This window comes from Ruegeria sp. BC2 (assembly GCF_056539245.1).
In genome coordinates this window covers 1,297,936-1,519,660 of sequence record NZ_JBQFUQ010000001.1, presented here as the reverse complement: position 1 = coordinate 1,519,660, position 221,725 = coordinate 1,297,936, and the positions used below count along the sequence as shown (strand labels likewise).

General features: G+C 62.7%; 223 protein-coding genes and 1 tRNA gene (2 of these 224 running past the window's edge). 122 read left to right on the top strand and 102 right to left on the bottom strand.

The features are described 5' to 3' along the window. From fabG to mltG, 6 genes are all read left to right on the top strand, one after another. Positions 1 to 270 carry the 3' portion of a 3-oxoacyl-[acyl-carrier-protein] reductase gene (gene fabG, locus ACR0CU_RS07495; RefSeq protein ID WP_170338567.1) on the top strand. The gene continues 468 nt to the left of window position 1, outside the view, so the window shows 270 of its 738 coding nt (coding positions 469-738); the start codon falls outside the window, past its left edge; the stop codon is at positions 268 to 270. Positions 271 to 480: 210 nt separating this feature from the next. Beyond that, entirely contained in the window at positions 481 to 714 is a 234-nt protein-coding gene (locus tag ACR0CU_RS07490; RefSeq protein WP_005982462.1) for an acyl carrier protein, read from the top strand. 139 nt (positions 715 to 853) lie between these two features. After that, positions 854 to 1,393: a GNAT family N-acetyltransferase gene (locus ACR0CU_RS07485; protein ID WP_093962408.1), complete on the top strand. Its 540-nt coding sequence runs from the start codon at positions 854 to 856 to the stop codon at positions 1,391 to 1,393. A 123-nt stretch (positions 1,394 to 1,516) separates the two neighbouring features. Next, positions 1,517 to 2,260, top strand: a complete 744-nt coding sequence (locus ACR0CU_RS07480; protein ID WP_170363221.1) for a 1-(5-phosphoribosyl)-5-[(5-phosphoribosylamino)methylideneamino]imidazole-4-carboxamide isomerase — start codon at positions 1,517 to 1,519, stop codon at positions 2,258 to 2,260. A 195-nt stretch (positions 2,261 to 2,455) separates the two neighbouring features. Then, positions 2,456 to 3,721 (top strand): beta-ketoacyl-ACP synthase II, encoded by a 1,266-nt coding sequence (gene fabF / locus ACR0CU_RS07475; protein WP_170446519.1) that lies wholly within the window; start codon positions 2,456 to 2,458, stop codon positions 3,719 to 3,721. After that, positions 3,722 to 4,882, top strand: a complete 1,161-nt coding sequence (mltG, locus tag ACR0CU_RS07470) for an endolytic transglycosylase MltG (protein ID WP_170338572.1) — start codon at positions 3,722 to 3,724, stop codon at positions 4,880 to 4,882. Positions 4,883 to 4,998: 116 nt separating this feature from the next. Here mltG and ACR0CU_RS07465 read toward each other — a convergent pair whose 3' ends face one another. Beyond that, a complete protein-coding gene (locus ACR0CU_RS07465) occupies positions 4,999 to 6,249 on the bottom strand; it encodes a DEAD/DEAH box helicase (RefSeq protein WP_170446517.1) in 1,251 nt (416 codons plus the stop codon). 309 nt (positions 6,250 to 6,558) lie between these two features. Next, a complete protein-coding gene (locus ACR0CU_RS07460) occupies positions 6,559 to 6,858 on the bottom strand; it encodes a hypothetical protein (RefSeq protein WP_170390426.1) in 300 nt (99 codons plus the stop codon). Positions 6,859 to 7,197: 339 nt separating this feature from the next. Here ACR0CU_RS07460 and ACR0CU_RS07455 point away from each other — a divergent pair, with 339 nt between their 5' ends. After that, entirely contained in the window at positions 7,198 to 7,542 is a 345-nt protein-coding gene (locus ACR0CU_RS07455) for a hypothetical protein (protein ID WP_170446514.1), read from the top strand. Next, complete coding sequence (locus tag ACR0CU_RS07450) at positions 7,451 to 8,821, top strand: DNA-packaging protein (RefSeq protein WP_170446513.1); 1,371 nt, start codon at positions 7,451 to 7,453, stop codon at positions 8,819 to 8,821. The genes ACR0CU_RS07455 and ACR0CU_RS07450 overlap by 92 nt, the downstream gene beginning before the upstream one ends. Here the strand turns inward: ACR0CU_RS07450 and ACR0CU_RS07445 are convergent, their stop codons facing one another. Then, entirely contained in the window at positions 8,822 to 9,664 is an 843-nt protein-coding gene (locus ACR0CU_RS07445; RefSeq protein ID WP_170446510.1) for an SDR family NAD(P)-dependent oxidoreductase, read from the bottom strand. Between the two features lie 192 nt (positions 9,665 to 9,856). Here ACR0CU_RS07445 and ACR0CU_RS07440 point away from each other — a divergent pair, with 192 nt between their 5' ends. From ACR0CU_RS07440 to ACR0CU_RS07365, 16 genes are all read left to right on the top strand, one after another. After that, positions 9,857 to 11,029 (top strand): phage portal protein, encoded by a 1,173-nt coding sequence (locus ACR0CU_RS07440; protein WP_170446508.1) that lies wholly within the window; start codon positions 9,857 to 9,859, stop codon positions 11,027 to 11,029. Continuing rightward, positions 11,022 to 11,246 carry a GTA head formation protein, RCAP_rcc01685 family gene (locus ACR0CU_RS07435; protein WP_093962401.1) on the top strand — a complete coding sequence of 75 codons (225 nt, stop codon included), beginning with the start codon at positions 11,022 to 11,024 and terminating at the stop codon, positions 11,244 to 11,246. Before ACR0CU_RS07440 ends, ACR0CU_RS07435 begins: the two co-directional genes overlap by 8 nt. A gap of 26 nt (positions 11,247 to 11,272) precedes the next feature. Continuing rightward, positions 11,273 to 11,818 (top strand): HK97 family phage prohead protease, encoded by a 546-nt coding sequence (locus tag ACR0CU_RS07430; protein ID WP_170338585.1) that lies wholly within the window; start codon positions 11,273 to 11,275, stop codon positions 11,816 to 11,818. A 34-nt stretch (positions 11,819 to 11,852) separates the two neighbouring features. Continuing rightward, positions 11,853 to 13,031 carry a phage major capsid protein gene (locus ACR0CU_RS07425; protein ID WP_170446506.1) on the top strand — a complete coding sequence of 393 codons (1,179 nt, stop codon included), beginning with the start codon at positions 11,853 to 11,855 and terminating at the stop codon, positions 13,029 to 13,031. A gap of 177 nt (positions 13,032 to 13,208) precedes the next feature. Next, a complete protein-coding gene (locus tag ACR0CU_RS07420; RefSeq protein ID WP_170446504.1) occupies positions 13,209 to 13,808 on the top strand; it encodes a head-tail connector protein in 600 nt (199 codons plus the stop codon). Further along, entirely contained in the window at positions 13,805 to 14,143 is a 339-nt protein-coding gene (locus tag ACR0CU_RS07415; protein ID WP_170432085.1) for a head-tail adaptor protein, read from the top strand. The genes ACR0CU_RS07420 and ACR0CU_RS07415 overlap by 4 nt, the downstream gene beginning before the upstream one ends. Then, entirely contained in the window at positions 14,140 to 14,553 is a 414-nt protein-coding gene (locus ACR0CU_RS07410) for a DUF3168 domain-containing protein (protein WP_170338095.1), read from the top strand. The genes ACR0CU_RS07415 and ACR0CU_RS07410 overlap by 4 nt, the downstream gene beginning before the upstream one ends. A gap of 20 nt (positions 14,554 to 14,573) precedes the next feature. After that, the gene (locus tag ACR0CU_RS07405; RefSeq protein ID WP_170338097.1) at positions 14,574 to 14,987 is read left to right on the top strand and encodes a phage major tail protein, TP901-1 family; all 414 of its coding nucleotides are present in this window, start codon (positions 14,574 to 14,576) and stop codon (positions 14,985 to 14,987) included. After that, entirely contained in the window at positions 14,987 to 15,307 is a 321-nt protein-coding gene (locus ACR0CU_RS07400) for a gene transfer agent family protein (protein ID WP_170358767.1), read from the top strand. Before ACR0CU_RS07405 ends, ACR0CU_RS07400 begins: the two co-directional genes overlap by 1 nt. Beyond that, a complete protein-coding gene (locus tag ACR0CU_RS07395) occupies positions 15,304 to 15,522 on the top strand; it encodes a rcc01693 family protein (protein WP_170390416.1) in 219 nt (72 codons plus the stop codon). The genes ACR0CU_RS07400 and ACR0CU_RS07395 overlap by 4 nt, the downstream gene beginning before the upstream one ends. Beyond that, positions 15,500 to 16,162, top strand: a complete 663-nt coding sequence (locus ACR0CU_RS07390) for a phage tail tape measure protein (RefSeq protein ID WP_170446503.1) — start codon at positions 15,500 to 15,502, stop codon at positions 16,160 to 16,162. Before ACR0CU_RS07395 ends, ACR0CU_RS07390 begins: the two co-directional genes overlap by 23 nt. 15 nt (positions 16,163 to 16,177) lie before the next feature. Beyond that, complete coding sequence (locus ACR0CU_RS07385) at positions 16,178 to 16,810, top strand: DUF2460 domain-containing protein (RefSeq protein ID WP_170446501.1); 633 nt, start codon at positions 16,178 to 16,180, stop codon at positions 16,808 to 16,810. Beyond that, positions 16,810 to 17,703: a DUF2163 domain-containing protein gene (locus ACR0CU_RS07380; RefSeq protein ID WP_170446499.1), complete on the top strand. Its 894-nt coding sequence runs from the start codon at positions 16,810 to 16,812 to the stop codon at positions 17,701 to 17,703. Before ACR0CU_RS07385 ends, ACR0CU_RS07380 begins: the two co-directional genes overlap by 1 nt. After that, a complete protein-coding gene (locus tag ACR0CU_RS07375; RefSeq protein WP_170358778.1) occupies positions 17,697 to 18,140 on the top strand; it encodes a C40 family peptidase in 444 nt (147 codons plus the stop codon). Before ACR0CU_RS07380 ends, ACR0CU_RS07375 begins: the two co-directional genes overlap by 7 nt. After that, on the top strand, positions 18,140 to 22,105 hold the full coding sequence (locus ACR0CU_RS07370) for a baseplate multidomain protein megatron (protein ID WP_480642741.1): 3,966 nt from the start codon (positions 18,140 to 18,142) through the stop codon (positions 22,103 to 22,105). The genes ACR0CU_RS07375 and ACR0CU_RS07370 overlap by 1 nt, the downstream gene beginning before the upstream one ends. 7 nt (positions 22,106 to 22,112) lie before the next feature. Next, complete coding sequence (locus ACR0CU_RS07365; protein WP_170446495.1) at positions 22,113 to 22,409, top strand: DUF7742 family protein; 297 nt, start codon at positions 22,113 to 22,115, stop codon at positions 22,407 to 22,409. Here ACR0CU_RS07365 and ACR0CU_RS07360 read toward each other — a convergent pair. Beyond that, positions 22,390 to 22,728: a TraR/DksA family transcriptional regulator gene (locus ACR0CU_RS07360; protein ID WP_170338608.1), complete on the bottom strand. Its 339-nt coding sequence runs from the start codon at positions 22,726 to 22,728 to the stop codon at positions 22,390 to 22,392. The genes ACR0CU_RS07365 and ACR0CU_RS07360 overlap by 20 nt on opposite strands. 86 nt (positions 22,729 to 22,814) lie before the next feature. Between ACR0CU_RS07360 and cysE the strand changes: the two genes are divergently transcribed. Then, positions 22,815 to 23,624 carry a serine O-acetyltransferase gene (gene cysE, locus ACR0CU_RS07355; protein WP_170446493.1) on the top strand — a complete coding sequence of 270 codons (810 nt, stop codon included), beginning with the start codon at positions 22,815 to 22,817 and terminating at the stop codon, positions 23,622 to 23,624. A gap of 68 nt (positions 23,625 to 23,692) precedes the next feature. On the opposite strand, the gene ACR0CU_RS07350 is transcribed toward cysE, so the two are convergent. The 3 genes from ACR0CU_RS07350 to pdhA are packed head-to-tail and all read right to left on the bottom strand — an operon-like array spanning position 23,693 to position 27,390. Then, entirely contained in the window at positions 23,693 to 24,997 is a 1,305-nt protein-coding gene (locus ACR0CU_RS07350) for a pyruvate dehydrogenase complex dihydrolipoamide acetyltransferase (RefSeq protein ID WP_170402451.1), read from the bottom strand. Positions 24,998 to 25,011: 14 nt separating this feature from the next. After that, the gene (locus ACR0CU_RS07345) at positions 25,012 to 26,385 is read right to left on the bottom strand and encodes a pyruvate dehydrogenase complex E1 component subunit beta (RefSeq protein ID WP_170446491.1); all 1,374 of its coding nucleotides are present in this window, start codon (positions 26,383 to 26,385) and stop codon (positions 25,012 to 25,014) included. Positions 26,386 to 26,400: 15 nt separating this feature from the next. Continuing rightward, entirely contained in the window at positions 26,401 to 27,390 is a 990-nt protein-coding gene (gene pdhA, locus ACR0CU_RS07340) for a pyruvate dehydrogenase (acetyl-transferring) E1 component subunit alpha (RefSeq protein ID WP_170363245.1), read from the bottom strand. 318 nt (positions 27,391 to 27,708) lie between these two features. On the opposite strand from pdhA, the gene ACR0CU_RS07335 reads away from it, so the two are divergent. Continuing rightward, a complete protein-coding gene (locus tag ACR0CU_RS07335) occupies positions 27,709 to 28,092 on the top strand; it encodes a hypothetical protein (RefSeq protein WP_170446488.1) in 384 nt (127 codons plus the stop codon). Here ACR0CU_RS07335 and ACR0CU_RS07330 read toward each other — a convergent pair. From ACR0CU_RS07330 to ACR0CU_RS07320, 3 genes are all read right to left on the bottom strand, one after another. Further along, on the bottom strand, positions 28,089 to 28,388 hold the full coding sequence (locus ACR0CU_RS07330; RefSeq protein WP_170338112.1) for an FtsB family cell division protein: 300 nt from the start codon (positions 28,386 to 28,388) through the stop codon (positions 28,089 to 28,091). The genes ACR0CU_RS07335 and ACR0CU_RS07330 overlap by 4 nt on opposite strands. A 163-nt stretch (positions 28,389 to 28,551) precedes the next feature. Then, entirely contained in the window at positions 28,552 to 28,896 is a 345-nt protein-coding gene (locus ACR0CU_RS07325; protein ID WP_170446485.1) for a lysozyme inhibitor LprI family protein, read from the bottom strand. A 59-nt stretch (positions 28,897 to 28,955) separates the two neighbouring features. Then, a complete protein-coding gene (locus tag ACR0CU_RS07320) occupies positions 28,956 to 30,146 on the bottom strand; it encodes a phosphoglycerate kinase (protein ID WP_480642736.1) in 1,191 nt (396 codons plus the stop codon). A gap of 134 nt (positions 30,147 to 30,280) precedes the next feature. On the opposite strand from ACR0CU_RS07320, the gene ACR0CU_RS07315 reads away from it, so the two are divergent. The 3 genes from ACR0CU_RS07315 (at position 30,281) to ACR0CU_RS07305 (ending at position 32,410) form a co-directional block, all read left to right on the top strand. Next, complete coding sequence (locus ACR0CU_RS07315; RefSeq protein ID WP_093962382.1) at positions 30,281 to 30,787, top strand: peptidylprolyl isomerase; 507 nt, start codon at positions 30,281 to 30,283, stop codon at positions 30,785 to 30,787. Beyond that, positions 30,780 to 31,325, top strand: a complete 546-nt coding sequence (locus ACR0CU_RS07310; RefSeq protein WP_170538680.1) for a peptidylprolyl isomerase — start codon at positions 30,780 to 30,782, stop codon at positions 31,323 to 31,325. The genes ACR0CU_RS07315 and ACR0CU_RS07310 overlap by 8 nt, the downstream gene beginning before the upstream one ends. Positions 31,326 to 31,447: 122 nt before the next feature. Then, entirely contained in the window at positions 31,448 to 32,410 is a 963-nt protein-coding gene (locus ACR0CU_RS07305; protein WP_170446481.1) for a DUF3179 domain-containing protein, read from the top strand. Positions 32,411 to 32,426: 16 nt separating this feature from the next. Here the strand turns inward: ACR0CU_RS07305 and ACR0CU_RS07300 are convergent, their stop codons facing one another. The 6 genes from ACR0CU_RS07300 to ACR0CU_RS07275 form a co-directional block, all read right to left on the bottom strand. Continuing rightward, positions 32,427 to 33,731, bottom strand: coding sequence for a hypothetical protein (locus ACR0CU_RS07300; protein ID WP_217356786.1), 1,305 nt, complete (start codon positions 33,729 to 33,731; stop codon positions 32,427 to 32,429). 153 nt (positions 33,732 to 33,884) lie between these two features. Next, positions 33,885 to 34,574: an aquaporin Z gene (gene aqpZ / locus ACR0CU_RS07295; protein ID WP_170446477.1), complete on the bottom strand. Its 690-nt coding sequence runs from the start codon at positions 34,572 to 34,574 to the stop codon at positions 33,885 to 33,887. A gap of 179 nt (positions 34,575 to 34,753) precedes the next feature. After that, positions 34,754 to 35,257 carry a bactofilin family protein gene (locus tag ACR0CU_RS07290; protein ID WP_170338122.1) on the bottom strand — a complete coding sequence of 168 codons (504 nt, stop codon included), beginning with the start codon at positions 35,255 to 35,257 and terminating at the stop codon, positions 34,754 to 34,756. Further along, positions 35,247 to 36,572: a DUF5930 domain-containing protein gene (locus ACR0CU_RS07285; RefSeq protein ID WP_170358803.1), complete on the bottom strand. Its 1,326-nt coding sequence runs from the start codon at positions 36,570 to 36,572 to the stop codon at positions 35,247 to 35,249. The genes ACR0CU_RS07290 and ACR0CU_RS07285 overlap by 11 nt, the downstream gene beginning before the upstream one ends. 175 nt (positions 36,573 to 36,747) lie before the next feature. Beyond that, a complete protein-coding gene (locus ACR0CU_RS07280) occupies positions 36,748 to 37,566 on the bottom strand; it encodes a ferritin-like domain-containing protein (protein ID WP_170456807.1) in 819 nt (272 codons plus the stop codon). Positions 37,567 to 37,643: 77 nt separating this feature from the next. After that, entirely contained in the window at positions 37,644 to 38,105 is a 462-nt protein-coding gene (locus ACR0CU_RS07275; protein ID WP_480642732.1) for a peroxiredoxin, read from the bottom strand. 68 nt (positions 38,106 to 38,173) lie between these two features. Here ACR0CU_RS07275 and ACR0CU_RS07270 point away from each other — a divergent pair, with 68 nt between their 5' ends. From ACR0CU_RS07270 to ACR0CU_RS07255, 4 genes are all read left to right on the top strand, one after another. After that, positions 38,174 to 41,560, top strand: coding sequence for a YhdP family protein (locus ACR0CU_RS07270; RefSeq protein WP_480642730.1), 3,387 nt, complete (start codon positions 38,174 to 38,176; stop codon positions 41,558 to 41,560). 44 nt (positions 41,561 to 41,604) lie between these two features. After that, positions 41,605 to 42,651 (top strand): tRNA preQ1(34) S-adenosylmethionine ribosyltransferase-isomerase QueA, encoded by a 1,047-nt coding sequence (gene queA / locus ACR0CU_RS07265; RefSeq protein ID WP_170339427.1) that lies wholly within the window; start codon positions 41,605 to 41,607, stop codon positions 42,649 to 42,651. Between the two features lie 108 nt (positions 42,652 to 42,759). Continuing rightward, positions 42,760 to 44,031, top strand: a complete 1,272-nt coding sequence (locus tag ACR0CU_RS07260; RefSeq protein ID WP_170358807.1) for an MFS transporter — start codon at positions 42,760 to 42,762, stop codon at positions 44,029 to 44,031. A gap of 108 nt (positions 44,032 to 44,139) precedes the next feature. Further along, positions 44,140 to 44,718, top strand: a complete 579-nt coding sequence (locus ACR0CU_RS07255) for a DUF924 family protein (RefSeq protein ID WP_170338132.1) — start codon at positions 44,140 to 44,142, stop codon at positions 44,716 to 44,718. Here the strand turns inward: ACR0CU_RS07255 and ACR0CU_RS07250 are convergent. Next, entirely contained in the window at positions 44,715 to 45,146 is a 432-nt protein-coding gene (locus ACR0CU_RS07250; protein WP_170338134.1) for a hypothetical protein, read from the bottom strand. The two genes, ACR0CU_RS07255 and ACR0CU_RS07250, sit on opposite strands and share 4 nt — an antisense overlap. A 209-nt stretch (positions 45,147 to 45,355) precedes the next feature. Between ACR0CU_RS07250 and lpdA the strand changes: the two genes are divergently transcribed. After that, a complete protein-coding gene (gene lpdA / locus ACR0CU_RS07245; protein WP_170358809.1) occupies positions 45,356 to 46,750 on the top strand; it encodes a dihydrolipoyl dehydrogenase in 1,395 nt (464 codons plus the stop codon). A gap of 158 nt (positions 46,751 to 46,908) precedes the next feature. On the opposite strand, the gene ACR0CU_RS07240 is transcribed toward lpdA, so the two are convergent. After that, on the bottom strand, positions 46,909 to 48,294 hold the full coding sequence (locus tag ACR0CU_RS07240; protein WP_480642728.1) for a dipeptidase: 1,386 nt from the start codon (positions 48,292 to 48,294) through the stop codon (positions 46,909 to 46,911). Positions 48,295 to 48,635: 341 nt separating this feature from the next. Between ACR0CU_RS07240 and hemA the strand changes: the two genes are divergently transcribed. The 4 genes from hemA (at position 48,636) to ACR0CU_RS07220 (ending at position 53,078) form a co-directional block, all read left to right on the top strand. Continuing rightward, complete coding sequence (hemA, locus tag ACR0CU_RS07235) at positions 48,636 to 49,859, top strand: 5-aminolevulinate synthase (RefSeq protein WP_170338140.1); 1,224 nt, start codon at positions 48,636 to 48,638, stop codon at positions 49,857 to 49,859. Positions 49,860 to 49,988: 129 nt separating this feature from the next. Continuing rightward, positions 49,989 to 51,209, top strand: coding sequence for a helix-turn-helix domain-containing protein (locus tag ACR0CU_RS07230; RefSeq protein ID WP_170438933.1), 1,221 nt, complete (start codon positions 49,989 to 49,991; stop codon positions 51,207 to 51,209). A gap of 72 nt (positions 51,210 to 51,281) precedes the next feature. Continuing rightward, positions 51,282 to 52,403: a flavodoxin-dependent (E)-4-hydroxy-3-methylbut-2-enyl-diphosphate synthase gene (gene ispG, locus ACR0CU_RS07225; protein WP_170446471.1), complete on the top strand. Its 1,122-nt coding sequence runs from the start codon at positions 51,282 to 51,284 to the stop codon at positions 52,401 to 52,403. 279 nt (positions 52,404 to 52,682) lie between these two features. Then, the gene (locus tag ACR0CU_RS07220; RefSeq protein ID WP_170366255.1) at positions 52,683 to 53,078 is read left to right on the top strand and encodes a hypothetical protein; all 396 of its coding nucleotides are present in this window, start codon (positions 52,683 to 52,685) and stop codon (positions 53,076 to 53,078) included. A gap of 43 nt (positions 53,079 to 53,121) precedes the next feature. On the opposite strand, the gene ACR0CU_RS07215 is transcribed toward ACR0CU_RS07220, so the two are convergent. Both ACR0CU_RS07215 and ACR0CU_RS07210 read right to left on the bottom strand, forming a co-directional pair. Further along, a complete protein-coding gene (locus tag ACR0CU_RS07215) occupies positions 53,122 to 53,880 on the bottom strand; it encodes a DsbA family protein (protein ID WP_170338145.1) in 759 nt (252 codons plus the stop codon). Beyond that, the gene (locus ACR0CU_RS07210; RefSeq protein WP_480642724.1) at positions 53,877 to 55,259 is read right to left on the bottom strand and encodes a M48 family metalloprotease; all 1,383 of its coding nucleotides are present in this window, start codon (positions 55,257 to 55,259) and stop codon (positions 53,877 to 53,879) included. The genes ACR0CU_RS07215 and ACR0CU_RS07210 overlap by 4 nt, the downstream gene beginning before the upstream one ends. On the opposite strand from ACR0CU_RS07210, the gene ACR0CU_RS07205 reads away from it, so the two are divergent. The 3 genes from ACR0CU_RS07205 to ACR0CU_RS07195 all read left to right on the top strand — a co-directional run bounded on the left by ACR0CU_RS07205 (position 55,258) and on the right by ACR0CU_RS07195 (position 60,292). Beyond that, positions 55,258 to 56,421, top strand: a complete 1,164-nt coding sequence (locus tag ACR0CU_RS07205) for a pyridoxal phosphate-dependent aminotransferase (RefSeq protein WP_480642722.1) — start codon at positions 55,258 to 55,260, stop codon at positions 56,419 to 56,421. The two genes, ACR0CU_RS07210 and ACR0CU_RS07205, sit on opposite strands and share 2 nt — an antisense overlap. 65 nt (positions 56,422 to 56,486) lie before the next feature. Then, positions 56,487 to 57,707 carry an N-acetylmuramoyl-L-alanine amidase gene (locus tag ACR0CU_RS07200; RefSeq protein ID WP_170446466.1) on the top strand — a complete coding sequence of 407 codons (1,221 nt, stop codon included), beginning with the start codon at positions 56,487 to 56,489 and terminating at the stop codon, positions 57,705 to 57,707. A gap of 95 nt (positions 57,708 to 57,802) precedes the next feature. Beyond that, positions 57,803 to 60,292 (top strand): penicillin-binding protein 1A, encoded by a 2,490-nt coding sequence (locus ACR0CU_RS07195; protein ID WP_170446464.1) that lies wholly within the window; start codon positions 57,803 to 57,805, stop codon positions 60,290 to 60,292. Here ACR0CU_RS07195 and ACR0CU_RS07190 read toward each other — a convergent pair. Beyond that, a complete protein-coding gene (locus ACR0CU_RS07190) occupies positions 60,286 to 61,119 on the bottom strand; it encodes an aminoglycoside phosphotransferase family protein (RefSeq protein WP_170338663.1) in 834 nt (277 codons plus the stop codon). The genes ACR0CU_RS07195 and ACR0CU_RS07190 overlap by 7 nt on opposite strands. 78 nt (positions 61,120 to 61,197) lie before the next feature. Between ACR0CU_RS07190 and prfB the strand changes: the two genes are divergently transcribed. The 3 genes from prfB to ACR0CU_RS07175 all read left to right on the top strand — a co-directional run bounded on the left by prfB (position 61,198) and on the right by ACR0CU_RS07175 (position 64,659). After that, positions 61,198 to 62,325: a peptide chain release factor 2 gene (gene prfB / locus ACR0CU_RS07185; RefSeq protein ID WP_170338666.1), complete on the top strand. Its 1,128-nt coding sequence runs from the start codon at positions 61,198 to 61,200 to the stop codon at positions 62,323 to 62,325. A 105-nt stretch (positions 62,326 to 62,430) separates the two neighbouring features. Continuing rightward, positions 62,431 to 63,831 (top strand): amidase, encoded by a 1,401-nt coding sequence (locus ACR0CU_RS07180; RefSeq protein WP_170446462.1) that lies wholly within the window; start codon positions 62,431 to 62,433, stop codon positions 63,829 to 63,831. A gap of 24 nt (positions 63,832 to 63,855) precedes the next feature. Next, positions 63,856 to 64,659: a DUF2189 domain-containing protein gene (locus tag ACR0CU_RS07175; protein WP_170446460.1), complete on the top strand. Its 804-nt coding sequence runs from the start codon at positions 63,856 to 63,858 to the stop codon at positions 64,657 to 64,659. A gap of 10 nt (positions 64,660 to 64,669) precedes the next feature. On the opposite strand, the gene ACR0CU_RS07170 is transcribed toward ACR0CU_RS07175, so the two are convergent. The 6 genes from ACR0CU_RS07170 to ACR0CU_RS07145 form a co-directional block, all read right to left on the bottom strand. After that, a complete protein-coding gene (locus ACR0CU_RS07170) occupies positions 64,670 to 64,891 on the bottom strand; it encodes a hypothetical protein (protein ID WP_170446458.1) in 222 nt (73 codons plus the stop codon). Beyond that, positions 64,888 to 66,045 (bottom strand): aromatic ring-hydroxylating oxygenase subunit alpha, encoded by a 1,158-nt coding sequence (locus tag ACR0CU_RS07165; RefSeq protein WP_170446456.1) that lies wholly within the window; start codon positions 66,043 to 66,045, stop codon positions 64,888 to 64,890. Before ACR0CU_RS07165 ends, ACR0CU_RS07170 begins: the two co-directional genes overlap by 4 nt. A gap of 111 nt (positions 66,046 to 66,156) precedes the next feature. Next, positions 66,157 to 66,873 (bottom strand): helix-turn-helix domain-containing protein, encoded by a 717-nt coding sequence (locus ACR0CU_RS07160; RefSeq protein WP_254429924.1) that lies wholly within the window; start codon positions 66,871 to 66,873, stop codon positions 66,157 to 66,159. Positions 66,874 to 67,151: 278 nt separating this feature from the next. Continuing rightward, a complete protein-coding gene (ilvN, locus tag ACR0CU_RS07155) occupies positions 67,152 to 67,712 on the bottom strand; it encodes an acetolactate synthase small subunit (protein WP_093962354.1) in 561 nt (186 codons plus the stop codon). Continuing rightward, entirely contained in the window at positions 67,709 to 68,965 is a 1,257-nt protein-coding gene (locus ACR0CU_RS07150; protein WP_170443027.1) for a glycosyltransferase family 87 protein, read from the bottom strand. Before ACR0CU_RS07150 ends, ilvN begins: the two co-directional genes overlap by 4 nt. A gap of 64 nt (positions 68,966 to 69,029) precedes the next feature. Continuing rightward, positions 69,030 to 70,781 (bottom strand): acetolactate synthase 3 large subunit, encoded by a 1,752-nt coding sequence (locus tag ACR0CU_RS07145; protein WP_170587112.1) that lies wholly within the window; start codon positions 70,779 to 70,781, stop codon positions 69,030 to 69,032. A gap of 418 nt (positions 70,782 to 71,199) precedes the next feature. Here ACR0CU_RS07145 and ACR0CU_RS07140 point away from each other — a divergent pair, with 418 nt between their 5' ends. Further along, on the top strand, positions 71,200 to 72,045 hold the full coding sequence (locus ACR0CU_RS07140) for a HalD/BesD family halogenase (protein WP_170446451.1): 846 nt from the start codon (positions 71,200 to 71,202) through the stop codon (positions 72,043 to 72,045). 44 nt (positions 72,046 to 72,089) lie between these two features. Beyond that, positions 72,090 to 72,464: a bleomycin resistance protein gene (locus ACR0CU_RS07135; RefSeq protein WP_170402529.1), complete on the top strand. Its 375-nt coding sequence runs from the start codon at positions 72,090 to 72,092 to the stop codon at positions 72,462 to 72,464. Between the two features lie 30 nt (positions 72,465 to 72,494). On the opposite strand, the gene ACR0CU_RS07130 is transcribed toward ACR0CU_RS07135, so the two are convergent. Both ACR0CU_RS07130 and ACR0CU_RS07125 read right to left on the bottom strand, forming a co-directional pair. Next, complete coding sequence (locus ACR0CU_RS07130) at positions 72,495 to 73,139, bottom strand: response regulator transcription factor (RefSeq protein ID WP_170446449.1); 645 nt, start codon at positions 73,137 to 73,139, stop codon at positions 72,495 to 72,497. Continuing rightward, positions 73,139 to 74,572 carry a cache domain-containing protein gene (locus ACR0CU_RS07125; RefSeq protein WP_170418374.1) on the bottom strand — a complete coding sequence of 478 codons (1,434 nt, stop codon included), beginning with the start codon at positions 74,570 to 74,572 and terminating at the stop codon, positions 73,139 to 73,141. The genes ACR0CU_RS07130 and ACR0CU_RS07125 overlap by 1 nt, the downstream gene beginning before the upstream one ends. A gap of 247 nt (positions 74,573 to 74,819) precedes the next feature. Between ACR0CU_RS07125 and ACR0CU_RS07120 the strand changes: the two genes are divergently transcribed. From ACR0CU_RS07120 to ACR0CU_RS07110, 3 genes are all read left to right on the top strand, one after another. Beyond that, positions 74,820 to 75,902 (top strand): TRAP transporter substrate-binding protein, encoded by a 1,083-nt coding sequence (locus tag ACR0CU_RS07120; RefSeq protein ID WP_170338175.1) that lies wholly within the window; start codon positions 74,820 to 74,822, stop codon positions 75,900 to 75,902. A gap of 124 nt (positions 75,903 to 76,026) precedes the next feature. Further along, a complete protein-coding gene (locus ACR0CU_RS07115; RefSeq protein ID WP_170338177.1) occupies positions 76,027 to 76,953 on the top strand; it encodes a TRAP transporter small permease subunit in 927 nt (308 codons plus the stop codon). Positions 76,954 to 76,970: 17 nt separating this feature from the next. Next, positions 76,971 to 79,325 carry a TRAP transporter large permease gene (locus tag ACR0CU_RS07110; protein WP_170358851.1) on the top strand — a complete coding sequence of 785 codons (2,355 nt, stop codon included), beginning with the start codon at positions 76,971 to 76,973 and terminating at the stop codon, positions 79,323 to 79,325. 74 nt (positions 79,326 to 79,399) lie between these two features. On the opposite strand, the gene ACR0CU_RS07105 is transcribed toward ACR0CU_RS07110, so the two are convergent. The 4 genes from ACR0CU_RS07105 to ACR0CU_RS07090 form a co-directional block, all read right to left on the bottom strand. Then, positions 79,400 to 79,789, bottom strand: coding sequence for a VOC family protein (locus ACR0CU_RS07105; RefSeq protein ID WP_170338689.1), 390 nt, complete (start codon positions 79,787 to 79,789; stop codon positions 79,400 to 79,402). Positions 79,790 to 79,795: 6 nt separating this feature from the next. Continuing rightward, entirely contained in the window at positions 79,796 to 80,620 is an 825-nt protein-coding gene (locus ACR0CU_RS07100; protein ID WP_093962342.1) for an arginyltransferase, read from the bottom strand. Between the two features lie 74 nt (positions 80,621 to 80,694). Then, the gene (locus tag ACR0CU_RS07095) at positions 80,695 to 81,126 is read right to left on the bottom strand and encodes an RDD family protein (protein WP_093962341.1); all 432 of its coding nucleotides are present in this window, start codon (positions 81,124 to 81,126) and stop codon (positions 80,695 to 80,697) included. 67 nt (positions 81,127 to 81,193) lie between these two features. Then, positions 81,194 to 81,613, bottom strand: coding sequence for a DUF2852 domain-containing protein (locus tag ACR0CU_RS07090; RefSeq protein WP_170338185.1), 420 nt, complete (start codon positions 81,611 to 81,613; stop codon positions 81,194 to 81,196). Between the two features lie 141 nt (positions 81,614 to 81,754). Here ACR0CU_RS07090 and ACR0CU_RS07085 point away from each other — a divergent pair, with 141 nt between their 5' ends. The 5 genes from ACR0CU_RS07085 to ACR0CU_RS07065 are packed head-to-tail and all read left to right on the top strand — an operon-like array spanning position 81,755 to position 87,009. Further along, positions 81,755 to 82,144, top strand: coding sequence for a DUF4440 domain-containing protein (locus tag ACR0CU_RS07085; protein ID WP_480642715.1), 390 nt, complete (start codon positions 81,755 to 81,757; stop codon positions 82,142 to 82,144). A 13-nt stretch (positions 82,145 to 82,157) separates the two neighbouring features. After that, positions 82,158 to 84,950 (top strand): [protein-PII] uridylyltransferase family protein, encoded by a 2,793-nt coding sequence (locus tag ACR0CU_RS07080; protein WP_170446445.1) that lies wholly within the window; start codon positions 82,158 to 82,160, stop codon positions 84,948 to 84,950. Next, entirely contained in the window at positions 84,937 to 85,209 is a 273-nt protein-coding gene (locus ACR0CU_RS07075) for a hypothetical protein (protein ID WP_170338699.1), read from the top strand. Before ACR0CU_RS07080 ends, ACR0CU_RS07075 begins: the two co-directional genes overlap by 14 nt. Before the next feature lie 52 nt (positions 85,210 to 85,261). After that, positions 85,262 to 86,470 carry an RSP_2647 family RNA methyltransferase gene (locus tag ACR0CU_RS07070; RefSeq protein WP_170446443.1) on the top strand — a complete coding sequence of 403 codons (1,209 nt, stop codon included), beginning with the start codon at positions 85,262 to 85,264 and terminating at the stop codon, positions 86,468 to 86,470. Further along, positions 86,467 to 87,009 (top strand): RSP_2648 family PIN domain-containing protein, encoded by a 543-nt coding sequence (locus ACR0CU_RS07065; protein WP_170446441.1) that lies wholly within the window; start codon positions 86,467 to 86,469, stop codon positions 87,007 to 87,009. Before ACR0CU_RS07070 ends, ACR0CU_RS07065 begins: the two co-directional genes overlap by 4 nt. Before the next feature lie 54 nt (positions 87,010 to 87,063). Here ACR0CU_RS07065 and ACR0CU_RS07060 read toward each other — a convergent pair whose 3' ends face one another. Next, on the bottom strand, positions 87,064 to 87,750 hold the full coding sequence (locus ACR0CU_RS07060) for a M48 family metallopeptidase (protein ID WP_093962334.1): 687 nt from the start codon (positions 87,748 to 87,750) through the stop codon (positions 87,064 to 87,066). 203 nt (positions 87,751 to 87,953) lie between these two features. On the opposite strand from ACR0CU_RS07060, the gene ACR0CU_RS07055 reads away from it, so the two are divergent. Further along, positions 87,954 to 89,438 carry an inorganic phosphate transporter gene (locus tag ACR0CU_RS07055; RefSeq protein ID WP_480642713.1) on the top strand — a complete coding sequence of 495 codons (1,485 nt, stop codon included), beginning with the start codon at positions 87,954 to 87,956 and terminating at the stop codon, positions 89,436 to 89,438. A gap of 19 nt (positions 89,439 to 89,457) precedes the next feature. On the opposite strand, the gene ACR0CU_RS07050 is transcribed toward ACR0CU_RS07055, so the two are convergent. From ACR0CU_RS07050 to ACR0CU_RS07030, 5 genes are all read right to left on the bottom strand, one after another. Further along, entirely contained in the window at positions 89,458 to 90,642 is a 1,185-nt protein-coding gene (locus ACR0CU_RS07050) for a vWA domain-containing protein (protein ID WP_170432190.1), read from the bottom strand. Positions 90,643 to 90,646: 4 nt separating this feature from the next. Then, positions 90,647 to 90,817: a hypothetical protein gene (locus ACR0CU_RS07045; protein ID WP_170338198.1), complete on the bottom strand. Its 171-nt coding sequence runs from the start codon at positions 90,815 to 90,817 to the stop codon at positions 90,647 to 90,649. Between the two features lie 26 nt (positions 90,818 to 90,843). Next, on the bottom strand, positions 90,844 to 92,193 hold the full coding sequence (locus tag ACR0CU_RS07040) for a DUF2927 domain-containing protein (RefSeq protein WP_480642710.1): 1,350 nt from the start codon (positions 92,191 to 92,193) through the stop codon (positions 90,844 to 90,846). After that, complete coding sequence (locus ACR0CU_RS07035; protein WP_170338202.1) at positions 92,190 to 92,639, bottom strand: GNAT family N-acetyltransferase; 450 nt, start codon at positions 92,637 to 92,639, stop codon at positions 92,190 to 92,192. Before ACR0CU_RS07035 ends, ACR0CU_RS07040 begins: the two co-directional genes overlap by 4 nt. A gap of 124 nt (positions 92,640 to 92,763) precedes the next feature. Beyond that, positions 92,764 to 93,609: an AAA family ATPase gene (locus tag ACR0CU_RS07030; protein ID WP_093962329.1), complete on the bottom strand. Its 846-nt coding sequence runs from the start codon at positions 93,607 to 93,609 to the stop codon at positions 92,764 to 92,766. Between the two features lie 364 nt (positions 93,610 to 93,973). Between ACR0CU_RS07030 and dksA the strand changes: the two genes are divergently transcribed. Then, positions 93,974 to 94,396 carry an RNA polymerase-binding protein DksA gene (gene dksA, locus ACR0CU_RS07025; RefSeq protein WP_170358872.1) on the top strand — a complete coding sequence of 141 codons (423 nt, stop codon included), beginning with the start codon at positions 93,974 to 93,976 and terminating at the stop codon, positions 94,394 to 94,396. Positions 94,397 to 94,467: 71 nt separating this feature from the next. Further along, positions 94,468 to 95,619: an FAD-dependent monooxygenase gene (locus ACR0CU_RS07020; RefSeq protein ID WP_170446431.1), complete on the top strand. Its 1,152-nt coding sequence runs from the start codon at positions 94,468 to 94,470 to the stop codon at positions 95,617 to 95,619. Positions 95,620 to 95,623: 4 nt separating this feature from the next. On the opposite strand, the gene xth is transcribed toward ACR0CU_RS07020, so the two are convergent. Next, positions 95,624 to 96,403, bottom strand: coding sequence for an exodeoxyribonuclease III (gene xth / locus ACR0CU_RS07015; RefSeq protein WP_170446429.1), 780 nt, complete (start codon positions 96,401 to 96,403; stop codon positions 95,624 to 95,626). 243 nt (positions 96,404 to 96,646) lie between these two features. Then, positions 96,647 to 96,970, bottom strand: a complete 324-nt coding sequence (locus tag ACR0CU_RS07010; protein ID WP_093962326.1) for a HesB/IscA family protein — start codon at positions 96,968 to 96,970, stop codon at positions 96,647 to 96,649. A 76-nt stretch (positions 96,971 to 97,046) separates the two neighbouring features. Between ACR0CU_RS07010 and ACR0CU_RS07005 the strand changes: the two genes are divergently transcribed. The 7 genes from ACR0CU_RS07005 (at position 97,047) to ACR0CU_RS06975 (ending at position 103,938) form a co-directional block, all read left to right on the top strand. Continuing rightward, positions 97,047 to 98,204 (top strand): deoxyguanosinetriphosphate triphosphohydrolase, encoded by a 1,158-nt coding sequence (locus tag ACR0CU_RS07005; protein WP_170446427.1) that lies wholly within the window; start codon positions 97,047 to 97,049, stop codon positions 98,202 to 98,204. 95 nt (positions 98,205 to 98,299) lie between these two features. Then, positions 98,300 to 100,045: an arginine--tRNA ligase gene (argS, locus tag ACR0CU_RS07000; protein ID WP_170358878.1), complete on the top strand. Its 1,746-nt coding sequence runs from the start codon at positions 98,300 to 98,302 to the stop codon at positions 100,043 to 100,045. Between the two features lie 88 nt (positions 100,046 to 100,133). Further along, positions 100,134 to 101,195 (top strand): SPOR domain-containing protein, encoded by a 1,062-nt coding sequence (locus ACR0CU_RS06995; protein WP_170446425.1) that lies wholly within the window; start codon positions 100,134 to 100,136, stop codon positions 101,193 to 101,195. Continuing rightward, entirely contained in the window at positions 101,192 to 102,199 is a 1,008-nt protein-coding gene (gene nagZ, locus ACR0CU_RS06990; protein WP_170446423.1) for a beta-N-acetylhexosaminidase, read from the top strand. Before ACR0CU_RS06995 ends, nagZ begins: the two co-directional genes overlap by 4 nt. Further along, a complete protein-coding gene (locus tag ACR0CU_RS06985) occupies positions 102,189 to 102,983 on the top strand; it encodes a segregation and condensation protein A (RefSeq protein WP_093962321.1) in 795 nt (264 codons plus the stop codon). Before nagZ ends, ACR0CU_RS06985 begins: the two co-directional genes overlap by 11 nt. After that, positions 102,976 to 103,635, top strand: a complete 660-nt coding sequence (scpB, locus tag ACR0CU_RS06980; protein WP_170338220.1) for an SMC-Scp complex subunit ScpB — start codon at positions 102,976 to 102,978, stop codon at positions 103,633 to 103,635. The genes ACR0CU_RS06985 and scpB overlap by 8 nt, the downstream gene beginning before the upstream one ends. Before the next feature lie 63 nt (positions 103,636 to 103,698). Beyond that, on the top strand, positions 103,699 to 103,938 hold the full coding sequence (locus ACR0CU_RS06975; protein ID WP_170402583.1) for a hypothetical protein: 240 nt from the start codon (positions 103,699 to 103,701) through the stop codon (positions 103,936 to 103,938). A 3-nt stretch (positions 103,939 to 103,941) separates the two neighbouring features. Here ACR0CU_RS06975 and ACR0CU_RS06970 read toward each other — a convergent pair whose 3' ends face one another. From ACR0CU_RS06970 to ACR0CU_RS06935, 8 genes are all read right to left on the bottom strand, one after another. Beyond that, the gene (locus ACR0CU_RS06970) at positions 103,942 to 105,021 is read right to left on the bottom strand and encodes a 2'-deoxycytidine 5'-triphosphate deaminase (RefSeq protein WP_170446421.1); all 1,080 of its coding nucleotides are present in this window, start codon (positions 105,019 to 105,021) and stop codon (positions 103,942 to 103,944) included. 61 nt (positions 105,022 to 105,082) lie between these two features. After that, positions 105,083 to 105,159, bottom strand: a tRNA-Pro gene (locus tag ACR0CU_RS06965). Between the two features lie 61 nt (positions 105,160 to 105,220). Then, positions 105,221 to 105,835, bottom strand: a complete 615-nt coding sequence (locus tag ACR0CU_RS06960; RefSeq protein ID WP_170446419.1) for a MerR family transcriptional regulator — start codon at positions 105,833 to 105,835, stop codon at positions 105,221 to 105,223. 18 nt (positions 105,836 to 105,853) lie between these two features. Next, a complete protein-coding gene (gene ihfA / locus ACR0CU_RS06955; protein WP_093962316.1) occupies positions 105,854 to 106,156 on the bottom strand; it encodes an integration host factor subunit alpha in 303 nt (100 codons plus the stop codon). A 96-nt stretch (positions 106,157 to 106,252) separates the two neighbouring features. After that, a complete protein-coding gene (locus tag ACR0CU_RS06950) occupies positions 106,253 to 107,224 on the bottom strand; it encodes a beta-ketoacyl-ACP synthase III (protein ID WP_093962315.1) in 972 nt (323 codons plus the stop codon). A 23-nt stretch (positions 107,225 to 107,247) separates the two neighbouring features. Continuing rightward, positions 107,248 to 108,333, bottom strand: coding sequence for a phosphate acyltransferase PlsX (gene plsX / locus ACR0CU_RS06945; protein ID WP_170358888.1), 1,086 nt, complete (start codon positions 108,331 to 108,333; stop codon positions 107,248 to 107,250). 24 nt (positions 108,334 to 108,357) lie between these two features. Next, on the bottom strand, positions 108,358 to 108,564 hold the full coding sequence (rpmF, locus tag ACR0CU_RS06940; RefSeq protein ID WP_093962313.1) for a 50S ribosomal protein L32: 207 nt from the start codon (positions 108,562 to 108,564) through the stop codon (positions 108,358 to 108,360). A 205-nt stretch (positions 108,565 to 108,769) separates the two neighbouring features. After that, positions 108,770 to 109,306: a YceD family protein gene (locus ACR0CU_RS06935; RefSeq protein WP_170523390.1), complete on the bottom strand. Its 537-nt coding sequence runs from the start codon at positions 109,304 to 109,306 to the stop codon at positions 108,770 to 108,772. An 83-nt stretch (positions 109,307 to 109,389) separates the two neighbouring features. On the opposite strand from ACR0CU_RS06935, the gene ACR0CU_RS06930 reads away from it, so the two are divergent. The 3 genes from ACR0CU_RS06930 to ACR0CU_RS06920 all read left to right on the top strand — a co-directional run bounded on the left by ACR0CU_RS06930 (position 109,390) and on the right by ACR0CU_RS06920 (position 112,583). Then, a complete protein-coding gene (locus ACR0CU_RS06930) occupies positions 109,390 to 109,863 on the top strand; it encodes an outer membrane protein assembly factor BamE (RefSeq protein ID WP_093962985.1) in 474 nt (157 codons plus the stop codon). Positions 109,864 to 109,961: 98 nt separating this feature from the next. Next, a complete protein-coding gene (locus ACR0CU_RS06925) occupies positions 109,962 to 110,702 on the top strand; it encodes a GNAT family N-acetyltransferase (RefSeq protein ID WP_170446415.1) in 741 nt (246 codons plus the stop codon). Between the two features lie 69 nt (positions 110,703 to 110,771). Continuing rightward, positions 110,772 to 112,583, top strand: coding sequence for an ABC-F family ATP-binding cassette domain-containing protein (locus ACR0CU_RS06920; protein WP_254437555.1), 1,812 nt, complete (start codon positions 110,772 to 110,774; stop codon positions 112,581 to 112,583). A 55-nt stretch (positions 112,584 to 112,638) separates the two neighbouring features. Here ACR0CU_RS06920 and ACR0CU_RS06915 read toward each other — a convergent pair whose 3' ends face one another. Both ACR0CU_RS06915 and ACR0CU_RS06910 read right to left on the bottom strand, forming a co-directional pair. Next, positions 112,639 to 113,394: a 3-hydroxyacyl-CoA dehydrogenase gene (locus ACR0CU_RS06915; protein WP_170446413.1), complete on the bottom strand. Its 756-nt coding sequence runs from the start codon at positions 113,392 to 113,394 to the stop codon at positions 112,639 to 112,641. A gap of 76 nt (positions 113,395 to 113,470) precedes the next feature. Continuing rightward, positions 113,471 to 114,421, bottom strand: coding sequence for a GlxA family transcriptional regulator (locus tag ACR0CU_RS06910; protein ID WP_170338740.1), 951 nt, complete (start codon positions 114,419 to 114,421; stop codon positions 113,471 to 113,473). Positions 114,422 to 114,533: 112 nt separating this feature from the next. On the opposite strand from ACR0CU_RS06910, the gene ACR0CU_RS06905 reads away from it, so the two are divergent. Then, a complete protein-coding gene (locus ACR0CU_RS06905; RefSeq protein WP_170363297.1) occupies positions 114,534 to 115,235 on the top strand; it encodes a GntR family transcriptional regulator in 702 nt (233 codons plus the stop codon). Positions 115,236 to 115,281: 46 nt separating this feature from the next. Here ACR0CU_RS06905 and tyrS read toward each other — a convergent pair whose 3' ends face one another. Further along, positions 115,282 to 116,532, bottom strand: coding sequence for a tyrosine--tRNA ligase (gene tyrS, locus ACR0CU_RS06900; RefSeq protein ID WP_170446411.1), 1,251 nt, complete (start codon positions 116,530 to 116,532; stop codon positions 115,282 to 115,284). A gap of 63 nt (positions 116,533 to 116,595) precedes the next feature. Between tyrS and ACR0CU_RS06895 the strand changes: the two genes are divergently transcribed. The 3 genes from ACR0CU_RS06895 to ACR0CU_RS06885 all read left to right on the top strand — a co-directional run bounded on the left by ACR0CU_RS06895 (position 116,596) and on the right by ACR0CU_RS06885 (position 118,788). Then, on the top strand, positions 116,596 to 117,717 hold the full coding sequence (locus ACR0CU_RS06895) for an anhydro-N-acetylmuramic acid kinase (RefSeq protein WP_170446409.1): 1,122 nt from the start codon (positions 116,596 to 116,598) through the stop codon (positions 117,715 to 117,717). Between the two features lie 76 nt (positions 117,718 to 117,793). Next, positions 117,794 to 118,306: an aggregation factor core gene (locus ACR0CU_RS06890; RefSeq protein WP_170446407.1), complete on the top strand. Its 513-nt coding sequence runs from the start codon at positions 117,794 to 117,796 to the stop codon at positions 118,304 to 118,306. Positions 118,307 to 118,335: 29 nt separating this feature from the next. Continuing rightward, complete coding sequence (locus ACR0CU_RS06885) at positions 118,336 to 118,788, top strand: TspO/MBR family protein (RefSeq protein ID WP_170446405.1); 453 nt, start codon at positions 118,336 to 118,338, stop codon at positions 118,786 to 118,788. A gap of 12 nt (positions 118,789 to 118,800) precedes the next feature. On the opposite strand, the gene ACR0CU_RS06880 is transcribed toward ACR0CU_RS06885, so the two are convergent. Beyond that, a complete protein-coding gene (locus ACR0CU_RS06880; protein ID WP_170446403.1) occupies positions 118,801 to 120,342 on the bottom strand; it encodes a phospholipase D family protein in 1,542 nt (513 codons plus the stop codon). A gap of 90 nt (positions 120,343 to 120,432) precedes the next feature. Then, positions 120,433 to 120,852, bottom strand: a complete 420-nt coding sequence (locus ACR0CU_RS06875) for a cupin domain-containing protein (RefSeq protein ID WP_170446401.1) — start codon at positions 120,850 to 120,852, stop codon at positions 120,433 to 120,435. 66 nt (positions 120,853 to 120,918) lie between these two features. Between ACR0CU_RS06875 and ACR0CU_RS06870 the strand changes: the two genes are divergently transcribed. From ACR0CU_RS06870 to ACR0CU_RS06840, 7 genes are all read left to right on the top strand, one after another. Next, on the top strand, positions 120,919 to 122,337 hold the full coding sequence (locus tag ACR0CU_RS06870; RefSeq protein WP_170446399.1) for a protein adenylyltransferase SelO: 1,419 nt from the start codon (positions 120,919 to 120,921) through the stop codon (positions 122,335 to 122,337). 86 nt (positions 122,338 to 122,423) lie between these two features. After that, a complete protein-coding gene (locus ACR0CU_RS06865; RefSeq protein WP_170363302.1) occupies positions 122,424 to 123,128 on the top strand; it encodes an endonuclease/exonuclease/phosphatase family protein in 705 nt (234 codons plus the stop codon). Between the two features lie 81 nt (positions 123,129 to 123,209). Beyond that, positions 123,210 to 123,623, top strand: coding sequence for a Fur family transcriptional regulator (locus ACR0CU_RS06860; RefSeq protein WP_093962302.1), 414 nt, complete (start codon positions 123,210 to 123,212; stop codon positions 123,621 to 123,623). Between the two features lie 148 nt (positions 123,624 to 123,771). Then, positions 123,772 to 124,656 (top strand): DMT family transporter, encoded by an 885-nt coding sequence (locus ACR0CU_RS06855; protein ID WP_480642701.1) that lies wholly within the window; start codon positions 123,772 to 123,774, stop codon positions 124,654 to 124,656. A 135-nt stretch (positions 124,657 to 124,791) separates the two neighbouring features. Beyond that, positions 124,792 to 126,069: a phosphopyruvate hydratase gene (eno, locus tag ACR0CU_RS06850; protein WP_170366178.1), complete on the top strand. Its 1,278-nt coding sequence runs from the start codon at positions 124,792 to 124,794 to the stop codon at positions 126,067 to 126,069. Positions 126,070 to 126,115: 46 nt separating this feature from the next. Continuing rightward, on the top strand, positions 126,116 to 126,658 hold the full coding sequence (locus ACR0CU_RS06845) for a GNAT family N-acetyltransferase (protein WP_480642699.1): 543 nt from the start codon (positions 126,116 to 126,118) through the stop codon (positions 126,656 to 126,658). A gap of 134 nt (positions 126,659 to 126,792) precedes the next feature. Continuing rightward, positions 126,793 to 126,963 (top strand): hypothetical protein, encoded by a 171-nt coding sequence (locus ACR0CU_RS06840; RefSeq protein ID WP_170338259.1) that lies wholly within the window; start codon positions 126,793 to 126,795, stop codon positions 126,961 to 126,963. Here ACR0CU_RS06840 and ACR0CU_RS06835 read toward each other — a convergent pair. The 3 genes from ACR0CU_RS06835 to mazG form a co-directional block, all read right to left on the bottom strand. Next, positions 126,960 to 127,409, bottom strand: coding sequence for a GNAT family N-acetyltransferase (locus tag ACR0CU_RS06835; RefSeq protein ID WP_170446395.1), 450 nt, complete (start codon positions 127,407 to 127,409; stop codon positions 126,960 to 126,962). The genes ACR0CU_RS06840 and ACR0CU_RS06835 overlap by 4 nt on opposite strands. Continuing rightward, entirely contained in the window at positions 127,406 to 128,347 is a 942-nt protein-coding gene (locus ACR0CU_RS06830) for a nucleoside hydrolase (RefSeq protein ID WP_170446393.1), read from the bottom strand. Before ACR0CU_RS06830 ends, ACR0CU_RS06835 begins: the two co-directional genes overlap by 4 nt. Positions 128,348 to 128,408: 61 nt before the next feature. Beyond that, the gene (gene mazG, locus ACR0CU_RS06825; RefSeq protein WP_170446391.1) at positions 128,409 to 129,266 is read right to left on the bottom strand and encodes a nucleoside triphosphate pyrophosphohydrolase; all 858 of its coding nucleotides are present in this window, start codon (positions 129,264 to 129,266) and stop codon (positions 128,409 to 128,411) included. Between the two features lie 66 nt (positions 129,267 to 129,332). Between mazG and ACR0CU_RS06820 the strand changes: the two genes are divergently transcribed. From ACR0CU_RS06820 to ACR0CU_RS06805, 4 genes are all read left to right on the top strand, one after another. Beyond that, positions 129,333 to 130,496, top strand: a complete 1,164-nt coding sequence (locus ACR0CU_RS06820; protein ID WP_170446389.1) for a M20 aminoacylase family protein — start codon at positions 129,333 to 129,335, stop codon at positions 130,494 to 130,496. A 35-nt stretch (positions 130,497 to 130,531) separates the two neighbouring features. Continuing rightward, entirely contained in the window at positions 130,532 to 131,509 is a 978-nt protein-coding gene (gene speB / locus ACR0CU_RS06815; protein WP_170366168.1) for an agmatinase, read from the top strand. A 69-nt stretch (positions 131,510 to 131,578) separates the two neighbouring features. Then, complete coding sequence (speB, locus tag ACR0CU_RS06810) at positions 131,579 to 132,526, top strand: agmatinase (protein ID WP_170446387.1); 948 nt, start codon at positions 131,579 to 131,581, stop codon at positions 132,524 to 132,526. Between the two features lie 66 nt (positions 132,527 to 132,592). After that, positions 132,593 to 133,000 carry a DUF1499 domain-containing protein gene (locus ACR0CU_RS06805; protein ID WP_170446385.1) on the top strand — a complete coding sequence of 136 codons (408 nt, stop codon included), beginning with the start codon at positions 132,593 to 132,595 and terminating at the stop codon, positions 132,998 to 133,000. Here the strand turns inward: ACR0CU_RS06805 and ACR0CU_RS06800 are convergent. Then, on the bottom strand, positions 132,926 to 133,228 hold the full coding sequence (locus tag ACR0CU_RS06800; RefSeq protein WP_170338777.1) for a hypothetical protein: 303 nt from the start codon (positions 133,226 to 133,228) through the stop codon (positions 132,926 to 132,928). The genes ACR0CU_RS06805 and ACR0CU_RS06800 overlap by 75 nt on opposite strands. A 62-nt stretch (positions 133,229 to 133,290) precedes the next feature. Between ACR0CU_RS06800 and prfA the strand changes: the two genes are divergently transcribed. From prfA to ACR0CU_RS06785, 3 genes are all read left to right on the top strand, one after another. Beyond that, positions 133,291 to 134,346, top strand: a complete 1,056-nt coding sequence (gene prfA / locus ACR0CU_RS06795; RefSeq protein WP_170446381.1) for a peptide chain release factor 1 — start codon at positions 133,291 to 133,293, stop codon at positions 134,344 to 134,346. Further along, the gene (prmC, locus tag ACR0CU_RS06790) at positions 134,343 to 135,188 is read left to right on the top strand and encodes a peptide chain release factor N(5)-glutamine methyltransferase (protein ID WP_170437758.1); all 846 of its coding nucleotides are present in this window, start codon (positions 134,343 to 134,345) and stop codon (positions 135,186 to 135,188) included. Before prfA ends, prmC begins: the two co-directional genes overlap by 4 nt. Before the next feature lie 239 nt (positions 135,189 to 135,427). Further along, on the top strand, positions 135,428 to 136,000 hold the full coding sequence (locus tag ACR0CU_RS06785) for a DUF4167 domain-containing protein (RefSeq protein ID WP_170338278.1): 573 nt from the start codon (positions 135,428 to 135,430) through the stop codon (positions 135,998 to 136,000). Between the two features lie 68 nt (positions 136,001 to 136,068). Here ACR0CU_RS06785 and rsmA read toward each other — a convergent pair whose 3' ends face one another. From rsmA to lptG, 5 genes are all read right to left on the bottom strand, one after another. Next, positions 136,069 to 136,911: a 16S rRNA (adenine(1518)-N(6)/adenine(1519)-N(6))-dimethyltransferase RsmA gene (gene rsmA / locus ACR0CU_RS06780; RefSeq protein WP_170446379.1), complete on the bottom strand. Its 843-nt coding sequence runs from the start codon at positions 136,909 to 136,911 to the stop codon at positions 136,069 to 136,071. A gap of 84 nt (positions 136,912 to 136,995) precedes the next feature. Then, positions 136,996 to 137,961: a 4-hydroxythreonine-4-phosphate dehydrogenase PdxA gene (gene pdxA / locus ACR0CU_RS06775; protein WP_170446377.1), complete on the bottom strand. Its 966-nt coding sequence runs from the start codon at positions 137,959 to 137,961 to the stop codon at positions 136,996 to 136,998. After that, entirely contained in the window at positions 137,958 to 139,211 is a 1,254-nt protein-coding gene (locus ACR0CU_RS06770) for a peptidylprolyl isomerase (protein ID WP_170446375.1), read from the bottom strand. Before ACR0CU_RS06770 ends, pdxA begins: the two co-directional genes overlap by 4 nt. Further along, complete coding sequence (locus tag ACR0CU_RS06765; protein ID WP_170446373.1) at positions 139,202 to 141,370, bottom strand: LPS-assembly protein LptD; 2,169 nt, start codon at positions 141,368 to 141,370, stop codon at positions 139,202 to 139,204. The genes ACR0CU_RS06770 and ACR0CU_RS06765 overlap by 10 nt, the downstream gene beginning before the upstream one ends. Next, a complete protein-coding gene (gene lptG, locus ACR0CU_RS06760) occupies positions 141,370 to 142,470 on the bottom strand; it encodes an LPS export ABC transporter permease LptG (protein ID WP_170446371.1) in 1,101 nt (366 codons plus the stop codon). Before lptG ends, ACR0CU_RS06765 begins: the two co-directional genes overlap by 1 nt. Before the next feature lie 228 nt (positions 142,471 to 142,698). On the opposite strand from lptG, the gene ACR0CU_RS06755 reads away from it, so the two are divergent. From ACR0CU_RS06755 to ACR0CU_RS06745, 3 genes are read left to right on the top strand one after another with little or no spacing between them, the layout of a single operon-like run. Beyond that, positions 142,699 to 144,165: a leucyl aminopeptidase gene (locus ACR0CU_RS06755; RefSeq protein WP_170446368.1), complete on the top strand. Its 1,467-nt coding sequence runs from the start codon at positions 142,699 to 142,701 to the stop codon at positions 144,163 to 144,165. Between the two features lie 4 nt (positions 144,166 to 144,169). Beyond that, entirely contained in the window at positions 144,170 to 144,631 is a 462-nt protein-coding gene (locus ACR0CU_RS06750; protein WP_170442957.1) for a DNA polymerase III subunit chi, read from the top strand. A gap of 56 nt (positions 144,632 to 144,687) precedes the next feature. After that, positions 144,688 to 145,734 carry an aldo/keto reductase gene (locus ACR0CU_RS06745; RefSeq protein WP_170446366.1) on the top strand — a complete coding sequence of 349 codons (1,047 nt, stop codon included), beginning with the start codon at positions 144,688 to 144,690 and terminating at the stop codon, positions 145,732 to 145,734. Between the two features lie 73 nt (positions 145,735 to 145,807). On the opposite strand, the gene ACR0CU_RS06740 is transcribed toward ACR0CU_RS06745, so the two are convergent. Beyond that, complete coding sequence (locus ACR0CU_RS06740) at positions 145,808 to 146,794, bottom strand: GlxA family transcriptional regulator (RefSeq protein WP_170446364.1); 987 nt, start codon at positions 146,792 to 146,794, stop codon at positions 145,808 to 145,810. A gap of 133 nt (positions 146,795 to 146,927) precedes the next feature. Here ACR0CU_RS06740 and bcoG point away from each other — a divergent pair, with 133 nt between their 5' ends. The 3 genes from bcoG (at position 146,928) to ACR0CU_RS06725 (ending at position 150,145) form a co-directional block, all read left to right on the top strand. Beyond that, on the top strand, positions 146,928 to 147,842 hold the full coding sequence (gene bcoG, locus ACR0CU_RS06735) for a 3-dehydrocarnitine:acetyl-CoA trimethylamine transferase BcoG (RefSeq protein ID WP_170446362.1): 915 nt from the start codon (positions 146,928 to 146,930) through the stop codon (positions 147,840 to 147,842). Between the two features lie 81 nt (positions 147,843 to 147,923). Continuing rightward, positions 147,924 to 149,387 (top strand): carnitine 3-dehydrogenase, encoded by a 1,464-nt coding sequence (locus ACR0CU_RS06730; protein ID WP_170446360.1) that lies wholly within the window; start codon positions 147,924 to 147,926, stop codon positions 149,385 to 149,387. Continuing rightward, positions 149,384 to 150,145, top strand: coding sequence for an SDR family oxidoreductase (locus tag ACR0CU_RS06725; protein WP_170442951.1), 762 nt, complete (start codon positions 149,384 to 149,386; stop codon positions 150,143 to 150,145). The genes ACR0CU_RS06730 and ACR0CU_RS06725 overlap by 4 nt, the downstream gene beginning before the upstream one ends. Here ACR0CU_RS06725 and ACR0CU_RS06720 read toward each other — a convergent pair. Next, positions 150,142 to 150,324, bottom strand: coding sequence for a hypothetical protein (locus ACR0CU_RS06720; RefSeq protein ID WP_093962276.1), 183 nt, complete (start codon positions 150,322 to 150,324; stop codon positions 150,142 to 150,144). The genes ACR0CU_RS06725 and ACR0CU_RS06720 overlap by 4 nt on opposite strands. Before the next feature lie 90 nt (positions 150,325 to 150,414). Beyond that, complete coding sequence (locus tag ACR0CU_RS06715) at positions 150,415 to 151,281, bottom strand: helix-turn-helix domain-containing protein (RefSeq protein ID WP_170446359.1); 867 nt, start codon at positions 151,279 to 151,281, stop codon at positions 150,415 to 150,417. A gap of 110 nt (positions 151,282 to 151,391) precedes the next feature. On the opposite strand from ACR0CU_RS06715, the gene ACR0CU_RS06710 reads away from it, so the two are divergent. Genes ACR0CU_RS06710 through ACR0CU_RS06700 form a run of 3 tightly spaced genes read left to right on the top strand, consistent with a single transcriptional unit; the run spans position 151,392 to position 153,414 of the window. After that, entirely contained in the window at positions 151,392 to 151,595 is a 204-nt protein-coding gene (locus tag ACR0CU_RS06710) for a DUF2061 domain-containing protein (RefSeq protein WP_170446356.1), read from the top strand. Next, positions 151,588 to 152,490 carry a fatty acid desaturase gene (locus ACR0CU_RS06705; RefSeq protein ID WP_170446354.1) on the top strand — a complete coding sequence of 301 codons (903 nt, stop codon included), beginning with the start codon at positions 151,588 to 151,590 and terminating at the stop codon, positions 152,488 to 152,490. Before ACR0CU_RS06710 ends, ACR0CU_RS06705 begins: the two co-directional genes overlap by 8 nt. Before the next feature lie 21 nt (positions 152,491 to 152,511). Continuing rightward, positions 152,512 to 153,414, top strand: coding sequence for a DMT family transporter (locus tag ACR0CU_RS06700; protein ID WP_170446353.1), 903 nt, complete (start codon positions 152,512 to 152,514; stop codon positions 153,412 to 153,414). A gap of 59 nt (positions 153,415 to 153,473) precedes the next feature. On the opposite strand, the gene ACR0CU_RS06695 is transcribed toward ACR0CU_RS06700, so the two are convergent. The 3 genes from ACR0CU_RS06695 to ACR0CU_RS06685 all read right to left on the bottom strand — a co-directional run bounded on the left by ACR0CU_RS06695 (position 153,474) and on the right by ACR0CU_RS06685 (position 157,640). Next, positions 153,474 to 154,862: a DEAD/DEAH box helicase gene (locus ACR0CU_RS06695; protein WP_170370973.1), complete on the bottom strand. Its 1,389-nt coding sequence runs from the start codon at positions 154,860 to 154,862 to the stop codon at positions 153,474 to 153,476. A 185-nt stretch (positions 154,863 to 155,047) separates the two neighbouring features. Next, positions 155,048 to 155,989: a glycosyltransferase family 2 protein gene (locus ACR0CU_RS06690; RefSeq protein WP_480642691.1), complete on the bottom strand. Its 942-nt coding sequence runs from the start codon at positions 155,987 to 155,989 to the stop codon at positions 155,048 to 155,050. 43 nt (positions 155,990 to 156,032) lie between these two features. Further along, complete coding sequence (locus tag ACR0CU_RS06685) at positions 156,033 to 157,640, bottom strand: peptide chain release factor 3 (RefSeq protein WP_170338819.1); 1,608 nt, start codon at positions 157,638 to 157,640, stop codon at positions 156,033 to 156,035. 109 nt (positions 157,641 to 157,749) lie between these two features. On the opposite strand from ACR0CU_RS06685, the gene ACR0CU_RS06680 reads away from it, so the two are divergent. From ACR0CU_RS06680 to ACR0CU_RS06650, 7 genes are all read left to right on the top strand, one after another. Then, the gene (locus tag ACR0CU_RS06680) at positions 157,750 to 158,112 is read left to right on the top strand and encodes a nuclear transport factor 2 family protein (protein WP_093962268.1); all 363 of its coding nucleotides are present in this window, start codon (positions 157,750 to 157,752) and stop codon (positions 158,110 to 158,112) included. A gap of 75 nt (positions 158,113 to 158,187) precedes the next feature. Then, positions 158,188 to 158,967 carry an SDR family oxidoreductase gene (locus ACR0CU_RS06675; RefSeq protein WP_170446347.1) on the top strand — a complete coding sequence of 260 codons (780 nt, stop codon included), beginning with the start codon at positions 158,188 to 158,190 and terminating at the stop codon, positions 158,965 to 158,967. Between the two features lie 2 nt (positions 158,968 to 158,969). Then, on the top strand, positions 158,970 to 160,082 hold the full coding sequence (locus ACR0CU_RS06670) for a hypothetical protein (RefSeq protein WP_480642975.1): 1,113 nt from the start codon (positions 158,970 to 158,972) through the stop codon (positions 160,080 to 160,082). Positions 160,083 to 160,168: 86 nt separating this feature from the next. Beyond that, a complete protein-coding gene (locus ACR0CU_RS06665) occupies positions 160,169 to 161,254 on the top strand; it encodes an ABC transporter ATP-binding protein (RefSeq protein ID WP_170338320.1) in 1,086 nt (361 codons plus the stop codon). 123 nt (positions 161,255 to 161,377) lie between these two features. After that, a complete protein-coding gene (surE, locus tag ACR0CU_RS06660) occupies positions 161,378 to 162,160 on the top strand; it encodes a 5'/3'-nucleotidase SurE (protein ID WP_170363331.1) in 783 nt (260 codons plus the stop codon). Beyond that, positions 162,157 to 162,807, top strand: a complete 651-nt coding sequence (locus tag ACR0CU_RS06655; protein WP_170338827.1) for a protein-L-isoaspartate(D-aspartate) O-methyltransferase — start codon at positions 162,157 to 162,159, stop codon at positions 162,805 to 162,807. Before surE ends, ACR0CU_RS06655 begins: the two co-directional genes overlap by 4 nt. Positions 162,808 to 162,870: 63 nt before the next feature. Next, positions 162,871 to 164,022, top strand: coding sequence for a M23 family metallopeptidase (locus ACR0CU_RS06650; RefSeq protein ID WP_170338325.1), 1,152 nt, complete (start codon positions 162,871 to 162,873; stop codon positions 164,020 to 164,022). Positions 164,023 to 164,065: 43 nt separating this feature from the next. On the opposite strand, the gene ACR0CU_RS06645 is transcribed toward ACR0CU_RS06650, so the two are convergent. Both ACR0CU_RS06645 and ACR0CU_RS06640 read right to left on the bottom strand, forming a co-directional pair. Next, positions 164,066 to 164,737, bottom strand: a complete 672-nt coding sequence (locus ACR0CU_RS06645; protein ID WP_170446341.1) for a helix-turn-helix transcriptional regulator — start codon at positions 164,735 to 164,737, stop codon at positions 164,066 to 164,068. 21 nt (positions 164,738 to 164,758) lie between these two features. Next, on the bottom strand, positions 164,759 to 165,064 hold the full coding sequence (locus ACR0CU_RS06640; protein WP_480642688.1) for a hypothetical protein: 306 nt from the start codon (positions 165,062 to 165,064) through the stop codon (positions 164,759 to 164,761). A gap of 219 nt (positions 165,065 to 165,283) precedes the next feature. Between ACR0CU_RS06640 and ACR0CU_RS06635 the strand changes: the two genes are divergently transcribed. From ACR0CU_RS06635 to ACR0CU_RS06620, 4 genes are all read left to right on the top strand, one after another. Next, the gene (locus tag ACR0CU_RS06635; protein ID WP_170338833.1) at positions 165,284 to 165,499 is read left to right on the top strand and encodes a twin-arginine translocase TatA/TatE family subunit; all 216 of its coding nucleotides are present in this window, start codon (positions 165,284 to 165,286) and stop codon (positions 165,497 to 165,499) included. Between the two features lie 6 nt (positions 165,500 to 165,505). After that, complete coding sequence (tatB, locus tag ACR0CU_RS06630; RefSeq protein ID WP_170338333.1) at positions 165,506 to 165,964, top strand: Sec-independent protein translocase protein TatB; 459 nt, start codon at positions 165,506 to 165,508, stop codon at positions 165,962 to 165,964. Continuing rightward, positions 165,961 to 166,842 carry a twin-arginine translocase subunit TatC gene (gene tatC, locus ACR0CU_RS06625; protein ID WP_170366117.1) on the top strand — a complete coding sequence of 294 codons (882 nt, stop codon included), beginning with the start codon at positions 165,961 to 165,963 and terminating at the stop codon, positions 166,840 to 166,842. The genes tatB and tatC overlap by 4 nt, the downstream gene beginning before the upstream one ends. Before the next feature lie 115 nt (positions 166,843 to 166,957). After that, a complete protein-coding gene (locus ACR0CU_RS06620; protein WP_480642685.1) occupies positions 166,958 to 167,800 on the top strand; it encodes an ATP-binding protein in 843 nt (280 codons plus the stop codon). Positions 167,801 to 167,857: 57 nt separating this feature from the next. On the opposite strand, the gene ACR0CU_RS06615 is transcribed toward ACR0CU_RS06620, so the two are convergent. The 16 genes from ACR0CU_RS06615 to ACR0CU_RS06540 all read right to left on the bottom strand — a co-directional run bounded on the left by ACR0CU_RS06615 (position 167,858) and on the right by ACR0CU_RS06540 (position 183,620). Beyond that, the gene (locus ACR0CU_RS06615; RefSeq protein WP_480642683.1) at positions 167,858 to 168,505 is read right to left on the bottom strand and encodes an SDR family NAD(P)-dependent oxidoreductase; all 648 of its coding nucleotides are present in this window, start codon (positions 168,503 to 168,505) and stop codon (positions 167,858 to 167,860) included. Positions 168,506 to 168,547: 42 nt separating this feature from the next. Next, positions 168,548 to 168,796, bottom strand: coding sequence for a hypothetical protein (locus ACR0CU_RS06610; protein WP_093962257.1), 249 nt, complete (start codon positions 168,794 to 168,796; stop codon positions 168,548 to 168,550). A 184-nt stretch (positions 168,797 to 168,980) separates the two neighbouring features. Beyond that, entirely contained in the window at positions 168,981 to 170,441 is a 1,461-nt protein-coding gene (purF, locus tag ACR0CU_RS06605) for an amidophosphoribosyltransferase (protein ID WP_480642681.1), read from the bottom strand. 497 nt (positions 170,442 to 170,938) lie between these two features. Further along, positions 170,939 to 171,508, bottom strand: coding sequence for a CvpA family protein (locus ACR0CU_RS06600; RefSeq protein ID WP_093962256.1), 570 nt, complete (start codon positions 171,506 to 171,508; stop codon positions 170,939 to 170,941). A gap of 40 nt (positions 171,509 to 171,548) precedes the next feature. Further along, positions 171,549 to 172,913 carry a DNA repair protein RadA gene (radA, locus tag ACR0CU_RS06595; protein WP_170358987.1) on the bottom strand — a complete coding sequence of 455 codons (1,365 nt, stop codon included), beginning with the start codon at positions 172,911 to 172,913 and terminating at the stop codon, positions 171,549 to 171,551. Positions 172,914 to 173,046: 133 nt separating this feature from the next. Beyond that, the gene (locus ACR0CU_RS06590) at positions 173,047 to 173,829 is read right to left on the bottom strand and encodes a kinetochore Spc7 family protein (RefSeq protein WP_170446333.1); all 783 of its coding nucleotides are present in this window, start codon (positions 173,827 to 173,829) and stop codon (positions 173,047 to 173,049) included. Between the two features lie 149 nt (positions 173,830 to 173,978). Then, positions 173,979 to 174,431, bottom strand: coding sequence for a paraquat-inducible protein A (locus tag ACR0CU_RS06585; RefSeq protein ID WP_170338849.1), 453 nt, complete (start codon positions 174,429 to 174,431; stop codon positions 173,979 to 173,981). Between the two features lie 425 nt (positions 174,432 to 174,856). Further along, positions 174,857 to 175,603 carry an ABC transporter ATP-binding protein gene (locus ACR0CU_RS06580; protein WP_170370572.1) on the bottom strand — a complete coding sequence of 249 codons (747 nt, stop codon included), beginning with the start codon at positions 175,601 to 175,603 and terminating at the stop codon, positions 174,857 to 174,859. Next, positions 175,600 to 176,382: an MlaE family ABC transporter permease gene (locus ACR0CU_RS06575; RefSeq protein ID WP_170446330.1), complete on the bottom strand. Its 783-nt coding sequence runs from the start codon at positions 176,380 to 176,382 to the stop codon at positions 175,600 to 175,602. The genes ACR0CU_RS06580 and ACR0CU_RS06575 overlap by 4 nt, the downstream gene beginning before the upstream one ends. Then, the gene (gene alr / locus ACR0CU_RS06570; RefSeq protein ID WP_170363342.1) at positions 176,379 to 177,413 is read right to left on the bottom strand and encodes an alanine racemase; all 1,035 of its coding nucleotides are present in this window, start codon (positions 177,411 to 177,413) and stop codon (positions 176,379 to 176,381) included. Before alr ends, ACR0CU_RS06575 begins: the two co-directional genes overlap by 4 nt. A gap of 231 nt (positions 177,414 to 177,644) precedes the next feature. Further along, positions 177,645 to 179,135, bottom strand: a complete 1,491-nt coding sequence (locus ACR0CU_RS06565) for a replicative DNA helicase (protein ID WP_170338856.1) — start codon at positions 179,133 to 179,135, stop codon at positions 177,645 to 177,647. Between the two features lie 201 nt (positions 179,136 to 179,336). After that, the gene (locus ACR0CU_RS06560; RefSeq protein WP_170446328.1) at positions 179,337 to 180,014 is read right to left on the bottom strand and encodes an orotate phosphoribosyltransferase; all 678 of its coding nucleotides are present in this window, start codon (positions 180,012 to 180,014) and stop codon (positions 179,337 to 179,339) included. A 146-nt stretch (positions 180,015 to 180,160) separates the two neighbouring features. Next, positions 180,161 to 181,342, bottom strand: coding sequence for an ammonium transporter (locus tag ACR0CU_RS06555; RefSeq protein WP_170372451.1), 1,182 nt, complete (start codon positions 181,340 to 181,342; stop codon positions 180,161 to 180,163). Between the two features lie 180 nt (positions 181,343 to 181,522). Beyond that, entirely contained in the window at positions 181,523 to 181,999 is a 477-nt protein-coding gene (locus tag ACR0CU_RS06550; protein WP_170446326.1) for a CinA family protein, read from the bottom strand. Further along, a complete protein-coding gene (locus tag ACR0CU_RS06545) occupies positions 181,996 to 182,493 on the bottom strand; it encodes a phosphatidylglycerophosphatase A family protein (RefSeq protein ID WP_170446324.1) in 498 nt (165 codons plus the stop codon). The genes ACR0CU_RS06550 and ACR0CU_RS06545 overlap by 4 nt, the downstream gene beginning before the upstream one ends. After that, complete coding sequence (locus tag ACR0CU_RS06540) at positions 182,490 to 183,620, bottom strand: bifunctional 2-C-methyl-D-erythritol 4-phosphate cytidylyltransferase/2-C-methyl-D-erythritol 2,4-cyclodiphosphate synthase (RefSeq protein ID WP_170446322.1); 1,131 nt, start codon at positions 183,618 to 183,620, stop codon at positions 182,490 to 182,492. Before ACR0CU_RS06540 ends, ACR0CU_RS06545 begins: the two co-directional genes overlap by 4 nt. Before the next feature lie 152 nt (positions 183,621 to 183,772). Between ACR0CU_RS06540 and dusB the strand changes: the two genes are divergently transcribed. The 7 genes from dusB to ACR0CU_RS06505 all read left to right on the top strand — a co-directional run bounded on the left by dusB (position 183,773) and on the right by ACR0CU_RS06505 (position 192,881). Then, positions 183,773 to 184,789: a tRNA dihydrouridine synthase DusB gene (gene dusB / locus ACR0CU_RS06535; RefSeq protein ID WP_170446319.1), complete on the top strand. Its 1,017-nt coding sequence runs from the start codon at positions 183,773 to 183,775 to the stop codon at positions 184,787 to 184,789. After that, entirely contained in the window at positions 184,786 to 185,865 is a 1,080-nt protein-coding gene (locus ACR0CU_RS06530; RefSeq protein ID WP_170359005.1) for a two-component system sensor histidine kinase NtrB, read from the top strand. Before dusB ends, ACR0CU_RS06530 begins: the two co-directional genes overlap by 4 nt. Positions 185,866 to 185,881: 16 nt before the next feature. Further along, complete coding sequence (locus ACR0CU_RS06525; protein WP_170338872.1) at positions 185,882 to 187,249, top strand: response regulator; 1,368 nt, start codon at positions 185,882 to 185,884, stop codon at positions 187,247 to 187,249. A gap of 99 nt (positions 187,250 to 187,348) precedes the next feature. Further along, on the top strand, positions 187,349 to 189,637 hold the full coding sequence (locus ACR0CU_RS06520) for a sensor histidine kinase NtrY-like (protein ID WP_170446315.1): 2,289 nt from the start codon (positions 187,349 to 187,351) through the stop codon (positions 189,635 to 189,637). Next, positions 189,634 to 191,043, top strand: coding sequence for a nitrogen assimilation response regulator NtrX (gene ntrX / locus ACR0CU_RS06515; RefSeq protein WP_170338876.1), 1,410 nt, complete (start codon positions 189,634 to 189,636; stop codon positions 191,041 to 191,043). Before ACR0CU_RS06520 ends, ntrX begins: the two co-directional genes overlap by 4 nt. A gap of 40 nt (positions 191,044 to 191,083) precedes the next feature. Further along, on the top strand, positions 191,084 to 191,656 hold the full coding sequence (locus ACR0CU_RS06510) for a helix-turn-helix domain-containing protein (RefSeq protein WP_254437553.1): 573 nt from the start codon (positions 191,084 to 191,086) through the stop codon (positions 191,654 to 191,656). 43 nt (positions 191,657 to 191,699) lie between these two features. Next, the gene (locus ACR0CU_RS06505) at positions 191,700 to 192,881 is read left to right on the top strand and encodes an MFS transporter (RefSeq protein ID WP_170446313.1); all 1,182 of its coding nucleotides are present in this window, start codon (positions 191,700 to 191,702) and stop codon (positions 192,879 to 192,881) included. A 10-nt stretch (positions 192,882 to 192,891) separates the two neighbouring features. Here the strand turns inward: ACR0CU_RS06505 and ACR0CU_RS06500 are convergent, their stop codons facing one another. Then, positions 192,892 to 193,371 (bottom strand): hypothetical protein, encoded by a 480-nt coding sequence (locus tag ACR0CU_RS06500; RefSeq protein ID WP_170446311.1) that lies wholly within the window; start codon positions 193,369 to 193,371, stop codon positions 192,892 to 192,894. Between the two features lie 96 nt (positions 193,372 to 193,467). Here ACR0CU_RS06500 and trkA point away from each other — a divergent pair, with 96 nt between their 5' ends. The 4 genes from trkA (at position 193,468) to hflX (ending at position 198,026) form a co-directional block, all read left to right on the top strand. Further along, a complete protein-coding gene (gene trkA / locus ACR0CU_RS06495) occupies positions 193,468 to 194,844 on the top strand; it encodes a Trk system potassium transporter TrkA (RefSeq protein ID WP_093962234.1) in 1,377 nt (458 codons plus the stop codon). After that, entirely contained in the window at positions 194,844 to 196,382 is a 1,539-nt protein-coding gene (locus tag ACR0CU_RS06490) for a TrkH family potassium uptake protein (protein WP_170359012.1), read from the top strand. Before trkA ends, ACR0CU_RS06490 begins: the two co-directional genes overlap by 1 nt. A gap of 133 nt (positions 196,383 to 196,515) precedes the next feature. Further along, positions 196,516 to 196,755, top strand: coding sequence for an RNA chaperone Hfq (gene hfq, locus ACR0CU_RS06485; protein WP_005982826.1), 240 nt, complete (start codon positions 196,516 to 196,518; stop codon positions 196,753 to 196,755). Next, positions 196,755 to 198,026: a GTPase HflX gene (gene hflX / locus ACR0CU_RS06480; RefSeq protein WP_170439055.1), complete on the top strand. Its 1,272-nt coding sequence runs from the start codon at positions 196,755 to 196,757 to the stop codon at positions 198,024 to 198,026. Before hfq ends, hflX begins: the two co-directional genes overlap by 1 nt. 3 nt (positions 198,027 to 198,029) lie before the next feature. On the opposite strand, the gene ACR0CU_RS06475 is transcribed toward hflX, so the two are convergent. The 4 genes from ACR0CU_RS06475 to hemB form a co-directional block, all read right to left on the bottom strand. After that, on the bottom strand, positions 198,030 to 198,425 hold the full coding sequence (locus tag ACR0CU_RS06475; protein ID WP_170439058.1) for a nuclear transport factor 2 family protein: 396 nt from the start codon (positions 198,423 to 198,425) through the stop codon (positions 198,030 to 198,032). 108 nt (positions 198,426 to 198,533) lie between these two features. Further along, complete coding sequence (locus tag ACR0CU_RS06470; protein WP_170446309.1) at positions 198,534 to 200,996, bottom strand: penicillin acylase family protein; 2,463 nt, start codon at positions 200,994 to 200,996, stop codon at positions 198,534 to 198,536. A gap of 153 nt (positions 200,997 to 201,149) precedes the next feature. Further along, positions 201,150 to 201,722: a lipid-binding SYLF domain-containing protein gene (locus tag ACR0CU_RS06465; RefSeq protein WP_093962230.1), complete on the bottom strand. Its 573-nt coding sequence runs from the start codon at positions 201,720 to 201,722 to the stop codon at positions 201,150 to 201,152. A 144-nt stretch (positions 201,723 to 201,866) separates the two neighbouring features. After that, on the bottom strand, positions 201,867 to 202,865 hold the full coding sequence (gene hemB / locus ACR0CU_RS06460; RefSeq protein ID WP_170446307.1) for a porphobilinogen synthase: 999 nt from the start codon (positions 202,863 to 202,865) through the stop codon (positions 201,867 to 201,869). A 119-nt stretch (positions 202,866 to 202,984) separates the two neighbouring features. Between hemB and ACR0CU_RS06455 the strand changes: the two genes are divergently transcribed. Together ACR0CU_RS06455 and mfd are read left to right on the top strand one after the other, a co-directional pair. After that, a complete protein-coding gene (locus tag ACR0CU_RS06455; protein WP_170446305.1) occupies positions 202,985 to 203,509 on the top strand; it encodes a component of SufBCD complex in 525 nt (174 codons plus the stop codon). 21 nt (positions 203,510 to 203,530) lie between these two features. After that, entirely contained in the window at positions 203,531 to 206,989 is a 3,459-nt protein-coding gene (mfd, locus tag ACR0CU_RS06450) for a transcription-repair coupling factor (RefSeq protein ID WP_480642670.1), read from the top strand. 9 nt (positions 206,990 to 206,998) lie between these two features. On the opposite strand, the gene ACR0CU_RS06445 is transcribed toward mfd, so the two are convergent. From ACR0CU_RS06445 to ACR0CU_RS06425, 5 genes are all read right to left on the bottom strand, one after another. Next, the gene (locus ACR0CU_RS06445) at positions 206,999 to 207,676 is read right to left on the bottom strand and encodes an SH3 domain-containing protein (RefSeq protein ID WP_480642668.1); all 678 of its coding nucleotides are present in this window, start codon (positions 207,674 to 207,676) and stop codon (positions 206,999 to 207,001) included. Next, a complete protein-coding gene (locus ACR0CU_RS06440) occupies positions 207,673 to 209,337 on the bottom strand; it encodes a hypothetical protein (protein ID WP_480642666.1) in 1,665 nt (554 codons plus the stop codon). The genes ACR0CU_RS06445 and ACR0CU_RS06440 overlap by 4 nt, the downstream gene beginning before the upstream one ends. Before the next feature lie 55 nt (positions 209,338 to 209,392). Beyond that, a complete protein-coding gene (locus tag ACR0CU_RS06435; protein ID WP_170432402.1) occupies positions 209,393 to 210,601 on the bottom strand; it encodes a multidrug effflux MFS transporter in 1,209 nt (402 codons plus the stop codon). Between the two features lie 76 nt (positions 210,602 to 210,677). Then, positions 210,678 to 211,337, bottom strand: coding sequence for a DsbA family oxidoreductase (locus ACR0CU_RS06430; RefSeq protein WP_170446298.1), 660 nt, complete (start codon positions 211,335 to 211,337; stop codon positions 210,678 to 210,680). Next, positions 211,334 to 212,851 carry a class I adenylate-forming enzyme family protein gene (locus ACR0CU_RS06425; RefSeq protein WP_170446297.1) on the bottom strand — a complete coding sequence of 506 codons (1,518 nt, stop codon included), beginning with the start codon at positions 212,849 to 212,851 and terminating at the stop codon, positions 211,334 to 211,336. The genes ACR0CU_RS06430 and ACR0CU_RS06425 overlap by 4 nt, the downstream gene beginning before the upstream one ends. A gap of 65 nt (positions 212,852 to 212,916) precedes the next feature. Between ACR0CU_RS06425 and ACR0CU_RS06420 the strand changes: the two genes are divergently transcribed. Further along, the gene (locus ACR0CU_RS06420; RefSeq protein WP_093962221.1) at positions 212,917 to 213,540 is read left to right on the top strand and encodes a helix-turn-helix domain-containing protein; all 624 of its coding nucleotides are present in this window, start codon (positions 212,917 to 212,919) and stop codon (positions 213,538 to 213,540) included. Here the strand turns inward: ACR0CU_RS06420 and ACR0CU_RS06415 are convergent. Further along, entirely contained in the window at positions 213,537 to 213,764 is a 228-nt protein-coding gene (locus ACR0CU_RS06415; protein ID WP_093962974.1) for a hypothetical protein, read from the bottom strand. The two genes, ACR0CU_RS06420 and ACR0CU_RS06415, sit on opposite strands and share 4 nt — an antisense overlap. A gap of 477 nt (positions 213,765 to 214,241) precedes the next feature. Beyond that, complete coding sequence (locus ACR0CU_RS06410; protein ID WP_480642664.1) at positions 214,242 to 216,068, bottom strand: extracellular solute-binding protein; 1,827 nt, start codon at positions 216,066 to 216,068, stop codon at positions 214,242 to 214,244. Between the two features lie 314 nt (positions 216,069 to 216,382). Here ACR0CU_RS06410 and ACR0CU_RS06405 point away from each other — a divergent pair, with 314 nt between their 5' ends. Both ACR0CU_RS06405 and ACR0CU_RS06400 read left to right on the top strand, forming a co-directional pair. Beyond that, a complete protein-coding gene (locus tag ACR0CU_RS06405) occupies positions 216,383 to 217,156 on the top strand; it encodes a 3-hydroxybutyrate dehydrogenase (RefSeq protein WP_170338398.1) in 774 nt (257 codons plus the stop codon). Between the two features lie 28 nt (positions 217,157 to 217,184). Continuing rightward, complete coding sequence (locus tag ACR0CU_RS06400; protein WP_170446291.1) at positions 217,185 to 218,213, top strand: patatin-like phospholipase family protein; 1,029 nt, start codon at positions 217,185 to 217,187, stop codon at positions 218,211 to 218,213. Here ACR0CU_RS06400 and ACR0CU_RS06395 read toward each other — a convergent pair whose 3' ends face one another. The 3 genes from ACR0CU_RS06395 to ACR0CU_RS06385 form a co-directional block, all read right to left on the bottom strand. Next, entirely contained in the window at positions 218,214 to 218,891 is a 678-nt protein-coding gene (locus tag ACR0CU_RS06395; RefSeq protein ID WP_093962217.1) for a DUF502 domain-containing protein, read from the bottom strand. Between the two features lie 70 nt (positions 218,892 to 218,961). After that, complete coding sequence (locus ACR0CU_RS06390; protein WP_170446289.1) at positions 218,962 to 219,876, bottom strand: pseudouridine-5'-phosphate glycosidase; 915 nt, start codon at positions 219,874 to 219,876, stop codon at positions 218,962 to 218,964. Next, positions 219,873 to 220,766 carry a PfkB family carbohydrate kinase gene (locus ACR0CU_RS06385; protein WP_170446287.1) on the bottom strand — a complete coding sequence of 298 codons (894 nt, stop codon included), beginning with the start codon at positions 220,764 to 220,766 and terminating at the stop codon, positions 219,873 to 219,875. The genes ACR0CU_RS06390 and ACR0CU_RS06385 overlap by 4 nt, the downstream gene beginning before the upstream one ends. A gap of 227 nt (positions 220,767 to 220,993) precedes the next feature. Here ACR0CU_RS06385 and ACR0CU_RS06380 point away from each other — a divergent pair, with 227 nt between their 5' ends. Further along, positions 220,994 to 221,725 carry the 5' portion of a HupE/UreJ family protein gene (locus ACR0CU_RS06380; protein WP_170446285.1) on the top strand. Its footprint extends 321 nt past the window's final position, so the window shows 732 of its 1,053 coding nt (coding positions 1-732); it begins with the start codon at positions 220,994 to 220,996; the stop codon falls past the right edge of the window.

Below are 221,725 nucleotides of genomic sequence, written 5' to 3'. Positions count from 1 at the left end.
GCGGGCATGGTTGGCATGACCAAATCGCTGGCCTATGAGGTCGCGAGCCGTGGCATCACCGCCAATGCCGTCGCGCCGGGTTTCATCACGACCGCGATGACCGACAAGCTGACCGATGAGCAGAAATCAGGCATCCTGACGCAGGTTCCCGCCGGTCGGATGGGCGAGCCATCTGAAATTGCGGCGGCCGTTCTGTACCTTGCAAGCCCCGAAGCGGGCTATGTTACCGGAACCACCTTGCATGTGAACGGCGGCATGGCCATGTTGTAGGCGCAGCCAGAGGCAGATGCGAAAGCGTTTGCCTCTTGCGTCGTCTGTGCTATAGGCGGCGCATGTAATCAGGGGTCGGTCGTTCAGGTCGGCCTTCTACTTTCCCGGAGACCCGGGACCCAAACCGCCCGGATCGGGCAAACCAAGGCCACCCCGAGCGGGCAAGGGCAGAACCGGGCAGACCGCCCTGAAATGGAATGAGGAATAGACATGAGCGACGTCGCAGATCGCGTTAAAAAGATCGTTGTTGAGCACCTGGGTGTTGAAGAGGACAAAGTCACCGAGAACGCGTCCTTCATCGACGATCTGGGCGCGGACAGCCTGGACACCGTTGAGCTGGTCATGGCTTTTGAAGAAGAGTTCGGCATCGAGATCCCCGATGATGCAGCCGAGACCATCCAAACCTTCGGCGACGCCGTGAAGTTCATCAGCGAAGCTTCCTGATCGCTTTGAATTTGACCGAAAACGGCGCTTCCGGGCAACGGAAGCGCCGTTTTTTTTTTGCCCGCTCGAATTCCCGCTTGCCTCGTGGAAAATCGGTTTGCACTGTTTGCGATGAGGCAACAAAACACCGGGTAAGGGCATGAAAAGATCCGCCCCGATGATCAACACCGCGCGCCTGATGATGTGCGCAATGCGCCCCGAGGACTTTGAACGGTTCGCGGAGATTTGGCGCGACCCCTGCGTGGTACGTCATATCGGCGGCAAACCCCGCACCCGGGGCGAGGCGTGGGACGCGTTCCTGCGAAATGCGGGACACTGGCAGATGGCTGGATTCGGTCAATGGGCCGTTTTCTTGCAGGCGAATCGCAAATTGATAGGTCAGGCCGGGTTCTTTTACGGCAACCGCTGTCTGGGCGAGGATTTCGACACCTTCCCCGAGGCCGGTTGGGTGTTGGCGCCCGAGGCGCATGGCCTGGGATACGGGCACGAGGCCGTTCAGGCCGCGCATGACTGGTTCGACCGGATCATGCCCGGGCCGTTGGTGTCGATGATTGACGCGGATCATGAGGCCTCGCAAAAGTTGGCGGCCAAGCTTGGGTATAAATTGCTTCGCGAGACAGAGTATCGGGACAGCCCGGTGAAACTGTTTCGACGCGACGGCCCTCCGGCCCGGAACTGAAACGCTTCTTTTTTCGCGGTGACGCAAACGGATCGTCGTTTGCCGAAACTGAGAAACGCGAACCTGCGCGCGACCAGTATGCTATTGTGGATATCCGGAACGATTGAGCGGAGGAGTGTGCTCATGAGGGTTTATCCTACAATGGAATTGCAGAACGGCCGCTGTGTCACGCTGGACAAGGGCCGTCTGGACGAACCGATGATCTGGCATGTCGATCCGGTGGAAACGGCCCAAGGCTGGGCCGCCGCAGGTGCCGAGTGGATGCACCTGACCGATTTCGATGCGATCGAGGGGCGGGACACGAACTCTGCGCTGGTCGAACAGATCATCCGCAGCGCCGAGCTGCCTGTTCAGTTGGCGGGCGGGTTCCGCTCGCGCGAGCAGGTCGAGCGTTGGATCGACAAAGGGGCAGGCCGCATCGTGATCGGCACCCTGGCGGCGCGTGATCCCCATCTGTTCAAAGAGTTGGCCAAGCTATACCCGGACCAAATCGTATTGGCCGTGGACGTATGGCAGGGCTACGTGATGACGGACGGCTGGCGCACCCAAAGCGCGTTCACCCCGGAGGCTTTCATCGAAGCGTTTGCCGATGCTCCACTGGCTGCCATTCTGGTCACCGATATCGATAGCGACATGGTGGATGTCGAGGCGCAGCTGGGCCTGATTTCGGGGCTGGCCGCGCATTCGCGCACACCGGTGATCGCCAGCGGCGTCGTGCGCAGCAGCGACGACATCTCGCGTCTGGCGTATATTCCCAATATCTCGGGTGCGTTGGTCGGACGGGCGCTGTTCCGCAAGACGGTCGACCTGTCCGAGGCATTGGCAGTGGCCAAAACCGCCCATGAACCAGTGGCACAGTTCCAGTAACGCAGCCTGATCCGTCCGAGCCGCCCCTGACAGGTCGTCGGGGGCGGCTCGTGTGATTCTGCTCTGGCCGGGCGCGGCGTGCGGCGCGGAGGCAGGCGGCAAGCTGCCGGTGCGGAATACGCTGTTGCTCTTGCCCCCGGACCCCGGGCCGGGGTATGAGCGTTTCTCAAACAGGAAGCAGGCAAGAGGCATTTCATGCGCAGAGTCGTTGTAACCGGTCTGGGATTGGTCACTCCACTGGCCAGCGGGGTCGAGGAAACCTGGTCGCGGCTGCTGGCCAGAGAGTCGGGTGCCGGCCCGATCACCTTGTTCGATGCCGAAGCTGCAGGGGTCACCACGACCTATGCCTGCGAGGTGCCTCGCGGTGACGGGACCAACGGGACTTTCAACCCCGATGACTGGATGCCGCCCAAGGAACAGCGCAAGATCGAGGACTTCATCCTGTATTCGATCGCCGCAGCCGAGATGGCCTGCAAGGACGCGAACTGGCTGCCCGAGGACGAGGAAGAACGTCTGCGCACCGGCGTTCTGATCGGGTCGGGCATCGGTGGTCTGGGCTCAATCGCGGAAACCGCCAACCTGATCCGCGACAAGGGTCCGCGCCGCGTTTCGCCGTTCTTCATCCCGGGCGCGCTGATCAACCTGGCGTCGGGTCAGGTCTCGATCCGCTTTGGCTTCAAAGGTCCGAACCACTCCGTGGTGACCGCCTGTTCGACCGGTGCTCACGCGATCGGCGATGCCAGCCGGATCATACGGTCGGGCGATGCCGACGTGATGATCGCCGGTGGCGGCGAGGGCTGCATCTGCGAGATCGGGATTGCCGGTTTCAACGCCTGCAAGGCGCTGTCGACCAAATATGCCGACAACCCAAAGGCCGCGAGCCGCCCCTATGACGTCGACCGCGACGGTTTCGTGATGGGCGAGGGCGCTGGGATCGTGGTTCTGGAGGAATACGAGCACGCCGTGGCCCGCGGCGCCAAAATCTATGCCGAGGTTCTGGGCTATGGCATGTCGGGCGATGCCTATCACATCACGGCGCCGGCCGAGGATGGCGACGGGGCGGAACGCTCGATGAAGGCGGCGCTGCGCAGCGCAGGGCTCGAACCGAAGGACCTGGACTATATCAACGCGCATGGCACCTCGACCATGGCCGACACGATCGAACTGGGGGCCGTTGAACGGCTGCTGGGCGAACATGCCAGCAAGGCGACGATGAGTTCGACCAAATCGGCCACAGGACACCTGCTGGGGGCCGCGGGCGCGATCGAGGCGATCTTCTCGATCCTTGCGATCCGGGATCAGGTCGCCCCGCCGACAATCAACCTGGACAACCCAGCCGTGGAAACGCCGATCGACCTTGCGCCGAATGCCAAGCGCGAGCGGGAAATCAACGTGGCGCTGTCGAACTCGTTCGGTTTCGGCGGCACCAATGCCAGCGTGATTTTCGGGAAAGCATCGTAAATGTGGCGGGCTCTGGCATCCAATGCGCTGACCTTTCTTGTGGTCGCCATGTTTCTTCTTGGCGGTCTGATCCTTTGGGGGCAGTCGCAGTACAAGGCCGAGGGCCCGCTCGATACCGCCATTTGCCTTCGGGTGAAGGGTGGTTCGAACATGAACAAAGTCAGCCGTGATCTTGAAGATCAGGGCGCGATCAGCAGCGCAACCATCTTCCGTATGGCGGCAGACTACACCGACAAGTCGCAGCAGCTGAAAGCGGGTAGCTTCCTGATCCCCGAAGGCGCTTCGATGGCTGAAATCATCGACGAAGTCACCCGCAGCGGCGCCAGCACATGCGGAACCGAGGTCGAGTACCGCATCGGTGTGACCCGCACTCAGACACGGGTCCGCGAGCTGGACCCTGCAACATTGAATTTCGTCGAGGTCGCATCTTTTGTCGTTGGTGAGGACGAAGTCCCTGAAGTCTATCAGGAAAAGCGGAACCAAGCCGATACGCGATACCGCGTTTCCTTGGCAGAAGGTGTCACCAGTTGGCAGGTCGTTGAGGGGCTGAAGGCCGTGGATGCCCTGACCGGAGAGGTCTCGGAAATTCCGCCTGAAGGCATGTTGGCCCCGGACAGCTACGAAATCTCACCGGGTGATGAGCGAACGGCTTTGCTGCAAAAGATGCAGGACAGGCAGCAAGAGCGGATTGCGCGGGTTTGGGAGACGCGTCAAGACGGGTTGCCCCTGTCCAGCCCCGAAGAAATGCTGATCCTCGCCTCGATCATCGAGAAGGAGACAGGCATTCCGGAAGAGCGCGGTCAGGTTGCCAGTGTCTTTGTGAACCGCCTGAAGCAAGGCATGAAGCTGCAGACGGATCCCACGGTGATCTACGGCGTGACCAAGGGTCAGGGTACGCTGGGCCGAGGCCTTCGCCGCAGCGAGCTTCGGCGGAACACGCCCTGGAACACCTATTTGATAGACGGTTTGCCGCCCACGCCGATTGCCAACCCGGGTCTGGCCAGCTTGCAAGCTGCCGTAGCTCCAGACGAAACCGACTTCGTGTTCTTCGTCGCAGATGGAACCGGCGGCCATGCCTTCGCCAAGACGCTGCAGGAACACAACCGAAACGTTGCCAAATGGCGTGAGATCGAAGCCGAGCGGAACAATTCGGGTAACTGATCCGCTCGCTGGTCGAGCGCAGAGCCAGCATGAGTCAGGCGGACAACCCGCCTGAGAAATGAAAAGTCAAAATCCTGGAAAAAGACTGCGCGCATGCGGACATGCGCGCAGTTTTTTTATGCGGCCGATTTGCGGCGCGGACGGCGCCGACGGTTGGCGGGGCCATTCGTGCCCTGCGGTTTCGGGCCACGGCGTCGATTGCGCTGGCGATTGCCGGGCTTGGCGGCCTCTGCGGATTCGGGTGCCGCTCCGCTGGCGACCGGGATCTCGATCTTCATCAATTTCTGAATCTGACGCAGCAGATCAAATTCATCCGGTGCGCAGAAGGCTATGGCTTCGCCTTCGCGGCCGGCCCGAGCGGTGCGGCCAATGCGGTGCACATAGTTGTCGGGAACGTCTGGCAGGTCGTAGTTGATGACATAGGCCACCCCAGGAATGTCGATGCCACGGGCTGCCACGTCGGTGGCAACCAGGACTGTGATCTCGCCGGCGCGGAAGGCCTTGATGGCGCGATCCCGCTGGCCCTGGCTCTTGTTGCCATGGATCGATGCTGCGTTGTAGCCGTCGGCCACCAACCCTTTCATCAGCTTTTCCGCACCATGCTTGGTCCGGGAGAACACAAGCGTCAGGGCGTCGGTATCACGCGAAAGGATCTCGCGCAGCTTGGCGGGTTTTCCCGGCTTTTCAACGAAATGCACCGACTGGGTGATCTTGTCGGCCGCCTTGCCCGGAGGCGAGACCTGTACCCGTTGCGGGTTGGTCAGGTAGGCGCGGCTGAGTTCTTCCATCTGTTTCGGCATGGTGGCCGAGAACAGCATGGTCTGGCGCGGAGTGCCCAGTTGCGGCGCGATTTTGCGCAGAGCGTGGATGAAACCGAGGTCCAGCATCTGGTCGGCCTCATCCAGAACTAGGTGCCGAACCGAGCCGAGATCGACCGCGCCACGCTCCATCAGGTCGATCAAACGACCGGGGGTCGCGACAAGAATATCGGTCCCACGCGAAAGAAACATGATCTGTTTGTTGATCGACTGTCCGCCGACAACTGTGGCCACGCGCAGTTTCGTCTTTTTGGTAAGCGTGCGGAGGCTTTCAGCGATCTGGTTCACCAGTTCGCGGGTTGGGGCGAGGATCAGCGCCTTGGCGGTTTTGGGTGCCGGTTTGCCGGGCTGCGCCAGAAGGTGGTCGATCAGCGGCAGGCCAAAGGCCAGCGTCTTGCCGGTGCCGGTCTGTGCAAGGCCCAGAATGTCATGTCCTTCCAAGGCCAACGGGATGGCCTGGTTCTGGATCGGTGTGGGTTGAGTGAAATTTGCGCGCTCGAGCGCGTCGTTCAGTGCCGGCGCGAGGCCGAGCATGTCGAAATCGAACAAGTCGTCTTCCTTTGTGATCCGCGCCGGCATTGGCCGTGCGCGAACAAGAGTAGCTGGCCGTGCGGATTGCACGACCGGCAGGGAGTGTGCGCAGCCTCAGGATTTGCGGGCGAGTCCCGCAACATCCGGCTTTTGCGTCAAGAACCCTGCGTGAATGGGAACTGGGAAAATTGGGCGCTATCTCGGACCTCGGTTCAGTCCGCGTGCTCACGCGGCAGCGCTGTGGCGTAGATGAGCGCTGCTGAGGCGAATGTCAAGCCGACACCGGCAGGCAAAGCTGCCGGTGTCCTGTTCGTTGCAAATGGATGGTCAACGACGAGGCGTCGGGGCGGCGGCAGCCAGTGCCTTTTCGACTGCCTGTGCGGTGGAGGGGTGCCCGGCCTTGGACAGGCACGAAGCAATTATACCCGCGTCAGGGCGCTCGGGGCGCTTGCCGGGCTTGGGACGATCGCCCAGGCAGCTTTGGAGCGCAGATTGCGGAACGCCAATCTCGCTGGCGATCTTGCCAAGATCAGGTCCGCGGTGCCCTGTCTGAGCCTGCGCCACTGTGCCGAAGAGCATCAGGCCTCCCAGACAGATTACCGAGACATAGCTGAGGGGATGGTACATTTTTTGTCCTTCAGAAATTTTTCGTATGTTTGCGGTTCTTGGTGTTTACGCAGATTGCGTGTGCAATCCGTTTTTGAAACGCACGACGGGAATTACTCCGTCGCGGAAATCTTGCCGATCACAGAATTGGTTGCGGTCCCTGAGCTGGATTAGGATTTTGTTAACACTGGCAGTGCGTTACTTGTTGCGCGCTGTTGCGTCGGAGCTTGACTGAGCGCCCGATTTCGCGTATAAGTTGTGTCATGCTAGAAGAAGTGGGCAACGGCCCCGGGGCGACCCGGCGGCCGTTTTTCATTTCTCTCGTGCGGAGATCACTCACGCATGAGGTCACAGGCAAACATGACTTTGATTACCCCGGAAGAGCGGATGTCCCGGACGGCCGAGCTGTTGCAGTCGTTGGAGGTGTCCATTCGCGGTTTGCGGCAAGCGGCGGAAGACCTGCGCAGGCGGATCGAGGCCGGGGAGGATGAAGACCTGGCGAGTTCAGCCAGACAACTCGGACAGCTAGAGGGGCTGATCCGAAGTTGCCAGAAAGTGGAGACAAGCTTTGTCGAACAGTGTCACAGACAAGCGGGAATTGCCCAAGGGGGCTATGCGCTCGACCTGGAGCGGGCCCGATCTGAGATCGGGTGCCGATTGGCTCGCCTCCGCGCCTGCTGCGGTGCGGGACAGATTTCTGAGTGAGATCGGGGAGGGGGGGCTGTGTGCCCTCCCTTTCCTGTTCGAGTTCTGGGCGTTGCCGCATCAATTGCCGCCCGAGGGCGACTGGCGGTCATGGGTGATCATGGGCGGGCGCGGCGCGGGCAAGACGCGGGCCGGAGCCGAATGGGTGCGGTCGATGGTGGAAGGGTCGAAGCCGTTTGATGAGGGTGAGGCCCGGCGCGTGGCGCTGGTGGGCGAGACCTTTGACCAGGTGCGCGACGTGATGATCTTCGGCGACAGCGGGATCATGCAGTGCTCGCCCCCCGACCGGCGGCCGCAGTGGAAGGCGTCGGAACGCAAGCTGGTCTGGCCCAACGGGGCCGAGGCGCAGGCCTTTTCGGCGCATGACCCCGAAGGGCTGCGGGGGCCGCAGTTCGACGCGGCCTGGGTGGATGAACTGGCCAAGTGGAAAAAGGCGGGCGAGACCTGGGACATGCTGCAATTTGCGCTGCGTCTGGGCGAGCGGCCGCGGGTCTGCGTGACCACGACGCCGCGCAACGTGAAGGTGCTGAAGGATCTGCTGGCGGCGCCGTCGACGGTGATGACCCATGCGCCGACCGAGGCGAACCGGGCCAATCTGGCGGAGTCCTTTTTGCAGGAGGTGCGCGCGCGTTATGCGGGCACAAGGCTGGGGCGGCAGGAGTTGGACGGGGTGTTGCTGGCCGATGCCGAGGGGGCGTTGTGGACTGGCTCGATGCTGGATGCGGCGCGGGTCAAGGCGCTGCCCGAGCTGGACCGCGTGGTGGTGGCGCTGGACCCGGCGGTGACGGGCGGATCGGGCGCCGATGCCTGCGGGATCGTGGTGGTCGGCGCACGGCTGCAGGGGCCGCCCGAGGACTGGCGGGCTTATGTGCTGGCCGACCGGACGGTGCAGGGTGTCGGCCCGGCGGGCTGGGCGCGGGCGGCAATCGACGCGATGGATGAATTCGGGGCCGAACGGCTGGTGGCCGAGGTCAACCAGGGCGGGCAGTTGGTGGAAGAGGTTGTGCGGCAGGTGGACCCTCTGGTCCCGTTCCGGGCGGTGCGGGCCTCGCGCGGGAAGGTGGCGCGGGCCGAGCCGGTGGCGGCGCTGTATGAGCAGGGGCGGGTGTTCCATGTGGCCGGGCTGGACGCGTTGGAGGAACAGATGTGCCAGATGACCGCGCGGGGGTTCGAGGGGCAGGGCTCGCCCGACCGGGTCGATGCGCTGGTCTGGGCGTTGCATGAGCTGGTGGTGGCGCCGGCAGCGGCATACCGGCGGCCGAGGGTGCGGGTCTTGTGATCAGCCCTTGGGTTTTTCGAACTTTGCGAAGGCCTCGGCGTAGTCGGGATGCCAGCGTGAAAGGGCGGGGCGGTTGTAGATGATGTCCTCGGCGGCCCATTGAACGCGACGGCGGTCGCGTACGGCATCGACGTCGTTGTCAGGGCAGAGGATGTAGAAATCGCCTTGGGCCATGCGGTCGAGGAAATAGTCGACGGTCTGCTCGCTGGTCCAGGCGGCGGCCGGTTTTTCGGGCAGGAATGACGCGACCATGCCGGTATAGGTAAAGCCCGGAACGAAGAGATGCGCGGTGATCGGTGCGCCGGCCTCGCGCAGCTCGTGCGCGAGCTGTTCGGTCAGCGTTTTGACGGCGGCCTTGGACACGTTGTAGCCGGGGTTGCCTGGCGGAGATGTTATCCCCTGCTTTGACCCGGTGTTGATTACGACGGCCGGGCGGTCAGCCTCGATCATGCGGGGCAAAAAGGCTTGGACGCCGCGCAGCACCCCCAGAAAGTTCACGTCGAGAATTTTCCGCCAGTTGTCGAATGACTCCCATGTTTTCGTCGGCAGGCTGATCCCTGCATTGTTCATCAAGACGGCGACCTGCCCGGCGGCGAAAGCTGTGTCGGCCAGATTTTCCATGTCGGCTTGAGAGGTGACATCCGTCGGCACCGCGGTGATGTTTGCCGCGTCAAAGCCTGCCTTCAGGTCTTGCGTCGTTTCGTCCAGCGCCTGTCCCGGAAGATCGGCCAGTATGACGTCCAGCCCGGCTTGGGCAAAACGCTGTGCCGCGACGCGCCCGACACCGCTGGCGGCGCCGGTCACGACGGCGATCCCGCCGGTTTTCACTGCGCTTTCATACATGGCTGGTCCCTCGTGATGCTCAGATGCTGAGGGTAGCGCATTTCTGTCGGATGCCGAGGTTTATCCTGCGGGCACATGTTCCCCAGCCGTTGCACAACGGCCGTACGCCCCATTCCCGAGGCTTAAAGATCTTTCCGTCATAACTCCTTTCAACAAGCCGGGCAGAGCGGCGGCAGAAAGGAGCATCTGGACATGGTATTCGATTTCTTGCGTCGTGGATCGGCTGGGAAAGCCCCCGAGGCAAAAGCAAGCGCAGCCGGGCCGGTGGTGGCCTGGCAGACCGGCGGGCGAGTCGCCTGGAGCCCGCGGGACACCGTCTCGCTGACGCGCACGGGGTTCTCGGGCAACCCGGTGGGGTTCCGGTCGGTCAAGCTGATTGCCGAGGCCGCGGCGGCGCTGCCTCTGGTCCTGCAGGACGATGCGCAGCGGTACGAGACGCACTCGGTTCTGCGCCTGATGCGCCGTCCGAACGCGGCGCAGGGCAAGGCCGAGCTGCTGGAGGCGCTGTTCGGGCAGCTGCTGCTGTCGGGCAACGCCTATGTCGAGGCGGTGCAGGCCGCGGGCGGGTTGCCGGTCGAGCTGCATGTGCTGCGCTCGGACCGGATGAGCGTGGTGCCGGGGGCGGATGGCTGGCCCAGAGCCTATGACTACACCGCCGGGGGCAAGACGCACCGGTTCCCGGCCGCGGCCATCTGCCATATCAAGTCGTTCCATCCGCAGGATGACCATTACGGCTTTTCGCCCATGCAGGCGGCGGCGATGGCGATCGACGTGCACAACAGCGCCTCGCGCTGGTCGAAATCGCTGCTGGACAATGCCGCGCGGCCTTCGGGCGCGCTGGTGTGGAAGGGCGGCGACGGGCAGGGCGGGATGGCCGAGGAACAGTTCCGCCGCCTGAGCGACGAGATCGAGGCGAACTATCGCGGGGCGCGCAACGCCGGGCGTCCGATGGTTCTGGAAGGGGGGCTGGATTGGAAGCCGATGGGCTTTTCCCCCTCGGACATGGAGTTTCAGAAGACCAAGGAAGCCGCCGCCCGCGAGATCGCGCTGGCCTTCGGTGTCCCGCCGATGTTGCTGGGGATCCAGGGGGACGCGACCTATTCGAACTATCAGGAGGCCAACCGGGCGTTCTATCGCCTGACCGTTCTGCCCCTGGTGACGCGGGTGGCGGCGGTGTTGTCGGACTGGCTGTCGGGCTTTACCGGCGAAGATCTGGTGCTGAAGCCCGATCTGGACCAGGTGTCGGCGCTGGCGGCGGAGCGTGACGCGCAATGGGCGCGGGTGGCCAACGCCGATTTCCTGACGGATGCAGAAAAGCGTGCTCTGCTGGGCCTGCCGGCGCTGGCGGAGACGGCGGATGGCTGACACGCCGGGATACCCGCCCTTTGACTGCGCGCCGGGCCTGCGTCTGGCCGCGCACGAAAGGGTGGCCGAGATCCAGCATGCGCATCTGTGCAGGCGACTGGATCAGATCGAGGAAATGATGGAACGGCTGGAGCGGCGGTTGTGGCTGACGGTCTATGGCGTGGCGGCGGTGATCCTGGCGCAGGCGTTCCAGTCTTTCCTGACGGTGGCGCCATGAATTCAGTGGCTTACGAGGAGTTGTTCATGGATTTGGAACGCAAGTTCGCGCGGTTCGGCGATGGGCTGTCGGTGACCGAAGACGCGGTGATCGAGGGCTATGCCAGCCTGTTCGGCCAGGTCGATCAGGGCCGCGACGTGGTGCAGAAAGGTGCCTATGCCGCGTCGCTGGCCGGGCTTAAGGCGGCCGGTCAGCGGGTCAAGATGTTGTGGCAGCACGACCCGGCCCAGCCCATCGGCGTGTGGGACGAGGTGCGCGAGGATGAGCGCGGCCTGTGGGTCAAGGGGCGGTTGCTGGAGAGCACCCAGAAGGGGCGCGAAGCGGCCGAGCTGATCCGCGCGGGTGCGCTGGACGGGCTGTCGATCGGCTATCGCACAAAGCGGGCCGTGAAGGATGACAAGGGCCGGCGGCTCTTGACGGAACTGGAGCTGTGGGAGGTGTCGCTGGTGACCTTCCCGATGCTGCCCAGTGCGCGGGTGGCGGCAAAGGGGACGGACCCCGATGCCGAGGACACCTGGCGCAGTATTGCCGAGGTGTTCGAGAACGCCCGGCAGGAGCTGGCGCGACCCTAGCGCGCCTCAACCCCCACCCAGAAAGGAAGTGCTGATGAGCAAGACCGAGACCGCGGCCTTGACCGGAGAGGGTGTGCCCCTGGTTCAGGAGGTGAAGCAGGCGATGGCTGGCTTCGTGAGCGAATTCAAGGGCCTGAAGGCTGAAGTTCAACACAAACTGCAACAGACAGAAGAGCGACTGACCATGCTGGATCGTAAATCAACCATCGCGGCGCGCCCGCATCTTGCGGCCTCGACCCTGGAGGAAGCGCCGCACCAGAAGGCCTTTGACGCCTATGTGCGCTCGGGCGATGACGACGCACTGCGCGGGCTGGAAATCGAGGCCAAGTCGCTGTCGACGGCCGTCAACAGCGATGGCGGCTACCTGGTCGATCCGCAGACCGCCGAGATGATCCAGTCGGTGCTGAAATCCACCGCGTCGATCCGCTCGATCGCGTCGGTCGTGAATGTCGAAGCGAATTCGTTCGACGTGCTGATCGACCACACCGATGTGGGCGCGGGCTGGGCTGCCGAAAACGCCACCGCCGCCGAGACCGGGACCCCGTCGATCGACCGCATCTCGATCCCGCTGCACGAGCTGAGCGCGCTGCCCAAGGCCTCGCAGCGGCTGCTGGATGACAGCGCATTCGACGTCGAGGGCTGGCTGGCCGGCCGTATCGCCGACAAGTTCGCCCGCGCCGAGGCCGCGGCCTTCATCAACGGTGACGGCATCGACAAGCCCAAGGGCATCCTGAGCCATCCGGCGGTGGACAATGATGTCTGGACCTGGGGCAACCTGGGCTATGTGCCCACCGGTGTCGCGGGCGGCATCGATGCGGATGCGATCGTGGACGTGGTCTATGCGCTGGGCGCGCAGTACCGCGTGAACGGTACCTTCGTGATGAACTCGAAAACCGCGGGCGTGATCCGCAAGCTGAAGGATGCCGACGGCCGCTTCCTGTGGTCGGATGGCCTGGCAGCAGGTGAGCCTGCGCGCCTGATGGGTTATCCGGTGCTGATCGCCGAGGATATGCCCGATCCGGGCACCGACAGCTTCTCGATCGCCTTCGGTGACTTCTCGGCCGGCTATACCATCGCCGAGCGCCCCGACCTGCGCGTGCTGCGCGATCCGTTCAGCGCCAAGCCGCATGTCCTGTTCTATGCCACCAAGCGCGTGGGCGGCGACATCAGCGACTTTGCCGCGATCAAGCTGGTGAAATTCGGCACCGCCTAAGCGGTGGCGTATCCGGGGGGCCGGTGGGCCGGTCCCTCGGGCGGCGGGCGCGGGTCGGGGTGAGATCTCCCGCGTTGTCTAGCTGCTCCCCTCCGTCCGAGCAACGTGGGGCGGCACGTGCCCGCCAATTTCCAAGGATGCGGCCCCCGGAGGGGTCCGAGATTGCGGAGTGAATGGATGATGTTGATCGAAGAAACCGCCATCGCGGATGCGGCGCTGCCGGTGGATCAGTTCAAGGCGCATCTGCGGCTGGGCACGGGATTTGCCGAGACCAGCCTGCAGGATGACGTGTTGAAGGGGTTCCTGAGGGCGGCGATGGCCGCGATCGAGGCGCGCACGGGCAAGGTGCTGATATCGCGCAGTTTCACCTGGACCCTGAGCCGTTGGCGCAACGATGCGGGCGAGGTTCTGCCGGTCGCGCCGGTGACGAGTATCGACGCGGTGACTCTGACCGACGCGCAGGGCGCCCAGCAGGTGGTGGCGCCGGGAACCTACCGCCTGGAGCGCGACAACCAGCGTCCTTGCCTGCGGCCGATGGGGGCTTGCCTGCCCGCCATTCCCACCGGTGGAGAGGTGACCATCGCGCTGACGGCTGGGATGGCGGCGGATTGGGGCGGGCTGCCGGCGGATCTGGGGCAGGCGGTGTTGCTGCTGGCGGCGCACTACTATGAATATCGCGACGAGACCAGCCTGAGCGACGGCTGCATGCCCTTTGGCGTGACCAGCCTGATCCAGCGCTATCGCATGGTGCGCTTCGGCGCGGGGGTGATGCAATGAGCGCGCCCCGTCTGAACCGGCAGCTGGTGCTGGAGGCCCCGGTGCGGGTGGCCGATGGCGCGGGCGGCTATGCCGAGACGTGGGCGCCTCTGGGCACGCTGTGGGCTGAGGTGACCGCCCGGACCGGCACCGAGCGCGCGGTCGCGAATGTGCCGGTGTCGCGCGTGAGTTACCGCATCGTTGTGCGTGGCGCGCCCGAGGGGTCGTCGATGCGCCCGGCACCCGATCAGAGGTTTCGCGAGGGCGAGCGGCGCTTCGTGATCCGCGCCGTGGCCGAATACGACCCGGCCGGTCGCTATCTGACCTGTTTCGCGGATGAGGAGGTGGCGGCATGAGCTATGGCGTTTCGGCGGCGCTGCAGGCGGCGGTGTTCCAGCAATTGGTGGCGGATGCCCAGGTGGGCGCGCTGAGCGGCGGCGCGATCTATGACGCGGTGCCTTCGGGGACGGTTCCGCAGACCTACGTGACGCTTGGCCCCGAGGAGGTGCGCGAGGCCTCGGACAAGACGGGGCAAGGCACTTTGCATCGCTTCACGGTGTCGGTGGTGTCCGAGGCGGCCGGGTTCGGCGCGGCCAAGACGCTGGCCGGGGCCGTGTGCGACGCGCTGGACGGGGCCGCGCTGACGCTGGATCGGGGACGGCTGGTGGGGCTGTGGTTCGAGCGGGCCTCGGCCCGGCGCACCGGGACCGGCGGCGCGATCCGGCAGATCGACCTGAGATTCCGCGCCCGCGTGGAAGACAACTAAGCAATCAATGGAGAAAGCATATGGGTGCCCAGAACGGTAAGGACCTGCTGGTCAAGGTGGACATGAATGGCACAGGCCTGTTCCAGACCATCGCGGGGCTGCGTGCCACGCGGATCAGTTTCAACGCGGAAAGCGTGGATGTCACCTCGTTGGAGAGCCAAGGCGGCTGGCGCGAGCTGCTGTCGGGGGCGGGGGTCAAGTCGGCCTCGATTTCCGGATCGGGCGTGTTCAAGGACGCCGGCACGGATGAACGCGCGCGGCAGTTGTTCTTTGACGGCGAAACGCCCGCCTTTCAGGTGATCATCCCCGATTTCGGCATCGTCGAAGGACCGTTCCAAGTGACCGGGATCGAGTATGCCGGCTCGCATAATGGCGAAGCGACCTATGAGATGAGCCTGGCCAGCGCCGGTGCTCTGACCTTCGTGGCGTTGTGATGGTCAATCCGTGGGCGGGAGAAGTGGCGCTGGTGGTCGATGGCCAGCGCCGGGTGCTGAAGCTGACGCTGGGCGCGTTGGCCGAGCTGGAGCAGGAGCTGGGCGCAGGGTCTTTGGTGGAACTGGTGCAGCGGTTCGAGAGCGGCGCCTATTCCAGCGGTGACGTGCTGGCGCTGATCTTGGCGGGGTTGCGCGGTGGCGGGATGGATGTGACCCGCGCCGACATGTTGCGGGCCGAGATAGAGGGCGGCCCGATGGCGGCGGCGCGGGCGGCGGCCGAGCTGCTGGCGCGGGCCTTCATGGTGCCGGGTGAGTCATGAGCGGCTTTGACTGGCCCGGCCTGATGCGGGCCGGCCTGCACGGGTTGCGGCTGACGCCGGATCAGTTCTGGCGTCTGACCCCGGCGGAACTGCGGCTGATGCTGGGGCAGGGCCGCGGGATTCCGGCGATGAACCGGGCACGGCTGGACAAGCTGCTGGCCGCCTGGCCCGACAAGATACAAGGAGAGCGTGATGACGGATCGGGACGGGTTTGACGACCTGCAGGAGCGCGGCGAGGCGCTGGGCGATGCCCTGGGCGATGCCGCCACGATGGCGGCGGCCTTCGACGCCCAGATGAAGCGGATCAGCGCCGCCTTTGAAGAGACCGGGAAGGATGTCGCCACGTTGGAGCGCGGCATGTCGAGCGGCCTGCGCAAGGCCTTCGACGGCGTGGTTCTGGACGGCATGAACCTGTCGGATGCGCTGGACGTGCTGAAGAACTCGTTGATCCGCACGGCCTATTCGGCGGCGATCAAGCCGGTGACGGATCACTTCGGCGGCATGCTGGCCAATACGGTCGGCGGCCTGGTGCAGGGGCTGCTGCCCTTTGCGGATGGCGGCAGTTTCGTTCAAGGGCGCGTCATGCCCTTTGCCAATGGCGGCGTGGTTACCGGGCCCACCATGTTTCCGATGCGCGGTGCGACCGGGTTGATGGGTGAGGCCGGCCCCGAGGCGATCATGCCGCTGGCGCGCGGACCTGACGGCAAACTGGGCGTGCGCAACTCGGGCGGCGGACGGGCGGTGAACGTGGTGATGAACATCACCACACCCGACGTTCAGAGCTTCCGCCGCAGCCAGGGCCAGATCGCGGCCCAGATGAGCCGCGCCCTGGGGCGCGGTAATCGCAACCGGTAGTTTGGGGAGCAGGACATGAATTTCCACGAAGTCAAATTTCCCGCCAGCCTGAGTTTCGGCTCGGTTGGCGGACCCGAACGGCGCACGGATATCGTGACGCTGGCCAACGGGTTCGAAGAACGCAACACGCCTTGGGCGCATTCGCGACGGCGCTATGACGCCGGTTTGGGGATGCGGTCGCTGGACGACATCCAGACGTTGATCGCCTTTTTCGAAGCGCGTCAGGGGCAGATGTACGGGTTCCGCTGGAAGGACTGGTCGGACTACAAGTCCTGCGCCGCCACTGCCGAGGCCGACAAGGGCGACCAGATAATCGGGCAGGGCGACGGGGTCACGACCGCGTTCCAACTGGTCAAGACCTATGCCTCGGGCGGGGTCGGCTATGTCAGGCCCATCGTCAAGCCGGTGCTGGGTACGGTCAAGATTGGGCTGGATCAGGATGAGGCCCGAGAAGGCGTCGATTTCGAGGTGGACCTGAATAGCGGTCTGATCCAATTCGTCGTCCCGCCATCCGAGGGGGTCGAGGTGACCGCCGGGTTTGAATTCGATGTGCCGGTGCGGTTTGACACCGACAGGATCCAAGTCAGCGTGGCCAGCTTTCAGGCAGGCGACGTACCCAATGTTCCGGTGGTGGAGGTGCGGGTCTGATGAGCGGCGACAAGCAGGCATTGCTGACCCATCTTCAGTCCGGCATGACTACGGTCTGCCGCTGTTGGGCGATCACCCGAACCGATGGCATGTCCTTCGGGTTCACCGACCATGACCGCGAACTGGCCTTTGACGGGCTGGTTTTCAAGGCAAGCACCGGTCTCACAGCCTCGGCCATCGAACAGGCGACGGGCCTGTCGATCGACAATTCCGAGGCCATGGGGGCGCTGTCTGATGCGGCCGTGCGCGACGAGGATATCGAAGACGGCCGCTTTGACGGTGCCGATGTCCGAGCATGGCTGGTCAACTGGGCCGCGCCGGAACAGCGCATGTTGCAGTTCCGTGGCTCAATCGGCGAGCTGCGCCGCGCAGGGGGCGCGTTTCACGCCGAATTGCGCGGGCTGACCGATCTGCTGAACCGACCCTTGGGGCGGATCTACCAAAAACCCTGTACGGCCGTTTTGGGTGACAAAGCCTGCGGCTTCGACAGGTTGACGCCCGGCTACTGGGCCGAGGCCGAGATTGCCGAGATCGACGAGGGTCCGATCCTCAGACTGCAGGGGGCGGAGGCGTTTGAGGACGGCTGGTTCGAACGTGGCCGCGTCGATGTGCTGACCGGCCGCTCTCAGGGTCTTTGGGCTTCGGTGAAGACGGACCGAAGCATCAAGATCGGGCGGGAATTGCACCTTTGGACCGCTCTGGGCTCGGGTCTGGCCGCCGGTGACCGTGTGCGGGTGCTGGCGGGCTGCGACAAGCGGATGGAGACCTGTCGGTTGAAATTCAACAACATCATAAATTTCCAGGGTTTTCCGGATCTGCCGAGCGAAGACTGGGTGATGGCCGTGCCGAAACAGGGCAACGCGAACAATGGAGGCAGCAGGCGGTCATGGTGACGGCGCAGGATATCGTGGACGAAGCACGAGGCTGGCTGGGAACGCCCTATGTGCATCAGGCCTCGGTCAAGGGAGCGGGAACCGATTGCTTGGGATTGCTGCGCGGTGTCTGGCGATCCGTCATCGGCCGCGAGCCCGAGGCGGTGCCTACCTACAGCATGGACTGGTCCGAACCGCAGGGCGAAGAGCGCATGTGGGCGGCTGCGCGGCGCAATCTGGTCGAACGTCCGCGCAACTTTCTGGCCCCTGGATGCGTGCTGCTGTTCCGGATGCGCGATGCCGGTGTGGCCAAACACCTTGGTATCGTGAGTGAAGCGGGCGCCGTGCCACGCTTCATCCATGCCTATTCCGGACATGGCGTTGTCGAAAACGCACTGAGCGACCCCTGGCGCCGCCGGGTGGTCGCCTGCTTTGAATTTCCTTTGGAGGGCAACTGATGGCGACGATAGTTTTATCTGCGGCGGGGGCTGCGCTGGGCGGGTCCATCGGTGGGACCGTTGCTGGGCTGTCAACGGCCATCGTGGGCCGGGCAGTCGGCGCGACGCTCGGGCGGGTTATCGACCAGCGATTGATGAGCCAGTCGGTCATGGGTGCCGGAAGCGAGGTGGTCGAGTCTGGCCGGCTGGACCGGTTCAGACTTACGGAAACAGGCGAGGGCGCGCCGTTGTCCACCGTGTTCGGCCGAATGCGGGTCGGTGGGCAGGTGATCTGGGCGTCGAATTTCCTTGAGACCCGCAAAACCACGACGTCTCCGCAGTCTTCTGGCGGCAAAGGAACGCCAAAACCAGCCGAAGTCACCACGACCACCCATAGCTACAGCTACTCGATATCACTGGCGATTGCTGTCGGCGTCGGAGAGATCGCGGACATCGCGCGGATATGGGCCGATGGGGAAGAGCTTGAGCGCAACAGTCTGAACATGCGGGTTTATACCGGCAGCCAGGATCAGCTGCCGGATCCACTGATCGAAACGATCGAAGGTGCCGGAACGGTTCCGGCCTATCGCGGCACTGCGTATGTTGTGATTGAAGACCTGCCGCTGGCGCAATTTGGCAATCGCGTTCCCCAGTTCTCTTTCGAGGTTGTTCGGCCTGATCAGAAATCCGCACCAGACTACGAATCCGAATTGCAACAGATTGTCCGGGCCGTGGCCCTGATGCCTGGCACCGGGGAATACACGCTGGCCAGCACGCAGGTAAACTATTCCAAAAGGTCGGGCCAAAGCTGGGCCGCCAACGTCAATTCGCCCTCGGGCGAGCCCGATCTGGTGGCCTCGGTGCGTGCCCTGAACAAAGAACTTCCGGGCTGCAAGGCTGCGTCACTGGTGGTCTCTTGGTTCGGAGATGACTTGCGTTGCGGCGCTTGCAGCGTTCGACCCAAGGTGATCCGCGACGACGTGGACGGCGCCAACATGCCGTGGAAAGTCTCTGGGCTAAAGCGCAAATCGGCCCAGGTCGTGCAACATGTGGACGGGCGACCCGTCTATGGCGGTACCCCGGCCGATGCGTCGGTGGTTCAGGCCATTCAACACCTCAAGGGCTCCGGCAGCCGGGTAATGTTCTATCCTTTCATCCTGATGGATCAGATGCAGGGTAATGGTCTTCCAGACCCATGGTCGGATGCCGGCGATCAGCCGCATCTGCCGTGGCGCGGCCGGATCACGCTGGACGTGGCTCCAGGGCGTCCGGGGTCGTTGGACGGAACCGCAGGTGCGGACGCTCAGGTGGCAAGCTTTTTTGGTGCAGCCCAAGCCTCGGATTTCATCATCGGTAATGGCACTGTCACCTATACCGGACCGGAAGAATGGAGCATGCGCCGTTTCATTCTTCACTACGCGGCGTTGTGCAAGGCAGCAGGCGGGGTCGAGGCGTTCTGCATCGGCTCGGAAATGCGTGGCCTTACCCAGATACGCGGCGCGTCCGGGTTCGCGGCCGTTGCTCAGCTGAAGGCATTGGCGGCGGAAGCGCGGCAGATACTGGGGCCAGACACCAAGATAGGCTACGCCGCGGATTGGACGGAATATTTCGGGTACCAGCCTGCCGATGGCAGCGGTGACCGATACTTCCATCTGGACCCTCTGTGGGCAGACGAAAACATCGATTTCGTCGGGATCGACAACTACATGCCGGTCTCGGACTGGCGGGATGGCAACGAGCATCTGGATGCGCTGGATGGTGCTAGGTCAATCTACGACCTGGATTATTTGCGCGGCAACATCGAAGGCGGTGAAGGATACGACTGGTACTATCCAACACCCGAAGAACAGGACGCGCAGATAAGGTATCCGATCGAGGACGGCGAACATGCAGAGCCATGGGTGTGGCGATACAAAGACATCCGCAACTGGTGGTCGAACTTGCACCACGAACGGATCGGAGGAGTGCGCAAAGCTGACCCGACCGATTGGGTTCCGGGATCAAAGCCGATCTGGTTCACGGAATTGGGCTGTGCGGCCATAGACAAGGGAACGAACCAACCCAACAAGTTTTTGGATCCGAAATCCTCGGAATCCGATCTGCCTAAATACTCGAACGGTCAACGCGACGATTTCATTCAGGTTCAGTATTTGAAGGCAGTTCTTGGATATTGGACCGATCCGCAGATCAACCCAGTTTCGGACATCTACGATGGTCCGATGGTGGACGTTTCGAACGCCTATATATGGGCGTGGGACGCGAGACCTTTCCCGACATTCCCGAACCTGCGTTCACAGTGGAGCGACGGCGAAAACTACGCCCGTGGTCATTGGTTGAACGGACGTTCTGGTGCCAGGACACTGGCCTCGGTGGTGGCCGAGATTTGTCAGGCTGCCGGCGTCTCCGATTTTGATGTGTCTGCGCTGGACGGAGTTGTCCGTGGATACGTGATCGAAGATGTTTCGGACGCGCGGGCGGCCCTTCAGCCACTGATGCTGCGCTACGGATTTGATGCGATCGAGCGAGACGGTGTTCTGACATTCCGCATGAGGGCCGGGCGCCGGGCATTCGATCTGTCGCTGGATCAGGTCGCGGAAAGCCCCGAGGTCGATGGCAGGGTCCAGTACCAGCGCGAAGCCGAGGCCGAAATGGCCGGCCGCGTGCGTCTGCGTTTTGTTCAGTCGGATGCGGACCATGATGTGGTAGCGGAGGAGGCCGTGCTGCCCGATGATCGGACCCATTCTGTAGCCGTGAACGAAATGCCTCTGTCGATGACCCGCTCCGAAGGACGGCAGACGGTCGAACGCTGGCTGGCCGAGGCCCGCGTCGCGCGCAATACCGCTCGCTTTGCGCTGCCGCCGTCGCAGATGAATCTGGGCGCCGGCGACATTGTTCGACTTCCATCCTGGAATGGGGGAGCCGGTGCGCTGTATCGCATAGACAGGTTGGAACAGGCTGACATCCAGCTGGCAGATGCCGTGCGGATCGAGCCCGGGGTCTATTCGCCGTCCGATATGGCGGATGATGGGTTTGTGTCACAACCCTTTGTGGCCCCAGTTCCGGTTCTTCCGATTTTTCTTGATCTGCCACTCATTACAGGCGCCGAAGAGCCGCACGCCCCTTATCTGGCCGTCACGGCCGATCCCTGGCAAGGCAGCGTCGCCGTCTATTCCTCGGACAGCGACGAGGGCTACGCGCTGCGCGATCTGGTGACTGGTCAGGCTGTGATCGGGTTTACCGAATCCGCCTTGCCTTCCGCGAGCGCAGGGGTTTGGGATGAAGGTGAGCCGTTGCGCGTGCGCCTTGTCGATGGCGTCTTGCAGTCGCGGTCGCGTGACTCACTTCTAACCGGCGCCAACTTGGCCGCGATCGGAGACGGCACGCCCGGAAATTGGGAAGTGTTTCAATTCGCGGATGCCGTCTTGCAGGAACCCGGGGTCTATGCCCTGTCTGGCCGCCTGCGTGGCCAATTGGGTACGGACGCAGTCATGCCCGAAATCTGGCCGGAGGGTTCCGTGTTCGTGTTGCTTGACGAGAGGGTTCTTCAGACCAGTCTGCTGCGGACCGAACGCCGAATTGCCCGGCACTACCGGATCGGGCCTGCAACCCGCGGATACGACGACGATTCCTATGTCCATAAGGTCGAGGCGTTTGATGGAAACGGTCTGCGCCCCTACGCGCCAGTTCATCTGAAGGTCAAAAGACACGGGGGCGATGACCTGTTCACCTGGGTACGCCGAACCCGGATCGACGGCGACGATTGGGACGTGCTGGACGTGCCGCTGGGCGAGGAGTCCGAAACTTATCTGATCCGGATTCGGTCAGGTGGCGCCCTTGTTCGGGAAGAGATCGCCACGACGCCAATTTGGACCTATTCCGCGGCGGCACAGTCTTCGGACGGCGTCGCGGGCCTCTACGAGGTCGAGGTGGCGCAGGTTTCGGCCAGCTACGGGCCGGGCGCGGCCGCGAGTCTGAGTGTGGGGTAGAGGGATCATGCGCCCTGTTTTGCACGGCGATGTCAGTTCTGCGGCGCGGGTTTTGCTGACCGTGCCGCAAGCCCAGCGTGAGCGGCTGTGCGCGCGCATGATCGCCGAGGCCGAGTTGGCTGACCGTCACGTGGCCGCGACGGGTCGTTTGCATCCTGTTTACGGGAACGGAGCATTGATGGCAGCTGCACGCAGCCGCCCGCTGGCAGATGAGCCGAGCTTTAGCGACACCGAGTATTGCCGGTGTTTCGAGACGGTACTGCGCCAACTTATCCGGTTTCAACTCAACCGGCCGCGCAGCTGACGCACTTGCTGGCGGCCGGGTCCAGGTCCAGCCGTCTGCGCGGAATGTCGTCACCGCAGTCCTCGCAATACCCGAATTCGCCCTCGGCCATTCGGTCGAGGGCGGCTCTCAGCCGTCGGGCTTCGAGATCTCGTCGCGTTTGTTGCGCCTTGGCCATGGCCTGATTCTGCAACGCATCCATTCGGCTGAGCCGCCCGACCGCCTGCTGGTCAAGCTCGACCACGGATTGAGCGTCCTGACCGGCGAGGGAATTGCGTTCCAATTCCTCCAGCCGGGACAGGATAAGTGTTTCAAATTCCCTGAGTTCGGACCGGTTCATTTTCTGTTGTGTTGCACATCAAGGGTTTGCGTTTGGCCTTTTTGGGCCTAGATGGCTATTCTAGGCGCAGCAGAGGATCAAAAGCCATGTTTGAAACGCGCACCCAAGTTACGTCAGTTGACCCCGTCTGGGACCGGATCACGGCCGAAGCACAGGCCGCCGTCGAAAAAGAGCCTTTGATGGGCGGACTGGTGCATGCCTGTATCCTGCACCACAAGTCTCTGGAACGTGCGTTGTCCTATCGCATCTCTGCCAAGCTGTGCTCGAACGAGATGTCGATGATGGTTCTGCGTGAAATCGTCGAAGAGGCTTATTCCGATGACAAGGCGCTGATGAATGCCGCCCGCGCGGACCTGATGGCCGTGTACGAGCGCGACCCGGCCTGCCACCGTCTGCTGCAGCCAATTCTGTATTTCAAAGGCTACCAAGCCATGCAGGCCTATCGCGTGGCCCACTGGCTTTGGCAGAAGGGCCGGCACGATCTGGCCTATTTCTTCCAGATGCGCAGTTCGGAAATCTTCGGGATCGACATTCATCCCGCCGCGAAGATCGGCAAGGGCATCATGATCGACCACGCGCATTCTATCGTAATCGGTGAAACTGCGGTTGTGGGTGACAATGTCTCGATGCTGCATTCGGTGACCCTGGGCGGGACCGGCAAGGAAGAAGAGGACCGCCATCCCAAAATTGAGGATGGCGTTCTGATCGGGGCCGGGGCCAAGGTTCTTGGCAATATCCGCGTCGGTCATTGCAGCCGCATCGCCGCCGGTTCGGTGGTGCTGCAGGACGTGCCGCCCTGCAAGACCGTGGCGGGTATCCCAGCCAAGATCGTGGGTGAGGCGGGATGTGACCAGCCCTCGATCTCGATGGATCACATGCTGGGCAAGGATCAGTAAGCCTGTTCTCAGGTACGAAAAAGGCCGCCTCGGGGTCCGAGGCGGCTTTTTGATTCTTGTGGCGTGGATCAGGCCAGCATGACCATCGGATTTTCCAGGTTGTCCACGATGGCCTGCAGGAGCTGTGCTCCAAGCGCGCCGTCGATCACGCGGTGATCCACCGACATGGTGACCGACATCACGGTCGCCACGGTCAGTTCCCCGTCCTCGCCCACGACCGGCTTCTTGGCGCCGGTACCGACGGCCAGGATGCCTGCGTGCGGCGGGTTCACGATGGCGTCGAAATTGTCGATGCCAAACATGCCCAGGTTCGAAACCGCGAAGGTGCCGCCCTGATACTCATGCGGGGCCAGCTTGCGTTCGCGCGCACGCGCGGCCAGGTCCTTCATCTCGGTCGAAAGGGCAGACAAAGATTTGGTGTCGGCGTCCTGCAGGACCGGGGTGAACAACCCGCCTTCGATTGCCACGGCCACGGCCACGTCCGAAGGTTTCAACTGCAGAACCCGGTCGCCCGCCCATACGGCGTTGCACTCGGGCACCTGCTGCAGCGCGTTGGCGACGGCCTTGATGATGAAGTCGTTGACGCTCAGCTTCACGCCGCGGGCTTCCAACTGCTTGTTCAGCTGGCTGCGGAATTTCAGCAGCGCGTCCAGCTTGATGTCGCGGCGCAGGTAGAAATGCGGGATGGTCTGCTTGGCCTCGGCCAGACGGGCGGCGATGGTCTTGCGCATGCCGTCCAGCTTGACCTCTTCGTACTCGCGGCCTTCGTACATGCGGGCCACCATGTCGGCCGAGGGGCCTGCAGGAGCAGCAGCAGGGTCGGGCGCCGCGCTTGCCGAAGCAGCCGGTGCCGCTGTCGGAGCGGTTGCGCCTTCGACATCCGCTTTGACTATGCGGCCATGCGGGCCCGAGCCCTTGATCTGCGCCAGGTCCAGACCCTTTTGGGCGGCAATGCGACGGGCCAGCGGCGAGGCAAAGATGCGTCCGCCATCGGCTTTGACCGGGGCCGCCGGTGCCGGGGCAGGGGCGGGCGCCTCGGATGCCGCAGCGGCAGCCTCGTTGCCCGCGTCGGCTGCGGGCGCAGCCTCGGGTGCCTTGGTCGGGGCTTCGGCGATGTCATCGGCGCTTTCGCCTTCTTCCAGCAGCACGGCGATGGGGGTGTTCACCTTGACCCCCTCGGTGCCTTCAGGAACCAGGATCTTGCCGACGACGCCTTCGTCGACAGCTTCGAACTCCATCGTGGCCTTGTCGGTTTCGATCTCGGCCAGCAGGTCGCCCGAGGAGACGGTGTCGCCTTCCTTGACCAGCCATTTGGCAAGCGTGCCTTCCTCCATGGTCGGTGAAAGGGCGGGCATCAGAATTTCGGTGGGCATCTGTCAGTCGCTCCTTACCGATAGGTCACTTGTTTGACGGCGGCGATCACCTCGTCGGTGGTAACCAGCGCCAGCTTTTCCAGGTTCGCCGCATAGGGCATGGGCACGTCCTTGCCGGTCAGCGTGATGACGGGCGCGTCCAGATAGTCGAACGCTTCCTGCATGACCACGGAACTGATGTAGCTGCCGACCGAACCTTGCGGCCAGCCTTCTTCCACGGTGACCAGACGGTTGGTTTTCATCACCGAGTTGATGATCGCACCGGTGTCCATCGGGCGGATGGTGCGCAGGTCGATCACCTCGGCGCTGATGCCATCCTCGGCCAGCTTGTCGGCGGCTTCCAATGCGTATTGCATACCGATCCCAAAGCTGACGATGGTCACATCGGTGCCTTCGCGCCAGATGCGGGCCTTGCCCAGCGGCACGGTCAGGTCATCGACCTGCGGCACGTCGAACGAGCGGCCATAGAGGATTTCGTTTTCCAGGAACACGACCGGGTTGGGATCGCGGATCGCCGATTTCAGCAGACCTTTGGCATCGGCTGCCGAATAGGGCATCACGACCTTCAGGCCCGGGATCTGCATGTACCAGGCGGCATAATCTTGGCTGTGTTGTGCGGCCACGCGCGCGGCGGCGCCGTTGGGGCCGCGGAACACGATCGGACAGCCCATCTGACCGCCGGACATATACAGCGTCTTGGCGGCAGAGTTGATGATCTGGTCGATCGCCTGCATGGCGAAGTTGAATGTCATGAACTCGACGATCGGCTTCAGGCCGCCAAAGGCGGAACCCACGGCAATGCCGGTAAAGCCATGCTCGGTGATTGGCGTGTCGATCACGCGTTTTGCGCCGAATTCGTCCAGCAGGCCCTGGCTCACCTTGTAGGCGCCTTGGTATTCACCGACTTCTTCGCCCATCAGGTAGACGTCTTCGTCCGAGCGCATTTCTTCGGCCATAGCGTCGCGCAGAGCCTCACGGACCGTCATCGATTTCATCTCGGCATCTGCTGGCCAGTCCGGCGACAGGTCCACGGTTGGCGCGGCCGGTGCAGCAGGGGCAGGAGCGGGGGCCTCAACCGCCGCCGGGGCGGCTTCGGCCTCCCCTGCGGCTGCGGGGGCAGCCGCGGTCACGGCCGATGCGTCTTCGCCCTCTTCGAGCAGGATCGCGATCGGCGTGTTAACCTTCACGCCTTCGGTGCCCTCGGCAATCAGGATTTTGCCGACGATGCCTTCATCGACGGCTTCGAACTCCATCGTGGCCTTGTCGGTTTCGATCTCGGCCAGAATGTCGCCAGAGCTTACGGTGTCGCCTTCCTTGACCAGCCACTTGGCCAGTGTGCCTTCCTCCATGGTCGGCGAAAGGGCGGGCATGAGAATTTCGGTTGCCATGTCTTATTCGTCCTCTCAGGCGTAAATGTCGGTCCAGAGCTCGTCCAGCGACGGCTCGGGGCTTTCCTTGGCGAACTCGGCGGCCTGGTTGACGACCTCCTTGATTTCCTTGTCGATCGCCTTCAGGTCATCCTCGGTGGCGTGCTTGCCGGTCAGCAGCAGCTCGCGCACGTGTTCGATCGGGTCGCTCTGCTCGCGCACCTTCTGCACCTCTTCGCGAGTGCGGTACTTGGCGGGGTCCGACATCGAGTGGCCGCGGTAGCGGTAGGTTTTGACCTCGAGGATGTACGGGCCCTTCCCAGCCCGGCAGTGCGCCACGGCCTTTTCGCCGGCCTCTTTCACTGCCAGCACGTCCATTCCGTTGACAATTTCGCCCGGGATGCCGAACGCCTCACCGCGGTGATAGATGTCCTTGGTCGAGGTTGAGCGCGCTTGCGCCGTGCCCATCGCGTACTGGTTGTTCTCGATCACGAAGACCACTGGCAATTGCCAAATGGCCGCCATGTTGAAGGTTTCATAGACTTGACCCTGGTTCGCTGCGCCGTCACCGAAATAGGTAAAGGTCACGCGGCCGTTGTCTTTGTACTTGTCTGCAAAGGCCAGGCCTGCACCCAGCGGAACCTGTGCGCCGACGATGCCATGGCCACCGTAGAAGTGCTTTTCTTTCGAGAACATGTGCATCGAGCCGCCCTTGCCCTTGGACAGGCCGCCTTCGCGTCCGGTCAATTCAGCCATGACGCCGCCCGGATCCATCCCGCAGGCCAGCATATGGCCGTGGTCGCGGTAGGAGGTGATGCGCTTGTCGCCATCCTCGGCCGCAGCTTCGAGCCCCACGACGACGGCTTCCTGACCGATGTAAAGGTGGCAAAAACCGCCGATCAGACCCATGCCGTATAGTTGACCGGCCTTTTCCTCGAATCGGCGGATCAACAGCATCTCGCGGTAGTAGGTTTTGAGTTCTTCCGCAGAAACATTTGGTTTCTTTGTGGTTTTTCGCGCAGCCATCGTGGCGACCTCTCCCTTCCGGCAAGATAGTTTAGCGTTAAACTATCTCATAAAGCATTTCGTGCTTTCTGGCGAGCGGAAATGTGACGCAGCGTCCTGGACCGGATAGGAGTATCTGTTTCCACCCGAAATCCGGCAGGTTTTCGCCTTTCAGATAGGCAGTTAACAGACCGAGCCAAGGGCGAAGTCCATGCTCGCTACCCTCACAATGGGATCGGTGTGGTCAATCGGTATCTGTCTGATATTGCGGAGGGATGCAGCAGCATTTGCGTTGAGAGAAACCCTTGGGACAAGGCTGTCTCAGCGTTCTATTTCTGGATGCATCAGCGCGGAACACAGATCAACGACGCAAACGCACTGTTCCTGAGCTTTTGCCGGACTCGCCTGAAGTTCTTCTCTGACTTCCATCTTTATTCTGAGGGCGGCGAGATCGCGGTTGATCGGGTGTTGCGATACGAAAGCCTGGACAGCGATTTGGCGCAGGTGCTGGATGACTTCGGCCTTGGCGATGTCAGTCTGGGCGACAAGCGTTTGAATTCCGGCATTCGGAAATCAAAGCAGTTCGATGTTTTCTACGGTGAAAACTGGGACGGCGAAGCCGTGGACCTGGTGGCTGACCTGTTCCGACGGGAAATCGACGCTTTCGGGTATCAGTTGCCAACTGCAGAGGAAACCGGGGCGGTCGGGCAAACAGCTAGTTAGCGGATGACGATTTCATCAGCCCGGATCATTCCCAAAACGGTTCGGGCCTGCTGATCCAGCAGGTCGAGATCCAGGTAGGTGTCTGAAAGGCGTCGGGTCAGGTTTTCCATCCGAGCGATGTCGGCGTTCAGCGCCGCAAGGTCGCGTGACAGAGCGTCCCGTTCCGCTGAAATCTCGATCCGTCGGAACAGGCCATAGTCGCCCTGAACGGCAGCAAAGGTGAAATAGACACCCAGCATGAAAGCCACCGAAAAGAATGCGACTGCGCCCAGACCGGGCCGATTGGAACGGGACACTCTGTTAACCGCCGTATGAATACTGCCTCAAAAAACGTGCCCTTTGCGGGCATCTGTCGGCACTATGTCACAGGTGATTCGGGTTGTGAATCCCCCGTTCGCACTTTTTGCAATTCGACGAAAAAAGTGATGCTCGAAGAGCCATGACCGCGTAGGTATCCGCTCAACGCAAAGCGGACAGTTCCTGATTTCGATTCAGGGTCTGTTCTTCCATGCAAGACCAATAGAACATTTGCGCGGCACTGCCATCGCTTTTGAGTTCGGGGTCACAAGTTGCATCCCTTCGTTTCAACCAAGCGCGCTGTTCGTTCAACAAAGCCTCGCCGTTTCCGCGCTTATCCGCCGCTGATTTGACCTCTTTCCAGAGGCGGTTCAGTTCTTTGTCAGCGATTTCCCATTTCTCTTTGGCACAGAAAGTGGCGTCGATCTGAGTTTGCCCGGCGCAATGGGACTGCGCGCAAGAAACACTGGGCAAGAGGATAACAGCAAACGTGGCAACGGCTTTCATGGCCCATCTCCCGGTCTGTGAGAGAATACCACGAATGCCGATCGCCAACTAGAATGGGGTTATTGGGCCAGCGCTGCCACACCGGGCAGGGTTTTGCCCTCCATCCATTCCAGGAACGCACCGCCGGCGGTCGAGATGTAGGTGAAGTCCTGCGCGGCACCCGAGGCGTTGAGGGCTGCAACCGTATCGCCGCCACCGGCGACCGACACAAGTTTGCCCGCCCGCGTCAGTTCTGCGGCTTTCAATGCAGCGGCATTTGTCGCTGCGTCGAAGGGTTCCAGTTCGAACGCCCCCAATGGGCCGTTCCAGATCAGAGTCTTGCTCTGTTCGAAGATGGTGCAGATTGCGGCGACGCTGTCCGGCCCGGCGTCCAGGATCATCGAATCTGCGGGGCACTTGTTCGCTGGGACGACCTTGTGTGGGGCGTGTGCTTCGAATTTCTCGGCAACGACAACATCGCTGGGCAGGACGATCCGGCAGCCTGCCTTGTCTGCTTTTGACATGATTTCGGCTGCAGTATCGGTCATCGCGTGCTCGGCCAACGATTTGCCAACGTCCAGCCCTTTGGCCAACAGAAAGGTGTTGGCCATGCCGCCGCCGATGATCAGGTTGTCGACCTTCTCGATCAGGTTGCCCAGTAGATCCAGCTTGGTTGATACCTTGGCCCCACCGACCACGGCGGTCACCGGACGCTGAGGATTGCCCAGAGCGGCTTCGAGTGCGCTGAGCTCTGCCTGCATCAGGCGCCCGGCGCAGGAGGGCAAAAGGCGCGCCAGTGCCTCGGTCGAACTGTGCGCCCGATGAGCCGCCGAGAAAGCGTCGTTGCAGTAGATGTCTCCCATCTTGGCCATACCTTCGGCCAAGGTCATGCTGTTCTGGGTCTCCTCGGCGTGAAAGCGGGTGTTCTCCAGCAGCAAGACCTCGCCGTCACCTTGGTTTGCCGCGGCGATTTCAGCCTCGTATCCGACGCAATCCTCTCCGAAGCGGACCTTGGTTCCAAAGGCGGCTTCCAGCGCGGGCACCAGCTGTTTCAGCGACAGGTTCTGCCGACGCTCACCGCCGGGCCGGCCGAAATGGGCCAGCAGGATGGGTTTGCCGCCAGCGGCCAGAATGTCGCGCACCGTGGGCACGATCCGCTGGATCCGCGTGTCATCGGTCACGGCGCCATCCAGAACCGGGACGTTGATGTCTACGCGCACAAGAACGCGTTTGCCCTGCAAATCCATGTCGTCCAGAGTTTTCCAGCCCATCGTGTCATCCTCGCCGTTGTCACCACGCGTAAGCGGTTCTTTTCCTGCATTTTGCCCTCAGGTCAATGCGTCACTTGGCTTTCGCGCGTCCGGCGCATAGGTATTTGCGCAAATCAATTCCACAGGAGGGCCCCATGGCCGAGATCAAGGATCCCGAAAACACCATCATCATCGAGCTGAAGGACGGTAACGTCGTCATCGAACTGCTGCCGGACGTGGCGCCTCAGCACAGCGAGCGCATGAAGGAACTGGCGCGCGCGGGCGAGTATGACAACGTGGCCTTTCACCGGGTGATCGACGGCTTCATGGCGCAGACCGGCGACGTGCAGCACGGCGACATGGAAGACGGCTTCAACATCCGCATGGCAGGCACTGGCGGGTCGTCCTTGCCGAACCTTCCGGCCGAGTTTTCCAAGTTGCCGCATGACCGGGGCACCCTGGGTGCCGCTCGTTCGGCCAACCCGAACTCGGCCAACTCGCAGTTCTTCATCAACTTCAAGGACAACCACTTCCTCAACGGTCAATACACCGTTTACGGCCGCGTGATCGAGGGGATGGAGCATGTCGATGCCATCACCCGCGGCGAGCCGCCTGCGAACCCCGACCGCATGATCAGCGTCAAGGTGGCCGCCGATGTATAAGCTGGCCGCCGTTTTTACCTTGTTGGCCAGCCCCGCGCTGGCCGCAGGCCTGCAGATCGAAGTCGAGGGCGAGGCCAACGGCACGATCACCATCGACCTGTTCGAGGACGTCGCGCCCAAGCATGTCGAGCAGATCACCGCTCTGGCCGCCGAAGGCAAGTATGACGGGGTGGTGTTCCACCGCGTGATCGAGGGGTTCATGGCACAGACCGGGGACGTGGAATACGGTAAACTGGGCAGCGACATGCGTCGTGCCGGCACCGGCGGTTCAAGCCGTCCGGACCTACCAGCCGAGTTTTCCGAAGTTCCGTACGAGCGCGGCATTGTCGGAATGGCTCGCGCAAGCAATCCGAACAGCGCAAATTCGCAGTTCTTCATCATGTTCGAACCGGCCCCGACCCTGAATGGCCAGTACACGGTGGTGGGCAAGGTGACCGACGGCATGGATGTTGTTGATGCGATCAAACGCGGCACAGGCCCGAACGGCGCGGTGGTCGGCCAACCGGACGTCATGACCAATGTGACCGTCACCGAATGATCCCTAGACCCGGCGCGGATTGCGCGCCGGGTTGTCCGCGCACGGCGCTTCACGTCCCTGTGTAAGGGGCTTGGCCTGGCCGCACTGCCTGACGCACGATGGCAGCTAGCCAAAGGTGCCTCATGCGATGCCGTCTGTTTGCCCTTCTGCTGTTCTGCGCAACCGCGGTGTCCGCGGACCCGAACCTGTGGCGCGACGAATGGCCCAAAACCGATTTTTCGGTCACCTCGATCGGTGACTGGTCTGAAGTCCGGTCCGGCGGACCGCCGAAAGACGGCATCCCGGCCATCGACAAGCCCGAGTTTGTCCCAGCTACGGCGGAAACCGGGCTGGGGCTGACCGAGGCCGTGATCACGGTGGAACTGCCCGGTACGCGCCCGCGCGCCTATCCCCTGCGTTACCTGATCTGGCATGAAATCGTGAATGATCGGATCGGTAACCGTCCAGTCGCGGTTACCTATTGTCCACTGTGCAATTCGGGGCTGGTTTTTGATCGGCGTATCCCGGGACGGGTTCTCAGTTTCGGCGTGTCCGGCAAGCTGCGAAATTCGGACATGATCATGTATGACCGCGAAACCGAAAGCTGGTGGCAGCAAGCCACCGGCGAGGCGATCGTGGGCCAGTTGACCGGTGCTCAGTTGACAGCGCTGCCAGCGTGGATGGAAGGGTGGGATCAGTTCCGCAAGCGCAATCCCGACGGTCTGGTGATGGCCGAGCCGAATTTTGCGCGGGACTACGGGCGCAACCCTTATCGCGGGTATGACAGCGCGCGCAGACCGTTCCTGTATGACGGCGCGCTGCCTCCGCATGGTATTCAACCGCTCGAACGGGTGGTGCGGGTTGGTGAGCGGGCCTGGCCTCTGACGCGATTGCGTGCGGCTGGGCGATTGTCAGAAGCAGGCGTTGTCATCGTTTGGTCGGCGGGGCAGGCCTCGGCTCTGGACGCCGGGCGCGTCGACAAGGGACGCGACATAGGATCGATCCGCGTCACGGATGGTGCCGGACGGGATGTCGTGCATGATGTGATGTTCGCGTTTGCCTTCCACGCCTTCTGGCCCGACGGCATCTGGATGACAGGGCGTTGACCCGCACGCCGCGCGATCAATTCACCTGTCTGGCAACGCTCCGGGTCCAGCCGCTCAGGCCGCGCCGGATGCGGACCAGAAGACCGTATTCGTTCACGTGCTTTTTGTAGGCTCGGTAGGACGGCGCGCGTGACAGGCAGCGCTCTTCGTGCCAGGCCCGTGCGAAATAGATCAGGTTCACACCCAGCAGGGCCAGACAGTTGGCCAGGCCTGCCCAAAAGTCGACCGCGATGAACGGGATCGAAATCATCCACCAGGTGATGTTCTTGCTGATGTAGGACGGGTGTTTGCTGATGTTGTAGGGAAAGTCGCAGGCCAGCCCGCGATAGGTCAGGTTCGAGAACCGCAGACCCATGCGCGCGGCGGTCAGGCAATAGACCGCCAGGAAGAACAGGATGGTGCCGCCCCACAATCCGTAGAGGACAGGGTAGTCCCACAGCCAGACACCCCAGGCGAAGCCATCCTCGACATAGTTGAAATAGCTGCGCGACAGCAGCTGCCAGAACGGGGCATAGCAGATCACGCAGACCAGCCATCCGCTCACCGTCGTCTCGGTCCAGCGGATGTGAGAGGTCAGAAGCCGGGTGGCGGTGGCATAGCCGATGGTGACGATCGTCAAGTCCAGAAAGAAGGCAAAGCGGTAGAGATATGCGTAGATCTGTTGAAAGTCCTGCGCATCCCACAGCGAACGGGTCTGCAGAAAGCTCCAGTCATAGACCAGATAGCAGAACATCAGTGGCAGAAAGAACCCTTTGACGCCCAGCCCAAGAAGAAAGGATTTCAACTCGCGGGCCCCGGTGGATTGGCGACCAAAAGACAAAACCACACGTCCCAGATGCCACATGCCGTCGCGAGGATGCCGCATCGAGAAATGAACCGCCGTGACAACGGAAAGGACAATCGCAAGGATCAGCGGCCAGTAGTCGCCGAACAGCGAAAAGAACGGCTGATACCATTCATCCCGGTAGAGGTCGGCGGTGGAGTAGAACAGCGCAAGCAGCGCAAGACTGGCCGACAGACCAATAAGTTTGATCCAGAAATCAGCCAGATACGCCGGGTCTTTGAAGTTTTCCGGGTTGTAGACCAAGCCGCTGCCCGGCTTGCGATGAATTCGCGCTATGAAAATCTCGGATAGGGCCAGAATGGCAAAGATCGTCAGAGCGAACAGAACAGTCTGATCCCGATCAGAGACCGCGCCGAGGTCTGGCCAGAAATAATGAACCAGCGGAATACTGGCCATCGCAATCCAGGCGGTGGATGCGGGAATTGCGGAAGCGGGGCGCCGGAACTTTGGCCAGGAAATCATGATCAGGTCTTTCACAGAGTTCTGCGAATTCTGGCGGTTCGTTTCGGAAATTCAACCACCCTGATCCGACCGGTCGAATTCTTGCCGCGGGTGTGGCCCACGCAACCGGAAAACAGGATCACCTCCCGGCGTGGGCCGGGAGGGGTTTTGCATTAGTAGGACGGGTTCCTATTCGTCCGAGGCCATCATCTTCCAGATCGCGGCCCCCAAAGCGCCGCCGATCAGCGGGGCGACCCAGAACAGCCACAGCTGCGCCAAAGCGGGGCCATCGGCAAACAGCGCCACCCCGGTCGAGCGGGCCGGGTTCACCGACGTATTGGTGACCGGGATCGAAATCAGGTGGATCAGCGTCAGCCCAAGACCAATGGCAATGGGCGCGAACCCGGCTGGAGCCTTTTCGGATGTCGCGCCCAGAATGATGATAAGGAAGAAGGCGGTCAAAACGATCTCGATCACCAGCGCCGACATCATCGAAAACCCTTCGGGCGAGGCCTCGCCATACCCGTTCGAGGCAAAACTGCCAACGCCTTCGAAGCCGGGTGCGCCGCTCACGATCACGTACAGAACGGCTGCGGCCAGTATCGCTCCAAGCACCTGCGCAGCCCAATAGGGCAGCAGATCCTTGGACGGGAAACGCCCACCGATCATAAGCCCGAGGCTGACCGCGGGGTTAAAGTGACCACCCGATATGTGGCCGACCGCAAAGGCCATGGTCAGGACCGTCAGGCCGAAGGCGAAGGACACGCCCAGCCATCCGATGCCTACATCGGCGACCCCGGCAGCCAGCACCGCGCTGCCACAACCGCCGAGAACCAGCCAGAACGTGCCGAAGAATTCGGCCATCAGTTTTGCTCGCATGATAAAACCTCCCAATTTCAACGAGGTGAAGTTTAATTCAAAAAACAACTTTTGTGAAAATGTATCGCGCGTGCAAGGCTTTGCGGTGCTGATAGGGGTCCCGATTGTTGCCTGATGGGCATAGAAAAACGCCGCGGACAGTGGCCGCGGCGTTCTTGGAATTCGGTACTCGGAGCGGTTTACTGGCTGACTTCAGCCGCCGGATTGGCTCCGGTTTTACCGCTGCGTCCCGGATTCAGCGGATCGTCCTGACGCTGAACCGAGCCTTCGAAATGCGCGCCGCTTTCGATGGCGATGGTCTTGTGGATGATGTCGCCCTCAACCCGGGCGGTCGAGGTCAGACGTACTTTCAGACCCCGTACACGACCCACGATGCGGCCGTTCACAACCACGTCGTCCGCGGTCACTTCGCCTTTGATGGTCGCGGTTTCGCCGATAGTCAGCAGATGCGCGCGGATGTCGCCTTCGACGGTTCCTTCGACCTGGATGTCACCGGTGGTCTTGATGTTGCCGGTGATATGCAGGTCCGACGACAGAACCGATGCCGGCGGCTTGGGCTTGGGCGCGGTGCTTGCGGCCTTCTGTTCGGTCGGGGCAGGGGTCGCCTGAGGCGCCGGGGCTGCCGGCTTGGCCGTTTCGGATGCCTTGGGTGCGGGCTCGTTGATTTTGCTTTTAGAAAACATTGTTCGCAGCCTTGATGAAGTCCATTGGGTTTACAGGTTTTCCGTTCACGCGCACCTCGTAGTGCAGATGCGTTCCGGTCGACCGTCCAGAATTACCCATATCAGCAATGTGATCCCCGCGCGAGACCCTTTGGCCGACCTTCACGCGGATCTTCGAGTTATGGGCATAAAGTGTCTCAACCCCGAAGGCGTGCTTTATCTTGATCAGACGGCCATAGCCGGATTGCCAGCCCGCATGGGTCACGACACCGTCGGCGGTGGCGAAGATATCCGTGCCCGTCGGGGCCGCAAAGTCGGTGCCCTTGTGCATCCGGCGCCCGCCGGTTTTGGGGTCGCGGCGATAACCATATCCGCTGGTGAACCGGAACGCCGATTTGACCGGTGTGGCAAACGGGGCCTTTTCGGCCGCTATGCGATACAGATTCAGCTGGTCCATCTGCTGCAGAAGCTGATTTGCGCGCACCTCATCTGCCGAAAGCTCTTCGCCGCGGGTGCTGAAGGAAATCGGCGTCAGCGGGCCGCCCATGCCGCTGTAGCCGCGCCGCACTTCGTCAAGCATCCGGTCGGTGGGCATTCCGGCCTCGCGGAACATCTTGTCCAGCGGTTCAACCGAGATCACCATGGCTTCTTCCAACTGGCGGAAGATCTCGTCATTGCGTTCCTGCATCAGCAGGATTTCCAGCTCAAGCTCATCGCGCTGGTCCAGTGCCGCCTGTGCATCCGTGGCGATCTGGTCCCGCTGCTGTGCTGTCCGGGTCAGGGCGTCGGCCATGAATTCGATCTGTGCCGGAGCGGCAGAGGCGAACATCGCAACTGATGCGCCATCGGATTTCTCCTGAAGCTCGGCGAGTTGCGCCCGGGCTTCCTCACGTTGCTTCATGGTCGACCGCAGGGTGGTCTGAATGACCTCGATGCCGGTTTCCAGCTCGCGTCGACGGTTTTCGGATTCCAGCAGTTCCGACTGCATCGCCGAAATCTGCTGAAGCGCCGAGTTGAACCGGGCGTGCGCGGCCAGTGCTTCCTGGGCCCGCGCGTCGCGTTCCTGCGACAGGATGTTCAGCCGTTCCTGATAGGTCGCCTGATCGCGCTTGGCCTGTTCACGGAAGTTGCCCGACCCGATGCTGTCCATCAGCAGGATCGCCGTGGCGACCGCCGTCCAGCCGACCATGATCGAAACGCCAAGTGCGGCCACGATCTGCGTCTCCGAACTGAGCCGGATGAAGCGTGTGTCATTGTCGGATTTCAGGAAGACCCGGCGTTCCGGGAAGTGCCGTTCGAGCAGTGAGTGTAGTTTGATTGCCAGACGTGTTCTCACGCGCCTTACCTCTCATCCCCAATGTCGGGACCGGTCGTGAGTGGATCGCCGCCCCTTGGGCCGATTGCTTAAAGGGCCGGTCCCGGTTGGGCAAGTTTGTTAACCGATTGGTCGACAATTACGGTGTTTTCCCGCACGTCATCGGCAGAAAATCGCCGAAAGCGGCACGTTTCCGTCAGCGTTTCGCGTCTCCCGGGGGCGGCAGATCCTCGGTCAAAGGCCAGTAGAAATCGGGCGGCAGGCCGGCTTCGGCCCGCTTTTCCTCGTTGAAGGGCGGCTTGAGCGCGCCATGAAAATAGCGCCGGACCAGTTGGTGGAACACGTCCTTGGGGTCGGCATTCTCGCGGCCGCACAGAAAGTGGAACCATTTCGAGCCATAGGCTACATGCCCGACTTCTTCGGCATAGATCACTTCAAGCGCGGCCACGGCCTGATCGGCCTTGGCCTTGCGGAAGATGTCGATCATGCCCGGTGTCACGTCGAGGCCGCGCGCCTCGAGCACCATCGGCACCACCGCCAGCCGGCCCATCAGGTCTTCGGCGGTGTCCTCGGCCGCACGCCACATCCCGGCATGGGCCGGGAGGTCGCCGTAGTGGCTGCCCATCGCTTCCAGGCAGTCGCAGATCATTTCGAAATGGCGCGATTCCTCCTCGGCGCATTTTACCCAGTCGTCGTAGAAACCGACCGGCATCGGCACATGCCCGAACCGGGCGATGATGTCCCAGTGCAGGTCCACGGCATTCAACTCGATATGGGCCACAGCGTGCAGCAGCGCGATGCGTCCAGCCTCCGAGCCGGGGCGACGGCGCGGCACGTCGCGCGGCGACAGCAGTTCGGGCTTGTCAGGACGCGACGGATGCAACGGTGGCGTGGCTGTCCCGACTTCGATCGCGGAGGCGTCGCCGTTGCGCGCTGCAAACCAGTCGGCGGCATAGCGTTTGGAAAGGGCGGTCTTGGACCGCCCATCCGCAGTGGTCAGAACCTCGGTTGCCATCTGGGTCAGGGTTTTGGCCACGGTAATCCTCGGGTTGGATGAAAACTGCCGCCTCTTAGACCGGATGGCCCGCAGCGTCAAAGCGCGCGTACGGCCTCCAGCACCTCATCCACATGGCCGGGAACTTTGACCTTGCGCCAGACGCGGGCGATCTTTCCGTCGGCGTCGATCAGAAAGGTCGAGCGCGCGATCCCCATCGACTTCTTGCCATACATGTTTTTTTCGACCCAGACGCCGTAATCCTCGCACACGGTCGAACCTTCGTCGGACAGCAGCGGAGTGGTCAGCCCGTGCTTGGCGACGAACTTGTCGTGCTTGGCAACGCTGTCGCGAGAGATGCCGAAAACCTGTGCACCGGCGTCGGCAAAGGATTGAAGCTGCTCCGAGAAACCGATGGATTCCTTGGTGCAGCCCGGCGTATCATCGCGGGGATAAAAGAACAGAACAACGGGACGACCGCGCAGGTCCGACAGGGTGACCGTGCCGCCGCCATCGCGGGGCAAGGTGAAATCGGGGGCGATGTCTGGAACGTCAGGCATTTTGAACTCCGGTCAGGATTTGTAGGTGATGCCGCGTATCATAGGGCGGCTCGGGCAGGTTGAAAGACGTGGACGGCAAATTGGCGCAAGACGAACAGGACGAGGCTGAGAAGGGCGGGAAACCGCCGCGCCGCCGATCCCGTCGGCGGACAGCCGGGCTGTGGGCCTTGCGCGGGGTGTTCCTGCTGGTGTTTCTGGCCGTCCTGTCCGGGGTCATGGTGTTTGGCCATCGGATCCATGCGCCGGAATGGCTGCGCGACCGGGTCGAAACGCGGCTGGAAAACGCTTTGGGCGGCCTGCAGATCCGGTTCGGCGATGTCAGCTTTATCATCAATCAGGAATGGCGCCCGCGTCTGCGGCTCAGCGATGTTTCGATCAGCGACGCCGAGGGGCGCCAGATCGCACAGGTCTCGAGCATGCAGGCCAGCCTGGCGATGCGCCCGCTGCTGCGCGGCCATGTCCGGCCCAAGCGGATCACCCTCAACGGCGCGCAGATCGCATTGACCCGAGCCGAGGACGGATCGCTCTCGCTGACCGTCGGTTCCGGCAGCGCGCCTGTGCAGAATGCGCCAACCTTGGCCGAATTGATCGAACAGTCCGATCAGGTCTTCCTGTCACCGGTCCTGTCGTCCCTGACTTCGGTCGAGCTTGACGCCATTACGCTGGATTACCGCGACTTGCGCCTTGGGCGGTCCTGGGTTCTGGACGGCGGGCATATTCTGGCGACGCGGAGCGAAGGCGCCTTGCGGCTGGCGACCGGGTTCTCGGTGTTGGCGGGCCGTGACTATGTCAGCATGATCGAAGCGAATTACACCAGCACGCTCGGCTCACCCGAGGCGCAGTTCGGGATTTCGATCACCGATCTTCCGGCGACCGACGTCGCGGCGCAATCCCCGGCGCTGGCCTGGTTGCAGGTATTGGACACGCCGATCTCGGGCGCATTGCGCGGCAGTATCGACGGGGCCGGGGCGCTCGGGCCGGTGTTTGCAACCTTGAACCTTGGGACAGGGGCCGTTCAGCCCAACCCCGAGACCCGACCGGTTCCGTTCGACTCCGCCCGCACGTATTTCACCTATGACCCGGCGCAGCAGGTTCTGGATTTCAACGAGGTTTCCGTGGTGTCGGGCTGGGGCAGCGTACAGGGCGAGGGCAAAGCCTATCTGAAGGGTGTAGAGGCCGGCGCGCTGGAAAGCATGGCGGTGCAGTTCCGTCTGAACGGTATCCGGGTGAACCCAGCCGACCTGTTCGTTGATGCGCTAGAGGTCAAGCAGGCCGATCTGGACTTTCAAGTGCGCCTGAACCCCTTCCGGCTGCAGCTGGGGCAGGTCGTGGTCGAGGATGGCGAAGACCTATTGCGCGCTTCGGGCGAGCTTGTGGGCCTGCCGGAGGGGTGGAGCGTGGATCTGAACGCGCGGCTGGGGCACATGGCATCGGACAAGCTGCTGCATTACTGGCCGCCCCGATTGGCTCCGAAGCCGCGCAAATGGGTTACCGAGAACCTGTACGAAGGCAATCTGTCGGACATGGACTTCGTTCTGAGGCTGCGGCCCGGAGATTCCAAGCCCGAACTGTATCTTGATTTCGATTTCGATGATGCGCTGGTTCGGTTTGCCAAGACCTTGCCGCCGATCCAAGGCGGGCGTGGGCAGGCCACGCTGATTGGCCGTCGATTCACAGTGACCGCCCGCAAGGGCGTGGTGATCGCCGATGACGGTGGCGCGGTTGATGCCTCTGGGACGTCGTTCATCATCCCGGATACAGACATCAAAAAGAATACACCGGGCATTGTGCGTGTTCAGGCCAGTGGCAGTGTGACCTCGGCCTTGTCGTTGCTTGACCGGGCGCCGCTGCAATTGCTGACCAAGGCAAACCTTCCGGTTGATCTGGCTTCGGGCAGCGTGCGACTGGGCGGCACTCTGTCTCTGCCCTTGATCAAGGAGTTGAAATTCGAGGACACGCAATTTCACTTTCTGGGAGAATTGATTGATCTGGATACGGAAAAACTGGTTCCGGGCTTCCGCATCAGCGCCGCCAAACTGCGCCTGAGCGGGGATCAGACCCAGGTGGCCATAGACGGAGACGGTCTGTTCGGTGAGGTGCCGATACAGGCGACTTGGCGACAACCGATCGGCGGCAAGACAGCACAACGCAGCACACTCAGTGGGCAGATCGAACTGTCCCCGCGGTTGATGGATGAACTGAAGGCCGGATTGCCGTCCGGTATGCTGACCGGGCAAGGCGTGGCTGAAATCAGTCTTGGAATTGGAGGGGGAGAGCCGACAAAGCTGACCGCGACCTCTGATCTGGTCGGCGTCGGAATGGCAATTCCCGAACTGGGGTGGCAAAAATCCGCAGCCACTGCCGGGACGTTGGCCACCGAGGCGACGCTGGGCGATCAACTGCGAGTGGACAGCCTGCGGATTGATGCCGCCGGATTGCGCGCGGTGGCCTCGATCTCGATCGCAAATGGCGCTTTGGATCGGGTTCAGTTCAGTTCTTTTGAACTGGGCGATTGGTTGGCTGTTCCGGCCGAGTTGATCGGCCGTGGTGCCGCGGCGCCGGATATCCGCGTTTTGGGCGGCATTCTCAACCTGGGCAAAGCGACGTTCGGCAGCGGCAGCGGCGGCGGCGCGTCATCGGGTCGAGGTCCGAACCTTGACGTGGCGCTGGACCGGCTGCAGGTGACCGAGGAAGTGGCCCTGACCGGTTTGAAGGGCAATTTCGAAACGACCGGAGGGTTGAAGGGTGGATTTTCCGCTCAGGTCAACGGAGGCGCCCCGGTCCAGGGGCAGGTTGTGCCCAGCGGATCGCGCAGTGCGGTCAGCCTGCAATCCGTGGACGCCGGTGCGGTACTGCGGTCTGCCGGTTTGTTGACCCAGGCCAGAGGAGGAAAGCTGCAACTCCGGTTGAATCCGGTGGCTGGCCCGGGCAACTACGATCTGACCCTGAAAATCACGGACACGCGGATCCAGGATGCTCCGGCCATGGCGGCGTTGCTGAATGCCATCAGTCTGGTCGGTCTACTGACCGAGATGGCCGGGCAGGGGATCTACTTCTCTTCAATCGACAGCGAGATGCGGATCACGCCGACCGAGGTCAAGATTCTCAGCGGCAGTGCGGTCGGGCCGTCGATGGGGCTGTCCTTCGACGGGACGGTGGATACCGAACGAAAGTTCCTGAACCTGCGCGGCGCGATCTCTCCGATCTATATGGTGAACGCGATTGGCAGCGTCCTGACCAAGAAGGGCGAGGGCGTATTCGCGTTCAACTATACGCTGGTGGGCCCGATCTCGGCCCCGCAAGTGTCCGTGAACCCGCTGTCCGGTCTGGCGCCACTGTTTCTGCGCAACTTGCTACGAGAACCTGCCCCAACCGTTTCCGACGGCCCCAACGCAACGCCTGTCGCACCGGACGGACCCAGCCCGTCGGTGGGAAGCCGGGGCGAGGACCGCTGACGCAGAGTGTGGCCGAATCTGTTCGGGCGATGTATGGCGCGGCCATGAAGCTGAGTGATTTCGATTTCTACCTGCCTGATGACCTGATTGCCACGCGGCCCGCCAGTCCGCGGTCTTCGGCGCGCCTGCTGGTGGCACAGGGCGACGCGATCTCGGATGATCGGGTGTTCAACCTGCCCGACTGGCTTAGCCCCGGTGATCGGCTGGTGCTTAACGACACGCGCGTCATCCCGGCCCGGCTGAGCGGCCGGCGTCATCGCGACAGCGCCCAGGGTCCGGTCTCGGCCGCGATCGAGGCCACCTTGCTGGAGCCCCGCGCCGACGGGACCTGGGGTGCATTGCTGAAACCGCTCAAGAAGATCCGGGTGGGCGAAGAAATTGTGTTCTCCGACGACCTCAGCGCGGTTCTGGAAGGGGTCGCTGACGGCCAGGCCCATCTGCGCTTCAATCTGAAGGGCGATGATTTCGACCAGGCGCTCGAGCAGGCCGGAGCAATGCCTTTGCCCCCCTACATCGCGGCCAAACGGCCCGCGGACGAGCGTGACAAGACTGATTATCAGACCGTTTGGGCGCGGCAGGCCGGGGCTGTGGCGGCACCGACCGCCTCTCTGCACTTTGACGAGCCATTGTTGCAGGCCCTTGCGGATCGGGGAGTCGAGTTCACCCATGTTACCCTGCACGTCGGGGCCGGAACGTTCCTGCCGGTCAAGGTCGAGGATGTGACGACCCACAAGATGCATGCCGAATGGGGACAGGTCAGCCCGCAGGCCGCGGCCGAGATTCAGGCGACCAAAGCCTCGGGTGGTCGCGTCATCCCGGTCGGCACCACCGCCTTGCGACTGATCGAAAGTGCCGCGCGCGATGGATCGATCCAGCCTTGGGAGGGGGAGACCGACATCTTCATCTACCCCGGCTTCCAGTTTCAGGTCACCGACGCGCTGATGACCAATTTCCATCTGCCGAAATCGACGCTTCTGATGCTGGTTTCGGCGCTGATGGGACCGGACAGGATGCTGCGGGTCTATGATCATGCGATCAAAAGTGGCTATCGCTTTTTTTCCTATGGTGACGCGTCGCTTTTGATCCCTTAGAGGGCGGGATCGCGGGATCGAATCTGGCGAATGTCGTAGACAAGCGCGACCGAGACATTGTTTGATCCTTTAACGAAAGCCATTGTTCAGCGGATTTGGAGTGCAAACATGCTTCAGGTACTTGCCAGCGCGTGGGCGCTTCTACTCGGAATGGGTCTGCTGATGATCGGCAACGGCCTGCAGGGCACCCTGTTGGGTGTCCGGGGCGAGATCGAAGGGTTTTCGACCCTGCAGATGTCATTTGTCATGTCCGCGTATTTCGTGGGCTTTCTGGGCGGATCCCGTCTTGCACCCGAGATGATACGGCGGGTCGGGCACGTGCGGGTCTTCGCGGCGCTGGCGTCCTTCATCTCTGCCGTGATGATCAGCTATCCGATGCTGACCGATCCAATCGCGTGGTCGCTGGGCCGTGTTGTGATCGGGTTCTGCTTTTCCGGCGTGTACGTGACCGCCGAAAGCTGGCTGAACAACGCCGCGAGCAACGAAAACCGTGGCCAGGCTTTGTCGCTTTACATGATCGTCCAGATGATCGGTATTGTCAGCGCGCAGGCACTGATGCTTGTCGGTGACCCGGCCGGGTACGAAACCTTTGTGATTGCCTCGATCCTGGTTTCCGTTTCCTTTGCGCCGATCCTTTTGTCGATTTCACCGACGCCGGCGTTTGATACGACCAAGCCGATGACGCTCAGGCAGTTGATGGACACGTCGCCCTTGGGCTGTGTTGGCATGTTCCTGTTGGGTGGCATCTTCTCGGCTCAGTTCGGCATGGCCGCGGTTTACGGCGCGCGGGCCGGGCTGACACTGGTCGAGATTTCGACCTTCGTGGCGTCATTCTACATCGGCGCGTTGGTTCTGCAGTATCCGTTGGGCTGGTTTTCGGATCGTATGGACCGGCGCCTGTTGATCCTGCTGGTGTCGGTCGTGGGCGGCATCAGTGCGGCGGTGGGCATGGTTTTCGGGGTCGACTTCCCGGTTTTGCTGGCTGCGGCCTTTGTCATCGGTGGAATGTCCAATCCACTGTATTCCCTGCTGATCGCCTACACCAACGACTACCTCGAACACGAAGATATGGCAGCCGCGTCCGGCGGGCTGATTTTCATCAACGGGCTTGGCGCAATTGCCGGCCCGCTGATCACCGGTTGGTTGATGGGGGATGCCGTGTTCGGGCCGTCCGGCTTCTTCCTGTTCATTGCCGCACTACTGTTTGCCATGGCGGTCTATGCGGTCTACCGGATGACCCAGCGGGCCTCGGTGCCCGTGGACGAAACCGGCACCATGTCGCCGCTGTACCCGACGGCATCGCCGGTCGCACTGGAAGTTGCGCAAGAAGTCGCGATCGAAGCGGCGCAGGACGAAGAGGAAGAACACCAACCTGCCTGACCGCCGGATTTATGTCGTCAATGTTGCAATATGTTACTGTAACAAGTCTGTAAAACCGACTTATATGACGTTACGTCCCTCGGGGGGGAACAGACGGAGTCAAGGGCAATGGTTGGTCCTGAAGAAGTACTGAGTTTCTGGTTGGATGAAGTAGGCCCCGAGGGGTGGTACCGCGAAGATGAAGCGCTGGATGCGCAGATACGGGACCGCTTCCTTGAGACATGGCAAGCCGCGTGCGAGGGTAAGTTCTCTCTGTGGTTGACATATCCCAGCGGATCGCTGGCCTACATCATCCTCATGGACCAGTTTCCGCGCAACATGTTCCGAGGCAGCGGCAAAGCCTTCTCATCCGACAAGGCGGCACTGGCAGCAGCGAAATGTGCCGTCGACAAGGAATGGGATCTGAAGATCGACGAGCCAGCCCGACAGTTCTTCTACCTGCCGATGATGCACTCAGAGAACCTGTGCGATCAGGAGCGCTGTGTGCGCCTGATGTGCCAGCGCATGCCGGAACATGGTGCAAGCAATCTGCTGCATGCCCGCGCCCATCGTGAGGTGATCCGGAAATTCGGGCGTTTCCCGTACCGCAACGCGGCGCTTGCCCGTGAGACCACGGCACCCGAAGCCGCATATGTCAGCGGCGGCGGATACGGCACAACGGTGCGTGAGTTGCAGGCGGCGGGTTAAGCCGCCTCTCCACATCCGCGCAATTCGATCAGCCTGGCCGTTGTGGCATCGACGGCCGTGGTGATTGCGTAATCAATCAGTAGCTGAGGGTTTTCGACCAGTTCGTTGAGGCGGGCCTGCGTGGTTTCCAGCTTGGCCTGGACCTCGTCCAATCGCACCAGCGCCTGCTGAAGCTTCTGCTTCAACTCAGGCTCATCATCTCCCAGGATGCGAATACCGGACAGATCAGCGCGCAGACTTGCAAGATCCTCTCGGACGCCCTGCGCCTGTTCACGCAGCGGCTGAACGATTTGCAGGCTTTCTCTGAAGTTGTCCTGAATATTCTCGACGCTTCGCGCCAGCTTCCAACCAAGGAACAGACACAGAGCCACAAGGATCAGTGTGGCGTTCAAAAGGGCAAGCAACAAATCTTTGAGAGTCTTGGCCATGATTGTTCCCTAAAATCTGTAGATCCGAAATTCGAACATGGTTGCAGGTCTTTTCTAGCCTTCGAGGGACGCGGGGTATAGGCTGAATAGCGCGCGCTCTTATTCTGATGACCCTGCGTCACATATGTCGCGGGGCAGCATATTGATGCGTTCAAAAAAATAGTTTAACGGTAAACTAGTTTTCAATCGACCTGCGCCGAGAGGTAAACATGGCTGCACAATCCTTTGATCTGATCGTAATCGGTGCGGGCCCCGGCGGCTATGTGGCTGCCATTCGTGCGGCCCAACTGGGCCTCAAGACCGCCGTGGTCGAGCGCGAGCATCTGGGCGGCATCTGCCTGAACTGGGGCTGCATCCCGACCAAGGCCTTGCTGCGGTCGGCCGAAGTGTTCCACCTGATGGAGCGCGCAAAGGATTTCGGTCTGAGTGCCGACAAGATCGGTTACGATCTGGACGCGGTCGTCAAACGCTCGCGCGGGGTTGCCAAGCAACTGACCAGCGGCGTCGGTCATCTGCTGAAGAAGAACAAAGTCACCGTCGTGATGGGCGAGGCGACAATCCCGTCGAAAGGCAAAGTGACGGTCAAGACCGACAAGGGCACCGAGGATCTGACGGCGAAGAACATCATCTTGGCCACCGGTGCCCGTGCGCGCGAGTTGCCGGGCCTGGAAGCAGATGGCGATCTGGTCTGGACCTACAAACATGCGCTGCAACCGGCCCGGATGCCGAAAAAGCTGCTTGTTATCGGGTCCGGAGCGATCGGGATCGAGTTTGCCAGCTTCTACAATACGTTGGGCGCAGACACGACCGTGGTCGAAGTGATGGATCGGGTCTTGCCGGTCGAAGATGCCGAGATCAGCGCGTTCGCCAAGAAATCGTTTGTCAAACAGGGCATGAAGATCATGGAGAAATCCATGGTCAAGCAGCTGGATCGCGGCAAAGGCAAGGTGACGGCTCATATCGAAACCGGCGGCAAGGTCGAAAAGCACGATTTCGATACTGTCATCTCTGCCGTTGGGATCGTCGGAAATGTCGAGAACCTCGGGCTTGAGGCGCTGGGCGTCAAAATTGACCGCACCCATGTGGTGACGGATGCATACTGCCGGACCGGGGTCGATGGCCTCTATGCAATCGGCGACATCGCCGGGGCGCCTTGGCTTGCGCACAAGGCCAGCCACGAAGGCGTGATGGTCGCAGAACTCATCGCTGGCAAACATGCCCATCCCGTGAAACCGGAGAGCATCGCTGGATGTACCTATTGTCATCCCCAGGTCGCGTCGGTTGGCTATACCGAGGCCAAGGCCAAGGAGCTTGGCTTTGATGTCAAGGTGGGCCGCTTCCCGTTCATCGGCAATGGCAAGGCAATTGCATTGGGCGAGCCGGAAGGCATGATAAAAACCGTATTCGACGCGAAAACCGGCGAGTTGCTGGGCGCCCATATGGTTGGTGCGGAAGTGACCGAACTGATTCAGGGCTATGTCGTCGGTCGCCAGTTGGAGACTACCGAAGAAGACCTGATGAATACAGTCTTCCCGCACCCGACCTTGTCGGAAATGATGCATGAATCGGTTTTGGACGCCTACGGGCGCGTGATCCACATGTAAAACGGTCTGTCCGCGGGCTGCGGCTTATGGGGGCGGTGCCCCCGGCCGCGTTGCCCGCGACACCCCCGGGATACTGCCGGCCAGATGAAGTTCGCATCCGCGCTTCACCCGGCTCGGAGTATCCCGGAGCGCAAGGCAGCGCCTTGCGATATTCGCGGCTATCGGCTCAGAGCGTCCAGAATTCGGGCCCACGAGCGGATCCCTTTGTGAAAGCTCTTCACGTCGTATTTTTCATTGGGCGAATGGATTGCGTCATCGTCGTTGGCATAGCCGACCAACATTGAATCGAGGCCCAGGACCGTATTGAAATATCCCACCACCGGGATCGATCCTCCCATGCCGGTGAAAACGGCTTCGCGCCCCCATTCGTCGGACAGTGCGGCGCGTGCCGCTTCGAATTCCGGGCGATCCAGGTTCATCACGGATGCGGGGGAGCCTTCGAGATCATTGTCCCAGACGACTTTGGCGTCAGGCGAGAGCCGGTCTTCAACATGCTTCCGGATCTTGTCGCGCAGTTTGTCCGGGTCCATTTCACCGACCAGGCGACAGGTGATCTTGCAGTGCGCCTGGCTGGGGATCACCGTTTTCGAACCGGCGCCATTGTAGCCGCCCCACAGCCCGTTGATCTCCAGCGTCGGGCGCGCCCACTGCTGTTCCAGGGTCGAGTACCCTTTCTCACCATGAGGTCGCGTGTAGCCTACCGAGTTGAGGTACTCGGCCTCGTCAAAACCACAGTTCTCCCACTGGCGCAGCTGTTCGGCGGGGACTTCGTGGACCCCTTCGTAGAAACCTTCCACAGCGACCCGTCCGGTTTCATCATCGTAGAACGAGGCAACGATCCGCGAGATTTCCCGCAGCGGGTTCAAGCCGGGGCCGCCGTAATGGCCGGAATGCAGGTCGATGCGCGGACCGATGATGGTGAATTCGTCCTTGAGCATGCCGCGCAATTGCGATGCGATCGAGGGCACCCCGCGTGATACCATCGAGGTGTCGCAGACCAGCGCCAGATCGGCCTTCAACTCTTCCTTGTTGGCCTCGAGAAATGGGACCAGCGAAGGTGAACCGGATTCCTCTTCGCCTTCGAAGAAAAATGTGATGCGGCAAGGCAGCTTGCCGTTGACCGCCTTCCAGGCGCGGCAAGCTTCGACAAATGTCATCAACTGGCCCTTGTCATCCGAAGAGCCCCGTCCGCGGATGACCTGACCGTGTTCTGTCTCTTCCAGCGCCGGGTCGAACGGGTCACGGTTCCACAGGTCCAAGGGATCAACGGGCTGCACATCATAATGGCCGTAGAACAACACGTGCGGGGCGTCCGCGTCGTCGCCGACATGGCCCACGACCATCGGGTGGCCCGGGGTCGGGTGCTTTTTCGCATCGATCCCGATGCTTCTTAGGTCGTCGACCAACCAGTCGGCTGCCTTGTCCACGTCTTTCTTGAAGGCCGGATCGGTGGAAATCGACGGGATTCGCAGAAACTCCATCAGCCGCTCGATGGAGGCTGAGAGGTCAGAGTCGATTTTGCTCAGAGTGGCGTCAAGCGACATGGGTGTACTCCTGAATGGATAAGATATTGCGGCGGACCCTAACAGCGCTGGCAGCGCCGTCCAGCCCGTAGCGGCGGGAAAACGCGCGTCTGATCGGAAACATTCTGCGCGAAACGGCGCGTAACCTGCGTCGTTTCCTCGCGCCTTATGGTCTCAACTTTACTTGTCGCTGCGGGTTCAAGGCGATAATTGATGCAAATCAAAGTTGCGACCCCTGTCTGGGCGTTAGGCAGGAAACCTGAAAATAGGCGCGGATGCGGCCGAAAAATCGGTTATGATACGCATCGGAACACAGCCTTGCCGTGCAATCACCCTGCGGCGGGGTCACGAAGGAGGGTCCTTTGGACTACACTGCTCAGCTCGACTCAGCGATTGCCAGGCTGCACGACGAAGGCCGTTACCGGACCTTCATCGACATCGAACGCCGCAACGGACATTTTCCCCATGCCGTGCGTACGCGTCCGGACGGGTCACAGCAGAACATCACCGTCTGGTGCGGCAACGACTACCTTGGCATGGGGCAGCACCCCGTCGTGCTGGAGGCGATGCACGAGGCGATCGACGCAGCCGGAGCGGGCTCTGGCGGGACGCGCAACATCTCGGGGACGACCGTCTACCACAAGCGGCTCGAGGCCGAGCTGGCCGACCTGCACGGCAAGGAAGCGGCCCTGCTGTTCACCAGCGCCTACATCGCCAATGACGCCACGCTCAGCACGCTGCCCAAGTTGTTTCCCGGGCTGATCATCTATTCCGACGAACTGAACCACGCGTCGATGATCGAAGGTGTCCGCCGAAATGGCGGGGCCAAGCGGATCTTCCGTCACAATGACGTTGAGCACCTGCGCGAGCTGCTGCAAGCCGACGATCCGGCGGCGCCGAAGCTGATCGCGTTCGAGTCGGTCTACTCGATGGATGGCGACTTCGGTCCGATCGAACAGATCTGTGATCTGGCCGACGAATTCGGCGCGCTGACCTATATCGACGAAGTGCACGCGGTTGGGATGTACGGCCCGCGCGGCGGCGGTGTGACCGAGAGAGACCGCCTGGCGCACCGGATCGACATCATCAATGGCACTTTGGCCAAAGCCTACGGCGTGATGGGTGGGTATATCGCAGCAAGCGCGAAGATGTGCGATGCGGTCCGTTCATATGCCCCGGGCTTCATCTTCACCACATCGCTGCCACCATCGGTCGCGGCCGGTGCTGCGGCCTCGGTGGCGTATCTCAAGACAGCGCCCGAACTGCGTGAGCAGCATCAGACCCAAGCCAAGATCCTCAAGCTGCGACTGAAGGGTCTGGGCTTGCCGCTGATCGATCACGGCAGCCACATCGTTCCGGTGATCGTGGGCAACCCGGTGCACACCAAAAAGCTCAGCGACATGCTGCTGGATGACTACGGGATCTACGTGCAGCCGATCAATTTCCCGACCGTTCCTCGGGGAACCGAGCGTCTGCGCTTTACGCCTTCGCCGGTCCATGGACCCAACGAAATGAACCGTCTGGTCCAGGCCATGGACGAACTTTGGTCACATTGTGCGCTAAATCGCGCCGAACTTGCTGGTTAACCTAACGCCGACATGTGCAACTTGTTTGCCGCGTGTTAAGCTTACGCTAACAAAAGTAGCGGACGAATCGTTATGGGGATGATTCGCCGTTAGCGTGAAACACGCGATGGGCAGAATGGGGCAGCAGGAATGATTGGGCGCAGGACACAGCGCAATTCCGAAGAAGACGTGGACGTCAGGCCCAAGGGGTTCGACGACTACGAAGTACGGCTTGGCGACGTGATGCGCGGTGAGCGCGCAACGATGGGCAAGTCTCTTCTCGACGTACAGCGCGAACTGCGGATCAAGGCCAACTACATCGCTGCCATCGAGAATGCCGATCCCGACGCATTCGACACACCCGGCTTCATCGCCGGGTATGTGCGTTCTTACGCCCGTTATCTGGGGATGAACCCTGACGACACTTTTGCCGCGTTCTGCAAGGAAAGCGGGTTCGAAGTGGCACATGGAATGTCCGCACAGGCATCGGTCGTCAAAAAATCGGTCGGGGACCTTCCGAACCGTGGCCCGATGGGGCGCGATCCGTTCATTTCGCCGAACACGCCCTACATTCCCGGCCGCGAGTCCGTGTTCAGCCAGATCGAGCCGCGTGCCGTAGGCTCGTCGCTTGTCCTCCTCGCGCTGATTGCCGGGATCGGATATGGTGGCTGGTCGGTTCTGAACAAGATCCAGCAGGTTCAGGTCTCGCCCGTCGAACAGGCCCCGGTCGTGCTGTCCGATCTTGACCCGCTGTCGGCCATCCGGACCGAGTCCGGAACGACCGAGGTTGCGGCCGCTGAAATTCCCAACCCCGAAGCGCTGGACCGTCTCTACCGCCCCCAAGCACTGGATGTACCGGTGATGGTTGCGCGGGATGCCCCGATTTCCACACTCGATCCTCGGACCGTAGGCACGTTCCGTCCGCCGGAAGTCCCGGAAATCGCGCTGGCTGAAATTCATACCGTCGAAAGAACTGCCGCGACCCTTCCACAGGTGGTTGAAAAGGTCGACACTTCGCTGAAAATCGTCGCGGTCGAACCGGCCTGGATGCGGGTCACCGCAGCGGATGGCAGCGTGATCTTCGAAGGCACGTTGGGAACCGTCGAAAACGGCAAGAGCTTTGAGGTTCCCCTGACGGAAGAGCCGCCGCAACTGCGGGCCGGTGCGTCGGGCAACGTGTATTTCTCGATGAACGGCGAGCTCTATGGGCCGGCTGGTGCACCGGGAACCGTCGCCAAGGGTGTGGTTCTGTCCAAGGACGCTGTGGCCGAGACTTATGCCGTGGCGGATCTTGAGGCTGAGCAAAACATTGCGCTCAAACAGCTGGTGGCTGAGCTTCAGACACAATCCGCCGAGGCGCCGGCAGAGTGATCTTGCCATTGCGGCGGGCTTGCCCCCGGACTATCTAAAGGCCAGACCCCAGGCTGACGCGGATCCGTTTTCATGTCTCTGAACCATGTGCGCCCTTGGCGCGACATCTATCGCCGCAAATCCCGCCAGATCATGGTTGGCAATGTCCCGGTAGGTGGCGACGCGCCGATTGCCGTTCAGACCATGACCAACACGCTGACGACCGAAGTCGCCGCGACCGTGGCGCAGGTACAAGCTGCGGCAGAGGCGGGGGCGGATATCGTGCGCGTCTCTGTTCCTGATGAGGCGTCGTCGAAGGCGTTGAAAGAGATCGTGCGCGAAAGCCCGGTGCCGATCGTGGCCGACATCCATTTCCACTATCGCCGCGGTATCGAGGCCGCCGAGGCCGGTGCCGCGTGCTTGCGCATCAATCCGGGCAATATCGGTGACGAGAAGCGGGTGAAAGAGGTCATCAAGGCCGCGCGCGACCACAATTGCTCGATCCGCATCGGCGTGAACGCGGGCAGTCTGGAAAAACACCTGCTGGAGAAATATGGCGAGCCGTGCCCTGAAGCGATGGTGGAAAGCGGGTTGGAGCATATCCGTATCCTGCAGGACAACGATTTCCACGAATTCAAGATCAGCGTGAAGGCCAGCGACGTGTTCCTGTCGGCCGCGGCCTATCAGGGCATCGCCGAGGCCACCGACGCCCCGATCCATCTGGGCATCACCGAGGCCGGTGGGCTGGTAAGCGGTACGATCAAATCGGCCATCGGGCTGGGCAACCTGCTGTGGATGGGGATCGGCGACACGATCCGCGTCAGCCTGTCCGCCGATCCAGTCGAAGAGGTGAAAGTCGGGTTCGAAATCCTCAAATCTCTTGGCCTGCGCCATCGGGGCGTGAACATCATATCGTGCCCCTCCTGCGCGCGGCAGGGGTTCGACGTGATCAAAACCGTCGAGACGCTGGAACATCGGCTGGAGCATATCAAGACGCCGATGAGCCTGTCGATCATCGGCTGCGTCGTCAACGGCCCGGGCGAGGCGTTGATGACCGATGTCGGTTTTACCGGCGGCGGCGCAGGCTCGGGCATGGTGTATCTGGCGGGCAAGGCCAGCCACAAGATGTCGAACGAACAGATGATCGACCACATCGTCGAGCAGGTGGAAAAGAAGGCGGCCGAGCTGGATGCCGCGGCCGAGGCGGCGGAGTAGTACTTTAACTTCGATCCGGAACTAATTCATCATAAGCCATTTTTAGGCCCATTTTTGCGGTATCAATCGCGATATCGACTGTCTGGACCGGAGTTCGATTCTTTGAAACCAATGCCTTTCGTGACGGCCCTTGCCGTCGTCCTTCTTTCTGCGTGCAGCAGCCCCTCTACCGGGTCGGACAAACGCCCCGGTTTCTTCAGTGTTCCAGTTCCGCAGTCTGCACCGGGGACGCAACTTGGGTATATGTCGGTGCATGTGTCCGGTTTCGGAAATGACGGAGTGACAACGCGCGCAGACGTCCGGCTCAGCCCGGGCGGGACCGGCAAACCGCGGGGCCGTTTGACCCCGATCATGAATGTCGACCCGCAGCTGGCGTCTCGGGTCGCGGTATCGTTCAAAACCGGTCAGGATGCCCAGGCGGCCTATGCTTTGGCGAAACAGATCGCCAGGGCGACCTACTGCCCAACCGGCCCAATTTCTGAAAACACCGGTATTCGCAAGTACGACAATCCCCAGGACCTGCAGGCAATTCTGGCTGAAAGCAAACGGCAGGGGCGTGACGTCATTCCATCGGGAATTCGGGGCAAATCCGTACCCGCGACCCAATTTAGAAAAACTGGAACTCCGACATGGGTCGTGTCGATGAAATGCGACGCCCCGTATCCAAACGACTAGGGCGTCGTTTCAACGGGGCGGCGATCAGGCCGCCCCAGCTTCTTCAGCCGCGTTCAGCCCGCACACCGTCAGCGATCTGTTTCATCTGATCTGCGGGCAGGAAGCCCCGCAGCATCTCGGTGCCCAGAACAAAGGATGGGGTGCCCGAAATCCGCATGCGCTGCGCCAGTGCCCGCGTCTTGGCAATTTCTTCGGTCACTTCGTCGCTGTCCATCGCCGCAAGGATGGCGTCACTGTCCAGTCCCAGCCCGTCCGAGATCCGGCGCAGCGTCACTTCCGAAGGCTCGCCCGTGAATTCCAGCAGGGCGTCATGGACTTGCTTGTACGCGTCATCCCCGGCGACCTGCTTGGTGGCGATGGCAAAGCGCGACGAAAGAACCGACGCATCGCCCAGAATTGGGAACTCCTTGATGATCAGGCGGATGTTGCCATCCTCGGCCAGCAGCGCGTCCACTTCGGGGACCGCGCGGCGACAGTATCCGCAACGGTAATCCATGAACTCGACGAGGGTGATGTCGCCGTCCGGGTTGCCACCGACCCAGCTATAGCCGTCATTGAACAGCTCGTCGGCGTTTTCAGCGATCAATTGCTGGTCGGCCTGTGCTTCGGCTGCGGCGTTGCGTTGCTCAAGGATGTTGATCGCCTCGAGAATGACTTCGGGATTTTCCAGGAGGTATTCCCGCACTTGCGCGCCGAACTCTGCTCTTTCGGATTCGGTCATCGAGGACAGATCCAGCGCATTGGCCGGACCGGCAATCAGGGAAAGCCCCAGAAGGGCAGGTGCTGCGTGTCTGAGGATCATTTCCGGTTCCTTTTCGATTTCTCAGCTTGTTCTGCGGCAATCAGCACATCCTGTGCTCGTTGCCAACCCGTCGAGCCTTCGGGCAACTGACCGATGGCTCGTCTTGCGTGTATGCCGGCATCCAGCAGGCGCCCCTCAAGAGCGAAACGCTCGGCAGTGACGGCGGATGCCATACCGTTGTTGCCGACCTTGGAATAGGCCATTCCCAGATCCTGCATCAGGCGGCCGTTCCGGTAGTCGCGGGCGCGTGCGCTTTCCAACACCTGCAGCGCCTTTTTCGTCTGTCCGTCAGCAAGCAGGGCGCGCCCGTAGCCAGCCATGATCAATGCGTCGGTCGGAGCCAGCTCGGACGCATTGGCATAGGCCGTGACCGCCTCCGAGACCCGAAGGTTCTCCAAAAGGATCTGCCCCTTCAGTTCGTGATAGAACGGATCGTCAGGGCGGATGGCCAGCGCACCATCAATGGCTGCCCGCGCAGCCGAAAGGTTGCGGTTCTGATGATGGGCGGCGGCTTCGCGCATCAGGCGAATATCCTGCGCCGTTTCTTCCTTGGCTCGCCTCAGGGTCCAGCCGGGAGAGCGCAGAAACGCGGACAGCTTACCTTTGACCCGCGCAAACCAGTAGTCGGCATTGGGGTTAGATTTCGCCCGATCCCCGAATTGGTACAGAAATTCCTCGGCAGCGCGCAGGCGTTCACGGCTGGTCGGGTGCGAGCGCATATAGGGATCCTGATTGATCTCGCTCAGCAATTCCTGGCCTGCGAATTTGCGGTGCAGTTCGACCATGCCGATGGGGGAAATCTCGGCCCAACGCAGGTAGCTGGCGGCGCTGCGATCCGCCGAGGATTCTTCGGCCCGCGTATGGCCCAGAAAACTGCGGATTGCGGCGCCTTGGGTGCCGGCGGCAATGCCCGCGGCGGCCTCTCCGCCGCCCGCAGCGGCGGCAATCAGAGCCAGCGCGGTGCCGAAACCGGCCGCGCGTTGAGCCGCCCGAAGGTTCTCGGCCCGGCGGGCAAGGTGCCCGTTGGCGATATGGGCCGCCTCATGCGCGATCACGGCCTGCAGCATCTCGGGGCTGTCGACCGTCAGGATCAGTCCGTGGTTCAGGTAGATCGTGTTGTAGTCGATGACGAACGCGTTGAACGTGGCGTCCTTGACGACCATCACCCGCACGCGGTTGGTGTTCAGGCCGGCGGCGCGCAAGATCGGAAAGGCCAGTTCGCGCAGCCCGTGTTCGATATCGGGGTCGCGGATCAGGCTTTGCGCGTGGCTTTGCGCGATCGACGCCATCCACAGCGCCACCGCCAGCAGAATTGCCGGGATTGACGCCAGCCGGGATCCGCGTTCAAAAGCCATGGTCGCAACATGGGAGATGGGCATGCGAAACTCAACCCGGTCGGGCGTTGATCCCTTCATCGTGATGGACGTGATGGAGGCCGCGCGCCGCGCTGAAGAGGCCGGGCGCCACATCATCCACATGGAGGTCGGCCAACCCGGAACCGGCGCGCCCCAAGGCGCGCTGGAGGCGCTGGCCGAGGCGATGCGGCAAGGCCCGCTGGGCTATACCGTCGCGCTGGGCCTGCCGGCGCTGCGGCAACGCATCGCACGGATGTACGGCGAATGGTACGACGTCGACCTGAACCCCGAGCGGGTGGTGATCACTCCCGGATCCTCGGGCGGATTCCTGCTGGCCTTCACCGCGCTGTTCGACAGCGGTGACCGGGTGGGGATCGGCGCGCCGGGCTATCCGTCCTATCGGCAGATTCTGCGGGCGCTGGGTCTGGTGCCGGTCGATCTGCCGACCGCGCCGGAAAACCGCCTGCAACCCGTGCCACAGGATTTTGTCGGGCTCGACCTGCAGGGGCTGATGGTGGCCTCGCCCGCGAACCCGACCGGAACCATGCTGGACCACGCCGCCATGGGCGCGCTGATCGAGGCGGCGCGGGGGCAGGGGGCCTCGTTCATCAGCGACGAGATCTATCACGGGTTGGAATACGAGGCCAAGGCGGTCACTGCGCTGGAATTGACCGACGAGTGTTATGTCATCAACTCGTTCTCCAAGTATTTCTCGATGACCGGCTGGCGGGTCGGCTGGATGGTGGTGCCCGAAGATCAGGTGCGCGTTGTCGAGCGCATCGCCCAGAACATGTTCATCTGCGCGCCCCATGCCAGCCAGGTCGCCGCGCTGGCCGCGATGGATTGCGAGGACGAACTGCAGGGCAACCTCGCCGTCTATCGCCGCAACCGCGACCTGATGCTGAAGGGCCTGCCCGAGGCCGGGTTCACCAACATCGCGCCACCCGACGGGGCGTTCTATGTCTATGCCGATGTCTCGGACCTGACCCAGGACAGCCGCGCCTTCGCCGCCGAGATCCTGGACAAAGCCGGCGTCGCCGTGACGCCGGGGCTTGATTTCGACCCGGTGCGCGGCCACACGACCCTGCGCTTTTCATACGCCCGGTCGACCGAGGACATCGAGCAGGGCCTTGAACGGCTGCGCAGCTTCATGGCGGATCGCCAGACCCCGCAGAAGTCGGCCTGAGGCGTTCACAAACCGGCCACGCTGCGATAGGCTCCTGCCAAACGATCTCGGAAAAACTTGAGGCCATGAGCAGGATCTTCTTTGTATGTGCGCTGATTTGGGCGCTGGCCGGAGCCGTTTTGGCGCAGGACTTCAACGCCTTGGCGCGGGTCCTGCCCGAGCAGAGCCGGATCACAGACGGCAAGGGGGCGGGGGTGACGCTTGAGCTGGGGCTCAGCCAAGGCGTCCCGTATCGCGTTTTCACGCTTCGAGACCCGTACCGTATGGTGATCGATTTCCAGGAGGTCGACTGGAGCGGGCTTGACCGGGACAAGCTGTTGCAGACCCGTCGGATCAGCGGGGTCCAGTTCGGCGCCTATGTGCCCGGTTGGTCCCGGATGGTGCTGGATTTGGGGGCGCCCCTAGCTGTCGATACGGCGGCCATGCGCGTGGACCCCGACAGCGGGGCCGCGGTTCTGACGCTGAATCTGAAAGGTACGGATTTCGACAGTTTTGCCGCCAGCGCGGGTGCGCCACGCAATCCGGGCTGGGATTTGCCTGCACCTGCTGTCATGCCCCCGGTTGTGCCGCGAGATGGCGAACGACCACTGCGCGTGATGCTGGACCCGGGACATGGTGGCATCGACCCCGGCGCGGAGTCGGGTGGCGTTAACGAAAAAGCCCTGATGCTCACATTTGCGCGCGAACTGCGGGAACACTTGCTGCGCGCCGGCGGATACGAGGTCGTGATGACCCGGGTGGACGATCACTTCGTGTCGCTCGAACGCCGAATATCTCTGGCCCATCGGGCCAGCGCCGATGTGTTCATTTCGTTGCACGCGGATGCATTGTCCGAGGGGCAGGCTCATGGGGCCACTGTCTATTTCCTCTCCGATGAGGCCTCGGACGTGGCCAGCCAGAAACTGGCCGAACGGCACGACCGCAGCGATCTGATCGCGGGTATCGACCTGAGCGGCTCGGACGACCAGATCGCCGACGTTTTGCTGGACATGGCACGGCAGGAGACCCAGCCGCGCTCAGAAGCTTTGGCCCATGCACTGGCGCACGGCATGGGGCAGCAGGGCGGTCCCATGAATCGGCGCCCGATCCGCAGTGCGTCGTTTTCCGTCCTCAAGGCTGCCGACATTCCCTCGGTTCTGGTCGAGATCGGATTCATCTCCAGCCCCAGAGACCTGAAAAACCTCGTAAATCCCGAGTGGCGCATCGGAATGGCGCAAGGAATTCACCAAGGTCTTGAAGCCTGGCGCCAGCAGGATCTGATCCGCCGCGGCTTGATTGGGCAGTGACCCTGCGGCGCAAAGTGGCTAGAATGCGCCCGTGTGTTTTGACCCTTGGGTGCAGCGACACTATATAGGCGTCACCGCGAACAAAAGGCAGCAACGTGATCCGGTTCATTCTTTCGATTTTCGGGGCAGTTTTCAGCCTCGTCACCTTGGGTATTTTCATGGTCGCGCTGGTGATTGGCGCGGTCTTCTGGATGTATGGCCGCGACCTGCCCAGCCACGAGTCGCTGGCCCAGTACAAGCCGCCCACCATCAGCCGTATCTATTCGGGCAAGGGCCAACTGATCGACGAATTCGCGCAGGAGCGCCGCCTGTTCACCCCGTCCGAGGAAATCCCTGACCTCGTGAAGCACGCGTTTATCTCGGCGGAAGACAAGAACTTTTATTCGCATCAGGGGTACGACCCGCGCGGGATCATCGCCGCCGGGATCGAGGCGGTCCAATCCAAGGGCGAGACGCTGCGCGGCGCGTCGACCATCACCCAGCAGGTGATGAAGAACTTCCTGCTGTCCGGCGACCGGCGGGTCGAACGCAAGATTCAGGAAATCATCCTCGCGACCAGGTTGGAAAAAACGCTGAACAAGGAACAGATCCTTGAGCTGTATCTCAACGAGATCTTTCTTGGCCAAAACTCCTACGGCGTGACCGCCGCTGCACAGACGTATTTCAACAAGACCTTGCAGGAATTGACCCCGCATGAAGCCGCGACGCTGGCTGCGATGCCCAAGGCGCCTTCGGACTACCACCCGGTGCGCCAGAAACAGCGTCTGTTGGATCGCCGCAACTACGTGCTGCGCGAGATGTACCAGAACGGATACATCGATCAGGCAACCTACGAGACCGAAGTGGCGCAACCCCTGCGTTCGGTTCAGAACGGTGATTTCGAAAGCTTCCGCACCGCACTGCCACCGCGCGACTATTTCACCGACGAAATCCGCCGCCAGCTGAGCGAGGATTTCGGGGAGGGCGAGTTCTTTACCGGTGGTTTCACCGTCCGGGCCTCGGTTGACGAGGAGATGCAGGTCGAAGCCGCGCGCGCCCTGCGCGAGGCGCTTCAGAAATATGACCGATCGCGCGGCAAGTGGCGCGGCACGGGTGAAACCATCCCCGGGGAAAAACTGAAAGACGAAGCCCAGTGGCGCGAAGCTCTGGCGATCATGGAAATCCCGCGCGACGTGGTGCTGCCCACGCAATGGTACCCCGCGGTCGTGCTGGATGTTGCTGAACAACAGCTGACGGTGGGGATCGAGAACGGTCCGGCCGACGGCATCATCCCGCGCAGCGACATCAAATGGATGCAGGGCGACTTCAAGGCAAACTTCAAACGCGGCGACGTGATCCTGGTCGTTGCCGGGGAAGAGGGCCAATGGTCCGCCCGTCAGATTCCCGAGGTCCAAGGGGGCTTCGTGGCAATGGATGTGAACTCGGGCCGCGTTCTGGCGATGCAGGGTGGGTTCTCGTACCAGGACTCAGTGTTCAATCGGGCCACGCAGGCGCAGCGCCAACCGGGATCGGCCTTCAAGCCTTTCGTCTATGCGGCAGCACTGGACAGTGGCTACAGCCCAGCGACCATCGTCGTAGACGCCCCGATCGAGGTGAACACACCGCAGGGCCTTTGGACCCCCAAGAACTCGACAAACAAATTCTACGGGCCGACGCCCCTGCGCACCGGGATCGAGCAGTCGCGAAACCTGATGACCATCCGACTGGCGCAAGAGGTTTCGATGCCGGTGGTTGCGGGATACGCGGAGCGGTTCGGTGTGTATGACAACATGGGTCCCTACCTGGCCAATGCGCTGGGGGCCGAGGAGACGACGCTCTACAAGATGGTGGCGGCCTATGCGATGTTCGCCAACGGCGGTGAGCGGGTCGAACCGACTTTGGTCGACCGGATCCAGGACCGGTTCGGCAAAACGATCTATCGGCATGATGACCGGCAGTGCCTGGATTGCAACTCCAGCTGGCTGGAGCCCGACGCCTCACCCACGATCGTGACCGACCGAGAGCAGGTGATGGATGCAATCACGGCCTATCAGCTGACGTCGATGATGAAGGGCGTGGTTGATCGCGGCACCGCGTCACGTGTGGTCAATCTGCCGGTTCCGACGGCTGGCAAGACCGGTACGACCAACGAATCCAAGGACGCCTGGTTCATCGGCTTCACCTCGAACATCGTTGCCGGGTGCTACATCGGGTATGATCGCCCGCGCCCGATGGGGCGGGGTGCTTACGGCGGCACGCTGTGCGGTCCGGTCTTCCAGAGCTTTATGGAAAAGGCCGTCGAGAAATACGGCGGCGGTCCGTTCGAAGTGCCGCCGGGTGGACAGTTCATCAAGATCGACCGTTTCAGCGGTGCCCGTCTGCCGGATGACGCATCGGGTGACTATGTGGTGGCCGAGTATTTCCGTGATGGCGTCGACGGGTTCATCGACCGTGTCTATGACGGTGGTTTTGCGATGGGGTCCGATCTGCCGTTGTTCGAAGAAGTGACCAATGGCGGGCGCCAGGTCCAGACCTCGACCGGGCAGACCATCATCGTGGGGCCCAAGGCCAGCCAGGGCGATCTTCAGGGCGGCGGACTTTACTGATCTGCAGCGCTTAGAAACAGGCGCAGCAGATCGGCCTCCGGGTCACTCTCGACCGATCCGCCGGACCGCCAGCATATGGACAGGGCGCATTTGGCCGCCGCCCATCGGGCCAGACGCGCCCGCGAAACATTCATCGCCGCGGCGTACAGATTCAGGCACGCGGAAATCTGCCCATCTTCGCGCACAAGGTCCGGCATGCCTTTCGGGTGCCGCAGCGCATTTGCCAGTTCGAACGCCGGATCTCCGACATAACCCTTGGCATCGACCACGCGCGGGCCGGACGCAGTCAGGATGACATTGTCGGGGTGCAGGTCTCCATGCAGGGGGAGATGCACGGGCTGCGTCTGCAGCAAATCCTGAGCCAAAGCTATGGCGCGCCGCATATCGGTTTGCAGGGGCCGCGTACATTGATCGGCAAATCCGACGTCAAAAAGCGGTGCAAACACTTGCTCCAAAGGCCTCAGCCCGCTCACTTCGACAATCGGATCAGCATGCAGGTTCCGCGCCGTTTCAGCCAGTAGTGTCAGGGCGTCGGCCACGTTGCCTGCCCGTGCAAGATCGCCGAGGGTCGGACCCTCGAGCCACTCCATCATGACCGCCCGGCGGCCCTCGGCCAGGATCGCGACGGCGCCCCGGTTGCGCCAGGCAGCCAGCAGGCGGCATCCCGGCGCCTCGTTGCCCCGATCGGCACGGCGATAGAGTTTGAGCGCAACTTCAGACCCGTCCTCACGTTTGGCCCGCCAGACACGCGCCGCGCCGGTATCCACCACCAGCCGCGGGTCGGCCAGATGCCATTTCTTCAGGAACTGCTCCGGTCCGTGCTGCATTTGCCTTTCGGGTCATCTTGTGGTGGCCTGAACCTCTTGCTATCACGCAGGCCTGATTGAGCAAGTTGGGACCTGACCATGCGCGCCGAAATCCAGAACATCGTGGCCGAGATCCAAAAATCGCTGGAGCTGCTGGCCCAGCGTATGGACTATGAAACCGCGCCGCACCGGCTGGAGGAGTTCAACGCCCGCGTCGAGGATCCCAACCTGTGGGACAACCCCGAAAACGCGCAGAAGCTGATGCGCGAACGGCAGGTTCTGGTCGATGCGATCGAGACCTACGAGTCGATCAAGACTGATCTGAACGACAACATCGAACTGATCGAACTGGGCGAGATGGAGGGCGACGAAGAGGTCGTCAAGGATGCCGAAGAGGCCCTGAAGAAACTGCGCGACAAGGCGGCCGAAAAAGAGCTCGAGGCGCTTCTGGACGGCGAGGCCGACGCCAACGACACCTTCCTTGAAATCAACGCGGGCGCCGGGGGCACCGAAAGCTGCGACTGGGCCTCGATGCTGGCGCGGATGTATGTCCGCTGGGCCGAGAAAAAGGGCTACAAGGTCGAGCTGCAGTCGGAAACTCCGGGCGAAGAGGCGGGGATCAAGTCGGCGGCCTACAAGATCTCGGGCCATAACGCCTATGGCTGGCTGAAGTCCGAAAGCGGCGTGCACCGGCTGGTCCGCATCTCGCCCTATGACTCGGCGGCTAAGCGGCACACGTCGTTCAGCTCGGTCTGGGTCTATCCGGTGGTGGACGACAATATCGAGATCGAAGTGAACCCGGCCGATATCCGCGTCGATACCTACCGGTCCTCGGGGGCGGGCGGTCAGCACGTCAACACCACCGACTCGGCGGTGCGGATCACCCACATCCCGACCGGCATCGTGGTGACCAGTTCGGAAAAATCGCAGCACCAGAACCGCGACATCGCCATGAAGGCGCTGAAATCGCGCCTGTACCAGATGGAACTGGACCGCCGCAACGCCGAGATCAACGCCGCGCACGAAGCCAAGGGCGATGCCGGCTGGGGCAACCAGATCCGGTCCTATGTCCTGCAGCCCTATCAGATGGTCAAAGACCTGCGCACCAGCTACGAGACGTCGGACACCAAAGGGGTCCTGGACGGTGATCTGGATGCATTCATGGCAGCCACTCTGGCCCTCAAGGTCTCGGGCAAAAGCCGGGCCGAGGCGCAGTCGGACGACTGATGCCGCGCGGTTGATCCGCGTGGAAAAGATATATCCAAAACACCGGGTTTAAATGCACACATGGGGTCGCTAGGCTGAGCGCAAGCAAAGCTCGGACGTAACCCCATGAACCTAAGCGATACTTCAGCCGCTGATCTTCTCGAGAAACTCGCGACAGGGCATTTGTCAGCCGCTGAGTTGATGCGCGCGACGCTCGACCGGATTGCCCAGGTGAACGGGCAGGTCAATGCAATCGTCGCGCTGCAGGACGAGGATGTGCTTATGGCACAAGCCCGGGCCGCCGACGAAAAGTCGGGCCGCGGGCCGCTTCATGGGCTTCCGATTGCCGTCAAAGACCTAGTCAATGTGGCTGGCATCGCGTCGACCCAGGGGTCGCCGGTTTTTCGCAATCACGTCCCAGCCGTCGACGACCTGATCGCAGCACGGTTGCGGGCTGCCGGGGCTATCCTGATCGGAAAGACGAACACACCGGAGTTCGGGTTGGGCTCGCACACCTTCAATCCGGTCTATGGCGCAACCCGGAACCCATACGATCCGGCCCGGTCCTGCGGTGGGTCGTCGGGTGGCTCAGCGGTGGCCTTGGCCACTGGGATGGTCGCGCTGGCGGATGGGTCGGACATGATGGGCAGCCTGCGCAATCCGGCCGCGTGGAACAACGTGTACGGTTTCCGGCCCAGCTGGGGCCGGGTTCCCTCGGAACCACAGGGTGATTTGTTCCTGCACCAGCTCTCGACCTTGGGACCGATGGCCCGCAGCCCGCAGGATATCGGACTATTGCTGGATGTGATCTCAGGCCCCGATCCGAGGCAGCCTTTGAGCGTTTCCTGCGACCCCGTCACCCCATTGTCTGTCGAAAGCCTGGACGGGATGCGGATCGGATGGCTGGGAGATTGGGGAGGCGCATTCCCGACTGAGGAAGGGATTTTGACCCAATGCAGCAACGAGTTGGCGATTTTTGAAGGCCTCGGCGCAACCGTCGAGGACGTACCGCCGCCCTTCGATGCCGAGCGCCTGTGGGACAGCTGGATCACCCTGCGGTCGTGGAACGTAGCAGCGAGTCTGCTGCCTTTGGCCGACCGGAAAGACGTCCTGAAGGATACCGCGCAATGGGAGCTGGAGCGGGGTCTGGCCCTGACGGCGATGGAGGTCCATGCAGCCAGCGTCACCCGTTCGGATTGGTGCCGTCGGGCGGTCGAACTGTTTGCCGAGTATGATGCGCTGGTGTTGCCGGCAGCTCAGGTGTGGCCGTTCCCTGTGGATCAGCCGTATCCGCGCAGTATTGGTGGGGTCGCGATGGACACCTATCATCGCTGGATGCAGGTGGTCACGCCGGTCAGCCTGATAGGTCTGCCCTGCCTTTCGATACCGGCGGGGTTCGGCCCCGGAGGACTGCCGATGGGAATGCAATTGTTCGGGCCGCGCGGCAGCGACGCGCAACTGCTGGCTTTGGGGGCCGCCTATCACGCCGTGACGCATTGGCCGCAAAAACGCCCGGCCATGGCCTGAGGGCAAGGGGAGGAGAAACGTAACATGGAAAAGCCATTCGGAGTGCCAACGCTGAAACCGGCGGATATCGGCATGTTGCGCACGGCGCTGCATCGCGCCTGGCAGGATTATCGCCGCGCACCGGTCTTTGGCCTGCTGTTCGGCGGCTTCTACGTTCTGGTCGGGTGGTTGATGGCCTGGGTAACCGTGCAAACGGGCACCTCGTTCTGGCTGGTGCTGGCTGCCATCGGCTTTCCTCTGATCGGGCCATTCGCCGCCGTGGGTTTGTACGAGGTATCGCACCGGCTCGAGCGGAATGAGCCTTTGGACTATGGCGCCATCTTCGGTGTCGTGATCCAGCAGAGCCGCCGTCAGTTGCCGTCGATCTGCGCGATCATCGTCGTGATGTTTCTGTTCTGGTTCTTTCTCGGTCACATGATCTTTGCGCTGTTCATGGGGCTGTCGACAATGACAAACGTGTCGTCATCGCTTGAGGTATTTCTGACACCCAACGGTCTGGCCATGCTGGCTGTCGGCACTGCAGTAGGCGCGATCTTTGCCATCCTGCTTTACATGATCACCGTGTTGTCGATCCCGATGCTGCTGGACCGGGAACTCGACTTCGTGACTGCCATGATCTCGAGCTATGCCTATGTCAGCGTGAACAAGCGGGTCATGCTGGGCTGGGGTGCCTTCATTGCGGTCACGACCTTTGTCGCCATGGTGCCCTGGTTTTTGGGATTGCTGATCGTGTTGCCTCTGTTCGGCCATGCCAGCTGGCACCTGTATCGGCAGATCACCGAAGACGATGCAGCGGCGGGGTCGGTCGCCGAACCGGCCCAAGCCTAGGTTCTCGGGGTCAGGGATCGGGCACTTCGCGGGCCATGTCGACCAGCATCTGACGCAGCCGGCCAGCGCTGGGCAGGTTGGCTTCAAGCGCATGGACAAAGGCGTGGGTCAGAAAAAAGCTCCGGGCATCGTCGTCCTGCTGGCTGGCGGCGGCCAGTTCGTACAATTCGGCCAAAGCCGTGATGTCACCCGCCGCATGCGCCTGCAGAAGGCGGGTGTGCAGGTCGGTCATTCAGCGGCCATTTCGGAGCGATGTGCCATCAGACGCTGCGCCACCCAGTCGTGGAACAGATGGGTCGGCCCGTCCATCGCCGGTGAGAAATGTCCGCCGTCAAACCCCGGCGCCGCGCGGCCACGCTGCATCCCTTCTACGACGAACACATCCTCTTCAAAGACCACTTTCCACTGCTCGGCATTGCGGGCGCGCAGATCCGCATCGGTATCTGGCGTCGAATAGAACAGGTGGATGTGCTCCGAGGTCCGGTTCTGGGCCTCGGGCCGCAGAATGATGGCGAAGGCGTGGTCCCGGTGCACGCCCAGCAGCACGTTGGGGAAGGCGGCAATGTATTCGGCTGCGGTGTCCCATTTCTCGCTGAGACCTTCGAAATCGGGAAAAACCCGACCGGCCTCAGTTTTCAGTTGCCGATAGACCAAGGTTCCCTGACCGGAATAAAGGCCGGGCTCCTGGATGTGATAGTGATCCTCAAGCCGCGAGTAACTGTTCAACCCGGGATGCACCCACGGCAGGTGATAGCTTTCACAGTAGTTCTCGACCGCCAGCTTCCAGTTGCAATTGACGTCCAACCGAAAGGAACTTTCCGGGCCGCCGTGGTACAGCGGCTTGTCGAACTCGGCCCAACGCTCGATCAGCCTGGCGTTGGCATCCTCGAACGTCGGCGCGTCGCCCGAGACGTTGATCCAAACCACGTCGCGCCAGATATGGCTGCGCACCTCGATCAGGCCGAGTTCCGATTTGCTGACCGCGTCATGTGCGTTCTGGCCCGGGCCGCCCACATGCGGCGTGGCGACCAGCCGACCTTCTGTGGAATAGCACCAGCTGTGATAGGGGCAGCGAATGGCGCCTTCGATCTTGCGGGGCTCTTCGACCAGGATCATGCCGCGGTGACGGCAGATATTTTGAAACACACGGACCGTATCGGAACGGTCACGCAGCAACAGCAGCGGAATACCCATGAACTCCAGCGGAACCGCGTCACCGGGCTCGGGGACATCCGCGGTGACCGCGAGACCGGCCCAGCCATCCAGCAGCAGGGCCCGAGTTTCTTCGGCGTGCAGGGCAGGGTCGGTATAATGTGCATTGGGCAGGCCCAGAGCGGTTTCAATGCTCTGACGAACAGCCGACAGATCGGTTGGGGTGCTGGCCATCTGGTTCTCCTCGCTTCCCCACCAGCCTAGGCATCCGGGACCGGCCCTCGCTTACACTTCTGCGACTCCGGCTTTTCTCACAACGACATGCACGGGAGTTTGGGCGGTTTCCTATGTCCGGCGCGCGAGCCGCGCTGCCTCCAGCGTTGCCCGGAAATCGTGGCCCAGATGGCGGATTTCCAATCTGTAGATGTGCGGAGTAGCCGCAGAGTGCTCCATGCACGAACCGATCCAGACGCCGTTGCCATCGGTCATGTCCTTGCGGATCACCATCGTCTTGCTGTCACGACCAGCCTCGCGCGACAAGACTGCGTAGATATTGGGTCCGGCGCAGGCGGCGAAGCCACGAAGTTCACGGCCCGTGGCGGAACGCGTACCGGCCATGGCCGGCGGCAGGAAGCCGCGCAGGACAGCACACTGATGCAGGTGCCGGGTTTGAACCAGCCAATGATGGGCGCGTGGATCGGCTTCGCCGCCATGTTGCGTCACAAGATAGACGCCGCTTGGAAACGTGTCCTCGGTCAAGGCTGCCAGTCCGGGCCGAAGGAACTGGACCACGCTTTCGGGCAGGTCACAGCGCCGGGGCGCGGGGATTTCCTCAAGCGGTTTCAACAGAATGCGGGCATCCACGTCAAAGAACCGGCAGATGCGGTCCAGAACGTCCGGGCGTGGAAAACTCTCGCCAGAAAGATACCGGTTGAACTGCGTGCGGTTGACGCCCAGCTGTCTGCACAGTTCGGCGACCGAAGGATAGCGGTCGGCAAGTTGCCTGAGATTCGCCCCCAGCATGCTGCGCAGCTCGGCGGGCGTGCGAGTGTCTACGGCCATGTCTCACTCTGGTTTGCAACGGTTCGGGAAACACGACCGGATCGGCCAGAAAGGCCGGTCGCCAGTCAAGAAATCGCAATATTGACCCCATGGAACACGCAGTTTGCGTATTCTGGTCCAAGCGTAACGCGCTCAGGCGCGAACGCAATAGGCATTAAGCCTATTTGTATGGTCTTTTTCCTATCAGTGCTCAGTTACGCACCCGCGGAATTCGATCCAAAAACGCAAAACGCCCCGTCGATCTGCGCGACGGGGCGTTTTGATGGGTTCGCGAAAAATCAGTTGCCGCGCAGCAGGGCCGCGACGCCTGTCCGTGCAACCTCGACAGAGCCCAGCGGGCGCATCAGATCGGCAAATGCATCGATCTTGTCCGGCGCGCCGGTGATTTCGAAGATGAACGAATTCAACGTGCTGTCCACGACATTGGCCCGGAAAATGTCGGCAAGGCGCAACGCCTCGACCCGCTTGTCGCCTTCGCCGACGACCTTGATGATCGCCAGTTCCCGTTCGACCGAAGGGCCTTCGACAGTCAGGTCATGCACGTCATGCACCGGGACAATGCGGCCCAGCTGAGCCTTGATCTGTTCGATCACCTGCGGTGTACCGGTGGTGACGATCGTGATGCGGCTGAGGTGTCCGGTGTGGTCGACCTCGGCCACGGTCAGGCTTTCGATGTTGTAGCCGCGCCCCGAGAACAGCCCTATGACCCGGGCTAGAACCCCCGGTTCGTTTTCGACCAGAACAGCGATCGTGTGGCGTTCCTGCACGTCCGAGAAGGTCGGGCGCAGGTTGTAGGCCGAGTGGCGGGTGGAACCTTTTCGGATCTTGAGTGCAGTCATTGGAAGACCTCATCGTTGGCAGAGGAATAGTCTGGCGCCCGCAGCCGTTGAACAACGGCACCGATGCAAACCAGACATGAAAGATACAAAAGCGGTGCAAAAAGCAGGCGGATCGAGATGTCGGCCTCGCCGCGGAACAGAAAGGCGAAGAAAGCGGGGGCGGCACCCAGCCACATCGCTCCGGCCAACGCTAGGCCCCATGGGCTGTTCGTCAATACACCTGCGCGCAAAAGGAATAGTCCCGCAGCGGAGATCAGAGCAGATTCGTAGAACCACAGGTATGGGGTGGACAGCATAACCGCCAGCGCCAGCACCGCGGCACGCAGGTCAAAACCGATCCGGGGGCTGCGCCATGTGATCGTGACCATGATGGCCGCGCAGGCTGTGATCGTCCACTGAACGGCCAAGGCGACAGGCTCGGGCAGCCCAAAGCTGGCGAGCGTCGAATAGGGGCTAAGCATCAGATTGTTTTCGACGATGGTTTCACGCACCACCGAAAAGTGGACCGCCATCATGTTGCGCATTTCCAGCCAGTATTCCGGACCGTAGAGCGCAGTCGCCAACCCCGAGATGACCAGGGTCGTGACGCCGGCCGAAATGATGGTCGGCCACGCTCGGCACGCCAGCAAAGCAAAGGGAATCAGGATGCCCAGCTGAGGTTTGAGCGTCAGAAGGCCGATAAAAAAGCCGGCAAGAACCAAACGTTGGTTCTTGAGCGCTGCAAGTGCCGCCAGCAAACCGGCCATCCACAGGGCTGCGGTCTGCCCCATGAACAGGGTCGGCAATATCGCGGGTGGCAGCGCAAATGCGAACCAGACCGGTGTGATGCCTTCCGCGAACGGCCGGGCGGCGAATATCATCGCGACGATCGACGCGATCGAGAAGACCAGCCAGGCAATGGGGAAGGGAAGGGCGCCCAAGGGTTGCAGCGTTGCAAGAAACGCCGGCGGGTAAGACCAGGGCATCCAGTCATCTTCCTTGATGACGTTGTGCATGGCGGTCAGGCTGTCGACACTGAAAGCCGACAGAGGCTCACCCAGATGGGCCAGACGTCCGGCGGCCCAGAAGACCCGAAAGTCGATCGGAAAGCCGGCGCTGCCATTGGCCGCGATCTCGCTCCAGCTGAGGCCGAGCCAGATGACAAAGACCCCAAGCACCAGCGCAGGGACAAGAATGCCCAACTGCCAGCCGCGACGCCCCGCAAAAATCTGCAGGTTCTCGCGTGGAGATGTCTGAGTGGGGATGCCGGGCATGTTCCGTCCTGTCCTGTGAGCGTCCATCAGGGCCAACAGCGTGGCCCTGTGTCCGCAAGCAATATCAAACCAGCACCGCGCCGCCAGCCTGAATGACACCCTTCGTTTCGGCCTCGCCCAGCAGCATCTCGTTATGGGCCTTGCCCGACGGGATCATGGGGAAGCAGTTCTCGTGCTTTTCCACCAGACAGTCAAAGATCACCGGACCGTCGTAATTGATCATCTCCATGATCGCGTCATCCAGATCGGCGGGGTCTTTGCAGATGATCCCCTTGGCCCCGAAGGCCTCGGCCAGCTTGACGAAATCGGGCAGGGCCTCGGACCACGAATGCGAATAGCGTTCGCCGTGCAGCAGTTCCTGCCACTGGCGCACCATGCCCAGGCGTTCGTTGTTCAGGATGAACTGCTTCACCGGCAGGCGGTATTGGACGGCGGTGCCCATCTCCTGCATGTTCATCAGCCAGCTGGCCTCGCCCGCGACGTTGATCACCAGCGCGTCGGGATGTGCCATCTGCACACCGATCGAAGCCGGGAAGCCATAGCCCATCGTGCCCAGCCCGCCCGAGGTCATCCAGCGGTTGGGGTCTTCGAACCCAAGGAATTGCGCGGCCCACATCTGGTGCTGGCCCACCTCGGTACAGACATAGCGATCGTGGTCCTTGGTCAGCGCCTCGAGCCGTTCCAGCGCGTATTGGGGTTTGATCGCCTTTTCGCTGTTGGTGTAGGCAAGGCAGTTGACCTTGCGCCAGTCCGAGATCTGAGACTGCCACTTGGCGATCGCTTCGGTGTTGGTTTTGCGACCACGCGCCTTCCAGACTTTCAGCACGTCTTCCAGAACATGCGCCACGTCCCCCACGATGGGGATGTCCACCCGGATCACCTTGTTAATCGAGGACGGGTCGATGTCGATATGCGCCTTTTTCGACTTGGGCGAGAAGGCGTCGATACGCCCCGTGATCCGATCGTCGAACCGGGCGCCGACATTGATCATCAGATCACAGTCATGCATGGCCATGTTCGCCTCGTACAGACCGTGCATGCCCAGCATCCCGATCCAGTTCTTGCCCGATGCGGGGTAGGCACCCAGGCCCATCAGGGTCGAGGTGATGGGGAACCCGGTCGCGTCGACCAGCTCGCGCAGCAGTTGGCTGGCAGCGGGGCCTGAGTTGATCACGCCGCCGCCGGTGTAGAACACAGGCCGCTTGGCGGTTTCGATGGCGGCGACCAGTTCGGTGATCTCTTCGATGTCGCCCTTGAGCGCCGGTTGATAATGCGAGGTCGATGGTTTCGGCGCGGTGTATTTTCCGGTGGCAAACTGGACGTCTTTGGGAATGTCGATCAACACAGGACCGGGACGGCCCGCGGTGGCGACATGAAACGCCTCGTGCATGGTTTCTGCCAACGAGTTGGTGTCTTTGACCAGCCAATTGTGCTTGGTGCAGGGCCGGGTGATGCCCACCGTGTCCGCCTCTTGGAACGCATCCGAGCCGATCATGAACGTCGGCACCTGACCGGTCAGAACCACGATCGGGATCGAATCCAGAAGCGCGTCGGTCAGGCCGGTCACCGCGTTGGTCGCGCCGGGCCCCGAGGTCACCAGTGCGACACCGGGTTTGCCGGTTGAACGGGCATAGCCCTCGGCGGCATGTATCGCGCCCTGTTCATGCCGCACCAGGATGTGACGGATGTCATTTTGCAGAAAGATCTCGTCATAGATCGGTAGCACGGCGCCGCCGGGGTATCCGAATACCGTGTCCACGCCCTGATCCTTGAGGGCCTGGACCACCATCTTTGCGCCGGTCATCTCACGTGTCATCTGCTTTGCTCCGTTCGCGACATGTGTCTTGCGTTTGACAAAAAAAAGCCCCCGAAGTTTCGGAGGCGCATGGGTTCGATTATGGTTTACCGTTACCGGCCCATGCGCGTGGTTCCTACGATTACGACTAGCGTTCTCATCGCCAGAGGCTCCTTTTTGCGTGGGGCAGACATTATGGGCGGCGCGAAGGGGCGTCAACAGGCAATCTGGCCAATTTCCTGACTCTGATGTCGAATTTTGCGACATTTTGTTGCGCAGATTGCCGCATGTGGGGAAATTTCCGAAAATACTGGCCGAGTTTTGCCGAGTTCCGAGCGGTGGTCGAGGTCAGAATGCGTCAGAGCGATGTCTGAAACGGGCATGATGCGGGGTCCGGGCTGGGTCAGGCTGGGGCTGCGAACAAGTCAGGGAGGACGGCATGCTGATGGATCTGGTGGACCTCGGGCGCTATCCGATAGATCGTCCGAATTCGGCGGCCTATGATCGGTTGATCGATGACATTCGTCGTGACCTCGACAAAGATGGTTGCGCAGTTTTACCCGGATTTGTCCACGAAGACGGGTTGGGTCAGTTGCTGACCGAAGCCGAAGCAGTCGCGCCGAGTGCGCATCGCAGTTTCAACCGGACCAACGCCTATTTCACCAAGGACGATCCCCGCTTTGGTATCGCCCACCCGATCCGTCGGTTCTATGACCGGTCGAACGCCTTTGTTCCGGCCGACAATTTCCCGTCTACCGGTCCCCTGCGCAGAATCTACGAGTTCGAAGGATTTCTGCCCTTCATACGCGAAGCGCTGAATGAACCCGCGGATCGGTTCTTTCGCTACGATGATCCATTGGCGGATGTGATCATCAACGTGGTCGAAGAGGGGCAGGGCTTTCCGTGGCATTTCGACACGAACAACTACACGGTTACTCTGGCGATCCAGAATGGCGAGCAAGGCGGCGCCTTTGAATACGCGCCGAACCTGCGCACCGCTGAGAAGGAGAACTTTGACAAGGTGGCCTCGGTTCTAGACGGCAATATGGGAATGGTGCGCCAGTTGGAGCTCAATCCCGGTGATTTGCAGATCTTTCGGGGGCGCTATTCCTTGCATCGCGTGGCGCCGGTGTCGGGTGCACGGCCGCGCTACGTGGGGATATTCTCCTTTGTCGAGGCCGAAGGCATGTGTGGCGGGGTCGAGCGTACTCGGCAGCTCTATGGCCGTGTGCTGCCGTGTCATCGCGACAGGGAGGGGGTGCGAAACGATGAGCTTCTGGACTGACCCATGCTAGGGTGGAGCAGTCAGATCCTGCCAGGGAGTGCAAGGTGCCACGTATTCTTCAGCTGACCCCTTTTGTCCTGTGTTCCTCGCTGAGCCGACAAATTGCATTCTACTGCGATCGTCTGGGTTTCGCGTGTGGGTTCACGCAAGACAACTATGCTTTTCTCAGGCTTGGCCCGGTTGCAATTCGCCTGCTGGAATGCCCGCCGCGCGCGGATGGCCTGCCGCTGGGCCACGAGCAATCCTTCTATATTGATGTCGAGGATATAGACGACTTGTACGAAAGCCTGCGTCCCAAACTCGAAGACCTGCCCGAAGGGCGGGTTCGTGCGCCATTCGATCAGCCATATCAACAGCGAGAGTTTCACGTTCTGGATGAGGACGGCACGCTGATCTTTTTCGGCGAAGGAATCCGTTGAAGCGCGGAAGCTGCGCTGATGGCGCGGCCGTCAGAAGGCCACGCCGGTTCCTTGCAGAACGCCATGTTCCAGCGCGTATCGGGTCAGGCCGGCAGTCGATGAGATGCCCAGCTTGCGCTTGATGTTTTTGCGATGGGTTTCGACCGTGCGAACCGAAATATTCAGCGCCAAGGCCACTTCCTTGTTCGACTTGCCCTGCGCCAGTTCCAGAAGGATCGTCTGCTCGCGTCCGGTGAGCGCTTCGCGCGCCGCATCCTCTTTCGGTTCCAGCGATCCGATCGCCCCGGTGCACAGATAGCGCTCTCCACCCATGACCGCGTCTATGGCCTGCTTGATTTCGTCCGTCGGCACATCCTTGAGAACGTAGCCCTTGGCCCCATGGCTCAATGCGGTCGAGATGTATTCCGGGCTGTCATGCATCGACAGAATGAGAATGCGGGTTTCGGGCAGCCGTTCGAGGATCAGCTCCGTGGCGCTCAGCCCCCCGATCCCCGGCATGTTCAGATCCATCAGGATGACATCGGGCTGCAGGCGCGCGGCCTGATCCACGGCGTCACGGCCATTGCCCAACGTCCCGACGACCTTGATGTCGTCAAAACTCTCGAGGATCGACTGGATGCCCTCGGCGACCATGGGGTGATCGTCGACGATAAGGACTCGGATCGTTTCGGTCATCAGGAACCGGCCTTTCCTTTGGGTGTCGCGTCTTCCTGCGGCGGCAACAGGTGGCTCAGCGGCAGGCTGACTTCGATCACTGTACCACTTTGTGCGCCGCGTGATGACAGGATACGCAGGGATCCGTCAAGCTGTTCTATGCGCTCTTGCATGTTGCGCAGCCCGATCCCGGTGCTGACCCGGCCCGGTCGTGACCGAAGGCCACGCCCGTTGTCGGTGATGCGCATGGTCGCGCCCTTCTTGTGGCCGCGCAGGTCGATCGTGACGCGGGTTGCGCCAGAATGGCGTTCGATATTCGTCAGCGCCTCTTGCGCGATACGGTAGAGGGCGATCTTGCTGTCCTGGTCCAGACGATTGCGGAACACGACGGTCGAAAACTCGGTCTCGATCCCGGTCCGTTCGCGGAAATCGTCGGTCAGCGCCTTCAGGGCCGGGCCAAGGCCCAAGTCATCCAAGACGCCTGGCCGCAGGTCGCGACTGATGCGACGCACTTCGGTAATCGCGGTGCCCAGGTTGTCGATGCCCTTGTCCAGCGGCGCACGTGCGCCGTCATGATCGCCCTTGGACAGGCGCCGCCGGGCATTGTCCAGCGCATAGCGCACCCCGACCAGGATCTGGCTGATCCCGTCATGCAGTTCACGCGCCACGCGGCCGCGCTCTTCCTCCTGCGCGTCGATGACCCGCTTGGTCAGTTCCTTCAGCTTGGCATCCGCAAGCCGGCGTTCGCGGATGTTCAACAGCATCCCCGAGGCGAAGACGATCAGAACCGCCGCCAGAACGATTCCGCCGATATACAGGAACGTGCGTTGTACGCGCGCTTCGACTTCGGCGCGGGCATTGGCTACGGTGGCCACGATGTCGTCGATGAATACACCGGTTCCCACGGCCCAACGCCAATCCTGCAGGCCGACGACATAGGCGATCATCATCGCCTCTTCCCCGGTCGAGGGCTTCTGCCACATGAAACTGTGCCATCCGGCACCCTGCCGGGCCAGGCGGATGAACTCGTCGACCACCGGAACACCCTCGCTGTCCGTCAGGCCCTCCCAGTTCTGATTGATGAACTCGGTCTGGCGCGGGCTGACAAGGTTGTTGCCGTCATAATCGTATACGAAGAAGAACCCGTCCTTTCCGTAGATCATCGCCGACAGGATCTGGGTCACCAGATTCTGGGCCACCTCGTCATCCGGAGACGCGCGTCCGTAGATGTATGCGAACCCGTTTCGGGCCTGTGTCACGTAGTTGCGCAGCTCTTCCTTCTTGGCCTCGATCAGCCGACGCTCCAACGCCTTGATCTCGCGTTCAGCCGTCGCGCGGGATTCATAGGCAACCATAACCGCGATTGCGGCCACGGCCACCACCAGCGGAATGGCCGCAACCAGCGACAGCTTCTGAGCATAGGTCAGTGAAAGCAGAGCGCGGAATTTCCCCATGGTCGAATCGATACGCAAGCGGGGGTGAAATTGCAAAGAGATTGGGCATTCCGGCGCTCGGAACGCCCGGAACTCGCGGTTTGCGGGTAGAAATGAGCCCGGGAATTGCGCGTTCTGCAGAAAAAACCATCTGATCTACGTAGTAATAGGTATTCCTTTTCAACCGGCCATCATTAGGGTGACGCTACCGTAAACGACTGGCTCGGGCGCTGCCCGAGTCGTGACTATGAAGGGGAGGAATACTCTTATGGATCGTCGTAAGTTTCTAAAGACGTCGGCACTGGGCGGCTCGGCCGCAGCGGCAACCGCACTGGCGGCACCTGCCTATGCGCAGGGCAAGCGCACGCTGACAATGGTTACCTCGTGGGGCCGCGGTCTGGCTGGCGTGTTCGACAGCGCGCAGCGTTGCGCCGACAGCATCACCGCAATGTCCGACGGCAACCTGACCGTTGACATCAAGGCCGCGGGCGAACTGGTGGGCGCGTTCGAAGTGTTCGACGCGGTCTCGTCGGGTCAGGCTGACATGTATCACGCCGCTGACTATTACTTTGTCGGTCAGCACCCGGGCTATGCGTTCTTCACCGCCGTTCCGTTCGGAATGACCGCGCAGGAACTGGTGAACTGGTACTATTTCGATGGCGGCATGGAGCTGCATGACGAACTGGGCCAGATCTTCGGCCTGAAATCGTTCCTGGCAGGCAACACCGGTGCGCAGGCCGGCGGCTGGTACTCGAAAGAGATCAACAGCCCCGAAGACTTCAACGGCCTGAAGTTCCGTATGCCGGGTCTGGGCGGCAAGGCTCTGGGCAAACTGGGCGCATCGGTTCAGAACATTCCGGGTTCGGAAGTGTACCAGGCACTGTCCTCGGGTGCCATCGACGGCACCGAGTGGATCGGTCCCTGGGCAGACGAAAAGGCCGGTTTCCAGGAGATCACCAAGATCTACTACACCGCCGGTTTCCACGAGCCGGGCGCAGGCCTGTCGCTGGCCACCAACCGCGACGTGTTCGAAAGCCTCTCGCCGGCGCACCAGAAGATCATCGAGATCGCTGCCGGCGAAGCGCACCAGTGGAACCTGGCACAGTTCCTGGCCAACAACGGCGCGGCGCTGCAGCGTCTGCAGGCCGGTGGCGTAAAGGTCATGGAATTCCCCGACAGTGTCTGGGATGCCTTCGGACAAGCCAGCCAGGAAGTTCTGGCCGAGAACATGAGCGACGAGCTGTTCAAGAAGATCCACGACAGCGCGATGGCATCGATGAAAGCCTCGTCGTCGTGGCTGAACATGTCTTCGGGCGTCTACACCGCGCAGCGCGACCGCGTTCTGGGCTAACTGGCCGTCTGGCAATCAAACGGTTTCCCCGCCACGTGCGGGGAAACCTTTCCTGTTGCAGATGCGCGGATCGCACGGTTTTCCGCTATAATCAGCGTCGCAACCAACGGGACCTGGGGACATTATGCAGGACGAAAACGGTATCTCGTTCTTCGGCGCCCTGTGGAACGGACTGGTTTGGTTCGTTCAGAGCATCGCCGAAGCCTTCTATAATTTCGGATACGCCATCACGCATCCGCAGCTGTGGCTGAACTGGTCGGACAAAGAAGCGATCATGCGCTTTGTCTACTACGGCGGGTCGGTCGAGTTCTTTTTCGTGGTCTTCACGATCTTCCTCGTGCTGACCGCGATCGGGCTTTACTTCCGCGGCTTCATGTGGGGCATGGTGCGCGTTTTGGAAGGGTTCGCCAACACGACCGGGCGTTTCTTTGCCTGGGCGGGCCTGCTGATGGTGATCCAGCAAATCGTCATCGTATTCATGCAGCGCGTGTTCGCGCGGCCTGACATGGCGTTTGGTCTGGGTATCCCGTTCCAGATGGATATCAGTTGGTATGCCGAAGAACTGAAGCTGTACAACGCGCTCGTCGTCTGCCTGTGCTGCACCTACACCTTCGTGCAGGGCGGCCACGTCCGCGTGGACCTCGTATATGCCGGCATCTCGCACCGGGCCAAGCGCGTGGTCGACATGCTGGGCTCGATCCTGTTCATGATGCCCATCGCCGTGCTGACCTGGATGTATGGCTGGTACTTCATGTGGCGTCACCTGATCGTGCCGAAGCCCTCGGCCAGCGACACGCTGGACCGGCTGGTGATGAAATCCCGCGCGCTGCGCTGGAACGTAGAAACCATCGGCTTCAGCCCCAACGGCTTCAATGCCTACTTCCTGTTCAAGATCCTGCTTGTGGCCTTTGCCGCGATGGTGTTCCTGCACGCGATCGCGTTCTTCTACCGGTCCTATCTCGAATATGTCGAAGGCCCGGAAAGCGCTGGAAAATACCTCGACAAGGACAGCCTTGGCGAGGGTGAAGAAGCCTACGAAGGCACACATTAAGGACGGAGACCAAGACAATGCTATTCGGACTTGATGGCGTAGAGATAGGCCTCATTATCGTATTCCTCTGCCTGTTTGGCGGAATTCTCAGCGGCTTTCCGGTGGCGTTTGCCATCGGCGGGGCCGGTATCATCTCCTTCGGGATCATCGCCGCGCTGGACAGCGCCGGGTTGCTGATCCACCAGGCGATCGACACAAGCTCGCAAGCCTATCGGGACATCGTGAATTCGGGTGTGAAACCCGATGTGATATCCGTGTTCCGATACCCGGACCTGCCAAGGATCGCCGAGCCGGTCTTTGTTCAGGGTTGGGAAACCGCGTTGGACCGCAACGTGTCCTTCATCGTGAACCGTATCAACGAACGAGTTCTGGCCGGTCAGTCGATCGAGACTCTGCTGGCGGTGCTGATGTTCGTGCTGATGGGCATCACGCTGGAACGCTCGAAAATCGCCAACGATCTGCTGACCACAATGGCGCGCGTCTTTGGCCCGCTGCCGGGCGGTCTGGCGGTGTCGATCGTGGTTGTGGGGGCATTCCTTGCGGCCTCGACCGGTATTGTGGGCGCGACCGTGGTGACGATGGGCCTGCTGGCCCTGCCGACCATGCTGCGCAACAACTACTCGCCAGAGCTGGCGACGGGCGTGATCGCGGCCTCGGGCACGCTGGGGCAGATCATTCCGCCCTCGATCGTGATTGTTCTGCTGGGCACGCTGGCGGGTGACCTGTATTCGACGGCGCAGGAGACCCGCGCGGTCGAAGCGGGCTGTACCGACGCGCTGACCTATCTGGGCGAGCCGGCCGTGGTTTCGGTGGGGACGCTGTTCCAGGCGGCGCTGCTGCCGGGGATCATGCTGGCGCTGCTCTATGCGCTTTATGCCTTTGGCTACGCGCTGCTCAACCCGCACAAGGCACCTGCGGTCGAACTGTCAGGCGGCAGCGGCGAGACCATCACCCGCTCGGAAGGCCTGACCTGGCTGCTGGGTGCCCCGGTCGCACTGATCGTGGGCGCGGTTCTGCTGGGCAGCGCCGGTGTCATCGGAAGCCAGAACATCACGGTTTCCGGCTTCTCGGACATCGGTGAGGCGGCCTCGTTGCGCACCAACGTATCCGAGGAGTGCAAGGCCTCGATGATAGACCTGCATGGTCAGGCGGCCTGGGACAAGGCCGTGGCCGAGCAGGAAGCCATCGATGCCGCCGGCGGCGCAACCGAAGCGCAACGGCTGAGCGAGGAAGAACTGGCTTCGGCCCGTGAAGCCAAGATTGCGGCTGCCGCCCCGATCGGCACCGGTGTCGCGGTCATGGTCGTACTGCTGGGTCTGACGCTGGTTCTGGGTCGCGGCATCGCGCCCTCGCGATCGCCGCAGCCGCTGATCGTGGGTGCAATCGGGCTGATCCTGATGCTGCTGGTCGATGTGCTGCTGATTGCGCCGACCACCTCGTCGGGGGCCACCTTCCTGCTGCTGGCGCTGCCTTTCGGGCTTGCCATGTATGGCTGCAAGGAAGCGGCGGCGCGCTGTGCGACCAATGATCTGATCCGCGTGGTATTCCCGCCGCTGGTTCTGATCATCGCGGTACTTGGATCGATCCTGGGTGGTGTGACCAACCCGACTCCGGCAGCAGCGCTGGGGGCAGGCGGGGCCATCATGCTGGCGGCCTATCGCAAACTGCAGGATCAGGGACGGTCGGGCAAAGTGATCATCTGGTCCACCTTCGCTGTCATCATCTGCCTTCTGCTGGGTGTCAACTTTGACCTCCGCGTGAACCAAGGCGATGTAAGCGTCGAGACCTGGATTGCGTTCATCCTGGCCTATGCCACCTACCTCTATGCGCTGTTCGGCCTGCTGTTCGCCTGCTGGGTGCTGTATGCCAGCGGTGTTCTGACACCGGTGGTGCGGGAAACCGCCAAGGTGACCTCGATGGTGTTCACCATCCTGATCGGATCGCAGCTGCTGAATCTGGTGGTGATCTCGTTCGGCGGGGAACACTATATCCAGCAGTTCCTCAAGAGCTTTGACAACGAGTTCACGGTCTTCCTGATCGTGATGCTGGTGCTGTTCATCCTGGGCTTCGTGCTGGACTTCCTCGAGATCATCTACATCGTGATCCCGATCGTGGGTCCGGTGATCTATGGCGGGTCGTTCGACCCGAAATGGGTGACGATCATGGTGGCGGTGAACCTGCAGACCTCGTTCCTGACGCCGCCATTTGGCTTTGCGCTGTTCTATCTGCGCGGCGTGGCGCCGAAAGAGGTAACGACGGGCCATATCTACCGCGGGATCATCCCCTTCGTGCTGATCCAGGTGGTGGGCATCGGAATTCTGTGGTTCTTCCCGTCGATCGTGACGATCGTGCCGGACCTGATCCCGAACTGATCGGTGATGGCGTTATCCAACTGAAAAGGGGGCCGCGAGGCCCCCTTTGCTTTGGTCCCGGCTGACGCCGGTTGTCAGGTGAACTGGATCAGGTCCCAACGGTTCCCGAACGGATCCTGCCAGACGGCAACGATGCCATAGGGTTCATGGCGGGGCTCTTCCTCGAACCGGACCCCGTTGGCCAGCATGTCTGCGTGATCGCGGGCGAAATCATCGGTTCTGAGGAAAAACCCGACACGACCTCCGGTCTGATTACCGATTGCGGCCCGTTGGCTGTCTCCGTCCGCCTTGGCCAACAGCAGAGCAGCCCCATCGCTGCCGGGGGGCGTAACCAAAACCCATCGTTTGCCTTCGCCAAGATCGATGTCCTGGGTCAGCCGGAACCGAAGCGTCTTGGTGTAGAACGCGATCGCGTCATCATAGTCCGGCACCACCAGGGTGACGGCGTGCAAACCTTGCTGCATCAGAATTCAACCTTTGGTGGGGTGGCGATCGGGAAGTTGGATATTCGCGACCTGCTCGGCAATCGGAGCGGTCGAAAGCGGGTGATGCGTTGAGTCGGTGAACGCTTCCGGGTCGTCCACACGCTGCCACCCGCCTTTGACATAGACCTCGAGCCCGGCGAATTTCACCTTGTAGCCCATCTTGGGGCTGCCGGGGACCCAATAGCCCAGATAAACATAGGGCAGCCCGGCCTCGCGCGCGATGTCGATATGATCGAGGATCATATAGGTTCCCAGCGAGCTTTGCGGCTGGTTCGGATCATAGAACGAATAGACCATGCTCAACCCGTCATCCAAAACATCGGTCAGGCTGACGGCGATCAGGTTTCCGGTCTTGGGGTCGGCATATTCAACGACGCGGCTACGGATCGGGGTCTCTTCGATCATCGCGGCGAACTCGAACACGTCCATATCCGCCATGCCGCCATCAGCGTGCCGTGTGTCCAGGTACCGCCGAAACAGCTCGTACTGGTCGTCGGTGGCCCAAGGTGAGGTCGCGCGTCGCTGAAGATGCGCATTACGCCGCGCCGCGCGTTTCTGGCTTTTGGTCGGCGAAAAGGCCGAAACGTCGATCCGGGCCGACAGGCAGGCCGCACAATCGGTGCAGGAGGGCCTGTACAGAACGTTTTGAGACCGGCGAAAACCCTGCTGCGACAGAGAGTTGTTCAGCTGATCCGCGCCTTCGCCCTGCAGGGCGGTGAACAGCTTACGCTCGATCCTGCCCTCGAGATAAGGGCAGGGCTGTGGTGCAGTCACATAGAACTGCGGCGCAATCGGCAGCGTGTGTCGCATGAAGGCCCCGTGTTTCCTCGGGGCCGATGATAGCAACCGTTTCTGGGGTCGCCAAGTCCCAGAAACGGGCCGTGTCAGGCGCGCTGGTTCAGCATCACGGTGCCGAGGAAGGCATCGGTCAGGCCCTGGTTGCGGGCACTGGTCAGCATCATGATGACCGAGATGATCTGCAGGATCGGAAACGCCATGCTGACAAAGTAACCGGCTGTATGCGCGACGGCCTTGCCGGTATCCATGCGTTCGCCAAATGCGTCGCGCAGTTCGATCCCCATAAAGCGCATACCCAGCGTGGCAGACCCGTTTGCGATAGTGACGACGCGGTAGATGAAACTGACGACCGCATAGATCAGCGCGATGACGAACAGGCCCATGCCGAAGGTCAGCAGAATGGCAACCGTGCACAGCAGCGAAATGAAGGCGATATCAAACAGCCACGCGAAGAAACGTTTGATCGCCACGGATTTGTAGAAGTCCGGCTGACGATCCGGGTCGGGCAGATGAGACATGAAGGAATTTCCGGTCGGTTGTTGAGGTTTGCCCTGTCCCACAGAGAGGGGGCAGGGCGGTAGGGTATCAGGCGGTTTCGTCCTTGTCGTCCGCCGTATTCTCCTGAGCGCGTTCGTTCATGAACTGGTCGAACTCGGCCTTGTCCTTGGCTTCGCGCAGGCGGTGCAGGAAGGCTTCGAAATCCTGTTGTTCCCGTTCCAGGCGGGCCAGCGTGTCGGCCTTGTAGGCGTCGAATGCGCTGTTGCCCGAGGGCTTCATCGCGCTCATGTGACTGTGCCAGGAATGGCGGCGGCTGCAGGATTTGCTAAACATGCGTTTGCTCCAGATCATATAGGCCAGAAGGGCTAGGCCAACGGGCCAGAAGAAGATGAAACCAAGGACCATGGCAGCGATCCAGGCGCCTTTGCCCTTGTCGTCTAGCCAGGCCTCTGCACGGTGCAACCATCCCGGGTTGCGGGGGACGGCGTGTTCGGACAATGCGGTCATTTGGGCTCTCCAGGTTGATGTAAATTGTGTTCACATTGGTCTAGATGGGGTGGCCCGGCCCGGATGCAAGGGGCGATGTGAAAAAGATTTACATTTAGTGCCCCGGTTGACGGCAGTTCTGATCCTGCGCAACGTGCGGGCATGAACACGCACAACGACAAGGCCGTCCCGACGCTTGAAGAAATCCTGAACCTGGAGCAGCAGGTCTGGACCGCTTTGGTCGAGGGTGATGCGCAGGCGGACTGGGCGTTGCTGAGCGCCGATTTTCTGGGCGTCTACCCATCCGGTTTCGCCAATCGCGACGATCATGTGGGTCAGTTCGCAGACAGCCCGACCATGGAGTCATATGAGTTGAGCGCGGTGCAATTGCGCGTTCTGACCGCGGATATCGTCCTGTTGTCCTACCGGGCGGACTATCAGCGGCCGGGCGCGTCCGCGCGCGAGGCGATGCTAATTTCTTCGTTGTGGCAACGCCGGGATGATGGCTGGATCAATACCTTCAGCCAGGACACTCCGGTCGAGGTTACCTGACCGGAATTCGCCCATGACCGACAATCTTACCATTCGCCGCGTCCCGCGCCCCTACGACCCCGAACTGGGGCGAGAAGCCTGCGCCGCAGTGCCGGATCTGACCGCTGATCAGTCCGAACTGGTGACCGGTGCCGCAGGCAGCAGCCCGTACCTCAAGAGCTTGATCGACCGTGAGCGCAATTGGCTGGCCCCGGCGCTGGATCGGCCGCAGCACGCCCTTGCGCAGATCATGGACGACGCGCGCGCGTTGGCTCCTGACCAGTTGAAACCGGGCTTGAGGCAGGCCAAGCATCGGCTTGCCTTGCTGACGGCCCTGGCCGACCTTTCCGGAGCCTGGAACCTCGAGCAGGTCACGACGGCGCTGACCGACTTTGCGGCGCTTGCCGTGGATATCGCGGCCAAGGCCGAGATCGCGGCGCTGATCCGGCGCAAGAAGCTGCCCGGCATGACCGAAGACGACGTCGAGACCGCCGCCGGGATGGTGATCCTGTCGATGGGCAAGATGGGCGCGCACGAACTGAACTACAGCTCGGATATCGACCTGATCGTGCTGTTCGACGAAACCCGGTACGATCCCGACGATTTCTATGAGGCGCGGCAGGGCATGGTGCGGGCCACGCGCAATTTCTGCGCTACGCTCAGCGACAAGACGGCAGATGGGTACGTGTTCCGCACCGATCTGCGGCTGCGCCCCGATCCTGCGGTCACCCCCGTCTGCATGGCGACCGAGGCGGCCGAGCGCTATTACGAAAGCCTGGGCCGCACATGGGAGCGTGCCGCCTATATCAAGGCCCGCCCTTGCGCCGGTGACATCGCCGCCGGGCAGCGGTTTCTGGAAACCCTGCGCCCCTTTGTCTGGCGCCGCCATCTGGATTTCGCCGCCATCCAGGACGCCCACGACATGCGCCTGCGCATCCGCGAGAACAAGGGCACCGGTGGGGCTCTGACGATCCCCGGCCATGACATGAAGCTGGGGCAGGGCGGCATTCGCGAAATCGAGTTCTTTACCCAGACGCGACAATTGATCGCCGGGGGCCGCGACCCCGACCTGCGGGTGCGCGGCACAGTGCCGGGGCTGGCGGCGCTGGCGGCCAAGGGCTGGGTGCCGCAGGACGTGTCCGACAAGCTGACCGACCATTACCGCGCCCATCGCGAGGTCGAGCACCGCATCCAGATGGTGCATGACGCGCAGACCCACAAGGTGCCGCAGTCGCCCGACGGGATCGAGCGCATCGCCTGCCTGATGGGCACCACCAGCGCCGAGCTGACGGCCGATCTGACCCGCCGCCTGACCGAGGTGCACGAGCTGACCGAGGGTTTTTTCGCACCCGGCGCCGGCCCCGCGCCGACCGCAGCGCCCCCGGTCGAGTTCGACGCCGGCGTTCTGGCCCGGTGGACAACCTATCCCGCGCTGCGGTCGCAACGGGGCGCGCGCATTTTCGAGCGGCTCAAACCCGAATTGCTGGCCCGGCTGGCCAAGACCGCCCGTCCCGACGAGGCGCTGCTCGCGCTGGATGGGTTTCTGGCTGGATTGCCCGCCGGTGTGCAGCTGTTTTCGCTGTTCGAAGCCAACCCGCATCTGATCGACCTGCTGGTCGACATCGTAGGCACCTCGCACGCGCTGGCCGCGCATCTGTCGCGCAATGCGCAGGTGTTTGACGCGGTGATCGGTGGCAGCTTCTTTGCCGATTGGCCCGGTCAGTCCGCCTTGCAGGCTGAACTGTCCCACGCGCTGGCGGCTGAGTCGGACTATGAAACGCAGCTGGATCTGGCGCGGCGCTGGTGCAAGGAATGGCATTTCCGTATCGGTGTGCACCACCTGCGCGGTCTGATCGACGGGTTGCAGGCCGGGCGGCAATACGCGGACCTCGCGCAGGTTGTCATCGCCGCGATCTTACCCTGCGTAGAGCGGCAGTTTTCGCAGAAGCACGGCTCCCCCCCAGGGCGTGGCGCTGTGGTGCTGGGCATGGGGTCGTTGGGGGCCGCTCGGCTGAACTCGCAATCCGATCTGGACATGATCGTGATCTACGACCCGCAAGCGGTGGACATGTCCGACGGCCTCAAGCCACTGGCCACGCGAACCTACTATGCGCGCTTTACACAGGCGCTGATTACCGCCCTGTCGGCACCGATGGCGCAAGGACGGTTGTACGAGGTCGACATGCGACTGCGGCCGTCCGGCAATCAGGGGCCAGTCGCCACAAGCTGGGCCAGCTTCACTCATTACCAACAAGAGGAAGCCTGGGTTTGGGAGCATCTGGCCTTGACCCGCGCGCGTGCAGTCGCAGGCAACACGGATCTGGCAGACGATTTCGAAGCTTTCCGCACGCAATTCCTGTCTCGCCCGCGCGACAAGGATCAGGTCCTGCGCGAAGTGTCCGACATGCGCGCACGCCTCGCGGCCGCGAAATCGCCCGCCGGTGTCTGGGATGTCAAGAACGGCCCCGGCCGTCTGCTGGATATCGAACTGATGGCCGAAACCGGCGCACTGTTGTCCGGAGCGCCACAGCGCGACGTCGACTCGGGCTTGGACGGAGCGGTCGCTGCGGGTCTCTTGGATGTCGCTCAGGCGCAGGTGTTGAAGGACGCATATGACCTATGCTGGTCGGTGCAATGCGCGGCGCGGCTACTGTCGGGCAAGGTGATCGAGGCCGACAAGATTGGGCAGGGGGGCACGGCCTTTCTGTGCCGGGCGACCGGATTCGAGCAGGTCGAGCAGTTACAGTCCGCCTTGCAGGACAGCTATGCTGCCGCAGCCGAAGTGATCGGCGCGGTGATCAAGGAGAGTGCGGATGGCGCGCAGTGACGACCCGAACGACCCCAAGGGCCTGATCCGCGAGGCCTATCGCATCGACGGAATCACGCTGCCCGAGTGCCGCAGCATCTTTTTGGATTGGGCGCTCAGCCTGCCGGACGGGCGCGACCAGAAGCAGGCGCTGACCGAGTTGCATGCTGTCTATACCGCACAGGATGCCGACCATCCCATGACACAGGTTCTGCGCGAAGGGCTGGACACCGCGCAGGCTCCGCGCCGGCGCGGCGGCTGGCGGGCGCGCCAACGCTGACGGATCGCCAGAGGGGCTTTTCTGCCCGCGCAATCGCGACTATGAGGGCGCCATGACCCATGCCGACATGCCCGACCGCCCCAGAATCCGTTTGAAACCTAAAGCCAACGCGCGCGGTCTGCGCCACGGCTTTCCCTGGGTCTATGCCAATGACATCGTCACCGACCGGCGCACCCGCAAGATCGCGCCGGGTGCGCTGGCCGTGCTTGAGGATGACAAACGCGCCCCGATCGCGTTGGTGGCAGTGAACCCGGATTCCAAGATCATGTGCCGGGTGTTGGATCGCGACCTGTCGGCGCAGCTGGATGCCGGGTGGTTCGAAACCCGCCTGCGCCGCGCGCTCGACCTACGCGAACGGCTGTTCGATGCGCCGTTCTACCGGCTGGTCCATGCCGAGGCCGACGGTTTTCCTGGTGTCATCATCGATCGGTTCGGCGACGCTTGCGTGATCCAGCCCAACGCCGCCTGGGCCGAAGCGCACCTGGACCTTCTGACCGACGCGCTCGTCGCGGTGACGGGGGTGACGACTGTGCTCAAGAACGCCTCGGGCCGCACCCGCGGGCTGGAAGGTCTGGATGACGTGAGCCAGACCCTGCGCGGCACCGCGCCCGATGCCCCGCTGCCCGTTCCGATGAACGGCGCAACTTACATGGCCGACCTGACCGGGGGCCAGAAAACCGGGCTGTTCTACGACCAGCGCCCCAACCACGCCTTTGCCGCCCGGCTGGCGGGGCCCGGCGCGCATGTGCTGGATGTGTTCAGCCACGTGGGCGGGTTTGGTCTGGCCATGCTGGCCGGTGGCGCCGACCACGCGCTGTCGGTCGATGGCTCGGCCGCCGCGCTGACTCTGGCCGAGCAGGGCGCCGCCGCATCGGACTTCGGTGATCGCTTTGAAACCCGACAGGGCGATGCCTTCGACGTTCTGACCCAGCTGGGTGAGGACGGTGCGCAGTTCGACGTGGTCATCTGCGATCCGCCGGCCTTTGCGCCGTCGAAACAGGCGCTGGATGCCGGGCTGCGGGCCTATGAGCGGATCGCCCGCCTGGCCGCGCCGCTTGTCAAACCGGGGGGGTATCTGGGCCTGTGTTCCTGCTCGCATGCCGCCGACCTGACCCGCTTTCGCGAGGCCTGTGCCCGCGGTATCGGTCGGGCCGGGCGTCAGGCGCAGATGATCCACACCGGCTTTGCCGGACCCGACCATCCGCAACTGCCGCAGCTGGCCGAGAGCGGCTATCTGAAATCCGTGTTCTACCGGCTGTGAAGGCGGTTCTTGACACCTGCGTCATCTATCCGACGGTGATGCGCGAGATGCTGCTGGGCATGGCCACGCGGGGCCATTTCACCCCGCTCTGGTCGGCTCGCATCCTCGAGGAATGGGCCCGCGCCGCCCGCAAACTCGGACCCGAGGGCGAGGCGCAGGCCCGGGCCGAAATCGCGCTGGTGCAGGCACATTGGCCGCAGGCCGAACGCCCCGAGGCACCCGGCCTCGAACAGCGACTCTGGCTGCCCGATCCGGCCGACACCCATGTGCTGGCCACCGCAGTCGCCGCTTCAGCCGACACGATCATCACCGTGAATGCCAAAGACTTTCCAAGGAATATTCTGGCGGAAGAGGGCCTTGCGCGTATCGACCCCGACAGCTTCCTTCACGGCATCTGGCAGAGTGACCCGAGCAGTGTCGAAGAGGTGGCTCAATCGGTCCTAACCGAAGCCAACCGTCTGTCGGGCGACAGATGGACTCTGCGCGCATTGATGAAAAAAGCCCGCCTGCCGCGTCTCGGCAAGGCTTTGGCGGCCTGACCTCTTCCCCTGGCTCCAAATATCGCGAGAGTGTGGCCTCTCGCACTCTGACCCTCAGCCACGCTCCCAACGTTGTTCAAGGGCCTCCAGCGCGGCAATCCGCTCGTCCGTCTTGGGATGGCTCATCAGCCAGGCCGGAACCACGCCCGCCCGCTGCTGGGTCAGATCCTCAAGCTTGTGAAACAGGGATTTCTGCGGCCCGATCCCGATTCCGGCCTTGGTCAGCAGGGCGGCTGCGTATTCGTCCGCCTCGTATTCGTCCGCCCGCGACAGGCGCGAGGCCAGCAGCGCGGTCAGCGCATTTGCGATCCACGCGCCGATGAAGGGAATGAACCGGTTGAGCAGCATCATCAGCGCCGCCCGCATCGCGTTCTGACCGGAAAAATCGATCATCCGCCGCCGGGCGTGGCCCAGCGCAACATGTCCCAGCTCGTGCGCGATGACGCTGGCCATCTCCTCGGCTGAGACCTCGCCGTTGCGGAACTTGCGATAGAAGCCTCGGGTGATGAAAATGCGCCCGTCCGGTGCGGCCAGCCCGTTCACCGGGTCGATTTCATAGATATAGACCGGCACGCGCGCCACATCCAAGGCGGCGGCCAGGCGGTCGGTCATACGCTTCAACTCGGGATCAGCCAGTTCGGTCGACTTCGCATCCAGCTCGCGATGGGTGCGCCAGACGGAAATCCGATACATCACAATGGCATAGGCGATCGCCAGCAGAATTGGGGTCAGACGCAACATATCTCAGATATGGGCGGATCGGGATGCGGGGGCAAGTCGTTCCTCATCACTTTCGGGCAACATGGGCGACCTGGGGCAGTTCGTGAGACGGAAATCGCGCGGCGTCAGATCGCAGTTTCCATATTTCAAAGGTTGAAATGAAGGCAAAAGCCTTCTAGGGCACGGCGCACGCTGTGCGAGCGCGCGCTTTGCAAGAGGGACAAATGGCCAACAATGATTTAGAAGCCCGGCACCTTGAAACACTGGATCGTGACCTGCGGCGGTTTTCCCGCCTCGAGGTTGCAACGGCGCAGGTCGGGCGGCCGTTCGTCGGATCGGGCATCGCCTTCGTGTTCATCGTGATCGCCGGGATCACGGCTGCTTTGTTGTTCGGACAGGCCAGCAACACGATGATCGTCGTGATTGCGGCCATGTTCGGAGCCTACATGGCGCTCAACATCGGGGCGAACGATGTGGCCAACAACATGGCCCCGGCGGTGGGCGCGAACACCCTGACCATGGGCGGCGCCATCGCGATTGCCGCAGTTTTCGAAAGCGCCGGCGCCCTGATCGCGGGTGGAGACGTGGTCTCGACCATCGCCAAGGGCATCATCAATACCGAAAGCATGGGAACGGCAACCGTCTTCATCTGGGCCATGATGGCCGCGCTGTTGTCTGCTGCGCTTTGGATCAACCTGGCCACCTGGGTTGGCGCTCCGGTCTCGACCACGCATTCGGTCGTGGGGGGCGTCATGGGGGCAGGGATCGCGGCGGCGGGGTTCGGCGCGGTCAGCTGGGTCAAGATGAGCCAGATCGCTGCAAGCTGGGTCATCTCGCCGCTTCTGGGCGGCATCATCGCTGCCGGATTCCTGTGGCTCATCAAGGCGCGGATCATCTACCAGGACGACAAGATCGCCGCTGCGCGCAAATGGGTTCCAGTTCTGGTCGGCATCATGGCCGGGGCGTTTGCCTCGTACCTTGCGCTGAAAGGCCTGAAACATCTGTTCAAGATCAACCTGCAGACGGCCCTGGTGATCGGTCTGGTCAGCGGAGTGCTGATCTGGATGGCGACGATTCCTGTCATTCGCCGTCAGGCCGAAGGGCTGGAGAACCGCAACAAGTCGCTGAAGATCCTGTTCGGCATCCCGCTGATCATTTCGGCGGCGCTGCTCAGCTTTGCGCATGGGGCCAATGACGTGGCAAATGCCGTCGGACCTCTGGCCGCCATCGTTCAGGCTTCGGCGGTGGGTGATTTCACCCATGCGGTGAACATTCCGCCCTGGGTCATGATCATCGGCGCCTTCGGCATTTCGTTCGGTCTGTTCTTGTTCGGGCCCAAGCTGATCCGGGTGGTCGGCAGCCAGATCACCAAGCTGAACCCGATGCGCGCCTATTGTGTGGCGCTGTCGGCGGCGATCACCGTGATCGTGGCCAGCTGGCTTGGCCTGCCGGTCAGTTCGACCCACATCGCCGTGGGCGCAGTGTTCGGTGTCGGGTTCTTCCGGGAATGGGACGCCGAGCGGCGCCTGATCAAGGCGCGCGGCGCTGTGCCGGAACGCCCGGTGTTGGCCCCCGAAGAGCGCCGCCGCCGCAAGCTGGTGCGCCGGTCGCATTTCCTGACGATCATCGCGGCCTGGGTGATCACCGTGCCCGCGGCGGCCCTGCTGTCAGGTCTGCTGTTCCTGGGAATTCAGGCAATCGCCGGATAAAAGCAAAGCCGGGCTGGCGCTATCGCGTCAGCTCGCGCATGCCGCGTTCCAGCCCGGCCAGCGTCATCGGCACCATCCGGTCTTCGAAGATCTCGCGGATCATGCCGATGGAATGGGTGTATTCCCAGTATTTCTCGGGCACCGGGTTGATCCACAGGTTCGACGTCCACTGTTCGCGCGCGCGCTGCAGCCAGACCTGCCCGGCCTCGGCGTTCCAGTGCTCGTTGGCGCCGCCGGGATAGGCGATCTCGTAAGGCGACATCGACGCATCACCCACGAAGATGCACTTGTAGTCGGGGCCGTAGGTCCGCAGCACCTCATGCGTGGGGGTCTGCGCATCCCACCGGCGGCGATTGTCGCGCCAGACGCCTTCGTACAGGCAGTTGTGGAAATAGAAATATTCCAGGTGCTTGAACTCGGACCGCGCGGCCGAGAACAATTCCTCGACCACCTTGATATGCGGGTCCATCGAGCCGCCCACATCGAGAAACAGCAGCACCTTGACCGCATTGTGCCGTTCGGGCCGGGTCTTGACGTCCAGGTATCCGTGCTCGGCCGTGGCGCGGATGGTGCCGTCGAGGTCCAGTTCTTCGGCGGCGCCCTCACGGGCCCAGCGGCGCAGGCGTTTCAGCGCGACCTTGATGTTGCGGGTGCCAAGTTCGACCGTGTCGTCCAGATTGCGGAACTCGCGCTTATCCCAGACCTTGACCGCACGCTGGTGGCGGCTTTCCTTCTGGCCGATGCGCACGCCCTCGGGATTGTAGCCGTAAGCGCCGAAGGGCGAGGTGCCCGCCGTTCCGATCCACTTGTTGCCGCCCTGGTGGCGGCCTTGCTGATCCTTCAGCCGCTCGCGCAGCGTCTCCATCAGCTTGTCGAAACCGCCAAGCGCTTCGATCTCAGCCTTTTCCTCGTCTGACAGGTGCTTCTCGGCCATCTTGGCCAGCCACTCGGCCGGGATGTCCACGGCCTCGAGCACCTGATCGAAGGTGATCTCGGACAGCCCTTCGAAGCTGGCGGCAAAGGCGCGATCGAACTTGTCGATGTTGCGCTCGTCCTTCACCATCGAGACACGGGCGAGGTAGTAGAACGCCTCGATGTCGTAGGTGGCCAGCCCCTTTTTCATCCCCTCCAGAAAAGTCAGGTATTCCCGCAACGAGACGGGGATGCCTGCTTTTCTGAGGTTTTCGAAAAAGGGGATGAACATCGGCTCAGCCTATCACCCGCACCAGAACAAGCGAAATGGCCAGCCCCGCCAATGCAAATGCAATGCCGTAGCCGGCCGCATATTGGGCGATATCCGCGCCGCTGCCTTTGCGTTTTCGTGCCGTCAGCGCGCCCAGAGCCGCCCCCAGGACCGCCATTCCCACAACCACTAGCATGTGTTCGTCATCCGCCTTTTGCGATGTTACGGGGCCCCTAGCGCGACGTCCTGCATCAACGAGCTGACCACCAATTCCGAGCCAAACCCGTAGCGCGCCCACCCCAGACTGTCCAGTCTGACGGAGCGTGCCTGTTCGGGTTTGCCGGCCTGCTTCAGGGCCTCGGCCTTCAGCAGCAGCAGCGTCGCCAACATCGAGGCGTTTTCGGCCCGCGTCATCGTCGCGATGGCCCGGTCGAGGTCCGGCAGGGCTTCGGGGCCGCGCCCTTGGGTCAGGGCATAGGCCGCCGTCTGAACCGTGATATGCGCGCGCTGAAGCTCGGTTCCGGGGGTCGCGCGCAGGTATTGCAAGGCGATGGCGTATTCGCGCTGCGCTTCCTCGGGGGCGTCGAATTCACCCAAACGGGCCTTCAGATAATGAGGGTACGCCCGGCGGTGATCGGTCCAACCTTGCTCTCGGCCGATCCGCATCGCGCGGTCGATGGCCCGCATTTGCCGCGGCGAGGCTCGGCCCTTGCCGACCGCCAGTTGCACGGCGTCGATCCATTCACGCGGGGTCTCCGAGATTGGCTGGACGGGCAGATTGGCGCCGCGCGGGTTCAGGCGGGCGATGACCCCGGGTATGACCTGCGCCACCTGTTCCCGGGTCATGCCGGTCTGAAGCTCCGGCACATAGGTCGCGCGCAGGATCAGCATGTCGAACCCGGTCAGGACAGTGTGGAAATTATCGTCGTTGAAGACCGAATCCGGCAGGCGGTACATGTCGTTCAGAGGCCCGATCGCCTGTGCAAGTTCTTCGTGAAGGCAATCCCGCATTTCCTGGGGGCTGACATCGTTGGGAATGAAGATCGCCAATCGCTCGCGGCTGCGCAGTGCGCGCCAACTGCTTTTGGTCTTGCGCTTGTCGCGATTGTATTCCTCGAGGCTGGACGCGTTGGGCACGACGAAACACGCGGCCTGCGGCAGCAGCCGCTGGATCTGGCGCTGGGTCACTGCTTCGATCGTGATGTTGGCCTGCCCATCGTTGACCTGGCGGATGTCGATCCGGGCTTCGCGCTGCAGTCTGGTCAGCAGACGCGTCAGGTCGGATTGCATCGTGGGGGCAGGGGCACCCGTCAGCCGAACTGTGATCGGACCCTCGAACCGCGTGAACACCGGCAGGGCAGTGCCACTTTCCAGCGAGAAATGCAGCTCCACGAAATCCGCCGCGATGTTCGTATTCGACCGGGCCGGCGGGAAAGGACGTGGCGTGCCGAAAGCCTGAGTCACCGGTGCCGCGGCCTCGGTCACCTTGATTTCATCGGGCAACTCAATCCGGTCGACCGAACTGCAGCCGGCAAGGACAAAGCCAAGAAATATGCCAGCCAGACGTTTCATGGACGCCGATACTTGAGGAAAGGCGTCAGTTGGCCGACGCGGTCATAAAGCTGGCGCGCCGTATGGTTGAACTCTTGCGTCAACCAATAGACATCGGGCGCGCCTTTTCGATCGGCTTCGGCATAGACGGCCTCGATCAACGCTCGACCGACACCGGTGCCGCGTACATGCGGGCTGGCATAGAGATCCTGCAGATAACAGACGTTTTCGATCTTCCAGGCATGGCGGTGAAACAGGAAGTGGGTCAGCCCGATCAATTCGCCGTCCAACTCGGCCACAAGGCATGAAAAGTCCTGCGGATCATCCCCCAGCAGGCGCGCAAACGTGCTGTCGTAGACCTCGTCGGGCAAGACCGTTTCGTAGAATTCAAGATATGCCCGCCACAACAAGTCCCAGCTCGGCCGGTCTTCGGGCTTGAGGGGGCGAATGCGCGGCGCTTGGGTCAATTCGGGCGGTCCTGCTCTTCAGCGTGCTCGGTGTCGTGTTCTTTGATCTTTGTTGCAGCAATGCTGGCATCAGGCTTGCCGCAAGGCAAGCCGTGATCACCAAGTATTCATGAATGGGCGGGCTTCAGCGCTTGGCGCGCGCCATGAAGGCCAGCCGTTCGAACAGATGCACGTCCTGCTCGTTCTTCAGCAGTGCTCCGTGCAGCTTGGGCAGGGCATTTACCCCGTCGCGTTTCAGGTCCTCGGCATCCAGATCCTCAGCCAGGAGCAGCTTGAGCCAGTCCAGCACCTCGGAGGTCGAGGGTTTTTTCTTCAGCCCCTGCGTTTCGCGGATTTCGTAGAACTGGGTCAGGGCGGTGGTCAGCAGTGCCTCTTTGATGCCGGGGTGATGCACTTCGACGATGCGGCGCATCGTGGCTTCGTCGGGGAAGCGGATATAGTGGAAGAAACAGCGGCGCAGGAAGGCGTCGGGCAGTTCCTTTTCATTGTTCGAGGTGATGATCACGATGGGGCGGTGTTTGGCCCGGATCGTTTCGCCGGTCTCGTAGACGTGGAACTCCATCTTGTCGAGCTCCTGCAGCAGGTCGTTGGGGAACTCGATATCGGCTTTGTCGATCTCGTCGATCAGCAGCACGACCTTTTCATCGGCGTCGAAGGCCTGCCACAGCTTGCCTTTGCGGATATAGTTCGAAACGTCGTGCACACGTTCGTCGCCCAGCTGGCTGTCGCGCAGACGGCTGACGGCGTCATATTCGTAAAGACCCTGCTGCGCGCGGGTGGTCGACTTGACGTTCCACTCGATCATCCTGAGACCCAGCGCGCCGGCGACCTGTTTGGCCAGTTCGGTTTTGCCCGTTCCGGGCTCACCCTTGACCAGCAGCGGTCGTTCCAGCGTGACGGCTGCGTTTACGGCAATGGTCAGGTCGTCGGTGGCAACGTATTCGGCTGTGCCTTTGAAACGTGCGGTCATGGGGCCCTCGTATGATGGTCGCAGCAACAGGAGACGGGAACCGGGTTACCTAGGGCGGGGCCGAATGACAAGCCGGGCCGCAGCGTCGCGGGCTGCCAACGACGGGCGCGAGGGACGAATCGCACCGATTCCATCATCCGCTCAAGGGTGTTCTGCCGCAAAATGGTCGTTTCGCTTTCACAGAATGGCAACGATTTGGTGTCCAAAGTCTCATATTTATACCGGTTCTCATAACGGCGCGTCGGGGTTGCGTTTGGATAGTGACATTCCCCGTCCCGTCAGTTAAACGCTGCGCAGAAGGGGGTGCCAAATGTCAGGCGACACGACCGCAAAAGACGTTTCTGGCCATACCGAGGGAGCCAATATGAAGCAGGAAGTTTTTCTGCCGGAGGACTATCGTCCGGCCGAAGATGAACCTTTCATGAATGAACGCCAGCTTGAGTATTTCCGCCGCAAGCTGCTGAACTGGAAACACGAACTTTTGGCAGGCAGCCGGGATACGATCGAGGGGCTGCAGGACAGCACCCGTAATATTCCCGACGTTGCAGACCGCGCCAGCGAGGAAACCGATCGTGCGCTGGAGCTGCGCACCCGGGACCGCCAGCGCAAACTGGTTGCCAAGATCGACGCCGCTCTGCGCCGGATCGACGAGGGCGAATACGGTTACTGCGAAAAAACCGGCGACCCGATCTCGCTCAAGCGTCTGGATGCGCGTCCGATCGCGACCATGACGCTGGAAGCGCAAGAGCGTCACGAGCGTCGCGAAAAAGTTCACCGCGACGATTGATCGCTGGGTTCTTTCAAAAAAGACAAGCGCCGGGGCCTGTGGCTCCGGCCTTTTTGCGTTAGGCCCGTGTCATGAAGATCGAAGGTTTGCAAATCTGTGTCATCGGCGGCGGGATCGGCGGAATCGCCGCTGCGCTGGCCTTGCAGCAACGCGGTGCACGGGTGACCGTTCTCGAGCAGGCCGAGGCCTTGACCGAGGTCGGGGCCGGCCTGCAAATCAGCGCCAACGGCATGGCGGTCCTGCGTGCGCTGGGTGTCGTGGATGATCCCGGTCGGGTCGCACAACTCTCTCACGGCACTGTTCTGCGCGATTATCGGCGGGGCCGCGTCGTCAGCCGTCTTCCGGCACCCTCGGCCGGACCCACGTGGTATTTCCATCGCGCTGACCTTCTGGGCGTGTTGCAAAAGGCGGCCGAGCGGGCCGGGGTGTCGATCAGGCTGAATGCCCGCGTCACCAATGTTCGGAAGCATCCAGCCGAAGCCGAGGTTGCGCTGCAGGATGGCACCCGGCTGCGCGCGGAATTCGCCGTTGCAGCGGATGGCGGGCGCAGCGGTATCCGGCCCATCCTGAACGGAACCGAAGCGCCCGCGTTCACGCATCAGGTGGCTTGGCGGGCAACGGTGCCCTGGACCGACCACGAAGCCGAGCCCATGGCATCGCTGACGATGGGCCCCGGGCGTCATGTCGTGACCTATCCGCTGCGAAAGCAGTCCATGTTGAACATCGTGGCGGTAGAAGAGCGGTCCGACTGGCGGGAAGAAGGCTGGCGCCTGCGCGGTGACCCTGAGGACCTGCGGGCGCGTTTTGCCGATTTCGGCGGTCCTGCGGGTGCTGCGCTTGCGCGGGTGCAGGATGTTCACCTGTGGGCTTTGTTTCTGCGCCCTGTGGCACAGAAATGGCAGAATGGTCGCGTTGCCCTTCTGGGGGACGCCGCGCATCCCACATTGCCGTTTATGGCTCAAGGGGCGTGCCTCGCGCTTGAGGATGCTTGGATCCTGGCCCGATCTTTTGACGAACAGTCGGGTGTCCGCCGCGCACTCGAAGCCTATGAAAGCACGAGGAAACCCCGCGCGCGCAAGGTGGTCACAGCTGCCGGTGCCAACGCGCGGAACTTTCATTTGCGCGGTCCCGCACGTCTGGCGGCGCAGGCGGCCTTGGCCCTGATCGGTCCGCGCCTGACGCGTCGATACGACTGGATCTACGACTACGACCCGACGGCCTGACGGGTCAGATGTCGAGGTCCACCCAGACAGGGACGTGATCGGACGGTTTTTCATGTCCGCGCACTGCGGCGTCGATCTGGCAATCGCGCATCAGGTCCGCCGCTTGTGGTGTCAGAAGGAAATGGTCAATGCGAATGCCGTCATTCCGGTTCCACGCGCCGGCCTGATAATCCCAGAACGAATAGTGGCCCGGGCCTTGTGTCCGCGCGCGGAACGCTTCGGTGAAGCCAAGGTTCAGCACCTTGCGAAACGCCGCGCGGCTTTCCGGCCGAAACAGGGCGTCTTCGCGCCAGGCCTCCGGGCGTTTCGCGTCCTCGGCTTGCGGAATGATGTTGTAGTCCCCGGCCATGAGGGCCGGCTCTTCCGTGGCCAGAAGATCGCGGGCGCGCTCATACAGCCGCTCCATCCACGCAAGCTTGTAGTCGAATTTCGGCCCCGGAGCAGGGTTCCCGTTGGGAAGATAAAGCCCGCAAATCCGCAGTGCCCGCTTGCCGATGACGGTTGCCTCGATCCATCGCGCCTGCTCGTCCTCTTCATCCCCGGGCAGCCCGCGCGAGACGTCTTCGAGCGGATACTTCGAAAGTATCGCCACGCCGTTGAAGCTTTTCTGGCCATGGGTTTCGACGTTGTACCCGCGTTCCTCAAAGATCTCGCGCGGAAAGTTTTCGTCGACGGATTTGATTTCCTGCAGCAGGACCACATCGGGCTGGGCTTCGTCCAACCAGCGGGGCAGAGCCTCGGCCCGCGCCTTGATGCCGTTGATGTTGAATGTTGCGAATTTCATCCCGGTCCCTCCGAAGCTCTGCCGAAACCTATCGCCTAGAACGGAGGCCATCACAAGGTGTCAGTCAGGTCTGCCGCGGGCACCGGGGGCGTTTGGGGACGGATGACGCGATGACGAACTGGCCCAGTTGGCACGGGGCCCAACACGGTAAACCGCGCCCTAAGGCCTGATCGCGGGACGGCGGGCGCTCCTGCAGATCAAAGAGATATTCAGAGGACGGGGGCGCAACGCCCCCACGATTGATCACATCGAAAAAGACGTGCCGCACCCACAGGAAGAGGTTGCGTTGGGGTTGTCGATCACGAACCGGGCGCCGATCAGTTCCTGCGTGAAATCAATCGTCGCATTTTCCAGGAACGGCAAAGAAATTTCGTCGACGACAACTTTCTGGCCTTTGCCTTCCAGCACCAGATCATCGTCCTTGGGCTCGTCCAATGCGATTTCGTACTGAAAGCCTGAACACCCTCCGCCTTCAACGGCGATGCGCAGGGCCTTGCCGTTGTCGGCGGCGCCGATCTCGGCAAGCCTCTCGAAGGCGCGTTCTGTGACTCTCGGAGGCAGATTCATGCCATGCTCCAAAGGTTTATTTCCTCGTTGGTCTACAATATAGAAACCCCGGAGACAGGCGACAAGGACAAGACCATTGGAGCGAGCAGGATTTGCTGCCGATCCGGGCCGGGCGCGCGGGCGGCTGGTGCCAGAGGAAGAAAGCAGTTTCCGGTCGTGCTTTCAACGGGACCGGGACAGGATCATACACGCCAGCGCGTTCCGACGTCTGAAGCACAAAACACAGGTTTTTGTCGAGCATGAGGGCGACAGCTATCGCACGCGCCTGACCCATTCGATCGAGGTGGCGCAGGTCGCGCGCACGATCTCGGGGGCATTGGGGTTGAACCCCGAACTGACCGAGGCCGTGGCCCTGGCGCATGATCTGGGCCATACGCCGTTTGGCCATACCGGCGAGGATGCTCTGCACGCGCTGATGGCGCCTTATGGGGGCTTCGACCACAACGCTCAAGCGATCCGCATCGTCACCAAGCTGGAGCGGCATTATGCGGATTTCGACGGGTGCAACCTGACATGGGAATGCCTTGAGGGCATCGCCAAGCACAACGGCCCGGTTGCGGGCGAGCTGCCCTGGGCGCTGGCCGAGTGCAATGCCGATTTTGACCTTGAACTGCACACCCATGCCAGCGCAGAGGCGCAGGTTGCGGCACTGTCCGACGACATCGCCTACAACAATCATGACCTGTTCGACGGCCTGCGGGCCGGACTTTTTACCGACGATGATATCGCCCAATTGCCGATTGTCCGGGAGTGTTATGCAGAGGTGGATCGCAAGTATCCCGGGTTGGATTTCTACCGGCGTCGTCACGAGGCGTTGAGGCGGGTGTTCGGCGTGATGGTTTCGGATGTAATCGACACCTCGCGCGAGGTTCTGGAGAGATCGGGTGCGCAAACAGTCGAGGATGTTCGTCACCTCGGGGCGCCTGTCATCCGCTTCTCGGATGATCTTTGGGCGCAACTCAACGATATCCGGGCGTTTCTTTTTACCCGCATGTACCGGGCGCCCAGCGTCATGGAGGTGCGCGCCAAGGTCAGTCGCGTAGTCGAGGAGTTGTTCCCGATCTATCTGAGCGACCCGCGCCAGATGCCTCGGCATTGGCATTCGGATATTCAAGCGGCGCCGGGCGAGACCGCGCTGGCGCGGATCGTATCGGACTATATTGCGGGCATGACCGATCGGTTTGCCTTGCAGGATCATGCCCGCCTGACCGGCACGCAGCCCCCGCAGGTTTAGGGCTGCATGCTGCGAATGCTGGTTTGGACCGCTTGCCCGCATTGACCTTGCCGCCTTGCGTGGTAAACCGCTGCGCAAGCAAAAGGACATCCGAAATGAACCTGTTCTCCGAGATCCGCGGCCTTGTTCTGGACGCGCTGACGCAGATGCAGTCCGAAGGCGCGCTGCCCGAGGGGCTGAGCTTTGACAACGTTGCGGTCGAACCCCCGCGCGACGCCGCCCATGGAGACATGGCGACCAATGCCGCGATGGTGTTGGCCAAGCCGGCCAAGATGAAGCCGCGTGACATTGCCGATGCGCTCGCCGCGAAACTGGCCGCCGATGAGCGGATCACGAGTGCCGAGGTTGCAGGTCCGGGCTTTCTCAACCTGCGGCTCGCTCCGTCGGTCTGGCAGGGCGTTCTGGGTGCGGTGTTGGAACAGGGCACGGATTATGGTCGCTCGACCATGGGGCAGGGGCTGAAGGTGAACGTGGAATACGTCTCGGCCAACCCCACGGGACCGCTGCATGTGGGCCACACGCGTGGCGCAGTGTTCGGCGACGCGCTGGCCAGCCTGTTGGCCTATTCCGGCCACGACGTGACCCGTGAATACTACATCAACGATGGCGGTGCGCAGGTGGATGTGCTGGCCCGGTCCGCGTTCGAGCGGTACCGCGAGGCCAACGGCCTGAGCCCGGAGATCGCCGAAGGCCTTTACCCGGGCGACTACCTGATCCCGATCGGTGAGGCGCTGAAGGAAAAATACGGCGACAGCTTGCTGGACAAGCCTGAAAGCGAATGGCTGGCCGAGGTCCGCGTTTTCGCAACCGATGCGATGATGGATCTGATCCGCGCCGATCTGAAGGCGCTGGGCGTCGAGATGGACGTGTTCTTCTCGGAGAAGTCGCTGTACGGAACCGGCAAGATTGAGGCCGCACTGAAGTCGCTCAGCGACAAGGGTCTTATCTATGAAGGCGTTCTTGAGCCGCCCAAGGGCAAAACCCCCGAAGACTGGGAGCCGCGCGAGCAGACCCTGTTCAAGTCCACCGCGCATGGCGACGATGTGGATCGCCCTGTCAAGAAATCCGACGGCAGCTGGACTTATTTTGCCCCGGACATCGCTTATCACTACGACAAGGTGAGCCGCGGATTCGACGCGCTGATCGACGTGTTCGGCGCAGATCACGGTGGTTACGTCAAGCGGATGAAGGCCGCCGTTTCGGCCCTGTCAGACGGCAAGGTGCCGCTGGACATCAAGCTGACCCAGTTGGTGAAACTGTGGAAAAACGGTGAGCCGTTCAAGATGTCCAAGCGGGCCGGCAATTTCGTCACGCTGCGTGATGTGGTCGACCAGGTTGGCCCGGACGTAACCCGGTTCGTGATGCTGACCCGCAAGAACGATGCGCCGCTGGACTTCGATTTCGACAAGGTGCTTGAGCAGAGCCGCGAGAACCCCGTGTTCTACGTGCAATACGCCCATGCCCGGGTCATGAGCGTGCTGCGCCGGGCCGCCGAAGCGGGCATTGCCGCGGACGATGCAACCCTCAAAGCTGCCGATCTGAGCAAGATCGACCACGCGGCCGAGTTGGTTGTTGCCAAAAAGCTGGCCGAATGGCCACGGCTGGTCGAGATCGCTGCGCGTACCAACGAACCGCATCGCGTTGCCTTCTATCTGTATGAACTTGCAGGGGATTTTCATGCGTTGTGGAACAAGGGCAACGAAGAAATGTCGCTGCGCTTCCTGCAAGATGGTGACGCGGCAACAAGCCAGGCAAAAATCGCGCTGGCCCGGGCCGTTTCTGTTGTGATTTCAGCAGGCTTGGGTATTCTTGGTGTCACGCCGGCGCAGGAGATGCGGTAACCAACACTGCCCGAACCGCCGGCCCGAGGTAGGCAAGAAATGACCCGCGCGCCCCAATTTCAGGCGCGAAACGGGCAGTGAGGCGGATATGACCAGTTACGATTTCTCGGGGCAGACCAGCCCCGAGCACGCGCATTACTCGAATCAGTTCCACCCCGAAGATGGGTATGAATATCCCGACGACATGATGGACCAGGCTGAGGGTGTGCCGGCGGGCGCGGGCCTCGGGCGGGTCGTCAACCTGCTGGGTGCTGTCGCGTCTCTGGCGCTTGTCGCTGGCGTCGCGATCTGGGGGTACAAGCTGGTCATGCGCGATGTGAGCGGCGTACCGGTCGTACGCGCGGCCGAGGGGCCGATGCGGGTGCAGCCGGAAACTCCCGGGGGTACACCCGCCGATCACCAGGGTCTTGCGGTCAATGCAGTTGCTGCGGTTGGAACCGCCGCGCCTCCGGCCGACCGGTTGATCCTTGCGCCGCGGCCTGTTTCCCTGACGGATGAAGACGTGGCGATGGGCGAGCTGAAGCCGACCCCCGCCGTGCATGTTGTCGAACAAGAAATCTCGAACCAGGAAGCGGCCGAACTGCGTCAAGGCGCAGTTGACGCCTTGGTTGCCGAACTGTCCGGCGGGCCTGCAGTTGAGGCACCGCAGACCGAAGCGGGGGTGCAGCTTGCATCCCTGAACTTGGACGATGACGAGCCAGCCATTGATCCGGCCGATCTCGCCGCTCAGCTGCCGGATCCCGAAATCGCGGCCCTGCCGGGCGTGCGCCGGTCCCTGCGTCCGCTCCGCCGCCCGGCGCGCGCGGCTTCGGCTGTGCGCCCTGCGGTCAACGAAGACGCGATCAACGCCGCGGTCAAGGCCGCAGTAGGGTTGGATGTCGACCCGAACACATTGACCAAGGGTACCCGGCTGGCGCAGCTGGGTGCGTTTGAAAGCCCTGAGGTTGCGCAGGCCGAATGGGACAGGCTGTATCGTCGATTTGGCGAGTATATGGATGGAAAGCAGAGGGTTATCCAGAAAACCTCAAGTGGTGGACGCACGTTTTACCGTCTGCGGGTCCTGGGGTTCGATGACCTGAGCGACTCGCGCCAGTTCTGCGCCGCCCTGGTCGCACAGGACGCTGACTGTATCCCGGTTGCCGTGCGGTGAGGTTTGGCGCCACGATCACGGATGCGGCCGGGCTGCGATTGACACCCGAAGAAAAGGCGTTGTTTCGCCAAATGAACCCGTTCGGGTTCATTCTGTTTGCCCGCAATATCGAAACCGCGGATCAGGTCCGTGCCTTGTGTGACGACTTTCGCGAGGCTGTCGGCCGAAACTGTCCGATCACCATCGATCAAGAGGGCGGACGCGTCCAACGTTTGCGCGCGCCACTTGCGCGGCAATGGATGCCCCCATTGGATCATGCGGAACGTGCCGGCGACCACGCCGAGCGGGCCATGTACCTGCGGTACCGTCTGATCGCGCATGAACTGTATTCCATGGGGATCGACAGCAACTGCGCACCGATGGTGGATCTGGCGCGTCCAGACACCCATGCATTTTTGCGCAACCGGTGCTACGGTGGCGATGCTGCTACGGTCGCGAAAATCGGCCGGGCCGTTGCGCAGGGTCATTTGGACGGTGGCGTCTTGCCCATCGTCAAGCATATTCCCGGCCACGGGCGGGCGACCTTGGACAGCCATTTCGATCTGCCGCATGTCAATGCGCCGTTGGACGATCTGTTGCAGACCGATTTTGCCCCGTTTCGCGCCTTGAACGACCTGCCGATGGGCATGACAGCCCATTTGGTCTTTGAGCAGTTCGATGAACGACCGGCAACGATCTCTCCGCAGATGATGGCTGTGATCCGGGATCAGATCGGTTTTGACGGCCTGATCATGACCGACGACATCTCGATGAAGGCGCTCAGCGGGTCTTTGGCCGACCTGTCACGTCATGCGCTGGCCGCAGGATGCGATGTTGTGCTGCACTGCAACGGCTCGCTTGCCGACAGGGCGGCGGTCATGGAAGCTGCGGGCGAGATGTCCGAGGCGGCACAAGCCCGCGCAGACAAGGCGCTGGCACAGCGGCAATCGCCCGAGGAACTTGACATCCGTGCCGCCGAGACGGAACTATCCCGTCTGATGGGCGGGCAGGTATATGACGGATAACCTTTTCAGCGAAGACCCGGTTTCGGTCGCCGATCGGTTGGCCGCCGAGGCGCTGATCGTGGACGTCGACGGGTTTGAAGGCCCGTTGGACGTGTTGCTGACCCTGTCACGGACGCAAAAGGTCGATCTGCGCAAGATCTCAGTTCTGGCGCTGGCGCAACAATATCTGGCCTTTGTCGAACGGGCCCGCGCCCTCCGGATCGAACTGGCCGCCGATTACCTGGTGATGGCCGCGTGGCTGGCCTTTCTGAAATCCCGGCTGCTGCTGCCGCCCGACCCCGATGAAGAGGGGCCGACGGGCGAGGAACTGGCCGCTCACCTGGCCTTTCAGCTGGAACGCCTGCAGGCGATGCGCGACGCGGCGGCGCGCCTGATGGCGCGCGACCAGTTGGGGCGCGATTTCTTCAGGCGCGGGCAGGGCGAGGATGTCACCCGCATCCGCACGGTCACCTATTCCGCCACCTTGCTGGACCTGATGCAGGGCTATGCCCGCATCCGCACCCGAGACGAGTTCCGGCCCTTCGTGATGGACCGCGACGCCGTTTTCACGATGGAACAGGCGCTGGAACGGATGCGCCCGCTGATCGGATTTGCCGGAACCTGGACCGACATGGAAACCTACCTGCCCGACGGATGGGACGTTGACCCGGTGCGGCGGCGCTCGGCCACGGCGGCGACGTTTGCGGCCTCGCTGGAGCTGGTCAAGGAAGGACATATGGAGATCAAGCAAAGCGAGACTTTTGCTCCGATCCAACTGCGCAGAAGGACTGACAAACGTGACTGACGCCCCCGAAGACGACGGCACCGGCACCCTGTTCGAAGCGCCTCCGCTGGCTGAGCAGGAGCGTATGGTCGAGGCGGTACTGTTCGCCAGCGCTGAGCCGGTGACAGTGGCCGATCTTGAGGCGCGGATGCCGCATGGCTGCGACGCCGCGCAAGCGCTGGAACTGCTGCAGAAACGTTATGAAGGGCGCGGGGTCCGCGTGGTCAAAGTGGGTGAGGCGTGGGCCATCCGCACGGCCCCCGATCTGGGCTTCCTGATGCAGAAGGAAACGGTCGAGACCCGCAAGCTGAGCCGCGCCGCCATCGAGACCCTGGCGATCGTGGCCTATCATCAGCCCTGCACCCGCGCCGAGATCGAAGAAATCCGCGGCGTGTCCGTGTCGCGGGGCACCATCGACCAGCTGCTGGAGATGGAGTGGATCCGGCTGGGCCGTCGCCGCATGACGCCGGGCCGTCCGGTGACCTTTGTCGTAACGCCTCAATTCCTGGACCATTTCGGTCTGGAAAGCGCGCGTGACTTGCCGGGCCTTAAGGAACTGCGCGCTGCTGGCTTGCTGGAAAACCGGCCGCCGCCGGGGGCGATGCCGATCGGCGAGGCCAACGAAGATGAAACGGGTGACGAAGATCAGTCCGAACTGTTCGAGGAAGATTGATTGCGTCGCCCATTTGTCGGCGCATATCGCCGTTAGGTTCGGCGCAGAGGAACGGAGACCGAAATGAACGCAAACCGCATCATCGACATGATCGTTCGGCAAGTCATGCGCAGGCTGGTCACGCGCGGTGTCGACAAAGGTTTTGACCTTGCCGATCGTGCGACCCGCAAGTCGGGCCAACAAAGCCAGCCGCGCGATCCTCAGACCGACCGGCGCATGGCGCAAAGTGCAGGCGGACAGAGCCCGAGCATGAAACAGGCCAAGCAGCTGACCCGCCAGATGCGGCGGTTCATGCGGTTCTGAGGTTTACTGTACGGACTTGAAATGCTTCGACAATTTCAGGCCTTGGCCCTGATAGTTCGAAGCAATTCCTGCGCCGTACAGCTGTGTCGGCATCTCGGCCATACGCTCATAGACCAGCCGCCCGACGACCTGTCCATGCTCCAGTACGAAGGGCGCTTCGTGACAGCGAACTTCCAGAACTCCACGTGACCCGGCGCCTCCGGCTTCGGCATGACCGAAGCCCGGATCGAAAAAGCCCGCGTAGTGCACCCGGAATTCGCCCACCATCGCCAGATAGGGCGCCATTTCGGCCGCGTACATCGGTGGGATGTGAACCGCCTCTCGGCTGACCAGGATATAGAATGCGCCCGGATCCAGAATGATCCGCCCGTCCTTGGTACGCACCTCTTCCCAGTATTCCTGTGGGTCGTATTCGCCGATCCGGTCAAGGTCGATCACGCCGGTATGCGGTTTCGCGCGATAGCCAACAAGGTCAGTGTTGGGCAGGCGCAGGTCGACCGAAAACCCCAGACCGTCCTGAATGACGGCCGGACCATCGACCAATGGTGATTCCGCATGCAGAGCGGTCAGGTCTGCATCGGACAAAATCGCCTGGCCTTGCCGGAAACGGATCTGGTTCAGCCGCATGCCCGGACGCACCAGAACAGAAAAGGACCGCGGGCAGATTTCGGCGTAGAGGGGCCCCGAATAGCCTGCGGGCACCCGGTCAAACTCGGTTCCGCCGTCGGTGATGGTACGGGTCAGAAGGTCCAGACGCCCGGTCGAGCTTTTGGCGTTGGCGACAGCGGTCACGTCACCGGGCAGGGACAACGCTTCCATCAGGGGCACAAGGTAGACGCAACCTTTTTCGAGAACGGCGCCGTCGGTGATGTCGATCCGGTGCATTTCGAACTCGGCCAGCCGTTCGGACACCGAACGGCTTTCGCCCGCCAGAAATGACGCACGGACGCGGTAAGCAACTGTTCCCAAACGAAGATCAAGGCTGGCGGGCTGGATCTGAGCGGGCAGAATGGCCGGCTCGGCGGAGATCTCACCGCGCGCGATCATCGCCTCGATTTGCTGGTTCGGGCATACACCTGTCATTCCGATCCCCCCTGGTGCCAGAGCGGGATCTGGCCTGTCTGCCATAAACGTCGGTGTGATTTGGTCGGGCTAGCAGGACTCGAACCTGCGACCTTCCGTCCCCCAGACGGACGCGCTACCAGGCTGCGCCATAGCCCGACGTTGGGCTGTTCATAATGATTTTCCCGGCAGGGGCAAGAGGAAAACATTGCCTTTCTTCTTATCCCGCCTTTTGACCGTCGACCCGGCTGAGCCATGCCCTGAGGTCCCTCGCGATCGGGGCGATCTGGCGCAGCGCCTCAGCGTCAAAATCCGTAGTCTGCCAAGCTTTGGAGGCGATGCCGCCGAACAGCGGGGCAGGGCTGATGCCGTCGTCCCCGTTGACCGCAGCGGGCGCGGGCGTCGGCTCGGGGTCTGGCGAACTGGGTGTTACCTGAGGCTCTGGCGATTCGGGACCATCAGTGTCGGCCTGAAGATCGAGGTCGATTTGCTGACCGGTCGATTTGGGCGGAAAGGACACCACCACGTCCTGTGGCGTCTGTGGTGATTCCGCGCTGACATCGATGTCGGGTGACAGCGCCGCCACATGGGCCACGCCCTGTTCCCTCAGGATGCGTTGAACGCCTTTTATCGTGATGCCGTCCTCGTGCAGCAGCTTCTTGATGCCGCCCAGCAGGCGCATGTCGTTGGGGCGGTAGTAACGGCGACCGCCAGCCCGCTTAACGGGTTTGACCTGTGCAAACCGGCTTTCCCAGAATCGCAGGACATGGGCCTGAACACCGAGCCAATCCGCAACTTCACTGATGGTGCGAAACGCGTCGGGTGACTTGCTCATATCCTCCTGGCCCCGGGTTTACTTGCGATTCCCGGCGGCGACGCGATCCTTCATCAGATGCGACGGGCGGAAAGTCAGCACGCGGCGCGGCTGGATCGGAACCTCTTCACCGGTTTTCGGGTTGCGTCCAATACGGGCTGATTTGTCTCGAACGCTGAAAGTGCCGAAGGACGAAATCTTGACCTGTTCGCCACGCACCAGCGCGTCCGACATGTGGTTCAGAATGCTCTCGACAAGCTGTGCACTTTCGTTGCGTGACAGCCCAACTTCGCGAAACACGGCTTCGCTCAGATCCATTCGCGTCAGTGTATTATCGCCCATGACATTTCCCCTATTGATTTTCGAGCATAGGGGTAGCGCAAATTCGCTGTCAATATCAATGAATTGCGGGCGGCTGCGTAAGCCGGAATGCGCCGGTTACCACCGCAGGACCACCGAGCCCCACGCCAAACCGCCGCCAATCGCCTCGGTCACGATCAAATCACCTTGCTTGATCTGGCCCCGTTCCTTGCCGACCGACAAGGCCAGGGGAATCGAGGCGGCCGATGTGTTGCCGTGGTCCTGAACGGTCACCACAACGTGATCCATGGGCAGGCCCATCTTCTTTGCGGTGCCCTGAATGATGCGGATATTGGCCTGATGCGGCACGATCCAGTCGACGTCCTGGCTGTTCAGTCCGGCGCGTTCCAGGGCGGTTTCGGCCGTGGCGGTGAGCTTTTCGACCGCATGGCGGAACACCTGGTTGCCCTGCATCCGAAGATGGCCCGTCGATTGCGTCGACACCCCGCCGTCCACGTACAGAAGGTCCTTGTAACGTCCATCCGAATGCAGATCCGTGGACAGGATACCTCGATCATCGCTTGTTCCGGCACCGTCCTGCGCCTCGAGCACGAGAGCACCAGCCCCATCCCCGAACAACACGCAAGTCGATCTGTCGGTCCAGTCCATGATCCGCGAAAAAGTTTCGGCGCCGATCACCAGCACCCGCTTGGCCTGACCCGAAAGGATCAGGGCGTTGGCGTTGCTCAGCGCAAACACGAAACCGGCGCAGACGGCCTGAACATCAAAGGCAAACCCCCGGGTCATGCCCAGATTGGCTTGAACCATGGTTGCGGCCGACGGGAACGTCAGATCCGCGGTCGAGGTCGCCAGTACGATTGCGTCAATGTCATCAGCTGTAAGGCCGGCGTCCTGCAAAGCGGCTTTGGCCGCATAGGTTGCCAGATCGGACGTGGTTTCATCTTCGGCCGCAAAGTGCCGACGTTCGATACCGGAACGGGTGCGAATCCATTCATCGGTCGTATCAAGCGTCTTTTCGAATTCGGAGTTCGGAACCACCCGCTTGGGCAGGTAATGCCCGACACCTACAACGACTGAACGGCCTGCCATCTGGGGTACTGCCTTCTTTGTTCTTATTTGGTCTGCAGCGCAGATTGCGCTGCATCTTGTTCAAGCTCAGCCGTGGATGCAACCCGTGCTGCCAATTTTTCCGCAAAGCCGGACTTGGCCAGGGTGAAAGCCAGCTTGATCGCGGCAGACACGCCGGTGGCGTCGGCGCCTCCGTGGGATTTGATGACAGTGCCGTTCAGGCCAAGAAAGACCCCGCCGTTGACGCGGCGCGGGTCGATGCGTTTCTTCAATCGCTGCAGCGAGGTGATGGCCAGAACCGAGGCCAGGCGAGATAGGGGCGAATACTTGAAGGCCTCGCGGAGCAGGTCACCGATCAGGCTGGCCGTGCCTTCTCCGGTCTTGATGGCGACGTTTCCGGTAAACCCATCCGTAACAATGACATCCGCCTTGTCGCCTGGAATGTCGCTGCCTTCCACGAAGCCCACGAAATCAAAGTTTGCCTGATCCGCGAATTCGGTGATCAGGGCATGGGCTTCCTTGAGTTCGGCGCGGCCTTTGTGCTCTTCGGTGCCGACGTTCAGCAGTCCGATACGCGGGCGGGTCAGTTCCATGCCGTTGCGCGCATAAGAAGCGCCCATCAGTGCAAACTGCAGCAGATCCTTGGCGTCGGCCCGCACATCCGCGCCCACGTCCAGCATGACGTTGAAACCCTGAGGGTTGCGGGATGGCCACAGAATCGCGATGGCGGGGCGGTTTACCCCGGGCAGTTTGCGCAGTCGCATCATCGACAGCGCCATCAGCGCGCCGGTATTGCCGCAGGACACGGCGCCATGGGCCTCGCCCTGACGCACGGATTCCAGCGCCGACCACATCGAGGTGTTCTTGCCGCTGCGCACCACCTGGCTGGGCTTGTCCTGCATCGTGACCACGTCCGGGCAATCACGAAAAACGACGCGTCCGTCGAGGACACGCCGTTTCGATACAAGCTTGCTCAGCACATCTTCCGGGCCGTGCAGAAGAAATCCGATCTCGGGGTTCTTCTTTGCTGACTTCGCGATTCCAGCCACGACCACGCCGGGACCTGAATCCCCGCCCATTGCGTCAACCGAGATGATGATCTTTCCGGTCTGCGTGGGCTGCGCTGTCATGCCAGAACCTGCGTTCAATCAGGCTTAGGCCGCGTCTTCGTCCAGGTCGATGTCGTCGGCCTGAGCGACGACTTCACGATCGTCATAGTGGCCGCAGGCTGCGCAAACGTGGTGCGGGCGCTTCAGCTCGCCGCAGTTCGCGCATTCGTTCGGGTTTGCAGCAACCAGAGCGTCGTGTGCGCGGCGGTTGTTGCGACGCGACTTGGAAACTTTGTTCTGTTGGACGGCCATGGTCTCAACCTTTGTCTACTAAGGGCCAGCAGATTCGCTGCAGGCCGGGTTTCATTCTTCGTTTTCTCGTGGTGTGACGTGCGTTTAGGGAACAAGCCCCGCGATGTCCAACCCAAATTCCGATGAGCGCGCGAAAATACTGCGATTCTCGACATGTTCAAGCGATTTTTCTGAGCGCCTGCTATGACAGGAAATCGATCCCCTGTCACTCGTCTTTTTTCAGTGCGTCACGCAGGGACGCCAGCCCGGCAAAGGGTTTGGCATCCTCGTCGGTCATCGCCTGTTTGCCCGGTTCGGTATAGTTCGCGTCGCCCAGATGTGCGCCGTCTTTCCGGGGGTATTGGGGCAACGCAAGGGACAATGCCTCGCGCATCACCTGGTCCAGATCGATTTCCGGGCCCAAGGCTTCGGTCTCGTCATCTTCGGGCATTTCGAACTCGGGTTCGTCGGGTTCGGTCCAATTGGCCAGGAAAACGCGCCGCACCGGAGCCTCGATCCGGGTCGTGACCGGGTCCAGCGTCACCACGCAGGGCTGAATGACGGTTGCGCCCAGCTTGGCGGTCAACACCCAATCACGCTTGCCCTTCGCGCGCAGCTCGCCGACAAAACTCAGCTTGCGCAGCCCGAGCAGGCCCAACGCATCACGAATTTCTTCGAGTTGCCGGGCAAGGGGGCGCAATTCGAACGCGGTCGGGCTGTTTTGCGGCAGATCGGCGACGCGCAATGTTGAGAGGTCGGACATTGTGACCCTTTCCTGTGTTGAACCGGGGCATGGGTTTCTGTAATCGGATAGAAGCCGCAAGGGACCAAGGCAAGAGGGTGAACATGTTGAAAGTACTGAACAGGCTGAAACCGGCGTCCAGGGCGGTTGCCTGCACGCTTGTTCTGGCCACCGCTGTTGCCTGTACCCCGGTCTACAAGAAACACGGCTATATCCCCACCCCGGAAGAGCTGGCCGAGATCAAGGTTGGCGTCGATACCCGCGACACGGTTCTGGAAAAGGCTGGCGCGCCCAGCTCGTCAGGTGTGTTGAAGGATTCGGGTTTCTATTATGTCGCGTCGCGGGTGCGCCATTATGGCCCCAAACGCCCCGAGGTTGTCTCGCGCGAATTGGTGGCGATCAGCTTTGACCAGCGTGGCGTCGTCCGCAATATCGAGAAATTCGGTCTCGAAGACGGCTATGTCATCGTGCTGGATCGCCGTGTGACGGACTCCAGTGTTCAGGACAAAGGCTTCCTGCGGCAGCTGCTGGGCAACATCGGCCAATTCAGCCCGTCGAACATCCCGGGGGCCAGCTAATTTCCGGCCGCCGGTTGAAAGCTTCACACGGCGGTCACACTATTGGTGCATGGGATCAGGCAGATCGCAATCGGTGAGAAACCGTGGAGGATGCGACCATGGCCGATGATATTTTGCTGGACAAGGGCCGCTACCGCGCGCGCCTGGCGCGGTGTCCCGAGGACGTGCGGGCGGCCAAGAATCTTCGTACTCTTGCATTCCGAACAGCCGAGACGGATCAGGACGACTTCGATGTTGCCTGCGCCCATGTTCTGGTCGAGGATTCGCAGGCAGGCGGCCAGTTAGTCTGCTGTTTCCGGATGCTGGTCATGGACAGCGGCAGCGAAATCAGCCGGAGTTATTCGGCCCAGTTCTATGACCTTTCCGCGTTGCAGAGCTTTGATGGGCGCATGGTGGAAATGGGGCGGTTCTGCATCCATCCCGATTGGACAGACCCCGATATCCTGAGGGTGGCCTGGGGCGCGATGACGGCCTTCGTCGACCGCAACGGCGTCCAGTTGCTGTTTGGATGCTCGTCCTTCGCAGGGACTGAGACTGCGGAATACCTGGATGCCTTCGCGATGCTCAAACATCGCCACCTTGCGCCCAAACGCTGGTTGCCGCGGGTCAAGGCGCCGGACGTGTTTCGCTTTGCCGCGCGGCTGCGGCGACGCCCGGATGCCAAAAAGGCCATGCTGCGAATGCCGCCATTGCTGCGCACCTATCTGATGATGGGCGGTTGGGTCAGCGACCATGCGGTGGTGGATCGCCAGTTGAACACGCTGCATGTGTTCACCGGCGTCGAGATCGGTGCGATTCCCGCGACGCGGAAACGCCTCTTGCGGATGATCGCGGGCTGAAGCCGCGCTGCTGTCAAAAGGTGAGGCTGGGGCGTTGACGCCCAATGCCTGCCGGTTTAGCTGGCGCTTATGGCACGTGTTCCTTTGTTGCAGATGTCCGGTATCTCGCTGACCTTCGGGGGCGAGCCGGTGTTTTCCGACCTGGACCTGGTGGTTCAGCCCGGCGACCGCGTTGCGCTGGTCGGGCGGAACGGCTCGGGTAAATCCACCCTGATGAAGGTTATGGCCGGTCTGGTCGAACCGGACCGGGGCGAGATCGTGGTGCCGCCCGGCAAATCCGTCGGCTACATGGAGCAGGACCCGACGATGGAGGGTTTTGCCACGCTGGGCGACTATGCGGCCAGCGGGCTGGAACCAGGTGAGCTGTACAAGGTGGAACGGGCCGGGGAAGGGTTGAAATTCGACCCCTCGCGCGCGGTTCAGACCGCCTCGGGCGGAGAACGGCGGCGTGCGGCGCTGGCCAAGCTGATGGCCGAGGCCCCCGACCTGATGCTGCTGGACGAGCCGACCAACCATCTGGACATCGAGGCCATCGGCTGGCTGGAGCGTGAACTGGGCGCGACGCGGGCGGCCTTTGTCCTGATCTCGCATGACCGCGCGTTCTTGCGGGCGCTGACCCGGGCAACACTGTGGATCGACCGCGGTGAGGTGCGCCGGCAGGAGCAGGGGTTCGAGGCCTTCGAGGCCTGGCGCGACAGGATCTGGGAAGAGGAAGATCAGCAACGCCACAAGCTGGACCGGCTGATCAAATCCGAGGCGCGTTGGGCAGTCGAGGGGATCAGTGCCCGCCGCAAGCGCAACCAGGGCCGGGTGCGGGCGCTGCAGGCCTTGCGGGCCGAACGCGCCGCGCAGATCAAGCGTCAGGGGTCGGCGGCCATGTCCTTGGACTCCGGTCCGAAATCGGGGCGCAAGGTGATCGAGGCACGCGGTCTCAGCAAGGCATTCGACGGCAAGCCCATCGTGCGCAAACTGGACCTGCTGGTACAGCGCGGCGACCGGGTGGCCTTTGTCGGTCCGAACGGCGTTGGCAAGACTACCGTTCTGAAGATGCTGCTGGGCGAGGTCGCGCCGGATGAAGGCACCGTGAGCCTGGGCACCAATCTGGAAATCGCGGTCTTCGACCAGACCCGCGCGCAGCTGGACCCCGAGATGACCCTTTGGGACAGCCTGACCGGCGACCCCGAGATGCGCGTCTCGGGCAAGGCCGATCAGGTGATGGTGCGCGGCCAGCCCAAGCATGTCGTGGGTTACCTCAAGGAATTCCTGTTCGACGAGCGGCAGGCACGAGCGGCCGTCAAGTCCTTGTCGGGCGGGGAAAAAGCGCGGTTGCTGCTGGCGAAGCTGTTGGCGAAACCGTCGAACCTGCTGGTGCTGGACGAACCGACCAACGACCTGGATGTCGAGACGCTGGACCTGTTGCAGGAGTTGCTGGACGACTATGACGGCACCGTGCTGCTGGTCAGCCACGACCGCGATTTCCTGGATCGTGTGGCGACCACGACCATCGCCATGGAGGGCAACGGCCGCGCGACGGTCTATGCAGGCGGCTGGTCGGACTATGTCGCGCAGCGCGGCGATATGGTCGAGAAAAAGACTGAGAAATCAAAAGAGAACAAGCCGAAGGTCAAGCAGGAAGCCAAGCCGAAAGCCGGCCTGTCCTTTTCCGAAAAGCACCGGCTCGAGAAGCTGCCCGCCGAGATCGCGCGGCTGGAAGCCGAGATCGCCAAGCTGGAGGAGCTGATGTCGGACCCCGAGCTGTTCACCCGCGAGCCGGTTAAGTTCCAGAAAGCGACCGAGGCCCTTGTCGAGCGGCAGAAGAAGCTGGCCGCTGCCGAGGAGGAATGGCTGGAACTTGAAGAAAAGGCCGAGGCCGGGGCCTAGACAGGCTCGACCCAAGGCGCGGGCAGATCGGCTCTGCCCACGCCATGCTGTCGTGTCAGCGCATGCGCAGTGCGCCGTCGATGCGGATGACCTCGCCGTTCAAATAGCCCATCTCGACGATGAATCCGGCCAGCCGGCCGTATTCGCGCGGGTCGCCCAGGCGGGCGGGGTTGGGCACGTCGGCGGCCAGCTGCTGCTGCACCTCTTCGGGCAGACCGGCCAGCATCGGCGTCATGAAGATGCCGGGCGCGATGGTCATGACCCGGATCCCGGTCGAGGCCAGATCGCGCGCCATCGGCAGGGTCATGCCCACGACACCACCCTTGGACGCCGCATAGGCCGCCTGACCCTTTTGCCCGTCAAACGCGGCAATCGAGGCGGTGTTGATGATCACGCCACGCGCGCCATCCGACTTGGGCGCGTTCTTGGCCATTTCGACGGCGGCCAGACGCGACACGTTGAAAGTGCCCACAAGGTTGATGTCGATGGTGCGCTGAAAGGCTTCCAGCGGGTGCGGGCCGTCCTTGCCGACGGTCTTGATGCCATAGGCGATGCCGGCACAGTTCACGCAGGCGGTGATCTTGCCCATCTTGTCCATCGCCAGCGCAATGGCCGCGGCCACCGAGTTCTCGTCCGTCACGTCGGTCTGGGCAAAATGTCCGCCGATTTCCGCCGCGACCTGCGCGCCGCGCTCGGCATCGCGGTCCAGAATGGTGACCTGCGCGCCGTTCTCGGCAAAGTAACGGGCGGTGGCCTCTCCGAGGCCCGAGGCGCCACCGGTGATGACGGCGGCGGTGGTGGACAATTGCATGGCGGGCTCCTCCCCAGTGATCTGAACGTTCGTTCAAATAATCCGAGTTGGCCCGTCCTGTCCAGTCGGCAGTGACTCAGTCCAGCCGGCTGCGCTGCTGCATCGGGGTGACGCCGAAGGCGGCGCGGTACACGCGTGAGAAATGGCCGGGGCTTTCAAAGCCGCAGGCAAAGGCCACGTCGGTGACCGAAGATTCGGTCTGCAGCAGCAGGTTTCGCGCTCGGTCCAGCCGCAGCTCCATGAAGTATTTCTTGGGCGAGGCGTTGAGGTATTTGCCGAAGAGCCGTTCCAGTTGGCGAGTCGAGATGCCGATCTGTTCGGCGATCACCGCCGGCGAGATCGGGTCGTTGATGCGGTCGGCCATGATCTGGATCGCCTTGGCCAGATGCGCGTTGCGCATGCCGTTGCGCGACTGCAGCGACACGCGCTGATCGGCGGTCGCGTTGCGCACCGCGTTATAGACCATCTGGTCGGCCACCGCGATCGACAGGTCCTGCCCGTGGTCGCGCTCGATCAGGTGCAGCATCAGGTCGGCCGTCGCCGTGCCGCCCGAGGCGGTCATGTGCTTTTCATCGGCCACGAAGACGCTGCGCACCAGATTCACGTCCGGGAAAGCTTCCATGAAGGCGTCGTGATATTCCCAATGGATCGCCGCCTGCATCCCGTTCAGGAACCCGGCCTCGGCCAGCAGCCATGCGCCCGAACACAGCGCCCCGATGGCCGTACCGCGCGCCCGTTCGCGGCGCAGCGCGGCCAGCAGGGGGCGGCTGACGTGATCGCGCATGTGAATGCCCGACAAAACGAAGATCTGGTCGCATTTCGGCAGGTCCGCCAACCCGCCATGCACCAGAGTCACGGACCCGTTGGAACACACCGCCTGCGCGCCGTCCTCCGAGGCGAAGGACCAGCGGTACAGTTCCTCGCCGCTGACCCAGTTGGCGATCCGCAGCGGCTCGACCGCGCAGGAGAAGGCCAGGTGCGAGAACTCGGGAACGAGGATGAAACAGAAATGTTGCGGGCGGGTCATGCGCTCAGTCTATCACGGGCGGTCAGACTGATTGTGTACAAGTTGCATTTTATCGGGCAAGAGCAGAGGCGACATCCTGGGTGTCGCGATTCGACCAAAGCGAAGGTTGGGGATGAAAGACGACACGAAAAGCCGCAAGGCGGCGCTGGCCGCGCATCTGAAGGCGGCGGTGATGACGCTGAAACTGCGCCCTGGCGATGATCTGGACGAGGCGCAGCTGTCCGAGGCGTTCGGCTTGTCGCGCACGCCCCTGCGCGAGGTGTTCCGGCATCTGGCCGGGCAGGGCTATCTTGAACTGCGTGAAAACCGGGGCGCGCGGGTGTCGCAGATGTCCTATGCCACGTTGCGCGATTTCTTCCTGGTGGCGCCGATGATCTATGGCGCGGTGCTGCGGCTGGCGGCGCAGAACACCACAGGTGACCAGATCGACCGGTTGAAGGCGGCGCAGGCGGCTTTTCGGGAAACGCTGCGGAAGGGCTCGGCCGAAGATCGCGCGCTGGCCAACAACCAGTTCCACGAGATCACCGGCGAGATGGCGGCGAATGTGTACCTGCTGCCGTCGTTTCAGCGGCTGCTGATCGACCATGCGCGTATTGGCATGACCTTCTACCGCCCGGGTCAGGCCGGGATGGGCGAAAGCCTGGCTCTGGCCTGCGACCAGCATGACGCCATCATTGCCGCGATCGAGGCGCGCGACGAGGCGGCGGCGGGGCAGCTGGCGGCCGATCACTGGGCGCTGTCGCGCGATCAGATCGAGCTGTTCGTGACGCCGGCCGGTCTGGACCTGCCGCTGGGCTCGGTCGAACGCGGATAGAAAAACGGCCGCCCGAAGGCGGCCGTCGTGTTCGGGGGCAGGCGGTTCAGCCCAGCTGCACCAGCGCGTGCCGCTTCTTGCCCGCGCTCAGCTTGATGGGCGAGGAAAGGGCCGCTGCGTCGATCATGAGCCCCGCATCGGTCAGCGGTGCGTCGTCCAGACGGGCGCCGTTTTCGGAGATCAGGCGCTTGGCCTCTTTGCCCGATTTGGCCAGGCCCGACTTCACGATCAGCTGCACGATCGATATGCCGTCGCCCAGATCTTCGGCGGTCAGAGTCAGGGTAGGCAGGTCGCCGCCCACACCGCCCTTTTCGAACACTTCGCGCGCGGTGGCCTCGGCCTTGGCCGCGGCCTCGGGCCCGTGCAGCAGTGTCGTCACCTCGTTGGCCAGACGGATCTTGGCCTCGTTGATCTCGGACCCTTGCAGCGCGCCCATGCGGTCGCATTCGTCCACCGGAAGTTCGGTGAAGATCTTCAGGAAGCGGCCCACGTCGGCGTCAGTAGTGTTGCGCCAGAACTGCCAGAACTCGTAGGGCGACAGCATGTCGCCGTTCAGCCAGATGGCGCCGCCCTGGCTTTTGCCCATCTTGCGCCCGTCGCTGGTGGTCAGCAGGGGCGTGGTCAGGCCATAGATCTCATGATCCAGCACGCGTCGGGTCAGGTCGATGCCATTGACGATGTTGCCCCACTGGTCCGATCCACCCATCTGCACGATGCAGCTGTAACGACGGTTCAGCTCCAGAAAGTCATAGGCCTGCAGGATCATGTAGTTGAACTCGAGGAACGACAGGGATTGCTCCCGGTCCAGCCGCGATTTCACCGATTCAAAGGATAGCATCCGGTTGACCGAGAAATGCCGCCCGATGTCCCGCAGGAAATCGAGGTAGTTCAGGTCGTCCAGCCATTCGGCATTGTTCAGCATCAGCGCGCCGGTGCCGCTGTCGTCATAAGACAGGTACTTGTCGAACACCTTCTGCATGCCGGCGATGTTGGCGTCGATTTGCTCGGGGCCCAGCAGGGGGCGTTCGTCCGAGCGGAAAGACGGATCGCCCACCTTGGTGGTGCCGCCCCCCATCAGGGTGATCGGCTTGTGCCCCAGCTTCTGGAACCAGCGCAGAACCATGATGTTCATCAGATGCCCGACATGCAGGGACTGGGCGGTGGCGTCATACCCGATATAGGCTGTCTGCACCCCGCTTGTCAGAGCATCGTCAAGGCCCTGATAATCGGTGCAATCGGCCAGAAAGCCGCGCTCGATCATCGTGGCGATGAAATCCGATTTGGGGTGATACGTCATGTCTTGCCTCGGGGTTGAATTGCGGGGCACGTTATAGGCGGCGAACGAGGGAAGGAAAAGGCCATGAATAAGGCCCGAGGCAAAGTTGGGGCAGTGCGGGCACTGGGGGCCATGTCGGGCACCTCGCTCGATGGGGTCGACGCGGCGGTGGTGGAAACCGACGGGCGGCAGATCCTGCGGTTCGGCGACAGTGCCTACCGGCCCTATACCGAGGACGAGCGCAAGCTGCTGCGCGCCGCGCTGGGAAAATGGAGCGGCCCCGAGGTGCACGCCGCCGAAGACCTGGTGACCCGCGCCCATGCCGAGTTGCTGTCGGAATTCGAGGACGTGGAGCTGATCGGCTTTCACGGTCAGACCCTTGCGCATGAGCCGCGGGGAAAGGGCACGTTGCAGGTGGGCGATGGCGAAGGGCTGGCGGTCGCGCTGGGTGTGCCCGTGGTCTGGGATTTCCGCAGCGATGACGTGGCCATGGGCGGCGAGGGCGCGCCACTGGCGCCGTTCTTCCACTTTGCCTGCGCAAAATACGTCGGGGCCACGGCGCCCGTGTGCTTTCTGAACCTGGGCGGTGTCGGCAACCTGACCTATGTGGACCCGTCCTTTGACGGACCCGAGGCACCGGGTGCGCTGTTGGCCTTTGACACCGGCCCGGCCAATGCGCCGATCGACGACCTGGTGCAGGCGCGTCTGGGTCTGCCGATGGACCGCGACGGTGCGCTGGCCCGGCAGGGCACGGTCGAGACCGGGGCGCTGGAGCTGTTTCTGGCCGAGCCCTATTTCAACCGCCTGCCGCCCAAATCTCTGGACCGCAACGATTTCGCCGAGATGATCGGCCTGGTGAAGGAATTGAGCGACGCCGACGCCGTCGCCACCCTGACGGGCATGAGCGCCGCCGGGGTGGTGCAGGGGATGGAGCATTGCCCCAAACCGCCCGCGCGGGTACTGGTCACCGGCGGCGGGCGCAGGAACCCGGTCTTGATGGAGATGCTGCGCGTGGCGCTGGACTGCCCGGTCGATCCTGTCGAAGCCGTAGGGTTGGATGGCGACATGCTCGAGGCGCAGGCTTTTGCCTATCTGGCGGTGCGTGTGGCGCGGGGAATGCCGACCTCTTGCCCGGGTACCACCGGGGTCAAGGCGTTGGTCGGCGGGGGCACGGTCAGCCGGGTGTCGCAGGGCGCACCGCGCTGAAACGCGGCGAAAAATGATCCTGCCAAGGCGCTCGGGCGTAATTGTAGCAGTAGCCACAACAACGCCGGAGATGAAGATGATCGGTTCCCTTGTCAAAAATGCGGCCGGTTGTGCCGTCGCGTTCATGCTAGCAGTGCCCGCCATGGCCGACGTGCAGGTTGAGTTCGTCGAGGGAGCGCCAAAGGACCGCTTCGTTCTTCGCAACGCCAGCGATTGCAGCCTGTCTGCTGCAACGGTGCGTCTGGATTTGTCCTCGTCGCAGGGCGGTCTGATCTTTGATGTCACCGGCGCGGGGGCAGGGGTTGAAGTGTTTCAGCCCTTTGAAATGGTTTCGGGGTCCGAGTATCTGAACGGGTTGCCGCAGGTTCAGGACGGACAGTCGATGGTCGATCTGGACATCCGGGCCATGCCGCCCGGTGCGGAAATCGCCTTTACGATCGACGTGGATGACACGGGCGGCGGGCGCGAAATCACCGTGTCGGGGGCCGAGATTCAGGGTGCGACGGTCTCTCTGGAAGGCGCGAAGAACCCGCAGCGTGGTGTCTTTTCGTCGGCGGCCCGCGCGGCTATACCGGTCGGGACCTGCTGAGCGGCAGTGCACCTGCGGATGGAACCGGCATGACCAAGACCCTGACACGTATCGCATTTCTGGTTCTGGTACTGGGAGGCGGCATACTGATCGGTACCCTGACGGGGCCGGGTGAGTGGTACGCGAACCTGAACAAACCGGTCTTCAACCCGCCGGGCTGGGTGTTCGGCCCGGTCTGGACGGTTCTGTACGTGCTGATTGCGACGGCGGGATGGCGGCAGTTCGAACGCGACCGGGGATCGCCCGCAATGCGCCTGTGGTGGGCGCAGCTGGGCCTGAACTTCTTGTGGTCGCCCGCATTCTTCGTGCTGCACCAACCTTGGCTGGCATTGGTAGTGATCCTGGCGCTTCTGGTGGTGATTGTTCTGTTCATCACACGTGTCCGCCCGGTGGATCGCGTTTCGGCTTGGGCGTTCGTGCCCTATCTGGCATGGGTGGCGTTTGCGACCGTTCTGAACCTGTCGATCGCGGTCCTGAACTGACGCCAGCGGTGGTCAGAGCATCCACTCGACCGGCAGCCATCTGACGACAGCGGCAAGGCCGCGCTGGAACCGAGAGGTGTTGGGGTCGGTCTCAAAGGTCGTGGTCGTCCCGTCCTTGGTCTGCTGAACCCAGACCAGCCCACCGTCATCATCCATCTCAACGCGATAGGCGAAGTCGGGCTTGTCCAGTTGCCGGGCCAGATCTGTCGCGATCGTGGGGCTCTCGATCAGCAGCCCCATCTCGGTGTTCAGCCGCGCCGAACGCGGGTCCAGATTGTATGAGCCGATGAAGATCCGTTTGCCATCCGAGCCAAACACCTTTGCATGCAGGCCCGAGGCAGAGCCTGCAAGAATCTCGGGCAGGCTGCGTTCCTTGTGCTCGTCGCGCAACGCGCGCAGCTCCAGCAACTGAACCCCGTTTGCCAGCAGGTCGTCGCGATAGGCCATGTAGGCGGCATGAACCGGCATCACATCGGTCGCATCCAGTGAGTTGGTCAGGACCCGGACTTTGACCCCGGATGACGCCAACCGCTCGAGCAACTCGGCCCCGCGGGGACCGGGAATGAAATAGGCCGAGACCAGATCGAGCGAAGTCTCGGAGCTTTCGGCAAAGGTGATGAGACGCTCGACCATGAGGTTCTCGTCTTCGACCTCTCCAAGTCCCTTTGCCGGGTCATCGACAAAAAGTTCGACCGCGCTCCATTCGAACGGCAGATCGCGGGCGGCGATGCGGTCGGCCAGTTCATTGTCGCGGATCGCCTTTTGGTATCCGGCCCCGACCGCGGTCTGACGCGCGGCCTCGGCAAGTGCTTTCAGGCTTGGGTCGGTCGCAGCGGGCAGGAACAACGCGGCATCATAGGCCGAGCCGCTGTTCCAATAGGCATCGAATGATTCGGCCACCTCGTCCACGATCGGACCGATCGCGATGGTATCGACATCCAGATAATGCGTCCCGGCCCCGTAGTCGAAATAGATGTCGCCGATGTTTCGGCCCCCGACAATCGTGGCCACACCGTCCACCGTCATGGACTTGTTATGCATGCGGCGGTTCAACCGGCCGAAATCGAACACATAGGACAGCAGTTTGGGATTGCGCAGCGTGAACGGGTTGAAGATGCGGACATGTGCCGTTGGCATGGCATCCAGTTCAGCCAGAAGCGGGTCCAGCCCCGAGATGCCGTTGTCATCGACCAGAAGGCGCACGCGTACGCCCCGTTCTGCCGCCGCACGCAATTCGTCCAGCAGCATCAGGCCGGTCACGTCATCCTGCCAGATATAGTATTGAGCATCTATGGACGAGACCGCCTCACGCGCGAGAATGGCACGGGCGGCAAATGCGGTATGCCCCTGACCGAGCGGGCGGACGCCGTCCAGTCCGGGGTTGCGCTGCATCGCCGGCTCGATGGCTTGGCCCAGCGGTCCAGTCCAATCCGTCGGCTGGCGGTATGTCTGCTCCGAGAAATTGGTCTCGGGCAGAGGAAAGGCCAACCGCAGCCCAAGCACGCCCAGGCCGAGGATCACAGCCACGGTCACCAAAGTCTTGATCAGCCGCATCGCGCCCTCGTCTTTGCCCAATCATACACACGCGAACCTTGCCGCATCGGGCAGGGCAAGTTCAAGCATGGTTCGGCAGGGGCTTGAGGTTTAGTTCCTGGGAATGTCGAACTCCGGCGGCGCCAATTCGAACCCGTCGAACTGGAACCCGGGCGAGACGACGCAGCTGACCAGCGTGTAGTCCCCGGTGCTGCGGGCAGCCTGCCAATGCCCGGCGGGTACGATGACCTGCGGCGCGCCCGCGCTCAGGTCAGGGGACAGCATGTGATCGCTTGCAGGTCCGGTATCGGTTTCGCTGATCGACAGGATGAGCGGCGCGCCAGCGTGAAACAGCCAGATCTCGGTCGCATCAACCCGGTGCCAGTGGCTGACCTCGCCCCGTTTCAGCAGGAAATAGATGTAAGTCGCGGTGGGGCGGCCTGTGTTGTCTGCGCGCCAGGTCTCGGCATACCAGCCGCCTTCGGGGTGGGGCTGCAGTTGCAGGTGGTCGATGATCTGGTCGGCGGTCATGGCGGGCCTTTCACGGCGATGGGATTTGGTGCTGGCAATACTGCGCACAGATCATATGTTTGCGCCATGACCCTGACGATCCCCTTCGACAATTCCTATGCCCGGCTGCCCGGCGCCTTTTATGCGCGCCAGTCGCCCGAACCTGTGCGCGCGCCGCGGCTAGTGGCTTTCAATGACGATCTGGCGCAGGTGCTGGGCATTTCGCCCGGTGACGCGCAGGACATGGCCCAAGTGTTTGCGGGCAATGCCCTGCCGGACGGGGCCGAGCCGCTGGCGCAGCTGTATTCCGGCCACCAGTTCGGTAACTACAACCCGCAGCTGGGCGACGGGCGCGCGGTGCTGTTGGGCGAGGTGGTGGGCACGGACGGGATCCGCCGCGACATTCAGCTCAAGGGCTCGGGGCGCACGCCGTTTTCGCGACAGGGGGACGGGCGGGCCTGGCTGGGGCCGGTTCTGCGCGAATATGTCTTGTCCGAGGCGATGCACGCGCTGGGTATTCCCACCACGCGGGCGCTGGCGGCGGTGGAAACCGGCGAGGTCGTGCTGCGCGAAGGCCCGATGCCCGGCGCGGTACTGACCCGCGTTGCGCAAAGCCATCTGCGGGTGGGCACGTTCCAGGTGTTCGCCGCACGCGGCCAGATCGCCGACCTGCAGCGGCTGACCGACTATGCCATCGCGCGCCACTACCCGGACGCCGTCGGGCCGATGGGCCTGCTACGCGCCGTGCGTGACACGCAGGCCGCGCTGATCGCACAGTGGATGGCGGTGGGCTTCATCCACGGGGTGATGAACACCGACAACTGCGCCATCTCGGGCGAAACCATCGACTATGGCCCCTGCGCCTTCATGGACAGCTATCATCCGAACACCGTCTACAGTTCGATCGACCGGATGGGGCGCTATGCCTATTCCAACCAGCCCGAGATCGCGGTGTGGAACCTGGCGCAGCTGGCGACGGCGCTGATCCAGCAGATCGAGGACAAGCAGGCCGCCGTGGAAGAGGCGACCGAGATCGTGCACGCCATGCCCGAATTGATGCAGCAGCACTGGCTGCGGCGGTTCCGGGCCAAGATCGGCCTGACCACCGAGGAGGATGGCGACCTTGCACTGATCTCGGACCTGCTGACGCGGATGGCGCAGAATCAGGCCGATTTCACCAATACCTTCCGCGCGCTGGGCAGCGATGCGGCGCGGGACCAGTTCACCGATCCGGCGGCCTTTGACGGCTGGGCCGAGGGGTGGCGCGCGCGACTGACGCGCGAGGCGGACCCGGCCGCGGTGATGCTCGCGGCCAACCCGGCCTTTATCCCGCGCAACCACCGGGTCGAGCAGATGATCCAGGCTGCCGTTCAGGGCGACTATGCCCCGTTCCACCGGCTGAACGCGGTGCTGGCCCGGCCCTATGACGACCAGCCCGACGCCGCCGATCTGAGGCGCCCGCCCACGCAGGACGAGGTGGTGCATGCCACCTTTTGCGGCACCTGAGCGGGTTTCGGCATCTGTGCTGAACTATCGGCTTGCGTCCGGGCGCGATCCTGCGAATCCTGACGGGGTACAACCGTAGAAAACAGATGACCACTTTGCCCAAGCTGCGCCTTGCCAGCTACAACATCCAGAAATGCGTCGGACTGGATCTGCGACGCCAGCCGCAGCGCATCCTGCAGGTGCTGGACCGGCTGGGCGCCGATATCGTGGTGCTGCAAGAGGCCGACAAACGCCTGCCGCCGCGCCCGGCGGCGCTTCCGCATTTCATGCTGGACGAGGCCGGGTGGAAGATCGTCGATCTGGGCGGTGCAGGCAGTCTGGGCTGGCATGGCAACGCGGTGATCTGGAGGGGCGACCACATTCAGGTGCGCCGCGCCGCGCATCACGATCTGCCGGGGCTGGAGCCGCGCGGAGCGGTCCGGGTCGAATTCGACACCCATATCGGGCCTTTGCGGGTTATGGGAATGCATCTGGGGCTGTTCTCGGCGTGGCGCCGTCAGCAGATCATCCATCTGCGGCAGGACGGCCGCGCGCTGGACCGGATGCCAACCGTCTGGGCAGGGGATTTCAACGAATGGTCGCGCCAGCCGATCCTTGACCGTCTGGCTCCCGACATGCGGTTCCTGCCGCCTGTACCCAGCTTTCCCGCCGCGCAGCCTCTGGGCGCGCTGGACCGGATCGCGCTGGGCGGCGGGCTCGAGGCGCTGGCTCACGGCGTGCATGGGGAACGGCCTGCGCATATCGCCTCGGACCACCTGCCGGTCTGGGCAGATTTGCGGCTGGCGGGCTAAGGCGCAGCGGGCGCAAATCACAGTGGCGAAATCTGCGCGGACGTACTAAGACAGAAACCCGAACGGATTCTGGGGGATGACATGGCGGACACGATCATCGCGCGTTGCGAAGCCAAAGGCCTGCGCATGACCGGCCAGCGTCGGACCATCGCGCAGGTACTGCAGGACAGTGATGATCATCCCGATGTCGAGGAATTGTACGCCCGCGCCTCGGCGCTGGATGCGGGCATTTCGATCGCAACCGTCTATCGCACCGTCAAACTTTTCGAAGAGGCCGGCATTCTCGAACGGCTGGAATTCGGCGACGGGCGTGCGCGCTATGAGGACGCCGAGCGCGACCACCACGATCACCTGATCGACATGAACTCGGGCGAGGTGATTGAATTCGTGGACCCCGAGATCGAAGCCCTGCAGGAAAAGATCGCCTCGAAGCTGGGCTATCGCCTGAAAGGTCATCGGCTGGAGTTGTACGGAGTTCCGCTGGACAAGGACTGATCCGGCCGGGACACATCACCAAAAGCGATTGGTCATCTAAAATCTATTCATGATTCCAAGCCCTCTTCGCGCTTGCCACGGCGGCGCGATCCGGGTCTTCTGAGTTGCGACGCGGCAATTAGGCCCTCCGAAATCAATAGGCAACGACATGAACAACGCGAACGGCATCCTGCTGGTCATCGGCGCTATGGCCGCCTTCACGCTTGAGGACATGTTCATCAAGCATTTGTCGGTCACCGTGCCGACCGGTCAGGTCATGATCGTGCTGGGGCTGTTCTGCGCACTTGTGTTTGCCGCCATGGCCATCGTGACACGCAAACCGATCTTTGACTCGGCCGCCTGGCAACCGCTGTTCGTGATCCGCGCGTGCACCGAGGCGGTCGGGGCGCTGAGTTTTGTCACGGCCTTGTCCCTGGTCGACCTGTCAACCGTTGCGGCCGTGTTCCAGGCGATGCCGCTGGTGGTCACGATGGGGGCCGCACTCTTCCTGCGCGAGCAGGTCGGCTGGCGCCGTTGGAGCGCAATCGGTGTCGGGTTCATCGGCGTTCTGATGATCATCCGCCCCGGTCTGGACGGGTTTCGGCCCGAGGCTCTGTTCGTGGTGGCCAGCGTCATTGCGATCGCCGCGCGGGACCTGATCACCCGCCGGCTGGACGCGCGCGTGGCTTCGGCCGTGGTGGCGCTGCAGGCCTACGCGGCGGTCGCAATTGCCGGCGGCGTGCTGATGCTGACCTCGGCGCAGCCTCTGGCGCCGCTGCAGATGGGGCAGATCGGACCCTATCTCGGTGCCGTTGGATTCGGTGTTCTAGGCTATCTGGGGATCGTGACCGCAATGCGCGTGGGCGAGGCCTCGGCCCTGACGCCGTTCCGCTATACGCGTCTGCTGTTCTCGATCCTGGCCGGGATGTGGATGTTCGGCGAACGGCCGGACCTGATGACCATGTTCGGTGCGTCGCTGATCATCGGGTCGGGCATGTACACGTTCATCCGCGAACGGCGCATTGCGCGGGCCATGGCTCCGGCGGTCTGCTGACCTGTTGGCGCAAACACGCCGCTGTTGGCGCTAAAGGCCGGAAAATATGCGTGTTAGCGATAACGGACCCGGTTTACTTTTCCCCGCGTGCTGGTATGAGGCATGCAACCGAACGCATTTTCAGGGACCGGTATCATGAGCACCATCATCGACATCCACGCACGCGAAATCCTGGACAGCCGGGGCAACCCCACCGTCGAGGTGGACGTGGTTCTGGAAGACGGCACCATGGGCCGGGCCGCCGTGCCTTCGGGCGCATCGACCGGCGCCTATGAGGCGGTGGAAAAGCGCGATGGCGACAAGTCCCGTTACATGGGCAAGGGCGTGCTCGAAGCCGTGGCCGCCGTGAACGGCGAAATCGCCGAAGAGCTGGTGGGCTTTGACGCGACCGAGCAGGTGGCGATCGACGCCGCCATGATCGAGCTGGACGGCACCCCGAACAAGGGCCGCCTGGGCGCCAACGCCATTCTGGGCGTGTCGCTGGCCGTGGCCAAGGCGGCGGCGGATTTCACCACCCAGCCGCTCTATCGCTACGTGGGGGGCACCTCGGCGCGGGTTCTGCCGGTGCCGATGATGAACATCATCAATGGCGGCGAACATGCCGACAACCCGATCGACATCCAGGAATTCATGATCATGCCCGTGGCCGCCAGCAACATCCGCGAAGCGGTGCGCATGGGTTCGGAAGTGTTCCACACTCTGAAAAAGGAACTATCGGCCGCCGGGCTGGCCACCGGTGTCGGCGACGAGGGCGGGTTTGCCCCCAACATCGCCTCGACCCGCGAGGCACTGGATTTCATCCTCAAGTCGATCGAGAAGGCGGGCTACAAGCCGGGTGACGAGATCTACCTGGCGCTCGATTGCGCCGCCACCGAGTATTACAAGGACGGCAAATACGTCCTGTCGGGCGAGGGCAAGACCCTCAGCAGCGACGAGAACGTGGCCTATCTGGCAGCCCTGGTGAACGACTATCCGATCATCTCGATCGAGGATGGCATGTCCGAGGATGACTGGGACGGCTGGAAGGCGCTGACCGACGAGCTGGACGGCAAGGTGCAGCTGGTAGGTGACGACCTGTTCGTGACCAACCCCGCGCGTCTGGCCGAAGGGATCGAGAAGGGCTGCGCCAACTCGATGCTGGTCAAGGTGAACCAGATCGGTTCGCTGACCGAGACCCTGCGCGCCGTGGATATGGCGCACCGCGCCCGCTATACCAACGTGATGTCGCACCGCTCGGGCGAGACCGAGGACGCCACCATCGCCGATCTGGCCGTGGCCACCAACTGCGGTCAGATCAAAACCGGCTCGCTGGCGCGGTCGGACCGGCTGGCCAAGTACAACCAGCTGATCCGCATCGAGGAAACGCTGGGCGAGGTCGCCGAATACGCGGGGCGTTCGATCCTTCGCAAGTAAGGCACAAGCTGCTAGGCTGACCCCCGACATTGGCCGGGGGTCCGTCATGCTAACTATCGTTGAACCTAAAACGCCGGACCAGTTCGATGCTGTCCGGCGTTTGTGTTGGGATTATCACGCCTATCTGCTGACGCTGGATGAACGGTCGCGGCAGGTCGTGAACACGTTCTATCCACCCGAGAAATATGCGGCTGTTCTGTCCGCCATCGAGGTCGAGCATATGCCACCCAAGGGCGGAACTCGGCTGGCGATGCTGGACGGGCGGGCGGTGGGCTGCGGGATGTTCCAGACGATCGGTCCGGGTATTGCCGAGATCAAGCGCGTGTTCGTGACCGATGACGCTCGGGGCACTGGTGCGGGGTGTGCGATCATGCAGGCGCTGATCGCTCAGTGCCGCAAGGACGGGTTTGAGATGATCCGGATGGACACCGGAAAACCGCTGGAAGCAGCGACTCGGCTGTATCTGTCGCTAGGGTTCAAGCTGCGCGATGCCTATTCGGATATACCCGAGATCGCCCAGGGCCAGCTGTTGTTCTTCGAAATGTCGCTGACGGGCGACTCCGCCGAACCCGATGGAATTGCAGGGTAATCTCCCTTTACCCCGAGTTTTTTGGGGCAGGCAGGGAAAAAATGCAAACATAAATGTGATTATGTGTGAACTTGTTCCTACAAGTGCGAGGTTGTCGGGCGTAGCTTGACGGTACAGCAGAAAAGGAGAACGTGATGTCCGCTTCAAGAATCCTTCTCGTTATTTCCGTGCTTTCCGTCGGGGTTCTGGCGGCCTGCGCAGGGCCTGACACCTACCCGATCACCGGCGAGCCGGTGTCGCAGAACGATCCGGTGCAAGAGATGTACTACAATCCCGGGCTGATCTTCCGCGGTGAGTCACGCTAGAGCTTTTTGCTCATCAACATGTAACGGTCGCGCGGTTTGAAACCGGTCTTAAGGTAGAGTTTCTGCGCGGCCTCGTTGGTTCGATCCACTTCCAGATGCAGGGCCGTCAGGCCGGCACCCGCCAGCGCTTTGGGCAAGTCCAATAGAACCTCGGTGGCGATTCCGCGGCCGCGAATGGCGGGCCGGATGTAGATTTCATCGACGAACCCGTCCATCCCCCCGAACTCGACCGACCAACCGAAGGTCAGGATGATGTAGCCCAACGGTGCGCGCGACGGGCCGATCAGATAAATACAGCCATGCGGGATGCCTTCCAGCAGCGGCGTCAGCGCATCGCGCCTTTGGTCGGGGTCCTGTTCGATCCCGGCCTCAGCGTGAAAGGCGGCGACCAGGCCCATCAGGCGATCAAGGTCCTCGGGACGGGCAAGGCGCAGAGCGGCACTCATAGCCGCGCCAGCCGTTCGGTCAGCAAGGCAAAGAACCCGTCGGCGTCCACGTCGCCGATGAACAGCGCGTTGGGCTTGCGGTCGGTGACGCCCCACCAGTCGGCGACGGTCATGCCAAGTGTGAGGTCCGACTGGGTTTCGATCTCGACGTTGACGTGTCGGCCCGAGAACAATTCGGGGCGGATCAGATAGGCGGTCACGCAGGGATCGTGCAGGGGCGCGCCCTCGCTTCCGTATTTTTCCTTGTCAAAACGTTCGAAGAAATCGGTCATCTCGGCCACTGCGATTCCAACCTTGGTGCCAAGGGCGCGGAAGGCGTCGTTGCGCGGTTTGGTAACCAGCGCCTTGTGCGTCACGTCCAGCGGCATCACCACGATCGGAACGCCGGATTTGAACACGATATCAGCGGCCTCGGGGTCGACATGAATGTTGAATTCGGCGGTGGGTGTGATGTTTCCGACTTCGAAGTAAGCGCCACCCATCAGCACGATTTCCTGTACGCGCCCGATGATGTCGGGGGCCTTCTGGAAGGCTGTGGCGATGTTTGTCAGCGGCCCCAGCGGGCAGAGGGTGACGGTGCCGGAATCCTGCGCGCGCAGTGTGTCGATGATGAAATCGACGCCATGCCCCTCGGCCAACGGCATCTGCGGATCAGGCAGGACGGGGCCGTCCAGCCCGGTCTTGCCATGCACGTGCTCGGCGGTGATCAGCGGGCGATTCAGCGGGCGGTCGCACCCGGCAAAGACCGGAATGTCCGTGCGCCCGGCCAGTTCGCAGACGATGCGCGCATTCTTTGCAGTCAGCTCCAGCGGCACGTTTCCGGCGACGGCGGTGATGCCCAGAACCTCGATCTCGTCGGGGCTGGCCAGGGCCAGAAGGATGGCGACGGCATCGTCCTGTCCGGGGTCGGTGTCGATGATGATCTTGCGCGCGGTCATGGGGCCTCCGGGGTCTTGAAGGGCGGACACTGGCAAGCGCGGCCCGGCTTGTCCAGCGGTTTCAGGCGTCGCTTGCGGCCTTGAGCGGCGGGAGTTTGCCATTTGCCCGGTGTTCTTCGGTTTTCACCGCGTCCCACAGGGCGTCCATCTCTTCCAGCGTGCTGTCTGACGGCGTCTTGCCACGTGCGGCCAGCAGGGCTTCGACCTGTTCGAACCGGCGGGTGAACTTGGCGTTGGTGCGGCGCAGCGCGGCCTCGGGCTCGATGCCCAGATGGCGGCCGAGATTGACGATCACGAACAGCAGGTCGCCGAATTCGTCCTCGAGCGCGTCGGCGTCCATCTGGTTGCGCGCCTCTGTCAGTTCGGCGGCTTCTTCGGTGATCTTGTCCAGCACATGGCTGACATCGGGCCAGTCAAACCCCACCCGTGCGGCGCGTTTCTGCAGCTTGTAGGCGCGCAGCAAGGCGGGCAGGTTGGCGGCGACACCGTCCAGCGCGCCTTTCTGTTCCTTTCCGGCGCGCTCGGCGGCCTTGATCGCCTCCCAGTCGCGGGTCTGTTGTTCGGCAGACTTGTCGCGGGATTCGTCGCCGAAGACATGCGGGTGGCGGGCCACCATCTTGTCGGACATGGTGCGCACCACGTCCTGAAAAGTGAAATGCCCGGCCTCTTCGGCCATCTGCGCATGAAAGACCGACTGGAACAGCAGGTCGCCCAGCTCGCCCTTGAGCTCGTCCCAGGCCTGGCGTTCGATGGCGTCGGCGACCTCATAGGCCTCTTCGATCGTGTAGGGGGCGATGGTGGCGAAATCCTGTTCGATGTCCCACGGGCAGCCGGTTTCCGGGTCGCGCAGGCGGCGCATGATCTCCAGCAGCCGCTCGATTCCGGCGTCGGTATCGTGGATCAGTGGATTTTCAGCCATTGCGAAGCCCCTTGTTCCGGTGTCAGATGCATCCATCCCGCAGCTTGGATCAGGAGTCCACCCCCGATGCCCGTCGTCAACCGCATTGCCGATTACGCCGCCGACATGGCCGAATGGCGCCAGCACCTGCACACGATCCCGGAACTGGAGTTCGACTGCCACCAGACCGCCGCCTTCGTGGCCGAGCGGCTGCGCGAATTCGGCGTGGACGAATTGCACGAAGGGATCGCGCAAACAGGGATCGTGGCGATCATCACCGGGCAGGGCGATGGCCCCACGATCGGGCTGCGCGCCGACATGGATGCGCTGCCGATCGCTGAGGAAACGGGTGTGGACTATGCCTCGAAGACACCGGGCATGATGCATGCCTGCGGGCATGACGGGCACACGACCATGCTGCTGGGCGCGGCGCGGTATCTGGCCGAGACGCGGAATTTCCGGGGCCGGGTGGCGTTGCTGTTCCAACCCGCCGAGGAAGAGGGCGGCGGCGCCGATATCATGGTCAAAGAGGGTGTGATGGACCGGTTCGACATCGCTCAGGTCTATGCGCTGCACAACGCGCCGGGCTTTGCCGAGGGCGCATTCTATACCACGCCCGGGCCGATCATGGCGGCGGTCGACACGTTCGACATCCACATTCAAGGCGTCGGTGGCCACGGTGCCATGCCACACGAGACGCGCGACCCGGTCATGGCCGCCTGCGGAATCGCGCAGGCGATCCAGACCATCGTCAGCCGCAACCACTATGCGCTGGACGATCTGGTGATCTCGGTCACTCAGATCCACACCGGGACCGTGAACAACGTGATCCCCGACACCGCCTATTTGAACGGCACCGTCCGCACCTTCGATCCGGCGGTGCAGAAGATGGTGATGACCCGGCTTGAGGAAATCGTGCAGGGGCAGGCGGCATCCTACGGGGTCACGGCGACTCTGGATTATGTCGTCGGCTATCCGGCCACGGTCAACGATGCGGACAAGACCGGCTTCGCCGCCGAGGTGGCGCGCGAGGTCTCGGGCGCCGATCGGGTGATCGCCGAAGCCGGGCGCGAGATGGGGGCCGAAGATTTCTCGTACATGCTGCAGGAACGTCCGGGCGCCTATCTGTTCCTGGGGCAGGGCGACGGGCCGGGGCTGCATCACCCCAAGTACAATTTCAACGACGAGATCGCAGCGGTGGGTGCCTCGTTCTTTGCGCGCATCGTCGAAAAGGCGCAGCCGTTGACCTGACGGTCCGGTCAATATCAGGGAGGAAACGGGCCAAAATGGCATTGGAAGACGCAAAAAATCAGGTCGATGAGGCCTTTACCAACCCCGACCTGAAGGGGTTGAGCTATGAAAACACCTTTGGCGGAGCCACGTCCTTTCTGCGGCGGCTGTACACCAAGGACCTGACCGGTGCCGATATCGCGGTGACCGGCGTGCCGTTCGATCAGGCGGTGACCAACCGCCCCGGCACCCGTCTTGGCCCGCGTGCGATCCGCGAGGCCAGCGCCCTGCAATCGCCCGATGCGCCTTATGGCTGGCCCTTCGATGCGCTCAGCGAGCTGGCGATCATCGACTATGGCGACATGGCCTATGACTATGCCAACATCCCGGCCTTTCCCGACACGCTGACCAATCACATCCGTACCATTCTGGCGGCGGATGTGGCCTCGGTCACGCTGGGGGGCGACCACTATATCAGCTTTCCGATCCTCAAGGCCTATGCCGAGAAATACGGTCCGATGTCGCTGTTGCAGTTCGATGCCCATACCGACACCTGGGCTGATGACGACATGAGCCGGGTGGACCACGGCACCATGTTCTACAAGGCGGTGAAGTCGGGGATCGTGGACCCGAAACGCTCCGTCCAGGTCGGGATCCGCACCACCAACGAAGACACGCTGGGTGTAAACATCATCGACGCGCGCGAGGTCTATGAATCCGGCCCCGCCGCCGTGGCGCAGAAGATCAAAGGCATTTTGGGCGACAGTCCTGTCTATCTGAGCTTTGATATCGACGGGCTGGACCCGGCCTTTGCCCCCGGCACCGGCACGCCGGTCTGGGGTGGGCTCAGCTCGATCCAGGCGCAGATCATCCTGCGCGACATCGCCGGGATCAACATCAAGGGCGGCGACGTGGTCGAGGTGTCTCCGCCGTATGATACGTCCGGTGCAACGGCGATCGCGGGGGCGCATGTGGCGACCCAGATCATCTGCCTGCTGGGATGGACCAAGCTGGCGAAAGACGGGCGGCTTTAACCATTGGTTAGCCATGGTTTTGCTATGGCCGGTATCAGGTGAACCAACGAGACAGGGGGCGCGCACGTCATGAGCCAATACAACCAACCCATCAGCGGCAACGATTTGGCGCGGTTTTCGGGGCCGAATACCTTCATGCGGTTGCCCGCGGCCGATACGCTGGCAGGGCTGGACGTGGCGGTGCTGGGCGTGCCGATGGACATCGGAACCTCATGGCGGTCGGGTACCCGGTTCGGCCCCAAGCAGATCCGCTCCGAAAGCGCGATGATCCGGCCCTACAACATGGCCACCTTCGCCGCGCCTTTCGACAGCCTCCAGATCGCCGATATCGGAGATCTGGCGATCAACACCTTCTCGCTGGCCGACAGCCTTCGGATCATCAAGGAAAGCTATGACGCGATCCTGGCGCAGGGCGTGATCCCAGTGGCGATGGGGGGCGATCATTCGATCACCCTGCCGATTCTGCGGGCGGTTGCGGCGAAACACGGGCCCGTTGCCTTGGTGCATGTGGACGCCCATGCCGACGTCAATGATGAGATGTTCGGTGAGCGCGAGACCCACGGAACCGTCTTCCGCCGCGCGTATGAAGAGGGGCTGATCGTGCCCGACAAGACCTTTCAGGTCGGTATCCGCGGGTCGGGCTATGCGGCCAGCGATTTCACCGAGGCCAAGGGCTGGGGGTTCCGGCAGTTTCCTGCGTGGGAGTTGTGGCAACAAAACCTGACCCAGATCGGGGCGTTGATCCGCAAGGAAATCGGCGAGCATCCGGTTTATGTCACCTACGATATTGACAGCCTGGACCCGGCCTATGCCCCCGGCACCGGCACGCCCGAGATCGGCGGACTGACCACGCCGCAGGCGCTGCAGCTGATCCACGCGCTGGGGGGCATGAACGTGGTGGGCTGCGACCTGGTCGAGGTCTCACCGCCCTATGACCCGTCGGGCAACACCGCGCTGACGGCGGCCAACCTGCTGTTCGAGCTGCTGTGCATCCTGCCCGGTGTGACGTCACGGTAAGCGGGGCCGGCAGGTCTTGCCAGGTACCGGTGGGCGGCTAGGGTTCTGCCGGAAGGTCTGATTGGAATGAAACGCATGGTTCTTTGGTTGATCGTCGCCGCTGTTGTCGGGCTTGGCCTCTATGTGCGGCTGGCACCGGCCGATCCCGCGCGCTGGCATGTGCCGGTCGTGGCCGAGGCAGATCGTGACCTGCCCGGAGGCGTGATCCGCGTGGTGCAGACCGGGCCGGACGGCCTCGCGCGGCTGGACCAAGTGGCGCGGGCGACGCCGCGTACGACGGTGCTTGCCGGATCGGTGCATGAGGGCCTGATCACCTATGTCTCCCGCAGTCGGGTGTTCGGCTTTCCCGACTACACCACCGCCCGGCAGGACGGCGACACGCTGCGCATCTATGGACGGTTACGATTTGGCCGACGGGATTTCGACGTCAACCGCACCCGGGTCGACGGTTGGCTGGCGGCTTTGCAGTCCTGAAGACAGGCACCCCTCTGACACCTCGCGCCACATCGGCACGTTCAGCGACATCTGGCACTGGGCCATGAACATGCGGCCATCGACCTGCAGGCAGACCATCTCGCCCAGTTCGACGCGGCTGCCGGACGTGTCGGTGCAATAGCAATCCTGCACCTTGCCACCGGGGCCGATGACATCGGCCAGACCGGGCGTTGCGCAGACAATCAGCAGGGCAATGATCCGTTTCATGCGCATAGCTTAGCACAAGCCGGGGCCTTGACCAAAGCCGTCGGATGATAGACACCGCCCCAATGATCCCCGAAGAACGTCTTGAACAGATCACCCAGCGATTCCAGTACCTCGAGGCGGCCATGTCCGATGGCGCCTCGGGTGGGGATATCGCGGCTTTGGCCAAGGAATACTCCGACCTCAAGCCGGTGGTCGAACAGATCGCAGCCTGGCGCCAGCTGCGGGCCGATCTGGCCGAGGCCGAGGCGATGCTGGACGACCCCGACATGAAAGAGCTGGCCGAGGAGGAGATCCCGCAGCTCAAGGCGCGCATCCCCGAGGTGGAGCACGCGCTGCAACTGGCGCTGCTGCCCAAGGACGCGGCCGATGCGCGGCCGGCAATACTGGAGATCCGCCCCGGCACCGGCGGCGACGAGGCGGCGCTGTTCGCGGGCGACCTGCTGCGGATGTATCAGCGCTATGCCGAGGCGCGCGGCTGGCAGTTCGAGATCATCGAAGAACAGCAGACCGAACTGGGCGGCATCAAGGAAGTGGTGGCCCATATCAAGGGCGACAACGTCTTTGCGCGGCTGAAATACGAATCCGGCGTGCACCGCGTACAGCGTGTACCCGAAACCGAGAGCGGCGGGCGCATCCACACCTCGGCGGCGACTGTGGCGGTTCTGCCCGAGGCCGAGGACGTGGATATCCAGATCGACCCGAATGACATTCGCATCGACACGATGCGCAGCTCGGGCGCGGGTGGGCAGCATGTGAACACCACCGACTCGGCGGTGCGGATCACCCACCTGCCGACCGGGATCGTGGTGACGAGTTCCGAAAAATCGCAGCACCGCAACCGCGAGATCGCGATGCAGGTGCTCAAGACGCGTCTCTATGACCTCGAACGTCAACGGATCGACAGTGAACGCTCGGCCGACCGGGCCAGCCAGGTTGGGTCGGGCGACCGCTCCGAGCGCATCCGTACCTACAATTTCCCGCAGGGCCGGATGACTGATCACCGAATCAACCTGACGCTCTACAAGCTCGACCAGATCATGCAGGGCGATGTGGACGAGGTGATCGACGCGCTGACCGCCGATGATCAGGCGCGCCTGTTGGCGGAGATGGCGCAATGATCGCGGCGCTGACAGCGGCACAGGCCATGGTGGCCGCCACCGCGCGCCTGCGGGCCGCAGGTGTGGACGACCCGGCGCGGGACGCCCGGGTTCTGCTGGCCCATGCCGCCCGGATCGAGGCCAGCCGCGTGACCCTGATTGCGCCCGAAGAGCTCTCGCCCGAGATCGCCGAACGGTATGAGCAACTGGTGTCGCTGCGCGCGATCCGGGTGCCGGTTTCCCATCTTCTGGGCGAGCGCGAATTCTACGGCCGACGCTTCCGCGTCAGCCGCGACGTGCTGGACCCGCGCCCCGAAACTGAAGCGCTGATCGAAGCGGCCCTCAGCCAGCCGTTCGACCGCGTGCTGGACCTGGGCGTCGGTTCGGGCTGCATCCTGATCACCCTGCTGGCAGAACGCACCAGCGCAACCGGGCTGGGCGTCGATCTGAGCGAGGCCGCCTGTCTGCAGGCAAGTGCGAATGCAGTGGCCCATGGGGTGCAGGACCGGGCGGAAATCCAGCGCTCGGACTGGTTCGAAAACATTGGCGGCCATTTCGACCTGATCGTTTCCAATCCGCCCTATATCGCCCTGGATGAGATGGACGGCCTGTCGCCCGAAGTGCGCGAGCACGAGCCGCGCCTGGCCTTGACGGATGAAGCGGACGGGCTGGACGCCTATCGCCGGATTGCGGCCGGCGCCCCTGATCACCTTGTGCCCGGCGGACGGCTTCTGGTGGAAATCGGCCCGACACAGGCGCAGGCGGTCGGCGCGTTGTTCGACGCGGCGGGGCTGGCGGATATCCGTGTGGTTCCTGATCTGGACGGGCGGGACCGGGTGGTGGGCGCCAGAATGCCGGGCTAGCCGCGGATTCTGAGGCCGATTTACGCCGGTCGGGGTAAAAAACCCGGCATTTGGTGTATTAACCCCTTGTCTGCGCCGTCAGGACATGCTTACTCAGAGTAGTCAGCGCGGTTGACGCCCCTTCGGCGCACCCCTGACGCCAAGCCCAAAAAAGTCGACATCCCGTGACGGCACAGGCCACAGAGCAGCGCAGAATACGGGTGGATCGACAGTGCAAGACAAGGCTGACGTACAGTAAGATGAGATCCTCCAAATCCCGCTCGCGGGCAAAGAACAACCGCAATCGTCCCTCTGGTGGAAACGTCGTTAACCGGGTTTTCGACAGCTCGGGGCCCGAGGGCAAGGTGCGCGGCACGCCGCAGCAGATCATTGACAAGTACAACCAGCTGGCGCGCGATGCACAGCTGGCCAATGACCGCGTCGCTGCCGAAAACTTTCAGCAACATGCCGAGCATTACCTGCGCCTGCTGAGCGAGGCGCAACGCGAAATGGAAGCGCGTCGGGAAGAGCAGGAACGCCAGAACCGCGAGCGTCAGGCCGAGCGCGATCGGGAGCGGGCGGAACGGCAGGAACGTGAAGCCGCACGCCAGGCGGACCCGGCCGAGGCTCCGCAGCCGGACATCGTTGATCTGAACGCCGATTCGGATACTCCTGAATCCGGGCTCGTCGAGACGCCCGAAAGCGCGGGCGCCAAGGCCGAAGCGGCCGAGCGCAAGGACAAACCTGCCCGGAGACCGCGCGCACGCAAGCCTAAGGCCGTAGAAGAGCAGGCCCCCCAAGGCGGCGGTGATGCACCAGAGGCTGCCGAATAAGCCATAGCGGTTGCGCACAGAGTTCAAAGGCCCCGGTCAGAGATGTCCGGGGCCGTTTTCGTTCGGGATCAGGTTTTTTTTATCTCACGCGCCAGCGCGCAGAACGCTTCGAGTGATATCTGCTCGGCACGGTCGGTGGGCTTGATGCCGGCGGCCTTCAGGCGGTCCTCGATATCGGGGGCCATCCCCTTGAGCGACGCGCGCAGCATCTTGCGGCGTTGATTGAACGCAGCGGCCACGACACGTGACAGAATACCGGCATCGGCCGGAAAGCGGGGTTCGGGCAGGGCGGTCAGGTGGACCACGGCGCTGCTGACCTTGGGCGGCGGCGTGAACGCACCGGGGGGCAGGGACATGGCGATGCGCGCCTCGGCCCGCCACTGGGCCAGGATCGCCAGCCGCCCATAAGCCTTGGTGCCGGGCTGCGCCACGATGCGCTCGGCCACCTCGCGCTGGAACATCAGGGTCAGGCTCTGCCAGAAGGGTGGCCATTCCGGCGGGGTCAGCCAGCGCACCAGCAGTTCCGTGCCCACATTGTAGGGCAGATTGGCCGCCACGCGGATGGGCGGGTTCAGATGTTCAAGCGGATCGATTTCAAGAGCGTCGCCATTGATGACCTCGAGCCGCCCGGGATAGGCAGCGGCGATTTCCTGAAGCGCGGCGATGCAGCGGATATCTTTTTCCACCGCCACCACCTTGCGCGCACCTTCGGCCAGCAAACCGCGGGTCAGGCCTCCGGGGCCGGGGCCGATCTCCAGCACGTCGCATTGGCTCAGGTCGCCGGCCTGCCGGGCGATCTTGGCCGTCAGGTTGAGATCGAGCAGGAAGTTCTGACCCAGCGACTTGCGCGCCGAGAGCTGGTGCTTGGCGATGACCTCGCGCAGCGGGGGGAGGGTGTCGATTGCGCTCATGATCCGGTTACCGTGGCGCGAGGGGCAGGCGGTGCGCCAGAGAATTTTTGCCTCCGGCGGGGATATTTGGCGCCAGATGAAGGATCAAGTGCTTTGTGTCATGCGTTGGGCGAGTTTCAGCGCCTCGATCAGGCTGGTGGGGTTTGCGATGCCCTGTCCGGCGATGTCGAGCGCGGTGCCATGGTCGGGCGAGGTGCGGATGAAGGGCAGGCCCAGGGTCACGTTCACGCCACGGTCGAAGTCGAGGGTCTTGATCGGGATCAGCGCCTGATCGTGATACATGGCGATGGCGGCGTCATAGCGGGCGCGTGCGGCGGCGTGGAACATCGTGTCTGCCGGGTGCGGGCCGGTGACGGTGTAGCCCTCGGGGGTGAGATCGGCCAGCAGAGGGGCGATCCAGTCCAGTTCCTCGCGGCCCATCTTGCCACCCTCGCCGGCATGGGGGTTGAGCCCGGCCACCGCGATGCGAGGATGCGGGATGCCGAATTGGCGGCGCAGGCCGTCGGCGGTGATTGCGATCGTGTCGCGCAGCAGGTCGGGCGTGAGGCGCGAGGGCACCTGCGACAGTGGGATGTGGATCGTGGCGGGTACCACGCGGAGTTGCTCGCTGGCTAGCATCATCACCACGCGGGAACGGCCTGCCAGCGCCGCCAGAAATTCGGTATGGCCAGGATAGGCGAAATCGGCGCCGTCGATCAGGGCCTTCTTGTGGATCGGTGCCGTGCAGAGGGCCGAGGCCGCGCCCGATTGCACCAGTGACACGCCGGTTTCGATGGCGTCTATCACCGAAGGCGCATTGGCTGGATCGGGGTGGCCGGGCAGGTTCGGGGCCGGAAAGGTCAGCGGCAACACCGGCAGCGCCCCTGCGCAGATGTCAGCCACCTGGGCGGGGTCTACGATCTCGGTCGTGGGAATGTTGTCCGGCAGATGGTCGGGATCGCCGATGTAGAAGAATGGGCAGCTGTCGCGCAATGCGGCCCAGGCCTTGGCGGCGATTTCCGGACCGATGCCCGAGGGTTCGCCGCAGCTGAGCGCGATGGGCGCGGTCATTGCTCGATGATGGTGGCGTCGGCGCGCAGCTGTTCGACGAGGCTGTTGGCGAATGCCTGCAGGCGTTGTTGCGTCAGCGCGTTGGCCACGTCTTCGCGCGACGTATCCTCACCCAGATCGCGCGTCCGACCGCACAGCATGAGGAACACCAGCGTCTGGCCGTTGTTTCGGGTCAGAGAGGTCGACACCTCGTTGGGGTCCAGCTTGGCGAGTTCCAGCGCGATGTCGCGCGGGATTTCGGACGGACTTGCCGAGACCCGGTCGAGTACCTCGGGCGGTTGCCCCTTGGCGATGCCGTACAGGTCATCGCAGGTATCAACCGTTTCCTTCAGTTCGGCGGCTCTTTGCAATGTTTCGGGGCTGAGCCCGCCAGGCAGGTAATAGGCCGCATAGTCGATCTTGGAGAACCGCGGCGTGCTGGCGGCCACTTCTCGCAGGCCGCGCATCTGGAACAGGGCTACGGCGTTGGGCAGGCTCAGCGGGGCCGTGACCTCGCCATTCTTCAGGCCAAGGATAACCGGTTGCAGCGCCGGAGGCAGGTTGCTGACGTTCAACCAGTCCAGGCGTCCGCCATTTTCGCGTGTCGGCGCTGCCGAGTACTGCGTGGCGGCGGCCGAAAATGCATCGATGGTTTCGACACGGGCGATCTCGTCGGCCAAGGCTTCGGCCTGTGCCAAGGTCTGCGCATTCACGGGGATGATGATTTCGGACAGCAAAACCTGGAGACCGCCACCGCCGGTCTGACCCATTGCACGGTCAATTTCGTCGTCCGTCGGACGGGCCTGAGAGATAAAGCGGGCGCTGACATAGTCGCGCCATGCCAGCTGACTGGATACATAATCCCGCACGGTTTCCCGGTCGATGCCCGCATCAGCCAGTGCCTTCAGGAACTGATCCGGGGTCAGCTGACCACGCGAAGCGAATTCGTCGATCGCAACCTGAATGTCTTCGGGAGTGGGCTGGATGCCGGCTTCGCGCATGGCCTGTTTGCGCAGGCGCTCGTCGATCAGCGCCTTGCGGACTTCGGCCTCCGAGCTGCCCGGGATACCCAGAATTTCGAGAAACCGCTGGCGCTGATCCAGTTCGTACCAGGTGACGATATCCTGATTCACGCGGATAGCCGGCGAAAACAAGCTTTGCGCGGGGGCTTGCTGAGGCGCAACTGTCAGCATGGCGACCGCGAGGCCGGGCGCAAATGCCGTTAGCCAACGGGAACGAAAGAACCTGGAAAAACCTGAAATCAGCTGCATTTTCTTTTATACTTCTTGCCCCCGCCTTCAACGGCGTATCCTGTCAGTGCAACGGTAAAGCCGAATTCCGTCGAAGGCTCAATACTTGATGTCGAAGTATATCGCCGGCTGACGGACATGTTAACCTGCACACATTCATTTTCATACGTCACACCCAAGCCCAGCCGCAGCGGTTCGGATTCTGCCAGATCATAGCGGGCCAGGGCGTTGGCTCTCCAGTTTTCATCCAGTCGTTGACGTGCGGTCAACCGTATCTCGGATGTCTCCATGTCAAGGTTTTCGGCCGGGTCCGGCTGCTGCCAGATATAGCTTCCGCCCAGTTGGGTCCCCTCGTTGGCCCAGGTTCCGCGCAATTCAGCCTTGGTAAAGCTGAAATCGCCATCCATTAATCCGCGTGCGGCCAGCGTCAGGCCATTGTTCGTCTTGATCTGCCCTGCCAGCAGCAGGTCGGAGGAAGTTCCCTGCAGGCCGGACGTAGCGGTGAAGTTCGGATCGGCGGTCGAGCGGAAGACCTGGCCGACCGTGGCCAATGCCCGCCAACCGCCCGGGGCATACCGCGCCCAGTTCACGCCCACGACCGCGGTCGTGCCGTCTTCGCGTCGATCCTCGGCCGGAAAGCGCGACAGGGACAACAGGTTGCCCTGGTCAAATTCCTGGAAGGTGCTTTCGTCATCGGGCACATCGGTGTCCGAAACATGGGTCCAGCCAAACTGCGCGATCGGCTCCAGAAACTGGGTCGCGCCAGAGGCTTCGCGCCGGGTCATCGGATAGCGCAGTGTCAAAGCCGCACGCGGGGTCGACCGGGTGATCTGGTCGGGGTAGGCGCTGTCGTTGCGAATGTCGAACGTGTCGACCGAAGCCCCCAGTTCAGCATCCGCGCGCAACCCAAAGGCAAAGGTCCAGCTGCGCAGCCACTGGGCGTCGAATGTGGCGCGCGCCACATCGCGCCCGATGATATCCTCGTCGCTGGTCCGGGTGTGGGTGTGGGTGACGAAGCCCAACCGAACCTCGCCGCCGACAGCGGACGCGGGGAAATAGCGTTTCTGGTAGAACAGATCGAAGACCTGCGACGGGATCTCATCCTGTTCCTCGCTGTCGCGCAGGGTCTTGTAGTGAATGAAGCTGGTCCGAAACGCCGTGTCGCGTTTGATGCGCTCAAGCGCGATCTCGCTGCGCAGACGGTCATAGTCAGGCAATCCATAGTCCGCCAGGTATGAGTCGTCCGATGCGGTCTGGACGTCAAAGGTCAGCCGGAAGTCGTTCGGCAGATTGAACCAGCCATTTGCAAAGAAATAGCCCCGATCCTGCTCCTGCTGGACATCGTCGCGGGTATAGGCCCCTTCAAACTGGATGCGGCCGTTCTTGAAGGCCTGCCGGTAGCGATAGCCAAGCGTCGTGGTCTTGGACGACAGGTAGGGGGTCAGCGTCAGATCCCTGTGATCGCCCAGTTTGAAGAAATACGGCGTCTTGACGCCGGTACCCAACTGCGAGGTCGTGCGGATTGACGGCACCAGAAATCCGGTTGCCCGGTCCAGTGTCGGGTCCGGCAGCCGCAGGGTTGGAAAGTAGAAAACCGGCACATCCAGAATGCGGAACTGGGCGCCCTCGAAGTACAACTGCCGTTCGAGCTGATCATGCGTGACCTTGCGTGCCCGGATCTGCCAGAGGGGCGGCCGACCGTCGGCGCAGACATGGCAGGACGTGGCCGAGACCTTGCTGAACTGCGTGTATCGTCCTGCCGCGCGGGTCGCCTGAACCGACGCGATCTGCACCTGCTGGTCGAACACCAGCCGTGCGCCGGTCAACAACCCGTTCTGGATGCCGTCATCCAGCTGCGCTGAGTCCGCAAGGACGGTCGAGCGTCCGCCCTGATCGATCCGGATCGGACCTTCCAGCGTCAGCTCGCCCGACTCGCGGTCGAACACCACGCGCTGTGCGGACAGTTTGACGTCGCCCTGAAAGGCTTCGACATTGCCCTCGGCCACCAGTTTGCGATCCGGGGTGATGAAGATCCTGTCAGCCACCAGCAGGGCAGGCTGATCCTGTTGTTGTGCCGTGTCAGGCGCGGGCGTTCTGGTCTCCGAGGTCTGGGCCAATGCCAGCCCCGGACCGGAAAAGAACACGGCACTGGACAAAAAAAGGGGCAGAAGGCGCCGCATCAGCCGTCCTCCGCGTGCAGCAGAAGGCCGAGCGACAGCAATATGGCCGCAAACGGCGGTGCCCAGGCCGCAATCACAATTGGCAGTTGGCCGTTCTCTCCCAAAATCTGAGCGAAATTGCGCACGAAATATACGCCGAATCCCAGGAGAACAGCCGTCAGCACGGCGACGCCGGTGCCGCCGAACCGCACGTGCCGCATGGTGAAGGCCGCGCCGATCAACACCATCGAAATCAGGAAGAATGGGCGCGCCAGCTGCACCTGCAGCCAAACCTCGTATTGCTTGGTCGAAAAACCCGCCTCGCGCAGGTCGCGGATCAGTTGGGGCAGGTCATAGACCGAGACGCTGTCCTGTTGGCCCAAGGTTTCAAGGATGCGCTGACGGGTCAGCGAAGTGGGCAACCGCAGGGTCTCATGCGTGACGGCGTGGGTCTCGGGGTTGGTGTCGCTGGACAGGGGCCATTCCTTGGTGTTGCGCAGGATCCAGACCCCGTCGTCGAGGCGAGCGCCGTCGGCGATGATCTGACGGGACGGAAGACCTTCGGGCGAAAACGTGATGATGGTCACGTCGATCAATTCAAGCTCGGCGTCGTTGGTCGATGCGCGGGCATGAATCACCGATTGGCCCTGCGGTGAGCCCTGACGCAGCCAAAGCCCGTCGCGGCTGATCGACAGGGCGGAACTGCCACCGTTTTTGTATAGATCCGAGAAATGCCGGTACTGCTCGGACGTGGCCGCCGCAATCGGGTTCAGCAGGGCCACCGCCAGAGTTCCGATTATCAGCGCCAGAAGGACCGGTGCCAACAGCGCGCGGATACCCGAGCGGCCGATCGCCCGGGTCACCACCAACTCCGAGCTGCGTGCGAGGCCGACAAACAGGGCAATGGTCGACAGGATCATCAACAGCGGCAGCATCTCGCTTATCGCAGCGGGTGTGTTCAACAGCGTCAGCTGCAGAACCTGGCCAAATGACAGGTCGGCGTCATTGAACCGACGGGCCTGTTCGATCAGGTCGATCAGGATCATCAGTGTCAGGAAGATGGCCCCAATCACCAGAAAGCTCTGCAAAAAGCGGCGGGCGAAGTACCGGTCCAGAATCACGGCCGCATCCCCGGCACGGGGCGTCCAGCAGGCCTGTTGCCAGAATCGCCAAGGCACAAAAACATGCGCGACGGCCTATGCCTGCCGAATGATGCCAAGTTTTCTCCCCCGAGCCTGCCGGTCATTTTGGCGCGACCTTAATGCAATTGGCGGGCGGGGAAAACTGCTATCTGGTCAATGGCGGCGGCGCGGGCTAGGTCTGTGGGCAGAGTTTTTCAGGAGCAAGAAATGAGCAGTCTGGTACCGATCCGTTTTCAAGCCTTCGAACTGGACCTGATGGCACAGGCCCAAGGCCGGTTGGCCATTCTCATACCCGCCGATGGCAAGATGAACCCCGCCGCGCGCCGCGCAAACCGGCTGACCCGTGGTGCCGTGGCCCGGCTGGTGGAAAGCGACCGTTTCGCCAAGGTCAAGACAGGCGACGTGATCTCGTTGGCTTGGCCCGGCGGGATGGAGGCAGAGGCATTGGACATTCTCGTCCTGCCACGCCGCCCCGAGCCGGACGAAGCCCGCAAGGGCGGAGCCGCGCTGGCCAAGCTGGCAGGTGGCAAGGACCTGCTGGTCATGGCGGGCAACCAAATGCGGACCGAGGAACTGGCCCTGGGCATTGCCCTGCGCAGCTATGATTTCGACGCGCACAAAACCAAGGACGATGACGCAAAGGGCGCGGTGACCATCTGCCACGCCAAGCCCGACGTCGCCGAGGCCGCCTTCGCACCGCTCTATGCGGTTGCTGATGGTGTGCGCATGACCCGCGACCTGACGAACGAACCCGCCAACATCCTGACGACGACCGAATTTGCCAACCGTCTGAAAGAGATGGAGGAGTTGGGCCTGAAGGTCGAGGTGCTGGACGAAGACAAACTGGCCGAGTTGGGCATGAGGACGCTGCTAAGCGTCGGGCAAGGGTCGGACAGCCCCTCGAAAGTCGTCGTTATGCAGTGGAATGGCGGCGATGCCGATGACGCACCGCTGGCTCTCGTCGGCAAGGGGGTCGTTTTCGACACCGGCGGTATTTCGATCAAACCGGCCGCTGGTATGGAAGACATGACCATGGACATGGGCGGCGCAGGCGTCGTTGCGGGCACCATGCGCGCATTGGCCAAGCGTAAGGCCAAGGCCAATGTCGTGGGCCTGGTTGGGTTGGTCGAGAACATGCCCTCGGGCAGTGCCACGCGGCCGGGCGACGTCGTGAAGTCGATGAAGGGCGATACGGTCGAGATCATCAACACCGACGCCGAAGGCCGTTTGGTGCTGTGTGACGTCATGTGGTACGCGCAGGAGCGGTTCAATCCGGTCGGCATGATCGATCTGGCCACCTTGACCGGCGCGATCATCATCGGGCTGGGGCATGAAAACGCAGGCGTGTTTTCCAACAACGACACCTTCTGCGACGCGTTCCTGAAGGCGGCCCGGGCCGAGGATGAAGGCGCGTGGCGTATGCCGCTGGGGCAGGCTTATGACGATCTGCTGAAGTCGCGCATCGCGGACATGAAGAACGTGGGCGGCCGGCCGGCCGGTTCGATCACCGCAGCGCAGTTTCTGCAGCGTTTCGTCAAGGAAGAAACACCCTGGATCCATTTGGATATCGCGGGCGTGGCCTCGGTCGCGGCGGAAACGTCCTATGCGCCCAAGGGCGCCACGGGTTGGGGCGTCCGTGCGCTCAGCCGTTTCGTGCAGGACAATTTCGAGTAGGTCGATGGGCGCCGTCTACTTCTACCACCTGACCCGCCATCCACTTGAGCAGACCTTGCCGGTATTGCTGGACAAGGCACGGCAGGCCGGGTGGCGGATTGCGGTGCGGGGCACTGACCCTGCGCGGATGGACTGGTTGGACGAAAGGCTTTGGCTGGGTCCCGAGGACGCGTTTCTGCCGCATGGGCAGGCAGGTGGGCCGCATGACGCGGTTCAGCCGATCCTGCTGACTACCGAGGCGGACGCGGCCAACAACCCGTCTTGCCTGATGGCGGTGGATGGGGCCGCGGTGACGCCAGATGAGGTGACCGCCTCGGAGCGGGTTTGCATCCTGTTCGACGGCAACGACCCAATCGCGGTGGATCATGCGCGTGGTCAATGGAAGACGCTCACCGCGGCGGGTTGCGCGGCGCAGTATTGGTCGGAGGAATCCGGCCGTTGGGAGAAAAAGGCCGAATCCGGCTGACTCGGGACCGAAATCAGATTGCAGGCGTGGCGATCCGCGCGACAGGAGATGGATTGATGAAAATGAAACCGTTGGGCCGCACGGGCATCCAAGTCTCGGACCTGTGCCTCGGAACCATGACATTCGGCACGCAGACCCCTGAGGCGGATGCGCATCGTCAGATCGACACGGCGCTGGCGGCCGGGATCAATTTCCTCGATGCCGCCGAGATGTATCCGGTCAACCCGATCACCAAGGAGACCGTGGGCAAGACCGAGCAGATCATCGGCAACTGGAATGCGGCACATCCGGCCCGCCGCGGCAGCTATGTTCTGGCGACCAAGCATTCGGGCGCCGGCTTCACGCATGCGCGGGACGGAGCACCGATCTCGGCCAGCACGATCCCCGGAGCCATCGAGGGATCGTTGCGGCGTCTGCAGACCGACTACATCGACCTGTACCAATTCCATTGGCCCAACCGCGGCAGTTACATGTTCCGGCAGAATTGGGACTACGACCCGTCGGGCGGCGACAGGCAGGCGGTTCTGGACAACATGCGCGAATGCCTCGAGGCGCTGCAGTCGCAGGTGGACAAGGGCAATATCCGCGCCTTCGGCCTGTCGAACGAAAGCGCCTGGGGCACCGCCCAGTGGCTGCGCCTGTCCGAAGAAATGGGGGCACCACGGGTGGCGTCGGTCCAGAACGAGTATTCTCTGCTGTGCCGCCTGTATGACACCGACATGGCCGAGCTGAGCGCCTATGAGGATGTGGGTCTTCTGGCTTTCTCGCCGCTGGCCGCCGGATTTCTGACCGGCAAGTATCAGGGCGGGGCGGTGCCCGAGGGATCGCGCATGTCGATCGTGCCGCAGATGGGCGGGCGCAAGGGCGATCGGGTGTTCGGCGCGGTCGCGGCCTATCTGGCGATTGCCGCGAAACACGGGCTGGACCCGGTGCACTTGGCGCTCGCCTGGTGCCAGGCGCGGCCGTTCATGACCTCGGTCATATTTGGCGCGACCACGCAGGCGCAGCTGGAACGGATCCTGGAGGGGCGGGATGTCGTGCTGTCTGATGAGGTTATGGCCGAGATCAACGCGGCCCATCGCGCGCATCCGATGCCGTATTGAGGGATGGGGGCGCTGCCCCCGTCGCCGTAGCCAACTCCCCCCCCCAAATCTATGACCAGAGGAAGCTCGCCCGTCAGTGATGGGTGGGCTGGGTGCGGTCCTGCCTGAGGTCGCGGGCGGATAGTCCATGCGCCGTGCGGAAAGCGCGCGCGAAGCTGGATTGTGACGTGAACCCCGTGGCCAGTGCCACATCCATCAGCGGCATGTCGGTGTCGGTGACCAGACGGCGGGCCTCGGCCAGGCGCAGTTGCAGGTAGTGGTCCTGTGGCGTGGTGTTCAGCCGCAGGCGGAATTGCTGCTGCAGGGTGCGCGGGCTGGTTCCCAGGGCCTTTGCGATCTCGGCCAGGGGCAGCGGGTCGTCCAGCGCGGCCTGCATGATCGCGTTGGCGCGGGCGGTCAGAGCGCTGTGGCGATGTGGCACGCCAGTGCGGCTCTGCGGTCTGCCGGGTTCGGGGGCGCCTTCGTAGAGGAACAGGCCCGAGACACGGGCCGCGAAGCCGGCGCCGTGGCGTGCCGCGATGATATGCAGCATCATCTCGACCGCGGGGATCGCGCCGCCCGAGGTCAGGCGGTTGCCGGATACGGTGAACCGGTCGGGGCGCACGTCGACTTCGGGGAAACGGGTGGCGAAGGTCTCGAGATCTTCCCAATGGGTGGTGGCGGCGTGACCGTCAAGCAGCCCCGCTTCGGCCAGCAGCCAGGGCCCTCCGTCGATGCCCGCCATCGTGGCGCCGCTATTGGCGATGCGACGCAGACCGGCCAGCAGGCTCGGGGTGGCGTGGCGCACCAGATTGAACCCCGCGATCACGATCATCAGGTCACAGTGGTCGAGACGCGCCAGCGGGATGCCCGGCACCTGCAACGCGCTGGTCAGCATCGCCGGCTCGGGTGTTGCGGTCACGTAGTCCCAGTCGAAGGCCGGGCGGTCGGCCAGCCGGTTGGCGGCGCGCATCGGGTCCACCGCCGAGGCAAAGCTGAGCGTGTTGCACTCGTCCAGCACCAGAACGGCGGTTTTCAGCGCGCGGTGCTCGGGCTGGAGGATATTTTTTGCGGATTTCATCAAGTCTGATTCGCATTCTGGCAAGTTGTCTGGTCAAGGCTGCGCCAGAGTCGGGGCCAGACGCAAATCGGAATCCGGGGAGAAGCCTGGGGAAAACCCATGGCGAAGCCGTGTATAACTTGGGGATAACACCATGCCTTTGGAAATGAACCGCGAAGTATTCATCACTTGTGCCGTGACCGGCTCGGGTGGGACGCAGGATCGCAGCCCGCATGTGCCGCGTTCGCCCAAGCAGATCGCCGACAGTGCGATCGCGGCCGCCAAGGCCGGGGCGGCGGTGGTGCATTGCCATGTGCGCGACCCCGAAACCGGCGCGCCCAGCCGCCGTCTTGACCTGTATCGCGAGGTGACGGACCGCATCCGCGACGCCGAGGTGGACGTGGTTCTGAACCTGACCGCTGGCATGGGCGGTGACATCGTGTTCGGCGGAGTCGAAGCCCCTTTTCCCGTGGCCGAGGGGACCGACATGATCGGTGCCTCGGAACGCGTGGCCCATGTGGCCGAGTGTCTGCCCGAAATCTGCACGCTGGATTGCGGCACCATGAACTTTGCCGAGGCCGACTATGTGATGACCAACACGCCGGGCGCGTTGCGGGCGATGGGGCAGATGATGACCGATCTGGGCGTGAAGCCCGAGATCGAGGCCTTTGACACTGGCCATCTGTGGTTTGCCAAGCAACTGGTGAAAGAGGGCGTTCTGGCCCCGAATGCGCTGGTGCAGCTGTGCATGGGCGTGCCGTGGGGCGCGCCGGACGACCTGAACACCTTCCTGGCGATGGTGAACAACGTGCCCAACGACTGGACATTCAGCGCGTTCTCGCTGGGGCGGCATCAGATGGCCTATGTGGCGGCCTCGGTTCTGGCGGGCGGCAACGTGCGCGTGGGGCTCGAGGACAACCTGTGGCTGGACAAGGGGGTGCTGGCCGAGAACTGGCAACTGGTCGAGCGCGCCGGAACGATCATCGAGAACATGGGCGCGCGGGTGATCGGCCCGGCCGAGGTGCGCGAGAAGTTGGGGCTGGTCAAACGGGCGCCTGTGGCGTCCTGACGGGCGGGGCGACCCTCGCAAAATCTGTCAAACAACGATGGCCCCCGGTGCGGCGTGAACGTTCGGGGCGAAGGAGAGAAGATGAAGACGGCAGCGATCATCGGTGGTGGCGTGATCGGCGGCGGATGGGCCGCGCGGTTTCTGCTGAATGGCTGGAACGTGCGGGTGTTCGACCCGGACCCCGAGGCCGAGCGCAAGATCGGCGAGGTCCTGGACAACGCGCGGCGGTCGCTGCCCGGGCTGAGCGATGTGCCGCTGCCGCCCGAAGGCGCGCTGAGCTTTCATGGCGACATGGCCGACGCGGTGCAGGGGGCCACTTGGATACAGGAGAGCGTGCCCGAGCGTCTGGATCTGAAGCGGAAGGTCTACAAGGGGCTACAGGAGGCCTGTGATCCGGGGGCGATCATCGGGTCCTCGACCAGCGGGTTCAAACCATCCGAGCTGCAGGAAGGCGCGCTGCGGCCCGAACAGATCGTGGTGACGCACCCGTTCAACCCGGTCTATCTGCTGCCGCTGGTCGAATTGGTGCCCTCGGCCGTCAACCCGCCTGAACAGGTCGGGCAGGCCAAGGACGTGTTGCGCTCGGTCGGTTTTTTCCCGCTGCAGGTCCGCAAGGAGATCGACGCGCATATCGCCGACCGGTTCCTCGAGGCCGTCTGGCGCGAGGCGCTGTGGCTGGTCAAGGACGGCGTGGCCACGACCGAGGAGGTGGACGAGGCGATCCGGATGGGCTTTGGCATCCGCTGGGCGCAGATGGGCCTGTTCGAGACCTATCGCGTGGCCGGGGGCGAGGCCGGGATGCGGCACTTCATGGCCCAGTTCGGCCCGGCGCTGAAATGGCCCTGGACCAAGCTGATGGATGTGCCCGAGTTCACCGATGATTTGGTCGATATGATCGCCGACCAGTCGGAGGCGCAATCGGGGATGCACTCGATCCGCGAGTTGGAGCGCATTCGTGACAACAATCTGGTGGGCATGATGCGGGCATTGAAGGCGCGCGACTGGGGCGCGGGGGCAGTGCTGAACCAGCATGACGCGCTGCTGAAGCCGGGTGCCCTGCCGACGCTGGAACAGTCGGATCTGAGCCAGCCGATCCTGACGCTGGCCCGCGCGGTGCCGCTGGACTGGACCGATTACAACGGTCACATGAACGAGGCGCGGTATCTCGAGGCCTTTGCCGCAGCGACCGACCGTTTCATGGAGATCATCGGCTGCGATGCCGACTACATCGCCTCGGGCGGCAGCTATTTCACGGCTGAAAATCACATCCGGTATCTGGACGAGGCCCATGCCGGGGCGAAAATCAAGGTGCGCACGCAGATGCTGTTGGGGCAGGGCAAGAAGCTGCACCTGTTCCACAGCATGTACGAGGGCGACAAACTGCTGGCCACGGGCGAGAGCTTTCTGCTGCATGTCAGCCTTGAAACTCGTCGGCCCTGTGCGCCGTCGCCGCAGATCGAAGCCGCAATGGCCCGCATCGCCGAAGCGCAGGCCGGGTTGCCCTATCCCGAGGGCGCAGGGGCGGCCATCCGCAAACCGGCATGACGGGGCGGGTTCTGATCACCGCCGGGGCCTCGGGCGTGGGGCGCGCGATGGCCGAAGCGTTCGACGCCGCGGGCGCGCAGGTCTGGGTGGCGGACGTGGACTTCGAGGCGCTTCAGGCCTGCCCGGATCACTGGGGGCGGTCGCAGGCCGATGTGTCGGATGAGGCCGCCGTCGCAGCGCTGTTCTCCGAAATCGCGGCGCAGTGGGGCGGTTTGGATGTTCTGTGCGCGAATGCGGGTATCGCGGGGCCGACCGCATTGGTCGAAGATGTGGCGCTAAGAGATTGGCAAAAATGTATTTCCGTCAATCTGGACGGGGCGTTTCTGTGCGCGAAATACGCGGCGCCGATGCTCAAACGGCAGGGGCGCGGCGTGGTGCTGATCACATCCTCGACCGCCGGGCAGTACGGCTATCCCAACCGCGCGCCTTATGCAGCGGCGAAATGGGCGGTGATCGGGCTGGGCAAGACCCTGGCGATGGAGCTGGGGCCGCACGGCGTGCGCTGCAACGTCATCTGCCCCGGCGCGGTGGAAGGCCCTCGGATGGAGGGCGTGCTGCAGCGCGAAGCGGCCGCCAAGGGCATGACCCGCGACCAGGTCTATCGGGGCTATGCGGCGGGTACTTCGATGGGCCGCTTCGTCGAGGCGCATGACATTGCCGCCATGGCGGTGTTCCTGGCCTCGGATGCGGCACGGTTGGTGTCGGGGCAGGTCATCGCCGTCGATGGGCACACCGTGAACCCCGACCCAAAGCTTTAGCCCTGGTTGGGGCCGCGCATCTGACGGATCGAGGCGCGAACGGCCTGCCAGTTCTGTGCCTCTTCCACGTTTCCGGCGGCTTCGAATTCGCGGGCTTTCTGGGCGGCTTCGGCCTCGGCCTTGTCGCCATGCGCCGAGTAGAGGGCGCGCGCGTATTGAGCGGTTTTGAGAGCGTCCATTCCTGATATCCTCCTTTTGGTCGGATCGTTCGGATTTTCGCGCACCTCAATATAGGGGATCGGGTGGGAAATTGCACCTGTTGGCTTGTGTCACCCTGCCGAAATGGCGGCGCGCAGCTGGCGCAGATGGGTCGGGAAATGCCGGGCGGTCAGATCAGCTTCGCGGACCAAGGTATCGAAATGTCTCGTAAAAATCTCGATCCGGTCCCGGTCGCGGAAGGCCATGTAGTGGCTGCCGGCATAGAACACGCAGAGCAGCGGACCAAAGATGGTGACCGGCGCGGAATAGAGCCGCTTGGCATCGAACAGGTAGATGCGCATGCGCGGATACAGCTGTTCGCACAACTCCAGCATGTGGTCGATCTGGTCCAGCCGAACCTGCAGGGGCAGCCCGTCATAATAGCCGGTGCCATGGGCAAAGCTGTGAATCTCGTACAGCGGCATGGCGATTTCATAGTCGGACTGGGCCCCGCGCATCCAGGTCAGGCGGTCCTCAGAGGCGCCGATGGCCTGGTCGGCGGTTCGGCCCAGATGCGGCGCGTACTCCCATTCCAGCACGGCGCGGGTTTTCAGCATGTCGGGCAGGGTGGCCGGAACATAGCGGATTTTGTAACCCGCGGCCTCCTGATGCCACTCAAAGATGCGTTCGTCGACCAGCGCGCGGGGTGCCTCGGTCATGGTCAGAGAACTGGCCAGCAGCTCGGCCGCGCTCTCGGGTCGGTTCGAGAGGCTGAGCAGCCAATCCGCCGACACCCCCAGAGCCGAGGCGCAACTGCCCACCACATGGGCGTTGGGCAGGCGCGCGCCCGTATCGGTCAATAACTGGGAAACGGTTGAGCGATCGACCCCGATGGTGCGCGCCAGCGCGCTTTGGCTCATCTTCCGCTGGTCCATGGCGCGGGTCAGGCGCAGGCGGAACTGCGCGGCGCGGTCTCGTTTGTCGAAATTTTCCTGCATGTGATGATAAATATCACGATCGCTGAGATTTGTTAATCATATTCGGAATTCTCGACGGGGCAACTGGCAGGTAACGCTTGTGTGAAAAGCAAAAAAGACTGGGGACCGGAATGGAAACGCGGCGAAGATCTGTCGTGAAGGCAATCATTTGGAATGCGATGGGCCTTGCGGTCATGACCGTGGTGGGGCTGATCGCAACCGGCTCGGCCGCTATCGGTGGAGCATTGGCGGTGGTGAACACGGCCATCGGGCTGACGCTCTACGTGATTTACGAACGCATCTGGGCAGGAATTTCTTGGGGGCGGCATGGCTGAGGCGACCACTCCCAAGTCCCCCGAATGGCCGACCTTTGCCCTGATCTTTGCCTGCTATGCCCTTTGGTTGGTCGCGATTTTCGGCGTGGCTGCGTGGTCGCTCTGGCTGGCGGTGCCGATGATGGGTGTCGTCGCGGCGCTGCATTCATCGCTGACGCATGAGGCGCTGCACGGCCATCCGTTCCGCGCAAAGTGGCTGAACGAGGTGCTGATGGCGCTGCCGCTGACACTGTTCATCCCCTACAACCGCTTCCGCGATCTGCATCTGGCGCACCATCAGGATGCCAACCTGACAGACCCCTATGACGATCCGGAGTCCAACTATCTGGACCCGGCTGTCTGGGCTAGGTTGCCTCGGTGGCAGCGGTGGGTCTATCAGGCGAACAACACGCTGTTGGGGCGCATGGCGCTGGGCCCGATCATCGGCCAGCTGGCCTTTCTGCGCGACGACTGGCGCGGCGCGGTGCGCGGGGACCGCGACATCTGGCTGGCCTGGGCCCTGCATCTGCCGGGTGTGGCGGTGGTTCTGTGGATCGTGGCGCAATCAGAGATGCCGGTCTGGGCCTTTGTCCTTTCGGCCTATCTGGGACTGGCGCTGGTCAAGATCCGCACCTTTCTGGAACACCGCGCGCACGAAAAATCGCGCGCCCGAACGGTGATTGTCGAAGACCGCGGGCCGCTTGCGTTTCTGTTTCTGAACAACAACCTGCACGTCGTTCATCACATGAACCCGGCGGCGCCATGGTATCGGTTGCCCGCGCTCTACCGCCGAGGGAAAGAGCGCTATCTGGCCTGCAACGAGGCCTATGTCTATCGCTCGTACGGGCTGGTTTTCAGGCAGTATTTCTGGCGTGCCAAGGATCCTGTAGAACATCCGCTCTGGCCAAAACCCTGATTTGACGACAGAAGGGAAGCCATGAGTTTGTGGATTCCCGTAACCTTGGCCGCCGCCACCTTTCAGACGGTGCGCTTCATGCTGCAGAAATCGCTGAGCAGCGTGAAGCTGTCGGCGACCGGCGCGACCTTTGCGCGCTTTGCCTACTCGATGCCTCTGGTGTTGTTGGGGTTGGTGGTGGCGATGCGGCTCAGCGGTCTGCCGCTGCCGGCGCTGGCGCCTCTGTTCTGGCTTTATGCCGCCATCGGTGGGGTGTCCCAGATCCTTGCCACGATCTGCGTCGTGGCGTTGTTTAAACAGCGCAACTTTGCCGTCGGCATCACCTTCAAGAAAACCGAGGTAATCCAGACCGCAATCGTCGGTTTCGTCGTGCTGGGTGACCGGGTTTCAACCGGTGCGTTCGGGGCCATCCTGCTGGGGCTGCTGGCGGTTCTGCTGTTGTCGAAAACGCCGGGCGGCAGTGGGGCGTGGTGGCGTCACCTAACCAACCGCGCCTCGCAACTGGGGTTGGGATCGGGCGTCTTGTTCGCCTTTTCTGCGGTCAGCTATCGCGGCGCGTCGCTGCAACTGGGCGATGGCGAGGCCTGGTTTCGGGCGCTGGTGACGCTGGCGGTCGTGGTCTCGATCCAGTTCCTGTCTATGGCGCTGTGGCTGGTTTGGCGCGACCGGGCCGAGCTGCGCGCGGTGTGGGACACGCGGCGCACCGGTATCTTTGTCGGGCTGACCAGCCTGGGCGGGTCGTTCTGCTGGTTCTGGGCCTTCAGCCTGCAGAACGCAGCCTACGTCAAAGCGCTGGGGCAGGTGGAGCTGATTTTCAGCCTCATGGCCTCGGTCCTGGTCTTCCGCGAGACGGTAACCCGGCGCGAGATTGCGGGGATGGTCCTGCTGGGGCTGTCGATCCTGATCCTGGTCGCCGCGATCTGAGATGCAAAAAAGGCGCGCGGAGGTCCGTGCGCCTTTTGATCTTTTGCTGTGCCGGCGGGTCAGCCCGCGCGGCGTTCGTCAAAGCTGAGTGCGATGAAGCTGGGCAGGTGATCGCCCATGCCGACGACGGCTGGACCGCCATCGTCGCGACGTCCGCGGCCTTTGCCACGTTTTTCCTTGGCAGGTTTGTCGTTCGACGCAGCGTCCTTGGCGGGTTTTTCCTTCTTGCCCTCGTCCTTGCGGGTCGAGGCGCGCGATTTCTTTTCGGGCTTTTTGTCCTCGGCCTCGGCCGGTTCGGCCTGAACCGGGTTGTCCAGACGCGGGATTTCCTTCTGGATCAGTTTCTCGATCGCATCCAGTGCCTTTTCATCGCGGGCCGAGCAGATGGTGATCGCCTTGCCCTCGCGCCCGGCGCGGCCGGTGCGGCCGATGCGGTGCACATAGTCCTCGGGGTGACTGGGCACGTCGAAGTTGAACACATGGCTGACCGACGGTATGTCGAGCCCGCGTGCGGCCACGTCAGACGCCACCAGCAGACGTACCGAGCCGTCGCGGAACCCGTCCAGTGTCTTCATCCGCTGCGACTGGTCCAGATCACCGTGGATCGGCGCGGCGTTATAGCCGTATTTCTTGAGCGATTTCGCGGTGATGTCCACATCGGTCTTGCGGTTGCAGAAGATGATGGCGTTGGTGCATTTGTCACCTTCGGCATCGATCAGCGCGCGCAAGACCTTGCGCTTGGTGCTGCCCTCGCGGTCGCGGCGGCCGCCTTTGACCATCACGACACCCTGTTCGATGGTCTCGGACGCGGTGGCCTGACGGGCCACTTCGATCCGGGCCGGGGCGGACAGGAACGTGTCGGTGATCCGCTCGATCTCGGGCGCCATGGTGGCCGAGAAAAACAGCGTTTGCCGGGTAAAGGGCGTCAGCGAGAAGATGCGTTCGATATCGGGGATGAACCCCATGTCCAGCATCCGGTCAGCCTCGTCCACGACCATGATCTGCACGCCGGTCAGCAGCAGCTTGCCGCGCTCGAAATGGTCCAGCAGACGGCCGGGCGTGGCGATCAGTACGTCGACGCCGCGGTCGATCAGGGCCTCTTGTTCCTTGAAGCTGACGCCGCCGATCAGCAGCGCCTTGGTCAGCTTCAGATGCTTAGTGTAGGTGTCGAAGTTTTCCGCCACCTGCGCCGCCAGTTCCCGCGTCGGGCACAACACCAGCGAACGCGGCATCCGCGCCCGGGCGCGGCCGCGCGCCAGCAGAGTGATCATCGGCAGGGTAAAGCTGGCGGTCTTGCCAGTGCCGGTCTGGGCGATGCCCAGAACGTCTCGCCCTTCCAGCGCCGGTGGGATGGCGCCTTCCTGGATCGGGGTCGGGGTTTCGTAGCCGGCTTCCTCAATAGCTTTGAGGACCTTGGGGTTCAGGTTCAGATCGTTGAATTTCGTCATGTATGTCCGGTTCATGCGGACACTGACCTGGCCCGCGCGTATGAAAAATGCCGGGCCCGGATGGCCATGCGCACCATGCGCGTTTCGGCTTGGATGCGGACATAACAAAAAGGTGTGGCAGGGTCAAATGAAGACAGTTTCATCTATACCGCTACATCGCGTCACTGGCGATTTCGTGCAACAATTCAGCAGCTTCCGGGAAAGTGTTTCTGCAGCTTTTCCTCAAGATCAAGCGGTCGGTGCTTGATGAGGCCCCGTTCCTGCAGGCGCGCGCGAACCTTCGGGTCGGTGGCGCTGAGTTCGTCAAAGAACTTGCGCAGACCTTGCTCGCCTTCTTCGGCCTCGATCCAACTGAGCAGTTCGTTCATGTTCAACCCGCCCCGATCGCGATGTACGTTCGGAGCCATGCCGGGCTGGTACGAGCCGCGTTCCAGTCGAAACCGATAGTGTGACCACCAATGCTCCCAATCCGGGGCGTGGCGGTGGCACAGGTCGATCTGCGGCATCTCGATCTTGCAGGGCAAGATGACCTTGTTCTGAAACAGATTGTGGATGCGATAATTGAGGTTCTCCATCCCCGCGCGCACGAACAGCTTGCCCTGTACGTGGCTCAGAAAGCCGCCCAGAACGAAAGCGCCGTAGTTTGGATAGATCGTCTCGACAAGCGCTTCGCGTTCGGGGCCCTGGGGGATGAACGCTTTGTAGAGATCGTTGCCGCAGGCCAGGGCCTCGATCGGACGAACCCGAACCGCGTGCACCGTTTCGGGCACTTCGCCCAGCAAGTCCGCGATGGGGGCCGTGGGCCACAGGAACTCGTCCACATCTATATGCGCTAGCCAATCGAGATCGGTGTGGCGATAGGTAAAGGTCGCATGAACGGTCTGGCGGACCTGGTGGCGCTCGGGCTTGTCTCGTTTGCGCGCTGCCCAGAACGCATCGTCGCAGATGCGGACGGTCACCTTGGGGTGGCGGCGCAGGGGGCGAAAAGCCCGCCGGTTGGGCTCATCAAGGTAGAGGTAGAGGTGATCCGCGCCCAAATCCAGGTGGTAGGCCGCAAAACTCAGAATGTCGCGGGCCGATCCACGCACCGTCGAGACGATGCCCCAGCTCGGCCCGGCTGCGGTCATGCGATGACGGCCTCTGTTGCTTTGGCGGGGGGCGGGGTCAGCATCAGGTCATCATTTCCTTGGTCGCGGTAAGCGTCAGTTTGGGATAATCGCGCACCACGCGGTCGATGTCCCATTGCAGGCGGGTTAGATAGACGATGTCGCCATCGTGATCGAGGGCAATGTGCTGCTTGTTCGCATTTACGAACTTCTCGACCTCAGCCTTGTCGCCCGACACCCAGCGCGCACTGGTGAATTGCGAGGCCTCGAACCGCACCGGCAGGCCGTATTCCAGCTCGATCCGGCTGGCCAGCACCTCGAACTGCAGCGCGCCCACCACGCCGACGATAAAGCCCGAGCCGATCGAGGGTTTGAACACCTTGGCCGCGCCCTCCTCGGCAAACTGCATTAGCGCCTTTTCCAGGTGCTTGGCCTTCATCGGATCGCCCGCGCGCACGCCCTGCAACAGCTCGGGCGCGAAGGATGGAATTCCGGTAACGCGGATCGCCTCGCCCTCGGTCAGAGTGTCACCGATGCGCAGCTGGCCGTGGTTGGGGATGCCGATGATATCGCCGGCCCATGCCTCGTCGGCCAGTTCCCGGTCAGAGGCCAGAAACAGAACCGGGTTCGTGATCGCCATGGGCTTCTTGCTGCGCACATGGGTCAGCTTCATGCCGCGCTTGAAGTGGCCGCTGGCCATGCGGACAAAGGCCACGCGGTCGCGGTGTTTGGGGTCCATGTTGGCCTGCACCTTGAAGACAAAGCCCGCCACCTTTTTCTCATCCGGCGAAATCTGGCGAGGTTCGGCCGATTGCACCTGCGGCTGCGGTCCATAGGCACCGATGCCTTCCATCAGTTCCTTGACGCCGAACGAGTTGATCGCCGAGCCGAACCAGATCGGGGTCATGTGGCCTTCAAGCACCGCCTGCGGATCCAGCGCGGGCAGCAATTCGCGCGCCATCTCGACCTCTTCCAGCAGCTTGTCCAGCAGTTCGGCGGGCACATGCTCGGCCAGTTTGGGGTCGTCCAGCCCGTTGATCTCGATGCTTTCAGCCACCTTGTTGCGGTCGGCGCGGTCCATCAGCTCCAGCCGGTCACGCAGCATGTCATAGCAGCCTATGAAGTCGCGCCCCACGCCGATGGGCCAGGAGGCGGGCGTGACGTCGATGGCCAGCATTTCCTGAATTTCGTCGATGATCTCGAACGTATCGCGGCTCTCCCGGTCCATCTTGTTACAGAAGGTCAGGATCGGCAGATCGCGCAGGCGGCAGACCTCGAACAGCTTCTGCGTCTGGCTTTCCACTCCCTTGGCCCCGTCGATCACCATAACCGCGGCGTCGACGGCGGTCAGCGTGCGATAGGTGTCTTCGGAAAAGTCCGAGTGGCCGGGTGTGTCCACCAGGTTGAACCGGTAGGGGCCATAGTCAAACGACATGGCCGAGGCCGAGACCGATATACCCCGGTCCTTTTCCATTTGCATGAAGTCCGAGCGCGTACGCCGTGCCTCGCCCTTGGCGCGCACCTGTCCGGCCATCTGGATAGCACCCCCATACAGAAGGAACTTTTCGGTCAGGGTCGTCTTGCCCGCATCCGGGTGCGAGATGATGGCAAAGGTCCGGCGCCGCGCGATCTCGGGCGGCAGGGTGGGTTGGTTCGAGGCGGTATCAAGCATGAAGGCGCGTATAGGCGGGGAATCCTGCCGAGGCAAGACAAAGGGGGTGGTTCGAATCAGGTGTATATGCCAATAAGAACATATAGTGAACAAATAATGGAGTGGATCAATGAATTTGAAAGAAATCGCCCAGGAACTGGTGGCGGGTTGCCGCGAAAACCGCGCCAAGGAGAATCTGGACAAGTTGTATGCAGCCGATGCCGTCTCGGTCGAGGCGATGGACATGCAGGGCATGGGCCGCGAGACCCACGGCATTGAAGGCATCCGCGGCAAGCATGATTGGTGGGAAAGCGCGCACGAGGTCTCGGGCGCGTCGGTCAGCGACCCGTTCCTGCATGGTGAAAACAGCTTTGCCGTGATTTTTGAAGTGCAGGGCAAGGTGAAGGAAAGCGGTGAAGCTTTCGACATGCGCGAGGTCGGCGTCTATCACGTGGTCAACGGTAAGATCGTGCGGGAAGAGTTCTTCTACTGATTTGCCGACGCCAATCTGGTCTTCCCTGTCTGGCCGGTGCTAGACATGCGGGTAACAAATGACAGGGGGGATCACATGGATCTGGGACTACAAGGAAAACGCGCGCTGGTCTGTGCCAGCAGCAAGGGCTTGGGGCTGGGCTGCGCCGAGGCGCTGGCCGCCGAGGGTGTCGATTTGGTGATGAACGCACGTGGGCCTGACGCGCTGGAGGCGCAGGCCGACCGGTTGCGCGCCGAACATGGCGTCGAGGTGCAGACGGTCGCCTGCGACGTGACCACGCCCGAAGGCCAGGCGCGGGTGATCGAGGCCGCGCAGGGCGTTGATATCCTTGTGACAAACGCCGGTGGCCCGCCGCCGGGCCTGTGGTCCGACTGGGACCGCGAGGATTTCATCAAGGCGCTGGATGCCAACATGCTGACGCCGATCGCCTTCATGAAGGCGCTGTTGCCGTCGATGATGGACAAGGGTTGGGGCCGCGTGGTGAACATCACCTCGCAATCGGTGCGGGCGCCCATCGCGGTGCTGGGCCTGTCGAACGCGGCGCGCACCGGGCTGACCGGCTATGTGGCCGGAACCGCGCGGCAGGTTGCGCCCTACGGCGTGACCATCAACAACCTGTTGCCCGGCATTCATGCCACCGACCGGGCGGACTCGCTGGATGCCGGGGTTTCGGCGCAGAAGGGCATCTCACTGGACGAGGCACGGGCCGAGCGCGCGGCCACGATCCCGGCGCGGCGCTATGGTACGCGGCAGGAATTCGGCGCGACCTGCGCGTTTCTGTGCTCGCAACATGCCGGGTTCATCGTGGGGCAGAACATCCTGCTGGATGGCGGCGCGACCAACCTGACGATGTGACCGTGGCGCAGGGGTTTTCGCTGAAGGATCAGCTGTTCAACGCGGAAAAGGCCCGTTACCTGGCCGGCCTGTTCACGCAGGCCGACCCCGGTTTTGACGGTGAGTCGTTCGAGGCTCGGGTCATGTCGCGCCTACCGGAGCTGGAGCTGAAGCAGCGGATCGCGTGGATTGCCGATTGTTTGCAGACGGCCTTTCCCGGCGCGCTCCCCGACGTGGCCCCGGTGATCCTGCGCGCCTTGCCGCCGCCTCTGGACCCGTCCCTGAGCGATGACGATTTCGGTGACTTCATCTTTGCCCCATTGGGCGAGTGGGTGGCGCAGGTCGGCGCGGACCATCCAGAAATGGCGCTAGATGTCCTTGCAGAGCTGACCCAGCGGTTTTCGATGGAATGGGCGATCCGGCCTTTTCTGAACAGCCATCCCGATCTGGTGCTGGACCGGATGCAGGACTGGTGCGGGCATTCCAGCTATCACGTCCGGCGGCTGGTCTCCGAAGGCACACGCCCGCGGCTGCCGTGGGGGCAGGCGGTCGGGCTGGACCTGACGGACCCGCTGCCGCTGCTGGATCGGTTGCACGCGGATCCGACGCGCTATGTCACCCGGTCGGTGGCGAACCATCTCAACGACATCACAAAGAAAGACCCTGACGTTGCGTTGAACCGCCTGAAGGCGTGGCATGCCTCGGGGGCGCAGGAGGCTGGCGAGATGCGGTGGATCACCGCACATGCGCTGCGCGGGCTGGTCAAGTCCGGCCATGGCGGGGCGATGGCGCTGCTGGGTTATGATCCCGACGCACCGCTGGAGGTGAATGTTGAGGTGATTGGCGAGGCCCGCATCGGCGGGGTTCTGGAGTTCGCCGTCTCGGTATCAGGGCCCGATGATCATCCGGTCTTGATTGACTATATCGTCCATTTTCAGCGACCTGGCGGGAAAATCTCACCTAAGGTTCACAAGCTCAAGCAGGCCAATCTGTCAGATGGCCGCCTGCGGCTGAGCAAGCGTCACAAACTCAAGGGCGACGCCACCACGTTTCGGCTGGTTCCGGGGCCGCACAGGCTTGAGATTCAGGTCAACGGCAAGGTCCGCGCGGGCGTGCCGTTCGAGCTGCTGACCTAGCGCCTCTCTTGCGCCCGATGGGCGGGGTTGTTATCCCGGCGCAAGCCCGATGAATTTGATCGGGAAAAGGCAATTGGGGTCCGTCGGTGGCAATCAACACAGCTCCTCCGCGATTGGAAATCCGCAATCTGGTCTGTCGGTTCGGCGGGCGCACGGTGGTGGATGATGTCTCGCTGACCGTTCAGGCGGGGCAGGTGACCTGTCTGCTGGGCCCGTCGGGCTGCGGCAAATCTACTACGTTGCGGATGATTGCCGGCGTCGAAATGCAGGACTCGGGCGAAATCTACGTCGATGGCAAGCTGGTCTGTGACACGGTGTTCAGGGTGCCGCCGGAACGTCGCGAGATCGGACTGATGTTCCAGGATTTCGCTTTGTTTCCGCACCTCAGCGTGGCCGACAATGTGGCTTTTGGCCTGAAAGGGGCCAAAGAGCAAAAACGGGAACGTGTCGAAGAGTTGCTGAGAAAGGTCGACCTGATCCGCCATATCGACGGGTTTCCGCATCAACTGTCAGGGGGCGAGCAGCAGCGGGTCGCGCTGGCCCGAGCGTTGGCGCCACGTCCGCGGATCATGCTGATGGACGAGCCGTTCTCGGGCCTCGATAATCGTCTGCGTGACGGCATCCGCGACGAGACCTTGGCCATCCTCAAGGAAGAGGACGCCGCCGTGCTGCTGGTCACGCACGAGCCCGAAGAGGCGATGCGCATGGCCGACGAGATTGCACTGATGCGCCGCGGCAAGATCGTGCAGCAGGGCGCGCCCTACAATGTCTACACCCGACCCGTAGACAAGGCTGCCGTGGCATTTTTTAGTGATGTCAATGTGTTGCAGTCGCAGGTGAATGGAGCATTGGCGCAAACTCCATTTGGTCAATTCCTGGCGCCGGGTGTCCCCGATGGCACTGACGTCGAAATCGTTTTCCGCCCTCAGCATGTGCGGCTGGACTTTGATCGCAATGGCAAGGGACCGCTGCCGACGGCGACCGATGGCGTTGCGGCCCGTGGCGTGGTCGAGCGCGCTCGCTTTCTGGGCAACGAAAGCCTGATCGAGTTTCGGATGGACTATGACGGCTCGATCCTCAAGGCGACCGTCCCGAACGTGTTCGTGCCCAATCCGGGCCGGGTGATGTGGTTGACCATCCGGCGGGATCGCTGCTTCGTTTTTCCAGCCTAGGCGCCGCAACCGGTCGATTTCCCGGCGAGTGGTGCGCGAATGCCGCAGAATGCGCCGGGGCATCGCTTGCCGCATCCTTTGGGGCCGTCTATCAAGGGCGAAACGCGGGGGCACAGGCAGGCAATGCGCATACTTCTGACAAATGACGACGGGATCAACGCCCCGGGCCTGATCGCGCTCGAGGCGATTGCCGCGGATGTGGCCGGCCCGGATGGTGAGGTCTGGATCGTGGCTCCGGCTTTCGAACAGTCAGGGGTCGGGCATTGCATCAGCTATACCCATCCCATGATGGTGGCCAAACTGGGCGAGCGTCGTTACGCGGCCGAAGGGTCGCCGGCCGACTGCGTACTGGCCGGGCTTCATGACGTGATGAAGGACGCGCGACCTGATCTGGTTCTTTCAGGCGTGAACCGGGGCAACAATTCGGCCGAGAACACTTTGTACTCAGGCACGATCGGCGGCGCGATGGAGGCCGCACTTCAGGGCATTCCGGCGATCGCCTTGTCGCAGTACTTTGGCCCGCGCAATCTTGGGCTGGAAGAACCGTTCGAGGCCGCCACACGGTTCGGAGCGGACCTGGTACGACGCATCCTTGAGGCCGATCCGCCCGCGCAGGAAGACTACCGCCTGTTTTACAACGTGAATTTCCCTCCGGTGCCTGCCGATGAAGTTCTTGGTACCCGCGTCGTGCGTCAGGGATTCCGACGCGACACGCATTTTGGGGTGGAACCGCACAGCTCGCCCTCGGGCCGCCGTTTCCTGTGGATCAAGGGGGGCTATCAGCACAACCCGACGGCTCCGGGAACGGATGCTGCGGCGAACCTGGACGGCTATATCTCGGTCACGCCGATGCGGGCCGACCTGACCGCCGATGATGCGCTGGAGGCGTTGAAGACGATCGAATGACCGGACTGGACCCCGAAACCAAGATGCAGTTCCTGTTCGCCCTGCGGTCGCGCGGGGTGACGGATGCGCGTGTTCTTGACGCGATGGAGCAGATCGACCGCGGCAAGTTCGTGCGCGGCCTGTTCGCCGAGCGTGCCTACGAGGACACGCCGCTGCCGATTGCATGCGGCCAGACGATCAGCCAGCCCTCGGTCGTGGGTCTGATGACGCAGGCGCTGCAGGTCACGCCGCGCGACAAGGTGCTCGAGGTGGGGACGGGTTCGGGGTATCAGGCTGCGGTGCTGTCCAAGCTGGCGCGGCGGGTCTACACCGTGGAACGCCACAAGCGTCTGGTACGCGAAACCGGAGAGCTGTTTCGAGAGTTGGGGCTGACGAATATCACGGCGATGCTGTCGGATGGATCTTTCGGGTTGCCCGAACAGGCTCCTTTTGACCGCATCATCGTCACCGCCGCGGCCGAGGACCCGCCGGGCCCGCTCTTGGCGCAGCTCAAAATCGGCGGTATCATGGTCTTGCCCGTTGGGCAGTCGGATGCGGTTCAGACCCTGATACGGGTCACCAGAACCGAGACCGGGCTGGAATATGACGAACTGTTGCCTGTTCGGTTCGTGCCCTTGCTGGAAGGGCTTGGAAAGGACGAGGCGTAACGTAGGTTTAGGAATTGGGCGCCAGAACCCCGGCAAACAGGGGCAGGTGTTGAGGACAGTGATATGAGAGCAGTTTCCAAGTCAGTCTTGGGTCGTGGAACAACGGCGATGGTGGCCGCGCTGGTGCTTGCCGGTTGCGAAGGCCCGCTGGATTACGACCTGCGCGGTCAGGTCGGCGGTTTTTCGACCACTCCGGCCGCACAATCAGCCACCACGAACCGGCCAGCGCCGGACAGCCGTGGCGTGATCACCTATCCGACATATCAGGTTGCCGTCGCGCAACGGGGTGACAACGTCGCCGCCGTGGCTGCGCGGGTCGGTCTGCCCGAGGCAGAGCTGGCCCGGTTCAACGGTCTCAAGCCCACCGACCAGCTGCGCGAGGGCGAAGTGCTGGCCTTGCCACGGTCCGTCGGCGCCGGAGCGGGGAATGTCGATATCGCTTCGATCGCCACGACCGCGATTGATCAGGCGCCGGACACGGGCGGCGTGCGGGTCACGAACCTTGAGCCGGCCAAACCGGCGCCCGTCACCTCGACGGACGAGCCGATCCGGCACAAGGTCAAGCGGGGTGAGACGGCTTATACCATTTCGCGCCTGTATCAGGTTCCGGTCGATGCGCTGGCTGAATGGAACGGTTTGGGTTCGGACTTCGCCGTGCGCGAAGGACAGTTTCTGCTGATCCCCGTCAAAAATCAGGCTGCACCGCGCCAAGCTGCCGCCGCAGCGCCCACGGCGACCACCGAACCGGGGCAGGGATCGCCCACCCCGACGCCGCCCAGTGCAACGCAGCCGCTGCCGGACGAAAAAGTTGCGCCGTTGACGCCCGCTCCGGACGTGACGGCCGAGGCCCCGACGAATTCCAGCTCGTCAGCCTTGGCTCTGCCGGTAACCGGCAAGATCATTCGCCCGTATGCCAAGGGCAAGAACGAAGGGATCGACATCGCCGGTTCGCCCGGTGCATCGGTCAAGGCGGCCGAAGCCGGTACCGTGGCGGCCATTACGGCGGATGCGGATCAGATCCCGATCATCGTCGTCAAGCACACCAACGATTTGCTGACGGTCTACGCGAATGTCGAGAACATCTCGGTCAAGAAGGGCGACCGGGTCAGCCGCGGCCAGAGCATTGCCAAGCTGCGCGGGGGTGAGAACGCCTATGTGCACTTCGAGGTACGCAAAGGGTTCGAGTCCGTCGACCCCGAAACCTATCTGCGCTGAGGGTCTGAGCGCCGTTCCAAGTAGCCTTGCGCGAAAAACGGGATCAGGCGGTCGGGTTGTAGTCAGCCAGCCGCTTTCCGGGCTCGTCCGCAAATATCTCGGGCAGCGGTGTGACGCTTTCGATCAGGTCGATGCGGAACACGCGGAAGGCGTCGCGCAGCTCGCACCAGGCGGTCAGGGTCCAGACCCGGCCCCAGTATTCCATGTGCAGGGGGCGGATCGTGCGTTCGGTCAGGGTTCCGTCGATTCGCCGGTAGGTCAGCCGCAGTTTCTGGCGCGATTTGATGGCCGCCCGGATCGGAGCCATATGCGCCAGCCCGCGCGCGGCATCGGCAAAGGGGTAGACGGCGAATTTCCACGCATCCGCCTCGGCCACCACCTGGGTGGGCAGTACCGCGTCGATCTTGGCGGCCAGCGCCTCGGCGGCGGCCTTCAGGTCGGGGTCGGCGGCCTCGGCCACGATCGCCATGCCGAGGTTCAGGGCCTCAAGCTCGGCCGCGGTGAGGTTCAGCGGGGGCAGGGTGATCTGCTCGCGCACCATGTAACCGACACCGCGTTCGCCCTCGACCGGGACGCCCGACGCCACCAGCGTGTCCATGTCGCGATAGATGGTGCGAACCGAAACCTCGAGCCGGTCCGCGATGTCCTGCGCGCGGTGCAGTTTGCCGTCGCGCAGGATCTGGATGATGTCGAACAGGCGGTCAGTGCGGCGCATGACACGCCGTCCGGACCGCGATCAGGTGGTCATGTTCCATAGCACTTTCTCGTGACGCATCTGGATGCTTGCGGGGTCGATGGCCGCCATCAGGCCGGCGGCAAAATCCTGCTGCGGGAACTGCGCGGCGGCGTCCTGTGCGGCCTTCATGTCGGTCCAGATGACATAATCGGTCCAGCTGCCATCCTCGCCCTGGCTCAGCTGTCGGTGGGCAAAGCCCGGGGCCGCGCGCACGAAGGCCTCGGTCGTCTGGCTGAGCCTGACGAACTCTTCCGGCGTGGTGCCATCAGCGAGGGTGAAGGTGACGATTTCAGCAACATGGGTCATGTGAGTCTCCGTTGACCAGGTTTCCATGCCCTGTTCCTAGCCGCCCGCAACTGACATAAACCTGTCAGTTGGAAATTACCAGCCCGCAAAAACCACATGAGCAGCGCGGATTTGAACGCGGATTTGACTTGCGTCACTTTTTTCGACGGCCCGGTGGGCGTAGACAGGCTTCCAGATCACATTCCCGGCGCGATGCGCCGACGTAGAAGGAGAAGAGACATGCTCAACAATATCGGCCTTCCCGGCCTGCTGCTGATCGCCGTCGTGGTGCTGGTGCTGTTCGGCCGCGGCAAGATCAGCTCGTTGATGGGTGAAGTGGGCAAGGGCATCACCGCATTCAAGAAAGGCGTCAAGGACGGTACCGAAGAGATCGAACAGGACGCGTCCGAGCTGGCCAAGGATGTCACGCCCGAGTCCGACAAAGACAAGGTCTAATCGCCCATGTTTGATCTGGGCTGGACCGAGCTTCTGGTCATCGGCATCGTTGCCCTGATCGTCGTGGGGCCCAAGGACCTGCCGGTTCTGTTCCGCAATGTCGGACGGTTCGTCGGCAAGGCCCGCGGTATGGCGCGTGAGTTCTCAAGTGCCATGAACGAGGCGGCCGACCAGGCGGGCGTGAACGACATCAAGAAAGGTCTGGACGCGGCCACCAACCCGGTGGGCAGTGCGATGGACGGCGTCAAGCAGGCGGCCCAGGACATGGCCAAGAGCATGGACCCGACCAAGTTCGACCCCGACAGCGAAACCGGCAAACTGGCCGCTGAGCGGGCCGAGCAGGCCAAGAAGATCCAGGCCTCAACCGCCCGTGCCGCCGCCGAGCGCAAAGCGAAAGAAGCCGCCGAGGCCTTGGCCAAGGCCGAAGAGGCCGAAGCCGCGCTGAAAACCGAAGGCAAGACATGAGCAAGACCGACGAGATCGAAGATACCTCGGCCCCCCTGATCGAGCATCTGACCGAGCTGCGCACGCGGTTGATCCACAGCGTCGTGGCCTTTTTGATCGGTATGATCATCTGTTTCACGGTTGCCACGCCGATCTTCAACTTTCTGACCCAGCCCCTGTGCGATGTTCTGTCCGAGCGCGGACAGGACTGCGACCTGATCTTCATTTCGCCGCAGGAGGGCTTCTTCGTGGCGATCAAGGTCTCGCTCTTGGGTGGGTTCATTCTGGCCTTTCCATATATCGGTATGCAGATGTGGCGGTTCGTGGCGCCGGGGCTCTATCGATCCGAGAAGAACGCCTTCCTGCCGTTCCTGCTGGCCTCGCCCTTCATGTTCCTGCTGGGCGCGAGCTTTGCCTTTTACGTGGTCACGCCGCTGGCCTATGACTTCTTCCTTGGGTTCCAGCAATTCGGGGCCGAGGGCGAGGCCTTGGCGGATGGCGCCACCGCGCCGCTGAGCGTGGTGTTCCAGGGATCGGCGCAGGAATATCTGAACCTGACGATCAAGTTCATCGTGGCCTTTGGCCTGTGTTTCCAGTTGCCGGTTCTGCTGACCCTGATGGGCAAGGCCGGGCTGGTCAGCGCCGAAGGTTTGGGCGCGGTGCGCAAATATGCCGTGGTGGGCATTCTGGTTCTGGCCGCCATCGTGACCCCGCCGGACGTGATCACCCAGATCATCCTGTTCGTCGTGGTCTATGGCCTGTACGAGATCTCGATCTTCCTGGTGGCCCGGGTCGAGCGGAAGCGTGAAGAACAGCTGCGGGCCGAAGGCTACTATGACGATGAAGAAGCCGCCGATGATGCGATGATGGACGAGTTTGACGCAGAAGACGGCAAATAAACCCGAGCAGTAAATGGGGAAGGGCGTGCCTTGGCGGGTGCGCCCTTTCTTCATCCGGGTCTTGTTGGCGGCCCGTGAACGTGGTTGAAATCGGCCGCAAGACTTCGGAGGACCCATGGACGACCAAGCCCTGAACCGCATCGCCGACGCCTTGGAGCGCATGGCCCCGGCGCCGTTGGCCGCGCCCGATTTCTCGGCCGCGCCCGCCTTTGTCTGGCACATCGGGCCCGACCGGCTTGAGCCGGTGCACAATGTCAACCGCGTCGATCTAGATCTGCTGGTGGGCATTAACCGGTCGCGCGATACGCTGCTGGACAACACGCGCCGCTTCGCTGCCGGGTACAAGGCCAACAACGCGCTGTTGTGGGGTGCCCGCGGCATGGGCAAGTCCAGCTTGGTCAAGGCGGTGCATGGGACCCTTCAGCCCGAGTTTCCCGGCCTGAAACTGGTGGAACTTCAGCGCGAGGACATGGGCTCGGTCGCGCGGCTGCTGAACCACCTGCGCGCCGCACCTTACCGGTTCATCCTGTTCTGCGATGACCTGTCGTTCAGCCATGACGACCAGCACTACAAGTCACTGAAGGCCGTGCTGGACGGCGGGATCGAGGGCCGGCCCGAAAACGTGGTGTTCTATGCCACGTCGAACCGCCGCCACCTGATGCCGCGCGACATGATCGAGAACGAACGCTCGAGCGCGATCAACCCGTCCGAGGCGGTCGAGGAAAAGGTTTCGCTGTCCGACCGGTTCGGGTTGTGGCTGGGGTTCCACCCCTGCGATCAGGACGAATACCTTGCGATGATCGACCGGTATTGCGCGGCCTATGGCGTCAGTGTCGATGCCGACGAACTGCGGGCCGAGGCGATCGAATGGCAGGCCACGCGCGGAGCGCGTTCGGGCCGCGTGGCGTGGCAGTTCTTTGTCGATCTGGCGGGCCGAAAGGGCGTTCACATCGAATGAAAACGGCGCCTGCTTGGGGCGCCGCAACATCTTTCCCGTCGATCTGACCGAAAGGTCTCAGCCCAGCATGGACAGCAGGCGCGCTGCCTCGTCCGAGGGGCTGGCCAGCTTCGACCGGTCCTCACCGGGGAAGAATCGCGCGCGCAGGGCTGTGGCCATCGGCCTGGGCTGCAACACATGAACCTTCGGCCCGGTGCGCACGGTTTCGGCGGCCCAGCTGCGCGCCATGGCGATCTGCGCGGCCTTGGTTGCGCCGTAGGTGGCGCAGAACTTCTCGCCGGCACGCGGGTCGTCAAAGAATACGGCCTGTCCAGCCTCACCCAGCAAGGGCGCGACATAGGGGATCAGCACCGAAGTTGCCGAGGCGTTCACGTCCACGGACTTTTGCCAATCCTTGGGGTCGATGAAATTTGCGGGCGTCAGCGGTGCGGTGTGGATGGCCGTATTCAGCCACAGGTCCAGCTTGCCCCAGCGGTCATGGATGCCCCGGCAGAGCGTGGCCATGGCATTGGGGTCGGCGATGTCCATCGGCGCCAGGGTGGCCGCGCCCCCTTTGGCCTTGATGCGGTCATCCAGGTCTTCCAGCCCGCCGGTGGTGCGGGCAACGGCGACGATGTGATACTCGGGCGCCAGCGCCTCGGCCAGAGCGGCACCAAGGCCGCGCGACGCGCCGGTGACAAGTGCGATTTTGATCTGATCGGTCATGCGCGGGGTTTGAACCCAAGCGCGCAGCCCGTCAAGCCCGGATCAGCTTCCGGGGATGGCGATGCGCTGGGTCCGGCCGCTTTGTCGCAGCATGATGCCGTCTTTGTCGATGGCCACGATCGTGCCCGAACCAAAACGGCTGCCGGTCTTGACCTCTTTCACCCGTCCAGACGATGAGCGCATCAGGGCGCGCATGTCGTTCTGCGGGCCAAAGACGCCCAGGACGGTCGTACCATTCTTGCTGAGCGCGCCCTTTTGGGTGGCCGCGCTGTCGACTCTGGGATTTGCCATGTAAACTGGCCGGCCCGGTGGCCCGGCCTCCGTGTGATTGCGTGAGTGAGCAGCCGGTTGGCTACCAGAGCCCAAGCGGAAGGAAAAGCCGGTGCAGCAGGTTTCGGCCATGTTTCGCCACGCTGATCCGGCCCATGAAAAAAGGGGCTCTACGGCCCCTTGGAGAAGTCTCTGAATTCCGGCCTTATTCGGCCGCCGGTTGCATCTTGAACCCTTGTTCAACCATGTCCGCCGGAGTGACGGGATACTCGCCCGAGAAGCATGCATCGCAGTATTGCGGGCAGTCCTTGCTGCGGCCCTGCGATTCGCCGACCGCCCGGTACAGCCCGTCCAGCGAGATGAACTTGAGGCTGTCGACCGCCAGATGCTTGGTCATTTCTTCCTCGGTCATCGTGGCGGCCAGCAGCTTTTCGCGCTGTGGGGTGTCCACGCCGTAGAAACAGGGCCAGGCCGTGGGCGGCGAGGCGATGCGGAAATGCACCTCTTTCGCGCCGGCATCCAGGATCATTTCCTTGATCTTGCGGCTGGTCGTGCCGCGCACGACCGAGTCGTCGACCAGTATCACCCGCTTGTCCTCGATCAGGGCGCGGTTCACGTTCAGCTTGAGCCGCACGCCCATGTTGCGGATCTGTTCGGTGGGTTCGATGAAGGTGCGGCCCATGTATTGGTTGCGGATGATCCCCATCGCATAGGGGATGCCCGACTCCAGCGAGTAGCCAATGGCCGCGGGCGTGCCGCTGTCGGGCACGGGGCAGACCAGATCCGCCTCGACGGGGCTTTCCTTGGCCAGCTCGCGCCCGATGGCTTCGCGTGTCTCATAGACCGAGCGTCCACCCAGAATCGAGTCGGGGCGCGAAAAGTAGACATGCTCGAAGATGCAGAATTTGCTGGGTTGCCGGCGGAACGGGAAATGGCTTTCAACACCGTTCTGGGCATTGATCACAACCATTTCGCCGGGCTCGATCTCGCGCAGGAATTCGGCACCGATGATGTCCAGCGCACAAGTTTCCGAGGCCAGGCACCAGCCATCGCCGATTTTGCCCAATACCAGCGGGCGCACACCCAGGGGATCGCGGACGCCGATCAGCTTCGTGCGGGTCATGGCGACCACCGAGAAGGCGCCCTCGACCCGGCGCAGTGCGTCTTCCATCCGTTCCGGTATGTTGCGCTGTAGCGAGCGGGCCATCAGGTGGATGATGCATTCGCTGTCAGACGAACTTTGGAAGATCGAGCCGCGCTCGATCAGCTCGCGCCGCAGGGCATTGGCGTTCGTGATGTTGCCATTGTGCGCAATCGCCGCGCCGCCCATCGAAAACTCGCCGAAGAACGGCTGTACGTCACGGATGGCGGTCTGGCCCTTGGACCCGGCCGTGGAATAGCGCACATGGCCGATCCCGATCGGTCCGGGCAGGCTTTCCATCACGTCGGACGAAGTGAAATTGTCGCGCACATAGCCAAATCGACGGGCCGAGTTGAAACCGAGCTCAGGATCATGGGTGACGATCCCGCCGGCTTCCTGCCCGCGGTGCTGCAGGGCATGCAGACCAAGAGCAACGAAATTGGCGGCATCCTTGACGCCGACGACCCCGAAAATCCCGCATTCCTCGCGGAGCTTGTCATCATCGAACGGGTGGGCGGGGGGCATCTGCGGGCTATGCAAGACAGGCAGCTCCGATTCCATGGCGAGTTGGCCCTCACATAATGCCTAATGCCCCCCATGTCACCAAAGGATCATAATTCGTTTTGCCGCAGGCCGGGTTTCTGGTTTGATGGGGCCGCGAACATGAGTGTTTCCCGTGTTTTGAACGCGCTGCGTGGAATGATGCCGGCAGCATTTGACCGAGGGCAAAACAGGTATGTGGCAGGGACGACCGGGCCAGAAAAAGGACGAGCACGTCAAGCGCCGGTGCCATCGGTGCCGCGGAATGGGACGTGCACCTTGCCAGATATGCAACGGCAAGGGCGAAGTCCTGAAGGGCCGAGATCACTTGGGCAAGCCCCAGTTCAGCCGGTGCGACGGATGCTTTGGCCTGAAAACCAACCGCTGTTCGGTTTGTGGGGGCGAAGGGTTCGTCTGACCCTCTGACAAAAGAAAAGCCCGGCTGGCCGCCGGGCTGCTTCGTTTTGCTTGGCTGGTAGCTGTTACTGGCCCTGAGAATCCGCTGTGCAGGATGCAACAAGCTCTTCGTACTGGGTGGTCACCCAACCCAGGGCGGCTTCGGGGTTCTGCTCTTCGATCCTGTCGCTGAACTGCTCGAATACCTTGGCCGAGCGGCTTTCGTCGACGATCGTGTAGGACTGGCCCGTCATCACGGTGTCGTAGACAAAGAAGGCGATAGCGACCAGCAGAATGCCGCGGGCGATGCCGAAGAAGAAACCCAGCGCCTGATCCAGTCCACCCAGCGCCGAGCGCTGTACAAGGGACGAGAACAACGGGGTGAAGATGCTGACCACGATCAGCGCAATGGCAAACACCGCGGCAAAGCCCGTAATCACCGACAATTCGCAGCTGTCACGCAAGAAGTCTCCGACCACCGGGATTTCCTTGACCAGCGGCACGGCTTGCGGTGCAAAGATGAAGGCCAGAACTGCGGCGGCGACCCAACCTGCAATGGCCATGACCTCGCGCATGAAGCCGCGCGAATAGGCCAGAATCCCCGACAGCACGATGATCAGGGCAACGAGCCCGTCAATTATTGTAAAACCTTCCATGGCCCTCGCCTGTTCTTTTTCTGCCCCTCGAGGCGCGACTTTAACCTGCTCCGAAGGTTTCGCCAACAAACCCAACCAAATCAGAGGGTCGGGTGAGTGTCAGACCTGCCACAGTACCGGTTTTGCCGCCTGCCGGAGCAATTGCTGCTGTGAAACCAAGTTTTTGCGCTTCTTTCAACCTGTTTTCGGTCTGCGGCGCTGGTCTAAGTGCCCCGGATAGCGAGATTTCTCCGAAAACCACGGTGTCGGCGGGCAGGGCGGTGTCCTCGCGCGCGCTCAGCAGGGCGGCAGCCACGGCAAGGTCGGCCGCGGGCTCGCTGATCTTCAGGCCCCCGGCCACGTTCAGATAGACGTCGAGCCCCGCAAAGGGGATGCCGCAGCGCGCTTCGAGCACGGCGAGGATCATCGCAAGCCGTCCGCTGTCCCAGCCGACGACCGTGCGGCGGGGCTGTGAATGGGGCGAGGGCGCGACCAGCGCCTGCAGTTCGACCAGAACCGGCCGCGTGCCCTCGATGCCTGCGAAAACCGCCGAGCCGGGGCTGGGTGTGCCGCGTTCCGACAGGAACAGGGCCGAAGGGTTGGTGACCTGTGCCAGACCCTTGCCCGTCATCTCGAACACGCCGATCTCGTCGGCGGGGCCAAAGCGGTTCTTGACCGCGCGCAGGATGCGGAACTGGTGGCCGCGCTCGCCCTCGAAGTAGAGGACGGTATCGACCATGTGCTCGACCACGCGGGGGCCGGCGATCTGGCCTTCCTTGGTGACATGGCCGACCATTATGATCGACACGCCGTGGCGCTTGGCAAAACTGGTCAGCTCGTGCGCGGCGGCGCGGACCTGACTGACTGATCCCGGTGCGCTGTCGACATTGTCCGCCCACATGGTCTGGATCGAGTCGATGATGGCAAGGCCGGGTTTCTCGGCCTCGAGCGTGGTGAGAATGTCGCGAAGGTTGGTCTCGGCCGCCAGTTGCACCGGCGCGTCCTCGAGCCCCAGACGGCGCGCGCGCATGCGAACCTGGGCGCTGGCTTCCTCGCCCGAGACATAGATGGTTTTCAGGCCCGACCGGGCAAAGCGCGCGGCGGCCTGCAACAGCAGGGTGGATTTGCCGATGCCCGGATCGCCGCCCACCAGCAGGGCCGAGGCCGGGACCAGCCCGCCGCCCAGGACACGGTCCAGTTCTTCGACACCGCAGACTGTGCGGGGCGGCGGGGCCTCCTCGGTGGAGAGGTCCGTCAGGGTGACGGCCTGGCCCCGTTTGCCGCCCAGCGATTTCTTGGCCGGGCCTGCCGACAATGGGGCCTCTTGAACTATGGTGTTCCACTCGCCACAGCCGTCGCAGCGGCCGGACCAGCGGGAATGCGAGGCGCCACAGGCCGAGCAGGTGAAAGTCGTCGTCTTTGCCATGGCGCAATTCGTGCCCGAGCTTGCGCGGTTCTTCAAGCCCTTCCGGTGTTCAATCCGGACTGACGGGCCGCGGCGTCAGGCCCGTGCGGGCCATCCTTCGCGGCGGGTGCTGACGCACCTGGTGAGTGAGTGGCTATTCGGCGGCGCGGGGCGGGGGCATTGCGATGACGCTCGATGCGGTCGGGTCGCTGTCGTCCGGCGGGGTCTGCAACTGGGCGGAAAGCTCGGGCAAGAGCTCGAACAATTCTTCGCGCAGGCGGGCCAGTTGCGCCTTGGCGATGGACTCTTCGATCTCGATGTCGCGGGTCCACTGGCGCAATTCATGCTGTATGGTCTGGGCGTCTTCGATCCGTTGCTGGAACAGTTCGACCTCTTCCTGCCGCTGTTGCAGGAACGCCCGCGCTCGGGCGACTTTGGCCGCGCCGTAGGTTTCGGCCAGTTCGTGGCTGACCTGGCTCATCTGCGCAGCCAATTCAAGGATCTCGGGCTCCAGCGATTGCAGGTCGGGGTGATCACGCAGGAAGGCCATGCGTTCCTTGACCGCGTCAAACTCCGAGGCCAGCGCGAACACGCCGCTGCGGTCGGCCGCATGGGCGATCTGGTAGGCATCGACCACGTCCTGCATCTGCAGCGAGAACTTCCGATGCGCGTTTTCCAACGCCATCATGCGCGCGCTGGAGGGCAGATAGAAGGCGAGCATCAGAACCAGAGCGGTCAGGCCGATCTGGATGTAGACGCCGGCGTTCGGAATGTCCTGCCCGCCCAATCCAGCCTGCATCGTCAGCCAAGGCCAGACATTCACGGCGGCAAGCAGGGTGGCGGATACGGCAAACAGAGCGGCGGTGCAGATCAGGAAAAAAGTCAGTCGCAGGAATACGTTCTGGAAATGAATTGAAATCGAATGGAGGGCGGCCATGGCAGTCCTACTCCTTTGGAAACCGGCAAAACCGGGCCCGGGCGGAGTATCCATCAAACGTGCAAGACGGTCCGCGTCGGACCCTGAAACAAAAATGACTTGGCTGCTCGAATACTGGCCATCATAGCCAGAAATGCGTTTTCAATCAATCAGGTCCGGAGGTTTCGTGAACCAAGTTTCACTTCGGTAACGTATCCCAGCGCGATCGAGGCAAGGATGCAGCCGGTGAAAAGGTACAGGCCCCACGCTGTTTCGATCGTTGCGTATGAGATGCCCTTGGCCAACGTGATGTAGAGCGCGATGAGGAAGATATCGGCCATGGCCAGCTTGCCCATGATGTTCAGCGCGGGTTGGACACGCGGGTCCAGCAGGTCCCATTGGACCAGCGCGGTGCCGATGGTTTTGATGTACGGGGCGAACAGGGCAAAGACGGTGACGACCAGCGCGAGGAAGATGTCGGATTTCCAGAGGGATTGAAGGCCGGTGATGACGCTGATCTCGCTGAGGCCGAAGATCGGCAGCAGGCCCGCGCGCATCAGCGGGGCGAACCACGCGATGGGGTAGAGGATCAGGAGAGAGAGGGTGGCGAGGCGGAGGGTCATGAGTTCCCAAACTATCAGATATCTTCTTTCATTGTAGAAATCGTTGAGCCTTGCAGAAAAAAGCGAAGTCAAAAGCAGCCCAAAAAATCAATATCCGAATGCTTGGAGCACCTGATAGAAACCAATTCCAGTTACTAACGCTACCGGAATAAAGGCAAAACCGAGTACGCGCACCCAACCGGGCAATTCACTTTTCACTGTTGGAAAGCTCGCGATGATTACGACAGACACCAACGCCCAAACGTTGCCTAGAATAAAGACTATTGCCGACTGTGCGAGCAGGGAAACAAATATCGTTAAGCCAGCCAGAATTATGCTTACAGAGTGCACAGGCATTTTCTTGAAGCAAACGATAATCAAACACAACGCGTACAACCAAAAAGCCGGCCATCCGTAAAGAATTGTGTAACTTAAGAAAGGTTGGTTCACCGTACCGCCTCAATCGGCCCTTCCGCACTCCCACTGATGAACTGTTCGACATAGGGATCACCCGAGGAATCCATCTGGCTGACGGGCCCGGTCCACTGGATCACCCCGTCATGCAGCATCGCCACGTTGTCGGCAATCGCACGGACCGAGCTCATGTCGTGGGTAATGGTCATCGCGGTGGCGCCCATTTCGGTCACGATTTCGCGGATCAGGTCGTTGATGACGCCCGACATGATCGGGTCCAGCCCCGTGGTGGGTTCGTCGAAAAAGATGATTTCGGGCTCGGCGGCGATCGCGCGGGCCAGACCTACACGTTTCTGCATGCCGCCCGACAGTTCGGACGGGTAGAGATCTGCCACCTTGGCGCGCAGGCCCACGCGGCGCAGTTTTTCTATCGCGATTTCACGTGCCTCGTCCGTCGGTCGTTTCAACGAGCCGCGCAGCAGGCGGAAGGCCACGTTCTGCCAGACGGGCAGTGAGTCAAACAGGGCCGCGCCTTGAAACAGCATCCCGAACCTGGCCAGAAAGGCGTCTCGGTCACCGGTCTGGGCGTCCTGCCCATCGACAAAAATCTTGCCGCTGTCGGGTTTGATCAGACCAAGGATGCATTTCAGCGCCACGGATTTTCCGGTGCCCGAGCCACCGATGATCACCATGGACGTGCCTTTAGCAATCTCGAGGTTCATGCCCCTGAGCACTTGGTTGTCGCCGAAGGCCTTGTGTACGTTCTCCATCCGGATCATAGCGAGAAGAACACCCCCGTGAGAACGAAGTTGGCGGCAAGGATCAGGACAGCGGCGGCCTCGACCGAGCCCTTGGTTGCGCGGCCCACGCCTTGCGCGCCGCGTCCCGAATGCATGCCAAAATAGCAGCCCATGATCGCTGCGATCATGCCGAACGCCGCCCCTTTGACCAGCGAGGACAGGATGTCGAGCGGCTCGAGGAAATCGACCGTGTTTTTCAGGTAGGACGCCGGGTTGAAGCCGAGGTTCTGCGTCGCCACGGCGTAGCCGCCCGCGATGCCGATGATGTCGCCCACGGCAACCAGAACAGGGACGGTGATCAATGCGGCCAGAACGCGCGGGGCCGCCAGGTATTTCATCGGGTGGGTCGACAGGGTGACCAGGGCGTCGATCTGCTCGGTCACCTTCATTGTGGCGATCTCGGCGGCGATCGACGAGGTGACGCGCGCCGCAATCATCAGGCCGACCATGACAGGACCCAACTCGCGCACCATGCCGATGGCCACGATCTGGGGCACGACGGCTTCGGCGTTGAAACGCGCGCCGCCGGCGTAGATCTGAAGCGCCAGCGCGCCGCCGGTGAATATGGTCGTCAGGCCGACGACCGGCAGCGACAGCCAGCCGATGTTCAGCAGAGCCATGCCCAGTTCACGCGGGTAGAACGGCGGTCGAAAGATGTGTGACAGAGCATCCAATGCAAACAGCGCCACGCGGCCGAACGCCGCCAGCAGGTTCAGGACCGCGCGGCCCAGTTCGCCAAGCCATGCGAGTGGATTCATTCGACATAGCCCCGCGAATAGCGGCTGCCGAGTGAGGTCAGGATCTCGTACCCGATGGTGCCTGCGGCCTCGGCCAGGTCGTCCACCGTCTGATGGCCATTCAGAATGCGCAGACGTTCGGGCGTGTGCGGCAGGTCGGTCACGTCGACGGTGATCAGATCCATCGAGATGCGTCCGACGACGGGGCAGGGCAGGTCGCCGGCAAACGTGTCGATGCCGCCACCGATGGCGCGGTGCAGCCCGTCGGCATAACCCGCGGCTACGGTTGCGATCCGCGAGGGGCGCCGGGCCTTCCACGTGTTGCCGTAGCCGACGGTTTCTCCGACCGCCAGCTCGCGCACCTGTATCACCGGCAGATCGACGGTGACCACAGGTTTGGCGCCCGCAAAAGGCAAGCCGCCATACAGGCCGATGCCGGGCCGACAGAAATCAAAGTGGAATTCCGGCCCCAGCAGAAGGCCACCGGTGGCCGCCAACGAACGCGGAGCTGATACGCCATCGGTCATCTCGCGGAAGGTTTTCAGCTGTTGCCGGTTCATGGGATGGTCGGGTTCGTCCGAACAGGCCAGGTGCGACATGACCACGACAGGGTTCAGCGCCTCGGCCCGGCTGCGCAGAGCGGCCCAGTCGGAAGGCTCCAGCCCGAGGCGGTTCATGCCACTGTCCAACTGAATCCCGAACGGATGGACCGGTAGCGCCTGCAGGTGGCGTTGGAATTGCTCGGGCGAGTTGATCAGCGGCACAAGGTCGTGATCGCGCAACAGGTCGGCGTCGCCCTCCATATGGCCTGAAAAGACGCAGATCAGGGGGCCGGGGCCAATCGCCTGACGGACGGCTGCACCTTCCTCGGCAACGGCGACAAAGAACTTGCGGACGCCTTCTTCGGCCAGCGTGTTGGCCACAGGTCCGGCGCCCAGACCATAGGCGTCGGCCTTGACCACGGCTCCGGTCTCGACATCGGTTTTTGCGTCCAGCGCCCGCCAGTTACTGGCCAGCGCATGAAGGTTGATCGTCAAACGTGCAGTACTCATGACCCGTTCATGACATTGCGCTGCACGAGGTCAAGGGGGAATGCGCTGCAAACGCGCGTAAAGTCCTTGCCATGGGCGGCTTGTAGCCGGGTTGCGCAGGTCCGTGCGGGCTTGAACGCGGGCAAGACAGCCTGCCAGCATTGTCCGCCTATCCGGGCCAAAACCGTTGGCTGATCCAGATCGTTCATCCGGCGCATTGGGCCGCGGCACATGGATTCGGGCCTGATGGGCTTAGTAGCCTTCGATCTGGCCACCCTGCTGCCAGGGTTTGACAAGGTTGCCAAATCGGGTGAACTGCGCCTCGAAGGACAGCTCGACCGTGCCGATGGGGCCGTGGCGCTGCTTGCCGACGATGACTTCGGCCTTGCCGTGCAGGCGCTCCATCGCCTGCTTCCACTCTTCCATCTTCTCCAGCTCGTGATCGCCGGGCTTTTCGCGCTCTTTGTAGTATTCCTCGCGGAACACGAACATCACCACGTCGGCGTCCTGCTCGATCGAGCCGGATTCGCGCAGGTCGGACAGCTGCGGGCGCTTGTCGTCACGGTTTTCCACCTGACGCGACAACTGCGACAGGGCGATGACGGGAATATTCAGCTCTTTCGCGATGGCCTTCATGCCCATCGATATCTCGGCGATCTCGTTCACGCGGTTGTCGGACATGCCTCGGCACAGCTGCAGATAGTCGATGACCAGCAGGTCCAGCCCATGCGTCCGCTTGAGCCGCCGTGCCCGGGCCGCCAATTGTGAGATCGGCAGAGCCGGCGTGTCGTCGATGTAAAGCGGACAGGCTTCCAGCGCCTTGGCCGCATCGACGAAACGGCGGAACTCGTCCTCGGTCATGTCGCCTTGGCGGATCTTGTGGCTGGAGATCTCGGACGCCTCGGCCAGAACCCGTCCGGCCAGCTGCTCAGCGCTCATTTCCAGCGAGAAGAAACCGACGACGCCGCCGTCCACCGCACCCTCGGTACCATCGGCGCGCTGACCCCGCTTATAGGCTTTGGCCACGTTGAACGCGATGTTGGTCGCCAGCGAGGTCTTACCCATCGACGGACGCCCGGCAAGGATGATCAGGTCCGACGGGTGCAACCCGCCCAGCTGTTTGTCCAGGTCGACCAGCCCGGTCGAAATCCCGGCCATGCCGCCGCCGCGCTGATAGGCTTCGTTGGTGACATTCACCGCCTCGGTCACGGCCTTGAGGAAGGATTTGAACCCCTGTTCGGTCTGGCCCTGTTCGGACAGCTTGTAGAGCTTCTGCTCGGCCTCGACGATCTGTTCCTTGGGTTCGCTGGCCACTTCGACCCGCGCGGCCTTGTCCGAGATGTCGCGGCCAAGCCGGATCAATTCGCGCCGGATCGCCAGATCATAGATCATCTGGGCATAGTCATGCACGGCGAAGGCGCTGATCGAGGCCCCGGCCAGCTTGACCAGATAGGCCGGGCCGCCGAGTTCCTTCAAACCCTCGTCCTCGGCCATGAAGGATTTCAGAGTCACCGGCGATGCCAGCGCGTTCTTGGCGATGCGCGCGGCGGCGACCTCATAGATACGGGCATGGACCGGGTCATAAAAATGCTCGGGCCCGATGATCGAGGCGACCCGGTCATACAGGTCGTTGTTGGTCAGGATCGCACCCAGAAGCTGCTGTTCGGCCTCGATGGAATGCGGCATGGTCTCGGCGTTCTGAATCTGCGCCGCTGCCTGCTCGATACTGCTGATCTCGTTCATTGCTGCTCTCGCTGTCCCCATGGGACAAAGGTCATATCGCGGCCCCGTGAGTCGGGGCAAATTGTATGTTTTCTGGGGATATGCTGTGCATATCTTCCGCACCTGCATCTTGCCGCAGGGATCGGTCATTCGTCAACATCTTGTGGATAGGCAGCAAGGTTGACGGCCAGTGTTTCGCGACCGTCAACAATGGCCCGACAGTCAGCTCTTGTTGGCCTCCTGCCAGCCGCGCGGGTCGTTCAGGAAGGCTTCGACCCCGTCCAACGTTTCCGCGTCGAACGTGCCTTGCGCCTTGGCCTCGGCCAGTACATCCCACCAGGTGCACAGGTGGTGCAGTTGCACACCGTGATCGCCCAGCGTCTTTTCGGTTTCGGGGAAGATGCCATAATAGAAGATCACCGCCGTATGCCCACAGGTGGCGCCGGTTTCGCGGATTGCGTCCACGAAGGACAGTTTTGAGCCGCCGTCGGTGGTCAGGTCCTCGACCAGCAGCACGCGCTGGCCTTCGGTCATGGCCCCTTCGATCCGGGCGTTGCGGCCATAGCCCTTGGGCTTCTTGCGCACATAGGTCATCGGCAGGGCCATGCGCTCGGCCACCATCGCGGCGAAGGGGATGCCCGCGGTCTCACCACCGGCGATGTTGTCGAAGGCTTCGAACCCGGCATTCCGCATGACGGTGACCGTCAGGAAGTCCATAAGGGTCGACCGGATGCGCGGGTACGAGATTAGCCTGCGGCAATCGATATAGGTGGGGCTGGGCAGGCCACTGGCCAGCGTGAACGGCTCGCGCGCGTTGAAATGCACCGCCTTGATCTCCAGCAGCATCCGCGCGGTCAGGCGGGCGATTTCCGTGCTGTCGGGAAAGGAACTGGGGATCATGGCGGGACCTCGGTGCTGAAATGACGTTGCGGGCTGATAGCCTGTCGACCGGCCCGATGTCGAGAGGGGTTGGCGCAAAAGAAAAGCGGACCTCCCAAGAGGTCCGCTTGATGCCCGGATGGGCAGTCGAGCCAGCCAAGGTGGGCTTAGCTGCTCATGTCATAGGCCCGTTCGCCGTGGACCGACAGGTCGAGCCCGTTCGTTTCGGTCTCGGCGTCTACGCGAAGCGGGGTGACAAGCGCAACCACCTTGATCAGCACAAACGTGACAACTGACGTAAAGACACCCACGATCACCAGCCCGCCCAGCTGCGCGGTCCAGGCGCCTAGGCCGAAGACGGCGATCATGATGGTGCCGAAAATGCCGCCCACGCCATGCACGGCGAACACGTCCAGCGTATCGTCGATGTTCAGCACGTTGCGGACCACGTTCACCGCCTCTTGGCACAGGATGCCGGCGACCGCGCCGATGATCAGCGCCTGAACCGGATCGACATAGCCCGAGGCCGGCGTGATCGAGGCCAGACCCGCGATGGTCCCGGTGACCAGACCGACCAACGAGGCCTTGCCGTATTTGATCCGCTCCCACAGCGCCCAGCTGAGCGATGCGGTGGCGGCCGAGATATGCGTGACCGTCAGCGCCATGGCCGCGCCACCATCGGCGGCGAGTTGCGAGCCGCCGTTGAAGCCGAACCAGCCGACCCATAGCATCGCGGCCCCGATCATGACGTATCCGGGGTTGTGCGGCGGGGTGGTGCGGTTCTTGCGCGGCCCCAGGACCCACGCGATGATCAGAGCGGCCAGACCAGCAGTTTCGTGCACCACGATGCCACCGGCGAAATCGCGCACGCCGATTTCACCCAGAATGCCGCCATCGGTCAGGATGCCACCGCCCCAGATCCAATGCACCACCGGCGCATAGCACAGCAGCATCCAAAGGCCCGAAAAGACCAGCACGAAACCAAAGCCCACGCGTTCCACATAGGCGCCGACGATCAGGGCCGGGGTGATGATGGCAAAGGTCATCTGGAAGGCAAAGAACAGCACCTCGGGCAGGGTGCCCGACAGGCTGTCGGCATCAACGCCGTTCAGAAACGCCTTGCCCAGCCCGCCCCACAGGCCTGAACCGCCGTCACCGAAGGCGATCGAATACCCGGCGACCAGCCACAGGATGCTCATCAAGCAGGCGATCGCGAAACAGTGCATGAAAACGCTCAGCACGTTGCGGGCGCGCACCAGCCCGCCATAGAACAGGGCCAGGCCCGGCAAAGTCATGAACAGGACCAGCGCCGTCGCGACGATGATCCAGGCGGTATCGGCTCCGTTCATTGGGCCGTTCTCCTCTTTCCTGAAGCTGCGCCAAGGGGCGCGGTGTGAGTGACGTGCCGTGGGTTCAACCGAACGGACGCCGAGGAAAAAAGAGGCAGGGTGCGAAAAAGGTGCCTGTTTTGGCGTCCTTTTTCCAAGTGGTGACAAAAAGTGCGCCTTATCCGGGCAAGTGCTAAAAATTTAGGCTAGTTCGGAAAGGCCGTTTTCCAGCAGTTTCAGCGCATGATCCCGCGCCGCGCGTCGGACATTGGCGCGGCCTGCGGCGCCGAACTCGACGGTTTCGGTCAGGGTGGGGCGGCCTGTGACTGCAAGGCCGAAACAGACCTGGCCCTCGGGCTTGAACTCGGACCCGCCGGGCCCCGCGATGCCGGTGATCGAGACCGCAAGCTGCGCTTGGGAATGCGCCAGCGCACCCTCGGCCATTTCGCGGGCGACCTCTTCAGAGACGGCACCATGGGCCGCCAAGGTCTCGGCCCGCACGCCCAGCATGTCCTGCTTGGCGGCGTTGGTATAGGTGACGAAGCCTCGGTCAACCACGGCAGAACTGCCGGGAATGTCGGTCAGCGCGGCGGCGACCATGCCGCCCGTGCAACTTTCGGCGGTGGCGATCATGACGTTCAGCGCCTTTGCGCGGTCGAGCAGTTCGGCGACGGTCATAGGCCCAATACTCCATGTGCGATCCCGGCCAGGATCAGAACGCCCACGGCCGCGAACATGCCCGCGATCACGTCGTCCAGCATCACGCCCAAGGGGTCGCCACGACGGTCGGCCCAGCCGACGGGGCCTGGCTTGGTGATGTCGAACAAGCGGAACAGCAAAAACGCGGCGATCCAGCCCGGCCATAGGGCGGTGACCGCGATGTCATGCGCCCAGGCGGGATAGGACACGGCCCAGATGGCGATGAATTGGCCCGCGACCTCGTCGATGACGATCTCCGAAGGGTCGTGATCGTCCTGCCCGGCGGTCATGACGCCCGTGGCCCAGGTGCCGGCCGCAAAAACGGCGACGGTTGCGACGGCCAGCAGCGGGAAGCCGCCCAGCAGATGCAGCGCCAAGGCCAAAGGCAGGGCGGCCAGCGAACCCCAGGTGCCGGGGGCAGGGCGAAGGTAACCGATCCCGGCGACGGTTCCGATCAGGCGCGCCAGGGTCATGGTTTCACCAGACAGGCGGTTGCGATAGCGGCGATGCCTTCCTTGCGGCCGGTAAAGCCCAGCCGCTCGGACGTGGTGGCCTTGATCGACACGCGGTCGGCCTCCAACCCCATGATTTCGCTCATTTTCTGCCGCATCGCCAAAGCGTGCGGGCCGATCTTGGGGTATTCGCAGACCAGCGTGCAGTCGACGTTCGAGATGCGAAAGCCCATGCGCGCGGCCAGATCCACCGCATGGCGCAGAAAGATCTCGCTGGCGGCGCCTTTCCACTGTGGGTCGGATGGGGGAAAGTGCTGACCGATATCGCCCTGCGCCAGCGCGCCATAGATCGCGTCGGTGACGGCGTGCATGCCCACATCCGCGTCGGAATGGCCCTGCAGCCCCCGATCATGTGGGACCTCGACGCCGCACAGGATCACGTGATCGCCCGGCCCGAACCGGTGCACGTCATATCCGTTGCCCAGCCTTACATCCATGTCTGACCTCAATATCCTTTCGGCCCGGGCAAAATCCTCGGGCCGTGTGATTTTCAGATTGTCCGCGTCGCCCGGCACGATGGCCACGTTGATCCCGGCGGCGCGGGCAACCTCGACATCATCGGCGGCCCCACCGGGATACACCGCATGCGCGGCGACGATGGCGTCATAGCGGAACCCCTGCGGCGTCTGCGCGGCAAACAGGCCCGCGCGATCTCGGGTGCCGGTAACTTGGTCGTCGGCCCCGGTCCACAGCGCATCGGTGACCGGCAGCCCCGGCGCCGCAGCGGCGTGGGTGTCGAGGGCCGCCAGCACGTCACCAATGACCCGCGCGCTGACACAGGGCCGGGCGACGTCATGGATCAGAACCTTGCTGACGCCGCGATCGGCCAGCGCCTGCAGCCCGTTGCGCACGGACTCGGCGCGGTCGGCGCCGCCGGGCGCAAGAATCAGGCCGCTGTCGGCGAATTCCGTCCAGGCCTCGGGGTCATCGGCGGACAGGACCAGCACGACCAGCGGCACCTGCGCCTTGATCCGTTCGATCGTCCAGTCGGCCACACGCCGCCCGGACAAGGGGCGCCACTGTTTGGGCTGGCCCCCTCCGGCGCGCAGGCCGCGCCCGGCGGCGACGATGATGGCGGCGGTAGTCATGTTTGAATTTCCGACCTTCGTTTGGCTTCCGTGTTTAGGCGGCGGTGAAAGCAGAGGCAATCACTCGCGGCAAGCTGATTAAAAATTAGGCATATGATGATTTTGCGGGCTTGCTGGTCGTGGATTTGTTGTTCATATGCCCCGGATTCGATATGAAAACCGCAAATGCTCAAGGATTAGGCACGTTGACGCTGCGCATTGCCGAGAAAACTTTGACCCCGCCAGTTCTGCTGGCGCCGATGGCCGGAATCACCGACCGGCCGTTTCGTGACCTCGTCCTGCGGTTTGGCGCCGGGATGGTGGTCAGCGAGATGGTCGCCAGCCAAGAGATGGTGCAGGCCAAGCCCGGCGTGCGCGAACGGGCCGAACTGTCAGCGGATGTGGAAAACACCGCCGTACAACTGGCTGGGCGCGACGCCTATTGGATGGCCGAGGCCGCGCGGCAGGTCGCCGACCGGGGCGCGCGGGTGATCGACATCAACATGGGCTGCCCGGCCAAGAAGGTGACGAACGGCTATTCCGGCTCGGCTCTGCTGAAGACGCCCGACCATGCCCTCACCCTGATCGAGGCGGTCGTGGGCGCGGTGGAGGTGCCGGTGACGCTCAAGACCCGACTGGGCTGGGACGACACGCTGCTGAACGCGCCGGACGTGGCGCGGCGGGCGCAGGAGGCCGGCGTTCAGATGGTGACGATCCACGGGCGCACGCGCTGTCAGTTCTACAAGGGCGAGGCGGATTGGGCCGCGATCCGCGCGGTCAAGGATGCCGTCAGCATTCCGGTCGTGGCCAATGGCGACATCACCAGCCCCGAGCGTGCGCAGACAGCGCTGTGGCAGTCGGGCGCGGATGGCGTCATGGTGGGCCGTGGCGCGCAGGGCAAACCTTGGCTGCTGGCGCAGATCGCGCACGAGCTGTGGGGGACGCCGGCGCCAGACGTTCCCGAGGGCGACGACCTGGCCGACATGGTGCGGGCGCATTATGAAGCGATGCTGGGGTTCTATGGCGCCGATCTGGGCCTGCGTGTCGCGCGCAAGCATCTGGGCTGGTACATGGACGAGGCCAGAACGCCGGCGTCCCTGCGCCGCGCTGTCCTGACCTCGCGCGATCCGGTCGAAGTTCTGCGGCTGATCGGCGACGCGTTGACGGAAAATGCCGAGGCGGCAGCATGATTTCGGATCAGGTCATCTGGGCTTCGCTGCCGGTTCCCGCCTTCATCATCGACCCCGAGGACCGCATCGCCGACGTCAATTCCTCGGGTGAGGGGTTCCTGAACGCTTCGCGCAAATCGGTGGTCGGGCATCCGGTCTGGGACCAGATCGCCGTGGACGCGCCGTTGGAAGAGGCGTTCACGCGCGCCCGCGCGCAGGGCACGCCGTTGTTCGTGAATGACGTGGATGTGGGTTCGGGCAATCGCGCGCCGCTGCAATGCGCGCTGCAGATCGCGCCTCTGCTGGGGCATCCGGGGTCGATGATCATGATCGTCTCGCCGCGCGAACTGGCCACCCGCATGACTCGCGGCAACACGGTCAAATCGGCGGCGCAGTCGGCGATCGGCATGGCCGAGATGCTGGCGCATGAAATCAAGAACCCGCTGGCTGGGATCACCGGTGCTGCACAGTTGCTGAGCATGAATATCGGCCCGCAAGATCTTGAGTTGACAGACCTTATCGTGGCCGAGAGTCGCCGGATCGTGAAGCTGCTTGAGCAGGTCGAGCAGTTCGGAAACCTCTCGCGGCCCGAGTTCAAGCCGGTCAACATCCACGATGTTCTGGACCGCGCGCGCCGCTCGGCGCTGCTGGGCTTTGGCGCGGACATGACCATCATCGAGGATTACGACCCGTCGCTGCCACTGGCCTATGGTGACCCGGATCAGCTGTTGCAGGTGGTTCTGAACCTGCTCAAGAACGCGTCCGAGGCCGCCGGCCCCGAGGGCGGGACGATCCGCCTGCACACCTATTTCGAACATTCCTTCCGTCTGCGGCGCAGTGATGGCTCGGGTCACTCGTTGCCGTTGCAGATCGAGATCATCGACGATGGCCCGGGCCTGCCCGAGGACATCCGCGGCGATATTTTCGACCCGTTCGTTTCCGGCAAGGAAAACGGCACCGGCCTTGGCTTGGCACTGGTCAGCAAGATCGTATCCGACCACGACGGTTGGATCACGGCCGAGTCGGTGCCGGGGCGGACAGTCTTCCGGCTGTCACTGCGCCGCGCGCCGCGCGAGGCAGGGCAGGACAAAGAATAATCAAGGAGAACACCAGATGGATGGCACGGTACTGGTTGCAGATGATGACAGAACGATCCGGACGGTTCTGACCCAGGCCCTGACGCGGGCGGGCTGCAAGGTGCATGCGACCTCGTCCCTGACGACGCTGATGCGTTGGGTCGGCGAGGGCAAGGGCGACGTGGTGATCTCGGACGTGGTCATGCCCGATGGCAACGGGCTGGAAATGCTGCCCAAGATCGCACAGGACCGGCCGGGCCTGCCGGTGATCGTGATCTCGGCCCAGAACACGATCATGACGGCGATCCAGGCGGCCGAGGCGGATGCCTATGACTATCTGCCCAAACCGTTCGACCTGCCGGATCTGATGAAGCGCACCGCCCGGGCGTTGGACCGCAAGCAGCGGGTTCAGATCGAACCCGCGGACACATCCGAAGACCGCCCCGACGAGTTGCCATTGGTCGGTCGAACTCCGGTGATGCAAGCCCTGTACAGGTTGGTCGCCCGGGTCATGAACACCGATCTTTCGGTCATGATTTCCGGTGAAAGTGGCACGGGCAAGTCGTTGATTGCGAGGGCAATTCACGATTTCTCAGACCGGCGGACACTGCCTTTTGTGACTGCTACTGCAGCAGACCTGCGCGACCTGGAGGGTCCGGCCCGGGTCATGGCCCGGGTGCGCGGCGGTACCTTGCTGATCGACGAAATTGCAGACCTGGACGATGAAATCCAGGCCCGGATCGTGCGGATGATGGACACGCCCGGCGACCACGTTCCGCGCTTCATGGCGACCAGCCAGTCGGACCTGACCGAGGCGATGGAAAGCGGGCGGGTGCGGCAGGACCTTTATTACCGCCTCTGCGGTGCCACCATCCATGTGCCAGCCCTGCGCGAGCGGGTCGACGACATCCTGCTGCTGGCCGAGCATTTTCTGGCCCGTGAAGAACGCGAAAACGGCACAAAGCGGCGGTTGGGCCCTGACGCGATCGAACTTGTTCGCCGGTATTCCTGGCCCGGCAACGTGCGCCAACTGGAAAACGCTATCCGGCGGCTGAGCCTGACAAGCCGATCCGACGAAATCACCAAGTCCGAGGTCGAGGCCGTCTTGGGCAGTCAGCCCGAGGCCGAACCACTGCTGAGCGGGAGCGAACGAGAGAAGCTGTCTTCGTCGGTTGCGCGGCATCTGCGGCGCTACTTTGACCTTCATGGAAACATGCTGCCGCCACCGGGTCTGTACCAGCGCATTCTGCGCGAGGTCGAGGCTCCGCTGATCGAAATCGCGCTGGATGCGACCGGAGGAAATCAGGCAAAATGTGCCGATTTGCTGGGGATCAACCGGAATACGCTGCGCAAAAAAATCACTGATCTCGATATTCAGGTGACACGTCGGCGCAAACTGATGTAATCTCGCCACACAAACCGTGGCATCCGAGCACAGTCCCGGAAAAGACCACGACATATGGCGGTACGCCGCGAAAGCGGCACATCAGGATGAGGGCAGACGGTGGTATCCCGGGCACAGAAACGGCCGGCATTATCCCTGAATCGGTGGCGTAAGTCCCGGAAACTGCGCAATTTCGGCACCTTGGGGCTGGTTGTGTTGGGGCCGGTCCTGACACTTGCGACCTACCTTGTAATCGGGCCGTTTGACCTGGGTGCGAATGCCCCCACGCTTCGGCTGATTCTGCTGGCAGACCTTGTCTACATTCTGGTCGTGGCGGCCCTGGTTCTGGGGCAGTTGGGCAATCTTATTGCGGCGCGCCGGGCCAAATCGGCGGGCTCTCGCCTACACCTGAGGCTGATCGGTGCGTTCACGCTGTTGGCGCTGGTGCCCACGGTGACGGTTGCGATTTTTGCCGGTCTGACCGTGAATATCGGGCTTGAGGGATGGTTCTCGGACCGGGTCAGGCAGGTGGTCGGATCTTCGCTGACGGCCGCCGAGGCCTATGAACAAGAGCACGAACAGGGTCTGACGCAGGATGCCACGGTTCTTGCGCGGTTTCTTGACAATGCACGCAAGCTGGACTTCTACATCTCGGATGCCGAGCTGCGCGAGGTGCTGGCCCAGGGGCAGGCACAGATTCAGCGCGGACTGCGCGAAGCCTACGTGATTGACGGCAGTGGTGAAATCCGGGCCCGCGGAGACAGGTCTTATCTGTTCAACTACGAACCGCCGACACCCGAGGAGTTGGAGCAGGCCCGAGAAGAGGGTCTGTTGATCATCGCGGACTGGCCCAACAACGAATTTCGCGCTCTGGTGCCGCTGCGCGCCTATCTGGACCGATACCTGTATGTCAGTCGCGCCGTAGATGGCCAGTTGTTGACCCTTTTGGATGACACCAAGGAAACCGCGCAGTTCTATCAACAGTTGGAAAACGAACGGGGCAGGGTGCTGTTCGAGTTCGGGCTGCTGTATCTGGGGTTTGCGGTAATCCTCATCTTGGCGGCCGTTTCGCTGGGTATGTGGTTCGCCGAGCGGCTCTCGCGCCCGGTTGGTCGTCTGACCACCGCCGCGCAGCGGGTCGGGGCCGGTGATCTGGACGTGCAGGTCATCGAGGAGGCCAGCGACGACGAAATCGCCATGCTGGGGCGCTATTTCAACCAGATGACCCGGCAATTGAAGGCGCAGCGGGGTACGCTGCTTGAAAACACCCGCCAGATCGAAAGCCGCCGCCGACTGTTCGACTCGGTGCTCAGCTCGGTGACTTCTGGCGTTGTCGGGGTGGATCCGGATGGTCAGGTGACATTCGTCAACCGATCGGCCGAGCGCTTGCTGGACTGGAAGGGCCATGAGCAACAATTGGCAATCGGCATCGCCGTGCCCGAGTTCCTGCCTTTGTTCGAAGCGCTGAAAGAAGGCAACCAGGAAGCAATTCAGGACGAAATCAAGGTCACCCGCAAGGGACAGCTGGAAAACCTGCTGGTCCGGATGGCAACCCGGCGCGGCGAGGACGGCAGGCTGGAAGGTTACGTGGTCGCCTTTGACGACGTGACCGATCTGGTCAGCGCCCAGCGTATGGCGGCCTGGGGTGATGTGGCCCGCCGCATCGCGCATGAGATCAAGAACCCGCTGACCCCCATTCAGCTGAGCGCCGAACGCATCCGGCGGAAGTTCGCGCGGAAACTGGATGAAGAGGACAGCGCCAGCCTTGAATCCATGACCGACGTGATCGTTCGCCAGACCAGCGATCTGCGCCGGATCGTCGACGAATTCTCGAAGTTTGCCCGAATGCCCGAGCCCGACCGGCACGAGGAAGATATCGCGGGCCTGGTGCGCGAGGCGGTTCTGCTGCAGCAGGCCGGTCAGCCAGACGTTCAGATCGACGCGGAGATCCCGGACCAGCCAGTATTGGCCGATGTGGACGCGACGATGCTGAACCAGGCGCTCACAAATCTGATCAAGAACGCCGGCGAAGCCATCGAAACCCTGAAAAAGAAGGGTCTGCCCGACAACCTCAGCCCGCAGATAAAGGTGCGCCTGTCCACGGATGACGACGGAACACTGATTACCATCGCGGACAACGGCATCGGGCTGCCCGAAGACCGGGCGCGGCTGTTCGAGCCCTATGTGACGACGCGCGACGAAGGGACTGGCCTGGGCCTGCCCATCGTCAAGAAAATTATTGAAGAACACGGCGGTACGCTGACCCTTGAGGACGCGCCCGTGTTCGACGGACAGGACCATTTTGGCGCAATGGCCGTGATCCGGTTGCCGAAGGCCAACACGGCCCCGGTCGCAGCGCCGCAAAAGCAGGCAATTAAATCCAAGACACTGAAAGCAGGCCAAAGATGAGCGACATTCTGATCGTAGATGACGAGCGCGATATTCGCGAACTGGTGTCCGACATTCTGGAGGACGAAGGATATTCCACCCGGCTGGCCGGCAACTCGGACGAGTGCATGGCCGCGATCAACGCAGAACCACCCGGGTTGTTGATCCTGGACATCTGGCTCAAGGACAGCCGCATGGATGGGATCGACATTCTGAAGGCGGTCAAACGCGACAATCCGGATGTTCCGGTGGTGATCATATCGGGGCACGGGAATATCGAAATCGCCGTCGCGGCGATCAAGCAGGGGGCATATGATTTTATCGAAAAGCCCTTCAATATCGACCAGTTGATGGTGGTGATCCGCCGCGCGATGGAAACGTCGCGCCTTCGTCGCGAGAATGCCTCGCTCAAGCGCAAGGAAGTCAGCAATTCCGACATGATCGGCAAGTCGGCTGCGTTCCGCGCGATGCTGAGCCAGTTGGACAAGGTGACCAAATCCAACGGTCGGGTCATGCTGCGTGGTCCCGCCGGATCGGGCAAGGAAATCGCCGCGCGCTACATCCATGCGCATTCGAACCGGGCGAACGCGCCCTTTGTCACGGTCAACTGCGCCGGCGTCGAACCCGAGCGCATGGAAGAAGTTCTGTTCGGTCGTGAATCCGCCGAACGCGGCGTTGAATCCGGTCTGCTCGAACAGGCCCATGGCGGTGTGGTCTATTTCGACGAGGTCGCCGACATGCCGTTGGGCACGCAGTCCAAGATCTTGCGCGTTCTCGTCGATCAGCAGTTTCAGAGGGTGGGTGGCTCGGACAACGTTCGGGTCGATCTGCGCGTGATCTCTTCCACCAACCGCGACCTTGAAACCGAGATTGCCGCGGACCGGTTCCGCGAAGAGCTGTATCACCGCCTCAACGTCGTCCCGATCGCGGTGCCGTCTTTGGAAGAACGGCGCGAGGATATTCCTGTCCTCGCCAAGCATTTCATCGAGATGTGCAACGAAACCCAGGGCCTCCCCGTGCGCGAGTTGTCGGAAGAGGCCGTGGCTCTGCTGCAGACCATGAGTTGGCCTGGCAACGTGCGCCAGTTGAAGAACTTGGTCGAGCGGGTTTTGATCCTTGGTGATGGCACCGGACCGATCGAAGCGCGGGAATTGCCGAATGAAGAGGAAAAGGCCGACGATTCCGGCCGGGTCGTGCTGTCGGGCGCTTTGGCAACGCTGCCACTGCGCGAGGCACGAGAGGCGTTCGAGCGTGAGTATCTGCTGACCCAGATCAATCGCTTTGGCGGCAATATCAGCCGCACGGCCAGTTTCGTTGGAATGGAACGCAGCGCCTTGCACCGCAAGCTGAAATCGCTGGGTGTAGTCACGTCGAACAAGTCGGGCGCGCGGGTGGCGCAACTGGACGAGCCTGAACCGGCGGAATAGGGGCCGGCCACACCGGCAGGACAACGGGAGGCGCCCGGCCATGACGCTAGCGATGATCCAGCAGGGATTTCCCGCCTTTGGTCGTCGTCTCAAACGGCTTCGGCGGGCCACCGGGATGAAGCAGGCGGCGCTTGCACATGTGATGCGGGTCGATCAGGCCACGGTGTCGCGCTGGGAAAACGGGGTCCAGACCCCAAGCCCTGAACAACAGGCTGCGGTTTTCACGGCGCTTTCGGATCACCGCGCCGACGATGCAGCACTGAAGCGGCTTGTCGGCAGTTCGCAAGCCTGTCTCCATCTGGTGGACGAAGCGAGCCATGTTTGTCTGGCCTATTCACCCAGCCGCGCACGGGATTGGTCAGCCAGCCAGCACTCGTTGTTGGGGGTGTCGCTGTGGCAGTTTGCGACCGACGAGATCCGCCAGGCCGAAATGGAGCTGACGGACGAGGGTTGGTGGGACCTGCAGGTGCCAAATCCCAAGGCTTTCATTACTTCTCAGGCCGTGCACGACCAGATCACCATCAGCGCAGGCCAAATCGTATGGGAGCGACTGTATCTGGCCGATGGAACCCCAGTGCGCCTTGTCAGCGGCACGCGCGTACGCGCCGCATAATATATGCGTTCACCTCGCCAGAGGCCGAGGGTAGAACGCGGGTGTGACTCAATCTTTTCGCATATTCCTGCAGGTGGTCCTGTTATGGGTGGCTGGACTGGGCGCGGCCACGCAGTTCGCCAAGATCGCCGTTGCCTTCGACGCGGTCGGTGCATTGTACCCAGGCTATGGGGATTCGATCGGCTGGTTGTTGTCGATCATCAGTTTGATGGGCGCCGTTCTGGGGGCCATGTCAGGCGCCATTACCGCGCAGTTCGGACCGGTCCGCCTGCTGGTGTTCGGTTTGCTGCTGGGCGGCGTTGTATCGGTGTTCCAGTCCACCATGCCTAGCTTTCAAGTGATGCTGGCCAGCCGGATCATCGAGGGCGTTTCGCATCTGGCGATCGTGGTTGCCTCTCCGACGCTGATCGCACAGATCACACGCGGAGCCGCGCGCAATGCCGCCATGGTTTTGTGGAGTTCTTTCTTTGGAGTTGCCTTTGCGCTGAACGCTTGGTTCGGTCTGCCGATGATCCAGCGTTTTGGATTGGCGGATTTCTTCATGGGCCACGGGTTCCTGATGGCGCTGATTGCAGGACTGGTCGCCGTGTTTCCGCCAAAGGTTCCGCCCATCGCGACGGAACGGCAGGGGTGGGGGCTGGGGTCCATCCTGAAGACGCATCTTGAAACCTACCGCTCGCCCCGCATGGCAGCACCGGCGATCGGATGGTTCTTCTACACTCTGACCTTCGTGTCGTTGCTGGCGATCCTGCCCGGCCGTATGCCCGAGGATCAGTCGGTTCTTGTAGCCAGTCTGATGCCGCTGGCAGGAATCGTGCTGTCGTGGGTCGCGGTGCCCGTGCTCTTGACTTTCCTGACCGCGGTCACGGTTGTAAATCTTGGTTTTGCGGCCGGGATGGCTGCCCTTGCCCTGCTGTTTTTCGGAGCGCCTCTGCCCGTGGTCGGCATTGCGCTGTTTGCGGTGTTGGGCCTGGTACAGGGCGGCAGTTTCGCGGCGGTTCCTCAACTGAATGGCTCGGCCCGGGATCAGGCGCTGAGCTATGGGGCGATGGCGCAGATGGGAAATGCGGGCAACCTGCTGGGCACACCTGTTCTGCTTGCAATCCTTTGGCGCGCCGGAGAGGGCTCGATGTTCGTGGCCGTACTTGTATTCTATGCAGCCGCCATCGCAGCACATCTGTTCCTGTCACTCCGCCGGCGATCGTCGCCCGACGATCTGGGCTGAGGTCAGTCGATCAGCCCGGCAACCCCGGCGTGATGATCTGGAATGACCCGTCGTCGAATTTGACGAAACAAGAGGCCGTGCCCAATGGCGGCAGGACGGTTGTTCGGGTCGGCGGAACGCCCGATTTGACCGACTGTTTGCAGGGCGGCAGGCTGACGGGGCGGTATCCCTTCTTGGCCATGCACTGCGCCTCGACCGTGTTTCGCAGCCCCTGATTTACATCTACGGTGTAAACGCGGCCCGGCTCCCACCATCCTCCTGTGCGATAGCATCGCCCGCGCCCATCGCAATAGGTGCGGCCCGGCCAATAGGTGGGCGGGCTTTGGCGCACCTGGTTTGCAACCGGTGCATCCTTCAGCGCCTGCACTTGGCATTCGGTCGTTTCGGCCTGCATCCGCGAGACGCTTTCGCCTTCGCGATAATACATCGACAACGGCCCGCATCCGGCCAGCAGGGCAAGGGGAACAAGCAATCGAAGCACTGTTTTCATTCGCTTATCTTGCATCACACAGGCCGTCATGACAATTCGATTGACCGCTCTGTGGGCATCTGTCATTCAAAACGCTCAGGCAGAAAGGCCAAAGGCATGAAGGTCATCATTTGTGGCGCCGGCCAGGTGGGCTGGCAGATTGCTCGGCACCTTTCGGGCGAGTTGAATGACGTCACCGTTGTGGACAACAACCCTGACCTGGTACGCCGGGCGACCGAGACGCTGGACGTTCAGGGCATCGCCGGCTTTGCCAGCTATCCCGACGTGCTCGAGCGGGCCGGAGCCCGTGACGCCGACATGATCATCGCCGCGACCCATTCTGACGAGGTGAACATGGTCACCTGCCAGATGGCGCACTCGGTGTTCTCGATCCAGCGAAAGATCGCGCGGTTGCGGTCAAAATCCTACCTCGAAGCGATCCATCGCGACCTGTACCGCCGTGACCATCTTCCGATCGACGTGGTGATCAGCCCCGAACGTGAAGTGGCCGCCGCAGCCATGCGCCGCCTGTCGGCGCCTGCGGCTTTTGACACGGAACTGTTCATGGATGGCAAGGCGCAGCTTCTGGGCATTCGGATCGCCGAGGATTGCCCGATCGTCAACACACCTCTGCGCCAGCTGACAGACCTGTTTTCAACGCTCAGCGCCATTGTGGTGGGTATTCGCCGCGACGGAACGCTGTTCGCGCCGGAATCCGAGGACCAATTGTTCGTCGGTGACGAATGCTATGTATTTACCAGCGTCCAAGACGTTGACCGCACGATGGAGGTCTTTGGTAAATCACAGAAAAAGCAGGATCGCGTGGTCATCGTGGGCGGCGGGAATGTCGGCCTTGAAGTCGCCCGGACACTGGAAGAGCGCGAGGGCCGCATCCGTGCAAAGGTTATCGAGCGTGACCGGCGCTGTGCGGAACTGGCCGCCGAGTCGCTGGAGCGTACGATCGTTCTGAACGGCGACGGTCTGGATTCAGCGCTGTTGAGCGAAGCGGGGATCGAGCGCGCGGACGCGATGCTGGCCGTCACCGATGACGACCGGACCAACATGCTGGCTGCGGTCCGGGCCAAGGCCGAAGGTTGCCCGCTGGCGATTGCGTTGATCAACGACCCCAGCATGGTGGCCCTGATGGGGCCGTTGGGGATTGACGCCTATATCAACCCGCGGGCCACGACCGTCAGTTCGATCCTGCGCCATATCCGGCATGGCCGGGTGCGACAGGTCTATTCGATCGGCGATGCCGAGGCCGAAGTGATCGAGGCCGAAGTGCTATCAACCTCGCCAATGGCCGGGCAGAAACTGCGCGACATCGACTTTCCCGAAGGCGTCCTGGTCGGCGCGGTGCGCAAGGGCGACGAGGTCCTGCGGCCCACTGGCAGTCTGCGGATTGACGAAAAGGACGTGGTTGCGATTTTCGCAATGGCCAATGATGTACCCGAGGTCGAACGCCTGATGCAGGTTTCGATCGACTTTTTCTGATGGCTGTCGCCCGCGCACCCAAAATCAGCGTTATTCGGCGGCTGCCGCTGTTTCTGTTGATCACGGCGGTTGTGTCCCTGGCCATGTGGATCCCGGCAATCTACGCCCTTGCCTTGGATGACCACCCCACGTCGCGGTCGTTCTTCTATTCGGGTTTGGTGGGGCTGTTCCTGGTCACGATCGTTGGCCTGGCGACGGCCAGCCGGCAGCCGCGGCGCGGAACCTTGGGGCAGTTGGCTGTCCTGCTGGGCTCGCTGACGGTATTGCCGCTGTTTCTGGCCGTTCCTGTCCATGACGCGTTGGGGAACACGACCTTTCTGAACGCCTATTTTGACATGGTCAGCGCCATCACCACCACCGGAGCGGACCTGTTTCCCGACCCCGAGCGCCTGTCGGCGCCGGTTCACCTGTGGCGGGCGCTCGTCGGCTGGATGGGTGGGTTGCTGATGTGGATCTCGGCGGCTGCGATCCTGGCGCCCCTGTCGTTGGGCGGGTTCGAGATTACCGCGCGCGGACAGCCGGGCCGCCCGGTTTCGGGCGTAGCCCAGAGCGAAAAGGTCGACCCACGGGGGCGACTGCTCCGTGTGACGGCGACATTGACCCCGGTTTATGCCAGCCTCACAGCGGTAATCTGGGTCTTGCTGTTGATCGCAGGAGAAAAGGGTCTGACGGCCATCTGCCACGCAATGTCGGTGATGGCGACGTCCGGTATCTCGCCAGTGGGCGGGTTGGAAGGGTCCACCGCCGGGATCACCGGCGAGGCCATCCTGTTTCTGTTCCTGTTCTTTGCCTTGTCCCGCCTGACGTTTTCAAAGGACACCGCAACAACGGGCTATTCCCGGCTGGACCACGATCCGGAATTCCGGATCGGCCTGATGATCGTCGTCGGCGTGGCGGCATTGTTGGTCTTCCGGGTGCTGGCCGGGGTTGCCGAGATCGGCGGGCAGGTGACGGGCCTGCAAACGCTGAACGTCATCTGGGGCATGTTGTTCACGGTGATGTCGTTCCTGACGACGGCCGGGTTCGAAAGCGCTTATTGGAACGACGCGCAACAGTTGTCCGGTCTGGGAACACCGGGGCTTGTGTTGATGGGGCTTGCGCTTATCGGGGGCGGGGTCGCCACCACCGCCGGCGGGGTGAAGCTGTTGCGGGTCTATGCCTTGTACCTGAATGGCGCGCGTGAACTGGACAGGCTGATCCACCCGTCATCGGTCAGCGGGGCGGGCGGTGGCAACCGCCGCATCCAAAGCCAGGGCGCGTTCATCGCGTGGGTCTTTCTGATGATGTTCGCGCTGACGCTCGCGTTGCTTGATGTCGTTCTGGCTGCCGAGGGGGTTGGGTTTGAACGCGCCATGGTGCTGAGCGTCGCGGTGCTGAGCACGACCGGTCCGTTGATCGAACTGGCCACCGATCTGCCGATCCGTTTGATCGATTTGTCGGCCGGAGCCAAGCTGACCATGTGCGCCGGGATGGTGATCGGCCGGCTGGAGACTCTGGCGATCATCGCGTTGATCACTCCGGCCCTGTGGCGGGATTGAACCGCCAATTCGGGCCTTCACGTTACTGCCTGATTTTTCATCTGGAATATCTCTGCGCGTCACTCCATACTCGCGCGGAGGGAGCGCGTTGGTCCGCAGCGCGTAAGCAAGAACAACGGCGAGATAACAAAATATGGCTTCGGACAGACAGAATCTTCAGGATGCCTTCCTGAACAATGTACGGAAAGCAAAGGTTCCCGTTACAATTTTCCTGATCAACGGCGTGAAATTGCAGGGTGTCATCACCTGGTTCGACAATTTCTGCGTATTGTTGCGCCGCGACGGACAGTCGCAGCTTGTCTACAAGCACGCGATCTCGACCATCATGCCGTCGCAGCCGATCAACCTGTATGAGGGCGAAGACGCCTCTTGATGGAACATGACCGGAGGCGCACCCGGGCCTGGGTGCTGCATCCCGATATCAAGTCAGATGACCAGCGCCGCGACCCCGTTCCGGCGCTGGAAGAGGCGGTGGCACTGGCTGCCGCTTTGCCCGATTTGGATGTGATCGGGTCCGAGATCGTACGCCTGCCGCGGGCGCAGCCCGGCCTGCTGTTCGGCAGCGGCAAGATCGAGGAACTGGGCGCGCGTTTTGCGGAAAACGAGATCGAGCTGGTTCTGATCGACGGGCCGGTCACCCCGGTTCAGCAGCGCAATCTGGAGAAGGCGTGGAAGGTCAAGATCCTCGACCGGACGGGGCTGATTCTGGAAATCTTCTCGGACCGCGCCCGCACGCGCGAGGGTGTGTTGCAGGTCGAGATGGCCGCGCTCAGCTATCAGCGTACGCGCCTGGTTCGGGCCTGGACCCACCTGGAACGTCAGCGCGGTGGGCTGGGCTTCGTCGGCGGACCGGGGGAAACCCAGATCGAGGCCGACCGGCGTGCGATCGACGATCAACTGGTGCGCTTGCGCCGGCAGTTGCAGAAGGTCGTGAAGACACGGACGCTGCACCGCGCTGCGCGGGCCAAGGTGCCCTATCCGATCGTGGCGCTGGTGGGCTATACCAACGCGGGCAAATCGACGCTGTTCAACCGCCTGACCGGGGCCGAAGTCATGGCCAAGGACATGCTGTTTGCCACGCTGGATCCGACCATGCGCCGGATTGAACTGCCCGACGGCCCCGAGGTGATCCTGTCGGACACCGTGGGTTTCATCTCGAACCTGCCGACCGAACTGGTCGCGGCCTTCCGCGCCACGCTCGAGGAGGTTCTGGCCGCCGATCTGATCGTGCATGTCCGCGACATCAGCCATGCCGAGACCGAAGAGCAGGCCGAGGATGTGCGCACGATCATGGCCTCGCTGGGTGTGGACGATACCCGCCCACAGCTTGAAGTCTGGAACAAGATCGACCTTCTGTCCGACGAAGACCGGCAGGCCGTGCAGGCTCGGGCCGAGCGCGATCCGGCGGTGTTCCCGATCTCGGCCGTGACCGGCGAGGGCATCGATCTGCTGCTGACCGAGATCGCCACGACCCTGCAGGGCGTGCGCCGGGAAGAGGTTTTGAAGCTGGGCTTTGCCGATGGCGACAAACGCGCCTGGCTATTCCGGCAGGACGTGGTGCGCGGCGAAAAACAGACCGAGGACGGGTTCGAAATCACCGTTCTGTGGACCGACAAGCAGGCCAATCAGTTCGCGGGCCTCTGACGGTCAGGCCCCGTCGATCTGGCGCTGATGGTCGTCGGCATCGAACCAGCCCAACGACGACCGGATTTTGTACTCTGCATCCAGCTCCCATTCTTCCCAGCCGCGCGTGATCACCGCATTGCCGGTCCGGGCGTGGTGCCCTTCAAGGGTCCACACGAAAATGGCGTGGGGACCGGCCCATCGCAGCATGTCGCAGCGCACCTCAAGATCGGGAAAGTCGGAATGAAACCCGCGCGCCATGTCGGCGATGGCTGCCCGCCCGACAATGGGGTCGCCGCGATTGATCGTGATCTGCCCGTCCGACGTAAAGAATTCGGCCACGGCATCGGCGTCACCCGAGCTCCAGGCGATGGCATAGTCGCGGGCTAGATTGTTCAGGGTATCGCGCAAACTGGCCATGATTTTCCCCCTCGCGCTGCGGTCCGGGCGCTCCGGAATGGTAGGCCAAGCCACGGGGCCACGTCCACGGGGCGACAAAAAAGGGGCGGGGGTCCGCCGAAATCCCGCCTATTGCGGCATCAGACGGGTGGTCCCGACGGCGGCGGCGCGCGCCAGATCCAGATCCAGCGACATCGGAATGTACTCACCCCGGCGCCACAGTTGTGCCTGATCGTCATAGTAGCGCGACAGGAAGTGGCCCGATTGCCCGGTGGCCGTGATGAAGACCGAGCTGTCGGGGTCGGCAAAGTCATAAACCCCACGATAGCCCGCGCCGTGCACGTTCTGGAACGGGTCCGGCCCTTCGCCCGAGGTGCGTCCGCGCTGCAGGGTGTTGTCGCCGCCGCTGGTCGATTGGCGGATGTTAACAAAATAGCGCAGCACCGGAACCTCGCCCAGCACCGGGTGATCATGGGTGGCCTGGTGGGCATCGCCCCAACGTAGGGATTCCAGTTGGCTGCCATAGCGCTCGGAAATCCAGACCAGTGCATCGTCAAGGGCCAGCCGGGCCATGTCGGTGCAGCTTTCCACCGGTGCGCTCTGCCGGACGTCGCACCAGGCCGAGGCCCCGTCGATGTCGCGAAAGACGCGTTCGATGAACAAGGGCTCGACATGCTTGAATTCCTTGGCCAGCGGCCCGAGGTCATCGGCGATCAGTCGTTTTTGTAGCGCGCGGACCCAGGCCGCATAGATCAGCGGCTCGGGCAGGTGCTCGTTCATCTCGCCGTTCCATTCGGCCAGCAGGGTCAAGGCGATCTGGCGCTGGCGTTCGGGGGTGCCTTCGGGCGCGGCCTCGCCGGTGAACCACAGGTCGGCCCCGATCAACGGTAGCAGCGACCGCGCGGTGAAGCTGACCGTGTCCAGCTGCGCCTCGATGAAGCTGTCGCGGGTGTGCACCTCGCGGGATTGCATCAGGAATTCCCAGCGATGGACGCGCTGCGTATCGCCCCATTCATAGGACACATGCAGGGGGAAGGGCCGGTCGATGATCTTGTTGTTGGTGTTGCCCAGAACGCCGCCGGCGGGGGCCACGAATTCGGGGTTGTCGGAATAGGGCAGACGCCCCTGCCAGCGGTTTGCCGCGATCCAGCCCGGGGTCGGGATGCGGCCGCGGCTTTGGTTGTTGAGGTCGCGGCTGGGCATGGCGCCGATGAGTTTCATGCCGACGGTCGTCTTGTCGACCACCGACAGGTTTTGCGACGGCGCGATGAACCGCTCGGCAGCTTCGATCGCTTCACGCACGGTATCCGCGCTCATCAGCGCCATCGACGCGCTGATCGAGGTGTCGCGCGGGCTGAGCGCCGTCCAGGACAGCGAGGCGACATGCCCCGGCGGTGTGATGGTTTCCAGGTTGTAATGGGTGCCGGGCAGGACGGGGCCGTTCTCGGTCCAGCGCAGAGTCAGAGTGATCGGTGGGGCGTCCTTGATCTCGATGATTGAAGGGCGCGACTTGAAGGGTTTGAAGCCTTCGGGCGTCAGGTATTCCTCGGGGTTGTCGGGATTCACTCTTTCGATATGCACGTCCTGATCGTCCAGATAGGAAGAGGTCAGGCCCCATCCCAGCCGGTCGCTGCGGCCGGACATAACCGCCGGAATGCCGGGGATGGTGGCGCCGATCACGCCGCCCTTGGCCAGTTCAAGACGCGCCAGATACCAGATCCCCGGCGCAGTCAGGCCCAGATGCGGATCGTTGGCCAACAGGGTTCCACCGGTGGCCGAACGCGAAGGAGCCGCAGACCATGCATTCGAGGCACCCGCCAACCCGCGCTGCGGGACCGGGTTCAGCCATGCGGCCGCGGGTTCAGAACTGGCGGCATAGCGGGGCAGGTCGGGAAACAACGCCGCATATTCGGGCAGCGCTGCAATGCCCGCACCAGGCACGTCGGGCAGAATATCTGACAGCCGCTGCGGATCGTTCAGCATCAACGAGGTGCGCGCCCGCAGCACTTCGTCCTGCAAGTGCCCGGACAGCTGAACCGCCATCAGCTTGATCATGGCTATGCTGTCACCCGGTTGCCAAGGAGCAACCGGTGCGTTGAACAAGAACATTTCGGGCGCGCCGCGGCCCAAGGCGTTTTCGTTGATTTCGTCCAGCCGTGCATTGACACCCGCGGCATAGGCGCGAAGAGCGGCCTTGGTGTAATCGTCCTGAACCTCGAAGGACTGATGCGCCAGCCCGTATAGATCCAGCCGACGCATGAGCTTGTCGATATGCACGGTTCGCTGGCCAAAAACCTCGGACAGGCGCCCCTGCACGGTCCGGCGCGTGACCGTCATCTGCCACAACCGGTCCTGGGCATGCGCATAGCCCAGACCGAAGAACACGTCGGGGTCGGTCTGCCCCAGGATGTGAGGCACGTTGGCGGTGTCGCGCACGATCTCGACCGGGGCATTCAGGCCTTTGACCTGCAGCGTTTGGTCGTAGTCAGGCAGCGACTGGCTGGCCAGGAAATACACCAGACCGATCGCCGCGAGGGTCAGCAGGACCAGACCCGAGGCGATACGCATCAACCAGCGAAAGACGACACCCATCAGCAGCGCACCATTTGAATTTGCAGATCAGGCGAAGGTTAATTCATGGCTCTGGCAACCGAAAGAGGCCGCGCCGCGGAATCTGCGTCTGAAACGAAAAACTCCGCCACGGCATTGGCCAGTGACGGAGTTTTCTTGAGGGGGGTCAGGGGGTCAGGGAATAATGCGCGTGTATTTGATGCCCTCGACCGTCGCGCCCAATTGCAGCCCAGCCTGACCGAAGACCGCCGCCAGCACAGGTTTGCGCAGGGTAGTCAAGTCGGTCGACAACTGGTCCGCCTGGTCGCTGACGACATATCCAATGTCCGCGCCGGCGGTCCATCCACTTGAGCGGCGGAAATCGTTCAGGGCGTCCTCGGTCATGAAGAACAGGACATGGGCATATTGCTGGGCGCCAATCTGCAGCCCCGCGGTGCCTTTGACAGCCGAGTAGTAGTCGACCGTAGCGCCATTGATGCGCAATGCGCCTTTTCCGTAGCCGCCGCCAAAGACGAACCCCGCCTCGGTGATGAGCGGCATGACCAGCATCCCGTTGGCCTTGTTGGCGATTTCCTGGGTGTTCGGGTAGCGGGTATACATCTCGGTCAGCGTCGCATCGACGCGGGCATCGATCGTTGCCGCGTTCGAGTTTCCGACGCCGTTGCCGCAAGCGGCGGTCAGGGTCAGTCCGGCCATGCCAAAGGCAAAGCCGCGACGGCTCAGTCGTGGTGTGTTGGAACTGCTCATGTTTCTTTTTCTCTGTCGATGTGCCTGAAAAGCCGGGTGGTCCCGGTCTTGTGTGCAAGAATACGCCGAACGGCGTCGGGTGTCACGGGAAAACCGGCAGGCCAAGGCCGGCCGATCGGCGAAAAATCGCGGATTCCCGTGGGATTAGCCTTGCAGCAGCCGGGCGACCTGCGGCGCGAAATAGGTCAGGATGCCGTCACAGCCTGCGCGTTTGAAGGCCAGCAGGCTTTCCAGCATCACCTTTTCGCCGTCGATCCACCCGTTCTGCGCTGCGGCCTGGATCATCGCGTATTCACCCGACACCTGATAGGCATAGGTGGGTGCGCCGAACGTGTCTTTGACCCGCCTGCAGATGTCCAGATAGGGCATGCCGGGCTTGATCATAACCATGTCGGCGCCCTCGGTCAGGTCGCGTTCGATCAAGCGCAGCGCCTCGTTCGAGTTGGCCGGGTCCATCTGATAGGTCTTCTTGTCGCCGGTCAACGCGCCCGAGGCGCCCACCGCATCGCGGAAAGGTCCGTAGAAGGCGCTGGCATATTTCGCGGCATAGCTGAGGATCATGACGTCGCGATGGCCGGCGGCTTCGAGCGCCTGGCGCATCGCGCCGATCCGGCCGTCCATCATGTCGGACGGGCCGATGATGTCGGCTCCGGCCTCGGCCTGGGCCAGCGTCATCTTGACCAGCGCCTCGACCGTTTCGTCATTCACGATTTTGCCGTCCACCACGTATCCGTCATGGCCGTTGATGTTGTAGGGGTCCAGCGCGACGTCGGTCATCACCGCGATTTCAGGTGCGGCCTGCTTGATCGCGCGGATGGCGCGGTTCGAAAGGTTGTCGGGGTTCCACGCCTCGGCGCAATCCTGCGTCTTGAGGGCGGGATCGGTGTAGGGAAACAGGCAGATCGCCGGGATGCCCATCGCCTGCGCCTCGGCCGCCGCCTTGGCGATCAGATCGACCGAGCGGCGCACCACGCCGGGCATCGAGGGCACGGGCTCTTCGATGCCTTCGCCGTCGCGCACGAACACCGGCCAGATCAGATCATCAACGGTCAGGGTGTTCTCGCGTACCAGGCCCCGGATCGCCTCGGACTGGCGGGCGCGACGAAAGCGGCCGTGGGGGTAGGGGGCGATTGTCGGTTTCATGGCGCGTTCTCCTTGAACATTCGCGCATTGGGTGGCATGAATTTGCACAGGTCTCAAGGGTACCAATAGCCGCGCCGTTGCGATAGAACCGCCTGAGAATTTTGAACAATGAGGCAAGTTTGGACTGGTACTCCACGATCTTCGAGCTCATCGACATGCGCAGCTTTTCGAATCTGTGGTACTGGATCGCGCTTGCGGTGCTGTGGTCGACAGCCAGCCATTGGGTGATGGGCGTTCCCTATGATCTGGTCGTGCGCGCCCGCCGGGTCGGCGGGCAGGCCGAAACCGACCTGCTGGACATCGTGCGGATCAACACCAACCGCATCCTCTACATTGCCGACGTTTCGGGGGTCGTAATCTTGGCGCTGTGTTGTTTCCTGTTCGCGGGGCTGGCGACACTGGGGTTTTATTACCAGGTCGAGTTCGCCCAGGCCGTGTTCCTGCTGTTGTTCCCGATGGTTCTTGTCGGCGCAAACAACCTGCGAGTGGCCCGGAACCTGCGGCGGCAGGAGTTGACGATTGAAGCTGTGTCCAAGGCGCTGCATCGATGCCGGCTGGCGACGCAGGTCATCGGCATGTTTGCGATACTGGTCACTTCGATGTGGGGCATGTATCAGAACCTTTCGATAGGCGTTCTGGGATAGCAGATTCAGAAAGGCAGCGTAATGAAGGCTCCGAACCACGTGACAGTCGGCGGCGCCCCCGAGGGGTTTGACGCGCAGCTGGTGCTGAACGAGGTTGCCCGCTCGGGCGGGCCGGTTCTGCATGTGGCGCGCGACGACAAACGTGCCGAGGCGATGCGCGCCGCGCTGCGTTTCTTTGCGCCCGACATGCCGGTGATCCTGTTTCCCGGCTGGGATTGCCTGCCTTTTGACCGGGTGTCGCCCAACCCCGACATCGCGGCGGCGCGGGTGGCGACCCTGGCGGCACTGGTGCACCAGATGCCCGAGCGGTTCGTTCTGCTGACCACGCTGAACGCGGCCACCCAGCGCGTGCCGGCGCGCGACGTGCTGCGGCAGGCGGCGTTCACCGCTCGGGTCGGCCAGCGCATCGACGAGGCCGCGCTGCGCGATTTTCTGGTGCGCATGGGTTTCAGCCAAAGCCCCACGGTGATGGAGCCCGGCGACTATGCCGTGCGCGGCGGGATCATCGACATCTTCCCGCCGGGCGAGGCAGGGCCGGTGCGGCTGGACCTGTTCGGAGACGTGCTGGACGGCGCGCGCCGGTTCGATCCGGCCACTCAGCGCACCACCGAAAAGCTTGATCTGGTCGAATTGGCCCCGGTTTCCGAGGTGATCCTGGACGAGGCCGCCATCACCCGGTTCCGTCAGAACTATCGCATCGAATTCGGTGCGGTCGGCACGGATGATCCGCTGTACGAGGCGGTCAGCGCCGGGCGCAAGCATCAGGGCATGGAGCACTGGCTGCCCCTGTTCCACGAAAAGCTGGAAACGCTGTTCGACTATCTGCCGGATGCGACGATCACGCTGGACGATCAGGTCACGCCCGCGCGTCTGGCCCGGTGGGACAGCATCGCCGATCAATATGAAACCCGACGCCTGGCGCTCGAGAACCGCTCGCGGATGGATTCGGTCTATAAACCCACGCCGCCGGGCCTGCTGTATCTGGACGATGACGCCTGGACCCAGGCGGTGGCGCAGCGACGGGTGCTGCAGTTCAGCCCCCTGCCGCAGGCCAGCGGCCCGGGGGTGATCGACGCGGGCGGTCGGATCGGGCGCAACTTTGCCCCCGAGCGCCAGCAGGAAAGCATCAGCCTGTTCGGCGCGCTGGCCAGTCACATCAAGAACAAGCTGGACAAGGGACCGGTTCTGGTCGCCTCGTATTCCGAGGGCGCGCGCGAGCGCCTGACCGGGTTGATCGAGGATGAGGGCCTGGCCGAGGCAATTCCCGTGACCGACGGCTCGCGCATTGGCAAACGCGGCCTGCACCTTGCGGTCTGGGCGTTGGAGCACGGCTTCGAGACGCCCGACATGACGGTGATCTCGGAACAGGACGTGCTGGGCGACCGGCTGATCCGCCAGCCCAAGAAACGCCGCAAGGCCGAGAATTTCCTGACCGAGGCCCAGTCGCTCAGCCCCGGCGATCTGGTCGTGCATGTCGATCACGGCATCGGCCGGTACATGGGCATGGAGGTCGTGACCGCCCTTGGCGCCGCGCATGAATGCCTGCTGCTGGAATATGCCGAAGGCGCCAAGCTGTACCTGCCGGTCGAAAACATCGAACTGCTGTCGAAATACGGGCACGAGGAAGGTTTGCTCGACAAGCTGGGCGGTGGTGCGTGGCAGGCGAAGAAGGCCAAGCTCAAGGAACGCATCCGCGAGATGGCCGACCGGCTGATCCGCATTGCCGCCGAACGCGCCCTGCGCAAGGCCCCGATCATGGACCCGCCGCCCCACGCGTGGGAGGAGTTCAGCGCCCGCTTCCCCTATCAGGAAACCGAGGACCAGCTGCGCGCCATCGCTGACGTAATGGAGGACCTGCACTCGGGCACGCCGATGGATCGCCTGATCTGCGGCGACGTGGGCTTTGGCAAGACCGAGGTTGCCATGCGCGCGGCCTTTGTTGCAGCCATGTCCGGGCTTCAGGTGGCGGTGATCGCGCCCACCACGCTGCTGGCACGCCAGCACGCCGCCAGCTTCAAGGACCGGTTTCGGGGCTTCCCGCTGGAAGTCCGGCAATTGTCACGCTTCGTCTCGGCCAAAGAGGCGCAGCAGACCCGCGAGGGGCTGGCAAAGGGCACGGTCGATATTGTGATCGGCACCCATGCGCTGCTGGCTAAGGGCATCCGGTTCCAGAATCTGGGCCTGCTGATCATCGACGAAGAGCAGCATTTTGGTGTGGCCCACAAGGAACGGCTGAAGCAGTTGCGCTCGGACGTGCATGTGCTGACGCTGACAGCGACGCCGATCCCACGCACGCTGCAACTGAGCCTGACCGGCGTGCGCGACCTGTCGATCATCGGCACGCCACCCGTCGATCGTCTGGCGATCCGGACCTATGTCAGCGAGTTCGATGCCGTCACCATCCGCGAGGCGCTGCTGCGCGAGCACTATCGTGGCGGGCAGAGTTTCTATGTGGTGCCGCGCATCTCAGACCTGCCCGAGATCGAGGAATTCCTGAAAGAACAGCTGCCCGAACTGACCTATGTGGTGGCCCACGGCCAGATGGCGGCGGGCGAGTTGGACGACCGGATGAATGCCTTCTACGACGGCAAGTATGACATCCTGCTGGCCACCACGATCGTCGAAAGCGGGCTGGACATTCCCACCGCCAACACGATGGTTGTGCACCGGGCCGATATGTTCGGGCTGGCGCAGCTTTATCAGATCCGGGGCCGGGTGGGGCGGTCCAAGACCCGCGCCTATGCCTATCTGACCACCAAGCCGCGCGCGCGGCTCACCCCGGCGGCCGAAAAGCGGCTGCGGGTTCTGGGCTCGCTCGATACGCTGGGGGCGGGGTTCACGCTGGCCAGCCAGGATCTGGACATTCGCGGCGCGGGCAACCTGCTGGGCGAGGAACAGTCGGGCCAGATGCGCGACGTGGGATACGAGCTCTACCAGTCGATGCTGGAAGAGGCGATCGCCAAGATCAAGGCCGGCGAGATGGAAGGGTTGAGCGAGGCCGACGATCAGTGGGCGCCGCAGATCAACCTGGGCGTTCCGGTACTGATCCCCGAAGACTATGTGCCCGATCTGGACGTGCGGCTGGGCCTCTACCGCCGCCTGTCGTCGCTGTCGACCAAGGTCGAACTGGAGGGCTTTGCCGCCGAGTTGATCGACAGGTTCGGCCCGCTGCCGAAAGAGGTGAACACGCTGCTGCTGGTGGTGCGGATCAAGGCCATGTGCAAACGCGCCGGCATCGCCAAGCTGGACGGCGGACCGAAGGGAGCAACGATCCAGTTCCACAATGACAAGTTCGCCTCACCGCAAGGTCTGGTCGAGTTCATCCAGAACCAGCGCGGGCTGGCCAAGGTCAAGGACAACAAGATCGTGGTGCGGCGCGACTGGAAGAAGGACAGCGACAAGATCAAGGGCGCCTTTGCCATTGCCCGCGATCTGGCCGAGAAGGTCGCCGCCGAGAAAAAGAAGAAGGCCAGCGCCTGAGGGCGCGGCCTAGTCCCCGGCCACGAACGTACACAGCTGCCAGTCACCGCTGTCCGACTTCACGAAGGCCGCGCGATAGCCGACCATCGACCACAGGAAATCGGAATAGATATAGCCGCGCGTTCCGTCGGTCAGGATGACGCCCTGATACTCGGCCTCGTCCAGATAGTCGGGAACGATCACCACCTCGTGGCTGATCAGGTCCAGAATGGGCGCGCCACGGTTGGGAGCCTGGCGAAGGGTGACATCCTGACCGGTCACGAAATAGGCGGTGAACGGGTCCAGCGTCGCCGGCAGGGTGATCCGCCACTGATACGGCATCCAGAACTCGCCATCCTCGTCGAAATAGCCGGGCTGGGCCAGCGTGGTCTCGAGGTCGCGCCAGTAGTCCTCGCGGATGGTGGCGGCGTGGCGGCGGTCGGCCTCGGGCAGGGTTTCGGGATCGACCGTCAGATTGGCGCGGAACGTCTCGGGGCCGTCCGGGTCGCCGTGGCTGGTATAGATCTCGGGGCAGGTGGCGGCCATCACGCCCTCGAGGTCGCGGGCGGCGACCTTTGCGCGCAGGTCCGCACGAAAGGCTTCCAGTGCCGGGTCTTGGCTGGCCTCGTCCACAGGCGGAAAGGTCTGACGGTCGGCCCAAGCGGGACCGCAGCACAGCGCGATCAGCGCAGCGTTCAACAGTTTCATTCAGCGGCTCTCATCGCGGCCTGGGCGCAGAAGCACGAGGCGCCGACGCTGCGGTCGGCCCGCGCCAGGGCCAGGTCAAGTCGTTGTCGGATCAGCTGCAATTCCTCTCGTGCGCCGCGCGCCTTGAGGCAATCGTGCAAGCCCTTGAGGCTCCAGACATTGTCGGGATGGATCGAGGCGCGGCTGAGGGTGCCGCCCAGACCCAGATCCTCGCGATAGACGGCTTCGGCCTCGGCCACGTGGCCCTGCTCGAACAGCAGCGCCCCCAGCGCGTGGCGGGTGGGCTGCATCCAGCCCCAGGGCTCGTCATAGGGCAGATTGTCGTCCAACTCGACCGAGCGGCGCAGATGGGCGAAGGCCGTGTCGAAATTGCCTTTACGGTACTCGATCTCGCCCCGCAGCATCTCGCGCGCGATCTCCAGCAGGTCGATTACACGGTTATTGTGCAGCAGACGGGTTTCGGGCACGCGGTCCTTGGCGGCGAGGAACAGCAGTTCCTCGGCCTCGGCCTCGGCCACGTCGCCGGTGGCGGCATGGGCGATGGCGCGGGCGTAATGCGTGGTGGCCGTCACCGTCAGATACAGGTCGGGATCGGGGGGCAGGGGCAGGGCCTTGGCTTCCTCCCACCGGCCAAAGCGGATCAGAATATGTGGCTCCATGGCCATGTAGCTTTCAAAATAGTCCGCCATCGGCGGGCTTTCGATGCGCAGCATTTCCTCGGGCGTGGTGTCCCACAGGCCCGTGTTGGCACGCAGGGCGGGCTCCATCTGACCGAGGAACAACGCGCCATAGATGACAAAATGGTAATTGTGCTGGCGATAGCCGGTATAGATGTTGAACGCGCCTTCGCGCTGGTAATATTTCAGATCAGCGATGACGGCCTGTTCGTTCCAGTGGACGACGTTCTGGTAGTGGCCGCACAGCACGTCGATATGGGTGGGCATGTGCACCAGATGTCCGGCATCGGGCACCAGCGTGCGCAGCACATCACCGGCCTTCAGCGCTTTTTCCGGTGTGGGCGACATCTCCATCAGATGCACATAGAGGTGCAGCAGCCCCGGATGCGACATTGCCGCCGGATCGTTGGCCATGGCCCATTCCAACGCCTCCTGCGCTTCAAGCGTCGCGGCGCCCTCGGCAGGCTGGCCTGTCCTAAGGTCCCACATCTGCCAGGGGGTCAGGTTCAGCAGCGACTCCACATAGATGGTGCGCAGGTCCAGATGGTCGGGTCGGGCCGCGAAGGCGGCGCGCATGGCGTCCGCAAAATCATGGTCCCAGCGGTGCATGTCGGGCGCCGGGTCCCGCTGGGGATAGCGGGCAGGCAGGGCGCGTATCAGTTCGCGTTCGACCGGCGTGCAGCGATCCAGCAGGGCCAGTGCGCACTGGGTTGCGTCATAGGCGCAGTTCAGGGCCTTGGCCTTACCGCGGTCGTCCAGCAGATCCCAGGGCAGGTTGTAGTTGGGCCCGGCGGCATAGGCCACGCCCCAATGGGCCATGGCGCAGTCCGGGTCATGCTCCAGCGCGCGCTGGAAACACACGACCGCCTCTTCATGGTTGTAGCCGTAGGTCCAGACAAGGCCCCGGTCGAACCAAAGCTGCGCCTGATCCGAGGACGTGGTGACGGGGCAGCTATGCGTGCCCAGATCGTAATAGTCGCTCATGCCGAATTCCCCCTGACTGGGGCGAGTCTAGCGCAGTTCGGGCGCGCGGGACAGGTCAGGCGGGAACGCGGTCTTCGATCCGGCCCATATGGACCATCAGCCCGAAGGCCAGCACACACATGGTCAGGATGCCGAAGGTCAGCGGCCCCAGCGTACCGTCAAACAGCAGCCCCACAGGCGCGGCGATCGCGGCGGCCAGCACGGTCGAGATCGACCCGATGACCGAGGCCGCCATGCCGGCGATATGACCCATCGGTTCCATCGCGATGGCATTCAGGTTGCCCATGGTGACGCCGGCCATGAAAAAGACCGTGGTCTGCCAGAACACGAAAAGCGCAAACGAGGCCTGGGACGACAGGTTCGACATGTTGAGGGCAATCACCAACGAGGTGATCAGGATTTGTCCGGCCAGCGCCCAGGTCACCATCCGGCGCATGCCCACGCGCACTACGACGGCCGCGTTCAGCAGGCTGGCCGAGCCGGACATCAGCGCCACGAATCCGAACCAGAAAGGGAAGCTGTCGGCGCGGTCGTGGATCACGTCATAGACCGGCTGCACCATGGTCAGCATGGTGAACAGCATGCCCATGCACAGGGTCTGGACAAAGATCGACAGGCGCACGGTGGGGTGGGCAAACATCTCTTTCACGGCACCGACCATCAGTGGCAGGCGGAACGGGCGGCGGTTTTTCGGCGCGAGGGACTCCGGCAGACGGAACCCCATCCAGACAATGATGACCAACGCAAACAGGATAAACGACATGAACACGCCGCGCCAACCGGCAAAGGCGATCACGGCGGCACCGGCCATGGGCGCGATGGCGGGCACCAGGGTGAAGATCATCATCGCGATGGACACGATCCGCGCCATTTCCCGGCCCGAGAACAGATCGCGGATGATCGCCATCGCGACTACGCGGGGCCCGGCGGCCCCCAGTCCCTGAACCACCCGGGCAGCCAGAACCAACTCCAGCGACGAACTGGCCCAAGCCACGGCCGATGCCAGAATATAGACTGCTGCTCCGGCGAAGATCACCGGCCTGCGTCCGACCGCATCCGAGATCGGGCCGGTGAAGAACGTTCCGATCCCCATGCCCAGAACAAAACTGGTCAGGATCAACTGCGCCCGGTTCACGTCATCAGGGCTGAGCTGCGCGCCGATCTCGGGCAGGGCAGGCAGCATTGAATCAATCGAAAATGCGATCGTGGCAAACATCATCGCGATCAGCGCGATGAATTCGGCCTTGGAAATACGGTCAGCCATGCGGGGACTCCTTGCCCCAACGCGCTAACACGACAGGGCAAGGTGGGCTAGGTGCAATCGCGCACAGAACTCTGTGCTATTCTGCAGAGGAAGGCTCAAGCTGAGACATGATTTCGCCGATCACTTGCGCCCACAATTCCGGTGGTTGCGCCCCAGGGACCGCGTGCTGGTTGGCGACGATGAAGGTGGGGACCGAGTTTACGCCCATTTCACGCGAGTGCGTATCCCGCTGACGAATGTCGTCCCGGTCGGCGTCGGATTTCAGCAGCTTCAGAACAACTGCGGCGTCCATGCCCACGCTGTCGGCGATGTCGGCCAAAACCTCGTGGTCGCCGATGTCGCGGCCTTGTACGAAATACGCAGTGAACAGCGCATCCACCACCTGGTTCTGCTTGCCCTCGATCCCGGCCCAATGAATCAGGCGATGGGCGTCCAGCGTGTTCGGGGTGCGTTTCATGGCCTCGAAATCGATGTTCAGGCCGGCCTTTTCGGCATGCTCCACCACCGGCGCATAGGCGCGAACCGCACCCTCCTTGCCACCGAATTTGCGTTCCAGGTATTCGCGCCGGTCCATTCCGCCTTCGGGCATGTCGGGGTTCAGCTGGAACGGATGCCATTCGATCACGAACGGATGCTCGGGGACCGTGGCCAGCGCCTTGTCCAGGTTGGTCTTTCCGATATAGCACCACGGGCAGATCGGGTCGGACAGGATATCAAGCTTGACGGTCTGGGTCATTCTTCGGGTGCCTTGAAATAGGCCGGCAATGCACGGCGCAGGAGTTTTCCGTTGCCCCCGGTGGGCAGTTCGGGAAGATGGATGAAGGCGCGGGGTTGCTTGTAGCGCGCCAGGTTGGCCTCGACATAAGCGCGCAGGGCGGTTTCGTCCAGTTTTTCCGGCCCGGAATAGAAGGCAGCGATCACGAAAGTGTCCGGTTTGACCTCGATCGCCGTCGCGCCGACCTGAGAGATTCCGGGAAAGCGCGACAGGACGGATTCGACCTCGACCGGGGACACCCGGTATCCGCCTGCGTTCATCATGTCGTCGTCTCGCCCCAGATAGGTGATCTGCCCATCCACGGCCATCGCGCCCTGATCGCCGGTCAGGAACCAGTCGCCCTGCATGCGCGCGCGGGCCTCGTCCGGGGCGTTGAGATAGGTCAGCATCAGCCCCGGGTCCGAGCGGTGAATGGCGATGGTGCCTTCCTGCCCCTGCGAAACCGGCCCGTCAGGCCCCAGGATCGCCACGCGGCGCCCCGGTTGCGGCTGGCCCAGCGCATCGCCGCGCGCGGGGTGGGACGGGCTGGATGAGATGAAGGTCGAGCATTCCGACATGCCGTAGGCCTCGTACAGCTCGGTCCCGGTGGCCTGAACCCAGCGTTCCTGCAAGGCGCGCGACAGCTTCTCGCCGGCGCTCAGGCCGTGGCGCAGATCGGGCAGAGGCAGCGTGTCCGCCGCGTTCAGCATCTTGCGGTACACGCCGGGGGCGGCCGCGAAGATCGAGGCGCGGTGGCGGCGCAGCAACCCGGGCAGGGCGGCCGGGTCGGTTCCGGGTTCGGGGATCAGCGCGGTGGCGCCGATGGTCCACGGGTCCATCAGGCCGGTGCCCAGCGTGTAGGTCCAGTTGAACGCGCCCGCGTGGCACAGGCGGTCGGCCTCGCGCAGGCCGTACCAGCCATCGACCATCATCTGCCGTGCCCAGATCGCGCGATGCGCATGGGCCACGGCGCGCGGTTTGCCCGAGGTGCCCGAGGTATAGACGACATAGGCCATGCGTTCCGGATCGCCCATGTCGAACGCCGCGGGCGGCAGGTTGCGCATGGCGGCAAGGTCGGTCAGGCCGATCTGGTTGGGATGCGCGGCACAGGCCACGGTCGGATCGCGCAGAACTGCGGCTGGGTCCAGCTCCCGGATCATCCGTTCTGTTTCCGGTTCGGTCAGTTGCGAGGAGGTGGGCACCGGGACCAGCCCGACCGCGATCGCGCCCAGATAGGCGATGGGAAAATCGACCGTATTGCCCAGACGCATCAGAACGATGTCGCCGGGCACGAGCCCCGCGCGCAGCAGCCCGGTTCCGGTGCCCAGAACCGCGGATTTCAGTTGCGCATAGCTCCAGTCGTCCGAGCCGTCGGCGCGCAGCACGGACAGCGCCACCTTGTCCGGAGTGGCATCGGCGCGGCGCAGTACGTGGGCGGCCAGGTTGAACGGCGCGGGGCAGGGCGGCGGTGGCCCTTGATCGAAGATCGACAACATGCGCCTTGGCTATTGCCCTTTGTCACGCGTTGCAAGCGCGCGGCGCTGGCCCTATAGAATGACGCATGACGAGCAAAGACCACAAATCCATCGTACGCATCGCCCGCGACAACGGTTCCCGCACCGAGCTGGAGCCGGTAGATCTGGGTGCCCGCGTGCGTGAACTGCGCAAGGCGCGGAAATGGACCCTCGAGCAGGCGGCGAACCAGGCCGGGTTGGCCCGGTCCACGCTCAGCAAGATCGAAAATGGCCAAATGTCGCCGACCTATGATGCGCTCAAGAAGCTGGCGATCGGTCTCGAAATCTCTGTACCGCAGCTGTTCACCCCGCCCGAGCGGGATCAAGTGATCGGTCGCATGGCGGTGACCAAGATGGGTGAAGGCACCGCGCACGCCACTACGACCTACGAGCACGAGTTGCTGGCCGAAACGCTGACCAAGAAGCAGATGCTGCCCTATCGGGCCCGCGTGCGCGCCCGGTCAATGGACGAGTTCGACGGCTGGGTGCGTCACGATGGCGAAGAATTCCTGTATGTGCTGACCGGCGTGATCCGCCTGTACACCGAGTTTTATGAACCGGTTGAGATGCGTCGGGGCGACAGCGCCTATTACGACGGCAGCATGGGGCACAACGTGATCTCGGTAAGCGATGAGGACGCGACCATCCTGTGGGTCACGTCGCTGGCCTAACGCCGGGCAAGCTCGCGGTTCAGGCCCTCGGTGTAAAGGAAATCCTCGACCTCTTCATGGGCCTCGTTCACCGTCAGGTGGTGCCGCTCGGCCAGATAGGCCTCAAAGCGTTTCCTGTCCGTCCTCACGCGCGCCATATCCTGATCGCGCAGGTTCGGAAAACGGCGCTTGGCGCGTGCGTAGGACGCGCTCCAGTCTTGTGTCAAATCAGTCCAGTTCAACATCTGCGAGCCTTCCGTGGTTCGGGTTTCAGGACTGCTCTTCCCCAGACCAGCGTACGGAGCGCGCAGCCCGCGCGAAGACATGACAAAATGTCGCAGGTCGGGGTGCTGGAAAATCAAAGCGGTTTTTCACGCCGTGCTCGGCCCGTTTTCCCACTCACTGTAGGTTTTGGCGATCGTTCAAATGCTCGCACTCTGGACTGCGCCGAATACAGGGCTTTGTTCTATCTAAGAAATCTGTTTTCGGTGCAGGTGTCCGTTGCGTCGATCCTCACTTGGATTGCGAGATATCGTGGTAACAAGCGTTCCACCCGCAAAAAGTAGTCAAATGCTCTAGAAATAGCGGCCAGCGGATTTGTTCGATCGCCTTTTGGTGTTTGGTCACATGTGCCGAAAATTGCCGACGCCCGCGCGGCGTCCGATCCGAGCTAAGTGCTTCACTTGAAATGGGCAGGGGCACAAGCCCCTACCGGTTGCCTGCTACTCCTCGTACCACCAGACATCGGGCATGAACTGCGGTCCGTCGCCGTAGATTGGCAAGATCTGAGGATGCTGCATTTCCTTCACATGGGCGATGCGGCCAACATCAAAGCTCCAGATTGGAATGACATACCGTCCGGCGGTCAGAACCCTGTCAAGCGCGCGGGTGGCGGCCACGAAATCCTCACGGCTTTCCGAGGCCAGCATCGCATCGATCAGCCCATCCACTGCCGGAGAGGTGACCCCCATCAGGTTGCGTGTCCCTGAAGCATCCGCGCCTTCGCTGCCCCAGTAGAGGCGTTGTTCGTTGCCCGGCGACAGCGACAGCGCGCGGCGGAACGGGGTCATGTCGAAATCCAGCTCGGACACCCGCTGGGTGTATTGTGCGTCATCCACCTTGTCGACGGTAAGCTCGATCCCCAGCCGTTCCAGCGCGCGGGCATACATCTCGGCGATCGCATCCACGTTCTGAACCACATTCAAGCTTCCCTGACTGATGACGAGGGTTATCTTGAGGGGCTCTCCCGCTGCGTTCTTCAACACGCCGTCCTGGATTGTCCATCCGGCTTGCTCCAGCAGATCAGCCGCCTTGCGGATGTCCTTTCGGTTGCGAACCGAGTCGTCGCCCTCGGGCAGAACATATCCTTCCAGAGTTCCCGGCGGCAGATCAGCCGCGTAGGGTTGCAACATCTCAGCCACCCGGTCGGTTGCCGGTCCGGGCTGCCTCGCCAGTTCAGACCCCGAGAAATACGAGGTGATCCGAGGCTGAGCACCGCCCGTGATCGTGCCGTTGATGAATTCAAAATTGAACGCAAGCGTCAGCGCCTCGCGCACGCGCCAATCGTCAAAAGGCGCTTTGCGCGTGTTCATGACCAGACCTGTCATGCCCGAGGGCTTTTTATGCGGAATCTCGGTTTTGATGACATCGCCGCGCTGAACGGCCGGGAAATTGTATTGCGTGGCCCATTTGTCGGCGTTGAACTCGCGGACGGCCGACAGCGCGCCGGCCTTGAAGGCCTCGAACAGAACCGTCTGGTCGCCGTAGAACTCCAACCGCATCTCGTCGAAATTCATGGTACCCCGGCGGAACGGGACATCGTTGCCCCAATAATCCGGATTGCGTTTGAGGTTCACGAAACGCCCGGCCTCGTAGTCATCGATGACATAGGGGCCGGTGCCGATCGGGACATCTTGCAGCGCTGCCTCGGCGAAATCCTTGCCCTCCCATTGGGCCTTCTTGAGGATCGGCCGCAGCCCTGCGATCAGGGCCAGCTCGCGGTCTGGCTCGTTGAAGATGATCCGGACCGAGCGTGGTCCGGTCTGCTGAATGCTGTCGATCTTGGACCACAAACCGCGATAGCGCAGATGCCCCTGCGTTCCGAGGGTCTCGTAAGACCAGATCACATCATCAACCGTGACCGGCGATCCGTCAGAGAATCGGGCAGTCTCGCGCAGGGTGAATTCGACCCAGGATCGGTCCGGCGCGGTGTCGATTGATTCGGCCAAAAGCCCGTAAAGAGTGAAAGGTTCGTCCCACGAACGGCCCATCAACCCCTCGTGGGTCCAAAATCTCAGCTGCCAAGGGGCGGTGCCTTTTTGCACAAACGGGTTGAGACTGTTATAGCCGCCGGTATTGCCGAACACGACCTTGCCGCCCTTGGGCGCGTCGGGGTTGGCATAAGGCAGCGACACAAAATCCGGTGGTAGGGCCGGGTCTCCATACATAGCTATGCCATGGGTCGATTCTGCTTGCGCTAACGTGGCGACAACCGAGGCAGCGATTCCCGCGATCAACGGGCGGATGGGACGGAGAATATCGGGGCTCATTTTGGAAACAATCCTGCTCTGGCCTTATTTTGTTGGGATTCACCGTACCGATGATTTTTCTTATTATCAAACTTTTAGCTTGGATGACGGCGCGGAATTGCTTATAAAGGTTCCACTGCTCGATAGGTTTCTTGCCTGTATGAAACCTGCCTCAATAACTTAACGCCCGCTTCGTGCGGGCGTTTTTTTCTGCCTCGAGCTCCGAGATTCCAGCCCGTAAATCGACCGTATCCGCAATCGGGTCTTTCCCCGTTTATTTTGCAGGTGCAGCATGGCACTGTGTCTCCAAATCATTAGTCTGTGGGAGACCCAAAATGAACCTGTCGGGAAAAACAGCAATCATCACCGGATCGAATTCGGGCATCGGGTTGGGCATCGCGCGCGAATTGGCCAAGGCGGGGGCCGATGTGGTTCTGAACTCGTTCACCGACCGCGATGAAGATCACGCGCTGGCGGCCGAGATCAGCAAGGAGACCGGAACCAACGCGCGCTACATCAAGGCCGACATGTCCAAGGGTGAGGAATGCCGGGCGCTGATCGAACAGGCCGGAGCCTGCGATATCCTGGTCAACAATGCAGGCATTCAGCACGTCGCGCCGATCGACCAGTTCCCGGTCGAGAAATGGGACGCGATCATCGCCATCAACATGAACTCGGCCTTTCACACGATGGCGGCGGCGCTTCCGATGATGCGCAAGGCCGAGTGGGGGCGGATCGTCAACATTGCCTCGGCGCATGGGTTGACTGCATCGCCCTACAAGGCGGCTTATGTGGCGGCCAAGCACGGGGTTGTCGGCATGACCAAGACCGTTGCGCTGGAAACCGCGCAGGAGCCGATCACCTGCAACGCCATCTGTCCGGGCTATGTGCTGACGCCGCTGGTCGAGGCGCAGATCCCCGACACGATGAAGGAATACAACATGAGCCGCGAGGACGTGATCAAGAACGTCATGCTCGAACGGCAACCCTCGAAAGAGTTCGCGACCGTCGAACAGCTGGGTGGAACCACCGTGTTCCTGTGCTCGGATGCCGCGGCCCAGATCACCGGCACCACGATCTCGGTCGACGGCGGCTGGACCGCCTTGTGATCCGCGGCGCGCGCCGGGGCCGGCGGACATGGTAAAGCGCATCAATCTTGCCCTGCAGGGCGGCGGCGCGCATGGCGCATTTACCTGGGGCGTGCTGGACCGTCTGCTGGACGACGAAGACATTGAGGTTGCGGCGATTACCGGAACCTCGGCCGGGGCGCTGAACGGAGCCGCGTTCAAGGCCGGCATGGTTCATGCCGGTCGCGATGGCGCGCGCGAGACCCTGAACGCCCTGTGGGAGAGGATGGGCGCGGTGGGCGACATGCGCATCGCCAACTGGCTGGCCGGGATGGAGCCCGCTCAGATCGCGCAGGCGATGGAGTATTCCTTGCCGTTCTCGGTGGCTGATACCTGGTCGCGGATGGTGTCGCCCTATGCCTATGGGCCGTTCTACCGCAATCCGCTGGCCCCGGTGGTCGAGGCGTTTGATTTTGGCGAGGTCTGCGCCGATCAGGGGCCACGTCTGTTCGTCTGCGCCACCTGCGTGCGCAGCGGCAAGATCCGGGTGTTCACGGGCGATGAGGTGACGACTGATGCGATTCTCGCCTCGGCCTGCCTGCCGAACCTGTTCCAGGCGGTTGAAATCCACGACCCCGAAACCGACCGGACCGAAGCCTATTGGGATGGCGGCTATACCGGCAACCCAGCGCTGTTTCCGCTGTTCAACGCGGGCCTGCCCGAGGATGTGGTGATCGTGAATATCAACCCGCTGGAGCGCGACGAGGTTCCTAAGACCCCGCAGCAGATTCAGAACCGGATCAACGAGATCAGCTTCAATTCTTCCCTTCTGCGCGAGCTGCGGGCGATCAACTTCGTGCAGCGCCTGTTGGCCGAGGGCAAGTTGAAAGCGGGTGAAATGAGCCGCGTCTTCGTGCACATGATCGCCGATGACGCGCTGATGAACAGCCTGTCGGTTGCGACCAAAACGGTGCCCAACCCGGTGGTTCTGCACAGCCTGAAACAGGCGGGACGGGCCGCCGCCGACCGGTTTCTGGCCGATCACAAACCCGATCTGGGTGCGCGCAGCACGGTTGATCTGCCTTCGATGTTCGGCTGATCACTCGGGCGGCTGCGTGGGGTCTTTCTGGTTCGGATAGACCAGCCCGGCCGAAATCACCAGCTTGGCGGCATCCTCGATGGACATGTCCAGCAGGATCACGTCTTCCTCGGGGAAGAACAGCAGAAAACCCGAAGTCGGGTTCGGCGTGGTTGGGATGAACACGCTCAGCAGGCCGCCGCCGGTTTCGGCGCGTTTGTTGATCTCGCCCTTGGCCTCGGTCGAGACGAAGCCGATGGCCCAGATGCCCCGGCGGGGATACTGCACCAGGCAGGCTTTTTCAAAGGACCGCTCGGTCTGGGCAAAGACGGTTTCCGAAATCTGCTTGATCCCGGAATAGATCGACCGGACCACGGGCATCCGGTTGACCAGGCTTTCGGCGAAATGGATCAGTGACCGGCCCAGGATACCTTTGGCGATCCAGCCGACCAGAACCGTGAAGATCAGGAAGAACAGGACGCCCACGCCGCGCAGGTTGATACCCACATATTGTTCGGGCCGGAACTGGTGCGGGATCAGGGGCAGGACCGCACTGTCGATCCAGCCGACTACCGACAGGATCAGCCACAGCGTCAGCCAGACCGGTGCGATGACGACGATACCCGTCAGAAACGACGCGCGTAGCCGCGACAGCAGGCCGGGGCGGCGGTGGGGTTCTTCATCAAACGGTGTGTTCATCGCGGTTCCGAGCGGTTTGCCGGACTAGTTAATCAGTCCGGCGCCTTGGTACAATAGGTCCGTTTGACGCTTAGTCAGCCTGAGCCTTCAAAGACTTGGCTATACCAGCCGCAAGGCGCGCATTGTTGCGCACCAGGGCGATATTGGCGATCAGGGATCGGCCCTCGGTCCGCTCGTAGATGCGCTGCAGCAGATAGGGCGTGACGGCCTTGCCGGTAATGCGATGCGCTTCGGCGTCCTGCTGGGCCGAGGCGATGATCGGGTCAAGTTCCTCGGACGGGATCTGATCGGCCAGCGGGATCGGGTTGGCCACCAGCTGCCCGCCTGGCAGACCCAGAGCGCGGCGCGTCGCATGGGCCTTGGCGATCTGCTCGGCTGTGTCCATCCGCAGGGGCGCGGCAAAGGGCGACTTGGCCGACCAGAAGGCTGGGAGTTCATCCTGCCCATGGGCGATGACCGGCACGCCCAGTGTCTCAAGCACTTCGAGCGTTTTGGCCAGATCGAGGATGGCCTTGGCCCCGGCAGCCACGACCGTGACCGGCGTCTGCGCCAGTTCGTGCAGGTCGGCCGAGATGTCAAAGCTGGTTTCCGCGCCGCGATGCACCCCGCCGATGCCGCCGGTGGCAAAGACCTGGATCCCCGCGAAATGGGCGGCGATCATCGTGGCGGCAACGGTGGTGGCCCCGGTTCCGCCCGAAGCGATGCAGGCTGCCATATCCGCGCGCGAAATCTTGGCCACGCCCTGCGCCTGTCCCAAATCCTTCAACTGATCGGGTTCCAGCCCCACATGCAGCCGGCCGTCGATCACCGCGATCGTGGCCGGAACGGCGCCCGCGTCGCGGATGTCCTGCTCGACCTGGGCCGCCACCTCGATGTTCTGCGGGTAGGGCATGCCGTGGGTGATGATGGTGCTTTCCAGGGCAACGATGGGGGTTCCGTCGTCCTTGGCCGCGCGGACTTCGGCGGAATACTGGATGTCGATCACAGGGGGGTCTCTCCGGATACATAGGTTGCGGCGGCATGCAAGGCGCGGGTCAGCGCCTCGTCAATGCTGGCGCCATTGGCTTCGGCGGCGATATGGGCCGCCATGAAGGTGTCGCCTGCGCCGGTCACGCGCGTGACCAGAACCGACGGGGGTTTCTGGGTGATCACCGCCTGGACACTGGCCACGGTGGCCGAGTTGCCCCCGTCGGTCACCAGCGCACGCAGCGCGCCCCGGTCCAGCAGAGCGCGGGCGGCGGTTTCGGAATCGGCGAACTCGCGCTGGCACAGCAGCCCGGCTTCTTCGAGGTTCACATACAGCGTGGCCCGGCCGTGCTTGAGGAAAGGCAGCAGCCGCTCGGCCTTGCCGGGCGAGGCCGGGGCCACGCGCAGGTCGGCACGGGCGAAGGCCGGGCTGACGGCGATTTCTTCCAGAAGGTCCAGCGTCAGGTTGCCGTCCAGCGCGATCTGCCCCTCGAACGGGGTGTTTTCATAGCCCAGCGGGCCATGGATCAGCGGGCGCAGGATCTTGGCGCCGGCGGCCTCCAGCGAATGGGCGTCGGCAATGGCGGCGATCAGTCCGTTTGCGCCTTCGACCGCCATGTAACGGTCGGTGGGCAGGTCCTGCGAGCGATAGATATGGGTCGTGTCCATACCGAGCCGCTTGCAGGCATGGACCAACTCGTCGCCCTCGGGGTCGCTGCCGATGGCGGTCAGCAGGGTTGGGGTCATGCCGAAGCGCACAAGGGTCATGGCGATGTTCATCGCCACGCCACCGGGCAGGCGCGTGATGCGGCCGGGCACGTCCGATCCTTGCCGCATGTGGCTGGCGGATCGTCCGATCACGTCCCACAGGACGGATCCGATACACAGGATGTCGCTGTTCTGAGTCATTTCCTCGTCATGCCGCAGGCGCAGGGCGCGCGCAAGCCGGAAGCTGCGCGGGCTGGGTCCACGTCGGCGATTTGGCTTGCCAATTGTTTGGAAGGACGAAACACTCGGACACAGTGTTTTTTGGTTCTTTTGGATTTTTTCGGATGGGTCTCAATATCCGTTTGCTGACCTTCCTGAGGTTTCGCGCCTGGATCATTGCGCCATTTCTGGCATGTATTTTTTTGGCCATGCCGGCATGGGCGCAACAGAGCGGACGGACAATCGTTGACTTTCAGGTCCGGGACGGTCGGCTTCTGGTCGAAATCGCCATGAACGCCGAGGCCGTTCTGTCCGGGGTCGATCCGCAAGAGGTCGCGAAGGGGGGCGACGGCGGGAGCGCGCGATACGCGCAGTTGCGCCGTCTGGTCTCTTCCGAGCTTGAGGAACACGTCCACGATTTTGTGACGAATTGGAAGCAATCCTTGCAGATTGACGTGAACGGGCCGGTTGCGTTGTCCTATGAAGGCGCAAGTATTCCGGTGGTCGGCAACCCTGACGTGCCGCGGATTTCCCGGGTGCTGTTGGCCGGTCCTCTGCCACCCGATGCAAGCAGTCTGCGCCTGACCTGGCCTGAAGGAATCGGCCCCGTGGTCTTGCGCCAGCAAGGGGTCGAGGCGCCTTATACCGGGTTTCTGAGCGGCGGCGAGGTCAGTCCTCGCATTCCCTTGGCAGGCGGGGCCGGGCTGGGGGCGCAGCAAGCGGCCGAGGCTTTTTTCCGGGCCGGGCTGCTGCATGTCGCGGGCGCGGGGGCACAGCTTCTGGCGCTGGCCTCGGTGCTGGTTTTCTTGTCACTGAAGTTGCGCCCGGTCCTTGTTCAACTTGCCGCGCTGGGGCTGGGCGTTCTGGTGACGCTGCCGCTTGGGATGTTCGACGTGTTGAGTGCGAGGCCGTTCCTGCCGTGGCCGGTCGTGCCGGCTGCC

What these genes read in the sequence shown, in the direction of transcription:
- ACR0CU_RS06835 (WP_170446395.1), bottom strand. Translation starts at nt 127,409, where the DNA reads ATGAGTGCCGCTCTGCGCCTTGCCCGTCCCGAGGACCTTGATCGCCTG.
- lpdA (WP_170358809.1), top strand. Translation starts at nt 45,356, where the DNA reads ATGGCTGCACAATCCTTTGATCTGATCGTAATCGGTGCGGGCCCCGGC.
- tyrS (WP_170446411.1), bottom strand. Translation starts at nt 116,532, where the DNA reads ATGACGTATCACCCCAAATCGGATTTCATCGCCACGATGATCGAGCGC.
- ACR0CU_RS06400 (WP_170446291.1), top strand. Translation starts at nt 217,185, where the DNA reads ATGGTAAAGCGCATCAATCTTGCCCTGCAGGGCGGCGGCGCGCATGGC.
- ACR0CU_RS07055 (WP_480642713.1), top strand. Translation starts at nt 87,954, where the DNA reads ATGGCCAACAATGATTTAGAAGCCCGGCACCTTGAAACACTGGATCGT.
- ACR0CU_RS06960 (WP_170446419.1), bottom strand. Translation starts at nt 105,835, where the DNA reads ATGAGCAAGTCACCCGACGCGTTTCGCACCATCAGTGAAGTTGCGGAT.
- ACR0CU_RS06860 (WP_093962302.1), top strand. Translation starts at nt 123,210, where the DNA reads ATGGCGGACACGATCATCGCGCGTTGCGAAGCCAAAGGCCTGCGCATG.
- ACR0CU_RS06935 (WP_170523390.1), bottom strand. Translation starts at nt 109,306, where the DNA reads ATGTCCGACCTCTCAACATTGCGCGTCGCCGATCTGCCGCAAAACAGC.
- ACR0CU_RS07045 (WP_170338198.1), bottom strand. Translation starts at nt 90,817, where the DNA reads ATGCTAGTGGTTGTGGGAATGGCGGTCCTGGGGGCGGCTCTGGGCGCG.
- rsmA (WP_170446379.1), bottom strand. Translation starts at nt 136,911, where the DNA reads ATGAGCGCAATCGACACCCTCCCCCCGCTGCGCGAGGTCATCGCCAAG.
- speB (WP_170446387.1), top strand. Translation starts at nt 131,579, where the DNA reads ATGAGCCAATACAACCAACCCATCAGCGGCAACGATTTGGCGCGGTTT.
- fabF (WP_170446519.1), top strand. Translation starts at nt 2,456, where the DNA reads ATGCGCAGAGTCGTTGTAACCGGTCTGGGATTGGTCACTCCACTGGCC.
- hemB (WP_170446307.1), bottom strand. Translation starts at nt 202,865, where the DNA reads ATGAAACCGACAATCGCCCCCTACCCCCACGGCCGCTTTCGTCGCGCC.
- ACR0CU_RS06620 (WP_480642685.1), top strand. Translation starts at nt 166,958, where the DNA reads ATGGACGACCAAGCCCTGAACCGCATCGCCGACGCCTTGGAGCGCATG.
- ACR0CU_RS06650 (WP_170338325.1), top strand. Translation starts at nt 162,871, where the DNA reads ATGAGAGCAGTTTCCAAGTCAGTCTTGGGTCGTGGAACAACGGCGATG.
- ACR0CU_RS07260 (WP_170358807.1), top strand. Translation starts at nt 42,760, where the DNA reads ATGCTTCAGGTACTTGCCAGCGCGTGGGCGCTTCTACTCGGAATGGGT.
- ACR0CU_RS06975 (WP_170402583.1), top strand. Translation starts at nt 103,699, where the DNA reads ATGAACGCAAACCGCATCATCGACATGATCGTTCGGCAAGTCATGCGC.
- ACR0CU_RS07400 (WP_170358767.1), top strand. Translation starts at nt 14,987, where the DNA reads ATGGTCAATCCGTGGGCGGGAGAAGTGGCGCTGGTGGTCGATGGCCAG.
- ACR0CU_RS07405 (WP_170338097.1), top strand. Translation starts at nt 14,574, where the DNA reads ATGGGTGCCCAGAACGGTAAGGACCTGCTGGTCAAGGTGGACATGAAT.
- ACR0CU_RS06925 (WP_170446415.1), top strand. Translation starts at nt 109,962, where the DNA reads ATGGCCGATGATATTTTGCTGGACAAGGGCCGCTACCGCGCGCGCCTG.
- pdhA (WP_170363245.1), bottom strand. Translation starts at nt 27,390, where the DNA reads ATGGCTGCGCGAAAAACCACAAAGAAACCAAATGTTTCTGCGGAAGAA.
- ACR0CU_RS06530 (WP_170359005.1), top strand. Translation starts at nt 184,786, where the DNA reads ATGATTTCGGATCAGGTCATCTGGGCTTCGCTGCCGGTTCCCGCCTTC.
- ACR0CU_RS06565 (WP_170338856.1), bottom strand. Translation starts at nt 179,135, where the DNA reads ATGAACGAGATCAGCAGTATCGAGCAGGCAGCGGCGCAGATTCAGAAC.
- ihfA (WP_093962316.1), bottom strand. Translation starts at nt 106,156, where the DNA reads ATGGGCGATAATACACTGACGCGAATGGATCTGAGCGAAGCCGTGTTT.
- ACR0CU_RS06840 (WP_170338259.1), top strand. Translation starts at nt 126,793, where the DNA reads ATGTCCGCTTCAAGAATCCTTCTCGTTATTTCCGTGCTTTCCGTCGGG.
- ACR0CU_RS06930 (WP_093962985.1), top strand. Translation starts at nt 109,390, where the DNA reads ATGTTGAAAGTACTGAACAGGCTGAAACCGGCGTCCAGGGCGGTTGCC.
- hflX (WP_170439055.1), top strand. Translation starts at nt 196,755, where the DNA reads ATGGAACATGACCGGAGGCGCACCCGGGCCTGGGTGCTGCATCCCGAT.
- ACR0CU_RS06705 (WP_170446354.1), top strand. Translation starts at nt 151,588, where the DNA reads ATGGCTGAGGCGACCACTCCCAAGTCCCCCGAATGGCCGACCTTTGCC.
- ACR0CU_RS06395 (WP_093962217.1), bottom strand. Translation starts at nt 218,891, where the DNA reads ATGAACACACCGTTTGATGAAGAACCCCACCGCCGCCCCGGCCTGCTG.
- ACR0CU_RS06525 (WP_170338872.1), top strand. Translation starts at nt 185,882, where the DNA reads ATGGATGGCACGGTACTGGTTGCAGATGATGACAGAACGATCCGGACG.
- ACR0CU_RS06765 (WP_170446373.1), bottom strand. Translation starts at nt 141,370, where the DNA reads ATGCGGCGCCTTCTGCCCCTTTTTTTGTCCAGTGCCGTGTTCTTTTCC.
- ACR0CU_RS07190 (WP_170338663.1), bottom strand. Translation starts at nt 61,119, where the DNA reads ATGCAGCACGGACCGGAGCAGTTCCTGAAGAAATGGCATCTGGCCGAC.
- ACR0CU_RS06410 (WP_480642664.1), bottom strand. Translation starts at nt 216,068, where the DNA reads ATGAGCCCCGATATTCTCCGTCCCATCCGCCCGTTGATCGCGGGAATC.
- ACR0CU_RS07455 (WP_170446514.1), top strand. Translation starts at nt 7,198, where the DNA reads ATGACTTTGATTACCCCGGAAGAGCGGATGTCCCGGACGGCCGAGCTG.
- ACR0CU_RS07140 (WP_170446451.1), top strand. Translation starts at nt 71,200, where the DNA reads ATGCTGATGGATCTGGTGGACCTCGGGCGCTATCCGATAGATCGTCCG.
- ACR0CU_RS07305 (WP_170446481.1), top strand. Translation starts at nt 31,448, where the DNA reads ATGCGATGCCGTCTGTTTGCCCTTCTGCTGTTCTGCGCAACCGCGGTG.
- ACR0CU_RS07115 (WP_170338177.1), top strand. Translation starts at nt 76,027, where the DNA reads ATGCAGGACGAAAACGGTATCTCGTTCTTCGGCGCCCTGTGGAACGGA.
- ACR0CU_RS06870 (WP_170446399.1), top strand. Translation starts at nt 120,919, where the DNA reads ATGACCCTGACGATCCCCTTCGACAATTCCTATGCCCGGCTGCCCGGC.
- ACR0CU_RS06715 (WP_170446359.1), bottom strand. Translation starts at nt 151,281, where the DNA reads ATGCAGGAAAATTTCGACAAACGAGACCGCGCCGCGCAGTTCCGCCTG.
- ACR0CU_RS07320 (WP_480642736.1), bottom strand. Translation starts at nt 30,146, where the DNA reads ATGGGCTGGAAAACTCTGGACGACATGGATTTGCAGGGCAAACGCGTT.
- aqpZ (WP_170446477.1), bottom strand. Translation starts at nt 34,574, where the DNA reads ATGCGAGCAAAACTGATGGCCGAATTCTTCGGCACGTTCTGGCTGGTT.
- ACR0CU_RS07230 (WP_170438933.1), top strand. Translation starts at nt 49,989, where the DNA reads ATGATTGGGCGCAGGACACAGCGCAATTCCGAAGAAGACGTGGACGTC.
- ACR0CU_RS07030 (WP_093962329.1), bottom strand. Translation starts at nt 93,609, where the DNA reads ATGACCGCACGTTTCAAAGGCACAGCCGAATACGTTGCCACCGACGAC.
- ACR0CU_RS06490 (WP_170359012.1), top strand. Translation starts at nt 194,844, where the DNA reads ATGGCTGTCGCCCGCGCACCCAAAATCAGCGTTATTCGGCGGCTGCCG.
- ACR0CU_RS07390 (WP_170446503.1), top strand. Translation starts at nt 15,500, where the DNA reads ATGACGGATCGGGACGGGTTTGACGACCTGCAGGAGCGCGGCGAGGCG.
- ACR0CU_RS06855 (WP_480642701.1), top strand. Translation starts at nt 123,772, where the DNA reads ATGAACAACGCGAACGGCATCCTGCTGGTCATCGGCGCTATGGCCGCC.
- ACR0CU_RS06645 (WP_170446341.1), bottom strand. Translation starts at nt 164,737, where the DNA reads ATGCGCCGCACTGACCGCCTGTTCGACATCATCCAGATCCTGCGCGAC.
- ACR0CU_RS07250 (WP_170338134.1), bottom strand. Translation starts at nt 45,146, where the DNA reads ATGGCCAAGACTCTCAAAGATTTGTTGCTTGCCCTTTTGAACGCCACA.
- ACR0CU_RS07290 (WP_170338122.1), bottom strand. Translation starts at nt 35,257, where the DNA reads ATGTTTTCTAAAAGCAAAATCAACGAGCCCGCACCCAAGGCATCCGAA.
- ACR0CU_RS06800 (WP_170338777.1), bottom strand. Translation starts at nt 133,228, where the DNA reads ATGAAACGGATCATTGCCCTGCTGATTGTCTGCGCAACGCCCGGTCTG.
- plsX (WP_170358888.1), bottom strand. Translation starts at nt 108,333, where the DNA reads ATGACAGCGCAGCCCACGCAGACCGGAAAGATCATCATCTCGGTTGAC.
- ACR0CU_RS07165 (WP_170446456.1), bottom strand. Translation starts at nt 66,045, where the DNA reads ATGGCCAGCACCCCAACCGATCTGTCGGCTGTTCGTCAGAGCATTGAA.
- ACR0CU_RS06895 (WP_170446409.1), top strand. Translation starts at nt 116,596, where the DNA reads ATGAATAAGGCCCGAGGCAAAGTTGGGGCAGTGCGGGCACTGGGGGCC.
- ACR0CU_RS06830 (WP_170446393.1), bottom strand. Translation starts at nt 128,347, where the DNA reads ATGACCGCGCGCAAGATCATCATCGACACCGACCCCGGACAGGACGAT.
- ACR0CU_RS06555 (WP_170372451.1), bottom strand. Translation starts at nt 181,342, where the DNA reads ATGAACGGAGCCGATACCGCCTGGATCATCGTCGCGACGGCGCTGGTC.
- ACR0CU_RS07460 (WP_170390426.1), bottom strand. Translation starts at nt 6,858, where the DNA reads ATGTACCATCCCCTCAGCTATGTCTCGGTAATCTGTCTGGGAGGCCTG.
- ACR0CU_RS06500 (WP_170446311.1), bottom strand. Translation starts at nt 193,371, where the DNA reads ATGAAAACAGTGCTTCGATTGCTTGTTCCCCTTGCCCTGCTGGCCGGA.
- ACR0CU_RS06695 (WP_170370973.1), bottom strand. Translation starts at nt 154,862, where the DNA reads ATGACGAAATTCAACGATCTGAACCTGAACCCCAAGGTCCTCAAAGCT.
- ACR0CU_RS06610 (WP_093962257.1), bottom strand. Translation starts at nt 168,796, where the DNA reads ATGGCAAATCCCAGAGTCGACAGCGCGGCCACCCAAAAGGGCGCGCTC.
- ACR0CU_RS06640 (WP_480642688.1), bottom strand. Translation starts at nt 165,064, where the DNA reads ATGACCCATGTTGCTGAAATCGTCACCTTCACCCTCGCTGATGGCACC.
- ACR0CU_RS06700 (WP_170446353.1), top strand. Translation starts at nt 152,512, where the DNA reads ATGAGTTTGTGGATTCCCGTAACCTTGGCCGCCGCCACCTTTCAGACG.
- ACR0CU_RS07100 (WP_093962342.1), bottom strand. Translation starts at nt 80,620, where the DNA reads ATGCGACACACGCTGCCGATTGCGCCGCAGTTCTATGTGACTGCACCA.
- ACR0CU_RS06560 (WP_170446328.1), bottom strand. Translation starts at nt 180,014, where the DNA reads ATGATCCCCAGTTCCTTTCCCGACAGCACGGAAATCGCCCGCCTGACC.
- dksA (WP_170358872.1), top strand. Translation starts at nt 93,974, where the DNA reads ATGAAGCAGGAAGTTTTTCTGCCGGAGGACTATCGTCCGGCCGAAGAT.
- ACR0CU_RS07105 (WP_170338689.1), bottom strand. Translation starts at nt 79,789, where the DNA reads ATGCAGCAAGGTTTGCACGCCGTCACCCTGGTGGTGCCGGACTATGAT.
- ACR0CU_RS07075 (WP_170338699.1), top strand. Translation starts at nt 84,937, where the DNA reads ATGGCGCGCAGTGACGACCCGAACGACCCCAAGGGCCTGATCCGCGAG.
- ACR0CU_RS07210 (WP_480642724.1), bottom strand. Translation starts at nt 55,259, where the DNA reads ATGCCCATCTCCCATGTTGCGACCATGGCTTTTGAACGCGGATCCCGG.
- pdxA (WP_170446377.1), bottom strand. Translation starts at nt 137,961, where the DNA reads ATGACCGCGCCCATCGCGCTCAGCTGCGGCGAACCCTCGGGCATCGGT.
- ACR0CU_RS06510 (WP_254437553.1), top strand. Translation starts at nt 191,084, where the DNA reads ATGACGCTAGCGATGATCCAGCAGGGATTTCCCGCCTTTGGTCGTCGT.
- speB (WP_170366168.1), top strand. Translation starts at nt 130,532, where the DNA reads ATGGCATTGGAAGACGCAAAAAATCAGGTCGATGAGGCCTTTACCAAC.
- ACR0CU_RS07110 (WP_170358851.1), top strand. Translation starts at nt 76,971, where the DNA reads ATGCTATTCGGACTTGATGGCGTAGAGATAGGCCTCATTATCGTATTC.
- ACR0CU_RS06785 (WP_170338278.1), top strand. Translation starts at nt 135,428, where the DNA reads ATGAGATCCTCCAAATCCCGCTCGCGGGCAAAGAACAACCGCAATCGT.
- ACR0CU_RS06415 (WP_093962974.1), bottom strand. Translation starts at nt 213,764, where the DNA reads ATGTTGAACTGGACTGATTTGACACAAGACTGGAGCGCGTCCTACGCA.
- ACR0CU_RS06985 (WP_093962321.1), top strand. Translation starts at nt 102,189, where the DNA reads ATGACGGATAACCTTTTCAGCGAAGACCCGGTTTCGGTCGCCGATCGG.
- ACR0CU_RS06805 (WP_170446385.1), top strand. Translation starts at nt 132,593, where the DNA reads ATGAAACGCATGGTTCTTTGGTTGATCGTCGCCGCTGTTGTCGGGCTT.
- radA (WP_170358987.1), bottom strand. Translation starts at nt 172,913, where the DNA reads ATGGCAAAGACGACGACTTTCACCTGCTCGGCCTGTGGCGCCTCGCAT.
- ACR0CU_RS07350 (WP_170402451.1), bottom strand. Translation starts at nt 24,997, where the DNA reads ATGCCCACCGAAATTCTGATGCCCGCCCTTTCACCGACCATGGAGGAA.
- ACR0CU_RS06720 (WP_093962276.1), bottom strand. Translation starts at nt 150,324, where the DNA reads ATGGACGCTCTCAAAACCGCTCAATACGCGCGCGCCCTCTACTCGGCG.
- dusB (WP_170446319.1), top strand. Translation starts at nt 183,773, where the DNA reads ATGAAAACCGCAAATGCTCAAGGATTAGGCACGTTGACGCTGCGCATT.
- ACR0CU_RS06575 (WP_170446330.1), bottom strand. Translation starts at nt 176,382, where the DNA reads ATGAATCCACTCGCATGGCTTGGCGAACTGGGCCGCGCGGTCCTGAAC.
- ispG (WP_170446471.1), top strand. Translation starts at nt 51,282, where the DNA reads ATGTCTCTGAACCATGTGCGCCCTTGGCGCGACATCTATCGCCGCAAA.
- ACR0CU_RS06920 (WP_254437555.1), top strand. Translation starts at nt 110,772, where the DNA reads ATGGCACGTGTTCCTTTGTTGCAGATGTCCGGTATCTCGCTGACCTTC.
- ACR0CU_RS06770 (WP_170446375.1), bottom strand. Translation starts at nt 139,211, where the DNA reads ATGCAGCTGATTTCAGGTTTTTCCAGGTTCTTTCGTTCCCGTTGGCTA.
- ACR0CU_RS07130 (WP_170446449.1), bottom strand. Translation starts at nt 73,139, where the DNA reads ATGACCGAAACGATCCGAGTCCTTATCGTCGACGATCACCCCATGGTC.
- ACR0CU_RS07120 (WP_170338175.1), top strand. Translation starts at nt 74,820, where the DNA reads ATGGATCGTCGTAAGTTTCTAAAGACGTCGGCACTGGGCGGCTCGGCC.
- ACR0CU_RS06680 (WP_093962268.1), top strand. Translation starts at nt 157,750, where the DNA reads ATGAATTTGAAAGAAATCGCCCAGGAACTGGTGGCGGGTTGCCGCGAA.
- ACR0CU_RS07150 (WP_170443027.1), bottom strand. Translation starts at nt 68,965, where the DNA reads ATGCCCGGCATCCCCACTCAGACATCTCCACGCGAGAACCTGCAGATT.
- ACR0CU_RS06905 (WP_170363297.1), top strand. Translation starts at nt 114,534, where the DNA reads ATGAAAGACGACACGAAAAGCCGCAAGGCGGCGCTGGCCGCGCATCTG.
- ACR0CU_RS07085 (WP_480642715.1), top strand. Translation starts at nt 81,755, where the DNA reads ATGAACACGCACAACGACAAGGCCGTCCCGACGCTTGAAGAAATCCTG.
- ACR0CU_RS06890 (WP_170446407.1), top strand. Translation starts at nt 117,794, where the DNA reads ATGATCGGTTCCCTTGTCAAAAATGCGGCCGGTTGTGCCGTCGCGTTC.
- ACR0CU_RS07170 (WP_170446458.1), bottom strand. Translation starts at nt 64,891, where the DNA reads ATGACCGACCTGCACACCCGCCTTCTGCAGGCGCATGCGGCGGGTGAC.
- ACR0CU_RS06880 (WP_170446403.1), bottom strand. Translation starts at nt 120,342, where the DNA reads ATGCGGCTGATCAAGACTTTGGTGACCGTGGCTGTGATCCTCGGCCTG.
- ACR0CU_RS07310 (WP_170538680.1), top strand. Translation starts at nt 30,780, where the DNA reads ATGTATAAGCTGGCCGCCGTTTTTACCTTGTTGGCCAGCCCCGCGCTG.
- ACR0CU_RS06950 (WP_093962315.1), bottom strand. Translation starts at nt 107,224, where the DNA reads ATGGCAGGCCGTTCAGTCGTTGTAGGTGTCGGGCATTACCTGCCCAAG.
- ACR0CU_RS07385 (WP_170446501.1), top strand. Translation starts at nt 16,178, where the DNA reads ATGAATTTCCACGAAGTCAAATTTCCCGCCAGCCTGAGTTTCGGCTCG.
- ACR0CU_RS06820 (WP_170446389.1), top strand. Translation starts at nt 129,333, where the DNA reads ATGCCCGTCGTCAACCGCATTGCCGATTACGCCGCCGACATGGCCGAA.
- mltG (WP_170338572.1), top strand. Translation starts at nt 3,722, where the DNA reads ATGTGGCGGGCTCTGGCATCCAATGCGCTGACCTTTCTTGTGGTCGCC.
- ACR0CU_RS07200 (WP_170446466.1), top strand. Translation starts at nt 56,487, where the DNA reads ATGAGCAGGATCTTCTTTGTATGTGCGCTGATTTGGGCGCTGGCCGGA.
- ACR0CU_RS07445 (WP_170446510.1), bottom strand. Translation starts at nt 9,664, where the DNA reads ATGTATGAAAGCGCAGTGAAAACCGGCGGGATCGCCGTCGTGACCGGC.
- ACR0CU_RS06405 (WP_170338398.1), top strand. Translation starts at nt 216,383, where the DNA reads ATGAACCTGTCGGGAAAAACAGCAATCATCACCGGATCGAATTCGGGC.
- ACR0CU_RS06885 (WP_170446405.1), top strand. Translation starts at nt 118,336, where the DNA reads ATGACCAAGACCCTGACACGTATCGCATTTCTGGTTCTGGTACTGGGA.
- ACR0CU_RS07375 (WP_170358778.1), top strand. Translation starts at nt 17,697, where the DNA reads ATGGTGACGGCGCAGGATATCGTGGACGAAGCACGAGGCTGGCTGGGA.
- ACR0CU_RS07480 (WP_170363221.1), top strand. Translation starts at nt 1,517, where the DNA reads ATGAGGGTTTATCCTACAATGGAATTGCAGAACGGCCGCTGTGTCACG.
- ACR0CU_RS06545 (WP_170446324.1), bottom strand. Translation starts at nt 182,493, where the DNA reads ATGACCCTGGCGCGCCTGATCGGAACCGTCGCCGGGATCGGTTACCTT.
- ACR0CU_RS07020 (WP_170446431.1), top strand. Translation starts at nt 94,468, where the DNA reads ATGAAGATCGAAGGTTTGCAAATCTGTGTCATCGGCGGCGGGATCGGC.
- ACR0CU_RS06550 (WP_170446326.1), bottom strand. Translation starts at nt 181,999, where the DNA reads ATGACCGTCGCCGAACTGCTCGACCGCGCAAAGGCGCTGAACGTCATG.
- ACR0CU_RS07280 (WP_170456807.1), bottom strand. Translation starts at nt 37,566, where the DNA reads ATGGCAACCGAGGTTCTGACCACTGCGGATGGGCGGTCCAAGACCGCC.
- cysE (WP_170446493.1), top strand. Translation starts at nt 22,815, where the DNA reads ATGTTTGAAACGCGCACCCAAGTTACGTCAGTTGACCCCGTCTGGGAC.
- ACR0CU_RS06475 (WP_170439058.1), bottom strand. Translation starts at nt 198,425, where the DNA reads ATGGCCAGTTTGCGCGATACCCTGAACAATCTAGCCCGCGACTATGCC.
- ACR0CU_RS06845 (WP_480642699.1), top strand. Translation starts at nt 126,116, where the DNA reads ATGCTAACTATCGTTGAACCTAAAACGCCGGACCAGTTCGATGCTGTC.
- ACR0CU_RS06740 (WP_170446364.1), bottom strand. Translation starts at nt 146,794, where the DNA reads ATGAAATCCGCAAAAAATATCCTCCAGCCCGAGCACCGCGCGCTGAAA.
- ACR0CU_RS06655 (WP_170338827.1), top strand. Translation starts at nt 162,157, where the DNA reads ATGACCGGACTGGACCCCGAAACCAAGATGCAGTTCCTGTTCGCCCTG.
- ACR0CU_RS07040 (WP_480642710.1), bottom strand. Translation starts at nt 92,193, where the DNA reads ATGAAACGTCTGGCTGGCATATTTCTTGGCTTTGTCCTTGCCGGCTGC.
- surE (WP_170363331.1), top strand. Translation starts at nt 161,378, where the DNA reads ATGCGCATACTTCTGACAAATGACGACGGGATCAACGCCCCGGGCCTG.
- alr (WP_170363342.1), bottom strand. Translation starts at nt 177,413, where the DNA reads ATGAGTACTGCACGTTTGACGATCAACCTTCATGCGCTGGCCAGTAAC.
- ACR0CU_RS07060 (WP_093962334.1), bottom strand. Translation starts at nt 87,750, where the DNA reads ATGTTGCGTCTGACCCCAATTCTGCTGGCGATCGCCTATGCCATTGTG.
- ACR0CU_RS07050 (WP_170432190.1), bottom strand. Translation starts at nt 90,642, where the DNA reads ATGTTCATCCCCTTTTTCGAAAACCTCAGAAAAGCAGGCATCCCCGTC.
- hfq (WP_005982826.1), top strand. Translation starts at nt 196,516, where the DNA reads ATGGCTTCGGACAGACAGAATCTTCAGGATGCCTTCCTGAACAATGTA.
- ACR0CU_RS06590 (WP_170446333.1), bottom strand. Translation starts at nt 173,829, where the DNA reads ATGGCCGCCCTCCATTCGATTTCAATTCATTTCCAGAACGTATTCCTG.
- ACR0CU_RS06865 (WP_170363302.1), top strand. Translation starts at nt 122,424, where the DNA reads ATGACCACTTTGCCCAAGCTGCGCCTTGCCAGCTACAACATCCAGAAA.
- ACR0CU_RS06585 (WP_170338849.1), bottom strand. Translation starts at nt 174,431, where the DNA reads ATGACCCTCCGCCTCGCCACCCTCTCTCTCCTGATCCTCTACCCCATC.
- ACR0CU_RS07370 (WP_480642741.1), top strand. Translation starts at nt 18,140, where the DNA reads ATGGCGACGATAGTTTTATCTGCGGCGGGGGCTGCGCTGGGCGGGTCC.
- eno (WP_170366178.1), top strand. Translation starts at nt 124,792, where the DNA reads ATGAGCACCATCATCGACATCCACGCACGCGAAATCCTGGACAGCCGG.
- ACR0CU_RS06435 (WP_170432402.1), bottom strand. Translation starts at nt 210,601, where the DNA reads ATGGCTGACCGTATTTCCAAGGCCGAATTCATCGCGCTGATCGCGATG.
- ACR0CU_RS07345 (WP_170446491.1), bottom strand. Translation starts at nt 26,385, where the DNA reads ATGGCAACCGAAATTCTCATGCCCGCCCTTTCGCCGACCATGGAGGAA.
- ACR0CU_RS07240 (WP_480642728.1), bottom strand. Translation starts at nt 48,294, where the DNA reads ATGTCGCTTGACGCCACTCTGAGCAAAATCGACTCTGACCTCTCAGCC.
- trkA (WP_093962234.1), top strand. Translation starts at nt 193,468, where the DNA reads ATGAAGGTCATCATTTGTGGCGCCGGCCAGGTGGGCTGGCAGATTGCT.
- ACR0CU_RS07070 (WP_170446443.1), top strand. Translation starts at nt 85,262, where the DNA reads ATGACCCATGCCGACATGCCCGACCGCCCCAGAATCCGTTTGAAACCT.
- ntrX (WP_170338876.1), top strand. Translation starts at nt 189,634, where the DNA reads ATGAGCGACATTCTGATCGTAGATGACGAGCGCGATATTCGCGAACTG.
- ACR0CU_RS06385 (WP_170446287.1), bottom strand. Translation starts at nt 220,766, where the DNA reads ATGACTCAGAACAGCGACATCCTGTGTATCGGATCCGTCCTGTGGGAC.
- purF (WP_480642681.1), bottom strand. Translation starts at nt 170,441, where the DNA reads ATGCCCCCCGCCCACCCGTTCGATGATGACAAGCTCCGCGAGGAATGC.
- ACR0CU_RS07215 (WP_170338145.1), bottom strand. Translation starts at nt 53,880, where the DNA reads ATGATCCTCAGACACGCAGCACCTGCCCTTCTGGGGCTTTCCCTGATT.
- ACR0CU_RS06915 (WP_170446413.1), bottom strand. Translation starts at nt 113,394, where the DNA reads ATGCAATTGTCCACCACCGCCGCCGTCATCACCGGTGGCGCCTCGGGC.
- ACR0CU_RS06465 (WP_093962230.1), bottom strand. Translation starts at nt 201,722, where the DNA reads ATGAGCAGTTCCAACACACCACGACTGAGCCGTCGCGGCTTTGCCTTT.
- ACR0CU_RS07410 (WP_170338095.1), top strand. Translation starts at nt 14,140, where the DNA reads ATGAGCTATGGCGTTTCGGCGGCGCTGCAGGCGGCGGTGTTCCAGCAA.
- xth (WP_170446429.1), bottom strand. Translation starts at nt 96,403, where the DNA reads ATGAAATTCGCAACATTCAACATCAACGGCATCAAGGCGCGGGCCGAG.
- ACR0CU_RS07080 (WP_170446445.1), top strand. Translation starts at nt 82,158, where the DNA reads ATGACCGACAATCTTACCATTCGCCGCGTCCCGCGCCCCTACGACCCC.
- ACR0CU_RS06600 (WP_093962256.1), bottom strand. Translation starts at nt 171,508, where the DNA reads ATGGAAGGTTTTACAATAATTGACGGGCTCGTTGCCCTGATCATCGTG.
- ACR0CU_RS07275 (WP_480642732.1), bottom strand. Translation starts at nt 38,105, where the DNA reads ATGCCTGACGTTCCAGACATCGCCCCCGATTTCACCTTGCCCCGCGAT.
- ACR0CU_RS07175 (WP_170446460.1), top strand. Translation starts at nt 63,856, where the DNA reads ATGGAAAAGCCATTCGGAGTGCCAACGCTGAAACCGGCGGATATCGGC.
- ACR0CU_RS07360 (WP_170338608.1), bottom strand. Translation starts at nt 22,728, where the DNA reads ATGAACCGGTCCGAACTCAGGGAATTTGAAACACTTATCCTGTCCCGG.
- ACR0CU_RS06675 (WP_170446347.1), top strand. Translation starts at nt 158,188, where the DNA reads ATGGATCTGGGACTACAAGGAAAACGCGCGCTGGTCTGTGCCAGCAGC.
- ACR0CU_RS06725 (WP_170442951.1), top strand. Translation starts at nt 149,384, where the DNA reads ATGACGGGGCGGGTTCTGATCACCGCCGGGGCCTCGGGCGTGGGGCGC.
- argS (WP_170358878.1), top strand. Translation starts at nt 98,300, where the DNA reads ATGAACCTGTTCTCCGAGATCCGCGGCCTTGTTCTGGACGCGCTGACG.
- ACR0CU_RS06750 (WP_170442957.1), top strand. Translation starts at nt 144,170, where the DNA reads ATGGGCGCCGTCTACTTCTACCACCTGACCCGCCATCCACTTGAGCAG.
- ACR0CU_RS06470 (WP_170446309.1), bottom strand. Translation starts at nt 200,996, where the DNA reads ATGGGTGTCGTCTTTCGCTGGTTGATGCGTATCGCCTCGGGTCTGGTC.
- ACR0CU_RS06755 (WP_170446368.1), top strand. Translation starts at nt 142,699, where the DNA reads ATGAGCAGTCTGGTACCGATCCGTTTTCAAGCCTTCGAACTGGACCTG.
- ACR0CU_RS06540 (WP_170446322.1), bottom strand. Translation starts at nt 183,620, where the DNA reads ATGACTACCGCCGCCATCATCGTCGCCGCCGGGCGCGGCCTGCGCGCC.
- ACR0CU_RS06685 (WP_170338819.1), bottom strand. Translation starts at nt 157,640, where the DNA reads ATGCTTGATACCGCCTCGAACCAACCCACCCTGCCGCCCGAGATCGCG.
- ACR0CU_RS06420 (WP_093962221.1), top strand. Translation starts at nt 212,917, where the DNA reads ATGACGAGCAAAGACCACAAATCCATCGTACGCATCGCCCGCGACAAC.
- ACR0CU_RS07010 (WP_093962326.1), bottom strand. Translation starts at nt 96,970, where the DNA reads ATGAATCTGCCTCCGAGAGTCACAGAACGCGCCTTCGAGAGGCTTGCC.
- rpmF (WP_093962313.1), bottom strand. Translation starts at nt 108,564, where the DNA reads ATGGCCGTCCAACAGAACAAAGTTTCCAAGTCGCGTCGCAACAACCGC.
- ACR0CU_RS07090 (WP_170338185.1), bottom strand. Translation starts at nt 81,613, where the DNA reads ATGACCGCATTGTCCGAACACGCCGTCCCCCGCAACCCGGGATGGTTG.
- ACR0CU_RS06745 (WP_170446366.1), top strand. Translation starts at nt 144,688, where the DNA reads ATGAAAATGAAACCGTTGGGCCGCACGGGCATCCAAGTCTCGGACCTG.
- ACR0CU_RS07450 (WP_170446513.1), top strand. Translation starts at nt 7,451, where the DNA reads ATGCGCTCGACCTGGAGCGGGCCCGATCTGAGATCGGGTGCCGATTGG.
- queA (WP_170339427.1), top strand. Translation starts at nt 41,605, where the DNA reads ATGAAGCTGAGTGATTTCGATTTCTACCTGCCTGATGACCTGATTGCC.
- ACR0CU_RS07365 (WP_170446495.1), top strand. Translation starts at nt 22,113, where the DNA reads ATGCGCCCTGTTTTGCACGGCGATGTCAGTTCTGCGGCGCGGGTTTTG.
- ACR0CU_RS06580 (WP_170370572.1), bottom strand. Translation starts at nt 175,603, where the DNA reads ATGATCCGGATGGAGAACGTACACAAGGCCTTCGGCGACAACCAAGTG.
- mfd (WP_480642670.1), top strand. Translation starts at nt 203,531, where the DNA reads ATGAAGGCTCCGAACCACGTGACAGTCGGCGGCGCCCCCGAGGGGTTT.
- ACR0CU_RS06690 (WP_480642691.1), bottom strand. Translation starts at nt 155,989, where the DNA reads ATGACCGCAGCCGGGCCGAGCTGGGGCATCGTCTCGACGGTGCGTGGA.
- ACR0CU_RS06710 (WP_170446356.1), top strand. Translation starts at nt 151,392, where the DNA reads ATGGAAACGCGGCGAAGATCTGTCGTGAAGGCAATCATTTGGAATGCG.
- tatB (WP_170338333.1), top strand. Translation starts at nt 165,506, where the DNA reads ATGTTTGATCTGGGCTGGACCGAGCTTCTGGTCATCGGCATCGTTGCC.
- mazG (WP_170446391.1), bottom strand. Translation starts at nt 129,266, where the DNA reads ATGGCTGAAAATCCACTGATCCACGATACCGACGCCGGAATCGAGCGG.
- ACR0CU_RS06440 (WP_480642666.1), bottom strand. Translation starts at nt 209,337, where the DNA reads ATGAGCGACTATTACGATCTGGGCACGCATAGCTGCCCCGTCACCACG.
- ACR0CU_RS06615 (WP_480642683.1), bottom strand. Translation starts at nt 168,505, where the DNA reads ATGACCGATCAGATCAAAATCGCACTTGTCACCGGCGCGTCGCGCGGC.
- ACR0CU_RS07125 (WP_170418374.1), bottom strand. Translation starts at nt 74,572, where the DNA reads ATGGGGAAATTCCGCGCTCTGCTTTCACTGACCTATGCTCAGAAGCTG.
- ACR0CU_RS07485 (WP_093962408.1), top strand. Translation starts at nt 854, where the DNA reads ATGAAAAGATCCGCCCCGATGATCAACACCGCGCGCCTGATGATGTGC.
- ACR0CU_RS07095 (WP_093962341.1), bottom strand. Translation starts at nt 81,126, where the DNA reads ATGTCTCATCTGCCCGACCCGGATCGTCAGCCGGACTTCTACAAATCC.
- ACR0CU_RS07430 (WP_170338585.1), top strand. Translation starts at nt 11,273, where the DNA reads ATGGATTTGGAACGCAAGTTCGCGCGGTTCGGCGATGGGCTGTCGGTG.
- ACR0CU_RS07180 (WP_170446462.1), top strand. Translation starts at nt 62,431, where the DNA reads ATGAACCTAAGCGATACTTCAGCCGCTGATCTTCTCGAGAAACTCGCG.
- ACR0CU_RS07315 (WP_093962382.1), top strand. Translation starts at nt 30,281, where the DNA reads ATGGCCGAGATCAAGGATCCCGAAAACACCATCATCATCGAGCTGAAG.
- ACR0CU_RS07440 (WP_170446508.1), top strand. Translation starts at nt 9,857, where the DNA reads ATGGTATTCGATTTCTTGCGTCGTGGATCGGCTGGGAAAGCCCCCGAG.
- ACR0CU_RS07380 (WP_170446499.1), top strand. Translation starts at nt 16,810, where the DNA reads ATGAGCGGCGACAAGCAGGCATTGCTGACCCATCTTCAGTCCGGCATG.
- tatC (WP_170366117.1), top strand. Translation starts at nt 165,961, where the DNA reads ATGAGCAAGACCGACGAGATCGAAGATACCTCGGCCCCCCTGATCGAG.
- ACR0CU_RS07205 (WP_480642722.1), top strand. Translation starts at nt 55,258, where the DNA reads ATGCGAAACTCAACCCGGTCGGGCGTTGATCCCTTCATCGTGATGGAC.
- ACR0CU_RS07160 (WP_254429924.1), bottom strand. Translation starts at nt 66,873, where the DNA reads ATGGCCGTAGACACTCGCACGCCCGCCGAGCTGCGCAGCATGCTGGGG.
- ACR0CU_RS07335 (WP_170446488.1), top strand. Translation starts at nt 27,709, where the DNA reads ATGCATCAGCGCGGAACACAGATCAACGACGCAAACGCACTGTTCCTG.
- prfA (WP_170446381.1), top strand. Translation starts at nt 133,291, where the DNA reads ATGATCCCCGAAGAACGTCTTGAACAGATCACCCAGCGATTCCAGTAC.
- ACR0CU_RS07145 (WP_170587112.1), bottom strand. Translation starts at nt 70,781, where the DNA reads ATGACACGTGAGATGACCGGCGCAAAGATGGTGGTCCAGGCCCTCAAG.
- ACR0CU_RS06995 (WP_170446425.1), top strand. Translation starts at nt 100,134, where the DNA reads ATGACCAGTTACGATTTCTCGGGGCAGACCAGCCCCGAGCACGCGCAT.
- ilvN (WP_093962354.1), bottom strand. Translation starts at nt 67,712, where the DNA reads ATGACTGCACTCAAGATCCGAAAAGGTTCCACCCGCCACTCGGCCTAC.
- ACR0CU_RS06910 (WP_170338740.1), bottom strand. Translation starts at nt 114,421, where the DNA reads ATGACCCGCCCGCAACATTTCTGTTTCATCCTCGTTCCCGAGTTCTCG.
- bcoG (WP_170446362.1), top strand. Translation starts at nt 146,928, where the DNA reads ATGCCTTTGGAAATGAACCGCGAAGTATTCATCACTTGTGCCGTGACC.
- ACR0CU_RS06730 (WP_170446360.1), top strand. Translation starts at nt 147,924, where the DNA reads ATGAAGACGGCAGCGATCATCGGTGGTGGCGTGATCGGCGGCGGATGG.
- ACR0CU_RS06635 (WP_170338833.1), top strand. Translation starts at nt 165,284, where the DNA reads ATGCTCAACAATATCGGCCTTCCCGGCCTGCTGCTGATCGCCGTCGTG.
- ACR0CU_RS07420 (WP_170446504.1), top strand. Translation starts at nt 13,209, where the DNA reads ATGATGTTGATCGAAGAAACCGCCATCGCGGATGCGGCGCTGCCGGTG.
- ACR0CU_RS07490 (WP_005982462.1), top strand. Translation starts at nt 481, where the DNA reads ATGAGCGACGTCGCAGATCGCGTTAAAAAGATCGTTGTTGAGCACCTG.
- ACR0CU_RS07255 (WP_170338132.1), top strand. Translation starts at nt 44,140, where the DNA reads ATGGTTGGTCCTGAAGAAGTACTGAGTTTCTGGTTGGATGAAGTAGGC.
- ACR0CU_RS06970 (WP_170446421.1), bottom strand. Translation starts at nt 105,021, where the DNA reads ATGACAGGTGTATGCCCGAACCAGCAAATCGAGGCGATGATCGCGCGC.
- ACR0CU_RS06430 (WP_170446298.1), bottom strand. Translation starts at nt 211,337, where the DNA reads ATGACCCAGACCGTCAAGCTTGATATCCTGTCCGACCCGATCTGCCCG.
- ACR0CU_RS07395 (WP_170390416.1), top strand. Translation starts at nt 15,304, where the DNA reads ATGAGCGGCTTTGACTGGCCCGGCCTGATGCGGGCCGGCCTGCACGGG.
- ACR0CU_RS07415 (WP_170432085.1), top strand. Translation starts at nt 13,805, where the DNA reads ATGAGCGCGCCCCGTCTGAACCGGCAGCTGGTGCTGGAGGCCCCGGTG.
- prmC (WP_170437758.1), top strand. Translation starts at nt 134,343, where the DNA reads ATGATCGCGGCGCTGACAGCGGCACAGGCCATGGTGGCCGCCACCGCG.
- ACR0CU_RS06425 (WP_170446297.1), bottom strand. Translation starts at nt 212,851, where the DNA reads ATGTTGTCGATCTTCGATCAAGGGCCACCGCCGCCCTGCCCCGCGCCG.
- prfB (WP_170338666.1), top strand. Translation starts at nt 61,198, where the DNA reads ATGCGCGCCGAAATCCAGAACATCGTGGCCGAGATCCAAAAATCGCTG.
- ACR0CU_RS07435 (WP_093962401.1), top strand. Translation starts at nt 11,022, where the DNA reads ATGGCTGACACGCCGGGATACCCGCCCTTTGACTGCGCGCCGGGCCTG.
- ACR0CU_RS06445 (WP_480642668.1), bottom strand. Translation starts at nt 207,676, where the DNA reads ATGAAACTGTTGAACGCTGCGCTGATCGCGCTGTGCTGCGGTCCCGCT.
- ACR0CU_RS06875 (WP_170446401.1), bottom strand. Translation starts at nt 120,852, where the DNA reads ATGACCGCCGACCAGATCATCGACCACCTGCAACTGCAGCCCCACCCC.
- ACR0CU_RS07325 (WP_170446485.1), bottom strand. Translation starts at nt 28,896, where the DNA reads ATGAAAGCCGTTGCCACGTTTGCTGTTATCCTCTTGCCCAGTGTTTCT.
- ACR0CU_RS07425 (WP_170446506.1), top strand. Translation starts at nt 11,853, where the DNA reads ATGAGCAAGACCGAGACCGCGGCCTTGACCGGAGAGGGTGTGCCCCTG.